This is a genomic window from Parasphingorhabdus sp. (assembly GCF_039982415.1).
GTDB lineage: Bacteria > Pseudomonadota > Alphaproteobacteria > Sphingomonadales > Sphingomonadaceae > Parasphingorhabdus.
In genome coordinates, this window is sequence record NZ_JBDWYL010000001.1 from 1 (window position 1) to 230,686 (window position 230,686).

At 50.7% G+C, this 230,686-nt stretch carries 216 protein-coding genes, 3 tRNA genes, 1 pseudogene and 1 riboswitch (1 of these 221 cut by a window edge); of the genes and pseudogenes, 121 read left to right on the top strand and 99 right to left on the bottom strand.

What is annotated here, in order from left to right:
- The first annotated feature begins 21 nt into the window (after positions 1–21).
- Positions 22–867 carry an enoyl-CoA hydratase/isomerase family protein gene (locus tag ABJU74_RS00005; RefSeq protein WP_348385508.1) on the top strand — a complete coding sequence of 282 codons (846 nt, stop codon included), beginning with the start codon at positions 22–24 and terminating at the stop codon, positions 865–867.
- Between the two features lie 141 nt (positions 868–1,008).
- On the opposite strand, the gene ABJU74_RS00010 is transcribed toward ABJU74_RS00005, so the two are convergent.
- Entirely contained in the window at positions 1,009–1,914 is a 906-nt protein-coding gene (locus tag ABJU74_RS00010) for an alpha/beta hydrolase (protein WP_348385509.1), read from the bottom strand.
- A gap of 225 nt (positions 1,915–2,139) precedes the next feature.
- Here ABJU74_RS00010 and ABJU74_RS00015 point away from each other — a divergent pair, with 225 nt between their 5' ends.
- Positions 2,140–3,381, top strand: coding sequence for a hypothetical protein (locus ABJU74_RS00015; protein WP_348385510.1), 1,242 nt, complete (start codon positions 2,140–2,142; stop codon positions 3,379–3,381).
- A 115-nt stretch (positions 3,382–3,496) separates the two neighbouring features.
- Here ABJU74_RS00015 and ABJU74_RS00020 read toward each other — a convergent pair whose 3' ends face one another.
- Positions 3,497–4,039 carry a lipocalin family protein gene (locus ABJU74_RS00020; protein ID WP_348385511.1) on the bottom strand — a complete coding sequence of 181 codons (543 nt, stop codon included), beginning with the start codon at positions 4,037–4,039 and terminating at the stop codon, positions 3,497–3,499.
- A gap of 115 nt (positions 4,040–4,154) precedes the next feature.
- On the opposite strand from ABJU74_RS00020, the gene ABJU74_RS00025 reads away from it, so the two are divergent.
- Positions 4,155–4,625 (top strand): hypothetical protein, encoded by a 471-nt coding sequence (locus ABJU74_RS00025; protein WP_348385512.1) that lies wholly within the window; start codon positions 4,155–4,157, stop codon positions 4,623–4,625.
- On the opposite strand, the gene ABJU74_RS00030 is transcribed toward ABJU74_RS00025, so the two are convergent.
- From ABJU74_RS00030 to ABJU74_RS00040, 3 genes are all read right to left on the bottom strand, one after another.
- On the bottom strand, positions 4,622–5,836 hold the full coding sequence (locus ABJU74_RS00030; RefSeq protein ID WP_348385513.1) for a GGDEF domain-containing protein: 1,215 nt from the start codon (positions 5,834–5,836) through the stop codon (positions 4,622–4,624). The genes ABJU74_RS00025 and ABJU74_RS00030 overlap by 4 nt on opposite strands.
- Before the next feature lie 97 nt (positions 5,837–5,933).
- On the bottom strand, positions 5,934–6,770 hold the full coding sequence (locus ABJU74_RS00035; protein WP_348385514.1) for a caspase family protein: 837 nt from the start codon (positions 6,768–6,770) through the stop codon (positions 5,934–5,936).
- Positions 6,767–7,786, bottom strand: coding sequence for a hypothetical protein (locus ABJU74_RS00040; protein ID WP_348385515.1), 1,020 nt, complete (start codon positions 7,784–7,786; stop codon positions 6,767–6,769). The genes ABJU74_RS00035 and ABJU74_RS00040 overlap by 4 nt, the downstream gene beginning before the upstream one ends.
- Before the next feature lies 1 nt (position 7,787).
- On the opposite strand from ABJU74_RS00040, the gene ABJU74_RS00045 reads away from it, so the two are divergent.
- The 4 genes from ABJU74_RS00045 to ABJU74_RS00060 all read left to right on the top strand — a co-directional run bounded on the left by ABJU74_RS00045 (position 7,788) and on the right by ABJU74_RS00060 (position 10,299).
- A complete protein-coding gene (locus ABJU74_RS00045; RefSeq protein ID WP_348385516.1) occupies positions 7,788–8,120 on the top strand; it encodes a hypothetical protein in 333 nt (110 codons plus the stop codon).
- 118 nt (positions 8,121–8,238) lie between these two features.
- A complete protein-coding gene (locus ABJU74_RS00050; protein ID WP_348385517.1) occupies positions 8,239–8,571 on the top strand; it encodes a DUF2834 domain-containing protein in 333 nt (110 codons plus the stop codon).
- A 77-nt stretch (positions 8,572–8,648) separates the two neighbouring features.
- Positions 8,649–9,614, top strand: a complete 966-nt coding sequence (locus ABJU74_RS00055; RefSeq protein WP_348385518.1) for a cyclase family protein — start codon at positions 8,649–8,651, stop codon at positions 9,612–9,614.
- A 34-nt stretch (positions 9,615–9,648) separates the two neighbouring features.
- Positions 9,649–10,299 (top strand): chromophore lyase CpcT/CpeT, encoded by a 651-nt coding sequence (locus tag ABJU74_RS00060; protein WP_348385519.1) that lies wholly within the window; start codon positions 9,649–9,651, stop codon positions 10,297–10,299.
- Between the two features lie 64 nt (positions 10,300–10,363).
- Here ABJU74_RS00060 and ABJU74_RS00065 read toward each other — a convergent pair whose 3' ends face one another.
- Entirely contained in the window at positions 10,364–10,513 is a 150-nt protein-coding gene (locus ABJU74_RS00065; protein ID WP_348385520.1) for a hypothetical protein, read from the bottom strand.
- Between the two features lie 155 nt (positions 10,514–10,668).
- Between ABJU74_RS00065 and ABJU74_RS00070 the strand changes: the two genes are divergently transcribed.
- Positions 10,669–12,120, top strand: coding sequence for an MFS transporter (locus tag ABJU74_RS00070; protein ID WP_348385521.1), 1,452 nt, complete (start codon positions 10,669–10,671; stop codon positions 12,118–12,120).
- Here ABJU74_RS00070 and ABJU74_RS00075 read toward each other — a convergent pair.
- On the bottom strand, positions 12,117–12,554 hold the full coding sequence (locus ABJU74_RS00075) for a DoxX family protein (RefSeq protein WP_348385522.1): 438 nt from the start codon (positions 12,552–12,554) through the stop codon (positions 12,117–12,119). The genes ABJU74_RS00070 and ABJU74_RS00075 overlap by 4 nt on opposite strands.
- Complete coding sequence (locus ABJU74_RS00080; protein WP_348385523.1) at positions 12,551–13,207, bottom strand: hypothetical protein; 657 nt, start codon at positions 13,205–13,207, stop codon at positions 12,551–12,553. The genes ABJU74_RS00075 and ABJU74_RS00080 overlap by 4 nt, the downstream gene beginning before the upstream one ends.
- Before the next feature lie 78 nt (positions 13,208–13,285).
- Between ABJU74_RS00080 and ABJU74_RS00085 the strand changes: the two genes are divergently transcribed.
- The 3 genes from ABJU74_RS00085 to ABJU74_RS00095 all read left to right on the top strand — a co-directional run bounded on the left by ABJU74_RS00085 (position 13,286) and on the right by ABJU74_RS00095 (position 15,291).
- Positions 13,286–13,756, top strand: coding sequence for a DUF3429 domain-containing protein (locus tag ABJU74_RS00085; protein WP_348385524.1), 471 nt, complete (start codon positions 13,286–13,288; stop codon positions 13,754–13,756).
- A gap of 221 nt (positions 13,757–13,977) precedes the next feature.
- On the top strand, positions 13,978–14,184 hold the full coding sequence (locus ABJU74_RS00090) for a cold-shock protein (protein ID WP_348385525.1): 207 nt from the start codon (positions 13,978–13,980) through the stop codon (positions 14,182–14,184).
- 123 nt (positions 14,185–14,307) lie between these two features.
- Positions 14,308–15,291: an alpha/beta fold hydrolase gene (locus tag ABJU74_RS00095; RefSeq protein WP_348385526.1), complete on the top strand. Its 984-nt coding sequence runs from the start codon at positions 14,308–14,310 to the stop codon at positions 15,289–15,291.
- On the opposite strand, the gene ABJU74_RS00100 is transcribed toward ABJU74_RS00095, so the two are convergent.
- The gene (locus ABJU74_RS00100) at positions 15,288–15,635 is read right to left on the bottom strand and encodes a DUF962 domain-containing protein (protein WP_348385527.1); all 348 of its coding nucleotides are present in this window, start codon (positions 15,633–15,635) and stop codon (positions 15,288–15,290) included. The genes ABJU74_RS00095 and ABJU74_RS00100 overlap by 4 nt on opposite strands.
- Positions 15,636–15,670: 35 nt before the next feature.
- The gene (ung, locus tag ABJU74_RS00105) at positions 15,671–16,375 is read right to left on the bottom strand and encodes a uracil-DNA glycosylase (RefSeq protein WP_348385528.1); all 705 of its coding nucleotides are present in this window, start codon (positions 16,373–16,375) and stop codon (positions 15,671–15,673) included.
- Positions 16,376–16,504: 129 nt separating this feature from the next.
- Here ung and ABJU74_RS00110 point away from each other — a divergent pair, with 129 nt between their 5' ends.
- The 4 genes from ABJU74_RS00110 to ABJU74_RS00125 are packed head-to-tail and all read left to right on the top strand — an operon-like array spanning position 16,505 to position 19,882.
- Complete coding sequence (locus ABJU74_RS00110; protein WP_348385529.1) at positions 16,505–17,638, top strand: beta-ketoacyl-ACP synthase III; 1,134 nt, start codon at positions 16,505–16,507, stop codon at positions 17,636–17,638.
- Positions 17,639–17,651: 13 nt separating this feature from the next.
- On the top strand, positions 17,652–18,056 hold the full coding sequence (locus ABJU74_RS00115) for a GFA family protein (RefSeq protein ID WP_348385530.1): 405 nt from the start codon (positions 17,652–17,654) through the stop codon (positions 18,054–18,056).
- 9 nt (positions 18,057–18,065) lie between these two features.
- Complete coding sequence (locus ABJU74_RS00120; RefSeq protein WP_348385531.1) at positions 18,066–18,974, top strand: alpha/beta hydrolase; 909 nt, start codon at positions 18,066–18,068, stop codon at positions 18,972–18,974.
- Positions 18,974–19,882, top strand: coding sequence for an alpha/beta hydrolase (locus tag ABJU74_RS00125; RefSeq protein ID WP_348385532.1), 909 nt, complete (start codon positions 18,974–18,976; stop codon positions 19,880–19,882). Before ABJU74_RS00120 ends, ABJU74_RS00125 begins: the two co-directional genes overlap by 1 nt.
- Here ABJU74_RS00125 and ABJU74_RS00130 read toward each other — a convergent pair.
- From ABJU74_RS00130 to typA, 8 genes are all read right to left on the bottom strand, one after another.
- Positions 19,879–20,655: an enoyl-CoA hydratase gene (locus ABJU74_RS00130; RefSeq protein ID WP_348385533.1), complete on the bottom strand. Its 777-nt coding sequence runs from the start codon at positions 20,653–20,655 to the stop codon at positions 19,879–19,881. The genes ABJU74_RS00125 and ABJU74_RS00130 overlap by 4 nt on opposite strands.
- Positions 20,655–21,479 (bottom strand): SDR family NAD(P)-dependent oxidoreductase, encoded by an 825-nt coding sequence (locus ABJU74_RS00135; protein ID WP_348385534.1) that lies wholly within the window; start codon positions 21,477–21,479, stop codon positions 20,655–20,657. The genes ABJU74_RS00130 and ABJU74_RS00135 overlap by 1 nt, the downstream gene beginning before the upstream one ends.
- A 12-nt stretch (positions 21,480–21,491) precedes the next feature.
- Positions 21,492–21,818 (bottom strand): DUF3297 family protein, encoded by a 327-nt coding sequence (locus tag ABJU74_RS00140; protein ID WP_348385535.1) that lies wholly within the window; start codon positions 21,816–21,818, stop codon positions 21,492–21,494.
- A 77-nt stretch (positions 21,819–21,895) separates the two neighbouring features.
- Complete coding sequence (locus ABJU74_RS00145) at positions 21,896–22,282, bottom strand: DUF805 domain-containing protein (RefSeq protein WP_348385536.1); 387 nt, start codon at positions 22,280–22,282, stop codon at positions 21,896–21,898.
- A 36-nt stretch (positions 22,283–22,318) separates the two neighbouring features.
- Positions 22,319–22,735 (bottom strand): DUF805 domain-containing protein, encoded by a 417-nt coding sequence (locus ABJU74_RS00150; RefSeq protein ID WP_348385537.1) that lies wholly within the window; start codon positions 22,733–22,735, stop codon positions 22,319–22,321.
- Positions 22,736–22,869: 134 nt separating this feature from the next.
- The gene (locus ABJU74_RS00155; RefSeq protein WP_348385538.1) at positions 22,870–23,871 is read right to left on the bottom strand and encodes a DUF4424 family protein; all 1,002 of its coding nucleotides are present in this window, start codon (positions 23,869–23,871) and stop codon (positions 22,870–22,872) included.
- Between the two features lie 16 nt (positions 23,872–23,887).
- Positions 23,888–24,856 carry an MBL fold metallo-hydrolase gene (locus ABJU74_RS00160; protein ID WP_348422582.1) on the bottom strand — a complete coding sequence of 323 codons (969 nt, stop codon included), beginning with the start codon at positions 24,854–24,856 and terminating at the stop codon, positions 23,888–23,890.
- Between the two features lie 47 nt (positions 24,857–24,903).
- Positions 24,904–26,721 (bottom strand): translational GTPase TypA, encoded by a 1,818-nt coding sequence (gene typA, locus ABJU74_RS00165; RefSeq protein WP_348385540.1) that lies wholly within the window; start codon positions 26,719–26,721, stop codon positions 24,904–24,906.
- Positions 26,722–26,971: 250 nt separating this feature from the next.
- Here typA and ABJU74_RS00170 point away from each other — a divergent pair, with 250 nt between their 5' ends.
- The gene (locus tag ABJU74_RS00170) at positions 26,972–27,931 is read left to right on the top strand and encodes a bile acid:sodium symporter family protein (protein WP_348385541.1); all 960 of its coding nucleotides are present in this window, start codon (positions 26,972–26,974) and stop codon (positions 27,929–27,931) included.
- On the opposite strand, the gene ABJU74_RS00175 is transcribed toward ABJU74_RS00170, so the two are convergent.
- Both ABJU74_RS00175 and ABJU74_RS00180 read right to left on the bottom strand, forming a co-directional pair.
- Entirely contained in the window at positions 27,928–30,435 is a 2,508-nt protein-coding gene (locus tag ABJU74_RS00175) for an FtsX-like permease family protein (RefSeq protein ID WP_348385542.1), read from the bottom strand. The two genes, ABJU74_RS00170 and ABJU74_RS00175, sit on opposite strands and share 4 nt — an antisense overlap.
- On the bottom strand, positions 30,432–31,157 hold the full coding sequence (locus tag ABJU74_RS00180; RefSeq protein ID WP_348385543.1) for an ATP-binding cassette domain-containing protein: 726 nt from the start codon (positions 31,155–31,157) through the stop codon (positions 30,432–30,434). The genes ABJU74_RS00175 and ABJU74_RS00180 overlap by 4 nt, the downstream gene beginning before the upstream one ends.
- A 33-nt stretch (positions 31,158–31,190) precedes the next feature.
- Between ABJU74_RS00180 and ABJU74_RS00185 the strand changes: the two genes are divergently transcribed.
- The 3 genes from ABJU74_RS00185 to ABJU74_RS00195 all read left to right on the top strand — a co-directional run bounded on the left by ABJU74_RS00185 (position 31,191) and on the right by ABJU74_RS00195 (position 33,972).
- Positions 31,191–31,880 (top strand): arylesterase, encoded by a 690-nt coding sequence (locus ABJU74_RS00185; protein WP_348385544.1) that lies wholly within the window; start codon positions 31,191–31,193, stop codon positions 31,878–31,880.
- A gap of 167 nt (positions 31,881–32,047) precedes the next feature.
- Positions 32,048–33,253, top strand: coding sequence for a toxic anion resistance protein (locus tag ABJU74_RS00190; RefSeq protein ID WP_348385545.1), 1,206 nt, complete (start codon positions 32,048–32,050; stop codon positions 33,251–33,253).
- A 5-nt stretch (positions 33,254–33,258) separates the two neighbouring features.
- Positions 33,259–33,972, top strand: a complete 714-nt coding sequence (locus ABJU74_RS00195) for a hypothetical protein (protein WP_348385546.1) — start codon at positions 33,259–33,261, stop codon at positions 33,970–33,972.
- 27 nt (positions 33,973–33,999) lie between these two features.
- Here ABJU74_RS00195 and ABJU74_RS00200 read toward each other — a convergent pair whose 3' ends face one another.
- The 3 genes from ABJU74_RS00200 to ABJU74_RS00210 form a co-directional block, all read right to left on the bottom strand.
- The gene (locus ABJU74_RS00200; RefSeq protein ID WP_348385547.1) at positions 34,000–34,332 is read right to left on the bottom strand and encodes a PilZ domain-containing protein; all 333 of its coding nucleotides are present in this window, start codon (positions 34,330–34,332) and stop codon (positions 34,000–34,002) included.
- A 106-nt stretch (positions 34,333–34,438) separates the two neighbouring features.
- Positions 34,439–35,530, bottom strand: a complete 1,092-nt coding sequence (locus tag ABJU74_RS00205) for a TIGR03032 family protein (protein ID WP_348385548.1) — start codon at positions 35,528–35,530, stop codon at positions 34,439–34,441.
- A gap of 46 nt (positions 35,531–35,576) precedes the next feature.
- Positions 35,577–35,650 (bottom strand) — tRNA-Gln (locus tag ABJU74_RS00210).
- Between the two features lie 317 nt (positions 35,651–35,967).
- On the opposite strand from ABJU74_RS00210, the pseudogene ABJU74_RS00215 reads away from it, so the two are divergent.
- Positions 35,968–36,933 (top strand): annotated as a pseudogene (locus tag ABJU74_RS00215) (Ppx/GppA phosphatase family protein); the annotation flags it as partial.
- A gap of 13 nt (positions 36,934–36,946) precedes the next feature.
- Complete coding sequence (locus ABJU74_RS00220; RefSeq protein ID WP_348385549.1) at positions 36,947–37,612, top strand: RlmE family RNA methyltransferase; 666 nt, start codon at positions 36,947–36,949, stop codon at positions 37,610–37,612.
- A gap of 93 nt (positions 37,613–37,705) precedes the next feature.
- On the opposite strand, the gene ABJU74_RS00225 is transcribed toward ABJU74_RS00220, so the two are convergent.
- The 3 genes from ABJU74_RS00225 to ABJU74_RS00235 all read right to left on the bottom strand — a co-directional run bounded on the left by ABJU74_RS00225 (position 37,706) and on the right by ABJU74_RS00235 (position 42,800).
- Positions 37,706–38,464, bottom strand: coding sequence for a DsbA family protein (locus ABJU74_RS00225; protein WP_348385550.1), 759 nt, complete (start codon positions 38,462–38,464; stop codon positions 37,706–37,708).
- 122 nt (positions 38,465–38,586) lie between these two features.
- Positions 38,587–39,903 carry a M48 family metalloprotease gene (locus tag ABJU74_RS00230; protein WP_348385620.1) on the bottom strand — a complete coding sequence of 439 codons (1,317 nt, stop codon included), beginning with the start codon at positions 39,901–39,903 and terminating at the stop codon, positions 38,587–38,589.
- A 206-nt stretch (positions 39,904–40,109) separates the two neighbouring features.
- Positions 40,110–42,800: an Rne/Rng family ribonuclease gene (locus tag ABJU74_RS00235; RefSeq protein ID WP_348385551.1), complete on the bottom strand. Its 2,691-nt coding sequence runs from the start codon at positions 42,798–42,800 to the stop codon at positions 40,110–40,112.
- 534 nt (positions 42,801–43,334) lie between these two features.
- On the opposite strand from ABJU74_RS00235, the gene ABJU74_RS00240 reads away from it, so the two are divergent.
- From ABJU74_RS00240 to lepA, 3 genes are all read left to right on the top strand, one after another.
- The gene (locus tag ABJU74_RS00240; protein ID WP_348385552.1) at positions 43,335–44,579 is read left to right on the top strand and encodes an N-acetylmuramoyl-L-alanine amidase; all 1,245 of its coding nucleotides are present in this window, start codon (positions 43,335–43,337) and stop codon (positions 44,577–44,579) included.
- A gap of 130 nt (positions 44,580–44,709) precedes the next feature.
- A complete protein-coding gene (locus ABJU74_RS00245; protein WP_348385553.1) occupies positions 44,710–47,250 on the top strand; it encodes a PBP1A family penicillin-binding protein in 2,541 nt (846 codons plus the stop codon).
- A 165-nt stretch (positions 47,251–47,415) separates the two neighbouring features.
- Positions 47,416–49,221 carry a translation elongation factor 4 gene (gene lepA / locus ABJU74_RS00250; protein WP_348385554.1) on the top strand — a complete coding sequence of 602 codons (1,806 nt, stop codon included), beginning with the start codon at positions 47,416–47,418 and terminating at the stop codon, positions 49,219–49,221.
- A gap of 305 nt (positions 49,222–49,526) precedes the next feature.
- Here lepA and ABJU74_RS00255 read toward each other — a convergent pair whose 3' ends face one another.
- The 3 genes from ABJU74_RS00255 to ABJU74_RS00265 form a co-directional block, all read right to left on the bottom strand.
- Positions 49,527–50,303: a class I SAM-dependent methyltransferase gene (locus tag ABJU74_RS00255; protein ID WP_348385555.1), complete on the bottom strand. Its 777-nt coding sequence runs from the start codon at positions 50,301–50,303 to the stop codon at positions 49,527–49,529.
- Positions 50,304–50,571: 268 nt separating this feature from the next.
- Positions 50,572–51,462: a DUF481 domain-containing protein gene (locus tag ABJU74_RS00260; RefSeq protein WP_348385556.1), complete on the bottom strand. Its 891-nt coding sequence runs from the start codon at positions 51,460–51,462 to the stop codon at positions 50,572–50,574.
- A 198-nt stretch (positions 51,463–51,660) separates the two neighbouring features.
- Positions 51,661–52,383 (bottom strand): hypothetical protein, encoded by a 723-nt coding sequence (locus tag ABJU74_RS00265; protein WP_348385557.1) that lies wholly within the window; start codon positions 52,381–52,383, stop codon positions 51,661–51,663.
- Positions 52,384–52,537: 154 nt separating this feature from the next.
- Positions 52,538–52,738: riboswitch (cobalamin riboswitch) on the top strand.
- A gap of 133 nt (positions 52,739–52,871) precedes the next feature.
- Between ABJU74_RS00265 and ABJU74_RS00270 the strand changes: the two genes are divergently transcribed.
- The 4 genes from ABJU74_RS00270 to ABJU74_RS00285 are packed head-to-tail and all read left to right on the top strand — an operon-like array spanning position 52,872 to position 57,436.
- Complete coding sequence (locus ABJU74_RS00270) at positions 52,872–54,773, top strand: TonB-dependent receptor (RefSeq protein WP_348385558.1); 1,902 nt, start codon at positions 52,872–52,874, stop codon at positions 54,771–54,773.
- Positions 54,706–55,698, top strand: a complete 993-nt coding sequence (locus tag ABJU74_RS00275) for an ABC transporter substrate-binding protein (protein WP_348385559.1) — start codon at positions 54,706–54,708, stop codon at positions 55,696–55,698. Before ABJU74_RS00270 ends, ABJU74_RS00275 begins: the two co-directional genes overlap by 68 nt.
- Positions 55,695–56,663 (top strand): iron ABC transporter permease, encoded by a 969-nt coding sequence (locus ABJU74_RS00280; protein WP_348385560.1) that lies wholly within the window; start codon positions 55,695–55,697, stop codon positions 56,661–56,663. The genes ABJU74_RS00275 and ABJU74_RS00280 overlap by 4 nt, the downstream gene beginning before the upstream one ends.
- A complete protein-coding gene (locus tag ABJU74_RS00285) occupies positions 56,663–57,436 on the top strand; it encodes an ABC transporter ATP-binding protein (protein WP_348385561.1) in 774 nt (257 codons plus the stop codon). Before ABJU74_RS00280 ends, ABJU74_RS00285 begins: the two co-directional genes overlap by 1 nt.
- On the opposite strand, the gene ABJU74_RS00290 is transcribed toward ABJU74_RS00285, so the two are convergent.
- Together ABJU74_RS00290 and ABJU74_RS00295 are read right to left on the bottom strand one after the other, a co-directional pair.
- The gene (locus ABJU74_RS00290; RefSeq protein WP_348385562.1) at positions 57,428–58,096 is read right to left on the bottom strand and encodes a VTT domain-containing protein; all 669 of its coding nucleotides are present in this window, start codon (positions 58,094–58,096) and stop codon (positions 57,428–57,430) included. The genes ABJU74_RS00285 and ABJU74_RS00290 overlap by 9 nt on opposite strands.
- Before the next feature lie 48 nt (positions 58,097–58,144).
- Positions 58,145–59,434 carry an NADH:flavin oxidoreductase/NADH oxidase family protein gene (locus tag ABJU74_RS00295; RefSeq protein WP_348385563.1) on the bottom strand — a complete coding sequence of 430 codons (1,290 nt, stop codon included), beginning with the start codon at positions 59,432–59,434 and terminating at the stop codon, positions 58,145–58,147.
- Positions 59,435–59,640: 206 nt separating this feature from the next.
- On the opposite strand from ABJU74_RS00295, the gene ABJU74_RS00300 reads away from it, so the two are divergent.
- The 3 genes from ABJU74_RS00300 (at position 59,641) to ABJU74_RS00310 (ending at position 62,351) form a co-directional block, all read left to right on the top strand.
- The gene (locus ABJU74_RS00300; RefSeq protein ID WP_348385564.1) at positions 59,641–60,036 is read left to right on the top strand and encodes a hypothetical protein; all 396 of its coding nucleotides are present in this window, start codon (positions 59,641–59,643) and stop codon (positions 60,034–60,036) included.
- A gap of 70 nt (positions 60,037–60,106) precedes the next feature.
- Positions 60,107–61,453 (top strand): TldD/PmbA family protein, encoded by a 1,347-nt coding sequence (locus ABJU74_RS00305; protein ID WP_348385565.1) that lies wholly within the window; start codon positions 60,107–60,109, stop codon positions 61,451–61,453.
- A gap of 115 nt (positions 61,454–61,568) precedes the next feature.
- Entirely contained in the window at positions 61,569–62,351 is a 783-nt protein-coding gene (locus ABJU74_RS00310; protein WP_348385566.1) for a 3'(2'),5'-bisphosphate nucleotidase CysQ, read from the top strand.
- Here ABJU74_RS00310 and ABJU74_RS00315 read toward each other — a convergent pair.
- From ABJU74_RS00315 to crtY, 3 genes are read right to left on the bottom strand one after another with little or no spacing between them, the layout of a single operon-like run.
- On the bottom strand, positions 62,348–63,277 hold the full coding sequence (locus ABJU74_RS00315; protein ID WP_348385567.1) for a phytoene/squalene synthase family protein: 930 nt from the start codon (positions 63,275–63,277) through the stop codon (positions 62,348–62,350). The genes ABJU74_RS00310 and ABJU74_RS00315 overlap by 4 nt on opposite strands.
- Complete coding sequence (locus ABJU74_RS00320) at positions 63,277–64,797, bottom strand: phytoene desaturase (protein ID WP_348385568.1); 1,521 nt, start codon at positions 64,795–64,797, stop codon at positions 63,277–63,279. The genes ABJU74_RS00315 and ABJU74_RS00320 overlap by 1 nt, the downstream gene beginning before the upstream one ends.
- A gap of 13 nt (positions 64,798–64,810) precedes the next feature.
- Complete coding sequence (gene crtY, locus ABJU74_RS00325; protein ID WP_348385569.1) at positions 64,811–65,983, bottom strand: lycopene beta-cyclase CrtY; 1,173 nt, start codon at positions 65,981–65,983, stop codon at positions 64,811–64,813.
- A 110-nt stretch (positions 65,984–66,093) separates the two neighbouring features.
- Between crtY and ABJU74_RS00330 the strand changes: the two genes are divergently transcribed.
- The 3 genes from ABJU74_RS00330 to ABJU74_RS00340 are packed head-to-tail and all read left to right on the top strand — an operon-like array spanning position 66,094 to position 68,168.
- On the top strand, positions 66,094–66,843 hold the full coding sequence (locus tag ABJU74_RS00330) for a sterol desaturase family protein (protein WP_348385570.1): 750 nt from the start codon (positions 66,094–66,096) through the stop codon (positions 66,841–66,843).
- Positions 66,812–67,240: a DUF2141 domain-containing protein gene (locus ABJU74_RS00335; protein WP_348385571.1), complete on the top strand. Its 429-nt coding sequence runs from the start codon at positions 66,812–66,814 to the stop codon at positions 67,238–67,240. The genes ABJU74_RS00330 and ABJU74_RS00335 overlap by 32 nt, the downstream gene beginning before the upstream one ends.
- 52 nt (positions 67,241–67,292) lie before the next feature.
- On the top strand, positions 67,293–68,168 hold the full coding sequence (locus tag ABJU74_RS00340; RefSeq protein WP_348422583.1) for a MipA/OmpV family protein: 876 nt from the start codon (positions 67,293–67,295) through the stop codon (positions 68,166–68,168).
- Between the two features lie 43 nt (positions 68,169–68,211).
- Here the strand turns inward: ABJU74_RS00340 and prfB are convergent, their stop codons facing one another.
- On the bottom strand, positions 68,212–69,339 hold the full coding sequence (gene prfB / locus ABJU74_RS00345) for a peptide chain release factor 2 (protein WP_348385573.1): 1,128 nt from the start codon (positions 69,337–69,339) through the stop codon (positions 68,212–68,214).
- A 377-nt stretch (positions 69,340–69,716) separates the two neighbouring features.
- Here prfB and ABJU74_RS00350 point away from each other — a divergent pair, with 377 nt between their 5' ends.
- Positions 69,717–70,283 carry a phosphoribosyl-AMP cyclohydrolase gene (locus ABJU74_RS00350; protein ID WP_348385574.1) on the top strand — a complete coding sequence of 189 codons (567 nt, stop codon included), beginning with the start codon at positions 69,717–69,719 and terminating at the stop codon, positions 70,281–70,283.
- Positions 70,284–70,377: 94 nt separating this feature from the next.
- Here the strand turns inward: ABJU74_RS00350 and ABJU74_RS00355 are convergent, their stop codons facing one another.
- The 3 genes from ABJU74_RS00355 to ABJU74_RS00365 form a co-directional block, all read right to left on the bottom strand.
- Positions 70,378–72,399, bottom strand: coding sequence for a GMC family oxidoreductase (locus ABJU74_RS00355; RefSeq protein WP_348385575.1), 2,022 nt, complete (start codon positions 72,397–72,399; stop codon positions 70,378–70,380).
- Between the two features lie 69 nt (positions 72,400–72,468).
- A complete protein-coding gene (locus ABJU74_RS00360; protein WP_348385576.1) occupies positions 72,469–73,488 on the bottom strand; it encodes a beta-propeller fold lactonase family protein in 1,020 nt (339 codons plus the stop codon).
- A gap of 79 nt (positions 73,489–73,567) precedes the next feature.
- Positions 73,568–74,335: a CsgG/HfaB family protein gene (locus ABJU74_RS00365; RefSeq protein ID WP_348385577.1), complete on the bottom strand. Its 768-nt coding sequence runs from the start codon at positions 74,333–74,335 to the stop codon at positions 73,568–73,570.
- A gap of 305 nt (positions 74,336–74,640) precedes the next feature.
- On the opposite strand from ABJU74_RS00365, the gene ABJU74_RS00370 reads away from it, so the two are divergent.
- On the top strand, positions 74,641–75,948 hold the full coding sequence (locus ABJU74_RS00370; RefSeq protein ID WP_348385578.1) for an FAD-dependent oxidoreductase: 1,308 nt from the start codon (positions 74,641–74,643) through the stop codon (positions 75,946–75,948).
- On the opposite strand, the gene ABJU74_RS00375 is transcribed toward ABJU74_RS00370, so the two are convergent.
- Positions 75,945–76,835: an alpha/beta hydrolase gene (locus ABJU74_RS00375; RefSeq protein WP_348385579.1), complete on the bottom strand. Its 891-nt coding sequence runs from the start codon at positions 76,833–76,835 to the stop codon at positions 75,945–75,947. The genes ABJU74_RS00370 and ABJU74_RS00375 overlap by 4 nt on opposite strands.
- 78 nt (positions 76,836–76,913) lie before the next feature.
- Between ABJU74_RS00375 and ABJU74_RS00380 the strand changes: the two genes are divergently transcribed.
- Positions 76,914–78,656 carry a D-aminoacylase gene (locus ABJU74_RS00380; protein WP_348385580.1) on the top strand — a complete coding sequence of 581 codons (1,743 nt, stop codon included), beginning with the start codon at positions 76,914–76,916 and terminating at the stop codon, positions 78,654–78,656.
- A 3-nt stretch (positions 78,657–78,659) separates the two neighbouring features.
- Positions 78,660–79,052: a hypothetical protein gene (locus tag ABJU74_RS00385; protein ID WP_348385581.1), complete on the top strand. Its 393-nt coding sequence runs from the start codon at positions 78,660–78,662 to the stop codon at positions 79,050–79,052.
- A 50-nt stretch (positions 79,053–79,102) separates the two neighbouring features.
- Here ABJU74_RS00385 and ABJU74_RS00390 read toward each other — a convergent pair whose 3' ends face one another.
- From ABJU74_RS00390 to dnaN, 4 genes are all read right to left on the bottom strand, one after another.
- A complete protein-coding gene (locus ABJU74_RS00390; RefSeq protein ID WP_348385582.1) occupies positions 79,103–80,185 on the bottom strand; it encodes a transporter in 1,083 nt (360 codons plus the stop codon).
- Between the two features lie 65 nt (positions 80,186–80,250).
- Complete coding sequence (locus ABJU74_RS00395) at positions 80,251–80,685, bottom strand: hypothetical protein (protein WP_348385583.1); 435 nt, start codon at positions 80,683–80,685, stop codon at positions 80,251–80,253.
- A gap of 55 nt (positions 80,686–80,740) precedes the next feature.
- A complete protein-coding gene (locus ABJU74_RS00400) occupies positions 80,741–81,190 on the bottom strand; it encodes a hypothetical protein (RefSeq protein WP_348385584.1) in 450 nt (149 codons plus the stop codon).
- A gap of 35 nt (positions 81,191–81,225) precedes the next feature.
- Complete coding sequence (dnaN, locus tag ABJU74_RS00405) at positions 81,226–82,341, bottom strand: DNA polymerase III subunit beta (protein WP_348385585.1); 1,116 nt, start codon at positions 82,339–82,341, stop codon at positions 81,226–81,228.
- Positions 82,342–82,592: 251 nt separating this feature from the next.
- On the opposite strand from dnaN, the gene ABJU74_RS00410 reads away from it, so the two are divergent.
- From ABJU74_RS00410 to rlmN, 3 genes are all read left to right on the top strand, one after another.
- Positions 82,593–83,246, top strand: a complete 654-nt coding sequence (locus ABJU74_RS00410) for a histidine phosphatase family protein (protein WP_348385586.1) — start codon at positions 82,593–82,595, stop codon at positions 83,244–83,246.
- Entirely contained in the window at positions 83,243–83,737 is a 495-nt protein-coding gene (locus ABJU74_RS00415; protein WP_348385587.1) for a hypothetical protein, read from the top strand. The genes ABJU74_RS00410 and ABJU74_RS00415 overlap by 4 nt, the downstream gene beginning before the upstream one ends.
- Before the next feature lie 134 nt (positions 83,738–83,871).
- On the top strand, positions 83,872–85,122 hold the full coding sequence (rlmN, locus tag ABJU74_RS00420; RefSeq protein ID WP_348385588.1) for a 23S rRNA (adenine(2503)-C(2))-methyltransferase RlmN: 1,251 nt from the start codon (positions 83,872–83,874) through the stop codon (positions 85,120–85,122).
- Positions 85,123–85,130: 8 nt separating this feature from the next.
- On the opposite strand, the gene ABJU74_RS00425 is transcribed toward rlmN, so the two are convergent.
- Positions 85,131–85,520: a RidA family protein gene (locus tag ABJU74_RS00425; RefSeq protein WP_348385589.1), complete on the bottom strand. Its 390-nt coding sequence runs from the start codon at positions 85,518–85,520 to the stop codon at positions 85,131–85,133.
- A gap of 136 nt (positions 85,521–85,656) precedes the next feature.
- Between ABJU74_RS00425 and ABJU74_RS00430 the strand changes: the two genes are divergently transcribed.
- The 3 genes from ABJU74_RS00430 to ABJU74_RS00440 are packed head-to-tail and all read left to right on the top strand — an operon-like array spanning position 85,657 to position 88,472.
- Positions 85,657–86,442 (top strand): cytochrome b/b6 domain-containing protein, encoded by a 786-nt coding sequence (locus tag ABJU74_RS00430; protein ID WP_348422585.1) that lies wholly within the window; start codon positions 85,657–85,659, stop codon positions 86,440–86,442.
- Positions 86,435–87,196 carry a molybdopterin-dependent oxidoreductase gene (locus tag ABJU74_RS00435; RefSeq protein ID WP_348385591.1) on the top strand — a complete coding sequence of 254 codons (762 nt, stop codon included), beginning with the start codon at positions 86,435–86,437 and terminating at the stop codon, positions 87,194–87,196. The genes ABJU74_RS00430 and ABJU74_RS00435 overlap by 8 nt, the downstream gene beginning before the upstream one ends.
- A gap of 37 nt (positions 87,197–87,233) precedes the next feature.
- Positions 87,234–88,472 carry a cyclopropane-fatty-acyl-phospholipid synthase family protein gene (locus ABJU74_RS00440; protein WP_348385592.1) on the top strand — a complete coding sequence of 413 codons (1,239 nt, stop codon included), beginning with the start codon at positions 87,234–87,236 and terminating at the stop codon, positions 88,470–88,472.
- A gap of 16 nt (positions 88,473–88,488) precedes the next feature.
- Here the strand turns inward: ABJU74_RS00440 and ABJU74_RS00445 are convergent, their stop codons facing one another.
- Positions 88,489–88,932: a DUF1801 domain-containing protein gene (locus tag ABJU74_RS00445; RefSeq protein ID WP_348385593.1), complete on the bottom strand. Its 444-nt coding sequence runs from the start codon at positions 88,930–88,932 to the stop codon at positions 88,489–88,491.
- A gap of 90 nt (positions 88,933–89,022) precedes the next feature.
- Between ABJU74_RS00445 and ABJU74_RS00450 the strand changes: the two genes are divergently transcribed.
- From ABJU74_RS00450 to ABJU74_RS00560, 23 genes are all read left to right on the top strand, one after another.
- Positions 89,023–90,246, top strand: coding sequence for an argininosuccinate synthase (locus tag ABJU74_RS00450; protein ID WP_348385594.1), 1,224 nt, complete (start codon positions 89,023–89,025; stop codon positions 90,244–90,246).
- 11 nt (positions 90,247–90,257) lie between these two features.
- Entirely contained in the window at positions 90,258–91,232 is a 975-nt protein-coding gene (locus ABJU74_RS00455) for a calcium/sodium antiporter (RefSeq protein WP_348385595.1), read from the top strand.
- 74 nt (positions 91,233–91,306) lie between these two features.
- Positions 91,307–91,636: a helix-turn-helix transcriptional regulator gene (locus tag ABJU74_RS00460; protein WP_348385596.1), complete on the top strand. Its 330-nt coding sequence runs from the start codon at positions 91,307–91,309 to the stop codon at positions 91,634–91,636.
- A gap of 13 nt (positions 91,637–91,649) precedes the next feature.
- Positions 91,650–92,114: a VOC family protein gene (locus ABJU74_RS00465; protein WP_348385597.1), complete on the top strand. Its 465-nt coding sequence runs from the start codon at positions 91,650–91,652 to the stop codon at positions 92,112–92,114.
- Between the two features lie 15 nt (positions 92,115–92,129).
- Complete coding sequence (locus ABJU74_RS00470) at positions 92,130–92,810, top strand: MIP/aquaporin family protein (RefSeq protein ID WP_348385598.1); 681 nt, start codon at positions 92,130–92,132, stop codon at positions 92,808–92,810.
- Positions 92,811–92,940: 130 nt separating this feature from the next.
- Positions 92,941–93,492: a ribosome maturation protein RimP gene (rimP, locus tag ABJU74_RS00475; RefSeq protein ID WP_348385621.1), complete on the top strand. Its 552-nt coding sequence runs from the start codon at positions 92,941–92,943 to the stop codon at positions 93,490–93,492.
- Between the two features lie 2 nt (positions 93,493–93,494).
- The gene (nusA, locus tag ABJU74_RS00480) at positions 93,495–95,120 is read left to right on the top strand and encodes a transcription termination factor NusA (protein WP_348385599.1); all 1,626 of its coding nucleotides are present in this window, start codon (positions 93,495–93,497) and stop codon (positions 95,118–95,120) included.
- Complete coding sequence (locus ABJU74_RS00485; RefSeq protein ID WP_348385600.1) at positions 95,101–95,790, top strand: DUF448 domain-containing protein; 690 nt, start codon at positions 95,101–95,103, stop codon at positions 95,788–95,790. Before nusA ends, ABJU74_RS00485 begins: the two co-directional genes overlap by 20 nt.
- Positions 95,791–95,855: 65 nt before the next feature.
- Complete coding sequence (gene infB, locus ABJU74_RS00490; RefSeq protein WP_348385601.1) at positions 95,856–98,411, top strand: translation initiation factor IF-2; 2,556 nt, start codon at positions 95,856–95,858, stop codon at positions 98,409–98,411.
- The gene (locus ABJU74_RS00495; RefSeq protein ID WP_348385602.1) at positions 98,408–98,863 is read left to right on the top strand and encodes a PaaI family thioesterase; all 456 of its coding nucleotides are present in this window, start codon (positions 98,408–98,410) and stop codon (positions 98,861–98,863) included. The genes infB and ABJU74_RS00495 overlap by 4 nt, the downstream gene beginning before the upstream one ends.
- Positions 98,863–99,273, top strand: a complete 411-nt coding sequence (gene rbfA, locus ABJU74_RS00500) for a 30S ribosome-binding factor RbfA (RefSeq protein ID WP_348385603.1) — start codon at positions 98,863–98,865, stop codon at positions 99,271–99,273. Before ABJU74_RS00495 ends, rbfA begins: the two co-directional genes overlap by 1 nt.
- 108 nt (positions 99,274–99,381) lie before the next feature.
- Positions 99,382–99,960, top strand: coding sequence for a thymidine kinase (locus ABJU74_RS00505; protein WP_348385604.1), 579 nt, complete (start codon positions 99,382–99,384; stop codon positions 99,958–99,960).
- A complete protein-coding gene (locus tag ABJU74_RS00510) occupies positions 99,953–100,495 on the top strand; it encodes a GNAT family protein (protein ID WP_348385605.1) in 543 nt (180 codons plus the stop codon). Before ABJU74_RS00505 ends, ABJU74_RS00510 begins: the two co-directional genes overlap by 8 nt.
- Positions 100,495–101,205 carry a class I SAM-dependent methyltransferase gene (locus ABJU74_RS00515; protein WP_348385606.1) on the top strand — a complete coding sequence of 237 codons (711 nt, stop codon included), beginning with the start codon at positions 100,495–100,497 and terminating at the stop codon, positions 101,203–101,205. The genes ABJU74_RS00510 and ABJU74_RS00515 overlap by 1 nt, the downstream gene beginning before the upstream one ends.
- Positions 101,206–101,284: 79 nt before the next feature.
- A complete protein-coding gene (locus ABJU74_RS00520; protein WP_348385607.1) occupies positions 101,285–101,797 on the top strand; it encodes a DUF2239 family protein in 513 nt (170 codons plus the stop codon).
- Positions 101,798–101,819: 22 nt separating this feature from the next.
- Complete coding sequence (truB, locus tag ABJU74_RS00525; RefSeq protein ID WP_348385608.1) at positions 101,820–102,884, top strand: tRNA pseudouridine(55) synthase TruB; 1,065 nt, start codon at positions 101,820–101,822, stop codon at positions 102,882–102,884.
- A gap of 25 nt (positions 102,885–102,909) precedes the next feature.
- Positions 102,910–103,179 carry a 30S ribosomal protein S15 gene (gene rpsO, locus ABJU74_RS00530; protein ID WP_108812664.1) on the top strand — a complete coding sequence of 90 codons (270 nt, stop codon included), beginning with the start codon at positions 102,910–102,912 and terminating at the stop codon, positions 103,177–103,179.
- Positions 103,180–103,353: 174 nt separating this feature from the next.
- The gene (pnp, locus tag ABJU74_RS00535; protein ID WP_348422830.1) at positions 103,354–105,627 is read left to right on the top strand and encodes a polyribonucleotide nucleotidyltransferase; all 2,274 of its coding nucleotides are present in this window, start codon (positions 103,354–103,356) and stop codon (positions 105,625–105,627) included.
- Positions 105,628–105,795: 168 nt separating this feature from the next.
- Positions 105,796–106,578, top strand: coding sequence for an outer membrane protein assembly factor BamD (locus ABJU74_RS00540; protein ID WP_348385630.1), 783 nt, complete (start codon positions 105,796–105,798; stop codon positions 106,576–106,578).
- A gap of 70 nt (positions 106,579–106,648) precedes the next feature.
- Complete coding sequence (gene recN / locus ABJU74_RS00545; RefSeq protein WP_348385631.1) at positions 106,649–108,313, top strand: DNA repair protein RecN; 1,665 nt, start codon at positions 106,649–106,651, stop codon at positions 108,311–108,313.
- Between the two features lie 130 nt (positions 108,314–108,443).
- Positions 108,444–108,845 (top strand): DUF559 domain-containing protein, encoded by a 402-nt coding sequence (locus ABJU74_RS00550; RefSeq protein ID WP_348385632.1) that lies wholly within the window; start codon positions 108,444–108,446, stop codon positions 108,843–108,845.
- Positions 108,842–110,938: an NAD-dependent DNA ligase LigA gene (gene ligA / locus ABJU74_RS00555; RefSeq protein WP_348385633.1), complete on the top strand. Its 2,097-nt coding sequence runs from the start codon at positions 108,842–108,844 to the stop codon at positions 110,936–110,938. The genes ABJU74_RS00550 and ligA overlap by 4 nt, the downstream gene beginning before the upstream one ends.
- Before the next feature lie 20 nt (positions 110,939–110,958).
- A complete protein-coding gene (locus tag ABJU74_RS00560) occupies positions 110,959–112,113 on the top strand; it encodes a sterol desaturase family protein (RefSeq protein WP_348385634.1) in 1,155 nt (384 codons plus the stop codon).
- Positions 112,114–112,285: 172 nt separating this feature from the next.
- Here the strand turns inward: ABJU74_RS00560 and ABJU74_RS00565 are convergent, their stop codons facing one another.
- Positions 112,286–113,143, bottom strand: a complete 858-nt coding sequence (locus ABJU74_RS00565) for a sterol desaturase family protein (RefSeq protein WP_348385635.1) — start codon at positions 113,141–113,143, stop codon at positions 112,286–112,288.
- Between the two features lie 68 nt (positions 113,144–113,211).
- Between ABJU74_RS00565 and ABJU74_RS00570 the strand changes: the two genes are divergently transcribed.
- Complete coding sequence (locus ABJU74_RS00570) at positions 113,212–113,910, top strand: Crp/Fnr family transcriptional regulator (protein ID WP_348385636.1); 699 nt, start codon at positions 113,212–113,214, stop codon at positions 113,908–113,910.
- On the opposite strand, the gene ABJU74_RS00575 is transcribed toward ABJU74_RS00570, so the two are convergent.
- A complete protein-coding gene (locus ABJU74_RS00575) occupies positions 113,907–114,578 on the bottom strand; it encodes a TIGR02117 family protein (protein ID WP_348385637.1) in 672 nt (223 codons plus the stop codon). The genes ABJU74_RS00570 and ABJU74_RS00575 overlap by 4 nt on opposite strands.
- 44 nt (positions 114,579–114,622) lie before the next feature.
- Here ABJU74_RS00575 and phhA point away from each other — a divergent pair, with 44 nt between their 5' ends.
- Positions 114,623–115,519, top strand: coding sequence for a phenylalanine 4-monooxygenase (gene phhA / locus ABJU74_RS00580; protein WP_348385638.1), 897 nt, complete (start codon positions 114,623–114,625; stop codon positions 115,517–115,519).
- Between the two features lie 4 nt (positions 115,520–115,523).
- On the opposite strand, the gene ABJU74_RS00585 is transcribed toward phhA, so the two are convergent.
- The 3 genes from ABJU74_RS00585 to ABJU74_RS00595 all read right to left on the bottom strand — a co-directional run bounded on the left by ABJU74_RS00585 (position 115,524) and on the right by ABJU74_RS00595 (position 119,750).
- Complete coding sequence (locus tag ABJU74_RS00585) at positions 115,524–116,507, bottom strand: 50S ribosomal protein L11 methyltransferase (RefSeq protein ID WP_348385639.1); 984 nt, start codon at positions 116,505–116,507, stop codon at positions 115,524–115,526.
- A gap of 27 nt (positions 116,508–116,534) precedes the next feature.
- Positions 116,535–118,415, bottom strand: coding sequence for an ABC-F family ATP-binding cassette domain-containing protein (locus ABJU74_RS00590; protein WP_348385640.1), 1,881 nt, complete (start codon positions 118,413–118,415; stop codon positions 116,535–116,537).
- Between the two features lie 84 nt (positions 118,416–118,499).
- On the bottom strand, positions 118,500–119,750 hold the full coding sequence (locus ABJU74_RS00595; RefSeq protein WP_348385641.1) for a glycerate kinase: 1,251 nt from the start codon (positions 119,748–119,750) through the stop codon (positions 118,500–118,502).
- A gap of 100 nt (positions 119,751–119,850) precedes the next feature.
- Here ABJU74_RS00595 and ABJU74_RS00600 point away from each other — a divergent pair, with 100 nt between their 5' ends.
- Positions 119,851–121,614 carry a sugar phosphorylase gene (locus tag ABJU74_RS00600; RefSeq protein WP_348385642.1) on the top strand — a complete coding sequence of 588 codons (1,764 nt, stop codon included), beginning with the start codon at positions 119,851–119,853 and terminating at the stop codon, positions 121,612–121,614.
- On the opposite strand, the gene ABJU74_RS00605 is transcribed toward ABJU74_RS00600, so the two are convergent.
- From ABJU74_RS00605 to ABJU74_RS00620, 4 genes are read right to left on the bottom strand one after another with little or no spacing between them, the layout of a single operon-like run.
- Positions 121,611–122,825, bottom strand: coding sequence for a glucosyl-3-phosphoglycerate synthase (locus ABJU74_RS00605; RefSeq protein WP_348385643.1), 1,215 nt, complete (start codon positions 122,823–122,825; stop codon positions 121,611–121,613). The two genes, ABJU74_RS00600 and ABJU74_RS00605, sit on opposite strands and share 4 nt — an antisense overlap.
- A 33-nt stretch (positions 122,826–122,858) precedes the next feature.
- Positions 122,859–123,707, bottom strand: a complete 849-nt coding sequence (locus tag ABJU74_RS00610; protein ID WP_348385644.1) for an HAD-IIB family hydrolase — start codon at positions 123,705–123,707, stop codon at positions 122,859–122,861.
- Positions 123,701–124,387, bottom strand: a complete 687-nt coding sequence (locus tag ABJU74_RS00615; RefSeq protein ID WP_348385921.1) for an MnmC family methyltransferase — start codon at positions 124,385–124,387, stop codon at positions 123,701–123,703. The genes ABJU74_RS00610 and ABJU74_RS00615 overlap by 7 nt, the downstream gene beginning before the upstream one ends.
- Complete coding sequence (locus tag ABJU74_RS00620) at positions 124,387–125,106, bottom strand: SDR family oxidoreductase (protein WP_348385645.1); 720 nt, start codon at positions 125,104–125,106, stop codon at positions 124,387–124,389. The genes ABJU74_RS00615 and ABJU74_RS00620 overlap by 1 nt, the downstream gene beginning before the upstream one ends.
- A 239-nt stretch (positions 125,107–125,345) precedes the next feature.
- On the opposite strand from ABJU74_RS00620, the gene sdhC reads away from it, so the two are divergent.
- The 4 genes from sdhC to ABJU74_RS00640 all read left to right on the top strand — a co-directional run bounded on the left by sdhC (position 125,346) and on the right by ABJU74_RS00640 (position 128,851).
- Complete coding sequence (gene sdhC / locus ABJU74_RS00625) at positions 125,346–125,744, top strand: succinate dehydrogenase, cytochrome b556 subunit (RefSeq protein WP_348385646.1); 399 nt, start codon at positions 125,346–125,348, stop codon at positions 125,742–125,744.
- A gap of 4 nt (positions 125,745–125,748) precedes the next feature.
- Entirely contained in the window at positions 125,749–126,138 is a 390-nt protein-coding gene (gene sdhD, locus ABJU74_RS00630) for a succinate dehydrogenase, hydrophobic membrane anchor protein (RefSeq protein ID WP_348385647.1), read from the top strand.
- On the top strand, positions 126,138–127,970 hold the full coding sequence (gene sdhA, locus ABJU74_RS00635) for a succinate dehydrogenase flavoprotein subunit (protein ID WP_348385648.1): 1,833 nt from the start codon (positions 126,138–126,140) through the stop codon (positions 127,968–127,970). The genes sdhD and sdhA overlap by 1 nt, the downstream gene beginning before the upstream one ends.
- 65 nt (positions 127,971–128,035) lie before the next feature.
- Positions 128,036–128,851, top strand: coding sequence for a class I SAM-dependent methyltransferase (locus ABJU74_RS00640; RefSeq protein ID WP_348385649.1), 816 nt, complete (start codon positions 128,036–128,038; stop codon positions 128,849–128,851).
- A gap of 4 nt (positions 128,852–128,855) precedes the next feature.
- Here ABJU74_RS00640 and ABJU74_RS00645 read toward each other — a convergent pair whose 3' ends face one another.
- From ABJU74_RS00645 to ABJU74_RS00655, 3 genes are read right to left on the bottom strand one after another with little or no spacing between them, the layout of a single operon-like run.
- Complete coding sequence (locus ABJU74_RS00645) at positions 128,856–129,401, bottom strand: hypothetical protein (protein ID WP_348385650.1); 546 nt, start codon at positions 129,399–129,401, stop codon at positions 128,856–128,858.
- Positions 129,402–129,447: 46 nt separating this feature from the next.
- Positions 129,448–129,960 (bottom strand): hypothetical protein, encoded by a 513-nt coding sequence (locus tag ABJU74_RS00650; RefSeq protein WP_348385651.1) that lies wholly within the window; start codon positions 129,958–129,960, stop codon positions 129,448–129,450.
- A 10-nt stretch (positions 129,961–129,970) separates the two neighbouring features.
- Complete coding sequence (locus ABJU74_RS00655; protein WP_348385652.1) at positions 129,971–131,104, bottom strand: alpha-hydroxy acid oxidase; 1,134 nt, start codon at positions 131,102–131,104, stop codon at positions 129,971–129,973.
- 151 nt (positions 131,105–131,255) lie between these two features.
- On the opposite strand from ABJU74_RS00655, the gene creD reads away from it, so the two are divergent.
- Positions 131,256–132,689, top strand: coding sequence for a cell envelope integrity protein CreD (creD, locus tag ABJU74_RS00660; RefSeq protein ID WP_348385653.1), 1,434 nt, complete (start codon positions 131,256–131,258; stop codon positions 132,687–132,689).
- 3 nt (positions 132,690–132,692) lie between these two features.
- Here the strand turns inward: creD and ABJU74_RS00665 are convergent, their stop codons facing one another.
- Positions 132,693–133,601, bottom strand: a complete 909-nt coding sequence (locus ABJU74_RS00665) for a neutral zinc metallopeptidase (RefSeq protein WP_348385654.1) — start codon at positions 133,599–133,601, stop codon at positions 132,693–132,695.
- Between the two features lie 126 nt (positions 133,602–133,727).
- On the opposite strand from ABJU74_RS00665, the gene ABJU74_RS00670 reads away from it, so the two are divergent.
- The 4 genes from ABJU74_RS00670 to ABJU74_RS00685 all read left to right on the top strand — a co-directional run bounded on the left by ABJU74_RS00670 (position 133,728) and on the right by ABJU74_RS00685 (position 137,017).
- A complete protein-coding gene (locus tag ABJU74_RS00670) occupies positions 133,728–134,513 on the top strand; it encodes a 3-hydroxybutyrate dehydrogenase (protein WP_348385655.1) in 786 nt (261 codons plus the stop codon).
- Entirely contained in the window at positions 134,510–135,241 is a 732-nt protein-coding gene (locus ABJU74_RS00675) for a DUF4893 domain-containing protein (RefSeq protein ID WP_348385656.1), read from the top strand. The genes ABJU74_RS00670 and ABJU74_RS00675 overlap by 4 nt, the downstream gene beginning before the upstream one ends.
- Before the next feature lie 66 nt (positions 135,242–135,307).
- On the top strand, positions 135,308–136,636 hold the full coding sequence (locus ABJU74_RS00680; RefSeq protein ID WP_348385657.1) for an amidohydrolase: 1,329 nt from the start codon (positions 135,308–135,310) through the stop codon (positions 136,634–136,636).
- A 3-nt stretch (positions 136,637–136,639) separates the two neighbouring features.
- A complete protein-coding gene (locus ABJU74_RS00685) occupies positions 136,640–137,017 on the top strand; it encodes a hypothetical protein (RefSeq protein WP_348385658.1) in 378 nt (125 codons plus the stop codon).
- Between the two features lie 40 nt (positions 137,018–137,057).
- Here ABJU74_RS00685 and ABJU74_RS00690 read toward each other — a convergent pair whose 3' ends face one another.
- Positions 137,058–137,456, bottom strand: coding sequence for a hypothetical protein (locus tag ABJU74_RS00690; RefSeq protein WP_348385659.1), 399 nt, complete (start codon positions 137,454–137,456; stop codon positions 137,058–137,060).
- A 292-nt stretch (positions 137,457–137,748) separates the two neighbouring features.
- Here ABJU74_RS00690 and ABJU74_RS00695 point away from each other — a divergent pair, with 292 nt between their 5' ends.
- The 5 genes from ABJU74_RS00695 (at position 137,749) to ABJU74_RS00715 (ending at position 146,151) form a co-directional block, all read left to right on the top strand.
- Entirely contained in the window at positions 137,749–139,140 is a 1,392-nt protein-coding gene (locus tag ABJU74_RS00695) for a short-chain fatty acyl-CoA regulator family protein (RefSeq protein ID WP_348385660.1), read from the top strand.
- Positions 139,141–139,272: 132 nt separating this feature from the next.
- Positions 139,273–140,661: a TIGR03013 family XrtA/PEP-CTERM system glycosyltransferase gene (locus tag ABJU74_RS00700; RefSeq protein WP_348385661.1), complete on the top strand. Its 1,389-nt coding sequence runs from the start codon at positions 139,273–139,275 to the stop codon at positions 140,659–140,661.
- A 1-nt stretch (position 140,662) separates the two neighbouring features.
- Positions 140,663–142,759, top strand: a complete 2,097-nt coding sequence (gene prsK / locus ABJU74_RS00705) for an XrtA/PEP-CTERM system histidine kinase PrsK (RefSeq protein WP_348385662.1) — start codon at positions 140,663–140,665, stop codon at positions 142,757–142,759.
- A 1-nt stretch (position 142,760) separates the two neighbouring features.
- The gene (gene prsR / locus ABJU74_RS00710) at positions 142,761–144,143 is read left to right on the top strand and encodes a PEP-CTERM-box response regulator transcription factor (protein ID WP_348385663.1); all 1,383 of its coding nucleotides are present in this window, start codon (positions 142,761–142,763) and stop codon (positions 144,141–144,143) included.
- 4 nt (positions 144,144–144,147) lie between these two features.
- The gene (locus ABJU74_RS00715) at positions 144,148–146,151 is read left to right on the top strand and encodes a tetratricopeptide repeat protein (protein ID WP_348385664.1); all 2,004 of its coding nucleotides are present in this window, start codon (positions 144,148–144,150) and stop codon (positions 146,149–146,151) included.
- 7 nt (positions 146,152–146,158) lie between these two features.
- Here ABJU74_RS00715 and ABJU74_RS00720 read toward each other — a convergent pair whose 3' ends face one another.
- Both ABJU74_RS00720 and ABJU74_RS00725 read right to left on the bottom strand, forming a co-directional pair.
- Positions 146,159–146,503: a GntR family transcriptional regulator gene (locus ABJU74_RS00720; protein ID WP_348385665.1), complete on the bottom strand. Its 345-nt coding sequence runs from the start codon at positions 146,501–146,503 to the stop codon at positions 146,159–146,161.
- 83 nt (positions 146,504–146,586) lie between these two features.
- Positions 146,587–147,174: a nitroreductase gene (locus ABJU74_RS00725; protein ID WP_348385666.1), complete on the bottom strand. Its 588-nt coding sequence runs from the start codon at positions 147,172–147,174 to the stop codon at positions 146,587–146,589.
- A 161-nt stretch (positions 147,175–147,335) separates the two neighbouring features.
- Here ABJU74_RS00725 and ABJU74_RS00730 point away from each other — a divergent pair, with 161 nt between their 5' ends.
- From ABJU74_RS00730 to ABJU74_RS00740, 3 genes are all read left to right on the top strand, one after another.
- Positions 147,336–148,871, top strand: a complete 1,536-nt coding sequence (locus tag ABJU74_RS00730; RefSeq protein ID WP_348385667.1) for an oligopeptide:H+ symporter — start codon at positions 147,336–147,338, stop codon at positions 148,869–148,871.
- An 89-nt stretch (positions 148,872–148,960) separates the two neighbouring features.
- Positions 148,961–150,361, top strand: coding sequence for an amidohydrolase (locus ABJU74_RS00735; RefSeq protein ID WP_348385668.1), 1,401 nt, complete (start codon positions 148,961–148,963; stop codon positions 150,359–150,361).
- Positions 150,358–151,653: an amidohydrolase family protein gene (locus ABJU74_RS00740; protein WP_348385669.1), complete on the top strand. Its 1,296-nt coding sequence runs from the start codon at positions 150,358–150,360 to the stop codon at positions 151,651–151,653. The genes ABJU74_RS00735 and ABJU74_RS00740 overlap by 4 nt, the downstream gene beginning before the upstream one ends.
- A gap of 18 nt (positions 151,654–151,671) precedes the next feature.
- On the opposite strand, the gene ABJU74_RS00745 is transcribed toward ABJU74_RS00740, so the two are convergent.
- Together ABJU74_RS00745 and ABJU74_RS00750 are read right to left on the bottom strand one after the other, a co-directional pair.
- The gene (locus tag ABJU74_RS00745) at positions 151,672–152,664 is read right to left on the bottom strand and encodes an aldo/keto reductase (protein ID WP_348385670.1); all 993 of its coding nucleotides are present in this window, start codon (positions 152,662–152,664) and stop codon (positions 151,672–151,674) included.
- Positions 152,642–154,054 carry an amino acid carrier protein gene (locus tag ABJU74_RS00750; protein WP_348385671.1) on the bottom strand — a complete coding sequence of 471 codons (1,413 nt, stop codon included), beginning with the start codon at positions 154,052–154,054 and terminating at the stop codon, positions 152,642–152,644. The genes ABJU74_RS00745 and ABJU74_RS00750 overlap by 23 nt, the downstream gene beginning before the upstream one ends.
- Before the next feature lie 115 nt (positions 154,055–154,169).
- Here ABJU74_RS00750 and glmM point away from each other — a divergent pair, with 115 nt between their 5' ends.
- From glmM to ABJU74_RS00770, 4 genes are read left to right on the top strand one after another with little or no spacing between them, the layout of a single operon-like run.
- The gene (gene glmM / locus ABJU74_RS00755; RefSeq protein WP_348385672.1) at positions 154,170–155,510 is read left to right on the top strand and encodes a phosphoglucosamine mutase; all 1,341 of its coding nucleotides are present in this window, start codon (positions 154,170–154,172) and stop codon (positions 155,508–155,510) included.
- A gap of 19 nt (positions 155,511–155,529) precedes the next feature.
- Positions 155,530–155,778, top strand: coding sequence for a hypothetical protein (locus tag ABJU74_RS00760; RefSeq protein ID WP_348385673.1), 249 nt, complete (start codon positions 155,530–155,532; stop codon positions 155,776–155,778).
- Positions 155,778–156,527, top strand: a complete 750-nt coding sequence (gene thiD, locus ABJU74_RS00765; protein WP_348385674.1) for a bifunctional hydroxymethylpyrimidine kinase/phosphomethylpyrimidine kinase — start codon at positions 155,778–155,780, stop codon at positions 156,525–156,527. Before ABJU74_RS00760 ends, thiD begins: the two co-directional genes overlap by 1 nt.
- Positions 156,524–157,093 (top strand): ribonuclease HII, encoded by a 570-nt coding sequence (locus ABJU74_RS00770; protein WP_348385675.1) that lies wholly within the window; start codon positions 156,524–156,526, stop codon positions 157,091–157,093. The genes thiD and ABJU74_RS00770 overlap by 4 nt, the downstream gene beginning before the upstream one ends.
- Before the next feature lie 37 nt (positions 157,094–157,130).
- Here the strand turns inward: ABJU74_RS00770 and ABJU74_RS00775 are convergent, their stop codons facing one another.
- Entirely contained in the window at positions 157,131–158,180 is a 1,050-nt protein-coding gene (locus ABJU74_RS00775; RefSeq protein ID WP_348385676.1) for an acyl-CoA desaturase, read from the bottom strand.
- A 367-nt stretch (positions 158,181–158,547) separates the two neighbouring features.
- Here ABJU74_RS00775 and ABJU74_RS00780 point away from each other — a divergent pair, with 367 nt between their 5' ends.
- The 3 genes from ABJU74_RS00780 to ABJU74_RS00790 all read left to right on the top strand — a co-directional run bounded on the left by ABJU74_RS00780 (position 158,548) and on the right by ABJU74_RS00790 (position 161,376).
- Complete coding sequence (locus tag ABJU74_RS00780; RefSeq protein ID WP_348385677.1) at positions 158,548–159,696, top strand: DNA methyltransferase; 1,149 nt, start codon at positions 158,548–158,550, stop codon at positions 159,694–159,696.
- Positions 159,697–159,705: 9 nt separating this feature from the next.
- Positions 159,706–160,821: a dihydropteroate synthase gene (gene folP / locus ABJU74_RS00785; RefSeq protein ID WP_348385678.1), complete on the top strand. Its 1,116-nt coding sequence runs from the start codon at positions 159,706–159,708 to the stop codon at positions 160,819–160,821.
- Positions 160,822–160,908: 87 nt separating this feature from the next.
- A complete protein-coding gene (locus ABJU74_RS00790; protein ID WP_348385679.1) occupies positions 160,909–161,376 on the top strand; it encodes an ASCH domain-containing protein in 468 nt (155 codons plus the stop codon).
- Here the strand turns inward: ABJU74_RS00790 and ABJU74_RS00795 are convergent.
- The 3 genes from ABJU74_RS00795 to ABJU74_RS00805 all read right to left on the bottom strand — a co-directional run bounded on the left by ABJU74_RS00795 (position 161,342) and on the right by ABJU74_RS00805 (position 164,656).
- Positions 161,342–161,683 (bottom strand): LysR substrate-binding domain-containing protein, encoded by a 342-nt coding sequence (locus ABJU74_RS00795; protein ID WP_348385680.1) that lies wholly within the window; start codon positions 161,681–161,683, stop codon positions 161,342–161,344. The two genes, ABJU74_RS00790 and ABJU74_RS00795, sit on opposite strands and share 35 nt — an antisense overlap.
- A 389-nt stretch (positions 161,684–162,072) precedes the next feature.
- Positions 162,073–163,362: a lipase family protein gene (locus tag ABJU74_RS00800; RefSeq protein ID WP_348385681.1), complete on the bottom strand. Its 1,290-nt coding sequence runs from the start codon at positions 163,360–163,362 to the stop codon at positions 162,073–162,075.
- Between the two features lie 211 nt (positions 163,363–163,573).
- Entirely contained in the window at positions 163,574–164,656 is a 1,083-nt protein-coding gene (locus ABJU74_RS00805; RefSeq protein WP_348385682.1) for a hypothetical protein, read from the bottom strand.
- Positions 164,657–164,918: 262 nt separating this feature from the next.
- Here ABJU74_RS00805 and ABJU74_RS00810 point away from each other — a divergent pair, with 262 nt between their 5' ends.
- Positions 164,919–166,049 (top strand): serine hydrolase domain-containing protein, encoded by a 1,131-nt coding sequence (locus ABJU74_RS00810; protein ID WP_348385683.1) that lies wholly within the window; start codon positions 164,919–164,921, stop codon positions 166,047–166,049.
- A gap of 49 nt (positions 166,050–166,098) precedes the next feature.
- Here ABJU74_RS00810 and ABJU74_RS00815 read toward each other — a convergent pair whose 3' ends face one another.
- Positions 166,099–167,238 carry a hypothetical protein gene (locus tag ABJU74_RS00815; protein ID WP_348385684.1) on the bottom strand — a complete coding sequence of 380 codons (1,140 nt, stop codon included), beginning with the start codon at positions 167,236–167,238 and terminating at the stop codon, positions 166,099–166,101.
- A gap of 164 nt (positions 167,239–167,402) precedes the next feature.
- Between ABJU74_RS00815 and ABJU74_RS00820 the strand changes: the two genes are divergently transcribed.
- Positions 167,403–169,466 (top strand): S9 family peptidase, encoded by a 2,064-nt coding sequence (locus tag ABJU74_RS00820; protein WP_348385685.1) that lies wholly within the window; start codon positions 167,403–167,405, stop codon positions 169,464–169,466.
- Positions 169,467–169,492: 26 nt separating this feature from the next.
- Here ABJU74_RS00820 and ABJU74_RS00825 read toward each other — a convergent pair whose 3' ends face one another.
- On the bottom strand, positions 169,493–170,734 hold the full coding sequence (locus tag ABJU74_RS00825) for a threonine ammonia-lyase (protein WP_348385686.1): 1,242 nt from the start codon (positions 170,732–170,734) through the stop codon (positions 169,493–169,495).
- A 60-nt stretch (positions 170,735–170,794) separates the two neighbouring features.
- On the opposite strand from ABJU74_RS00825, the gene ABJU74_RS00830 reads away from it, so the two are divergent.
- The 4 genes from ABJU74_RS00830 (at position 170,795) to ABJU74_RS00845 (ending at position 174,763) form a co-directional block, all read left to right on the top strand.
- Entirely contained in the window at positions 170,795–171,670 is an 876-nt protein-coding gene (locus ABJU74_RS00830) for an NAD(P)-dependent oxidoreductase (protein WP_348385687.1), read from the top strand.
- Between the two features lie 55 nt (positions 171,671–171,725).
- Positions 171,726–173,381: an amidohydrolase family protein gene (locus tag ABJU74_RS00835; protein WP_348385922.1), complete on the top strand. Its 1,656-nt coding sequence runs from the start codon at positions 171,726–171,728 to the stop codon at positions 173,379–173,381.
- 202 nt (positions 173,382–173,583) lie between these two features.
- The gene (locus ABJU74_RS00840; protein WP_348385688.1) at positions 173,584–173,823 is read left to right on the top strand and encodes a hypothetical protein; all 240 of its coding nucleotides are present in this window, start codon (positions 173,584–173,586) and stop codon (positions 173,821–173,823) included.
- 181 nt (positions 173,824–174,004) lie between these two features.
- Positions 174,005–174,763, top strand: coding sequence for an arginyltransferase (locus ABJU74_RS00845; RefSeq protein WP_348385689.1), 759 nt, complete (start codon positions 174,005–174,007; stop codon positions 174,761–174,763).
- Positions 174,764–174,870: 107 nt separating this feature from the next.
- Here the strand turns inward: ABJU74_RS00845 and ABJU74_RS00850 are convergent, their stop codons facing one another.
- From ABJU74_RS00850 to arfB, 4 genes are all read right to left on the bottom strand, one after another.
- Entirely contained in the window at positions 174,871–176,295 is a 1,425-nt protein-coding gene (locus tag ABJU74_RS00850) for an RcnB family protein (protein ID WP_348385690.1), read from the bottom strand.
- A 160-nt stretch (positions 176,296–176,455) separates the two neighbouring features.
- Complete coding sequence (locus tag ABJU74_RS00855; RefSeq protein ID WP_348385691.1) at positions 176,456–176,941, bottom strand: GAF domain-containing protein; 486 nt, start codon at positions 176,939–176,941, stop codon at positions 176,456–176,458.
- 126 nt (positions 176,942–177,067) lie between these two features.
- Positions 177,068–178,333: a DUF1996 domain-containing protein gene (locus tag ABJU74_RS00860; protein WP_348385692.1), complete on the bottom strand. Its 1,266-nt coding sequence runs from the start codon at positions 178,331–178,333 to the stop codon at positions 177,068–177,070.
- Between the two features lie 148 nt (positions 178,334–178,481).
- Positions 178,482–178,883: an alternative ribosome rescue aminoacyl-tRNA hydrolase ArfB gene (gene arfB / locus ABJU74_RS00865; RefSeq protein ID WP_348385693.1), complete on the bottom strand. Its 402-nt coding sequence runs from the start codon at positions 178,881–178,883 to the stop codon at positions 178,482–178,484.
- 360 nt (positions 178,884–179,243) lie between these two features.
- On the opposite strand from arfB, the gene ABJU74_RS00870 reads away from it, so the two are divergent.
- Complete coding sequence (locus tag ABJU74_RS00870; protein WP_348385694.1) at positions 179,244–179,951, top strand: response regulator transcription factor; 708 nt, start codon at positions 179,244–179,246, stop codon at positions 179,949–179,951.
- Positions 179,952–180,032: 81 nt separating this feature from the next.
- Here the strand turns inward: ABJU74_RS00870 and ABJU74_RS00875 are convergent, their stop codons facing one another.
- The 5 genes from ABJU74_RS00875 to ABJU74_RS00895 all read right to left on the bottom strand — a co-directional run bounded on the left by ABJU74_RS00875 (position 180,033) and on the right by ABJU74_RS00895 (position 184,015).
- Entirely contained in the window at positions 180,033–180,863 is an 831-nt protein-coding gene (locus ABJU74_RS00875) for a metallophosphoesterase family protein (RefSeq protein WP_348422831.1), read from the bottom strand.
- A gap of 50 nt (positions 180,864–180,913) precedes the next feature.
- On the bottom strand, positions 180,914–182,095 hold the full coding sequence (locus ABJU74_RS00880) for a saccharopine dehydrogenase NADP-binding domain-containing protein (protein ID WP_348385696.1): 1,182 nt from the start codon (positions 182,093–182,095) through the stop codon (positions 180,914–180,916).
- Positions 182,096–182,191: 96 nt separating this feature from the next.
- Entirely contained in the window at positions 182,192–182,746 is a 555-nt protein-coding gene (dcd, locus tag ABJU74_RS00885) for a dCTP deaminase (protein WP_348385697.1), read from the bottom strand.
- Positions 182,747–182,787: 41 nt separating this feature from the next.
- Positions 182,788–183,480, bottom strand: a complete 693-nt coding sequence (locus ABJU74_RS00890) for a GH25 family lysozyme (protein ID WP_348385698.1) — start codon at positions 183,478–183,480, stop codon at positions 182,788–182,790.
- Positions 183,481–183,532: 52 nt separating this feature from the next.
- Positions 183,533–184,015: a UPF0262 family protein gene (locus ABJU74_RS00895; RefSeq protein WP_348385699.1), complete on the bottom strand. Its 483-nt coding sequence runs from the start codon at positions 184,013–184,015 to the stop codon at positions 183,533–183,535.
- Positions 184,016–184,169: 154 nt separating this feature from the next.
- Here ABJU74_RS00895 and ABJU74_RS00900 point away from each other — a divergent pair, with 154 nt between their 5' ends.
- On the top strand, positions 184,170–185,669 hold the full coding sequence (locus ABJU74_RS00900) for a replicative DNA helicase (RefSeq protein ID WP_348385700.1): 1,500 nt from the start codon (positions 184,170–184,172) through the stop codon (positions 185,667–185,669).
- 66 nt (positions 185,670–185,735) lie between these two features.
- Here ABJU74_RS00900 and ABJU74_RS00905 read toward each other — a convergent pair whose 3' ends face one another.
- Positions 185,736–187,130 (bottom strand): cytochrome P450, encoded by a 1,395-nt coding sequence (locus ABJU74_RS00905; protein ID WP_348385701.1) that lies wholly within the window; start codon positions 187,128–187,130, stop codon positions 185,736–185,738.
- Between the two features lie 218 nt (positions 187,131–187,348).
- Between ABJU74_RS00905 and ABJU74_RS00910 the strand changes: the two genes are divergently transcribed.
- Both ABJU74_RS00910 and ABJU74_RS00915 read left to right on the top strand, forming a co-directional pair.
- Positions 187,349–188,101 (top strand): hypothetical protein, encoded by a 753-nt coding sequence (locus tag ABJU74_RS00910; protein ID WP_348385702.1) that lies wholly within the window; start codon positions 187,349–187,351, stop codon positions 188,099–188,101.
- Between the two features lie 299 nt (positions 188,102–188,400).
- Positions 188,401–188,706: a hypothetical protein gene (locus tag ABJU74_RS00915; RefSeq protein WP_348422650.1), complete on the top strand. Its 306-nt coding sequence runs from the start codon at positions 188,401–188,403 to the stop codon at positions 188,704–188,706.
- Between the two features lie 249 nt (positions 188,707–188,955).
- Here ABJU74_RS00915 and ABJU74_RS00920 read toward each other — a convergent pair whose 3' ends face one another.
- The 7 genes from ABJU74_RS00920 to ABJU74_RS00950 form a co-directional block, all read right to left on the bottom strand.
- Positions 188,956–189,744, bottom strand: coding sequence for a phosphoadenylyl-sulfate reductase (locus tag ABJU74_RS00920; protein WP_348385704.1), 789 nt, complete (start codon positions 189,742–189,744; stop codon positions 188,956–188,958).
- The gene (locus tag ABJU74_RS00925; protein WP_348385705.1) at positions 189,737–190,162 is read right to left on the bottom strand and encodes a DUF934 domain-containing protein; all 426 of its coding nucleotides are present in this window, start codon (positions 190,160–190,162) and stop codon (positions 189,737–189,739) included. Before ABJU74_RS00925 ends, ABJU74_RS00920 begins: the two co-directional genes overlap by 8 nt.
- Positions 190,155–191,786: a nitrite/sulfite reductase gene (locus ABJU74_RS00930; protein ID WP_348385706.1), complete on the bottom strand. Its 1,632-nt coding sequence runs from the start codon at positions 191,784–191,786 to the stop codon at positions 190,155–190,157. The genes ABJU74_RS00925 and ABJU74_RS00930 overlap by 8 nt, the downstream gene beginning before the upstream one ends.
- Before the next feature lie 2 nt (positions 191,787–191,788).
- On the bottom strand, positions 191,789–192,085 hold the full coding sequence (locus ABJU74_RS00935; RefSeq protein ID WP_348385707.1) for a DUF2849 domain-containing protein: 297 nt from the start codon (positions 192,083–192,085) through the stop codon (positions 191,789–191,791).
- A complete protein-coding gene (gene cobA / locus ABJU74_RS00940; RefSeq protein WP_348385708.1) occupies positions 192,082–192,885 on the bottom strand; it encodes a uroporphyrinogen-III C-methyltransferase in 804 nt (267 codons plus the stop codon). The genes ABJU74_RS00935 and cobA overlap by 4 nt, the downstream gene beginning before the upstream one ends.
- Before the next feature lie 81 nt (positions 192,886–192,966).
- The gene (astD, locus tag ABJU74_RS00945) at positions 192,967–194,409 is read right to left on the bottom strand and encodes a succinylglutamate-semialdehyde dehydrogenase (protein ID WP_348385923.1); all 1,443 of its coding nucleotides are present in this window, start codon (positions 194,407–194,409) and stop codon (positions 192,967–192,969) included.
- A 138-nt stretch (positions 194,410–194,547) separates the two neighbouring features.
- On the bottom strand, positions 194,548–195,948 hold the full coding sequence (locus ABJU74_RS00950; protein WP_348385709.1) for a protein adenylyltransferase SelO family protein: 1,401 nt from the start codon (positions 195,946–195,948) through the stop codon (positions 194,548–194,550).
- Between the two features lie 58 nt (positions 195,949–196,006).
- Here ABJU74_RS00950 and ABJU74_RS00955 point away from each other — a divergent pair, with 58 nt between their 5' ends.
- The 7 genes from ABJU74_RS00955 to ABJU74_RS00985 all read left to right on the top strand — a co-directional run bounded on the left by ABJU74_RS00955 (position 196,007) and on the right by ABJU74_RS00985 (position 201,724).
- Positions 196,007–196,870, top strand: a complete 864-nt coding sequence (locus tag ABJU74_RS00955) for an alpha/beta hydrolase (protein WP_348422649.1) — start codon at positions 196,007–196,009, stop codon at positions 196,868–196,870.
- A 34-nt stretch (positions 196,871–196,904) separates the two neighbouring features.
- Positions 196,905–198,041, top strand: coding sequence for a glycosyltransferase family 4 protein (locus tag ABJU74_RS00960; RefSeq protein ID WP_348385711.1), 1,137 nt, complete (start codon positions 196,905–196,907; stop codon positions 198,039–198,041).
- A gap of 100 nt (positions 198,042–198,141) precedes the next feature.
- Complete coding sequence (locus ABJU74_RS00965) at positions 198,142–199,545, top strand: nitronate monooxygenase (protein ID WP_348385712.1); 1,404 nt, start codon at positions 198,142–198,144, stop codon at positions 199,543–199,545.
- 138 nt (positions 199,546–199,683) lie between these two features.
- A complete protein-coding gene (locus ABJU74_RS00970) occupies positions 199,684–199,953 on the top strand; it encodes a PilZ domain-containing protein (protein ID WP_348385713.1) in 270 nt (89 codons plus the stop codon).
- A 102-nt stretch (positions 199,954–200,055) separates the two neighbouring features.
- On the top strand, positions 200,056–200,511 hold the full coding sequence (locus ABJU74_RS00975) for a GNAT family N-acetyltransferase (RefSeq protein WP_348385714.1): 456 nt from the start codon (positions 200,056–200,058) through the stop codon (positions 200,509–200,511).
- A gap of 15 nt (positions 200,512–200,526) precedes the next feature.
- A complete protein-coding gene (locus tag ABJU74_RS00980) occupies positions 200,527–200,886 on the top strand; it encodes a hypothetical protein (protein ID WP_348385715.1) in 360 nt (119 codons plus the stop codon).
- A gap of 52 nt (positions 200,887–200,938) precedes the next feature.
- Positions 200,939–201,724: an FkbM family methyltransferase gene (locus tag ABJU74_RS00985; RefSeq protein WP_348385716.1), complete on the top strand. Its 786-nt coding sequence runs from the start codon at positions 200,939–200,941 to the stop codon at positions 201,722–201,724.
- A gap of 16 nt (positions 201,725–201,740) precedes the next feature.
- Here the strand turns inward: ABJU74_RS00985 and ABJU74_RS00990 are convergent, their stop codons facing one another.
- Positions 201,741–203,015, bottom strand: coding sequence for an ammonium transporter (locus ABJU74_RS00990; RefSeq protein ID WP_348385924.1), 1,275 nt, complete (start codon positions 203,013–203,015; stop codon positions 201,741–201,743).
- A 163-nt stretch (positions 203,016–203,178) separates the two neighbouring features.
- A complete protein-coding gene (locus tag ABJU74_RS00995) occupies positions 203,179–204,207 on the bottom strand; it encodes a D-glycerate dehydrogenase (RefSeq protein ID WP_348385717.1) in 1,029 nt (342 codons plus the stop codon).
- Between the two features lie 111 nt (positions 204,208–204,318).
- On the opposite strand from ABJU74_RS00995, the gene ABJU74_RS01000 reads away from it, so the two are divergent.
- Positions 204,319–204,810 carry an SH3 domain-containing protein gene (locus ABJU74_RS01000; protein ID WP_348385718.1) on the top strand — a complete coding sequence of 164 codons (492 nt, stop codon included), beginning with the start codon at positions 204,319–204,321 and terminating at the stop codon, positions 204,808–204,810.
- A gap of 360 nt (positions 204,811–205,170) precedes the next feature.
- Complete coding sequence (locus ABJU74_RS01005) at positions 205,171–205,863, top strand: PEPxxWA-CTERM sorting domain-containing protein (RefSeq protein ID WP_348385719.1); 693 nt, start codon at positions 205,171–205,173, stop codon at positions 205,861–205,863.
- Positions 205,864–205,929: 66 nt separating this feature from the next.
- Here the strand turns inward: ABJU74_RS01005 and ABJU74_RS01010 are convergent, their stop codons facing one another.
- Positions 205,930–207,120 carry an acetyl-CoA C-acyltransferase gene (locus ABJU74_RS01010; protein WP_348385925.1) on the bottom strand — a complete coding sequence of 397 codons (1,191 nt, stop codon included), beginning with the start codon at positions 207,118–207,120 and terminating at the stop codon, positions 205,930–205,932.
- 142 nt (positions 207,121–207,262) lie between these two features.
- Between ABJU74_RS01010 and ABJU74_RS01015 the strand changes: the two genes are divergently transcribed.
- The 4 genes from ABJU74_RS01015 (at position 207,263) to ABJU74_RS01030 (ending at position 214,045) form a co-directional block, all read left to right on the top strand.
- Positions 207,263–208,024, top strand: a complete 762-nt coding sequence (locus ABJU74_RS01015) for a prepilin peptidase (protein WP_348385720.1) — start codon at positions 207,263–207,265, stop codon at positions 208,022–208,024.
- 94 nt (positions 208,025–208,118) lie between these two features.
- Positions 208,119–208,203, top strand: a tRNA-Leu gene (locus tag ABJU74_RS01020).
- Positions 208,204–208,397: 194 nt separating this feature from the next.
- A complete protein-coding gene (locus ABJU74_RS01025) occupies positions 208,398–210,956 on the top strand; it encodes a TonB-dependent receptor (RefSeq protein ID WP_348385721.1) in 2,559 nt (852 codons plus the stop codon).
- A 230-nt stretch (positions 210,957–211,186) separates the two neighbouring features.
- Entirely contained in the window at positions 211,187–214,045 is a 2,859-nt protein-coding gene (locus ABJU74_RS01030; protein WP_348385722.1) for a TonB-dependent receptor, read from the top strand.
- A 149-nt stretch (positions 214,046–214,194) separates the two neighbouring features.
- Here ABJU74_RS01030 and ABJU74_RS01035 read toward each other — a convergent pair whose 3' ends face one another.
- Positions 214,195–215,631 (bottom strand): sigma-54 dependent transcriptional regulator, encoded by a 1,437-nt coding sequence (locus tag ABJU74_RS01035; RefSeq protein WP_348385723.1) that lies wholly within the window; start codon positions 215,629–215,631, stop codon positions 214,195–214,197.
- A 3-nt stretch (positions 215,632–215,634) separates the two neighbouring features.
- Complete coding sequence (locus ABJU74_RS01040) at positions 215,635–216,165, bottom strand: heme NO-binding domain-containing protein (RefSeq protein WP_348385724.1); 531 nt, start codon at positions 216,163–216,165, stop codon at positions 215,635–215,637.
- A 273-nt stretch (positions 216,166–216,438) separates the two neighbouring features.
- Here ABJU74_RS01040 and ABJU74_RS01045 point away from each other — a divergent pair, with 273 nt between their 5' ends.
- Genes ABJU74_RS01045 through ABJU74_RS01055 form a run of 3 tightly spaced genes read left to right on the top strand, consistent with a single transcriptional unit; the run spans position 216,439 to position 220,258 of the window.
- Complete coding sequence (locus ABJU74_RS01045) at positions 216,439–217,623, top strand: polysaccharide biosynthesis protein (protein WP_348385725.1); 1,185 nt, start codon at positions 216,439–216,441, stop codon at positions 217,621–217,623.
- Between the two features lie 2 nt (positions 217,624–217,625).
- A complete protein-coding gene (locus ABJU74_RS01050; protein ID WP_348385726.1) occupies positions 217,626–219,038 on the top strand; it encodes a hypothetical protein in 1,413 nt (470 codons plus the stop codon).
- The gene (locus tag ABJU74_RS01055; RefSeq protein WP_348385727.1) at positions 218,993–220,258 is read left to right on the top strand and encodes an O-antigen ligase domain-containing protein; all 1,266 of its coding nucleotides are present in this window, start codon (positions 218,993–218,995) and stop codon (positions 220,256–220,258) included. The genes ABJU74_RS01050 and ABJU74_RS01055 overlap by 46 nt, the downstream gene beginning before the upstream one ends.
- Positions 220,259–220,638: 380 nt before the next feature.
- Here ABJU74_RS01055 and ABJU74_RS01060 read toward each other — a convergent pair whose 3' ends face one another.
- Genes ABJU74_RS01060 through ABJU74_RS01075 form a run of 4 tightly spaced genes read right to left on the bottom strand, consistent with a single transcriptional unit; the run spans position 220,639 to position 224,869 of the window.
- Positions 220,639–221,664: a glycosyltransferase family 4 protein gene (locus ABJU74_RS01060; RefSeq protein ID WP_348385728.1), complete on the bottom strand. Its 1,026-nt coding sequence runs from the start codon at positions 221,662–221,664 to the stop codon at positions 220,639–220,641.
- Positions 221,661–222,653, bottom strand: coding sequence for a glycosyltransferase (locus tag ABJU74_RS01065; RefSeq protein ID WP_348385729.1), 993 nt, complete (start codon positions 222,651–222,653; stop codon positions 221,661–221,663). Before ABJU74_RS01065 ends, ABJU74_RS01060 begins: the two co-directional genes overlap by 4 nt.
- A gap of 24 nt (positions 222,654–222,677) precedes the next feature.
- Complete coding sequence (locus ABJU74_RS01070) at positions 222,678–223,607, bottom strand: glycosyltransferase (protein WP_348385730.1); 930 nt, start codon at positions 223,605–223,607, stop codon at positions 222,678–222,680.
- Complete coding sequence (locus ABJU74_RS01075) at positions 223,604–224,869, bottom strand: oligosaccharide flippase family protein (protein ID WP_348385731.1); 1,266 nt, start codon at positions 224,867–224,869, stop codon at positions 223,604–223,606. Before ABJU74_RS01075 ends, ABJU74_RS01070 begins: the two co-directional genes overlap by 4 nt.
- Before the next feature lie 284 nt (positions 224,870–225,153).
- Here ABJU74_RS01075 and ABJU74_RS01080 point away from each other — a divergent pair, with 284 nt between their 5' ends.
- Positions 225,154–226,614, top strand: coding sequence for a WecB/TagA/CpsF family glycosyltransferase (locus tag ABJU74_RS01080; protein ID WP_348385732.1), 1,461 nt, complete (start codon positions 225,154–225,156; stop codon positions 226,612–226,614).
- 16 nt (positions 226,615–226,630) lie between these two features.
- Here the strand turns inward: ABJU74_RS01080 and ABJU74_RS01085 are convergent, their stop codons facing one another.
- The 4 genes from ABJU74_RS01085 to ABJU74_RS01100 form a co-directional block, all read right to left on the bottom strand.
- Entirely contained in the window at positions 226,631–228,907 is a 2,277-nt protein-coding gene (locus ABJU74_RS01085) for an ATP-binding protein (protein ID WP_348385733.1), read from the bottom strand.
- Between the two features lie 177 nt (positions 228,908–229,084).
- Positions 229,085–229,160 (bottom strand) — tRNA-Thr (locus tag ABJU74_RS01090).
- Between the two features lie 41 nt (positions 229,161–229,201).
- A complete protein-coding gene (locus ABJU74_RS01095; RefSeq protein WP_348385734.1) occupies positions 229,202–230,074 on the bottom strand; it encodes a hypothetical protein in 873 nt (290 codons plus the stop codon).
- 98 nt (positions 230,075–230,172) lie between these two features.
- Positions 230,173–230,686 carry the end of a mechanosensitive ion channel gene (locus tag ABJU74_RS01100; protein WP_348385735.1) on the bottom strand. 689 nt of this gene lie beyond the right edge of the window, so only the last 514 of its 1,203 coding nucleotides appear in the window; the start codon falls outside the window, past its right edge — the gene reads right to left on this strand; its stop codon occupies positions 230,173–230,175.

Below are 230,686 nucleotides of genomic sequence, written 5' to 3' on the forward strand. Positions count from 1 at the left end.
CTCAACTGAAAGGATACTCTCATGAAATATGAAGGATTTACAACATTTTCCACCAATCAGGACGGCGCAATTCTAACCGTCACCTTCGACTTTGGCACCGTCAACGTCCAAGGTCAGGAAATGCTCGCTGACCTTAACAGCCTGGCTATGCGTCTTGAGCGTGACCGTGAAACCAAAGTCGTGGTTTTCCAGTCTGCAAATCCTGAAATCTGGGTCTGTCACTATGACACCGAACTTCTGAAAGACATGTCGGACGAAGCCGTATCACGTCAGGACGTACAACTTCTTGACCTTCAAGCAGTCTGCGAGCGCATTAGCAAAGTTCCTCAAGCAACCATTGCCAAACTCGAAGGTTTCGCGCGCGGCGGTGGTCATGAATTGGCTTTGGCTCTCGACATGCGCTTCGCGGCACGTGGCAAATATAAATTCATGCAGATGGAAGTTGGCATGGGAATCTTGCCATGCGGCGGCGGTGCATCACGCATGGCCCGCCAAACCGGCCTCGGTAAAGCGCTTGAGGTAATCCTAAGCGCGCAAGATTATGATGCAGATGACGCTGTACGTCTTGGTACAATCAACAAGGCTCTGAATCCCGATGAGATCGGCGAATATGTTGACAATCTTGCTAAGCGCATTGCGCAATTCCCGGCGGAATCTATCAATGCCTGTAAGCAGATGGTTTACGAGTCCATTGATAAGCCCATTGATGAAGCGTTGAAAGCCGAAGCCTACTGGCTCTATCAAGCGACTAGCAAGACACCCGCCGTGAAGCGCTTCCGCATTGCTGACGAACAGGGCCTCGAGCATGACATGGAGAACCAACGCAACTGGGGAAATCTTGTTATGGATGTTCAGGACATCAATTAGATTCTAGATATATTGGCTTTGAGAAGTCCGGCCCAGCATTTTGGGCCGGATTTTTTTAATATGCTTAGAACTATATGATTTGTGAGTGCCTTATGTTCTGACCGGACATAAGCTTTTGGCATCATCACCCCAAAAATGATTCTATTTTGAACGCAACATAAATTCAGAAATTTGGTGCATCACCTCTTTTCCCTCTGGAATCGGGATCACCATCCAGACATGGAACATATCTGAATATTCATGATATTCGAAATTTGCGCCCACGCTTTCCAAAGCAGTTCGGAAACGCTTGGAATCTGGCCATAGAACATCTGCCGAACCAGTAAAAATTTGCATGGGTGGTAGCCGATTATGCGTTCCAAATAATGGGCTAACTCTAGGATCTTTTATATCCAAACCCCCGGCGTACAACTCTCCGAATTTTCTCAATCCGGATATAGAGATCATCGGATCATGCTTTTCTATCTCTGGTTGATCGGGATGCGTTGCCGTGACATCCAGCCAAGGCGATAACAGGATCATGCGACCGGGTGAAGAACTCTCGCTATCACGCAGTGTGTGAGCGAGCGCCAAAGACAATCCTCCTCCGGCGCTATCTCCCATAACCGTTATATTTGCCGCGCCATGTTTTTCGGCAAGCCGCTCAAAAAGCTTCTGCATTTTGGGAATTAATGCATCGCATTGGTGCTCCGGCGCGAGCGGATAGATAGGAGCGGTCACGCTTGCCCCGGTAGCTTCAATCAGCCGTCCAATAAAATTCCAGTGCGCCCATGACATATCCATCACATATCCTCCGCCATGCAAGTACAGGACGTGGTGCTGGCTTTGTCGAGCACCTGCTCTTGGAGCAATCGCGAACACTCGATATCCGTCAACTCGTTCTTCCAACACGTCAAACTTCCGTCTGAAGCGTTTCGATGGCAAGTCAGGACCTTTTTCGCGAAGCTTCTCTATCTTCGCCTGTACTTCGGACGGATTTGAAAAAAACGTCTTCGTGCCAGTTAACGGCAACAGACGATTGACGATACGAGCGCGCAATGAAACCATGACACACCTAAGCGCAATCTCAATGTAAAGGCAAATAACGATGCCAGCGGGTATCCGCTTTTGCGCCCAAAGCAGACATTAGCCTTGTGATTGCTACATCCTGAAAGCGAACACTAACTTTTGCCCTGTCTAATGACTGAAATTGGAGTGGGAAACGGACGTAGATTTACTTTCATATTTCCTGTTGGAAGCGTAAGGGATGGCTGAACGGGAAGGGAAACTGAGATGCGCTTAGAGATTGTACACTTACGTTACAAAATGGGGATCAGCGTATGTCTAGCAGTTAGCGCAATCCTCGCGTTTCCGGTGGCACAAGCGCAAGTACTCAGAGAAACGAGTTATCGGCAAGCGGTACAAGCCGCTCCGGATAAACAACACAGTTCTTGCAAAGACCGAACCGACGACTGGGTTACCGAACTGCCCGGCTTTACAAAAAGCGCCCGTTTTACCCTAAACAAAAGGCGCGACACGGCGCTGGTTTTTGAAGGCCGTAAATTTCAACTCATCGATGTTGTCAGCGGCAAACCCAAAACGCCCAAACCCAATTTTCTGGATCCTGATCAGGAAATTGTTGATGTCGTTTATTCCGATACAAATGAAATTGCAGATCAAATGGAGTTCACGTTCAGCGACGGCAATTTCTACTTCGCGATTAATGGCCCAAGATCAGCCGGCGTGGGGCACCTTACCGACCCATTGGGCGAAAAGAAGCTCAATCAGTCTTTCAGGTCTGGCGGCGTATATGGGCTGGTGAGAGTTACCGCTCTGAATACGCTTAGTGGAACGCGCCTAATTGTCTATGGTACGTACAGCGATGGATCACATTGGGCAACTTATTGGAACAAGGCCTCTTTGGGGGATACGCTGAAAATATTTAACCTCACCGAAGAAGTGCCAATTGCTACTGAATGCAACAAATATAACCGCTGCGGTGTCGTTAGTAAATTGGGCTCAAGATTGATTTTCAGAGTCTACCTTCAAGGAATTGTTGTCCATACCGGCGCCAGCACTTGGGATACCCGCGGTCACTATGGCAGCGCCCACGTTATGGACCCCTATCTAGATAAGAGCATGTTTGTTCTTACGGACAAAGACGGCTTTTTCTTTGGATGGGCTTCATACGACGAAGCTAGTATTTGGAAAAAGTTGCAAGTCAAAACCACGCCACTACAAGATGTGAAGCCCAGTCTTCACTTGTTGCCGCGTTCCGACAGCGTCGTGAACGAATTTTTCACATATGACGGATCTACAATCCGCGAATTCAATTCCGCTCGTAAGATTATTTGCACGTCCAAATTGAACAAATCACGGACGTTGGCTTCGGGCTTTCGAAATTTTCAGGTGACGCCTTTGGGCGATCGGGACGCCGACTATCTGGGCACGGCTTTGAGCGGAGGGAAGCTCTATATGAGGCGAATTGTTAAACCCAAGCAGGCACTCGAACCGCTGGTCATATTCGGGAATTGAGCGGGGCAAGCTTATTGTCCGAAAGTGTGATTACGGTGACAGTTTCGATTACGGATTACTGTGACAGTTCACTAAACGCCCATAACTCTCCGACAACCAACCAAAACTAACATCCTCAACCCTGATCCGTAACCCTCACCAAACTCCAGTCATAACCCATCTCCTTCACGCGCGCTTCAATCCGAGCGCGCACCCCCGGCTCGGGTTGCGCCTGACGCGTGAGCATCCACAAGTAACGTCCGCTGGGTTCGCCGACTATCGCCCAGCTATAATCGTCCGCACGGTCCAGCACCCAATAATCGCCGTAAAATGGGCCGAAGAAGGAGACTTTAAGCTTTGCGTTCTGGCTATTCTCGACAATTTTTGCTTTGCCGTTTGCGGTGGAGGTTTTGCCGTCTTTGGTGCAGCTGTTGATGACTTTTATCTTGCCGTCATCCCTCAGGGAATAATCGGCGGTTACCCCGTCACAGTCTTTTTGGAACGGTGCTTCATAGCGCGCCATTTCAAACCATTTGCCGAGATAGCGATCCAGTTCCACCGCCTTGGCGGGCTCAGGCACTGCATTATTGCCAACGGGTCCGGGCTTGCCAGCGCAGGCGCTGATCAGGGCAAAGGGTAATAGGCTAAGCGCAAGCTTTTGTTTGGCCGATAGGGTCATGATGGTCTCCATTCTGTTGCAGCATAGCTAGCGCGGCGTGAGCCCATTATGAATATGGGTTTTGGTGCACAAAATTCCATGATATGCTCTCGCGAAACCAGCATAAGGTAACGCCATGAACCTCCTATCCAACCCCACCCTCAAATGGGTCCACTTCACCGACGCGGATAAGCGCTTCGCCTATCCCATCGACTATCACGGTGCGGTTCTTTCCGTGCGGCCGGACGCGGATGGTGGGGGCGGGCATATTGATCTGCTCTACCGCTGGGAGCCGAACGCCTATTGCCATTTCCACCGCCATGTCTGCGCGACCACCTCCACGGTGCTGGCGGGCGAGCTGCATGTGGTGGACTATGAGGGCGGCGTGGTTGGCGAGAAGCGCATTCGCGCGGCTGGTGATTATGCCGCGAAGGATCCGGGCGATGTCCATATGGAACATGGCGGGCCGGGTGGCGCGCTAGTGCTGTTCAACCTCTATGCGCCCGATGGCAAGCTGGCCGACTTTCTTGGCCCCGATGGCGAGACGCTGACCACCATCACGCTGGAAGACATGACCACCGGGCGGATTGCGCGGCAGGCGGCTTAAGCGGCGCGGGCGGGCTTTATGACTTTGCTGTCGCTGGCGTCCGCGCAGATGACGCGGTTGCGGCCCTGTTCCTTGGCTTCATACATGGCGCTGTCTGCGCTTTTGAAGGTGGCGGAAAAGGCGCTCGCGGGGCCATGGGCGATGCCGAGCGATCCGGTCACGCGCAGCCGCGCGGGCCAGTTCTGATGGGTTAGCTTGGCGACGGCCTCACGCAGGGTTTCTGCTATGGCTTGGGCCTGGGTAGCGTCGCTATCGGGCAGGGCGATGATAAATTCTTCCCCGCCCCAGCGCGCGGCCAAGCCATCAGGGGCCGCGGCGTCCAGTGTTTCTTTGATGCAGGCGCTGACCGCCGCGATTACGGCGTCGCCCTGCATATGGCCGTAGTTGTCGTTTATCGCCTTGAAATCATCGATATCGAGCAGGATGACAGGCGTCCGCGTTTCTCCGAGCGCGGCGATGCCCTCTTGCACAGCCGAGCGGTTGAGCAATCCAGTCAAGCTGTCATGGCGCGACAGCCAGGATGTGCGGTGCAATTCCTGCTCCAGTCGCTCACTCAATGCGATCACGCCAATTTCCGCGCGGCAGTTGGAACGCGCCTGCAAGTTGACGGTTTTTGCGACAATGGAGAGAGCGGCGGTCATGCATAACAGCGCGAGCTGCGCAAAATTGCCCATGCCATTGTCGAACAAGAGCAGGCCAGCGATCAGCGCGGCGGCAAATCCGCCGAGCAAGGGAAAGACAATGCCGGCAACCGGTGCGGCGAGCAATATGGAGACAGCCATGGTGACCAAAATGGTGATCCAGCTGGTGAGGGCGGCCTCGGACGTGCCGATAAGCGGTCCGATGAGGATCAGGATCGCGCCCCAAATGGCGCCGCTCAGCGCTTCGGTGAACATCCAAAGCATATGGTGCGCGCGCGGAACTTGACCTGCGTTTACAGCACTGCGCAGCCAAAAAGAGCTGGCCGCAATTGTCAATTGGCAGAGAAATTGCAACACAAGAAGTGTCACTAAAGCGCCGTTTTCCGGTATTTTGAAGGCCATCCACCCGATGAGGACCAGGGGGGTGAGAATTCCCATCTGACCTGCTAATCTTCTCTCCAGTCCATCCAGCAAAAGACGTATACTCACCGCTCGATCCGAAATTTCGGGAAGCTGCTGTGCAATATCCGTCAGACCTGCACGGGATTCGTGCTGCTGATTGCTGGTCATATCGTGCCCCACATCAATAGAGGCTCCGGTGATATGGGATTAACTATAAGAGATAGTTAACGGCGGGAATTGCAGTTTTACGGGCTGGGCGCGTAGCTCAAGGAATGGGCAAGGCGCGCATGCCCGCGAGAAACACGTCAAAGGGCAAGTCGCCTTGCCGCCAAGGCGATTGGCGACCGTCGGTTTTGCGGTTCACCTTTATGGCGGTTTTGCGCATCATCTCGTCGAGAGACTGCCGCTTTTTAATCTCCTTGGCCAAGGCTTTGGCAAATGGACTGCCTTTGCCCGGTTTGTCCCCATCTTCCGCGACATTGCCGGGTTCAGTCGAAAAGAGAACAACCGCTGATAGCCCGCGCAAATTGCCCAATTGTGCTAAGCCAGGTCCCGCCTTTTTTATGTCATTCAGAGTGATGGTTTCGGTATCAATCGAACGGTGCGCACCAGTAATGGTGCGGATGCCAAGGGTGGTTTGACCATCTTTGTCAGCCAGCGGATTGTTGCGACAGGCATCAACCACAATGATGGCGCCCTGGGCCTTTTCGGTCATTTTCTGAACCAGATGATCAAGCGGAATGAGCGACACGCCATCGGATGCGAGAAAATAGTTACGGCCTTCAATTTGAAAGCCATGGCCGGCATAATAAAGCATTGCGACATCGTCAGGGGCAAGGCTGGCGACGAACCGATTAAAGCCGTCTTCCCAATCTTCAACTTGCGGTTCCTTGATCAAGGTCACATTTCTCAATCGGCCTTTTTCCATAGCCGACACAATAAGATCAGCATCTGCAATAGGATTGGCGAGCAGCAGTTCAGGATCGGTATCGATCAAGTCATAGTTGGATGCCATGACCAGGACACGCACTTCTGCCCGGGCGAATTGAATGGGACTGATCAAGGCAACCGCCAAGCAGAGAAAGGCAAGTCGAATAATCATAACCGCAAGGATAAGCCCATATTGACTCCGTGATTAACCCGCGCATCACTAAAGGAAAAACTGCCTGAGAGGGGGAAGAAGAAAATCGCCCGATAGCGCACATCCAAGCTGAGATTGTCGGTGAGCAACAATTGTGCGCCAACCGCAATGTCCGGGCCAGCGCTAAATTCCCCACTGCGGCTGGTCTGATTGATACCGATGACATCCTGATTAACATCAAATAGCGTATCGGTAACGGTATAGTTCGGTTGGTAGCTCGCATGAGCCATGCCATTGAAAAAGGCGGTGAGCGACTGATTGACCGGTACGAAGGCGGTGACGCCGGTGCGGAGGCTAAATGTTTCCAAGGTCGAACTGGTGTTAAGCCGTTGCGGAGTGGGCCTCGCATCTACCAATTGCGGCGGCAATTCGGTCCCGAGTATATCAGCAATAAACACGTCGATATTGTTGGTCTCCCGCAGAGATACTGTCACCGGACCGCCGGTTTCGAGGCGCTCATATCGCAGTCCGCCGAAAATGGCGAATTTCTCGTTGAGGCGCCTTTGCCACGTAAATTCGACATCGTATCGGTCGGTATCTATGCGGTCATTGGCGCGGAGAATGGCGACATCATCAATGGCAATATCGCCGGCAAATAAGGTCGATGAGGATCCGAATATGGTGTTGATCGTGCTGTTGCCGCTGCCGGCCATAGCGGTAAAGGTGAACTGGTTTTTGTCGCCCACAAAGGTAATCGCGCCGCCAACCATCGGAAAGGTTGTCTGTTCGGTCAATCGGCCGGATCCTTCATCGCGACTTTTTATAAAGCCGTCGGGATCAACCGTTTGAATAACTGCGGTACGTTCCGCATCTACAGCTGGATCAGGGCGGATATTATCTGCCAGTTCAGACACCCTCAAATTGCTATTGTCGAAATAATAGGAAAAGCGAGGACTGATGATCACTTCCGCTTGGGCGGCAGGTGCGATGGCGACCAAAATGCCGACCACTGCTGATGAAATGACAGAGAATTTCATAATGGAACCAGTCCCCCCAGAATTTGATGACTGCTTGTTTATGGCTATCGGCAGCAATAGGCAATTGGCTTGTGATCTAGATCATAGAGAAGCGAAAAATTGCTTGGGGATATTAGTTGGTGGTAGGTTGTTCCGATTGGCTATCGGCCGCAGCAAAGCTGAAATTGGGGATGTGCATAAGGAATATGGCGGGCCGGTAGCAGCAATGATACTCATCAATCTTGGTGCATTCGATGGCCGGCTTGCCGATTTTTCTGGACCGGATGGAGACATGCTGAAGATATTTACGCGAACGAATATGATCCGTAGTTTAATTGCCTGGCACGTGGCTTGAATCGCGCGCTGAACCAAATTGTAGGCTATTCGAAATAGAATAATCATAATATAATAATATATAAAATACAATTGGATGACAAAGGTAATTAATATTATATATAAGGATTGGAAGCGCTATGTCTGAGACGATTTTCAAGGTGACAATTATCGGCGCAGCGATAATATTTGCGGCACTTTTTTCCATCTGGATCATTCCGGCGTTAATCGTCGATCAGGACATTATCGGCGCGTTTGCTGCTGGTTTTGTAAACCCTTATTCCAGTGGATATTCTGCCGATGTTCTTGCCTGCTGGGTGATTTTGGCCGCTTGGATAGCTTATGAAGCCAAAGTTCATAAGATCCGCCACGGCTGGATTTGCGCTTTATTGGGAATCATTCCCGGCGTCGCTGTGGGCTTTGCCCTTTACCTGCTCGTGCGGATGCGACAGAGCGGTGGTCGCAAAATATAAGCGGCACACGACCTGCGATGGCGTGCGTTGCTATCTGCTCACCTTGTGATAGTCTCGCGTGAAAAGGGAGAGCGATAATGCGGACGCGCAAGCAAATTTTGGGATTGATTTTGGCCAGTCTTACTTTGACCGGACCGGCGTTGTCGCAGGCGACTGAAGAACCAGCTGAAAAATCTTGGTATCCCAGCAAATATGGGCCAGATGATCGCAAAGGCGCGATGAACAATCTGTCCGCAGAAGCGACGATTAATGCGGCGAAACTTGTAAGGAGCGGGAAGACTTATGCCTTGGGCGTGGTGACCGGACCGGCGACACCAGCCTATCCTCCGCGATCCTATAGCGCGACCATTTTGCAATCCAATGATGGTGAAGGCGGCGCGATGGGCGCGAATAAGGTGACTGCCCATGATGATATTATCCACAGCTGGGTCGGTATCGGCACGCAAATTGACGGTTTCGCGCATCTCGGAATTAATCACCGTTATTATAATGGGGTAAAAGGCAGTGTCTTTTATACACCGGCTGGGGTCACCCAATTTGGAACTGAGAATATCATCCCGACCGCAACGCGGGGCATATTGCTCGATATGGCCAAATATTATGGCAAAGCTCAACTCGATCCGGGTACGGCTTTTAACCGCAAAGAAATTGATGCCGCTGCCAAAGCGGCCGGCGTAACCATTGGCAAAGGCGATGTGATATTGTTTCACACGGGTTGGTTGACAAAAGCGACGAGCGACCCGCAAGGTTATATTGCGCAGCAACCGGGATTGGGCGTGGAAGGCGCAGAATATTTGGCTTCTCTGGATGTCGTGATGGTCGGCGCAGATACAGCGGCGCTGGAAGCCATTCCGTTTGAAGATCCAACCAAGCCGTTCATCGTCCACCAAACTCTGTTGGCAAAACATGGTGTGCACGTGCTGGAAAGCATCAACACCGCAGAACTGGCTAAAGATGGGGCAACTGAATTTATGTTCGTATTGGGACAACCCCGGTTTAAAGGCGCCGTTCAAATGGTGATCAATCCCATTGCCATTCGCTGAAGATGAGTATCGGGCTTCGCGCCCATTCAGGCGCATGGATCTGTTGGTTGGCATTTTGTCATGTGCTGCTTGCACATCAAGCCCACAGACTATCACCGTGCCTCCATTTGCGGCTGCTGAAGAAGCCAAAGATCCCGCGCAACAGCTAGCGGCGATGATGGCGGGAAAATTTACTGAATCGGGCGACACACCCATTTATGATTTCCGTTTCCCCTTACCGGCAATGGGGAAGGGGCAGTGGATCTATTATCAACGCGACCGGGGAAAACGAGAAGCTGGGGATAAAAGAACCGCTTATCGCCAGCGGGTGTTCCAGCTTCTGACGCAGCCGAACGGAATGGTCACGCAAATTACATGGCGGCTGAAAAATCCTGATGCCTATAACACGGCTTCCCACAATCCGAGACAATTGCTATCGTTGAAACACTCCGCACTGGTTAGAATGTTTACCAAAGGATGTGAACAGCGTTGGACATATGATGGTGTTCAATGGAGCGGACGGGTTGATCCCAAAAGCTGCATGATTTTTTCTAAACGCCGTAACCGGACCATCGCGATCGGTTCCCAAACGAATTTGTCTCAAAAGGGATTGCAAGAAGCGGAGCGCGGCTTTGATTTGGACGGCAATCAATTATGGGGCACCGCGCCAGGCGCCTATTCCGAAATGCTGCGAACCGACCCGTGAAACGATCGAAAATTCGCCAAACTTGCGGTCAAGACGAATGGCAAAGCTTGGGCAAAAAGGGACATTAAGACAAAGCCGGAATAATCCAAGCCAAAGACATCGCCACCAATGCGGCAATCATTGAAAAGGCTAAAACCCATCGCACGCCTTGTGGACGGGTTTTGTTGCTCGCTTCTTTTTCCGTAACTAAAATTTCATCGCCATGGCGTTCCATAGGGGGCTCCTTTTCAGCTGTGCCCCGGCATCTTCATAGCATAAACTGCTTTTCATTGCAGAAATTTGTCTCGGTGTTCGTCTCTTGTAAAAGACCGCAACCTGTTTAGGACGGGATGAACCAATACCAATAAGGTAGGTCTAACGGGGGATGCTGTGGATAAAACAGTCAGCATGATGGATGCCAAGCCGTCACTATGGACCAAATTGGCCTATGGGTTTGGGTCGGTTGCCTATGGTATAAAAGATGGCGGTTTTCAGTATTTTTTGCTGATATTTTACGCGCAGGTCATTGGACTTAATGCCCAACTTGTCGGTTTGGCAATTTTGATCGCATTGGTGGCCGATGCCATTAGTGATCCCATTGTTGGCTATTGGTCAGACAATTTTAGATCTCGCTGGGGCCGCCGGCATCCTTTCATGTATGCGGCCGCCATACCCGTCGCTGTTAGCTATTATTTCCTCTGGAATCCGCCCGAAAGCTGGAGCAATGCGCAATTATTTTGGTATGTCCTGTTACTGTCTATCCTGATCCGGACATTTATCACCATATATGAGACGCCCAGCACCGCCTTGGCACCCGAGATGACACAAGATTATGATGAGCGTAGTTCGGTAATTGGTTTTCGATGGTTCTTTGGCTGGCTTGGGGGCAATACCATGGCAATTGCGATGTTTATTCTCATCTTTCCGGCTTTTGTAACCGCAGCCATTAGCAATGGCCAATTTAACCGCGATGCTTATGCGACGTACGGATTTATCGCTTCTCTGATCATATTCGGAGCGATCATGGTCTCGGCACTGGGAACACATCATTTAATCCCCAAGCTGCGACAGCCGCCAGCGAAACGAAAAATCACATCGGGTCTCATGTTCCGTGAAATTTTTGAAACTTTGTCTAGTCGTTCATTCGCGGCATTGTTCTTTGCCAGCCTCTTGGGATTTATCGCATCGGGATTGGCGGGAAGTTTGAATTTTTATTTTGCCACTTATTTTTGGGGCTTCAGTCCCGAACAGATTGGATTAATCTCTCTTTGTGTCACCATTTCAACGTTTATCGGCTTGTTCCTCGCGCCTTATATTACCCGGACGATCGGTAAGAAACGCGGTGCGATAGTAATTGGCCTCATTGCGTTTACAGGCGCACCGACGCCAATCTTGCTGCGCTTGCTGGACATTTTGCCCGGCAATGAATCTCAATTTGTGTTTTGGTTTGTTTTGGTTGCCACCACAATCGATGTCGGACTGATTATCTGTTACCAGATATTATCTGCCTCGATGATCGCCGATCTGGTTGAACAAGCGGAATTAAAAACAGGGCGCCGGTCAGAAGGCATATTCTTTGCCGCGACAACCTTCATTCGCAAATGCGGTATTGGTATTGGCATCATCTTGGCCAGTTTTGTTCTGGGCGTGGTTGGGTTGGAATCCGGTGCAGGCCAAGGGGAAGTGTCACAAGGTGCCATAGTCGGACTTGGTACGGTTTATGTTCCTCTTATACTTGCGTTGTGGTTGACCATGATCTCGGTCATAAGCCGATATAAGCTAGACCGTGCAGGTCATGAGGAAAATCTTCGGCAATTGCGCGCGGGGGCATTATCTGACTAATTTTTTTCGGTCTTAAATGGCCAGTTAATCACATTGCCGGCAAGAAGCGCCCACCAGATAAACACCGGTTGAAACAGCAACCGAGGGCCATGATAGGCCCAGCCCATTGTCTGCCCGCCCAGAGCTATATTGTTTATCGCATGATTGATATTGGCGGGGAAAACACACAGTGCATAAAGGGCCAAGCCGATCCCGGCCGCATAGCGCATGTAGGGAATGCGCGTGGGCGGAATCATTAATCCGATTGCACCCAAAATTTCAGCAATGCCGGTCCAAAATATTATCTGATCGGGATAGGGAACCCAAATCGGGGTTATCGCAAGAAACCCTTCGGGGCTGTTGATATGCGCTATTCCAGCAATCAGATAAATGACTGCCAGCAAAATTCGGAACACGCTTTTGAGAAGAGAATCCTTGGCGAAAGGTTCGCTCAATTCTCGTCACCCCAAGGCGGTGGCGGAATGTCGATGGATTTGGCGAGATCAAATTCAACCCTAAAAAAGCGTCCACCCGCGTCTTCGGGGCGTCGCAATTCATAAGCAAAACGAGCATTGGGCGTTCCAGGGGGACTAATTTCCATGGCCCAGATATTGGTCACCGACTGTTGCAATTCATTGGCTTCGAACAATGTGATCGACTCATCATCTACGGGGAATTCTTGCCGTTGCTGCGTTCCAGCCGTTTCTGTGTCCCCGCCATAATTGGTCACAACATCAAGGGAGCCATCTTCATGGCGGTGGCGGTGTTTTAACCGCAAGCCATTTTCTGTGCGGGTTATCGTCCAAGTTCGAGAGCGATTCCAGCTGCCATCATTTTCGCTGATGTGAAACGGAATTTGGATTTCATTTTGATCACAAGTGGCAACATGCATGGCCATGGGTTGCCCGCTCATCTCGGCATCAACCTCTTGATCTGACACCAGCTGACCGGGATAGGCCTTGCCGCACAAAATCGACAAATGTTCAAAAAACATATCTTGTGCCGAGGGTTCCGGCGCAACAGGCGGTGCACTGGGTTCACAAGCGGTTAGAGTGAATGCGAGCAATATAGCAGGCATGGCCAAAGAGAATTTTTGTATCTGTATCATAGTGTGAATGGCTACACGGAATGGAGGCGAAACAAAAGCATTACCAACGTGGCCAACACAAACATATATGGTTACACAATGCGGATGTTGAATCATATTCCATCGGCGCCGCGCCTGCTTGGTCTTGCCGGTTTGTTGCCGCCGCTCTTTTTTGCCTTTGCGATCCTCTTTGGTCCCGCGCCATGGCAATGGACTGCTCTGGCATTAGCTTATGCCTATGCAGCCCTTATCTTTAGCTTTCTAGGCGGTATTTGGTGGGGATTGGCGGCTGCGAATGATGCCGCGCCGGACTGGATATATGGCGCCGCAATTGTGCCCAGCTTAATTGCTTTGGCCAGTTACGCCCCTTGGATATTGGGCTGGTCCTGGCCAGGCCCGTCGATGATGCTTTTGGGTTTTGCGATTTTGGGGTCACCTTGGGTGGATCGCCGATTGGTCGCGGCGGGAGTGGAATCGGGCTGGATGTTGTCTTTGCGCCAGATACTGTCCTTCGGTTTGGGGGGATTGACGTTGACAATGGCGGCCATTGCAATGGTTTCAACGCCTTAATCGCTCTGATGAACGTATCCCAAGCCGAACACGGTTTGCTATGAGGCCATTACGCTGCTATGGCCCGCAACAGCTAATATTCGCGTACGACGAAATTCTTGTTTCGCGGCTCTTGAAAAAGCCTGCATGCTCTTTTTTCCTGCTTCTCGACGTTGGCCACCCCGTTTGGTCTGCCGCAAAGCAGTTCCAGATATAATTAAGTTATGAATAGGAATAAGAATATGCCTACAGGCACCGTAAAATTTTTCAATACAGACAAAGGCTATGGCTTTATTGCTCCCGAAGATGGCGGCGATGACAGCTTTGTGCACATCACTGCTGTACAAGCGGCTGGCATGCAGACGCTCGAAAAAGAGCAACGCATCACTTATGATATTGAAACCGGTAATAATGGCAAGAAAGCAGCTGTAAATCTTCAGCAAGCTTAATGACATTGGCCGATTTGGCCGGTAAAAATTAGAAAGGATGGGAAGGCTCTGGCTTTTCCATCCTTTTTTTGGTCTTAGGCTATATCTGCTGGGGAATCGGCAAAGAGAAATTGGGGCAAGACAATGAAATGGATTTTGCGCATAGGACTGGCTTTGATCGTTTTGTTGGTCGGTGCCTTTTTTCTGTTCCGCACACCGGATACGGATCGGGCAGCGATGATTGCCAAATATAGCAATGACGCCTCGCAATTTGTTGATGATGGCGAGGGCGGCACTATCCATTATCGCGATGAAGGCAATAAAGACGGCCCGGCGCTGCTCTTAATTCATGGTTCCAATAGCATTTTGCAGACTTGGGAGCCGATCGTGGCGCGTCTTGGTGATCAGTATCGGCTGATTTCACTCGACTTATATGGCCACGGACTAACCGGTCCGCAGGCGCAAGGCGACTATAGCGCGGATGCCAATATCGCGGCCGCTGTTAAAGTCCTGGATACTGTCGGTGTGGATCAGGCCTATTGGGTCGGAAACAGCATGGGCGGCTGGCTGTCCTGGCGCGCTGGACTGGCTGTTCCCGATCGGGTGACGGGCTTGGTGCTGATTGACGCATCGGGTGCGCAAACCGGTGAAAAAGTGAAACCTTATCTTGGCGCGCGATTGGCACGATCATCAATCGGGCAGATATTGCTTCCCGAAATCACACCAAAATTTCTGGTGCGCTCCTCGCTTGAGGAAAATTTTGCGCAGCCCGAACGGCTGACTGACATTTTGGTCACGCGCTATTGGGAATTGCTGCGCTTTCCCGGAAACCGGGACGCATCCATCGCGCGAGGCAAAACGAAGCGAGAGCCAGAAAAATGGCAAGAAATCGGATCATTGAAAATGCCGGTGCTGCTGCTCTGGGGCGAACAGGATACAGTTATCCCCATGTCGCACGCAAAAGCGTTTGAGGCGGCCATCACCGGTGCGAAGCTGGTTAGCTATGCAGATGCGGGCCATTTGCCGATGGAGGAAACGCCTGAGCAAGTGGCTCGCGATATTGCGACCTGGATTGCGGGGACCGAGGCGCTCAGCTCTGCGCAACAGGACAAGCAGATCAGCGACTAACGGTCTTCAACGCCCGCTTTTTCGAGTTCGGGCTTGAGCCGACCGGTTAGCCAAAGGCCCCACATTTTAAAATCCGCGGCGAGCGACCAAAGCGGATAGGTGAAGGTGGCGGGGCGATTTTTCTCAATCCGCCAATGTGCCATCCAAGCGAAAAAATAACCAGCCAGCGGCATGGCCAATAAGAGCGGCCAATTAAACGTCACGATGGAATAGACCGCAATCAGCACAACCAGACTGGTGCCGACATAATGCAAGTTGCGGGTCGTTGGCTTCGCATGTTCCTGCAGATAAAAGGGCCAGAATGTCGCAAAGCTCTGATGTTCTTTCTGTCGGTTTTCGGTCATCGTAATTTTCCTGACTAAGATAATTTTCATCTATATCAAATTGGCGGTAAAGACCAGTCAATCGCAGGCAATCCCTGAGCTTTCAGAAATGCATTGGTCTGACTGAAATGACGGCAGCCGAAAAATCCATGATAGGCGGATAGGGGCGATGGGTGGGGGGCTTTCAACACGAGATGGTGCCCGCCTTTTTCGATATCGGATACAAAACTTGCTTTTTTCTGCGCATAGCTGCCCCATAAGAGAAAGACGACGGGATCCGACTTAGCCGCGATGAGTCGGATAATTGCATCGGTAAATTTTTCCCATCCTTTGCCGCGATGGGATGCCGCTTCTGCTTGCTCCACAGTCAAAACGCTGTTGAGCAACAAAACGCCCTGCTTGGCCCAGGGTTCGAGAAATCCATGCTGCGGCCGCTCCATCCCAACATCGCTCGCCAGTTCCTTGTAGATATTCACCAAAGAGGGCGGAGGCCGAACGCCCGGGCGGACGCTGAAGCATAATCCATGCGCTTGTCCGGGGCCATGATAGGGGTCTTGCCCCAATATGACGACTCGCACTTGATCGAGAGGCGTGAGATCAAGTGCCCGAAAATACTCGCTTCCCTTGGGAAAAATAGACTTTCCGGCGGCTTTTTGCTGAAGCAGAAAATCGCGCAGCGCGATCATATATTCGCTAGCGAACTCTCCGCTAAGCGGCGCCTTCCAGCTGTCATGTAAGGTGATGCGATCCGTCTGTGTCATTTTCGATAAATACCAAGATGAAAGCGATTGGCAATCCGTCAGCGACATCGCTTGCTAGTTCCGATCAGGGACTTTACCATGAAGCCATTGAAACAACTTATGTCCCAAGAGTTTAAGAGAATTGAGATTATGACTGACGCTAATACCCCGGTAATTTCGGCCACGGGCTTGTTCACTCCCAGCGACACGATCAGCAATGAAGAATTGGTCTCGAGCTTCAACGCCTATGTCGAGTTGCACAATCGTGAAAATGCCGATGCCATTGCCGCTGGTGATGTTGCGGAACTGCAGCCCAGTTCAGTTGAGTTTATCGAAAAGGCTTCCGGTATTAAGTCGCGCTTTGTTTTGTCAAAAGACCCTATTCTTGATCCGCAAACCATGTGCCCGCAATTGCCGGAACGGTCTGATGATGAAATTTCAATTTTAGCTGAAATAGGTGTTAAAGCAGCGCAGCAAGCGCTCGAAAAAGCCGGCCGCAAGCCCGAGGATGTCGATGCCGTTTTATGCGCCTGTTCCAATCTGCAGCGGGCCTATCCCGCAATAGCGGTTGAAATTCAGGACGCGCTTGGCATCGGAGACGGATTTGGTTTTGATATGAACGTCGCCTGTTCGTCGGCTACTTTTGGCATTCAAACCGCAGCAGATTACATCCGATCGGGCAGTGCTCGGTCGGTATTGGTCATCAACCCTGAAATTTGTTCCGGCCACCTAAATTGGCGCGATCGCGACAGTCATTTTATTTTTGGCGATGTTGCCACCGCAATATTGGTGGAAGCCAAAGATCTGGCCCCAACAGAACATTGGGAAATTGTTGGCACAAAGCTGAAGACACAATTTTCCAATAATATTCGTAACAATTTTGGATTTCTTAATCGCACCAGTCCCGAAACACGTGATAATCCGGATAAGCTATTCGTTCAGGAGGGGCGTAAAGTATTCAAAGAAGTTGTCCCCATGGTGGCACAGATGATCGTCGATCAAGCAGAGCGGCTGGGGATAGAAAATACCGATTTGCGGCGACTTTGGCTGCATCAGGCTAATGCCGGGATGAACCGTTTGATTGCACAAAGAGTGCTCGGCCACGAAGCCAATGATGACGAAAGTCCTACGGTTTTGGATAGCTATGCGAACACTTCATCCGCGGGCTCGATTATCGCTTTTCATAAACATAGCGCGGATCTCCGCGATGGTGATATTGGACTTATTTGTTCCTTTGGCGCAGGATATTCAGCGGGAACGGTTTTTTTGAGAAAAAGCGCATAAACGGGGAAATATAATGACAATGACGGGACAATGCCTTTGTGGATCGGTCAGCTATGCAGTGAGCGGAGAGCCGCAGATGGCTGGAGTTTGTCATTGCAAAAACTGTCAGCGCCAGTCCGGCAGCGCTTATTCTGTTTTATTCGCTGTCGCCAATGACCAATTGGACCTCCAGGGGGATTTGATAATTTACGAAGACACGAGCGATACGGGCAATGTTGTTGAAAGACATTTTTGCGGAAAATGCGGATCCCCGCTGCTTTCAACCTTACCCACTCAACCGGGTGTGACCTTTGTCAAAGCCGGAACCCTGGACGATACCAGTCACCTCAATCCGCAAGTCCATTTTTGGACGAAAAGCGCGCAAGATTGGGTCACGATTGATCCTGAAATCCCACAAATGGCAGGCAATCCGGGTTAGGATCGAACGATGGCCAGTGTCAGAGCGAAGCTATTAGCCAAGGCCCTTCCGTTGACGGGCTTAAAAGCGATATTTTCAGACGAAGCGAAGTTGCGTGCGAATGCGGCCAAAGCCAGAACGAAGAAAGTCGCAGCTCCGGGCAAGGGGTTGCATCGTAAATTTACCGTCACCGAAACGCAGGCAGACGGACATCCTGTTTTCACCTTGGCGCCCAAAAACGGAAGCCATCGACGCATTTTATATATCCATGGCGGTGCCTATGTGCTCGACATGCAACCGGGATATTGGTCCTTGTTAGGGGAATTGGTACACCGCACCGATGCGACCGTGGTCGCGCCTTGTTATCCGCTGACGCCTGAACATGACTGGCAACATAGTTATGACTGGATGATCAAGATTTACGATGATTTGGTCGCGGAAGTTGGTGCCGAGAATATCACGATTATGGGGGATAGTGCCGGGGCTGGTTTTTCGCTTGGCCTGACGCAATTGCTGCACAAACAAGGGAAACCCATTCCCCACAAAATGGTTTTGCTATCGCCTTGGCTGGACGTCACCATGACTGATCCGATGCAGCCGGAATTGAACAAGAAAGATAGAATTTTGGGCATTGATGGCCTGCGGGCAGCTGGAAAATGGTGGGCTGGAGAAAAAGGGGCAACGGACACGCCGCCAGTAAGTCCGTTATTTGGCAATCTGGATAACTTGCCTCCTATGGCTGTGTTTACCGGAACTTTTGATCTGCTGTGGCCGGATGCGCGGAAATTGAAAGAAAAAGCCGAAGCCAGCAATATGGCACTGGACTATTTCGAGTATCCAGCAATGCAGCATGTATGGATGTTGTTTCCCATTCCAGAAGCGAAAGAAGCGCGTCGGCAAATGGCGGCGTTTATCAACGCGGATATCGAGGCCCGTTGATGCGCATCAGTAAACGTGCGCGATTGATCAATTTCATCTTGCGGCTCTTAAAGGTCCAAGAGCGATTGGCTGATTTTGATACTGGTATGAAATTTCTGGCCCGAGACAGAAGGCATGGACCAGCCAAACCAGGGCGTTGGTTTCGCAAAAATTGCACTGTCCAAGAGCAGCCGATTGACGGCCATAAAATTTATCAGATTGAGCCGCGCCAGGGACAGAGCGAAAAGCATATTTTCTATATTCATGGCGGCGGATATGCCTTTAACATCGTGTGGGTGCATTGGCTGATGATCAAGAAGCTGATCAAGGCAACTGGAGCTAGCGCTACGGTTCCGCTTTACCCGCTGGCGCCCGAGCATGATTGGTCAAAAAGCTATCCGATCGTGATGAAGGCGTTCGAACGGGCGGCGGCCAAATATGGCGCCAACAATATCATTGTGATGGGGGACAGCGCTGGCGGTGGCTATAGTTTGGGACTAGCCCAATTATTGCGCGATCAGGCAAAACCCTTGCCCGGGAAGATTATTTTGCTCTCGCCCTGGCTCGATGCGACAGCCAGCGATCCGCGTCAAACAGAATTGGAAAAGCACGACGTTTTGCTATCGATCCAGGGCGCAAGAACGGCGGGTCAATTTTGGGCCGGAGAGGATAAGGACCCTGCTGCCTTTCCCGCGAGTCCGTTATTCGCGCCATTGGATAATCTACCCGCAATTGCGGTCTTTTCCGGAAATCATGATCTGCTCTACGCCGACGCATTGAATGTTGCTGACAAGGCTAAAGAGCAAGGTGCAGATGTGACTTTGCATATTGGAGATAGAATGCAGCATGTCTGGATGCTGATGCCGATCCGAGAAGCCAAACCGGCGCAAGAGCAAATTGTCGCCTTTATCCAGACGGTTCAGCCTTAGCCGTTCAAACTGCGTCCGCGGGTGATGACGTCCATTCGCCGCTCTTCAACATCATCCGCGCTGACCGTACGATTATACGCATCAGTCACTTGTTTTTCCAATGCCATTGCATCTTTGAAATTGCGATCATAGCCATCAAAAATAAGCTTTTTATAGGTTTTCAAAAAGTCGCGATCGATAGTTGCCATATCAGCAGCCAAGGCTTGTGCCGCGGGTAAGAGCTCGTCTGCCGAATAGACATGGTTGACCAGTCCCCAATTGCATGCGGTGTCAGCATTAAGAAACTGACCGGTAAAACTCAGTTCACACGCCCGCGACAAACCGATGTGGCGCGACAATTTTTGCGACAGGCCCCAGCCCGGGATGATGCCGACCCGGCCATGCGTGTCGGCAAATCGGGCATTGGTGGATGCAATGCGTATGTCGCAGGACAATGCCAATTCGAACCCGCCTGTTATCGCTACACCATTGATAGCACCGATCACCGGAACGGTAAGTTGCTCGAGCGCGCGGCAAGGGTTGCTCGCCGGTTTTTGGTCGGTTGCGGCGTTCAGTCCGGAAACGCCCAATTCCTTGAGATCCAGCCCTGCCGTAAAGGCGCGTTCGCCTGCTCCGGTAACAATGACGGCGCGAATATCTTCGTCCGCTGCAATCGCTTCACAGGCATCGAAAATCTCTCCCCGCAAATCATGGGACAAAGCGTTCATTGCTTCGGGGCGATTCAAGGTCAAAGTGGCAATATTGTCTCGCCGGTCAAACAACAAATTGACCATTAATCGTCATCCCCACTTTCATATTTTTCAGCGATTTGCGCGCCTAAACCAGCGGTCATTTCAAACAGTTTCTCAGCGTCGCTTTGGCGCAATTGTGCCAGCATCAATTCCGGCCCTTCGGCAATGATCAGTTCGGGCATTTTTTTCGATATCGCTTCCAATATCTGCCGCGCACATTCCGGTGGTTCCATCCCATTATCAATAACATCATCAGATTTGTTGCGTTTGGAGCCATCTTTGGTCAATGCATTGCGCGACACATTTGTCCGAATAGAGCCCGGCAAAATATTGGTAACGTGGATATTGTGACGGGCTTGGGTCTCCGCTCTCAGGGCATCCATATAACCGATTAAACCATGTTTCGCGGCGCAATAGGCGGTGCGCAGTGGCACACCAATTCTTCCAGCAACGGAACTGATACCCACTATATGGCCGCCGCCTGCAGCAATCATATGGGGGAGCAGGAGCTGCGTGAGCCATATGGGAGCGAGCAAATCCACATTGACGATCTGATGATAGACATTGGGGTCGGTGTCGATGGCGAGGCTTCGTTGGCTGATCCCGGCATTGTTGATCAATATATCAATCTTGCCTTTCCATTGCTGAGCCTCGGCAATCTTAGCGGGCAAGGCATCATAGTCGGTGGACTCAAAAGGCAGCACCAGCGTCTCTGTTGCAATGTCCGCAGCTACGGCGTCCAACGCATCGGTTCGCCGGCCTGACAATATGATGTGGGCGCCTTGTTCTGCAAAGACTTTGGCCAGCGCTTCACCAATTCCGGATGAGGCGCCGGTAATCCATACTATTTTATCTGTATAATCCATGATCTAGCAGGCTTAACTTGGCTTTTTAATGGTGGGTGCATCATCGCCAAGGTCTTCAAACCAGGCTTCAACATCGCCGTTTAGTTTAATCAGCAAAGGATTGCCTTTGCGATCCAATGTCTTGCCGGCTTGGACTTTAACCCAGCCTTCCGATACACAATATTCCTCGATATTATGTTTCCGTTGCCCGCGGAAATTGATACCGATTCCGCGTTCCAAAATTTCGCCGCCATAAAATTTGCTCCGCGGGTTGATCGCGAGATGATCGGGCGGAGTATCGGCGCTTGACGGTTTGTTGGTAGCGGCCTCTACAGCATTATTGCTCGTGTTCTCATTCATAATTTATCGTCTCCAATGGGCTTGCTGCGCTTTGCCACAAACAGGCGGAAAAGCAAGTCATAGCACGGGTCATGGGATCAACTGAATATATCACCAATATTCTGATCCAGCTTGGGATCCACGCCATAGCCATTGGTACCGGAATCACCGTTACTGCAAAAAAAGATTAGCAGCATGATCCAGCCCAATATCGGAACGAAAATCAGCAAAAGCCACCAGGCTGAACGGTCAGTATCATGAAGCCGCCTGACGCCCACAGCAAGGCTGGGCACGAGCAGCGCCAAGCTCATCACCGCATTGACCGGTCCATTATCTTCAACGGAAAAACCCAAAACCACCACATCCAACAGCGTGGCCACGAGGCCCACGAGAAAGGAGAATAGAAAGAACATCCAATATTCTTTGCGCCGCGACCGGCCATTAAATTCCGCATAGCGTTTCAGCGGAAGCAGCATCCATTCCATGGCTTTTCCCAGTGAGTGATGAGCGCTAGCTCAGGCTTAGCTAAACACATCCCCGACATTGTCATCGGCTTTCGGGTCGTCTCCAAAGCGATTATTTCCTCTGGTCCCATCAAGACACATGAAAACAAGCACGATCAGACCGCCTATATAGGGGATAAAACCAAGCAAAACAAACCACCCTGACTTGTCCTGATCATGAAAGCGACGCACTTGTACCGCCAATGAAGGGATAAAAATCGCCAGAGCATAAAGTCCGAACAAGCCCATGACGAGACCGCCGCCCATGGACATTTCGCCGGTACCGTCGGGCGTAAATGCACCCAAAACACCGGCAATTATTGCAAGTCCGACTATGATAATGACCTGCAACAAAGCAAACATCCAATATTCTTTGCGCCGTGATCGTCCGCTAAAATCCGCATAGCGTTTCAATGGCATCAACATCCATTCCATGACTGGTCCCTCCATCTTATTTTGTTGCAAGAGCTTAGGCGGCTCAAAATGAAAATCAAGCCGCTATTATTTTTCCAATGGGTGATCGGTGGGGGATCTGCTTTTCATAGTCGCCATATCGCCGGCGCACAGCATCACGGAAAGTTAAACCACCGGACCAAGAGAATATTGAGGTCTTGCGTGGGTTCAAAATTGGTTTTGGTCACTTCAAATTGTGTCGGTGAGATTTGACGCAGGCCGTCGATACAAATGCTCAACAGATTTTCCGGTTTATCAGTCTCAATAATCAGCCGAAATTCTTTAATCGGCCCTTTCCAATTGGCACCTGGAGCCAAGCGATATTCAAGAAATTGTTCGATATATTGTTCCCGTTTTTCCGGATCGCGTGCCGCATAAATCTTATCAAAATCAGCAAAAAATTGATCGTCGATACAAAAGGTTTTTTTAAACCATTGAAACCCGGAGTCGCTATTGTCACGGGCATAATGGCTCATGTTTCCGCCCAGTGATCCTCCGATTATGGGCTTGTAGCTATGTTCGACGGTGACGGTCTGGTTCGCCGGAAAGACTTGGTTGCGTGTAACATGGGTGGCCACCTTCCAATCCGGATAGACTTGATCCCCATGATCAGACCGTTTTAGCAAACCTTCGGCGACATAAGTATCTCGTTCGTCTTTGGTCAGTTGTTGCAACGTCTGTTCAAATTTGCGATCCAGCCAATATTGCGGGGACCATCCCAATTTCTGTAATTTTTGCGTCACATCTTGGTCGTCAGCAGTGACGACATCACGATATTTCAGCGGCACCGCATCGCCATTAATTTTCGTTTGAAAATCAATCGCCTGCCAATCCGGATAAGTGCGGTCTCCCAGATAGCTGTCAATATCGTGCGGAATCGCGGGAAGCGGAAAAGACACCAGGAGATCAATATCTTGATCGGTCGTATTGGTATATTGATAGGTTACTTTCACGCGGTCCATCGACAGGTATAAGATTTCACTATCCATCGAAATCGCGTCATTTTCCTGCAGCTGAAGACCGCCCAATCCGATCGCGGCAGAACTGTCATTGGCTTCTGCTGGATATACCATCAGAAGGAAAAGCAGGAGATAAAAAGGGTTTGAAAATTTGATCATTTTCTTTCCTCATGGATCATAAGGGGAAACAGCTCAGATCATCGGCCAGCAAAACAGGACCATTATATGTTTCAGCAATGGCCTCATTGACCGCATCTTGGGCTTGCACAGCCCGCTGCATGTGATGCGTCAGTACCAATGTTTGCGCATCAATTGCGGCCGCCGTTTCGCCGATAGATTTTGGATCTCTGTGCAATCCGCGAGGTTGCCCATCGTCCATCGTAATCGCATTGTGCATGATCAATAGATCCGGTTTGCTATCCGCTAACTGGGTGACAAAATCTTCGCTCAGAAAGCTTTGATCGCCGGCGAATATAACGGTCTTATCGCCGCTTTGGATGACATAGGCCAAAGCCGGGACATCAAGATGATGCACAGCAATGGCATCGACCTTCAGTTGCTTCTCGTTCCAAATATTCTGTAGCCCAGGTTGCCTTGTATCAATGTCCTTAACTGTCAAACGGGGCAGGGCTTGATTATCATTCAAATAGGGATGCAAATACCGCAAAGCGCCATTTTCTTTTCCGATCAGAGAATCAAGATAAGCGCTGGTTGACGGGAATAGGTCATTGCCATCCGGACCCGCAATGGTCAGGCCTTGTGTGCGTTTGGAAAAGCCACCATTATTCAACAATGCAAGCAAGCCACCTGCGTGATCACCATGTAGATGAGTCAGTAAAATTGCATCATGTTCTTTAAAATCCACACCTGCTTGACCATAGCGCACAAACGTACCGCCACCTGCGTCAATCAGCAACTTGGCCTTGCCGTCCATCCATAATATATTGCTCGCGCCCGCGCGGTGATCATCGGCAATTGGCCCGCCTGAACCAAGGACCTGGATAGCCAGTGCCTTATCTTTGCACGCGATATCACTATCCGTATTTTTGGTCTCTACCGTTATTTCGGGCGAGCAAGCGGATAAAAAAAGCGAAGCCGCCAAAAGGCCGCTGAACTGAGAAACGCGCGATGGATATTTGATCATGCGGGGATGATGATCCATCTCCGCCGCTGATGCAACAGCGAGTTGGGTTAGGCTGCCTCCGCCTTGCGTGCTGCTTTTTTCCGATCATTGGGATCGAGATGCCGTTTGCGCAAACGGATATTTTTCGGAGTTACCTCAACCAACTCATCATTGTCGATATAGGCAATGGCTTGTTCCAAGGTCATGATCTTTGGCGGCGTGAGACGAACAGCATCATCCTTACCAGTTGAACGGAAGTTGGTCAGCTGTTTTGATTTCATCGGGTTCACATCCAAATCACCCGGCTTGGCATTCTCTCCAATGACCATGCCTTCATAGACGGGCGTCTGCCCGCCGATAAACAATATGCCCCGTTCTTCCAGTGCGTTGAGCGCGTAGGCCATGGCTGTACCGGTCCCGTTCGACACTAAAACACCCACCGGACGGCCTTCGATAACGCCTTTATAGGGGCCATATTTTTCAAACAAACGGTTCATCAAGCCCGTGCCGCGCGTGTCAGAGAGAAACTCGCCATGATAGCCGATCAGGCCGCGAGACGGCGCTGAAAAGGTCAGCCGGGTCTTGCCGCCGCCTGAAGGTCGTTGTTCAGTAAGCTCAGCTTTGCGGCGTTGCATCTTGGAAACAACCGTACTGCTATGTTCGTCATCCACATCGATGACGACCGTTTCATAAGGTTCCTGGCGTTTCCCATCTTCCTCGCGGTAGAGGACACGGGGACGGGATATGGAGAGCTCAAATCCTTCGCGGCGCATGGTTTCGATGAGAACACCCAATTGCAATTCGCCCCGGCCGGCAACTTCAAAACTGTCTTTTTCATCGCTTTCGGTAATCTTAATCGCAACGTTGGATTCCGCTTCACGCAACAAGCGGTCGCGGATGATGCGGCTAGTGACTTTATCGCCTTCACGGCCCGCCATGGGACTGTCATTGACGGCAAAGTTCATCGACAATGTTGGGGGATCAATCGGTTGTGCGGCAATAGGTTCGGTTACGGCTGGGTCACAAATTGTGTTGGCAACAGTCGCATCGGTAAGGCCCGCTAGCGAGATAATGTCACCGGCCTTTGCGCTATCGACCGGAACCCGTTCCAATCCGCGAAAGGCCATAATCTTGGTCGCGCGTCCGGTTTCCACCACATTGCCGTCCATATCAATCGCATGAATGGGGGCGTTTAAGTCAATTTTGCCGCTTTCCACTTTACCGGTCAAAATGCGACCAACAAAATTGTCGCGATCAAGCAATGTGACGAGGAATTTAAATTCGGCATCCGGGTCCACATCAGGTTCTGGAACATGGTCGACAATTTTGTCGAATAAGGGCGCAAGGTCGCCATCGCGCACTTCCGGTGTTTCGCCGGCATAGCCGTTACGGCCACTGGCAAAGAGCGATGGAAAATCGAGCTGTTCGTCATTGGCATCGAGATTAACGAAAAGGTCGAAAACCTCATCGAGTACTTCTTCTGCGCGGCCATCTGGGCGATCAATCTTGTTGACGACAACGATCGGTTTCAATCCAAGTGCAAGGGCTTTGCCGGTTACAAATTTTGTTTGTGGCATTGCCCCTTCGGCACTGTCGACCAACAAGATAACGCCGTCGACCATCGAAAGGATGCGCTCTACTTCTCCACCGAAATCAGCGTGACCGGGTGTATCGACAATGTTGATCCGCGTGCCTTTCCATTCGACACTGGTGCATTTGGCCAAAATCGTGATGCCGCGCTCTTTTTCCAGATCATTGCTGTCCATCGCGCGTTCTTCGACCCGTTCATTGTCACGAAATGTACCGGACTGACGGAAAAGCTGATCGACAAGCGTGGTTTTGCCGTGATCAACGTGCGCGATAATAGCGATATTGCGAAGAGACATAGGTAATTCTGCCGTAAAGAGAGGAAAGGGGGCGAATAGCGCCGAGCCTTATGTTGCGAGCGCCCTTAACCTGTTTCTTGCTGCGCCGCAACATCAGAAAGTTGCTTTGCATAGGTTAACAGAAACTATGAAGATTTTCGGCTTCTCGGTGAGGTTTGCAAAGCGCTCATATTTTCTGTGCCATCCGCCCTTGTTTTGTTTCGGGTTTGACTTGCGTCGGAAACCGCAGTGGAGCATTGGGGCATTTGCAATGCAAACTATAAGATTGATATTAACAGATAAATTTATCTGGTTGCTCGGAGGAGCGGTTCTCCTAGCGACGGTTTTACCGGTTGGAGGCCAGGCGCAACCTATCGCGGCCTTCGCAGTGTCTGCTGGAATTTTTTGGATTTTCCTTCTTCATGGTATTCGACTGGATCGACAGGAGGTAGCTGCCGGCTTTCGCAATTGGAAATTGCAATCTGCTGTGTTCGGATTTGTATTCGGCGCCATGGTACTGGCTGGTTTGTTTTTATCGTGGATTCTCGGAGGGCAAGTTGCCCCGATGATTGCCGTTGGGTTTCTGTATCTCGGTTGCTTACCTTCAACCATCCAGTCTGCGGCCAGTTACACAGCCATTGCAAAAGGCAATGTCGGTGCTTCGGTGGTTGCGGCAGCGACGGTCAATTTATCGTCGATTGTCCTGACGCCCGTCTTTTTCGCTTTGTTGGCAAGTTCGGTGGGTATTGTGATTACAGGCGCGTCGTTCATAAAAATCATGACGATGCTTTTATTGCCTTTCGTTATCGGGCAATTGATCCAGAGCCGAGCCCGACCTTGGGTTGCCAAACATAGTGATATTGTAGGCTGGTCGGACAAGTTAGCGATCAGTCTCGCCGTCTATGTCGCTTTCTCTGGTGCGGTTGTCGCTGGGATTTGGCAGCAAGTGCCGACGGATCAGTTTATGATCGTCGGAGCGGCAATATCGGTCCTATTGGCTTTTGCCTTCGGCGGATCTTGGCTGTTGGGTGGCATAGCAGGCTTTGTCCTTAATGATCGCAAAGCCTTGTTATTTGGTGGTGCCCAGAAAAGCATAGCGGTGGGCGCGCCATTGGCCGCTATTTTATTTCCCCCAGAAAATGCCGGTCTCTTGTTAGTTCCGCTGCTTTTTTATCATTTGTCGAGCCTCGTGCTGTCTGCACCATTGGCGGTTCGATTGGCAAAATCCTAAAGTTCACGCAACGCCCTGGCGGGTTTGGCAGATAAGATCGGGATAGACCCCATCAATCCAATGCCCAAGGTGACTACTGCGCCCAAACCCAAAGTTATCATGACAACCGCCCAGTCGGGTTGCCATGTAAACTCAAATATCTGGGTGATCACAAACCATCCGGCAAGCAATCCCAATCCTAAAGCGACAGCGGAAAGCAACAGTGCCAGAACTGCATATTCAATAGCCTGTGCCGATAGGATCTGAGACCGCGTCGCGCCGAGTAATTTCAAGATAACACTGTCATAAATTCGCGATTGCCGAGAAGCAGCGATGGCACCGATCAGAACCGCGATGCCCGAAAATATTGCGATTGATGCGGCAGAAGCAATGGCCGTTGCCATTTGATCCAATATCGTGCCGATTTGGGAAGCAATTTCTTTGACCTTGACCATGGAGATGGACGGGAATTCGCGGGGCAGAATTCCGAGCAATCCATCTTCTTTCGACTCATCCAATTGGATGGTCGCGGCGACGTTGTGCGGCGTGTTGGCCAGCACATTGGGTGGGAATACCAACACATAGTTAAAGCCAAAATTGCGCCAATTTATTTTGCGTAGCGAGGCCACGGTGGTTTTTAGTTCCACACCCAGCAAGCTGACCGTGAGGCTGTCGCCGACTTCCAAACCTAGTGCCGCGGCCTGTTCAGCATCAACTGACACGAGCGGAGATCCGGTATAGTCTGCCGGCCACCATTCGCCTTCGATAACCTCGCTGCCTTCTGGCAAGGCGGCGCTATAGGTTAAGCCGCGATCGCCCCGTAATACCCAGGCGCCTTCTGGTATTTCATCCAATTCCGAAACAATTTGGCCACCATATTCGGTGATGATCCCGCGCAATGTGGGAACGATATTAATTTCCGCTTCGGGGGCGTTGGCGTTCACTTTTGCTTTAAACGCATCGGCGCGCTCGACGGGTATGTCGAGAACGAAGAAATTTGGTGCTTGTTGCGGGACGCTTAATCGGATTTCATTGGTGAGGCTGGTTTGAATGGCAGCAAGCGTTGCGAACAGAGTCAATCCCAGACCCAAGGCAACCACCAATTGACCAGTTTGCGCACCTGGGCGATGCAGGTTGGTCAATGCCAATCTGAGCAATGGCTGTTTCGGGCGCGGTGTTTTGCTGGCGAGCCAGCGTATAGAAATGCCGAGCAATGCCAACAACAATAGGATAGCCAGCGCGGCGCCGATAAAGGCCAAGGAGAAAAGCGGTTCGCGGCCGCTGCCAACCGCTAAGCTGATTATGGCGATTATGGCTATAGTGACGACTATCCAGGTGGGGCGGTCGATCTGCCTCCACGAGCGAGTCTCGCCGCGGAAAAGCCCGGCAGCGGGGATCAGCTTTGCCCGCGACAACGGAGGAAGGGCAAAGATAAAGGCGATCAACAAACCATAAGCGGCGCTTACGATAAGCGGCAGTGGGTATAGTGCAAATTCCGGTCGGATGGGCAAGGCATCGCCGGCAACTTCGATGATGAACAGAGGGGCAAGGCCGCCAACGACCAGTCCTGCCGTAATGGCCACCAAGGCAACGGCCAGAATTTGGAGCATGTAGATCCGAAACACCATGGCGCTATCGGCGCCCAAAATTTTAAGCGTGGCAATCGCGCCTTGCTTGCCGCGCAAATATGACGCGACGCCATTGCCTACACCGATGCCAGCAATGACCAGCGAGGCGAGCCCGACCAATGTCAGAAACTGGCCCATGCGTTCGATAAACCGGCGCGTACTGGGCGCGCCATTGTCACGGGTTTTGACCTCCCATGCGGCATTTTTATAGTCTTTTTCGAGTTGATCGCCGAGAGCAGCGGGATCCGAAGTATCGGGTAATTTTAGACGATATTTGCTTTGAAACAAACTGCCTGGCTGAATCAAATTTGTGGCACGCAATCCGTCGAGCGATGTGATCGCTACGGGCCCGAGCGAAAGGCCTTCGCTCAGGCGGTCGGGTTCATCCCCAATAATGCCGGCGACGGTGAATGACGCTTCCCCAAGTTCTATCATGTCTCCGATTTTGAGGGTGAGCCGCTGGATCAAAGCGGGAGTGATATAGATCTGATCCGCCGCAAGCGGGGGTGCGGTGCTGCCATCATCTAGGGTGAACTGGCCATAAAGCGGATAGGAGGAATCAACTCCTTTCAGTTCAACCAATTGCGTGTCGCTGCCATTTGGCAAACGGGCCATGGCCTGCATTCTCAGCGTTTCTGATAATTGCCCAGTAGCCTTCAGTGCGTCGAGCTCTTCCGGTGTAGCTTCGCGTTGTGCCACCGTAATCTCCAGATCTCCGCCCAATATGGATTGCCCGCGATTGGCGAGCTCATCCGTAATCGAGCTGGTCAAGCTGCCAATGGCAGCCAAAGTGGCAACACCGAGAAACAGACAAATAATCAGAAGGCGCAGGCCTATAAAACGGCCACGTAAATCCCGCCGCGCAATTGCCCATGCTTTCGAAAGATCGGCACTCACGCGGCGCTATCTTTCTTAATCAAACCATCTCGCAATTCGATGATGCGATCGCATCTCTTTGCGAGTTCGGGGTCATGGGTAATCATCAGCAGCGTGGCATTGCTTGCCTTCTGGCGTTCGAACAGCAATTCGATAATTATCTCTCCGGTTGCTCCATCGAGATTGCCGGTTGGTTCATCTGCGAAAATAATGGTCGGGCGCGATGCCATGGCTCGTGCGATAGCAACACGCTGTTGCTCACCCCCAGATAATTGTGTCGGATAATGGCCAAGCCGGTCGCCAAGGCCGACCGCCTCCAATTCTTTAGCTGCGATTTGAAACGGTTCGGATTGCCCATCTAATTCCAAGGGCACAGCGACATTTTCCAATGCCGTCATCGTGGGCAGCAAGTGAAAGGCCTGCAGAACAATGCCGACCCGTCCGCGCCTCGCGACCGCCAGTTCGTCTTCATTCATCTTGCCAAAGTCGGCGCCGGCAATATTGACTGTCCCGCTCGTCGCCCGCTCCAAGCCAGACAAAATTGCCATGAGAGAGGATTTGCCCGATCCGGATGGACCGAGCAGCGCGACGGTTGTGCCGGTTTGGATAGCCAAATCAATTCCGCCTAAAATATCAACCCGCGCATCGTCTTCTCCCAAAGAGAGGGTGACATTTTGCGCATCAATGGCAATATGGGTTTCGGAATGGGCGGCGTCGCTGGTGGCGGCGGTCGTTTGTAACATGATGGGAAAATATATCCGATGTTGAACAGGTTTATGACATATGGGTTTTGCTTTGCAATTCTTCAACTTTTGATTGCTTGCAGTCCTTCAGAATCTCAAAATATTGCTGCTGAAGAACAGTCCGAAGCTTCCAGCCCGGCGGTTATATCACCGACCGAAGAACCTGAGACATTGGTCGTGGTCTTTGGTGATAGCCTTTATGCGGGCTATGGATTGGCGCCTGATGAAGGGTTTGCACCGGATTTGCAAAAAGCGCTAAACGAAGCAGGACAGGATGTAAAAGTTCATAATGCAGGTGTGTCGGGTGACACAACGGCTGCTGGCTTGCGCCGCATGGATTTTGTCCTCGACAGCTTATCCAGAAAGCCGGATTTGGTCCTTTTGGGCTTGGGCGGCAATGATCTGTTGCGCGGTCTCAAGCCTGCTGACACACGAGCCAATATGGAAGCCATGGTGAAGAAATTGTCCGAACTGGATATTCCGGTTCTGATTACCGGTATGTTGGCCCCGCCAAATTTAGGAAAAGAATATAGCGATCAGTTCAATATCATTTATCCGGCTCTGGCGAAAAAATATGAGGCCAGCCTATACCCGTTTTTCATGGATGGGGTGGTTGGTCGGAGTGATTTGATATTGCCCGACGGCTTGCACCCTAATGCCGAGGGAATTGACGTCATTGTAGAACGGATAACGCCTAGCGTTGCCGATGCTTTGCAAGGATGACGGCAATTCGCTTGAGAAGGCTTAAATCAGCGCGCAAAGAGGCCACAATTTGAAATTAACTGTATTATTTTCATAATACAGGGTGGAAACGCTTGAAAAGTGCTGCATTTGCATCCATTTATTATATGGAATGCTATAAGCTAGATAGCGAGATGGAGATTAAGCCGATGGCGACAGAGACAATTACTGCAACAGATGAATTGACGTTGACCCCGCCAGATCCGGTTGTCGCTGTGGCGCCAACCAAGGCGGCAGGATTGGTGCCTGTAGGTGATGAGGTAAAGTCCAAATTGGAAGAAAAGGTCGATGGTTTTATCGACGATCTGGTCGCTCAAGATGAAAATAGCCCTGAATTTGGCAAAAAAGTCGACCAAATCACCAATATGGGCCGCAAGGAAATTGCGGATGCCGCCGGGCAGTCCAATCGTTTTCTCGATCGACCGATCCGGTCTATGGATGGCGAGTCTGGAATTGGCGCAGACCTCACTGAACTGCGCAGGACGGTTGAAGATTTGGACCCCGGCAAGCGCGGCAATTTATTGGCCCCACGCAAGATTTTCGGGATTATTCCTTTCGGGTCCAAATTGCGCAACTATTTTGACGGCTATACAAGCGCTCAAGGGCATATCTCTTCGATATTGACCCGTCTGCAAGGCGGCAAAGATGAATTGCTGATGGACAATGCAGCCATAGATGTTGAACGCAAAAATCTCTGGGCTGCAATGGGCCGTCTCGAGCAAATGATTCACGTATCCAAAGTGATGGATCAGCGCTTGGAAGAGAAAGCCGCTGAATTGGATGCGACCGATCCTGCCAAAGCAAAGGCGATCCGCGAGAGCGCGCTATTTTATGTGCGCCAGCGCACACAGGATTTATTGACGCAAATGGCAGTCACGGTTCAGGGCTATCTCGCTTTGGATTTGGTGAAGAAAAACAATGTAGAATTGGTCAAAGGTGTCGACCGTGCCAGCACAACAACCGTCAGCGCCTTGCGCACGGGCGTTACGGTCGCACAGGCTTTGACCAACCAAAAGCTCGTTCTCGATCAAGTCACTGCGCTCAACACAACCACTGCCGGTATCATCGACAGCACTGGCGATATGTTGAAAAATCAGACGGCAGAAATCCACGAGCAGGCCGCTTCGGCGACCATTCCGCTGGAAACATTGCAGCGCGCCTTTCAGAATATTTATGACACGATGGATAATATTGATACGTTCAAGCTGAAAGCCTTGGAAAATATGAAAACAACGGTCAATTCCTTGTCCGGTGAAATTGAAAAATCCAAAGGCTATATTGCACGCGCAGAAGGTCAGGATAAGGCCGCACTGGAAGCGCCGTCCGAAAATCCATTGAGCGCGCTTGAGGAATAAGCTTCATGAGCGAATCTAATCAGCAAATTTATGATAATGCAGCCAATTACTATCGCAGTTATAAATTTGCAGAATCTATCGGTGAACGGTCCAAAGGTCTGAAACGCGGTTATTTTCGCAAGAAGCTCGCGCGCGCGGCCTTGGTCACGGCCGGCGTCCTGGTTGGGGCTAGTATCGTCGGCGGTATCCTCAATGGAATTGGCTTTTGGGGCGTGATGATTTCAGCTGGCTTGATCACTGGCGGCATTTGGGCGGCGATGAAATTTCCAAAAATGAAATTACCCACACCAGAAACACTGGTGCAATCGGATCTCAAGACTCTAGCAGGCAAAACCGAAATTTGGTTGGAAGCGCAGCGCCCGGCTTTGCCGCGGCCAGCCGTCAAGATCATCAATGATATTGGCGCACAGCTCGACATGTTATCACCGCAATTGCAAAAGTTAGATGACGCAGAGCCGGCGGCCTATGAAGTTCGCAAGCTAATGGGAGAACATCTTCCCGAACTCATATCCGGCTACCGCGCGATACCGCAGTCCATGCGCGAAAAGACCAATGACACAGGCAAGTCACCAGATGAGCAGCTTGTGAATGGATTGTCATTGATCGAAAAGGAAATTTCCGGAGTGACACAACAAATTGCGAAAGGCGATATCGATAATCTGTCCATTCGCGGGCGATATCTTGAATTGAAATATGATAAAACGGGTGAGCCCGAGTAATTTGTTAGCCCACTGGCGATTGGTCAATCACATGCCGTTTATTTTTTGCGCCAAATGATCAAGAACCGCTGGATGCAATACATTTTGGAAGGCGCATCCATAATCTTGATGATCAGACCAGATAACCCGCGCGCCTAAGGTCTGAATGCCGGGTAAGCGGATATAAATCGGTTTCTTGTCATCTACACCGGTATAACTGGTCATCTTAAACCCGGAAACGGATAAGTCAGACAAAGTGGCACGGAAAATTTGCGTGTCCGATTGCCTGATAAAAATTTCGGCTTCTACTATTCTTCGCGGGTTGCGTCGTTCAATGATCAGGGTATTTCCGAAATTTTGAACGTCATTCAACTGCGCCATAAAAATATCCAAATTAGTTATCCACTAATGGGAACGGTCATCATTGGATTTTTTGAAGGGTCGGTTGGATTTTTTTTGAATCAGCAATACGCGGGCCGCTATCGCCTTACCAATCGGGTTTTTCGATGGTCAGGAAATCTCGAATTTCTTCTGATTGGGGCCCCAATGTAATTGGGTTGGCGACATTCGGGAGGATGCAAATATCGAACAGCTCGGTAATCAGGCCATCAAAGCGCAGCCATTGTGCAATCTGACCGGTCGAAAGAGACAATATTTGCAAACCGCACCAGGCCGCCGTCTCGGTTTTGGCAAGCTTATGATCCAGTTCCAAACCTTCAAAACTTCCATTGCGCGGTTTAGACATGGTCACAAAGGCATGATCATTGTGAAAGTCGAGTCCGCGGAGAAAGCCAGGAAAAAATGCAATCGGTGTGAAAGCATGGTCGGTGGGATGGAGCCACCCTAACTCACCCGTTCCCGAGTTGAGAAGCCAGATTCTCCCCGCATGATCACGCGGACTATGCGGCATTGACAAGCCATCGGTCAAAATGGCGTTGGTTTCGATTTCGATGATCACACCCCCATCTTTGCGGTGATCACGCCAGCCATCTTTACGGTCCGATTGACTGACCGCGCTGACATATTTGGGTTGTCCGTCAACCATCGCCAGCCCATTAAGGTGGCAGCGATCTTCTTTTGCCAATTCTGATATGAAGGAAGGTTTCCATATCGGTTTGAAACTATGGGTTACACTCGAAACACTCAAACAGTTAAACCGTGTATTGACGAAAATTATATGGCCATCTGCGCGGATGCCCAGCTCATGAATGTCAATATTGCCGGTGGTGTGCATATTGCGCGGCACAAATACTTTATCATGGGTCTCATTGGTTAGCTGACCGGGTGCCAAGACATTTTCCATGCGCACAATCTGGGTTAAAGTTCCGAGATATATGCGATCGCTATCCGCGGTAACGCCCATGGCTTGCGGGTAAATCGCCTCATGGACGGCGAGCTTGCCATCCGGACCGCAGCCCACAAGATAGAGCCGTCCCGTCTGATAGGAAGTGAAGCCGATTGAGATCTTATTCTCGGCCAAAAAATCCGCCAAGCCGAGAGAAAAACTTATCGTTGTCTCTTTGGCTTCTGAATCCGCTTGTGCAGAAGCCGCGTCATTAGAATTTTGATATTGCGTCACTTGGCTTGCGCCAATCTGCTGATCCCCACAACATTTCCCCCACCTTTGGATCCCCCGTGAGGATTCGAACCTCAATTAACGGAGTCAGAGTCCGTGGTATTACCATTATACGACAGGGGAGCCGCCGGGGCGCGAATAAGCGGAGGGGGGAATGGGGTCAAGGTTTTTCAAATCTCCGAATTGCGAGGGTGAATGACGCTAAACTCTTGCACATCGGCCGTGCTGTGGTTATCTCTGTTGGCAAGTACCGGCGGTATTATCCGATCCGGAGAAATATAAGAGTAACGGTTATGGTGGATGACAAGTCCCCATCGCCGCAACAACGGAACGGCGGAAAATCCGCAAGGACAGACCGCCCGAAACATGCGGCGACAAATAGAAATGGGAGTCGAAATGCGTCTCCCGCCCGGCAAAATGGCGCCCGATGGCCCAAATTGCGTTCCTATGCTGCTATTGATTTGGGCACTAATAACTGTCGGTTATTGGTTGCAAAACCGTCGTCTGATGGATTTATCGTGACCGATGCCTTTTCCCGCGTGGTGCGTTTGGGTGAAGGGTTAGTGGAAACCGGTCGGATTAGTAACCGGGCCATGGACCGGGCGGTTGCGGCTTTGTCCATCTGTGCGGATAAATTGAAACGGCGCAATGTGACACTGGCGCGCTCGGTCGCCACCGAAGCCTGTCGCCGGGCGAGCAACGGCGAAAAATTTATCGACAGAGTGCGCCGCGAAACCGGTATTGCCCTGGATATCATCACTGCGGAGGAAGAAGCGCGTCTGGCCGTTTTGGGCTGTCAGATATTGCTCGAACCCGGGCAGGGGCCGGCATTGATATTTGATATTGGTGGTGGATCCACGGAACTGGTCTTGGTTGACACCTCGGGGGCAGCGCCGGAAATTATTGATTGGTTGAGCGCGCCCTGGGGTGTTGTCTCGTTGACCGAAAGCGAAAAATATGACGGCAATGATCCAGCGGCGCGGGAAGTAGCCTATAATAATATGCGGGCCCGAGTGACCAATAGCTTTGCTGAGTTTGCCAGCCGATTGCCGCATAGTGATGACAGCGATTATCGCTTGTTAGGCACAAGTGGTACCGTCACAACATTGGCGAGCCTTCATCTTAAATTGCCGCAATATGATCGCAAAGTCATTGACGGTTTGATCGTTCCGGCTGAATCAATGCGCGATATTAGCGCAATGCTGGCTGGCTGTTCACCCGGAGAACGCGCGGAAATTCCGTGCATCGGCAAGGAACGGGCTGATCTCGTTGTAGGCGGCTGTGCTATTTTGGACTCCATTCTGGATATTTGGCCAGCGAGCCGAGTGGGCGTTGCTGATCGTGGTATTCGGGAAGGGATTTTGCGTTCCTTAATGTCTTCCAACGAAAGAAAGCGTGGAACATGAAAAGGACAATATCATGAGCCGCGGTCGATCAGGACAAAGACAACGGGTGAAAACCGCTAAGGGACGGAAAATTGGTTCGACCCGTTGGCTCGAGCGGCAACTAAATGACCCCTATGTCAAACAAGCGAAAGCGGATGGCTATCGCTCCCGAGCGGCGTACAAGATTTTGGAACTGGACGAGCGTTTCAAATTTGTCCGCCAGGCGAAAGCGGTTGTCGATCTAGGCATTGCGCCAGGAGGCTGGGCGCAAGTCATTCGTAAATTTGTTCCCCAAGCCAAAATTGTCGGCATTGATCTGCTGCCTGTGGATGCCATTGAAGGTGTGACGATTTTCGAAATGGATTTCATGGACGACAGCGCGCCGGACAAATTGCTCGACGCCTTGGGAAGCGCGCCTGATCTTGTATTGTCGGATATGGCTGCAAATACTGTAGGGCATCAGCAAACGGACCATCTACGGACCATGGGCCTGGTTGAAGCAGGGGCTCATTTTGCGATTGGAAACCTGCGAGAAGGTGGTGCATTTGTCGCCAAAGTTTTGGCCGGCGGAACAGACAATGAATTGCTCGCCTTGCTTAAAAAATATTTCAAAACGGTGAAACATGCCAAGCCTCCGGCGAGCCGGAAAGGGTCGTCCGAATGGTATGTCGTGGCTCAAGGCTTCAAGGGGCGCAATTAGCCAAAAAAATGTGAGCTTCGCTGCAGTAAATCAGCGGGCTTAGGGTCAATGACCGGCAGTATTCTACACGGCGGAAACAGCACCCTTTTCGGTCTATTTTGAACCGCGGGCCTTTGCGATCATCTGTTTCAATCCGTCATAGCCCACCGCACCGACTTCCGTCTGATTACCCACAACAAAGGCTGGGGTGCCAGTAAATTGCAATTTGCGCGCTACTTCTATGTTGTTTTGCAATTCTTTCTGGGCTTCTGGCGTCGCGATAAATTTCCGTGCCTCAGCTAGATTGATTCCAACTTCTTTGGCCGCGCTTTCAATCGTGGATGGCGTCGGGCGTCCGGTTGCGAACATTGTTTTGTGAAACGCAAAATATTTACCTTGCTTGGCCGCAGCCAGAGCCATGAGTGCCGCATCATTACTGGCCTCGCTCAATATCGGAAGTTCGCGAAATACGACTTTGATATTTTTATCTTCCTTAAGCACGCGGTCAATATCGGCCGTTGTTTGTTTGCAATAAGGACACGCAAAGTCAGAATATTCCACAACCACGACATCACCATTGGGATTGCCCGCGAAAGCCGCATTGGCAAAAGGAGCTTCAATGTCGGTGCGAATTTCATTAATCGCAGCTGATTTTTGCCGGTTTTGCAATATTTCTACGGCTTCTGGGATGATCTCAGGGTTTTTGAGAATATAGTCGCGAACAATTGCCTCAATCGCGGCTTGTTCCCTGGAATCGATGCCAGCGGCCAATGCGGCCTTGGCGGCATCATCGCTGGCGGTTGCACCGCCTGTTTGCATGAACCAAATGCCCGCTGCCGCTGCAATGGCCAATCCGCCTCCCGCCATAAACATCCACTTTCTATTCTTATTTTCCACATGTCACCATATCAAAGGGTTTGGAACTCCTTGTCGGAGCTTCGTGCATTTGTCCACAATTGTTACAGGAAAAGTCGGATATTGATCGGTGCTATCGATTACCGCCGGCGGTTGCCCGCGCGCTCAAATTCGCTTTTTGCGATCAATGAAATATCTTGTGCGCGGATCCATTCGGGCGTGTTTTCCTTAATGCCTGCCATCGCTATTTGGGAGCTGCGAATAGCGCTACCATAATTGCGTTCGAGCAGTGCGCTTTCAGCGGTTGCCAATTGCGCGCGTGCAGTATCGCCTTGCTGCGAATAGACGACGCCTAATTGATACCAGGCAAAAGGATTGCGATTGTCTTTGACAACCGCAGCTTTCAAGACCCTTTGCGCTTCTTCGAAATGCGTCTCATCCTCGGTAGCGACTAACGCATGGCCAAAAAGGCTGGCAATGAGAGGTTGATTATTGGTCAATCGAACCGCTTTGCGAAGGGATGCGATGGCTTCTCGAGGCTTTCCGGATTCAAGTAAAATTTGGCCATGCAACTCTAGAAAATAGGGGTCGTTGGGTGCTTGTTTAAGGAGATTATTGACCTCCATCAACGCGCGTTCAGGATAAGCGCTTTTGTGCCACGCATAGGCCCGTGCATAGCGGGCTGGAACGCTTTGATCGCTTTCGGGAAAAGTGCGAAGGGTAACCGTGGGCTCATTGGTAAAGCCAAGCAATTTGGCTTTGACGCGTTGGAAGCGTTTTTCGATATCCGGATCCGGCGGTGTTTCCCAAGCGGGATCTGCTTGGTAGACGTCGCGCAATAAGGTTACACGTTCGCCGGATAAAGGGTGGGTTCGACCATAGCTGTCTTCTTGCGGAATACCGAGACGGAATTCATAATTTTGCAGCTTCTTGAAAAAATCAATCGATCCCTTGCCGGTGATCCCAGCAGCAGACAAATAGCGCGCACCAGCTGAATCTGCGCTGCGTTCTTGAACGCGGCTAAAGGCCAGAAATTTTCCGGTGGCGGCTTGTTGGCCAGCAGCCAATATTCCAGCGCCAGCGTCGCCGGCACCTGCCGCAATGGCGGCGGCCCCAAGGATCAGGCTCAATATTGTAATGCCGGTTGCGGTCTTAATGCCTTCGTCAAATCTGATGATATGCCCGCCGGTAATATGCCCCAATTCATGGGCCATAATGCCTTGGATTTCGACAGCAGAATCGGCTGCTGCAATTGTCCCAGAATAGAAGAACATTCTTTGGCCGCCGGCGACAAAAGCGTTAATCTGACTGCTGTTGATGAGGATCACTTCAACATCTTTGGCATCCAGTTCAGACACCGCAACCAGCGGCGCGACCATATCGCTAAACAAAGCTTCGGTTTCCGCATCTCTCAGTATCGATTGGGCGGCCACGGGCTGTACGGTGATGGCGACCATTGCTAGAAATGCCGTGATTACTTGTCCCAGATGAGACAAAGACAAGGCCGAAAAAGGCCTGTTTCTCTTAGCGTTGGGCGATGCCATGAATTTCCCTTGGATAAAGCTTTAGCAAATATGCCTCCTATTGGCAGACCAAGGCTTAACGTCCGATGAAATCCCAACCGGCTTCCACGCATTTCTGCGCAAAAGCCGGAAATATGAGATCACCCGAACGTGCGTTGCCACCAACCAGCGCGCGGAGCACCTGCTTTTTCATCAGTAGCCGGTTCCGCTGCGGATTTTGGCGATTTGTCCTCGGTTGTTTTCTTGGCCGCCGTTTTTTTGGTACTCGCCTTTTTGGCCGCTGATTTGGGCGCAGCTTTTATAGCTGGTTTCTCGGCTTTGTCAGGCGTTTCGGACGGATCCGCGGCGACTTTTTTTGCTTTTGACCGCGTTGTTTTTTTGGCGGCGGGTTTATTTGCTTTTGCTTCTTCGCCCGCTTCGGCCGATGCGTCTACATCGTCAGCCGATGCTTTCGTTTTGCGCGGTGCACGCCTGCGCTTCGGTTTATCTTCCGCATCCTTGGTCGCCGCATTATCTGCGTCTTCCGTCTCTGCGGGTTTGTCGGAAACGGCCTCTGTTTTTTTGCGCGAACGACTAGCGCGTTTAGGCTTTTCTGCGCCGTCAGTTGCCTCAGCTTGCGCTGTTTCCTTTTCGACGTTGCTTTCATCAGTGGTTTTGCGGTTGCGTCCACCACGGGCCCGTTTGGCCTTTGGTTTCTCATCCCCTTCCGATTGGGTGTCGCCCTCTGCATCGGCGGCGGGTGATGAAACACTATCCTCTGATGGGGTCGCATTTTGACCTTCACCGCCGGCGCTATCGTTTTTCCGGTCAGATCCGCGTCCTCGTCGTCCGCGTCGTCTCCGTTTTTTGCGCGGACGCTCTTCCGTTTCATCCTGTTCGGCCGCAGTGTTTACGTCATCGTCATCATCATCATCGACAATGGGCTCGAATTTGGGCGCGTTTTTAGGCGGCCCACCCGAACCTTTAACTTCCATCCGGGCGCCTTCCACTTCGCCATCCGGTGTTATCTCCACGGTAACGCTGTAGCGTTTCTCTATGTCATCAATTTCATGACGTTTGCTGTTCAGTACATAGATGGTTGCTTCTTGGCTGGCCGTAAGGGTGATTTTGCTGGCTTTGCCCTTAGCCGCTTCTTCTTCAATCAAACGCAAAGCGGATAAGGCGGAGGAAGACGCCGTACGCACGAGTCCGGTACCTTCACAATGCGGACAGATTTTGGTGGACGCTTCGAGTACGCCGGTCCGCAAGCGTTGGCGGCTCATTTCCAGCAGTCCGAAGCTCGAGATGCGGCCGACCTGAATGCGCGCTCTGTCATTTTTGAGAGCATCGCGCATTGCGCGTTCCACCTTACGGACATTGCCGTGACGATCCATGTCGATAAAATCGATAACCACAAGGCCGGCCATGTCGCGCAAACGCAATTGCCGCGCGATTTCTGCGGCCGCTTCCAAATTGGTTTTAACGGCAGTGGCCTCAATACCATGTTCTCGGGTGGATCGTCCGGAGTTGATATCTATTGACACCAGCGCTTCCGTCGGATTGATTACCAGATAACCGCCAGATTTTAGCTGCACTTCTGGTTGATACATGGCCGAAAGCTGATCTTCAGCGCCATAGCGTTGGAACAGCGAAATGGGATCGGCATAGCTTTTGACGCGCCGGCTATGGCTTGGCATCAACAATTTCATGAAACTCTTGGCTGCGGTATAACCATCCGCACCTTCCACCAGAACTTCCTCTATCTCCCGATTGTAAATATCGCGAATTGCGCGTTTGATAAGATCACTATCGCTGTGGATCAGTTTTGGAGCAACAGCGCCTAATGTATTTTCGCGCACTTCGTCCCACAGGCGAGCGAGATAATCAAAATCGCGTTTGATTTCGGGTTTCGTTCGGGACAGACCAGCGGTTCTCACAATACAACCCATTGTCGTGGGCAGATTGAGATCAGCGATAATAGTCTTTAAGCGTTTGCGATCGCCGGCATTGTTGATTTTCCGGCTGATACCGCCACCATGAGAGGTGTTCGGCATCAATACGCAATAGCGCCCGGCGAGACTGAGATAAGTCGTGAGTGCAGCGCCTTTATTGCCGCGCTCTTCTTTGACCACTTGAACCAATACAACCTGGCGGCGTTGGATAACATCCTGGATTTTATACCGCTTGCGCAACGCCATGCGTTTTTGGCGGGCTTGGTCGCTGGCTTTAGCGACATTGCCTTTTCCGCCGCGGCCTCCGCGCCCGCGATTACGGCCTTTTCCGCGTCCGCCCCGGCCTTTGCCCTTGGGCTCTTCTTTTGGAGCTTCGTCTTCCGTTTCAGAAGGGTCTTCTTCTCCTTCTTCATCTTCGTCATCCGCATCATCGTCATTGGATTCTTCAGCCGGCACTTCGCCTTCTGTTACATCAATCGTATCAACGCTTTCGTCTTTTTCGACATCTTCAACCGCATCATCCAGTTCTTCAGTTGCTTCCGATGCGATAACATCAGCAGGGCCTTCGCCTTCTTCTTCTTCCCGCTCACGCAATTGCTGTTCTTCAGCGGCATGTTCGGCTTCTTCGGCGAGCAGGCGCTCCCGATCTTCTTTCGGAATTTGATAATAGTCGGGATGAATTTCGCTAAAGGCAAGAAAACCATGCCGATTGCCGCCATAATCGACAAATGCAGCTTGCAGCGAGGGTTCTACTCGCGTGACTTTCGCTAGATAAATGTTGCCTTTTAGCTGTTTATGTTCTGAAGATTCGAAATCGAATTCTTCAATTTTGTTCCCTTTTACGACCGCCACTCGGGTTTCTTCCTGGTGGCGCGCGTCGATTAACATGCGCGTTGTCATTAAATATACTCCTGGCATGGCGCGGCGGAAATGCTCCCGGCGGGACCATGCAATATAAAAGGGACGACGTCTTCTTGCGCGCTGCCAAATTAGGGGGAGCGGGCGGCGTCATCCGGTTAAGTTCAAATGTCTTTGAAAATATTGTGTCTGCGACAAATGCATGGCCCGGGCCAGTAGCCAGGGTCTTTCCGTCTGTGGAAACGCTTCCCTTTGGAAGAGTTTCTGAGCCGGAGATGTCATGCCTCATGTCGCTTCAACCTCTGTGCGCTGGATCATTTTCCAGCCTAGATTTTGCTGTTTCGAAAAATTTTCGAACAACAGAATTCATGTGCTAGCACCGCAATAACAAATCGGCAACACAAACTATCACCGGATTGGACTACGATAATCCTGCATCTGTCTCGAAGAGATAAGTCTATCCAATTTATAGTAAATTTCCTGTTAACCATCTCATTTTACGGGGGATTACGATTATATGCTTAATGGGTTTTTTACCGCGATTGGCGGGGAGTAACCAAAGGCAATATAGTCAACATGAATTTTCACTGGACCGATATAGCAGCCGCATTGCATAAGGCCGCTATGCCCTTCGCTGCCATTTTAGCCTCTTCGCTTCTGACATTGAACGCCGCAAATGCCGGCTCAATCAGCAAAATTGACGCGCGTGATGGGTTAATTACTGTCTCTTTTGACGGATTTGTCGAAGGTGCCACAACATTTTCTTTGGCTGGCCCGGATCGCATTGCGATCGACGTGAAAGGTGGCAAGGCCGGACGCGGTGGCTATGCAGCCGGTATGATAAAGTCTGTGCGGCAAGGCCAATATGAGCCAAATATTGCACGAATTGTGTTTGATCTCGACCGTCCCGCAGTGATCACTGGAGGCGGGTTTACCGCTGATGGTAAAAGGCTCAAACTGCGCTTGCAGACCGTGGGTGATAATGCCCTTGCAAAGGGGCGCAAGTCCTTCGTGCCGCCGGCTCAATTCCGCGCTGAACCGCCAAAAAATAGCTATAGTGTGAAGGTTCCTCTCGGAAAACCGCAAGATAAGGTCGCTTTACCAAAAGTATCTGGACCGAAAGACCCCAGCCGGCCCTTGGTCGTGATTGATGCTGGCCATGGCGGTCATGATCCAGGCGCGATTTCACCCCATGGTAGCCAACGTGAGAAAGACATTACGCTAGCCATTTCACGTGCGGTTCGGGATCAATTGGTTGCAAGCGGCCGCGTGCGCGTTGCCATGACCCGTAACAGCGACAAATATCTGGTTTTGGAAGAACGTTATGGAATAGCGCGCCGCCTCGATGCCGACTTGTTTATTTCCATTCACGCCGATGCCGCTGGCAATCAATCGGCGGCTGGAGCGACAGTCTATACTTTGTCGGAAGTCGCCTCTGACCGGGAAGCAGCAAAATTGGCGGCACGAGAAAATCGCTCAAACATTATCAATGGCGTCAATCTGGGCGCCTCTAATCAGGATGTATCCTCGATATTGATTGATCTCACGCAGCGCGAAACGATGAATGTATCGGCTGATTTTGCGAAATTGCTGATCCGCGAAGGGCAACGGTTGATCAAATTTCGCACCAATCCGCATCGGTTTGCATCCTTGGTGGTTCTCAAAGCACCGGACACACCATCTGTGTTGTTCGAAAGCGGCTATCTGACCAACAAAGAAGACGTCCAATTGCTCAGCTCCCGCGCGGGACAAACCAAAGTGGCCATTGGTATCGCAAATGCGATCGAAGCCCATTTTGCGCGGAAACTTGCGCAACGCTAATTGATTGCGGGTCATTTGCGCGGTTTCTGCTGAATTTTTGGTTTATCTTGTTTGTTCGAAGCCGAAGTGACAAAATTTTTCGTCGATAATCGCTGGAAAATGCTACTGATAGTGCTAGATAGCGCTGCATATGGTCGAAAATACACCCGATAATTCAGGCGCGGACGCTACCGAAAGTCTAGCATATAAGCTGGAACGCAATACTGGCGGTTTTTTTAACTGGCTGGATAAGCTTTGGCAGAAGCGTTTTTTCCGCCTTTTTCTGGTGTTTGTCGCGCTTTGCCTGATCGGTTGGTTATTAATCTGGGCGATTTTTGCGCGCGACTTGCCGGACGCCAAAACGTTGCAACAATATGAGCCGCCCTTGCCGACAATGGTTCGGGCCTATGATGGTGAACCGGTTCACAGCTATGCGCGCGAACGCCGCGTTCAATTGGAATATGCAGAATATCCAGCGCTTTTGGTTCGTGCCTATCTCGCTGCCGAAGACCGCACATTTTTTGAACATGGCGGTTTGGATTATCCCGGGATTGCCACGGCAATTGTCACGAATATTTCAAATAGCGGGCGTCCGGTGGGCGCTTCGACTATTACCCAGCAAGTGGCCAAAAACCTCTTATTGACCAATGAAGTTTCTTATCGCCGCAAAGTGCGGGAAGCCATTCTTGCCTATCGCATCGAGGAAGTGTTGACCAAGCAGGAAATCTTGGAACTGTATCTCAACCAGATTTTCCTGGGCCGCAATGCCTATGGCGTACAAGCCGCGGCACAAGCTTATTTTGGCAAGGATGTTGATGAGTTGGCTTTGCACGAAATGGCTTATTTGGCGATTTTGCCCAAAGGCCCTTCCAACTATCGTCCAGAAAAAAATGAACAGCGCGCGGTTAATCGGCGAGATTGGGCCTTAGGCCGGATGTTGGCCAATGATTGGATAACCCAAGCCCAGCACGACCGTGCTGTCGCTCAGCCTTTGGGTGCGATCCGTTCTCGTGGAGCCCGGTTCGAGCGGGTCGGTGGATATTATATTGAAGAAGTGCGCCGCCAATTGATCGAGCAGTTCGGCGAAAATGAAGAAGCGGGGCCTTATAGCGTCTATTCTGGCGGCCTATGGGTGCGTACGTCTCTCAATCCGGAGTTGCAGCAATATACTAAAGACTCGCTGCGCAACGGCTTGCTGCGATATAGCCGCGGCAAGGGTTGGAGCGGACCGATAAATAAAATTGAAATTGATGACAAATGGTCGCAACGTTTGGCTTCAACCTTTATCCGTACGGATTATGCCGATTGGCGGATTGCGGTCACTCTCAACCGCCAAGGCAATGGAGCTGAGATAGGCTTTACGGACGGTACGACGGGTCGACTAAACGGCGCGCCGAGCAAGTTGAAATCTGGCGACATTATTGCTGTCAGTCCAGCAGGCGGCAGCCGATACGCTTTACGCAATGTTCCCAAAGTATCCGGCGGTATGGTCGTACAAAACCCGCGCAATGGCCGGATATGGGCGATGCAAGGTGGTTTTGATGACCGTATGAGTTCGTTCAACCGAGCGACCCAAGCCGAAAGACAACCTGGATCGACGATCAAACCCTTTGTTTATGCTACAGCTCTGGATCAGGGCATGACACCAGCAACAATCATCGTCGACAGTCCATTTTGTGTTTATCAGTCCGCCGCTTTGGGCCGAAAATGTTTCCGAAACTTCGGCGGGGCCCGCGGTGCCGGTGAACAGACTTTGCGTTGGGGGGTTGAGCAATCCCGCAATCTGATGACGGTGAGAGCGGCCAATGACGCTGGCATGGACAATGTGGTCAACACAATCAAAACCATGGGAATTGGTGATTATAAGCCTTATCTGGCGTTCGCGCTGGGTGCTGGTGACACAACAGTGGCAAAGTTGACAAACGCTTATTCGATGCTGGTCAATCACGGCCGGGAGCTGCAACCCACGGTGATTGATTTTGTCCAAGATCGAAAAGGCAAAGTGATTTTTCGTGCGGACAAACGTATTTGCGAAAATTGCAATCAGGATGAGTGGGATGGCGAAACCATGCCGCGGCCAAGACCAGCTGGCAAACAGCTGATGGACCCGATGACGGCCTATCAAATGGTCAACATTTTGGAAGGGGTCATTACGCGCGGCACAGCCCAGAATTTGAAAAGCTTGAACCGGCCGCTCTTCGGCAAGACCGGAACCGCCAGTGGTCCAACCAATGTGTGGTTTGTCGGCGGATCGCCTGATATGGTCGCTGGTGTTTATATGGGATTTGATCAGCCTTCCAATATGGGCGGTTATGCACAAGGCGGCACGCTTGCTGCTCCAATTTTCAAAGAGTTCGCGCAAAAGGCAATGGCCGGAATGCCAAAAACTCCCTTTGTTGCACCCCGCGGCATTCGCATGGTTCGAGTGGATCGTAAGAGCGGGAAGCGGGTATTTGGTGGCTGGCCTTCGGATGATCCGAAATCTGCAGTGATTTGGGATGTTTTTAAACCGGAGACCGAACCCAGACGCTCTATTCGCAAAGAAGAGCTGCTCGCGAGATTGGAAGCGCGCAAAGCCCAATTGCGGGCGGCGAAGCTAGCCGCGCGGAACCGAGACAATGGGGAAGGGCGAAGCAATCGTCCCGCGCAAAATGACAATGACTTCCTGCAGGATGAAGGCGGCATTTACTAGCGGGACAGATGCTTTGATTGGCTTTGGCTTTTCGTGGCTAAAGCCTCGGTTGAGAGCTTGGATAGGCCGCGAAACGGTCTCGCAATTGATCGTACTATAAGGTTAGCACGTATTTTGCACGTTTCCCTGCTGACAGCGATCAAAACCCCTGCTATCGGCCCGGCTATGACCAATCGTTCCCACATCCGAAATTTCTCGATCATTGCCCATATCGATCATGGTAAGTCCACTCTGGCTGACCGGCTGATCCAATATACCGGTGGTTTAACCGAGCGAGAAATGAGCGAGCAAGTGCTCGACAATATGGATATTGAACGCGAGCGGGGCATAACGATCAAGGCGCAAACTGTACGCCTAAATTATACCGCAAAAAATGGTGAAGCCTATGAACTCAGTTTGATGGACACGCCGGGCCATGTCGATTTTGCTTATGAAGTATCCCGCAGTTTAGCTGCCTGCGAAGGGGCCCTGTTGGTGGTTGACGCGGCGCAAGGTGTAGAAGCGCAAACGCTGGCTAATGTTTATCAGTCGATTGAACATGATCACGAAATTCTGCCTGTTCTGAACAAGGTTGATCTTCCCGCAGCGGAACCCGAGCGTGTGCGCAATGAGATTGAAGAAATTATCGGTCTTGATGCGTCTGAAGCTGTACTGGCTTCCGCGAAATCGGGTATTGGCATTGAAGATATACTCGAACAAATAGTCGCGAAAATTCCACCACCGGGTGGCGATCGCGAAGCGCCGCTCAAGGCTATGTTGGTCGACAGTTGGTATGATCCTTATCTCGGTGTGGTGATTTTGGTTCGTGTGGTCGACGGCGTTTTGACCAAGGGCCAACGGATTAAATTTATGGCGCAAGGCACCGAGCATCTCGTTGATCGTGTCGGCTGTATGAGCCCCAAAATCGAACAACTGCCGGAACTGGCCGCCGGTGAAATTGGGTTCATTACAGCACAGATTAAAGAAGTGTCTCAAACCGCGGTTGGTGACACGATTACGACCGTTAAAGGCGGCGCGGATGAAGCTCTTCCCGGATTTAAGGAAGTGCAATCGGTTGTTTTTTGCGGCCTGTTTCCAGTTGATGCCGCTGATTTTGAAAAATTGCGGGAAAGCATCAGCAAATTGCGCCTGAATGACGCGAGTTTCTCGTTTGAGATGGAAACCAGTGCGGCCTTGGGGCAAGGCTTTCGTTGCGGTTTTTTAGGATTGTTGCACCTTGAGATTATCCAGGAACGCTTGACCCGGGAATATGATCTGGATTTGATCACAACCGCGCCCTCTGTTGTTTACCGCATGGTGATGAATGACGGAACCGAGCAATATCTTCACAATCCAGCAGATATGCCAGATGTCGTAAAAATTTCGGCTATTGAAGAACCTTGGATTGAGGCCACTATTTACTGCCCCGATGAATATTTGGGCGGTATTCTCAAGCTCTGTCAGGACCGCCGGGGCGTTCAAAAAAACCTCACCTATGTCGGTGATCGCGCGCAAGTCGTTTATGAGCTGCCGCTTAACGAAGTCGTATTCGATTTTTATGATCGGCTTAAGAGCATTTCCAGAGGCTATGCGAGCTTTGATTATCATCAGGTTGGATTGCAAACGGGTGATCTGGTTAAGATGAACATTTTGGTCAATGGCGATCCTGTTGATGCATTGAGCATGATCGTGCATCGCGATGCTGCTGAATCGCGTGGACGGCATATGTGCGAAAGGTTGAAAGACTTGATTCCACGCCACTTGTTCAAAATTCCGGTCCAAGCCGCCATTGGCGGAAAAGTAATCGCTCGGGAAACTATTGCCGCGATGCGCAAGGATGTTACGGCAAAATGCTATGGCGGGGATATTAGCCGGAAGAAGAAGCTGCTCGATAAGCAGAAAAAGGGTAAAGCCAAGATGCGGGAATATGGCAATGTATCCATTCCGCAGGAAGCCTTTATTGCTGCTTTAAAAATGGGTGACGAGGGCTAAGTAAACTTCTGTAAAACATTTCTTAATGCATTTTCCAAACCGTCAAAACTAATGTAAAGCCGCCATTAATTGGGTCGTGCCAATATCCTTGGGGGGAATATGTTTGGGCTGTTTGAAAAGCCGGAGCGGCGCGCGAAAGACAATCTTGAATTGCGCCATTTGCGGACAAAATATGGTGAGGAACTCATAGAGGTCCTCCAAAAGCGCGTCAGTGATCAGACGATGCAGGAACGCGACCGTCGTCATTGGAAGCGTATTTTGAGAAAAGCCCGGAATTCTAGGCTGCAATAGCAGCTGACCCTTGCCTACATTTTTAGTTCACAAGGCTTTATCTTGCCGGGTAAGGGCGCACTGCCGACAGGACGAAATCGCGCAAAATAGCCGCCAAGCTCGGGACGTTCCATAAATCCTATCAGTTGATATCCGACAGCTTCAAATTCGCAAAATAACTGTTTGGGCGCGATCCCATGTTGCGCGAACGGTCGGTCGACATCCACAACAATGACTTCGCCGCCATCATAATCTCCACCATTGCTGTCAGAACTAATAGCGGGACGAAGCCTGGATAGAAAAGCATAGGGCTCCCGGACTTCGTGATACATGTGAACGAGGAACACCCGATCAAAACTGTCTTTTGGCAATCTTGGATCGTCCGGTGCGCCCAGTTTTATCGAAACATTATCCAATGCATCGCGCGCTACGCGATCGGCGAGGCGTTTGATGGCCTCTTGATCAATATCCTGAGCAAGTACGCGTCCATCCGCTCCCACTTTCTCAGCAAGACGAACCGTATAATAGCCTTCACCGGCGCCGATATCTGCAACCGTCATTCCTGGCTGAATCCCCGCAGCCTTCATAATCTCCTCAGCTTCTCCAACGGTATCGCGTGCCGTTTCCGTCGACCATTGATTGCCGGCCAAAGCGGATACGGGACGCGAAGCCGGTGGATAGGCACGGGCCGTTTCTAACCGATCAGCATCGGCATCGGGTATTCGCTTGCAACCGGTCAGCACTAAGCTGACTGCTAGAATGGCCGTCGCCCAAGACGACAAAGAAACCGAGTGAGAAAAATTTTTGATCATGAAAAGCGATTTAGGCGAGGCTGACCTCAGGGGCAATGATATTCATCGGCGCCCAATAATCGGCTTATATGCATTCTTGACTGCTTTAGTCTATCACATTCGCGGTATTGGTTATCAATCGAATGATTTTTCTATGTCTTGCGCTGATCACGCCGCCCTCTATTGACCATGATCAAAGCGGCTCGCCGATCCTAGATGCAGAATCGCTCAAGCACTGGACCGCTACTAAATCCTGTCTCATTTCTTTGCCGAAAACGTGCAAACGGTATTAGAATCCAAAAACAAGCGTGGCCCGGGTTAATGTATCCGTGCTTTTCAAGCCAAGAGGCGGGTTGGTTTCATGTTCGAGCTGATAGGAAAGCCGCGCCGATAGCTTATCGCTTAGCTTAGCGTCTAATCCGGTCAGGGATGTATAGGTGCTGTTCCCAGATTGCACATATGCCGACAAATCTTGGGTAAATGTAATGGCTGGATTAATTTTCCAAGAATAGTTGGCTGCGGCCAGTCCGGCTATATCAGAGGTAGAACCACCGCCGATAAGGTTGGTTTTGCGCCACGCGGGGCCGGCTTTTACATCAAGCTGCATCTTGTCGGTTTTGATAACGCTATATCCCAAGCCTCCCGACAATGTGTAGCGCGCACTAAATCCTTGGAAGCGATCGCGCTCATATTGCGCGAGGCCATAAGCGAAGAGGCGATCATTAAACTTGTAATTTGGTTCGAGAGCGACCAGAAATTGTTCTCGGTCCGTGGTGCCATTGGTTCTCTGGTAATCGGCGATCGTCCGGAACTTATATCGCCATTTCTCGCCTTCTTTGGTCAAGTTTATTCCCGCCGTCACACCGACTGAACTCGTGTTGCCGCTTGATTGAAAGCCGCCGAGCTGGCCTGACCCTTCCCAGTTATCAAAAAGGCCGCCTTGTTTTTTGGCTGCTTCTGCTTCTGCAGCTTCAGCGGCCACTGCGGTTTTATAGGATTGGATTTTGATCGCTGTGTCGCTTTCAGCGGGCACATATTTTGCAATTGCATCCAGTGCTTCCGTGTCGCCACTAGCGATGGCACTTTCAACAATTTCTTCGATGGAAGGCGCGGTTTGAGCCATGGCCGTAGCCGAAATCAGCAAGGAGCTGGCGATGGTGGATGTGGCGAGCGTTTTCATTTTCAACCTTCGATCTATGCAATGCAACAGTGCATCTAACGGTCGGTGTAGCTCTATTGTCCCCAGTTTCACGGAAATAATGCGGCTATTTGCAAGTTTTTACGGCTTTGCTTGACTAGCAAATTTACGTCAAATACCGGACAAATTGGAGGAGAGTTAGATTGTATATCAAGGCAGCAGTATAAAGAACTTTATTGCTTAAAGGACATATCCATATGTTTCCGCCATTTCCAATAATCGGTCATATTCCGGATATTCTTTGATTCGGTCACTAATATCGTCAAGCGGGTTATCGACTACCGCTCTTCTGGAGTTTGAGTTACTAGAACGGTTCTTTTCGATATAAGTGAGATCTCGGCCAAGCCAATTCGATAGATTGTCAATATTTTCTGAAAGCTTTTCGATCTGAAATCGCTTGTCCGTGATTAGCTCACATCGCTGATTCCATTCAATATACCATCGTAAACTGCTCTGGAGAGGATCGTCGCTGAACTCAAAATGCTCTTTTGCAAATGTATAGAATGGCATTCTTTGATTTTGTATGTTTTCATCGAACCAACCCAAATTATAAGTCGATAGAATGACTTTATGAGGATGCCTAACCTGATGAATTGCAACTATGTCCGGATCCGGAAGAAAGGGCACAGCCAACCACGAAGAATCTCCCTTACAATGAATGCCTCGTTCTGGATTTCTTAGTTTCGGTCCCTCTGGTGTAAAGTAAGCTTCGTGTGAACATTCATAACCCGAAGCCTTGAACATTTCAGCGACATAGGTACTCCCTGAACGCCCCGTCCCGATGATCGCAAATTCCGGTTTTTTGGCCATCAAAATATTGACTACACGGTAGAACGAAAGTGCTAAGGGAAGGATTGGAGCCGGCAATGCTTCACGAACAGTTCTCAAGTTCAAGTTCATCATTTGCATCCAATAAAATTCGGTCACGGTTTAAAATGGGACCAAGTCTTGCACTCAATATTCAATTGCTCAAAGTCATTCTGACCTTAGCGGCCGCCTATCAAGCTTTTTCTTTACTGTAAATTTATTTCCCTTGCCCGGCGGCGGGAGGGTCGGTAAGGCCAGCGCTGCTACAGGTTCTCGGAGACGAGATCAAAAGGGAATTCGGAAGAGACGCGATGTCTCGTGCCGAAGCTGCCCCCGCAACTGTGATTGGTGAGCTGATCTGTCAAATCCCACTGGACCATGTGTCTGGGAAGGGGGCAAATCCAGCATCGACCCAAGAGCCAGGAGACCTGCCCGTAGCTGTCGTTCTATCATGCGGACGGGGTGTGCCATATGATCGAGGGATTCCTCGCGTGGCGACGATTACCATCGGGCTGCGCATGTGGGAGTCTCCACAGGCATCAATATGCGTGGCCTTTTTGAATGATTGTCAAAAAGGAAATATCGTGAATTATAAAATCTCAAAACCATCATTGTCGGCATTGGCTTTATTGTTAGGCGCGCAGCCCATTTATGCTGAGGCGGCAGAAAACGGCTCCGAAGATGATGTGATCATTGTGACCGCAGGTCGCACGGAACAAGGATTGTCACAGACCGGGCAGAGTGTTTCGGTACTCAATGAGGACCGCATTGAGCGTCTACAAAGCGTCACTGTGACAGATCTGCTGCGTCTTGTTCCGGGTGTAACCATCAATAGCAATGGCGGCGTGGGCACCGTGAGCGCGGTCAATATCCGCGGCGGTAACTCTAGCCAGACGGTTGCTTTGATCGATGGCGTCAAAATTAACGATCCTGCTTCGCCAGGAGGCGGATTTGACTTTGGAAATTTGTTGACCGGGAACATTTCCCGGATCGAAGTGCTCCGTGGATCACAATCGGTAATCTGGGGCAGCCAGGCCATTGGCGGCGTGGTCAATATTATCACCCGCGAACCCGGTGACGATTTGGAAATCAACGCTCGTGGAGAATATGGATCGCGTGACAGCGCGCAACTGGTCGGCAATGTTTCGGGGACATTCGGACCCATCGCGGCGAGTATTGGCGCGGGCTATTTCTCCACTGATGGATTTTCAGCCTTTAATAGCACGCGCGGCGGCGTGGAACGGGACGGCTATGAAAATTTTGGTGCCAACGGTAAATTGCGCCTGACGATTAATGACGAGGTCTCGGTGGACTTGCGTGGCTATTATTCTGATGGCCAAACGGATATCGATGGATTTACACCGACATTTCAATTTGGTGATACGCCGGAAACCAGCGATACGGAAGAATTTGTTGGCTATGCCGGTTTAAACGTTGCCTTGCTCGACGGCCGGTTCCGCAACCGTTTTGCCTTTGCCTACACGCGGGTTCAGCGAGACAATTTTAATCTCGATTTTCAGACATTTGAATCGCGCGGTGAGAATGAACGGGTCGAATATCAAGGGATATTTGACATTTCCAATGTCTTTGGCGCGACATTTGGAGCAGAGGCAGAGCGGTCGAGTTTCACTGCAATCAGCTTTGGAACCGTCACACCCGAGCAAGATGCCAGCCTGACCAGTTTTTACGGGCAATTGCGGCTATCACCGCTGGAGGGGTTGACTGCCAATGCCGGTCTGCGTTTTGATGATCATAATAGCTTTGGCGGCGAAGCAACATTTGCTGGTGATATCGTCTATAGTCCGAACAACGGAAACACGACATTACGAGCCAGCTATGGCGAAGGGTTCATAGTCCCGTCATTGTTCCAACTGTTTAGTGATTTTGGCAATCAATTGTTGCAACCCGAAACCTCAAAAAGCTGGGATGCCGGCATTACTCAGTTTTTTGCAGACGGCACGTTGGAATTAAGTGCGACCATATTTCGCCGCAACAGCCGCAATTTGATCGACTTTGTTGGCTGTCCTATGCAAACGGGCATCTGCGTCAATCGGCCATTTGGAACCTTTGACAATGTGGGCAGAGCAAGGGCGCAAGGATTGGAATTAGGCGTTGTTGCACGACCGATCCCGGCATTGACCATTGCCACCAATTATAGCCTGATTGATGCTGAAAACAGAGATACTGACCGCCCGTTGGCGCGGCGTCCTCGCCACAGTATCAATGCGTCGATCGATTATGATTGGGCAGTGGGATTGAAAACTGGCGCGACGATAACACATGTCAGTTCCAGTCTCGATAATGCCTTCGCGACCGCTGATACGCCCGGCTATATATTGGTCGATCTCAGAGCGGCTATGCCGGTAACAGACAATATCGAGCTTTACGGTCGGATCGAAAACCTGTTTGATGAGGAATATGAAACGATATTCCGTTTTGGAACAGCTGGTCGTTCGGCCTTTGCTGGAATTAGATTGCGCTATTAAGATGCATCAAGTGGCCGCTCGATCTTCTCGCTTGTTCTTGTTTTTCATGGCAAGCGGCTGGTTGGCGGCCGCTGCATTGCTGCTATGGCCTGCGGCACTAGCGGATGCTCAAGTCTTCACGCGGGGAACCTCCGTAGCCCCGCCGAAAAACCCCCAACATATCGTATCGATCAATCCCTGCGCAGATGCCTTGTTGATGCAATTGACAGAGCCGAGAAATATTCGGTCGATTAGTCACTATTCCCATGATCCCCGGGCAACGTCTATTCCTATTGCACAAGCCCTTCGGTTTTCTGCAACATCCGGCACGGCCGAAGAAATTATAGCGATGCGGCCAGATTTGGTTATCGCCAGTTCTTATGTCGCGCCAGCAACAGAGCGGGCGTTAGACCGTCTGGGCGTAGCAGTGATCAAGCTGTCCATCCCGCAAAGCGTAGCGGAGAGCCAACGGCAAATTTCTGCGCTGTCTCAAATTCTCGGCTCGCCTGCTCGAGGGAAAAATTTAAACCGTCGGATTTCGCAAGCCATTGCAAAGGCTAGGCCGGCAGATCAAGATTTTGTTCCGGCTTTGATTTGGCGCAGTGGCGGGTTGGTTCCAGGCAGCGATACTTTGCCAGATGAACTGCTGCGGCTGACTGGCTTCGAAAATCGCAGCAAGACTTATGGCCTTACACAATGGGATATTTTGCCATTGGAGCATTTGGTCGCCCGGCCACCGACGATATTGTTTTCGAATATCGAGAACGGAAACGCACGGGCGCGCCATAAGGACCGGATGCTCTATCATCCTGTATTGGATAAGCTGACCAACCAAATCACCATTGCAGAATATCCCGGACGATTGTTGAATTGCGCTGGCCCTTCTTTGATTGAAGCGGCCAACATAATGGCAGCCGCTCGCCGGAAGTTGCGGAGAGGCAAATGAGCGGTTGGCGCCTGAATGGACTTTTGGCCGCGGCCTTGATCGTGAGCATGCTCGCATCCCTAACAGCGGGTAAAATATGGGTGCCCCCTCATAGCTTGTGGAGCGATGACCTCGGCGCGCTGATCATTTTGGAATTGCGCATTCCTCGGACATTGCTCGGAGCCCTTATTGGAGCCGCTCTCGGCATGGCCGGAGCGACAATGCAGGGGTATCTTCGAAACCCATTGGCCGATCCCGGAATATTTGGCGTCTCCAGCAGCGCAGCGCTCGGCGCAGTCTGTTCGCTCTATTTTGGCTTTGCCACCAGCGCCTGGCTATTGCCCGCATTCGCGTTGACAGGAGCCGGACTGGGTATGGGGCTCCTGGCCTTGTTGTCGGGACGGTCAGGTAGTTTGATTTTATTCACTCTCGCCGGTGTCATTTTATCCAGTATTACAGGTTCATTGACCTCACTGATGATCAGTTTGGCCCCGACACCTTTTGCAACGGCTGAGATTGTAACCTGGCTGATGGGCGCCCTAACAGATCGGAGCTGGAACGACGTTTGGATGGCCGCTCCGATTGTCGCCGTGGGTATGCTGTTTCTTGCATTTACCGGCCGTTCCCTCGATGCCTTAACTCTGGGCGAAGATGCTGCGCGCTCTATGGGTGTTAATGTCCGCCATTTACAATGGTTGGTCGTATTGGGCGTTGGTCTCACTGTTGGCGCATCTGTTGCCGCGGCTGGGATAATTGGCTTTGTTGGTCTTGTCGTTCCTCACCTAATGCGACCCTTTGCCGGGCACAAGCCATCTGCATTGCTCATTCCATCTGCCTTAGCTGGTGCCTTATTGCTGGTCGCCGCCGATAGCTTCGTCCGGATATTACCCAGCGTGAGTGAATTGCGATTGGGCATTGCAATGTCCTTGCTCGGGGCTCCGTTTTTTATGGGCTTATTGTTCAAAATGCATCGGGAGCTGGCATAATGACTCTTGCCTTTGACCGCGTGACCCTAAAATTACGCGATCGGACAATATTGGATAAGGTAAGTGGCACGTTTCACCCCGGGCGGGTAACCGTCATTTTGGGAGCCAATGGCGCGGGCAAAAGCACGCTTTTATCCTGTCTTGCTGCCCTCAGGAAACCGCAAACTGGAACCATAAGCCTGGATGGCGAGGCTTTGCTTTCCATTAATGGGAGACGACGAGCGCAGCTTGTTGGTCTTCTGCCACAACGGCCAGATATACATTGGAATGTCGATGTTAAAACCGTCATTGCATTGGGTCGGTTGCCATATGCGGGGCGTTGGGGCCTGAACAGTGAGGATCATCAGGCGATAATATCCGCCATGCAATTGACCGACTGCGAGACATTGGCGCACCGAAAAATTATGCGTCTCTCCGGAGGGGAGCAAGGGCGCGTTTTATTGGCAAGAGTCTTCGCCGGAAAGCCCAAATGGTTTCTTGCGGATGAACCCTTAGCCAGCCTCGATCCCGCTCATCAATTTGATGTGCTGGAACGGCTTCGCGCTTATGCGGTTGCGGGCAATGGCGTTGTTGTTGTTCTGCATGACCTTACCCAGGCTGCGCGGTTTGCGGATGATGTGATAATTATCAAGGACGGTCAGATATTAGCGGCAGGCGCAAGGGAAAAAGTCATGACTGCCGACATATTGGCGCAAGCATATGGCGTTGATGTACAAATTGATACGGCGGCAAATGGAGAGCCTTTGGTGGTTCCGATTGGCCTTCTACCGTAGATCAGGACTGGCGTATTTTTTCTGATAGCGGTGATATCCAAACCATCCGATCCATAATAATCCATACAGAGCCAATATTGCAAAGATCGCCGGTTGCGGATCGTTAAACGTGCTCACCGATCCAGCATAAACCGCAATCGCCACATAGGGCAACGTACCGAGCAGGAAAAACATCAAGTAACGCAAGATCGGCATTCCGGTTGCGCCGGCTAGGCAAGCGGTGACTTCTGGAGCCATGGGCAGGGACCGTGCGAGCATGATCATTGCCGGACCATTTCTGGAAAATGCTTCTGACAGATCCCTCCGTTCGGTGTCGTTCTTGGCCAGAAACATCAACGCCCGATCGCCAAATTTCGCGCTTAGGCCATAGCCGGTGAGCATGGCCAAGGTGAGGCCCGCCATTCCAGCAGCTGCCCCCACGGGAAATCCCAAGAAGAATCCAGCCAATAACAGGGTCGCCAGAGTAGGAATGGATAAGATAATGTCAGTCCACAGCAGCAAAAGGATCGCAGCGAAAATATAACCGGGATTGACTTGCCGGGCCGCCGAAAGAAGCGCGCGTATCTTTTCAATCGTTAGCAGATCAAAGGTTCGGCCCAGCAAAAATATCGCTACAAATATCAATGTTAAAATTGCCATGATTTTGAGCAGTGGTTTCATTCTCAATCATATCCTGAACGCAAGATGTTCATCCAGCTATTGAGCAATCTATTGGCTGCGCGCTGCCATAATAGCCTTGTTGCGGGCTTCCACCGCTCGAAATCCCTTAAACACACTCAAGTCTGGATCGGTTTGGCCGGTTTGGCCGATATTATGAAGCTGCTCGTAAAACCAATAAATAGTCGCAAAGCCATCCATGGCTTTGACCATTTTAAAGCGGCGAAGAAATCCGAGCCAATCTGGCAGAAGCTTGAGAATATTTTCATAACGAGGCAGCTCGTTCAACCCCGCAAGCAATTGGTTGGGAGCGTCGGTTACGACGCACATCGGCCGCCCGATGCCAATCAAGTCCGCTGCGCCATCGGACAGAGCGTGTTCCATCGCCGCACGGGTGCGAAAGCCGCCGGTGACCATTAGCGGTACTTTAACAGAAGCTTGCATCGCTTTGGCGAAATCGACGAAATAGGCTTCACGCGCCTGGGTTGAAGCAGCAACATTTTGTTCCTCTTTGGCCTCCATCCCTTCGGCACCCATAAGCGCTGGCTGTTCATAGGTGCCGCCGGAAATCTCGATCAGATCGACACTGGCCGTTTCCAGCCATTGAACCACCTGCAAGCTATCTTCAAAAGCAAAGCCCCCTTTTTGAAAGTCGGCACTATTCAACTTTACCGAAATAGGAAAATCGGGGCCGACGGCAGCGCGCATTTTCGCTACCGTTGCCAATAAAAATCGTGCGCGATTTTCTAAGCTACCACCATATTCATCTGTGCGCTGATTGGCGCGCGGGCTTAAGAAACTGCTCAGTAAATAACCGTGTGCGGCATGAATTTGAGCACCGGTAAAACCAGCTTCTTTGCAAGTTTTTGCTGCCAACGCGAAGCGGTCAACCAGCTCTTCGATTTCTTGCACTGTTAACGCAACCGGTTCCCCAAATTGACCACCGGGCAATCCCAATTTGACGGCGGAAGGCGCCTTTGGATGTTGATTGACATTGCTTTGGGTTTGCCGGCCGGCATGGCTAATTTGGGCCCAAAAATGATTGCCATTGCGGGTTGCGACCGCAGCCCAGCTTTTCAGGGCAGCCATCATCGCTGGATCAGCAGGCTTGTCGACCACGACATTGCCAGGTCGCTCGAGATGATCGCGGTCAATCTGGATATTGCCGCTCAGCAACATACCAGCGCCGCCGTCGGACCAAAGCCCGTATAGCCTTTCGAGATCCGCAGTGGGCATCCCATCTGGGGTGGCCATTCCTTCTGTCATGGCTCCTTTGCCGATGCGATTTGGCAAAGTGGCGCCGCAAGGTAATGGAAGTGGATCAGCAAGGGAGATAGTCATGATGGGTGCCCCGATATTTACATTGCGTTTAGAAACTGATTCTGTCCGACCGAGCAATTTTTAGCAAGTATTATGTCGCGTTAATGATATTTTAAGCCTGAATTCTGCCGATTTGGCTTTTGGAAAAAACAGGTTATAGTGTGAAGGGCGCAAATTCGAAGGGGACATTCGGCGGCGCTGAGAGAGTCTGTTGAAGGGGAATGAATATGGTTGCAGCAGCATCCCGCAAATCAGTCACAAAACACCGCTCTGAGAGCGATATGATAGCGAACCAATCCGTGCGGTGGGACAAGAAAATGAGCAATAACTGTGCAACAGCATTGCTCGTCTATACGATGCTTCAAATATTCATGGTGGTTGGTTTTATTGAATCCAAAGGCATGTCCATTGCACCTTATTTTGGTCTGGTTTTGTTGGTGGCAATCATAATTCCCATTTGTCGCAAATATGAGAAAAAATGGGAAGCCATGAACCAGAGCAGCATGAGTTCACAGAGCATTGCAGCACGGTTTAGAAAAGATCAGGTCACCTTGTGGTTGCTTGCTGGCGGACTGCCCTTTCTGTTTATTGCCATCATTAAAGCGGTTGGCTCAATTTTATAACTTTTTGAATTGATCATGATAGTGATATCGCAGCGTTGACCTCTTCGCTGGGCCTATCTATGTCCAGCGGATGCTAAAACCACAAGAAGCGCAAGATCGCGCCGACGCCCTTATTTCCCAAGCCAAACAAGCCGGTGCGGACGCAGCCGATGCCATTTATGTCTGCGATGCCTCCACCCAAGTGCAAATGCGTCTGGGTAATCTAGAAGATGTAGAGAGATCAGAGGGGGAAGAAATTGGCTTGCGGGTTTTCGCTGGAAAACGATCTGCAACCGTTTCGTCATCGAATATGGATCCGGATATCTTGTCTGCATTGGTGGGACGAGCCATGGATATGGCGCGCGAAGCACCGGAAGATGAATTTGCAGGTCTTGCGCCAGAAGACCTTATTTTGAAGTCTGATCCGCACCCGATTGACGGTGATGACGGCGCTGACCCTGACCCTTCGGTATTGCGTGAAATGGCATTGCAAGCGGAAGATGCAGCACGCGCCGTTGAAGGCGTAACCAATAGCGAAGGTGGCGGCGCCAGCGCTGGAAGATCGATTGTGGCCCTCGCGACCAGCCACGGCTTTTCAGGCGCCTATTCCACGAGCGGCTATGGTTGTCATGCCAGTGTGATCGCCGGCGAAGGCGACGGCATGGAACGCGACTATGGATATGATAGTAAGCGCCATTTTGAAGATCTCACCAGCCCTGCAGAAATTGGAAAAGAAGCCGGTGAACGGGCGGTCTCACGGCTTAACCCGGTTGATTTTGAAGCAGGTGCGATGCCGGTCATTTTCGATCCTCGCATAAGCAATACAATATTGGGGCATTTTGTTGGGGCAATTGCAGGGAGCAGTATTGCCCGTAAAACCAGCTTTCTGCTTGACGCCATGGGCTCGCAATTGTTCGACAGTGCGATTAATATCATTGATTGCCCGCATCGCAAACGGGGCTTGCGGTCCAAGGCTTTTGATGGAGAAGGGCTTCCAACGGCCAAGACCAAATTGATCAACAATGGCGCGTTGACTCAGTGGATTTTGGAAAGCGCTTCCGCCCGCCAACTGGGACTGCAGCCCACCGGGCATGCATCGCGCGGTGTCGGCGGCGCTCCTGGCGTTAGTGTAACTAACCTGCATATGAGCAACGGATCGGTCAGCAAATCCGAATTGATCGGTGACATTAAGCATGGGGTCTATATCACCGAGTTGATTGGCCAAGGCGTCAATCCGGTTACCGGCGATTATAGTCGGGGCGCGGGCGGATTTTTAATTGCCGATGGCGAGATCGGCGCGCCTGTTTCCGAAATTACAATTGCGGGGAACCTCAAAGATATGTTTGCGAGCCTTATTCCGGCAGATGATCTTGAATATCGCTATGCCGTCAATGCGCCGACATTGCGTATAGATAGTATGACCGTGGCTGGCGGTTGAATCGTCTGGTTCCATCCTATTCGCTAGTGGCGGATCCACCAGATCTTTTCTATCAATATTATGTGTTTTGTCCCATGAACTGGGCGCCGTGCTGAGGCTCAAGGAGTAGTAAATCTTGTTGGACTTTGATCAAATCGTCACTGTCGCCCAAGAAGCGGGCGATCTTGCCATGCAACAATGGCAGGTCGGTAAAAACGCTGAAAAAACATGGGAAAAATCTCCCGGGCAAATTGTTAGTGAAGCCGATATCGCGGTGAATAATTTCTTACGCGAACGCTTGGAACGGATGTTACCGGATGCCGGCTGGTTGTCTGAGGAAACGGCTCAGGACAAATCCCTATCCGGCCGCGATATGGCCTGGGTGGTCGATCCCATTGATGGCACAAAAGATTTTGTCAAAGGCAAGCCAGGATGGTGCGTCTCTATTGCGCTCGTTCAAAATGGGGCACCCATTTTCGGTGTGCTCAACGCACCGGCTATGGACGAACTGTGGACTGCCAAAGCGGGTAGCCATACCGAGGTGAACGGCAAAGCCTTGAAGGCAAGCCAGTGCGCACAATATGCCGGCGCGCGATTGCCGGTTGAAGAGCTGCCTGATCATATCGATCTCACTGCGGTGTTCAAGCCGAATAGCATCGCGTTGCGATTGGCGATGGTTGCGGATGATCGTGCCGATCTAGTGGTTTCAACGCGATGGGGTAGCGAATGGGATATCGCGGCCGCACATGTCATCGCCGAAGAGGCTGGAGCAAGAGTGACCGATGCCCATGGAGGAAAGTTACGATATAATGGGACGCATGGTCAGGCCTTTGGTATATTATGCACCTCCGAAGCAATCCATGAAGATGCCGTGGCGCGAGTGGCCAAATTTCTTTCGGAAAATGAAGGGCAGACCTAGATCTGATGCCTTGTCCGGGACCAAAGTCCCGTGCGTTCTTTATGTCTCGGTTTGAATATAGCTTGTCCAAATCCTTTAGTTACCCAATGAATTTTCGAAGACTTGCTAGTGACTACGCGCTTTTCCAATGATTGGCCGGCGCTGGTTTTCACCATGCGGGCGATATCACCATATATTCCTGCGGCTGCCAGCACGGCCCAACGTGATCGAAACGGAAGCCGGGCGGCTCCGATACGGGCGGACGCTTCATAGCTTTCCGATAGGGTGCACAATCGATCGACAAGCTCAATTAAAGCCGGACGGCGCGCTGCATCCATAATATTATCTGGATCGATCCGCATTTCCGCGAGCCATTGCCGGGGGATATAGCATCGCCCCGCCTCTGCATCTTCGGTGATATCCCGCGCGATATTCGACAATTGAAACGCGAGACCCAAATCGCAGGCCCGATCCAGTGTTTCATCATCGCCTGTAGGAATGCCCATGATGATCGCCATCATGCATCCGACCGCACCAGCAACATGGTAGCAATATTGGAAGAGATCTTCTTCGCTGTCTGGCTGCCATTCATCGGCATCCAGCGCAAAGCCATCAATGACATCACTGGCCAAATATTTGGGCAATTGGCATTCTTGTGCAACGATGCCCAGTGCGTCAAACGCCGGTTTGCCGGTTTTTTCACCCCCGATTGCTCGGGTCGTGAGCATGCGCATGGCGGCTATCGTGCGTTTGGGGTCCTGAACTGCGGACATGCCATGACCGTGATCCTGTCCATCGGCTAAATCGTCACATTGTCGGCACCAGGCGTAAAGCATCCATACGCGTTCACGAATATGTTTGCGGAACAGTTTAGAAGCCAAGGCAAATGATTTTGAGCCGCGGTCAATACTGATTTTTGCTTGAAGAACGAGATGAGAGCGATTCATTATGTGTCTTGCAATATGTCCTCAAGCATAAGCTCGGCAGTGGCTTTTGCACTACCGACCACACCAGGTATACCTGCGCCGGGATGCGTTCCGGCACCGACAAAATAGAGATTTTCGATGACGTCGTCGCGATTGTGGACACGGAACCATGCGCTTTGTGTGAGCAACGGTTCTAGGCTAAAAGCGCTTCCCAAATGTGCATTGAGGTCCGTTCCGAAATCTTGAGGGGTATAGTGGAAACTGGTCACAATCCGTTCGTGAATATCAGGAATGAGGCGATGCCCGATTTCATCCAAAATTCGTTTCTCATATTTTGGTCCCATCTCGGCCCAGTCGATAGGTAATTTGCCTTGATGCGGGACCGGGGCGAGTACGTAAAATGTACTATGACCCTCAGGCGCCATTTCCGGATCTGTGACCGTTGGGTGATGGAGATAAAGCGAAAAATCACGGGGCAAGACACCATTATCATATATATCTTCCAGCAAGCCTTTATAGCGTGGCCCGAACAGGATCATATGGTGTGGTATGCCCGGCCACGTACCCTTTAAGCCAAAATGAACCACAAAAAGGGAAGGGGAATATTTCTTTTTCTTCAACGCGGCGGTGACTTTGTTGCTGCGATGTTTGTGACCTAATAAATCTCTGTAACTGTGCATGACGTCTGCATTGGAAGCCACGGCATCGAAATTTTCACTCCAACCGGATCGGCAAGTAATACCCGATGCGCGATCTCCCACTGTGTCAATTTTGGTGACAGGATCCGCCAGTCTTATGGTTCCGCCAATTCGTTCAAAATGTTTGACCATGGCGGCGATAAGCATGTTGGTTCCGCCCTTGGCGAACCATACACCGCCTAAGCGTTCAAGCTTGTGAATCAGCCCGTAAATCGCGCTGGTGGACATCGGGTTGCCGCCGACCAACAAAGATTGAAAAGACAGAAATTCGCGCAACTTTTCGTTTTTAACAAAAGTCGAAACCTTGGCGTAGACTGACCGATAGGCTTGAAATTTCATGAGCGCTGGCGCTGCACTTATCATGGATTTGAAATCGAGAAATGCTTTCGTGCCCAGTTTGACATAACCTTCTTCATAGAGGCTGCCGCTATATTCCAGAAAACGTTTATAGCCCTCCACATCATCAGGCTCTATTTTGGCAATCTCAGCATATAATTCTTCCGGATCGTTGACATAATCAAAATTGGTGCCATCCGGCCAATTGAGCCGATAAAATGGTGAAACCGGCATAAGTTCAATATCTTGCGCCATATCGTGACCGGTCAAGTCCCAGAGCTGGCTCAAGCAATCCGGATCAGTAATAACCGTCGGCCCACCGTCAAAGATAAAGCCTTCTTTGTCCCAATAATAAGCGCGCCCACCTGGTTTGTCGCGACTTTCCAATATCGTCGTTTGGATTCCGGCAGATTGCAATCTAATGGCCAGCGCAAGCCCGCCAAATCCAGAGCCTATAACGGCGGCTGTTTTAAAAAGTTGGGTTTGACTGTTGGTTATTTCGTTCATCGCAGATTTCGGTTCACTTATAGTTTAACAAGAGCGGCAAAGCCCGCCAAATTGAAATTGGGGGCTTTCCGGTTAGCAGTTTAAGCTGGTCTTTTTTGGTCGACTTTCCAGCGTAAAAACGGGCCAGCAGCTCTTCGTCCTTGGCATAAGTATGCTGAAGCGTACGATAGCGCAGCGCGGGGTCAGCTCCCTTAAACATGAACGCACTGAGCATACGATAAAATTTACCGCTTTTCCAGTGATTTGTGGCAAAATTCCTAAGCAATTGATTGAGGTTTTCTTGGTTCAATTCGGGCAGATTCGCGATGAGAATTGCGGTTTCTACAGCCATTGGCAAAGAATAGCTTGTAATTGGTTGTATCAAGGCAGCACGCGCGCCCGCGCGCGCATCCGGCCCATCATTGTCATCCCAAAATTTTTCGAAATCTCCACCATATAAAACCGGAAGCTTTCCGCATTCTTCGCGCATAATATTGTCGGTGACCCATCCTTGGCTAGCGGCATATTCTGCGATACGATCTCGCACCGCGCGCGTATCCATTGCTTCGGAATTGGAATAATAGGTGTCTTCGACGAAAATCTCTGTGTCGCTAAATGGCAAGCAGTAGACAAAGCGATATCCGTCAATTTGATCCACTGTTGCATCCATGATGATCGGATTGGTTAGCCCATGTGGGCTTTGGAGCCGTAAAACCTGACCGCAGAATTTTTGCCAACCAAATTCCAAGGCAGAAAAATCACCGCCACCACGAACATCCAAAATAGTCTTGGCGGCAATTTCATTGGCATTTTCCAAGTGAACAATGCCATCTGTGATAGACTGGATATTCTGATTCAATTGTACAGCAGATTGTGGAAGTTTCTCTTGCAATGCACGATCGAGATTTTCGGACATTATTGAGTAATAAGCGTTGTTGAGACAGCGATTATATTGTGGGAACCGGACGTCATATTGGTCCCATTTTCTTGAAATGAGCGGGTCGAGCAGCCAGCGATTGGCATCTTCGACATCCGTCTCGAAAAAAGACCAAATATGATTGCCGCCAAAATTTTCTCCAGCTTCGATCAGCGCGATCTTCCATTCGGGCCTTAATTTGTTGACTGCCAATGCGATAAGCCCGCCCGCCAATCCACCGCCAGCGATGGCCAGGTCAAACTGATTTGATTGCGAAGCTGATTGCGCCATGATCGAGCCGTAGCCGATGCCAAGGTTGGGGGGAAGCCTGTCTCATAGCAGGTAGTGAATTATTTGGCTTTTGTCTTGCTCCACGCCGCTTTGCAGCATAGCAAAAGGTCATGAATATGTTCGTTGCCATTATCGTATCAGCGCTTGTGATGACTGTGATTGTTGGCGGGCGTTATATTTTGACCAGTGGCTTTTTCGCATGGCTGACACAGCGGGTGAAGCCCGGACAATATGATCGCTTAAAGCCTCAGATATCGCGAGAAATTCGGTGGTCGCTTTACTCGGCGGCGATATATGGTGTTCCTGCTGGTATTGTCGCTTGGGGTTGGCAAAATGCGGGTTGGACGGAAATTTACATGCAATTGGATGCATGGTCTTTGTGGTATTTACCCGTGTCCTTGCTGCTATACTTGATCCTACACGACAGCTGGTTTTACTGGACCCATCGTTTGTTCCATCGCCGCGGGTGGTTTGAATGGGCGCATGCCGTTCACCACGAAAGTCGCCCACCGACGGCTTGGGCGGCGATGAGTTTCCATCCCATAGAAGCGCTCAGTGGAGCGTTTGTTATTCCTTTGCTCGTTTTCATCATACCCATCCATGTCAGTATCTTAGCACTAGTTTTACTTGTCATGACCATAATGGGTGTGACAAATCACATGGGGTGGGAGCTGTTTCCGCGTTGGCTGGTTCACGGCCCGTTAGGGAAGAGTTTGATAACAGCATCACATCACGAGAGACATCATAGTGCGTATAGGGGGAATTATGGGTTATATTTTCGGTTCTGGGATAAAGTCTGCGGCACTGATCTCGGGCTTGGCAGTTTTGATGACCATCCCGCTCAGCGGAGCGGGCGCTAATCAATCTGTGGCTGCACCGGCGATAACCGCGACGATCGATATTGCTATTTCTAACCTGCGCTCTCAAAAAGGCGATGTGCTGGTGTGTTTGAGCAGCAATCCGAAATATTTTCCCGATTGCCGAAAAGACAAGTCTGCTCGGAAGATTAAGGTTGCCGCGTCCGATGCGGGCAATATTAAAATTCAGAATGTGACACCGGGAACTTACGCGGTGGCGTTGATACATGATGAAAATGCCAATGGAAAAATGGACTTAAGACTGTTTCTGCCGCGCGAAGGTTTTGGGTTTTCAAGAAATCCCAAAATCGGGATGGGACCACCCAAATTTAAGTCAGCGCAATTTACCATTGGATCTGAAGATGCCAATTATGCGGTGAAGATGAAATATATTTTGTGACCATCGCGGATTTGGGTTGAGAATTTGGTGCGAAGGAAGTCCGATTATCCTGATGATGAGATATTGTTCCCCCTTGGCAAAATCATTCAGAAAGATCGGGATTGCGGCACTGCTGGCTGGCATGTCAACGCTCTGTCATGCTCAGCAGCAAGGGCCGCCCATCGGCGAGACTGTCTTTGACGGCGATTATGTCACTCTTGGCATCGGGGCTGCAATTGGACCCAGCTATGACGGTTCTGATAATTATACCATCTCTCCGTTGCCGGTGATTATTGGCAGTGTTGCTGGCATTGATGTGCAGCCACGCGGACCCGGATTTGCTGCAGATTTCATTACTGATCAATCTGGTGCAAAGATTGATTATGTTTTGGGTCCGGTTGTTCGGGCGCGTTTTGACCGCAATAATTCCATCAAAGATGATGTTGTCCAGCGTCTTGGCGAATTGGATGTCGCCATTGAGTTGGGCGCGGTCGCAGGATTGCAGGTTAATCGTGTGCTTCATCCGTTTGATTCCCTAACAGCCGAAGTGGATCTGCGCTGGGATGTTGCCGGAGCGCATAATGGGATGGTTGTCGCACCCAGCCTGACCTATTTTTCTCCGCTCAGCCGGAGCGTGGCCGTCAGCATGGCGATAACCGCTGAATATGTTGATGATGACTATGCTGACTATTATTTTTCAATAGATCCAACGGGTTCGGCGGCTAGTGGTCTTCCCAGTTTTGCCGCGGATAGCGGTTGGAAAAATGTCGGTTTGACAATGTTCACCGGATTAGATCTCGATGGAGATATCACAAATGGAGGATGGGGCCTGTCGATAATTGGCAGCTATTCTCGGCTATTGGAAGATGCCAAACAATCGCCGGTGACCTCGATTAGAGGAGATGCTGATCAGTTGTTTCTGGCGCTCGGAATCGGATATACATTTTAACAATGGATATTTGTTTCGTGCTTTGGCACTGCTTTTTGGACGCCTAGTCAACATCCTCGACATCGACGGTTTCACCGGTCACCCGCTGCGACAAAGCCGCGGCAATAAAGGGATCGAGAGCACCATCAAGGACATCAGAGGGTGAACTGCTGGTAACTCCTGTTCTAAGATCTTTGACCATTTGATAAGGTTGCAGGACATAGGACCGAATTTGGTGACCCCAGCCAATTTCTGTCTTGGCTTGATATTCACCGCTGGCTTCGGCTTCACGCCGTTGTAACTCGGCTTCATAGAGACGGGCTTTCAGCATTCCCATGGCCGTGGCGCGATTCTTATGCTGACTGCGATCATTTTGAGAGGCCACAACTATACCGGTTGGCTGGTGCGTGATGCGCACGGCGCTATCGGTTGTGTTGACATGCTGGCCGCCCGATCCTGAGGCGCGGTAGGTGTCAATTTTCAAATCACCTTCGTTAATTTCCACTTCGAAACTATCGTCGATAATCGGATAGACCCAGACGCTGGAAAAGCTGGTATGCCGTTTGGCAGCGCTATCAAATGGAGAAATGCGGACCAATCGATGGACACCGCTTTCGGTCTTAGAAAAACCATAGGCATTTTCGCCTTTAATCTCTAAAGTCGCTGATTTGATCCCGGCTTGATCCCCGGCCTGATAGTCAACCATTGCCACTTTGTAGCCGCGGGCCTCGGCCCAGCGTTGATACATGCGCAATAGCATTTCCGCCCAGTCTTGGCTTTCTGTGCCGCCGGCGCCGGCGTGAATTTCCAGATAGGTATCCAGATTGTCGGCTTCTCCCGAAAGCAGGGCTTGAACCTTGTCGCGATCCGCCCGATCCGCTAATTTGCATAGTGTCTCAACGCCTTCATCAGCCAGTTCGGTGTCTTCTTCTTCTTCTGCCATCTCGATAAATTCGAGCGCATCATCCATTTCCTGTTTAATCTCTTTGGCCGCGGTAATGGATTCTTCCAGGCGCCGGCGTTCAGTCATCACCGCTTGGGCAGCATTTTGGTCATCCCAAAGGGTTGGATCTTCAACCCGCGCATTGAGCTCATCGAGCCGGCGCAGAGCCACATCCCAGTTTAGGGAGGTTTTCAAAAGATCGAGCGCTGCACTGATCCGGTCGACATGCGCCTGGGCTTCGGCACGCATTATAAGGTCTCCAATAATCTCTTGGCGTTTCGATTAGACGATTGATCAATTAAGTAAAGTAACGATCCGCAGAACCGTCCTAACCCGCCGAAAAGAATGTGCCTTGGATCTAAATGATCAGGCATAGAAACAGAATTATCATTGATGATTTCTATCAAAATCACTGGAAGTTTTATATTTGCTCTTAACTTCGAAGGTGTTGATATCCAGCGTACACAAGCTAAGGATATCTTGTGTACGAAATGGAGTGCAAAATGAAATTTCCCCGCCACACCCATTTCAGAAAAAACTAGAAATAGTATTCTTGCTGGATCAACTTGCGGGGTTTTAGTTATAGCGTTACTGCATCCAGCGCGAAATTGAATAAGGAAACTATCATGAAAAAATCTGCTATATTTCTTGCAACGGCGCCACTTTCTCTAGCTGCCTGTTCTTCTGAAACGGCTTCAACTGACGCTGTTGGAGGAAGTTCGAACGCAGCGGCTCCGATAACTGCTGAGGAAGTAACGGCTGCGCAAACGGCATGGGGCGAAGGTATTGTCACCATTGGTAAGGCGTTCTCGGAAGAAGAAGATTTCCGGGCTGCAGCAGACGAGCATATCAAGAAGTTTTATGCTTATGGCGATGGTGCAACAGTTCTTTTTAAACCAACATTGGCGGCTGAAAAACAGTTCCGCGGAACATTTGACGGAGCCATGAGCTATTTTGTTGGTACAGAAGGTTCAGAAGACAAAGGTTTTGCTATTAAACCATGGACCGCAGTGCGTTGGGAAAATGAAGGCACTATAGTTGACAGCGACAGCGCGATGGCGATGGGCAATTATTTTTTCACCGATACAGACGGCAATGAAACCAAAGTTGAATATAGCTTTGGCTATGTACGCGGTGACGATGGTGAATTGAAAATCAATCTCCACCATAGTTCGGTGCCCTTTGGAGGCTAACCGATAAGAGCGAGGCGCCGATAAACGTCGGCGTCTCGTTTCATTGGCAGTTAATTTCTTGGATGCCGTAGTAGTTTTTTACCAAGACACAAAATCAACCAAACCGTTTTTTGCCTGCCATTGCCCGATGCGCCATGGCCATTGTCGTGAGTTGCGCATTGACGCGAATACAACTGGGCATCACGCTTGCATCGGTTACGAAGACATTTGAGGTGCCGTGTACCCGTTGATCAACATCAACAATGCCCTTGTCCGGATCGACATTTATCGCATTTCCACCATGAGGATGAGAACTGGATAGAACGACATCATCCGGTTCAACAATGGCTTCTTCGTAAAAAGCATCGATTTGATCATCCGTCATACCTCGGCGCAACGTCTGCCCTTTGAGGAGAGCAGGGTAAACTTCAATTGCACCATTGAGAAAGTGGACTTTGGTCATCGTTGCCAGCGCTCGCCGCAGCAATGCCAATTCGGTTTCTCGAATTTCCAGCTTTAGTTTGCCTTTTTCTAGTTTTCCCAACCGGTCTGCCGGAAACAACACTCCTGCGGAGACCAAGCGGTTAAAGTTCAGCATGCGCCGGAAATGTTCGTCAAACCAGCCCGGCACCAAAGTTGCCATGCTCATCGGTGGTTGAAAATGACTTTCGATGAGATAATCGCCCCGATCGACATAGGTAGCCATCTGATCTTCATTCCAGACGTTCATATCTTGCCCTTCGGGCATAAGAGCTACGACCGGGCAAGCGATATTAAGCGAAATTCCATCTCCGGCTTTTTCAATACCGCTCTTGTTTAGCAGATTGCTGGATGCCAGCGCACCAGCGGCAACAACCACGCCTTTATCTGCCTTGATTGTGCGCGTTCTGCCGTCGCGCAACAAGATGTTCACTGCGACCGCTTTACGCTCGCCATCATTATTTTCTTCCCAAAGAATTTCCGTCGCTTCAGCGCCATCTAATATGCGTGCGGGCTTGTCCCGGTCCTCATTGGTCGCATGCGATAAGAAGCTTTCTGGCATTGCCTTTTTGCGTCCGTAAGGACATCCGGTGTTGCAATAACCGCAATAGACGCATTCGCTGTCGGGAGTTTTGGGGCCATAGTTTTTCTGAAACCAAGCGGAAATGGCTTGTTTGTCCATTGGATCATTGGACTGTGCAGCATATTTATTCCAGCCATCGATGAGGTGCGGTCCATTATGCCGACCAGAAATGGTAGATATTTCCGAAACATCCAGCGCAGTCTCAACGACTTCATAGCTTGCGTTTAATTCAGTTTCCGGAATCGGAGCGCCGAGAGCTTTCCAGGTTTTAAAAACATCTTCCGCTTGCGGATGGACTAATCCATCCTGTTTCATTCGCAAGCAAATACCATTGTTGATGACGGTAGAACCGCCCACGACGCGGCCCTGAAAAACAATCACGTCCCGATCTTTGGTTGTTTGCAAGGCGCCATCCTTAAACAAGCGTGCGGTCATTCGCGCTTCTTCGTGGGTTATCCGGGAAGAGGGGTAATTGTGACCAGCCTCAAGGATCAGCACATCATGCCCCTCATCAGCAACTGCGGCGGCAGCTACTGCGCCGCCAGCGCCGGAACCGATGACAATAACATCAACCGATTGTGGAACCGCATCATGGCCAATAAAGACCTCAGGCTTGAGATCTCTTCCAGTTTCCCGTTTTACCGGAAGCTCGCCGGGAGCCGAACGGTCGCGTTGTCCAGGCAGCTGATATTTTAGACGTTGATAGATAGGATTATCAAAATTCTCTTCCTCATCCCCATGCTCCCAATGCCCGTAATAACCAGCGAGGATCACACCCTTGGTACGCGCTATATCCTGAAACAAGTCAACCCGACTGTTCTGTAATCGGCGACGGATCAAGGTTTGGCGCAATTTGGGTGTTGCCAGAAAGAAAAAGGGCCCGCCCAAAATCAAGAATAGTCCATAGAGAGCTAGCCCGATTTCTTTGGGCTTATTGCCGTCAATATTGGAAAAATGCTCTTGCAGATTTTCGACAACTTGGTTTGGCGATATGGCCATTGGCGTGTCGTGAAACATGGCTTGCGTCAACGCTTTGAGCATGCGCGCCTGCAAAGGGTTAAAGGGTTTTTGCATTGCGATCTTCCTAAGAGCGACCCTAGAAAAACTCTGTCAAAATTTTATCATCAAACCATCTTGGTCCGATTACTCAGTGGTCAAGGCTTCGGCTATGCCCAATCCATCTCCATTGGTGCCTCCCGCCAATCTGCCGATTAAATGGCCATTGACCATATCAATTTCTGCAATTTTATTCAGTCCTGTCTCTGCGACATAAAGGCGCTTGCCATCGCGTGAAAACAATATGGTGACCTGACCCGCTTGCTGTGATCCACTGACTTTGATCGTGCTCTTAAGTTCTCGCTTTTCAACATCAAATAAACTCAAAGCGCCATCACCCAAATCAGAAGTGACAGCTGTTTCCCCATCCGGACTAATCGCGACCCGGATCGGAAATTTTCCGGTTTTGATGGTCGCTAATTCGGTGAGATTAGACGTGTCAAATATCCGCAACTCGTCACTGCGACGATCGGCGACCCACAATGTTTTTCCGTCTGGAGTTATCGCAAGACCTTCCGGTTCGGTACCTGCAGGCAGATCTGCAATTTTCGATTCATTTGCAAGATCAAGAACAGTGACGGTCCCGGATTGCATGTTGCTGGTATAGGCACGTTTTTTGTCTGGAGATACAGCAACCATATGGCTGCCTTTTTGTCCGGTAGAGATTTGGCTGATCGCGCGGGTCTGATTGTCGCCGGATGGGGGTGATACAACGGTTATGCTATCGCTGCCTTCTGTCGAAGCAATGATCCGGCCATCGTCCAACCAGATAATCCCGTGGGGACTTTTGCCTGGCGAGAGATTGATAGTTTCAATTTTCTCCCGAGCGGCAATGTCAAAAATATCAATATGGGCCGCGCCGTAGGATACGACGGCAGCTAACCGTCCATCCGGAGAAATCGCAACTTCGTGCGGGTTTTTCCCCGTGTCCCGGCGGGCAACTTCCCGCCCGCTTGCCAGATCAATAAAGCTGAGACTGTCTTCGCCCTTATTCCCCACCAACAATGTCCCGCTAGGACCGGCATGATCGCTTTTGGGTTTTTCTGCGGAGACGGAGCAAGCGCTGAATAGACCGGCTACGGCCATGGCCATCGCAATTTTATTCATTCCTAATGTCTCCCAAAAAAAATCCCCGATAGAGCAAGGTGCCATATCGGGGATATATTCATCTATGCAAAATATTTGCCTATTCTGCTTGAGGCGCAGCAGCGCTAGGGTCTTCCGGTAATCCACCCAGTTGCGACACCATTTTTGTGTAGGCATCCAGATAGGCCAAAGCCATTACACGGCCAATTTGCGTATCGGTATATCCACCGCCGGCCGCTCCTGCCAATGCACCGCCGAAGAAACCGCCGCCGCCGGCTCTGAATTTGAGATCAGATTTGCGGGAATAGCCTTCTGTAATCCGTTCCATTTCAGTGGTTCGAACATTGACTAGAGACAGAGTAACATTGGCTTCTTTTTTGTTGACTTTCACACCACCGAGAATGCCACCAAAAGCGCGTCTTCCCAGACCGCCTAATAGCGCACCACCGAGGCCACCGCCGCCGGATTTGGCATTGGCGGAGATAATATCAGGAATGATCACATAGTCGGCAGCCTTGACTTGCCGCTTGCCCACGTTGGAGCCCCGTTGCAATTCTCCAGAATCAGCAAGGGCACGTTCCACTGCTCTACTCGCCAGACCCCGGCCACGATCAACGAGACCAAAACAGCCAGATCGTGCGACAAATGTTTTGATAAGGGCTTCAGGGGAGCCGAGTTTGTAACTCACCCACCAGCGCCGTTCTGGTTCGACAATGGCGATTGTGCCCAGTTTTTTATAGCAAACAGGAATTTCTGCAACGCCGCGTTCTTGCGCCTTTTGTCCTTTGGATTTGCCTGCCGCAAGGGCTGCGCCCCCGGACATAGCGATAGACGAAACAGCTAGAGCGGTTACAATTTTCTTCAACATAGGATTCCCTCTGGTTTAAATTACAGTGTCACTAACGATCTGAAATTTTTGGCTCTCAACACTTGGTACACAAATTTTCCCCAGTGGAAAACGATATCCACTAATTTCTTCGATCGTCGTGTTTTGCTCTCACCAATATTTATAGCTGATAGCGGCATGCTGGTGTGATCTATAGCACGTTTTCGACATTTATTTTTGCGGCGTCAGCTAACGAATATGATGGCCGGCAACCGAGGCTCTTTTCTTTTGTGATTAAGGCGTTAGCATGATGTCGAGACAAAATGTCGAATCTCGAGGGGAAGCGCATGCGGCATATCGCGATAATCGGATCCGGACCGGCCGGATATTATTCCGCTGAAGCAGCGCAAAAGAAATATGGGGACGATGTTACGGTCGATATTATTGACCGGCTGCCTGTTCCTTTCGGACTAATTCGAACAGGCGTGGCACCAGATCATCAGTCAATCAAAGCGGTATCGCGCCGGTATGAAAAAACGGCTCTCGGCGAAAATGTTCATTTTGTCGGGAATGTTACCGTCGGTACGGATGTCAGTATCGAGGAGTTGCGATCATTATATGATGCGGTAATATTGGCGACCGGAGCACCCAATGATCGGCCTTTGACAATTGCTGGTAGTGAATTGCCGGGCGTCATTGGCAGCGCCGCATTTGTCGGTTGGTATAATGGCCATCCCGATTTTGCTGATCTTAATCCTCCGCTTGATGGCAAGTCGATTGTCGTTATCGGAAACGGCAATGTTGCACTCGATGTAGCGCGCATTTTATCGAAAACCGAAGACGAATTCGCCGGCAGTGATATTGTGGCGCATGCGCTCGACCAATTGCGCCATAGCAAAATTGAGAAAATTACTTTTCTGGGTCGACGCGGTCCCTATCAAATTGCTATGACGCCTAAGGAATTGGGGGAGTTAGGGCATTTGGATCGCGCGGTTCCAATTGCCGCTTCGGAGGATTTTCCAGCCGAAGAAGAGGACGCTGCACTGGAGCCGGGTGTACGAAAATCTGTTGGTCATTTGCGCAGCTTCTTACCCAATAGCGGTGAAGAAACCGGCAAACCCATTGCGATTGAGTTTGATTTTTTTGCAATGCCAGTGGCGATAGAAGGCGATGGCAAGGTGGAGAAGATAATTGTCGAGAAAACGCAGCTCGATGATGAAATGCGGGCGCAAGCCACCGGCGAAACATATTCATTAGACTGTTCTGTGGTGATTAGCTGTATTGGTTATCGGACCCCGCCGATTGACAATGTGCCTTATGATGAAGGGCAGGGCCGCTTTGCCAATGTCGACGGACGGATCTCACCCGGTCTTTATTGCGTGGGCTGGGCGCGGCGCGGACCGACTGGAACAATTGGCACAAACAAGCCTGACGGTTTTGCGATTATTGAAACGGTTGCGGAAGATATTGGTGACGGTGGAGGAAAAGCTGGACGCGATGGATTGAACAAATTGTTCAATGACCGCGCGGTTGAAGCGGTTACCTTCCGGGACTGGAAAAAAATCGAAGAGGCCGAGGTCGCTAATGCGCGAATCGGAGCACCGAGAGAGAAATTTACCGATATTGAGGCGATGATTGCTGCTCGCAAACCTTAGGATAGCCAATTGCGCAATATTTTATTGACGCGGTCTGGCGCTTCTTGCTGCACCCAGTGAGAAACGCCCGGCAGTTTGTGTAGTGTGAAATTTTCAACCCATTGTTCGGTGCCTTCGGTACATTTGATGTTGAGCGCGCTGTCTTCTTCGCCCCAAATCATCAAAGTCGGTGTGTCGAGTGATTTGTCAGCAATATCGATTGTGTCGCTGTGCCGCAACAAAGCGCGATAATAGTTTATCATCCCTTTTAACGATCCTGGCCGCATCGCTGCTTGGGCAAAAACTTCTAACGCTTCATCAGAAAAATTGCGCTGATCCAATGCCATGTTGGCAAAGGCTTTTTTAATCGCCGTGCCTTTGCCGCGTGCCATTAGAAATTCGGGAAGCCAAGGGATTTGAAAGAAGAAAATATACCAACTGCGCCGAAACTGCCGCCAATATTTGATTTCGCGTTGACCCACCATCGGGTGAGGAACATTCATGATGACCAGTTTTTTCAACGGACGCATTTTCTCGATTGCAAAGGCCCAGGCGACAATCGCACCCCAGTCATGTGCGATCAGCGTGACATCTTCGGCTCCGCTGGCATCGATGAGAGCTGCGACATCGGCGCATAAGTTATCCAGCGCATAGTCGCGTATTTCCACCGGTTTGCTCGAGCCGCCATAACCGCGCATATTCGGTGCCCAAACCCGATAACCTTGCTCCACCAAATCGGGAATCTGAAACCGCCAGCTAAAATGTAGTTCGGGAAAGCCATGCAGGCATAGCGCTAGCTTGGAACCTTCCCCCGCTTCCGCGAGTTCGAAAATCTGATCATTGGCCTCGATCCAGCGGATAGTGATGCCGCTGTCCGGATCGGGATCCCAAGAAGGTGCTTGTGTCATCTGTGAAGTTTAACAGCAGATGGGTTTAACCATCCAGTTAAATCTGCTATTCAACAGAAAATTATTTGGAGAGACTCGATGCATGATCTGGTAATTCGCGGTGGAACAGTAGTGGATGGCAGCGGAGGCACACCATTTGTTGCGGATGTCGCCATTGATGGTGATCGAGTGACTCTCGTCGGAGATGTGGCGGCTTCAGGACGGGAAGAAATTGATGCCACCGGGAAGATTGTCTCTCCTGGCTTTGTTGATGTGCATACCCATTATGACGGGCAAGCGACCTGGGATGATGAAATGGCTCCATCCAGTTGGCATGGAGTCACGACGGTTGTGATGGGCAATTGCGGCGTAGGCTTTGCGCCGGCCAAGCCGGATAAACATGATTGGCTGATCGGTCTCATGGAAGGCGTGGAAGATATTCCCGGAACAGCCCTGGCCGAAGGCATGAAGTGGAATTGGGAAACGTTTCCGGAATATATGGATGCGCTGGAAGAATTACCACGCACCGTTGATGTGGCCACGCATGTTCCGCACGGTGCTATTCGCGCTTATGTGCTTGGTGACCGAGAGAAGCCCGGCGCCGTACCAACCGATGATGATGTCGCGCAAATGTCTCAAATTGTCGAAGAGGGATTGAAAGCCGGTGCTCTGGGTTTTTCGACGTCCCGCACGGTGTTGCATCGATCCGTTGATGGCGAACTGGTTCCCGGAACAACGGCTACCAAGGAAGAATTGATCGGCATTGGCCGCGCAATGGGCCGTGTGGGCTATGGCGTTTTTGAAATGGCCAGCGACTTGAACCGTGAATGGGATGAATTTGGCTGGATGGGTGATCTCAGCCGTGAAACCGGGCTGCCCGTTACTTTTGCGGCGCTGCAATCCATCGCTAAAGATCAACCGTTGGAAGAGCAAATTGCGAATATGCGGGCAGAAAATGACAATGGAGCCAATATCGTGGCCCAGATAGCGTTGCGCGGCAATGGTATCATCATGGCTTGGCAGGGTACGGTCCATCCGTTTGTTCGCAAACCAAGTTGGGAAGAAATTGCCGAATTGCCCTGGGAAGAGCAATATGCGCGGCTTTGTGATCCAGCTTTTAAAGCAAAAATTCTGGCTGAGACCAGCCTTCCAGCGGAAAACGTGGATATGGCGCCGGTGCAATTTATCGTCACCGATGGTTGGGCGATGCATTTTCAAATGGATGATGGCTTTAATTACGAACCAACGACCGAGGAAAGTATCAATGCGCGGGCCAATGCTGCTGGGATCACGCCAGCCGAATATGCCTATGATCTGTTAATGTCCGACAATGGCAAAGGTTTGATCTATTTGCCTATCCTCAATTATATCGACGGAAATCTCGACTTTTTGCACCCCTTGCAGCATGCCGATGATACCGTAAACAGCCTGTCTGATGGGGGTGCACACTGCGGAACCATTTGCGATGCTGCTAGTCCGACATTCATGCTCGAACATTGGGTCAAGAACCGCGAACGTGGAAAGATCAGCATAGAAAATGCTGTAAAACGCCAATGCCTCGACACGGCGCGGCTCTATGGATTGAATGACCGTGGGCTTTTAAAACCGGGCTATCTGGCCGACGTCAATGTGATTGATATGGATCGTCTTAAACTCGGCAAACCTTGGTTGGCGTTCGATCTTCCTGCAGGCGGCAAACGTCTGCTGCAAAAGGCTGATGGCTATGACTATACAGTGAAATCCGGGCAGGTGACCTTTAAGGCCGGCGTTGTAACGGACAAAAGACCGGGCGGATTAATCCGCGGTCCACAAAATGTCGCAATGCTGGAAGCGGCGGAATAAGCAATGTTTGCCGAAGCTGGTCTGCTCAGGCTGGCCTATTTTGCCAACATCCTGATTTTGCTACCGATATGCTGGAATATGTTTTTCGGAAGCGGCGTGGCAAGCGTATTTGAAGGAAAAGTCGACGAATCTGCAGGCCTTCGTCTGCTTGTCGGGAGCTTATGGTCGGCGATATTAATTGGGTCGGCTGCGGGTTTATTTGCTCCCCGTTTCTTTGCGCCGATTATTCTAGTCCAGATTTTCTACAAAAGCCTCTGGTTATTGATCTTTGTTTTACCTTTGGTTGCAGCCGATAAATTTCATTTGGTTCCTTGGGGGATTTCATCGGTATTTCTGGCCATCGTGATTAGCTATCCGATTATTTATTGGTATTCTGGCGTTGGCTTTGGCCGGTAAAGAGAGGCGCTCTGCAGCCGCTGCTGGTGCAAAGCGCCTTTTCCGTTCCGTTAGAATGACTTTTGCCAGCCAATGGTAAGCATCCAATCTCCGGTCATTTGAGGACCGTTTAAGTCTTGATAGACGGGTGCGCCCAATTCGACACCCAGCCGGTGTCCGGCCAATGGACCATGGGTGCTGACCAAATTGATGCCACCAATCACGTCGACCCGCTCGCCGCCCTGAAAATCGGGATTGGCCGTTTGAACCGGGCCGATGATCATCGGATCAATACTCTCAATCTTACTCGTTGACCGAGCCTTGACGCGGCCAGAAAGACTAAGCCATTGCGCTGGGCGATAGCTAAACCACGTGGTCAATTCGTGCACGTCGCCAATTCGGTAATTTTGGTCATTTTTACCTGTGCGAATGGTTCCGGAATATTGTGATCCCAAACCGATTGCGCCGTGCCAACTTTTGTACGTTACCGTTGGTTTAAAATCCCAGGTTCCTGAACCAATTTGCATCATATATGGAACGCGGACTGTCGGCTCCGTACCCATGGGAGTCAAGATTTGAGCCGTTCGAGATGTCGAACCGGTGGGGATCGAAACGGCTGCACGGATATTCAGTTCCCGTTGCTCGGCACTTTTGCGGTCAGCAATGCCAAGTACAGGGAAAATACCGCCAAGGGTGATATCTCCGAAACCTTCTGGACTAGTGGTGAAATTTCCGCGCACGTTGGTGCCGGTCCCACCCGCAAAAGTACTGTGCTCCATCTCCTTTTGGACATAGCTACCCATGGCGACCAGTGTGACCCAATTCGTTGGTGCATACATTGCTCCAACCATGGTCATATCCGTACGCATCGATGTCGGGACGATACGCAAAGTGGCCGGCTGACCGGGCAAACCAACAAATCGATTGGGTATGGAGGTCACGGTTTGCTCTGGAGTTATGCCGTCTGATCCTATTTGATTGCCGCTCATTTCCATATGCATGTGACGAACGGAGACCATGAATTCATCTTTCTTGTGCGCGTGGTCGGCCATGACACCAATTGGTGCATGATCATCGGCGCGCACATCGTGAGCGAATGCGGCAGGTGTAAAGCAGGCGACAAGGATCGCGCCTGTACAAAGCGAATATTTCATAAATTTTTCCTGTAACAGTCTGATGTTCGGCTTTCGAAAAAGCCCGAGAACGATAATATTTGGTGTCAGGCTGTCGCCGGTGGTCCAGTCGCTGGGGGAATATTAATCCGATTTCGGTGAGAAAAAAAGCGCTGTATCTCACCATGGTAAGGAGAAAAGGAGAGGTTTAATCTCGCCATTTCCGGGCCGCTTGCGCTGAAACCATTTCCTGATCCGGCCGCGAAGAGACAGACGGATTTGTCCTGCTCATCATCCGAAACGGGATGGTGTTCTGGTTCTCCGTAAACCAACGCGAGAAGGTCATAGTCCGGGTGGTCATTCGCGATCGCTAACGTTCGGTTAGAATGGCCAGAACAGAGCTCAATGGAGAAGCCATTGGCCGTATGTGAAGGCATGAAACCTTGTGGTGCCAATGCTGACAAAACCAGGGCTAGCATGGCAAGAATCATCGATGCGTATCTGCCGCTTACGGGCAAAGGAGAAAGAGAAATAGGGGGCATGGAACGCAAATCCCTATACTAGGATCTTCTGCGTTTTCCAGCCCCGAATTTTCGTTTAGGTGATCTCAATCGGGCTTTGAGAAGCGATATTCTGAGCGGTTCTCGCTCCCAAAATAAGATATCCGACTTCTGGCGTCCCAAAGCCAAAGCGATAGCGTTTGAGCCGCAAAAAAGTATCTTCGGAAATGTCTATCTGGCTCCAAGGCACAAAAAAGGGGCGTTGAAAGGGACCGAATATTTTCCAAACGGAAACACGCAAGCCCGTGCGGCAAACATCCAGCTTCAGGCAACCCGAAAATTTGGCCTTTCCCATTTTTGCTCCACCCATGATTCCGGATTGGGAGCGCATGGCAAGCAAAGCCATATCATGTCGGTCGGGAAATCGATCCTGAAGCTTGCTCCAACCTGAAGTTTTCGCGATTAGTAAAACGATGCCTAGCCACAGACCGATAAAAAATATCGGGAACAGGGCAAATATCAAATTTTCGTCGATCGACACGCCCATTAAGCGATACTCGATATCTGGCGCTCAAAAATCAGTTATACCCGCATTGGCATGAGTACATATAATGCCGGGCTTTTGTCATTTTCACGGATCAATGTTGGCGCGCTGGAATCAGCGAGATGCAGTTCAACATTGTCGCCTTCAATTTCGCTCAGAATATCTAGCAAATAGCGCGAGTTAAAGCCGATCTCGAAGCTATCCTCGGCATAGGCTCCGGGCACTTCTTCTGCCGCTGTTCCGTTTTCTGGCGATGTGACAGATAACGTGATTTTGTCTTCGCCCAGCGCCATTTTGACTGCGCGGGTTTTTTCGGTGGCAATGGTGGAAACCCGATCAACGCCTTGAGCAAAGCTTTTGGGATCGATTTTCAGAATCTTGTCATTACCGGTTGGGATGACCCGGGTGTAATCAGGAAAAGTGCCGTCGATAAGCTTGCTGGTGAGAACCGCCGTACCCAGTGTAAAGCGGATTTTGCTCGCCGACAGATCAATTTGGACAGACGCTTCGTTATTTTCATCGAGCAACTTGCGCAGCTCATTCACGCATTTGCGCGGAACGATAACATCAGGCATGCCTTCTGCACCAGCAGGCCGAGGGAGAGTTACCCGGGCAAGCCGGTGTCCATCTGTTGCGGCGGCCTTTAAAACTGGTGTTTCTTCGTCCTGCACGTGCAAGAAAATTCCGTTCAGATAATAACGGGTTTCTTCCGTTGAAATGGCAAATTTGGTTTTGTCGATGATTTGAATGAGCGATGCGGCGGGCAATTCAAAACTGGTGGGCAAATCACCTTCTGCAATGATCGGGAAATCGTCACGCGGCAGGGTTTGCAAATTGAACCGTGCGCGTCCCGCATTTACCTTCATTTTTCCATCCGCGGCGTCGAGTTGGACTTGCGAACCATCAGGCAGCTTGCGGGCAATATCGAATAATGTATGCGCGGAGACCGTAATCGAGCCCGCTGTGTCGACTTGCGCATCGACGGTCTCGACAACTTGCAAATCAAGGTCGGTAGCCATTAATTTGATGCCACCTCCATCGCTGGCTTCGATCAAGACGTTGGACAAAATAGGGATCGTGTTGCGCCGCTCAACCACCGACTGGACATGGCCCAGACTTTTCAGCAGTGCTGCGCGTTCAATTGTCGCTTTCATAAACCGTCCTTTATTTCTGTCCCCGAGCGATGTTTATCGCTCCTATTGCTGTCTTACAGGACGGCGCAGAGACTCCGTCACAAACACAGATAGTCACCGCTTCATTAACAATATCAACCGATAGGGCAAGCCCGATACCGAAGCGAAGATCGATATTGCGGTGAAAATCTGTGGAAAAAAGCAATAATGCCGTTAAACCAGCCAACAGAAATCGGTAATTTTGCCAAACAGGGACGAAATAGACTATAGATATGAGCAGTTTAAGCGCCGATTTATCTACCAATGGAAAGCGCCTTTTCATTGCTCGCCATGGCGAGACGATTTTCAATCTTGCTGGCCGCATTCAAGGCAATGACGCGCATACACCTTTGACTCACAGGGGATTTGCTCAGGCCGACGAAATGGGCCGGGCTCTGGCGCGCCATCTGAACGGATTTTCAGCCTTAGATATTGTAGCTTCGGATACCGGGCGTGCATTACAGACCTTGTCCGTCGTCTGTGAGCATATTGAGGTCGATTGGCATGGCAATATCTCCGATCCTCGTTTGCGCGAAATAGATATGGGTCAATGGGAAGGCGTTTATTATGAGAAATTGGGCGGACAGTTAAAAATTGACCATGAACAAGGCTTGTTTCTGACCACGGCACCAGATGGAGAAAATTACGCAGATATTGTTGTTCGTCTTTCGTCATGGATTGCCGATCAGAAATTCGACCGTGACATGCTGCTCATTAGCCATGGCATGACCAGCCGGGTGTTGCGGGGATTGTTAACCGGTCAACCGGCCATGGAATTGATCGCAGCGCCGATGGCTGAAAGCTTGCCGCAAGGATCAATGGTTGAGATTGTCGATGGCGTCGAAACGATCATATATCTGGGCATGGGGGAAGGAGAAAAGGCGTGACACGGTCTCTATTCCTTTTGATGTTTGGCGCTTTCTTCCTTGTTTCTCCAGCGGTTGCAAAAGACTCTTTGGGCATTTTTAACAGTTGGGGCGCTTTCCGTGATATGGATGTGCCGCGCTGCTATGCGATTGCGGAATCAGAAGAAATCACCGGCAAGGCGGAAAGGAAATCCTATGCCTCGGTTGGTTTTTGGCCAAAGCGCAATATCCGTGCGCAATTTCATGTCCGATTGAGCCGCGACCGTTCCACCAATAGCCGGGTGATTGTTGGCGTCGGCGGACGACGCTTTCAATTGACCGCCAATCGCTCTGATGGCTGGTCTCAGGACAGGAGAATGGATGCTGCAATTATTGCGGCATTGCGATCTGCGAACAGTATGACGATTGAAAGCACGGGGCGCGATGGTAGGCCAATTGTCGACGCTTATCTGCTGCGGGGTGCCGCCACAGCGATAGATGCGGCATCATTGGGCTGCTCTCGTTTGAGATAGGCTCGTTCTTGTCCGTGATTGAAAGATTGGAGAACCCACAGATCCAACTTTTTTTCTGGCGCTTTGCCATGCCGCAATATTGAAACGGTTCAGATGACTGGTATTTGCAGCGAGGCCACCCTATATGCGCCTTCATGCAGATTCCCGGCCATATTGATCCCGTCCCGCTTCCCGCGAAAGTCACGCCCCGTGATGATGGACGGGTCGACCTTATTGGATTGAGCGTTCTCGAAATTCGGGATGTCTTGGTGCAGGCCGGTTTGGATGAAAAACAAGGAAAGTTGCGCTCCAAGCAGCTATTCCACTGGATGTATCATCGCGGCATTGACGATTTTTCGGTGATGACGGATATGAGCAAAACGTTGCGGCCTTGGCTGGCCGAACGATTTGTGATCGGCCGTCCTGAAACTGTCGAGGCCCACTTATCCGAAGATGGAACCCGTAAATGGTTGCTGCGATCTGCGGACAAGCAAGATTATGAAATGGTCTTCATTCCTGACGAGGATCGCGGTACTTTGTGCATTTCCTCGCAAGTCGGTTGTACGCTTAACTGCCGCTTTTGTCACACGGGGACCATGCGTTTGGTCAGAAATTTGAGCCCGGGTGAAATTGTTGGACAGGTAATGTTGGCCCGCGATGCTTTGGGAGAATGGCCCAAAGGTGTGATGGATTTCGCGGATGATGAAGACGAAGCTGAAAATACCAAAGAATATAATCAAGCTTATAAATCCGATGGGCGATTGCTGACTAATATTGTTCTCATGGGAATGGGGGAACCGCTTTATAATTTTGACAATGTCCGTGACGCGATGAAAGTGGTTATGGATGGCGCCGGGCTCGCGCTGTCACGTCGGCGGATCACTCTCTCAACCAGTGGCGTGGTGCCGATGATTGCGCGGGCGGGCGAAGAAATTAGCGTCAATCTCGCCATTTCCCTTCATGCCGTGAACAAAGAAACGCGCGATGAAATCGTGCCGCTCAATCGCAAATATTCGATTGAAGAGCTGTTGCAAGCCTGCGCGGATTATCCCGGTTCGAGCAACTCGCGGCGGATCACTTTCGAATATGTCATGTTGAAAGACAAGAATGACAGTGATGAAGATGCCCGGGAATTGGTGAATTTGCTCCGCAAATATGATCTTCCAGCCAAAGTGAATTTGATCCCCTTCAATCCCTGGCCGGGTTCTGCCTATGAATGTTCATCACCGGAACGGATAAAAGCCTTTTCGAAGATTATTTTTAATGCAGGCATAAGCGCACCGGTTCGCACACCAAGAGGACGCGATATTATGGCTGCATGCGGCCAACTAAAGTCGGCGAGCGAAAAGAAAAGCCGTGCTGAACTGGACCGCCTAGCCGAAGAAAAGCAGGCGGCGCTGGGCTGAATTTATTGCTAAACCGCGGCAATTACGTCAATTTCAATCAACAGCTCGGGCAAGGCCAAGGCATTTACTTCAACGATTGTATCTGCGGGATAAGGCGGAGAGAAATACTTTTTCCGCGCCTCGACTATTTGCGGAAAATGGGACATATCGGTCAGATAGATTGTGACTTTCACAATTTTTTCACGACGGCTTCCACCGGCCTCTAATATTCGATCGATATTGGCAAAAGTCTGCGCAATTTGTTTTTCGATGTCGAGCGGTCCAATGATATTGCCCTTATCATCGATGGCCGCCTGGCCGGAAAGAAACAGCAAATCTCCGACCCGCCATCCGGGCGCAATAGCATAGGGCGCAAGCGCGTCTGGATCCACTTGAATGACTTGGCGTTGATCGGTCATGGAATCCTCGTTTCTCATGCGATGAAATTGGATTTTGGCGGTTTTCTTTTCTGGGCCGTGTAACGACTAACTTTCTTTTGGCGAACAACTGATTAGAATGCAAAACACAATGAGCGAACCACAGAAAAAAAGGCCAATGCGCCACCGCCTGACAACGCGATTGTGGCATTGGATAAATGCGCTGTGTCTGCTCGTTTTGATAATGAGTGGATTGACGATTTTTAATGCACATCCCCGGCTTTATTGGGGTGAATATGGGGCTGTGGGTGATCACGCATGGGCGGCCGTCGGATCATCGCAAACGCTGGGATATATTCGGATTGGCGAAACCAAATTTGAAACAACCGGCGTCATCGGCAACTGGCGAGACGATAATGGGAAAATCCAGACCTGGGCCTTTCCCAGCTGGGCAACTATTCCTTCCTACTATAGCTTAGCCGAAGGGCGACGCTGGCATTTTTTCTTTGCCTGGCTGTTCAGCATTGGATTGGGCCTGTTCATGCTCCGATCCTTGTACAATCGGCATATTCAAAATGATCTGCATATATCAGCAAAAGAATGGCGGCCATCGCATATTTGGAGCGATTTGAAAAATCATCTGCGGCTCCGGTTTCACCCTTCGGAGCCCGGAAACATTTACAATATTCTTCAAAAAATCACATATATTGTGATCATTTTTATCGTGTTGCCGCTGATGATATTAACTGGTTTGGCGATGTCTCCCGCCATGGATGCCAACTGGCCGTTTTTGACAGATATTTTTGGAGGGCGTCAATCGGCGCGTTCCCTTCACTTCATTGGAATGCTGGTATTGTTGCTCTTCTTTCTTGTTCATATGATCAGTTTGCTTTTATCTGGGCCGATCAAAAACACTTGGGCAATGGTCACCGGAGGAAAAAATCCGGGAGAGACAAATGCGTAGTTTACTAACGCGGCGTTCTTTGGTCACCAGCGCAGCATTGGGCGCCGGTGGGCTGCTTACGGGTTGTGATGCATTGAGCCGGAATTCCAGTTTTCAAAATATTCTAGCCAGCGCGGAAGATGCAAATTTTCTGATTCAAAGAGCGCTAGGCGATCGAATGGAATTGGCCAGTGAATATACTATAAAAGATTTGTCTCCCAAGTTTCGGGCAAACGGTACCCGGGATCCGGGAACTTCTGACTATGCCGCGAGCGCGGCTCAAGCTTTTGCTAACTGGCAGCTGCGTCTGACCGGTGAATTTACCAAACCACAAATTTTTTCCATGTCCGCTTTGCAAGCCATGCCCCAACGCACGCAAATAACGCGTCATGATTGTGTGGAAGGTTGGAGCGCAATCGGTCAGTGGACGGGTGTACCGCTCAAACTTTTGCTGGATATTGCGCAGTTAAAGGACAAAGCAAAATTTTTGGTCTTTCATTGCGCGGACAAGCTTGGCGGCCGCGCTTATTATGAAAGCATCGATTTGCTGGATGCATTTCATCCGCAGACAATTTTGGCGCATCGGCTCAATGGTGAAGCAGTCCCGATTGAAAATGGTGCGCCTCTTCGGCTGAGAGTGGAGCGGCAATTGGGTTATAAGCACGCCAAATATGTCACCGAAATAGAAGCTGTTTCATCGCTGGCTTCAATCGGCGCTGGCAAAGGCGGATATTGGGAAGATGTCGCCGATTATGAATGGTATGCAGGAATTTGACCTGTTGAATTCAAGTTTGAATACTGAGGAGTAATGAATGTCCATTTTGGGTCGCTTTCTAGGAAGCATAATTAAAAGCGGCACGATCGCAGTAATTCAACCGGACGGAACGACCGAAAAATTTGGTCAAACCGAAGCGGGTTTCCCTGATGTGGCGGTTCGGTTAGCGGACGCGGGTGTAATGAGGCAGATTTTGCTGGATCCCCGTTTGGGTGCCGCTGAAGCATTCATGGATGGTCGCCTTATTATGGAGCAAGGCGACATAATGGAACTTATTCAACTCCTGCGCGCTAACCGGCGATGGGAGCGTGGAGGAAAACTCCATGATCCTAGCTTTTTCAAAAAAGTAAAAGATCTGGTCGCGAGCCGCTTGGATCGCATCAACGGGCAAAATCGATCGAAGGCCAATGTCGCGCATCACTATGATCTCAGTCGGGATCTCTATGAATTATTTCTCGATCAAGACATGCAATATAGCTGTGCTTACTGGACTGATCCGGGCAACAGTTTAGAGCAAGCGCAATTGGACAAAAAGGCGCATATCGCTGCGAAGCTGGATTTAAGGTCAGGCCAAAAAGTGCTAGATATCGGCTGTGGTTGGGGCGGTATGGCGCTCTATTTGCATCAAAAATTTGGCGTTGAAATTCTCGGAATAACCTTGAGTGAAGAGCAGCTCAAAGTCGCGCAGGAACGGGCTGAAAAAGAGGGAGTAGCCGACAAGGTCAAATTTGAACTAATTGACTATCGCGACTTGGCCGAACGCGATGCAGGTCAATATGATAGAATTGTTTCTGTCGGAATGTTTGAACATGTTGGAACACCCAATTTTAAGACATTTTTCCGCAGCGCTGCGAATTTGATGACCGACCAAGGTGTCATGCTTTTGCATACTATTGGGAGAATGGGTAAACCTGGTACAACCGATGCCTTTACTCGAAAATATATTTTCCCAGGAGGGTATATCCCAGCGTTGAGCGAGACGGTCGAAGCGAGCGAGCATTTTCGATTAATGGCTACGGATATTGAAACGCTGCGCTTGCACTATGCATTGACCTTGCGGGAATGGTATAAACGTACGGTCGCCAATAGGGACCGCATTATTGCACTTTATGATGAGCGGTTTTTCCGGCTCTGGACATTTTATCTGGCGGGAGCGACGGCAGCTTTTGAAAGCGGGAGCATGTGCAATTACCAAATCCAATTCAGCCGTAATCGCCATAGCTTACCGATAACGCGGGATTATATCGGATTGGCAGAGCAAACGTTGCGCAGCTGATCAAATCTGTTCGGCGCTAGCGCGGATATTTTTTATCCATCGCTTCTTTGTCAAATGCAATGAGTTCCGCCAAAATGGTACGATCAATCCGATTCAGTCGTGTAACATAGAGACAGGCCGACCCGCGTTTATGCGGTCCGAGCTTGTTGAGCAATTCGCTCTGTCTAGCTTTATTTTCATCGTCACTGGTGCAGCTCAGCACATAAAGGCTGAGATTTTGTTTTCGCGGTGAAAAGCCAGACCGGCACATATCGCCTTCTCGCCCGGAATCATATTTATAGTGATAACTGCCAAAGCCGATAATGGTCTCTCCCCACATTTTTGGCTGTTCACCGGTTATTTCTGTGAACATATCGAGTAGTTCTAAAGCATCCTGTCTGCGCCCATCATGTTCCACCGCATCGATAAATGCAGCCACATCGGCGTCATTTGCTTTTGTTTTATTTTCTGCAGTAGCCATGTTTTCTTCCTCCAAGGCCTGTATATCATATTGCGTCGAAATTGGGAGCCTGTTAGGCGCGCGGCATATTCCATTTTCGAAAGTTTTATCATGAGCGATTCCGTCAAGCGTGTGGTTCTGGCCTTTTCCGGAGGACTTGATACCAGTGTCATCTTGAAGTGGCTGCAACAGGAATATGGCTGTGAGGTTGTGACCTTTACCGCTGACCTGGGGCAAGGGGAAGAACTCGGACCGGCTCGTAAAACCGCTGAAACGCTGGGCGTGAAGCCTGAGCATATCTTTATCGATGATTTGCGAGAAGAGTTTGTGAAAGACTATGTCTTTCCGATGATGCGAGCGAATGCGCTTTATGAAGGCCTGTATTTATTGGGTACTTCGATAGCGCGCCCTCTTATTTCAAAGCGTCAGATTGAAATTGCCAAACTCACCGGCGCGGATGCCGTTTCTCATGGCGCGACTGGTAAAGGAAACGATCAAATCCGGTTCGAACTGGGTTATTATGGCCTTAATCCCGATGTTAAAGTTATCGCGCCATGGCGCGAATGGGATTTGACCAGTCGAACAAGGCTGATTGAGTTTGCTGAGCAGCATCAAATTCCGGTCCCAAAAGACAAGCGTGGAGAGGCTCCGTTTTCGACCGATGCAAACATGCTACACACATCATCTGAGGGCAAAATATTGGAAGACCCTTGGGAAGAGGTGCCGGACTATGTCTATTCCCGGACCAACCATCCAGAAGATGCGCCAGATAAGCCAGAATATATCACGATCGATTTTGAACGTGGTGATGGTGTTGCCATTAATGGCGTTGGCATGAGTCCCGCAACTTTGCTTGAAAAATTAAACGAATATGGCCGGGAACATGGCATTGGCCGTCTCGATCTTGTGGAAAACCGGTTTGTCGGAATGAAGTCTCGCGGAATGTACGAAACCCCGGGTGGCACAATCTATCATGCTGCGCATCGCGGTATTGAGCAGCTAACGCTAGATAGCGGCGCCGCGCATATGAAAGATGAGCTTGCACCCCGCTATGCGGAATTGGTCTATAACGGCTTTTGGTTCGCGCCTGAGCGGGAAATGTTGCAAGCTGCAATAGATAAAAGTCAGGAAAGAGTAACCGGGACGGTGCGACTGAAACTCTACAAAGGATCGGTCAATGTGGTTGGCCGCAAAGCGGACGTCGACTTTAATCTGTACAGTGAAGATGTGGTCACGTTTGAAGATGATGCCGGGGCCTATGATCAAAAGGATGCCGAAGGTTTTATCAAGTTAAATGCTCTCAGACTTCGATTGCTCGGCCGGCGAGATCGCTGATCTGATATTCGATGCTGATCGCTTCCTTCACGTTATTAGTTGGCTTTGTTGTCCTAATTGTCGGCGGCGAGTTGCTTGTGCGCGGAGCCGTTCGTGTGGCCGAACGTGCGGGTATGTCGCAATTGCTGATCGGTTTAACAATTGTTGGTTTTGGCACCTCTGCGCCCGAGCTTGTGGCGAGTGTTGAAGCCGCTAGATCAGGTTCTCCTGGAATCGCTTGGGGCAATGTGGTTGGATCCAATCTCGCGAACAGTTTGTTGATCTTGGGTACCGCATCTTTAATTTTACCGATGGTTGTTCCCCGCGGGCCGTTGTGGCGGGATGGAGGTTTGGCTCTGATCGCCACTATAGGATTGTGGATAGTCGCTCGAACATCGGGGATTACAATAGCGGTCGGATTTGGTTTTCTCACCTTGCTATTGGCCTATCTGGGCTATGCCTATTGGGCAGAGAAAACCCAGCCTGTTGGGGCGAGCGCGCTGCACGAAAAGGCAGAATCGCTCGAAGTGGCAGACACTCATTTGCATGATGAACAACCGCTTTGGCGTTCAATTTTAACCCTGCTCGTGGGTATGGTGATGATCGTTGCTGGCGGGCGTTGGCTGGTGCAGGGCGCCGTGGAAATCGCTTTTATAATCGGGATGAGTGAAGCCGTCATTGGATTGACTGTAATCGCCATCGGAACGTCTTTGCCCGAACTGGTGACTTCCATCATCGCCGCTTACAAAGGAGCGAGTGCGGTTGCTTTGGGGAATGTCCTGGGATCCAATATTTTTAACTTGCTCCTCATCGGCGGGGTGACGGCGGTTATTTCGCCGGGGAGTATCCCGATTGAAATTACCAATTACGGTTTGCCCTTGCTGATTGCAGCGTCGCTTTTGCTGATGCTCTTCGCTGCGACGGGGCGAAAAATTAGCCGGTGGGAAGGGGCGATCTTGCTCTTTCTCTATATGGTGCAGCTCATTTACAATGTGGTCGCGGTTTAGCGCGAGGGGATGAAAAGTTGGCGATATTGCCGTGCAACTTGACTTTGCTTTAATATTTCGATATTATTGGAAATATGGAAACGAATGATAATCAAGCGGCGGTCAGCGCCCTGTCTGCGCTCGCACAAGAGCATCGCCTCGCTATTTTTCGATTGCTGGTGCAAGCCGGCCATAGCGGTCTTCCCGCGGGTCAAATCGCCAAAAGTCTGGCCTTGCCAGCCAGTTCCTTGTCCTTCCATCTATCCCATTTGAAAGCCGGCGGCGTGGTGCAGGATGAACGGGACGGCCGGTCGATCATCTATCGCGCCGATTTTACCGCGATGAACCGGCTCATCGCCTTTTTGTTGGAAAATTGTTGCGAAGGTGACGGTTGCGCGCCGCTCGATAAAGGCTCTCAATGTTAAAAAGGATAAGCATATGAAAAGATTCCACGTCAATTTGAAAGTGTCCGATATGGAAAAGTCCCAGGCCTATTATGCCCGACTTTTCGGCGTCCCTCCAACCATGGCCAAGCCGGATTATATAAAATGGATGCTCGATGACCCGTTTATCAATTTTTCGATCGAACCGACTGATGGCGACACCGGCATTGCTCATGTTGGACTGCAGGCTGAAAACCCGCAGGAGTTAAACGGCGTTTATGAGAATATTCGCGCGGCCGCCGGACCCTTGTTGGAAGAGGGCGATACCACTTGCTGCTATGCCGCTTCTCAGAAAAATTGGACCCAGGATCCCGATGGCCTGATCTGGGAGGCTTTCTACACCGAAGGGCAAGTGACCCATTATGGCCAAATCCCGGATGTCGCTGCCATTTCCAATGGGCAACAAGCGGCCGATGTCGCGAGCGAAGCGCAAGCCGATCGATCGATGCGTTGTTGTTGAAGTTAAGGACGATAAATGGTTGACTTTAATCAGGCGCAAAAGCTTGCCGCCGAAGCATTGGGTTCCTTTTTTCTGTTCGTCACCGTCGTTGGATCAGGGATTATGGCGGAAAATCTCGCAGGCGGGAATGTCGCGATCGCACTTCTCGGAAACACATTGGCTACTGGCGCTATATTATTCGTGCTGATCGCGATATTGGCACCGATATCGGGAGCGCATTTCAATCCCGCCGTCACCTTCGTGATGGTGCTGCGCAAAGAATTGTCTGCGAAATTGGGTGTTCTATTTGTCATCATGCAGTTAGTCGGTGGTCTTATCGGAGTATGGGCCGCCCATATCATGTTCGAGCTTCCGGTTTTTCAGCTGAGCGAGAAAACCAGAACCGGCGGCGGCCAATGGCTAAGCGAATTGATCGCGACCTTTGGGCTGTTGTTCACGATTTTGGGAACGGTGCGCTTTCGCCCTGAATGGGTTGCGCCAGCCGTCGGGCTTTATATTTCCGCCGGCTATTGGTTCTCTAGCTCCACCAGCTTTGCCAATCCGGCGATTACGGTGGGCCGCGCGTTTTCAAACAGCTTTGCCGGAATTGCACCAGCTGATATAGCCGGTTTCATCATTGCTCAATTTATCGGTGCGTTCTTGGCATGGGGTCTAGCAAGCTGGTTGTTCAATGCGTCGAACGACCTCCAAAATTAAGACGTTGCAAATTTGGAAATCAATCCCTAAATAGCATGCATCCCAACATTGTGAGATTTTGAAGGGGCTGGCGCCATACGGGGCCGGCGCAAAAGAGTTTTGCATTATACTGGAACCAATTTTGACTGATATGACTGCCATTGTGAACCTGATCAAACCGGAAGCGGAAGCTTTGGGTTTTGAGCTGGTGCGTGTGCAGTTTATCTCTGGTGCGGATGACCCGACCTTGCAGATCATGGCGGAACGTCCAGAGACGGGCCAACTCGGTATTGACGATTGCGCAGCGCTTTCGCGGCGCATTTCAGAAAAATTTGATGTGCTGGAAGAAGACGGGCGCGATCCCATTGAGGATGCGTATCGGCTGGAAGTCAGCTCACCGGGCATTGATCGGCCGCTAACCCGCGCAAAAGATTATGCGAATTGGGCAGGGCATGAGGCCCGAATCAACGTCATTGAAGCTGTTTCAGGGAAGAAACAGCTGCGCGGCTTGCTTGACGGCATTGATGGTGAGATAATAGCAATTGACGATCGCAAGGCAGGACGCCAAACGACCGCCATAGAGAATGTGCATAGTGCAAAGTTGATTCTTACCGACGCGCTGATCGCTGCATCCATTCCAGTGTCAGCGGATGGCGCGGATGAAATTGAAGAAGAACCTCTAAACGAAGAACAGGAAGATTAATCATGGCCAGTGCCATTTCTGCAAATAAAGCTGAATTGCTCGCAATTGCCAATGCGGTTGCATCAGAAAAGATGATCGACAAGACCATCGTGGTCGAAGCCATGGAAGAAGCGATCCAGAAAGCCGCTCGGGCCCGCTATGGCGCGGAAAATGATATTCGCGCCAAATTGGATTTGCAAACTGGTGACTTGCGCTTGTGGCGTGTCGTTGAAGTGGTCGAAGAAGTTGAAGATTATTTCAAGCAAGTCGATCTGAAGCAGGCCGACAAGCTGGAAAAAGGCTCTAAGCTAGGTGATTTTATCGTCGATCCGTTGCCCGCTGTTGATTTGGGACGCATTGACGCACAATCTGCCAAACAGGTTATTTTCCAAAAAGTGCGCGACGCCGAGCGTGAGCGGCAATTTGACGAATTTAAAGATCGCGCTGGCGAGATTATCACTGGCGTGGTCAAATCTGTAGAATTTGGCCATGTGGTTGTCGATTTGGGACGGGCGGAAGGCGTTATTCGTCGGGATCAGCAAATTCCGCGTGAAGCCGCTCGGGTTGGCGATCGTGTGCGTTCGTTGATTATGAATGTGCGCCGCGAAAATCGCGGACCCCAAATTTTCCTTTCGCGCGCGCATCCTGATTTCATGAAACTCTTGTTTGCGCAGGAAGTGCCGGAAATTTATGACGGCATTATCGAAATTAAAGCGGCTGCTCGCGATCCGGGAAGCCGAGCCAAAATCGGCGTGATCAGCCAGGATAGCTCGATTGATCCGGTTGGCGCCTGTGTCGGTATGAAGGGCAGTCGGGTTCAAGCCGTCGTGCAGGAAATGCAGGGCGAGAAAATCGATATTATCCCATGGTCCGACGATATCGCGACCTTTGTTGTGAACGCCTTGCAACCGGCAACGGTAAGCCGCGTTTTGATTGACGAAGAAGAAGGCCGTATCGAAGTGGTTGTTCCTGATGATCAACTCAGCCTGGCTATTGGCCGTCGTGGACAAAATGTGCGCTTGGCTTCTCAGCTTACCGGCCTCGCGATTGATATCATGACCGAAGCCGATAGTAGCGAGAAACGTCAGGCAGAATTTGCCGTGCGAACAGCTATGTTCCAGGAAGATTTGGATGTGGACGAAACGCTGTCGCAATTGCTGGTTGCTGAAGGCTTTAGCGAGCTTGAAGAAGTGGCTTATGTCGCACCAGAAGAACTTTCCAATATCGAAGGTTTTGATGATGAATTGGCTGCTGAGCTGCAAAGCCGGGCGCTGGAAGCGTTGGAACGCCGGGAAGCGGCCGCTAAGGCCGAGCGGACAGAATTGGGCGTCGAAGATGCGATTGCCGAATTGCCTCACATGACTGAAGCCATGTTGGTCACCTTGGGTAAGGCCGGTCTCAAAACTTTGGACGATGTGGCTGATTTGGCGACCGATGAACTGGTACTGAAACGCAAAGCAGAACCGCGTCGGCGCAATGATAATCGTAAGCCAGAACCGGATGGCGTATTGGCCAGCTTTGGTCTCACCGAAGAGCAGGGGAATGAGATTATCATGGCCGCTCGGGCGCACTGGTTCGAAGACGAAGATGAAGGCGCGGCGCCAGCTGCGGACACAGGGGAGGACGCTAATGCGGAAGCTCCCCAATGAGACGCCTTCTAAACCTTTAGATCGCGCAGCACATCGAAAATGCATATTGACTGGGGAAAGTCTTCCTCAGGAAGATTTGTTGCGTTTGGCGCTTGGGCCGGATGATCGGATTGCGCCAGATGTGCGGGCCAAAGCTCCGGGACGTGGTGCCTGGATCAGCGTGGATCGAAGCGAGTTTGAGCAAGCCCAAACAAGCGGTGCGTTAAAAGGCGCCTTGTCCCGCGCCTTTAAAACCGGAAAGCTTGATATTCCGGATAATCTCGCCCAGCAACTTGAAATGGCGCTGGAACGGGCCACATTGGACAGGTTGGGATTGGAATCGCGCAGCGGAATGCTGCTGACCGGGTCAGAGAAAATCGAAACCGCCGCCCGGCAAGGCGACCTTACTTTGCTGTTGCACGCTTTGGATGCTGGACGGGACGGTTCTTCAAAACTGGATCAAGCCTGGCGTGTCGGCAGTGACCGCGAAGGGCAAGATATGCGCGGTCGGATATTGCCGGTGGACCGACAGGCCCTTTCTGTGGCATTGGGCCGTCAGAACGTCGTGCATATCGGGATAACGGATAAGCGCGCAGCGGGGCGGATATCGCACATGCTGGATCGATGGTGCCACTTTATCGGCTCTGATAAAGGTGACGGCGGCACTGCGGCAGCGAGGAAAGTGGCGTGAACTGATCACAAGTAGATCAGTTAATATATTGAAGTAATGAATTTTTTAAGGAATAAGTCTGTTCGATGAGTGAAGATAATAAAGATACCGCCAAGCCTGCACGCAAGCCTTTGGGACTGAAGCGTTCGGTTGAACCTGGCGAAGTCAAACAGACGTTTAGCCACGGGCGGACGAATAAAGTCGTCGTCGAGGTGAAGCGCCGGAAACTGGTCGGCAAACCTGCAGCGCAGGAAGCGGCCAAAGAGATTGTACCGGAAACTCCGGTACCCGCGCCCGCGCCTGCGCCGGTTGAAGCAAAGAAACCTGCGGCCAAAGCCAAGCCGAAGCAAGAAGATGTGCTGACGCGTCAGGAAAAGCAGGCAAAATTGCTGCGCGAAGCTGAAGAAGCGCGTTTGGCCGCTATGGAAGAAGCGCGCAAACGCGATACCAAAGCGAAGAAAGACCAAACCGCGGAAGAGAAAAAGCGCGCAGAAGAAAAGCGTAAAGCCGAAGAAGAAGCTGCGAAAAAAGCTCAGGAAGAAATTAAAGCTGCTGAAGAAGCGGCTGCGGCGGCTGCAGCCGCTGTTGAAGCCGAACCAGAGGCAGAGACGGCGGAAGCCAAGCCTGCGCCGAGCGGCGGCAAGGATCATCCCCCCGCGCGTAAATTTACGCCAGTGGAAGCGCCAAAGCGCCCAGAGCCCAAGCAAAAGCCAAAAACCGGACGGAGCGATCGTGGCGATCGCCGGCAATCGGGCAAATTGACCGTCAACCGGGCGTTGCGCGGTGAAGATGGGGCCGCCCGGGCGCGTTCGCTAGCCGCTTTGAAACGCGCGCGCGAAAAAGAAAAACGGGCGCAAATGGCTGGTCAGCCTCGCGAACCGCGTGAAAAACAAGTGCGTGACGTGATCGTTCCGGAAGCGATTACCGTGCAGGAATTGTCAAAACGCATGGGTGAAAAAGGGGCGGATCTGGTCAAATCCCTGTTCAACATGGGGTCCATGGTGACTGTCAATCAAACCATTGATCAGGATACTGCAGAATTATTGGTCGAGGAATTTGGTCATAATATCCAGCGTGTGTCCGAAGCGGATGTTGAAATTGATACCGAAAAAGATGTCGATCCGGAAGAAACACTGAAGCCGCGGCCGCCTGTGGTTACGATTATGGGCCATGTCGATCACGGCAAAACTTCATTGCTGGACGCGCTGCGTGGCACCGATGTGGTTGCCGGAGAAGCGGGCGGCATTACCCAGCATATTGGGGCTTATCAGGTCAAAATGAAATCCGGTGAAAAGGTGACATTCCTTGATACACCGGGCCATGAAGCCTTTACCAGCATGCGGCTGCGCGGGGCTAATGCGACCGATATTGTTATTTTGGTTGTGGCTGCGGATGACGGTTTAATGCCGCAGACCATTGAAGCGATTAATCACACCAAGGCCGCTGATGTGCCGATGATTGTCGCGATTAATAAAATCGATAAAGAGGGAGCGGATCCGACCACGGTACGGACCCGCCTGCTTGAGCATGAAGTGATTGTTGAAGCCATGTCCGGTGATGTGCAGGATGTGGAAGTTTCAGCGCTTAAGAAGACCAACCTGGAAGAGTTGATCGAAAAAATTCACCTCCAGTCGGAATTGCTCGAATTGAAAGCCCGTCCGGATCGTCCGGCCGAAGGCATTGTCATCGAAGCCAAGCTCGATAAAGGGCGCGGTCCGGTTGCGACGGTTCTTGTGCAACGCGGAACGCTGAAGCGCGGGGATATTTTCGTGGTCGGTTCGCAGACAGGTAAAGTGCGGGCGATGATCGATGATAAAGGCGCCCAGCCAAAAGAAGCCGGGCCGTCTACGCCAGTAGAAGTTCTGGGTCTCTCCGGTGTCCCATCTGCAGGTGATATTTTGACCGTGGTTGAAAATGAATCGCGGGCACGTGAAGTGGCGACCTATCGGGCCGAGCAAGAAAAATTGCAGCGGACAACGCAGGCGCCGACGAGCCTTGAAAACATGTTCTCAGCGGCGGCTGATAGTGCGGTGGAATTCCCGCTGCTGGTCAAAGCGGATGTTCAGGGCAGTACCGAAGCGATTGTGCAAGCGCTCAACAAGATATCCAATGACGATATTAAAGTGCGCATTCTGCACAGCGGTGTGGGCGCGATCACCGAGTCCGATGTTACCCTGGCGAGCGCCAGCAAAGCGCCGATTATCGGCTTTAATGTCCGGCCCAACGCGAAAGCGCGGGAAATTGCCAAGCGGGACGGTGTGCGGTTGAAATATTTCGACATTATCTATGATCTGACCGACGATATTCGAGCCGAAATGGCCGGCGAACTGGGTCCTGAGAAGATCGAAAATGTTATGGGCCGTGCCGAAGTCAAGGAAGTCTTCAAATCGGGCAAGCGCGACAAGGCTGCGGGTCTGCTGGTTACCGAAGGCGCGCTGCGCAAAGGATTGCATGCGCGTCTCACCCGGGAGGATGTGATCGTGAGCAAAACAACCATCGCGTCCTTGCGCCGCTTCAAAGATGATGTCGACGAAGTCCGGGCGGGTATGGAATGTGGTGCGGTGCTCGAAGATACCAATGATATCAAACCTGGCGATATGCTGGAAGTCTTTGAGGTTGAAGAGAAAGAACGCGTTCTTTGACGGCCGACACGTCTTTCTGGGGAACAGAATTGGTTGAGTCGCTGAAGCAAGAGGACATTTTGGGTTTTAAACGCCCGCCCTGTTCCGAAGCGGTCAACGCGGTGATTCTGGAGGCGGACAAGGAAACCGGTACCGTCCGGATGCGATTTGACGCGCCGCAGGCTTTTACCAGCCCGCGCGGCACCATCCAGGGCGGTTTTGTCGCGGCTATGGTTGATGAAGTGATCGGCATCCCGGTGCTGGTGCAATCAGGCGGCGAAAATGCGCCGCTGACCTTGGATTTGAGCGTGACCTATATCGAACCGGTTCTGCCGGGGCGGGTTTACGGAGAAGCGCAGCTTGTCCGCTTGGGGCGGACCATCGCTTTTCTTGAGGCACAGCTCTATGATGAGACTGGCGCCCTGTTAGTAAAGGCAACATCTACGGCTAAAGTTGGACCGACGGTAAAATAATGGCAAAATATAATGACACTTCTCCTGAAGGCCGCTCGGTACGGCTGTTGCGCGTAGGAGAGCAGGTTCGCCATATCCTGTCGGAGCTTTTAATGCGCGGGGAAGTGCATGATGACGTGCTGACCTCTCATAGTGTCAGCGTCACAGAAGTGCGCATGTCTCCCGACCTGCGCCACGCCACGATATTCGTGAAACCTCTGCTTGGCGCCAATGAAGCAGATGTGCTCAAAGCTCTTAAAACCAACACCGCTTATTTTCAAAAGCAGGTCGCCAGCCGCGTGAAGATGAAATATGCCGCTCGGCTCAAGTTTCTCGCCGACGAAAGCTTTGATGAAGCCGCGCATATTGAAAATCTGTTGAACAATCCGAAAGTTGCCCAGGATTTGGCAAAATCAGAGGACGAAGAATAGGAAAAACGTGTTTTCCCAATCCTGACCTTGATTCAGGATATCATTGCGGGTCATATGGTTAACGAAGATTCTGGAACGCGTTCAGAATTGCGTGTTTAGAGACTGATTATGGCCAAACTCTATTTTTACTACAGCTCGATGAATGCAGGGAAATCAACAACCTTGCTGCAGGCGGATTTCAATTATCGCGAGCGCGGTATGCGCACGATGCTGTGGACGGCGGCATTGGATGATCGCGAGGATGCCGGTTGGATAAACTCACGAATTGGCCTTAAGAAAAAAGCACATCTCTTTGAAAATGAAACAGATATGCTTGCAAGTATCAGCGCGCAGCACGAAGAAAATACGTTGGACTGCGTGCTGATTGACGAAGCCCAGTTTATGACCAAGGATCAGGTTTTTCAAGTTGCTTTGGTGGCTGACCAGCTACGCATTCCGGTTCTTGCCTATGGTCTGCGCACCGACTTTCAGGCCGCATTATTTCCCGGTAGCGCGCAATTGCTCGCTATTGCCGACGAACTGGTCGAGATTAAAGCAGTGTGTGAATGCGGTAGCAAGTCGACCATGAACATGCGCGTCGATGAAGCCGGCAATCCTGTGCTCGCGGGTCAGCAGACAGCAATTGGCGGCAATGAGCTATATGTCGCACTGTGCCGCAAGCATTTCATGGAAAAACTCAATGGCTGATCTTGCCGCGCTGCTTGAGGCCCATCCCGTACGTTTGGAACCCTTAGCCGCCCATCATATCGAACCGCTACGCGCCGCCTGTGCAGAGGATCAGGACATTTGGGATATCTACCCGGTCTCAATGCTGGATGAACATTTTGATGCGGCGATGAAGGCCTTTCACAGCACCGATAGCTGGGTGCAATTTGCGGTGATTCATGCGGAAAGCAGTCAGGTTGTTGGTATGAGCAACTATATTAATCCTGATCCCAAGGCCAAAGTCACCGAAATTGGCGGCACCTACATCGCGCCTTCCGTGCGCGGTAGCGGCTTTAACGATGTGATGAAAAAGCTGATGATCGATCATGCATTTGCTTGCGGCTTTACCCGCATCGAATTTCGTGTGGATACGCGCAACACGCGTTCGATGGCTGCGGTTTTGAAACTGGGCGCGAAACATGAAGGAACGCTGCGCAAAAACCGGATCACATGGACTGGCTTTATTCGGGATACGGCTGTATTTGGCTTGCTCCAAGAGGAGTGGACAAACCGGTAATGACAGATGATGTGAATGGCTGGGTAGAATCAGCCGATGCGTGGATTGCATCCATCGGGGAACATGGCGACTGGACCCGGCGTACCTTTCTCGATGCTGTGATGCTGGACCGAGCAACTGCCATTGGTGGGCACTTCCTCGATATAGGATGCGGGGAAGGGCGTTTTGTCCGCATGCTGCAAGATCGCGGCCTGACCGGATCGGGCATTGACCCGGTGCCGAACCTGATTGAAACAGCGCAAAAACGCGACCCAAAGGGTGACTATGCGATCGGCATTGGCGAAAAACTAGCCTTTGATGATGGCAGTTTTGACCTGACGATTGCCTATTTATCTCTGATAGATATTGAGGATTATCGCACGGCAATTGCGGAAATGGAGCGCGTAACAAAACCCGGAGGTTCCGTGTTGATCACCAATCTGACCAGCTTTTTCACCGCTGGTCGGTGGCATCGCAGTCTCACTGGGGCTGCGAAAAACTTTCAGATGGATGGATATTCCCAAGAGCGCGCAACGCGCGAGAAATGGGCGGGTATTGATATTCTAAACTGGCATCGCCCGCTAAGCGCCTATATGGATGCTTTTTTGAGCCTTGGTTTGCAACTTGTCCATTTTTCGGAACCCACACCACCGGATCAAAATGACCCCAAAAGTGACCGATACACCCGCGTGCCGGGGTTTTTGGTTATGGAATGGCAAAAGCCCATTTAGATTGCGTCCATTTTATTTTACCCGGGTATATTGACTCAAATTTTATCAGGGTATAAATGCGCGTCTGAAAGGATTGACTATGACCACCTATACAGCATTTTCCGAAGCAAATTGGTTGGCAACAGGATCGCGCTCGGAGATTATTGATACGCTACGGGCCTTGCCTGCGGTTAAACGCAGTTCTGATATATTGGTTTTCGATGACGAAACCGGTAGCCAGATAGATTTTGACCTGCGGGCCACTAGCGAAGCAGAGGCTCCGACAAAGCGCGGGCGGCCAAAATTGGGTGTCGTTTCCAAAGAAGTGACTCTGCTTCCGCGCCATTGGGATTGGCTTGGAAAGCAATCCGGTGGCGCCTCTGCAACTTTGCGGCGATTGGTAGAGCAAGCGCGAAAAACCGGCGTCGACAAACGGAAAGGGCAAGATGCCGCTTATCACTTTCTGACCGTTATTGCGGGGGATTGGCCGCAATTTGAAGAAGCGATACGGGCTCTTTATGCGGATGACCGAGAGCGTTTTACATTGCTGTCCGAACAATGGTCGGCTTCTGTCCGTGATCACGCTATCGGTCTGGCATGGCCCCAATCCTGATGCTCTTGCCTAGGAAATATAATTGAAACCGCACGGTTGGATCATATTCGATAAACCATTGGAATTGGGCTCGACACAAGCGGTTGGCGCAGTGAAACGCAATTTGCGTGAGGCTGGACTGCTCGGTAAAGGCAAGGGCAAAACCAAGGTTGGCCATGGCGGGACATTGGATCCGCTAGCGACCGGGGTTTTGCCCATTGCTATTGGTGAGGCAACAAAGCTGTGCGGGCGGATGCTGGATGCTTCGAAAATCTACGAATTTACGATTGCCTTCGGAAGCGAAACCGAGACGCTGGATGCAGAGGGAGAGATATCCGAAACTTCCGACCATCTCCCGACCTTGGCGGAGGTGGAAGCTATATTGCCGCAATTTACCGGAGCCATTGATCAGATACCGCCGAAATATTCGGCGCTGAAGATTGATGGCAAACGCGCTTATGATCTGGCGCGGGCCGGTGAAGCGGTCGAGATGACGATGCGGCGTGTGACTATTTATTCCCTTGCTATCTCCTCTCCCCCGGAGGGAGAGGACAGCGATGCTTACGAGCAAAGCGAGCTAGCTAAGCTTGGTGAGGGGGCGAGAGGGAACTCCCAGCCAGACCCCTCACCAACTCGACTAGGGCAGCAAGCTGCCAAGTCTCCGTTTCCTCTCCCTCAAGGGGAGAGGATTGATTCTGTCACCCTCACGGCCAGCGTTTCCAAAGGGACATATATCCGGTCTTTGGCCCGCGACATTGCCCGTGCGCTCGGTACGGTTGGACATGTTGCAACGCTGCGCCGCACCAAGTCCGGGCCGTTTGCGCTCAAACATGCGATTTCGCTGGACAAACTCAATGAAATTGGTAAGGGCGCGGACATTAAAGATTATCTCTTGCCGCTTGAGGCGGGGCTGGACGACATCCCGGCTGTTGACCTCACTCCTGATCAGGCAAGACTGCTTCGGCAAGGCCAAGTGCTGGACGAGCAGGAGTTGATTGGGAAACCCGCCATAAACGGGACTTTTCTGGCTACTGAGGATGGTTCCCCAGTTGCATTGGCAGAGTCTGTTGATGGAATCGTAAAGGTCGTTCGCGGGTTTAATTTGTAAAGATGTTCGAAGGAAAAATAAAATTATGACGATTACTGCAGAAAAAAAGCAGGAACTGATTGAAAAATTCGCCCAGACAAAAGGCGATACCGGTTCCCCGGAAGTTCAGGTTGCCGTTCTTACCGAGCGTATTGTGAACCTGACCGAGCATTTCAAAGGCCACCATAAAGATAACCATTCTCGTCGTGGTTTGCTGATGATGGTCAACAAGCGCCGCAGCTTGCTGGACTATCTCCGTAAGAAAGACGCGGCCCGCTATTCCAAGTTGATTAAAGACCTTGGTCTCCGGAAATAAAAGTTTCGAAGACGGCCTCCTTGCGGGGCCGTTTTCTTATTGGGCGTTGCAGCAATAAGGCGGCAATGCTCCACACCAGGGGCACAAATGACCCCGAACCGCTGTTCAGCCGGATTGCTGGACAAATGAAAGCCCCCGCACTGCATAGGGCAGGCGGGACAAAGGAAAATATGAATGTTTGATGTTAAAAAAGTTGAAATGGAGTGGGGCGGACAGACCCTCACCCTCGAAACGGGCCGTATTGCCCGTCAAGCGGATGGCGCGGTGCTCGCGACCCTCGGCGAAACGGTTGTACTCTGTGCAGTAACAGCCGCTAAATCGGTACGTGAAGGACAGGATTTCTTCCCGCTCACCGTGCACTATCAGGAAAAATTCTCAGCCGCTGGCCGTATTCCAGGCGGTTTCTTCAAGCGCGAAGGTCGCGCGACGGAAAAGGAAACGCTAACATGTCGTTTGATTGACCGTCCTTGCCGTCCGCTGTTCCCCGAAGGTTTCTACAACGAAATCAATGTGATTTGTCAGGTGATGAGCTATGATGGCGTCAACGAGCCTGACATTCTCGCCATGGTTGCAGCATCTGCTGCGCTGACCATCTCTGGTGTTCCCTTCATGGGCCCAATTGGTGCTGCTCGTGTGGGTTACAAAGAAGGCGAATATCAGCTGAACCCAAGCATGGACGAAGTTGGCGAAGGCGAGCTCGATCTGGTTGTTGCCGGCACACAGGGCGCAGTGATGATGGTGGAATCGGAAGCGAAAGAGCTTTCCGAAGAAGTCATGCTCGGTGCAGTAGATTTTGCTCACAACGCTTGTAAAGACGTTGCTGGCTTGATCATTGATTTGGCGGAACAGGCTGCGAAAGAGCCTTGGGAGCTTGCTCCAACCGAAGACAACAGCGCGATGAAAGAAGACCTGCGTAAGCTGGTTGGTGATGATATTGCTGCTGCTTACAAGCTGACTGATAAATCAGCGCGTTCAGATGCGTTGAATGTCATGCGTGACAAAGCCAAAGAGAAATATGCCGAAGAAGACGGCCAGACCCAGATGACTGCCGGTAAGATGGTCAAGAAACTGGAAGCTGAAATCGTTCGCGGCGCGATCATCAAAGACGGTACCCGTATTGATGGCCGTAAGCTTGATCAGGTTCGCCCGATTGAAGCGATGGTTGGTTTGTTGCCACGGACCCACGGTTCGTCCTTGTTCACCCGCGGTGAAACACAGGCAATCGTGACCACGACACTGGGCACCAAAGATGCCGAGCAGATGATCGATGGTCTGGATGGTCTTAGCTACAGCAACTTTATGCTGCACTATAACTTCCCACCTTATTCGGTAGGTGAAGTTGGTCGTTTCGGATTTACCAGCCGCCGCGAAACCGGTCACGGCAAGCTCGCATTCCGCGCGCTTCGTCCGGTATTGCCGACGGTTGATGATTTCCCATACACCATCCGTGTTCTTTCCGACATTACCGAGTCTAACGGCTCTTCTTCAATGGCAACCGTCTGTGGCGGTTCGCTGGCGATGATGGACGCTGGTGTGCCTTTGGCAAGTCCGGTTTCCGGTATTGCGATGGGCTTGATCCTTGAAGGTGAAGATTTCGCCGTTCTCTCCGACATTCTCGGTGACGAGGATCATCTCGGCGATATGGACTTCAAAGTTGCTGGTTCCGAAAAAGGCATCACCTCTTTGCAGATGGATATCAAGGTAGCCGGCATTACGCAGGAAATTATGAAATCTGCTCTGGAACAAGCCAGTGGTGGCCGCGCGCACATCCTGGGTGAAATGTCCAAAGCGCTTTCCTCTGTTCGTACCGAAATGTCCGAACATGCGCCGCGTATCGAAACGTTGCAGATCAACAAAGAAAAGATCCGTGATGTTATCGGCACTGGCGGCAAAGTGATCCGCGAAATTGTCGCGGAAACCGGAGCGAAAGTGGACATTGATGATGAAGGCCTGATCAAAGTATCCTCTTCTGATAAGTCGCAAATTGATGCTGCTTTGGCCTGGATTGAAGGCATTGTCGAAGAAGCCGAAGTGGGTAAAATCTATGACGGCAAAGTTGTCAATCTGGTCGACTTTGGCGCATTTGTGAACTTCATGGGCGGCAAAGACGGTCTCGTCCACGTCTCTGAAATCAAAAATGAGCGCGTTGAGAAAGTGGCTGATGAATTGTCCGAAGGGCAGGAAGTCAAAGTCAAGGTTCTCGAAATCGATCAACGTGGCAAAGTGCGCTTGTCGATGCGGGTTGTGGACCAGGAAACGGGCGAAGAACTGGAAGACACACGTCCTCCCCGTGAGAGCAAACCGCGCGGTCCGCGCCGGGATGGCGGCGGTGGCCGTGGTCGCGGACGCGACGGCGGTGGTGGCCGTGGCCGGGGTCGCAATAATGATGGCGGCAACAAAGATGGCGGCGGTGATATTCCATTGCCAAGCTCCATCACCGAAGATTAATCGGCAAAATTTGAAAGAAAGGCTCCGTGCAAACGGGGCCTTTTTTTTATGGATGAGTGGTTGGCGGTTTTATTCATCGTGCAGATAACAAAGCCGCGCTATGCAGGTGTCTGATCGCCAAGCCAATAAGCTATTGGCCTGTCCAAGATTTGCGTTTAAGGGATTGCTATGAACAGAAAAACCAGCCTCATTCTCGCTTCGACCTTATCCCTGACCATGCTATCGGCTTGCGCGGCCTTTGGTGGCGGTGGCAATAGCGGCGCGGATACGCGCTATGTCGCGCGCGATGTGAACACATTATACAATGCCGCCAAAGACCGGCTCGACCGCGGGCAATATAAGCTTGCTGCCGCTTTGTTTGATGAAGTCGAACGACAGCATCCCTATTCCCCTTGGGCGCGGCGGGCGCAGCAAATGAGTGCGTTTAGCTATTATGTGGCAGGCGATTATAACAAGGCGATTGAATCATCGCGCCGTTTTCTTTCGATCCATCCGGGTAACAAGGACGCGCCATATGCCTATTATCTGATCGCGCTCAGCTATTATGAGCAGATTAGCGATGTGACGCGAGATCAGAAGATTACCGAGCAAGCCTTGGCCACATTGGGCGAGGTTGCACGACGTTATCCCAATACTCGCTATGCGGCGGATGCGACGTTGAAAATGGATCTCGTGAATGATCACTTGGCAGGGAAAGAAATGGAAATTGGGCGTTTCTATCAACGCCGCGGCAAATGGCTTGCTGCAACCATTCGGTTCCGCACGGTGATCGAAAAATATCAGACCACAACCCACTCGGCCGAAGCATTGATGCGTTTGACCGAATCTTATCTGGCATTGGGTATTCCGGCAGAAGCAAAGAAGACTGCGGCTGTGCTGGGTGCTAACTATCCCGGATCCAAATGGTATGAACGGGCCTTTGAACTGGTCAACAAACACGGCGCTACCTGATTTTATCGAAATTACACCGAACCGGCCCATGGGCGTTGCAGCTGGGATAAACGTGTTTTAAGAGAGGCCTGTGCTGCAGTCTCTTTCCATTCGTGATATTGTTCTTATCGAAGCGCTCGACCTGGAATTCGGGTCTGGCCTGTCAGTGCTCACGGGAGAAACCGGCGCCGGCAAATCAATCTTACTGGATTCTTTAGGCCTTGCGCTGGGCAATCGCGCGGATAGCGGACTGGTCCGCCAAGGCACGCAAAAAGCGCAAGTGACGGCAAGCTTCGATTCCCCCCAAGCGGACAGCAAATTGGCGCATTATCTGCAAGAGAATGATATTGATGTCGAACCGGGAGAAGCGCTGATTATCAAACGATCCGTCAAGGCGGACGGGGGGAGCCGGGCGTTTGTCAACGATCAACCCTGTTCCGCAACTCTGCTCCGAGAGCTCGGCAGTCGGTTGATTGAAATTCACGGTCAGCATGATGATCGCGGACTGATAAATCCCAAAGGCCATCGCAATTTGCTCGACACTTATGCCGGCGTTGATGGCGCAACAGTCAGACGGGCTTTCGAAGACTGGCAATCCGCAAAATCGGCTTTGGAAACGGCGCTTGCTGATCAGGAAGCAGCCGAACAGGACCGTGAATATCTTGAACATAGTGTCGAGGAGCTTTCCAAATTCGCACCGCAATCGGGCGAAGAGCAGGAGCTGGCCCTCGAGCGCGCGACGATGATGAAGGGCGAGAAACTGACCGGTGATCTTGAAGCGATCAGAGCAGCCTTTGATGGATCAAACGGCGGCTTGGCGTCGCTGCGTGCGGCAGCGCGGCGGCTGGACCGGATTGCGGAAGATCATCCGTTGTTGGCAGAAGCTCTGCAGGCGATTGACCGCGCTGTGATCGAAGCCAGTGAGGCTGAGGAAAAACTGAATGACGCCGCTCATGCGCTCACCTTTGATCCCCAGCGGCTTGACGACATGGAAACGCGGCTCTTTGATTTGCGCGCTTTGGCCCGCAAACACCGGGTTGAAGGCGATGCCTTGCCGCAATTGCTGATCGATCTGGAAACCCGGCTGGCGGCAATCAGCGATGGCGGGAAATCACTGGCGACACTGGAAGCAAATGTAAAGGCAGCACAGCAAGCTTATGTTGATGCGGCAGAGACGCTGCGGCTCAAACGAGCCAAAGCGGCCAAGGCGCTCGACAAGGCCGTGGCCGGCGAACTTCTGCCACTGAAACTGGACGCGGCGCGGTTCGAAACATTGCTCGAACCATTGGAAGAAGATCGCTGGGGCGCCAATGGTATGGACCGGATTGAGTTTCTTATTTCTACCAATCCCGGCGCGCCGCTTGCTCCGCTGGGCAAGATCGCCTCGGGTGGAGAATTGTCGCGGTTTATCTTAGCGCTGAAAGTGGCCTTGGCCGAAGAAGGCGGAGCAAAGACGATCATCTTTGACGAGGTTGATCGCGGTGTTGGTGGCGCAGTGGCTTCGGCCATAGGCGATCGGCTCTCGCGTCTGTCTGATAGCGCGCAATTGCTGGTGGTTACCCACAGCCCACAAGTGGCATCCAAAGGCAATGCCCATATGTTGATCAACAAAAGCTCTAACGGCACGGTATCGCGGACGAATGTCAACGCGCTGAACGATGATGGTCGCCGGCAAGAGATTGCGCGGATGCTGTCTGGTGCCGATGTCACCGATGAGGCGAGGGCGCAGGCGGATCGATTGCTGGAGGGGGTTTGATGGAGATTTTATCTTAAGCCCCTCCCTTTCAAGGGAGGGGTTGGGGTGGGATTTGACCCAGCCAACATCATCGGGTTCCAATAGGAACGAGACAGACTTGATTCTCCCTGTGAAATTGAGGGGCTTTTAATTGGTTGACCGATCAGTTCTGTTACAAAGAGCAAAGGAGATGCGACGAAACCAGACAGAGCCGGAAAAACGATTGTGGCGGCATCTGTCTGCCTCGCAATTGGGTGGATATAAATTCCGACGACAAGCGGTAATAGCACAATTCATTGTCGATTTCTTCTGCCCGCGAAAAGGGCTAATCGTTGAAATTGATGGAGATACGCATGATCTACAACAGGACAAAAAACGTGATCTTCGATTGAGTCAAAAGGGTTTTCGAACTATCCGTTTCTCTAATCAAGAAGTGATCGAAAATTTGGATGGCGTGTTGATGGCTATATTGGAAATCTTGAAAGACATGCCCGGTCGGTGGTCGGTATCCTCCACCCCAAACCCCTCCTCTAAAGAGGAGGGGCTTAAGTGAATCTCTCCGAAGCCGATGCCGCCAATGAACTGATGCGTCTGGCGAAGGTCATCGCCAAGCACAATAAACTCTACCACGCCGAAGATACGCCGGAAATTTCCGATGCGGAATATGATGCGTTGGTGCGGCGGAATAATGAGCTGGAAGAGGCTTTTCCGCATCTGGTGCGGGAGGATAGCCCGAACAAGCTGGTCGGTGCGGCGGTGGCGAGTTCACCGCTGTCAAAGGTTGCGCATGAGCAGCGGATGATGAGCCTCGACAACGGCTTTTCGGATGAGGATATCGCCGAATGGCTGGCGCGGGTGCGGCGGTTTTTAAACTTACCGGAGGACGAACCTGTTTCGGTGACCGCAGAGGACAAGATTGACGGTCTGTCCTGCTCCCTGCGTTACGAAAAGGGCGAGCTGGTGTTGGCCGCGACGCGTGGTGATGGTCAGATTGGTGAGGATGTCACGGCCAATGTGCGGATGATCGCCGATATTCCGCAGATTTTGGCGGGCAAAGCGCCGGATGTCTTTGAAATTCGCGGCGAGGTCTATATGGCCAAGAGCGATTTTGACGGTCTCAACACGCGCCTGATGGATGAAGGAAAAGCGGATGCGGTTGAAAAAAACGTTGAGTTTGATCCAGAAAAAATCCGCCAGTTTGCCAATCCCCGGAATGCAGCAGCGGGTTCGCTGCGGCAGAAAGATGCTAATGTTACAGCCAAGCGCCCGCTGAAATTCTGGGCCCATGGTTGGGGTGTCGCGAGCGCCTTGCCGGGAGAAACGGCCTTTGACGTCATGACGGCGATTGAAAGCTGGGGCTTGCCCTTGTCGCCGCTGGTTAAACGATTTGAGACCATGGACGCCATGCTCACCCATTACCGCCATATCGAGGCGGAGCGCGCGGATCTGCCTTATGATATTGACGGGGTTGTCTATAAAGTCGACCGGTTGGATTGGCAGCAAAGGCTGGGTTTTGTTGCCAAAGCCCCGCGCTGGGCTTTGGCGCATAAATTTCCGGCAGAGCAAGCGCAAACAACGCTGGAAAGCATTGATATTCAAGTGGGTCGTACGGGCAAGCTCACCCCTGTGGGTCGCCTGAAACCGGTCACCGTCGGCGGCGTGGTGGTATCCAATGTCACCTTGCACAATCGCGATGAAATAGAACGATTGGGTGTCCGTCCTGGAGACCGGGTGGTGGTGCAGCGCGCCGGTGATGTCATTCCGCAAGTGGCGGAAAACCTGACGCGCGATGAAGAGCGTGAACCTTATGTTTTTCCTGATCGTTGCCCGGAATGTAACAGTGAGGCGGTAGCGGAAGAAGGCGAAGTAGATGTGCGCTGCACCGGCGGTCTGATCTGTCCGGCACAGCGATTTCAGCGTTTGGTCCATTTTGTGTCCCGCGGCGCCCTCGATATTGATGGCCTGGGCGAAAAAAGCATTGCTGAGTTTATCGATGCCGGATTTATCGAAAGCCCGGCTGATATTTTCCGGCTTCACCAACATCGCGATGCGATATTGGCGCGCGATGGTTGGCAGGAAAAGTCTGTGGATAATCTGTTGGCGGCTGTGGAAAAGAAGCGCTCCGCTGATGCGGCGCGAATGTTATTTGGTTTGGGTATTCGCCATATCGGAACGGTCACAGCTCGCGATTTGTTGAAAAATTTCACCACGCTTCCAAAATTGGCTGAAATTGGTGCCGCGGCGCGCGAGGAGGAAGCCATAAGGGACGAGATTACTGCGATTGACGGTGTCGGGCCAACCGTAGCGCAGGCTTTGGCTGATTTCTTCCACGAGCCGCATAACCGTGCGGTTTGGGACGATCTGCTCAACCAAGTGACGCCGCCCGATTATATTGTCGAAACCCGAGACAGTGCTGTGGCCGGAAAAACCGTCGTGTTTACTGGTAAACTGGAAACCATGAGCCGGGATGAAGCCAAGGCTCAAGCTGAGGCCTTGGGAGCCAAAGCGTCCGGATCAGTCAGCGCGAAAACCGATTTGTTAGTGGCTGGACCTGGGGCGGGATCAAAAATGAAGAAGGCGGCTGAATTGGGTATAGAAGTTATTGATGAAGCAGCGTGGTCGGAAATTTTCCAAGCAGCAGAATAGATGATGAACAGGGGCCATCCATGGCAAAGAAAAAGGGAATGTTGAAACAGCTCGCCAAGGATTTGGAAGCCCCGCCAGAAGTACGTCGCTTTGGCAGTGGCTGGCTGGCCGGGTTTTTTGCTGTTGTTATGGCGATTGCTGGGCTCGGCATGGTGATCGCGCTACGTTTTCCGGAATGGTTCGCCACACCCGAGTTACAGGCGGTTAAGGACTGGACCGGTTTTCGCGGAGCGGTGCATCTGTTGTTGCTGGGGTCCTATGCGCTCGCGTTGCTGAGCCTGTTGCTGCGGCCGCGTAAGTCTCTCGGTTTCTTTGCGCTGGCCATAGGTATAACCGCCGCGTTTCTTGGCGGCGCCAATGTACAGCCAGAAGATACCAAAAGTTGGGGCATTTTCTTTGGACTGGATTTTTTCATCGTCAATATGATCGCTACCGGTTTGATGTTTGCCCCGCTGGAGCGCATCTTGCCGCACAAGCGGTCTCAGCGCTTGTTTCGCATCGAATGGCGAGAAGATTTATTTTACTATCTGATCAGTTCGATGATGGTGCAGGCGTTGACATTTTTGGCTTTGGCGCCGTCCAATGTGCTCGTGGCAAACACCAATAGCTGGGATGCGTTTCGCGCGATGGTCGCTTCTATCCCGTGGATCTTGCAATTCGCAATAGTGCTGGTGTTGACCGATCTGGTGCAATATTTCTTCCATCGTACCTTCCATAGATTCCCGTTTCTCTGGGGTTTTCATGCCGTGCATCATTCGGCAAAGTCGATGGATTGGTTGGCCGGTGCGCGGATGCACTTTATCGAGATTATATTGTTGCGCGGGATTACGTCACTGCCGATGATGACACTGGGTTTCAGTCCGTCCGTACTGCAGGCCTATATTGCTTTCGTCTATATTTACTCTTCGCTTTTGCATGCGAACATCAAAGGCGATTTCAACTGGCTGGGCCATTGGATCGCAACGCCGCGTTTTCATCATTGGCATCACGGACTGGAACGAGAAGCCTTTGACGTGAATTTTGCGATCCATTTTCCTTGGATCGACAAACTGTTCGGAACCTTCTACTTGCCTCCGTCCAAATGGCCGGAAGGCTATGGCATTCCGGAAGATGTGCCAAAGGGCTATTTGAAACAATTTGCCTATCCCTTGACGCGCAAGAAACCTGATTATTGATCCGAAAGTGATGAAGATGATCGTCAAAAATAGGGCGACTGATTATTTCCCCCGAAAATCAGTCGCCCTTAGTCCCACATGCCCTGTGTGGGTTACTTGATTGAGCGATAATCAAGACGACTGACGGTTATCCCCCGAACCCGCCAGTCGTCCTGATCCCCACCCCAACTCATTATCCAGCCTCGCTAGCGGCTTCTTTAGCGGCAAGTTCTCTCACGCCAAGGCCGCCGGTTTTGTTTTCCGGGAACAGAGGCCAAGCAAGCTGCTGTCCCAGAGTGGCCGGAGCTAAATTTTCCACGCCATAATGGTCCGGATAGCGGCGGGTTATTTTCGCTGTTCCGAACAAGACGTCCCAAAAGAAAAGAAGATTGCCATAATTGCCCTTATAATGGGTGACGCCATCTTCCGTATGGCGCCCGTGATGTGCGTGGTGGGTTGCGGGTGTCGAGATGGTTCTCTCCACCACCCACATCACGGGCGATAACCATTTGATTTTATAAAGCGGTGCGTCCCAAGCGACATCACTATGGGCGCCCACAATCACGGCCATTTTTACGATGATATAGCCAACATAAACCCAGCCCAATCCGAGATAGATTAAAACGCCGGAAAACCAGATGCTCGGCATCAGCAGATAATAGAAAATATTGTTTCGGTAGACGAGCCTTATGCTCATATATTTGGCATTATGGTGGGCGCGATGAAGATTGTAGAGAAACGGTATCTGATGCGAGAGGCGGTGCAGCCAATATTGCGCCATATCGTCAAAAACCAGAAATAGTGCGATCGCTGCGATCAGCGGAATGCCCGCTAAAGCACCGGCCCATTGCGGTGCGGCAAGGCCCATGAGAAATTGCGCGGCAACAATGATCATCGGCTGGGTGATGATGAGAAGTACGGTCGATCCGATAAGCTCGACCATCGCATCGTCAAAATTCTGCTCAGGCTTGGAAAATAAACGGGTGCGGAACAGTTCTAGCAGGCCAAATAGGACAAAAATTGCGATAATCGCAAATATCTCTGGCCGCATTACCCGTCTCCTGAACGATCAAATCACCTTGATTTACCGGCGCTGATAACAGATAGCGGATCGATCAAATGCTAAGAGGTTTGCAATTGGTTGATTCTCCCCAAACTGCGCGCTCGACCTTTACCGCGGCTGGATTTGTAACCGCGCTACCCGATTCTGTGCGCCAACAACTATTGGCGCATGCGGAAGTGCGGCGATTTAAAAAAGGAGATCTGATCCAGCAGCGCGGCGATACGGGTAAGGAATTTTGGCACATACGGTCCGGTTCGGTTCAGATTGGCCGTTATTCTCTCGATGGAAAGCTAACGATATTTGCGGTGATTGGACCGGGAGAAAGCTTTGGAGAACAAGCCTTTCTTGGCGGTTTTACAAAAATGGTGGATGCCATTGCCGGGAGCGAGGTGACTTTGCTGCGCATAGGTGAGAGTGAATTACAGGCCGCAATTGAATCGCATCCGAATGTCGCGCGTATTTTGTTAAGGGCAATGGCGCATATGGTGCAGCAAGCCTTTGACTTGATCGAAGCGGGGCGCAATCGATCGACTGTGGAGCGCACCGCACAAGCCATTTTGGGACAATGCGAAGATAGGCATGCCAATCTCGAGGTGCGAATCACCCATCAGGAATTGGCTGATCTGGTCGGTGTCTCGCGCGTGTCGCTCGGCAAGGCGCTATCCAAGCTGGACGATCTTGCCTTGATTCAGCGCCGTTATGGCCGGATCATTATTCCCGATCGCAAAGCATTGGCCAGCTTTCTAGCCAATTAACCGTCTGTCTCCGGGAACCAGCGCATCACACCGCCTTGGAACGGTGTCCAGATGCCGGTGCGAATGCCGGCGCCGCGGAGGATTTTGCTGGTCCAGCTATTGCAAGTGAAAAATGCGTTATAATGGCCTTGCGAGCGGTAAAACACATCCCGTTGACCATAGCCCGGTGAAGGGATGACCTGACCGGAATTGTCACGTGCAAAATATTCTTGGATGGCTAAGGCGATTGCGCGATATTCCGCTTCGCTCACTTTGAAACTGCGGCGATAATGCGGATAAGTCTGGGGATAATTCAGGTGATAAACGTGCAATAAGACCGCATTGCTGCCAAAAACGGCGCTAGCGGCATCGCGAACGCGCAGATCCTGCCAATGTTCGGCATTGCGGTAAACGCCTTCATGGCCCCAACCGACCATGATATGACTGCCATAATTTCCTGGATTTTCGAGATGATCGGGGCGGATAATGGCGCTCCAATCATGAACATCACTGCGCATCGGCATGATGATACCAGTATGCAGGCCGTTGGTTTCGACAAATAATTCTATCCCGTCATCCGGGCTTTTCCAGAACTGATTGGCGGGCAGAATACTACCAAATAGGGCTGCGGTCAGATAAATGAAAATCCCCGCGCCGAGGCCGCGAGCAATATGTTTTGGCCATTTCATCCAAGAAGTTGCCATGGAAACCTTTTCTGCTGTAGAATGCCAAAATGCTGCAACATCCCGAACCTGAAAACCATGTGTATGACAAGCCACCGGCGCACGCAAATGCCGACTGGACGATTGATCAAAATTGGTCTGCTTATAGCGAAGAAGACCATGCCACATGGGATACGCTATTTGCCCGGCAACGGGAAATGCTCCCCGGGCGGGCGGCCCAGGCCTTTTTGGATGGCGTTGATATATTGCGATTGTCGAAGCCGGGCATTCCTGATTTTGAAGAGTTAAACACTATATTGATGAACGCCACTGGCTGGCAGGTTGTGGCCGTTCCGGGTTTGGTACCCGATGATGTGTTTTTCGACCATCTCGCCAATCGGCGTTTTGTTTCGGGCAATTTTATTCGCAAACCGGACCAGCTCGACTATCTGCAGGAACCCGACATTTTCCATGATGTTTTTGGCCATGTGCCGATGCTAGCGGATCAGCGCTTTGCCGATTATATGGCGGCTTATGGCCGGGGCGGCTTGCGCGCGCTTGAATTTGGAACATTGAAACAACTCGCTCGGCTCTATTGGTACACGGTCGAATTTGGCCTTATTCAAGAACCCGATGGCTTGCGTATCTATGGAGCGGGCATTGTATCCAGTTTTGGCGAGAGTGTTTTTGCTCTGGATAGCGACAGCCCCAATCGCATCCTGTTTGACCTCGAACGCGTCTTGCGCACCGAATATCGCATCGACGATTTTCAGCAAAATTATTTTGTCATTCCGAGTTTGGAGGAATTGCTGCGGGTGACGGTCGAAACCGATTTTAAACCGGTCTACGAGAAAATTGCTGACCTGCCGGATATTGCCATTGCCGATATTTCAGGTGGTGACGATGTGCTGACCCACGGCACGCAAAATCACCCCAGCGCCCAATCCGGCGCGGCGGTAATCATATAACGGCCTAGCATTCTCCAAAATAGTCGGAAGCAAGCGGAGATCGCCTAATATTCACGGTTTTGCGCGGTCCGAATTGCTGGGCTTTCACTAATGTCAAGCACGGCCATTCCGCTTCTATGCGGCTATGATGCAAGCGAAAGCCTTGACGCATATAGGCATGTAAAACATCTGCCTTCTGGGTTTTCAGCAAGCCCGCCAGCAAAAGAACCGTACCGGATGAAGCCGCTGATGCGATTTGCGGGGCGAGCGCAATCAGCGGGCCAGCTAGAATATTCGCGATTATGAGGTCATAAGGCGCCCGCGCACCAACGGCCGGATGATCCAAACCATTGCTGGTTTCCAACTGAATGGCAGTGCGCGTTGATCCTGTCGCTATGCCATTGCGCTGCGCATTTTGCGCGCTGACCGCTATGGCCACCGGATCAATATCACTGGCGATAATCTGAGCAGTTGGCCACAAGTGGTGCGCCGCAAAAGCGAGCAGACCGGTGCCGGTGCCGACGTCAATTATATTGTGATATATCTGTCCAAGCCGTTTTAACCGATCAAGATTTTCAAGGCAGCCCAGGGTTGTTTCGTGATGACCGGTTCCGAAGGCTTGGCCAGCATTGATGCAAATATTGATGATTTCAGAATCAGCAAGCGGCGCGCTGTTCGATGTGTGAACGTAAAAACGACCAGCGCGCAGTGGTTCCAATCCTTGTTGGCTGAGCGTGACCCAATCTTCATCCGGCAATTTTTCAATCGTGGCGGTGATATTGTTCAACAAGGCCGACGGCGACAATTGGGCGATATTACTGAGTATGCCCGCATCGGGTTTTTCATCGCAATATATTTCAATCACCCAGTCATCGGGAGTATTGGGATTGGCCTCTCGGGTCACAATTGTTGGCACATTTTCGATAGCATTGGACAAGAGGCTGTCTTCAGAAAGTCGATCGGCTTCTTCCCGGGTGCAAGGCAAGCTTAGTTTCCAGCCATCGCTCATCGCAGGGTCTCGAATTTGTGTAGCCGATCATGCATTGGCTGTTTCCAGCGCTTCATTGGCTTCCAACCAGGTCGCTTCATTGTCTTCGAGATCATTTTGTACCGTCGAGCGCAATTTCATGAGATCCGTCATGGTAAGATCAGCATATTCTGCTTCAGCGCTGGATGGATCAAACATCGCTCGGTCAATAGCGGACAATTTTTTGCCCAAGGTCTCGATCTTCTGCTCCGCATTTTTGGCGGTTTTTCTCAAATCGGATTGCTGCTTTCTGCGTTCAGCAGCCAACCGCCGTTCTTCTTTGCGATTTCCGCCGCTGCCACCATTTTGAGAAGCGGGCTTATTGTCCTGATTTTTACCCAGAACGAAATCTGTATAGTCGTTGAGTGAGCCAGAAAATTCACCGGCTTTTCCGCTGTCCACCATGACCAAGCGATCGGCCGTCAGTTCCAGCATATGACGATCATGGCTGACCAAAATGACCGCTCCGGTATATTCGTTCAGGGCATGGACCAACGCTTCTCGGGCATCGACATCAAGATGGTTTGTGGGTTCATCAAGAATAAGCAAATGCGGGGCATCTCGCGTGATCAGGGCTAGCGCCAAACGGGCTCGTTCGCCCCCAGATAATTTGCCGACTTTCATCGTCGCCTTGTCGCCTGAAAAACCAAATCGTCCCAGTTGCGCTCGCACGGCGCCGGGCTTGGCGTCCGGCATTAACCGCGTCATATGTTCCAATGGGGTGTCGGTACTATCCAGTTCCTCAACCTGATATTGGGTAAAATAGCCCACGTTGAGCTTCCCGGATTTATTTATCGCGCCGGCTTTTGGTGGCAATTGACTGGCGAGCAAGCGCGCCAAAGTGGTTTTGCCATTGCCGTTTCTCCCGAGCAAAGCGGTCCGGTCATCTGGGTCAAGCCGCAAATTTAGCTGAGACAAAATAATATTGTCACCATAACCGACAGCCGCATCATCCAATGTGATAAGCGGCGGTTTCAATTCCACCGGATTGGGGAAATGAAAACTTAAAGATGGATCTTCGACCGCAGCGGCAATGGGTTCCATGCGCGCCAATGCCTTGACCCGGCTTTGTGCTTGTTTGGCGCTATGGGCTTTCGCGCCCCACCGGTCGACAAAGGCTTGCAGCTTTTCGCGTTGGGCCATTTGTTTTTCACGCGAGGCTGCCATTTGCGCTTGGCGCTCGGCCCGTTGCTTTTCAAAAGCATCGTAACCGCCGGGGTAGAGCGTCGTCTTACCGCCTTGCAAGTGCAGGATATGATCCACGACATTGTTGAGCAAATCGCGTTCATGGCTGATCACCAAGATTGTGGCCTGATAGCTAGTGAGAAAGTTCTCTAGCCATAAAGTGGCTTCCAAGTCGAGATGGTTGGAAGGTTCATCGAGCAATAACAATTCGGGTTGCGAGAATAATAGGGCTGCCAGAGCGACCCGCATGCGCCACCCTCCAGAAAAACTATCCATCGGCTGTTGTTGAGCCTGTTCGTCAAAACCCAGTCCAATTAAAATTTTGGCTGCTCGGGCAGGGGCGCTATGCGCGTCAATCATGTTGAGCCGCTCGTGTATTTCGCCGATACGATGCGGATCATCCGCCTTTTCCGCTTCTTGCAGCAATGTCGCACGCTCGATATCGGCGGCGAGAACCGTGTCTAACGGGGTTTCTGCGCCCGCTGGCGCTTCTTGCGCAATATACCCCATGCGCGCATCTTTGGGCAGGTCGACGCTACCATCATCGGGTTCGAGTAGACCCGCTATGACCTTCATCAATGTCGATTTGCCTGCGCCGTTGCGACCGATCATCCCGACCCGAGCGCCGGGCGGCAATGCGGCAGTGGCGCCGTCCAATATGACAGTGCCACCCAGACGAACAGTTATGTTGCTGAAATTAAGCATGGCCGCTCGTTAGCCGAGCTTTTGGGATTCGGCTAGAGAGACAAAAAGACTTGCTGCCGGAGTGAAGAGTTTGTTGATTTTGGGTTAGCCGACAAGAATGATGCGTAGATCGTTTACATTGGTGCCCGAAGGACCGGTTATGTGCAGAGCATCGGCTTTCTCAAAGGCCAAATAGCTATTGTCATTGTCCAAAAATGATTGAGCGGATTGTTTTCCACCCATAGCTTGCAAAATATCCGGCCAAAGAAATGCACCGGCATTATCCTCTGATCCGTCTATCCCGTCGCTATCTGCCGCGATGGCGGTGATTTGATGTGCGCCCTCCAATGCAAGGGCGCATGCCAGAAGGTAGGTAGAGCAGCGGCCACCGCGTCCCTCAAAATTTCGAATGGCAACCGTTGCTTCTCCTCCGGAAATGAGAGCAACTTTGCGCTTTTGGGCAGCATAATGAAGCGCTAGTTTGGCCTGTTCCTGGCCCAATTTTACGGCATCTCCCTCGAGCGCATCGCCGAGCATGAATGTTTCATATCCATGCGCTGTGACGGCCGCTCGCGCCGCCTCGCACATATCGGCAGGTTTGGCGCAAAGTTCGGCGGAAACTTTCTCCATGGGAGGAGTCCCGGGTTTGGGGGTTTCAAAATGGCCTGTTTCGAGGTGAGTCCGAATGGAATCCGGGATAGCAATTGCATAGCGATCGATAATCGCCAACGCATCGGCACAGGTTGATGCGTCGGCCATGGTCGGTCCAGAACCAATCATACCCATATCGTCGCCGGGAATATCAGAAATCGCTATCATATGAGTTGATGCAGGATAAGCGCGTTGGGCGAGCCGCCCGCCTTTTATGGCCGACAAATGTTTACGGACAATGTTCATTTGATCAATGGGCGCGCCGCTATGCAGCAATGCTTTGGTTATTTTCTGTTTTGCAGTTAGGGTCAGGCCTTCGATCGGGGCCGGCATTAATGCGCTGGCCCCGCCGGACATCAACACAAGCAATAAGTCATCTTTTCCCAGTTGATCGGCACTGGCAAGCGCCCTTTGTGCGGCATCAGCACCGGCATTGTCCGGGACTGGATGGGCCGCTTCGACAAGTTCTATATTGCCCGGAATAGATTGCATTTGGGCGGTTTCCAGTGGCGCAAATCCCTGTCTCGTGACGATGAGTCCATCAGCATCATTTGGCAAGTGCGGACCAATGGCAGCCATCATCTGAGCCGCGGCTTTACCGACCGATAAAACGAAGATCCGGCCGCTAACCCTTGGCCAATTATGACCCAGCAGGGCGTTGGCCGGTAAAGCAGGTGCCAGCGCTTGAGAGTAAATGCTTCGCAAAAAAGCTTTTATTGACTCTGGATTTGATGTTTTATGCACCTAGCAATGGGGCCCGATTGTTTTGTTCGGGTCAAGTGTTTTTGAAAGCTTTTGACCCAATATGAATGAACAAACCACAATCGGTCGCCTTCATCAAAGAATGAGCGCGCAATTGCGACTGCTTTATCCTGATCATGATGTTGAGAAATTGGCAGATGATATTATTTCCCAATTTTGGCCAGAGCCGGATGAAATTATCCCCCGAGAGGACATTGCGCGCAAGCATTTGTGGGATGAGAGCGACATCGCCCTGATCACCTATGGCAGCACTATCCAATCGCCAACGGAGCGACCGCTGCAGTCATTGCACCGGTTTTTGCGGGAACATCTCGGTCAAACCATCGGTATGGTCCATATTCTTCCGTTTTTTCCGTTTAGTTCGGATGACGGGTTTGCGGTGATCAACTATCTCGCAGTCGATGAAAATCTGGGCGATTGGTCAGATATTGCCGCCATTGCCAGCGAATATCGATTGATGGCGGATCTGGTGATCAATCATGGCTCAAGCAAATCCGAATGGTTTCAGCAATTTCTCTCAGATGAGGCGCCGGGTAAGGATTATTATGTGACGGCGGATCCGGCTGCTGATCTCGGGCAGGTTGTGCGTCCGCGCTCCCATCCTTTGTTGACGCATTTTAGGACCGCCGCCGGGGATCGCTATGTGTGGAGTACATTTAGCGCCGATCAGCTCGATTTTGATTTTCGTAACCCGGATATGTTGCTCGAGTTCATTAAGATAATCGCGTCTTATGTTGCGCAGGGCGTGCGGGTTTTCCGCATGGATGCCGTTGCTTTCTTGTGGAAAAAAATCGACACGCCGTCGATCAATCTGGATGAAACCCATGAGATTATCCGGTTGTTGCGCATGGTCATGGATCATCATCGTGAGACGCTGATCATCATCACCGAAACCAATATCCCCAATCATGAAAATCTAACCTATTTTGGCAATCAGAACGAAGCGCATGTCATCTATAATTTTTCACTGCCCCCGTTGCTCGTGCATGCGCTTTTGACTGGCAATGCGCTGTATCTCAAGCGCCTGACGCGCAGCAATCCGCCTGCGTTAACCGGGTGCACATATTTAAATTTCACTGCTAGCCATGACGGAATTGGTTTGCGCCCGACCGAGGGCGTGCTCCCGCAAGGCGAAGTCGATCAAATGTTGGCTGCGATGCAAAGCTTTGGCGGCAAAATATCTATGCGCCGCGGGCCGGGTGGCACTGAAAAACCCTATGAGATGAACATTTCTTTCTTTGAAGCGATGCAAGGATCGCTAGATGGGCCGGATGCGTATCAAGTGGATCGGTTCATGGCGGCCATGGCGATAATGCTAGCGCTAGAGGGTATTCCAGCCATCTATATTCACAGCCTGTTGGCTACGCCCAATGGTTATGAAGAAGTTAATATGACCGGGCATAATCGCTCGATCAATCGGCGCCAGCTAGACTATGCCGATATCAGTGGCAAGCTGGCTGATCCCAACACAGTCGAAGCGCAGGTTTTTTCGAACTTTCTCGCGCTGATTGAAATCCGCAAACAGCAAGCCGCATTTCATCCCAATGCAGTCCAGTTTACTTTGGCATTGCCGGAAGGCCTGTTTGGAATTTGGCGCCAGAGTTTGGATCGCAAACAGAGTATTTTCGCGGTGACCAATGTTACACAGGGCGAAAAGACATTGTCGCTTGCGGATATTAACTTGATCGCTGGAGATCCTTGGTGGGATTTGATTTCTGGGCAATCTATTGCCGATATTGAAGGCGATTTTCGTTTGAAGCCCTATCAGACCGTTTGGATCAGCAATGTCGCTGCGCAGGATGATTAGTCGAGATTATCCAGCCGCACCGCCTCTTGAAAGCGCTCGGTAAAGTCCGGCACGGCGCTGTTTATGCGGTTCCAATTGGACATGAACGGCGTTTCATTGGGCGATTCCAGAAAAGCATCGCCTGCTTTCATGATATTTTGCGCAAAGAGTTCCACCGTGGTTTCTTCTTCATGCCGGTCCAACGATAGCCCGTTCATGACCGCATCATTGTGAAAGGTTTCAATCCGGTCGAGAGCGATGCGAAAATAAGTGGCCTTGAGCGTCCGAAAAGCGCCTTGAGAAAAAATTTGCCCATCGGTCGCCAATTTGCGGAAAATCGACTTGGTAATATCGATGCTCATTTTGGACAGGCCCTTGTCGGGATTGTCGTGCGAGACCGATTGGTGCTTGTGATCATAATTGTCGGCAATTTCGATTTGGCAGATTGTTTTGGTCGATTGATTGCGCCAGACTTCCGACAAAACCCCGACTTCCAGCCCCCAATCGGATGGAATACGGATATTTTTCACCACTTGCCGTCCCATCGCAAATTCACCGGCGAGAGCATAGCGGAAGCTGTTTAAATAAGTAATATAATCATTGGGTTCGCACACTTTGCGCAAGGCTGCGAGCAATGGTCCGATCAGCAAACGAACAACCCGGCCATTGAGCTTCTCTTCGGTGGTGCGCGCATAAAAACCTTTGGAAAAGACATAGGGAAAAGTCGGATTGGCAACGGGATACATGAGCCGCGCGAGCATCGCCCGATCATAGGTCAAAATATCGCAATCATGCAATCCGACCATTTGTGCATCAGTAGCGGAGAGAAAATATCCGAAGCAAAACCAGACATTGCGGCCTTTTCCCGGCTGGGCGGGTGAGAGACCATGTTCCTTTAACTCTGCATCCAATGCGGTCAGGCGCGGACCGCTATTCCACAAAATATGATGGCGCTGAGGCAATCGTGAAAAATAATTTTTAGCATATTCAAATTGTTCTTTGTCGGCTTGGTCCAAGCCAATGATAATATCATCGAGATAGGGGACCTCGCAGAGCTCATCGACAATATGTTCCAGCGCTGGGCCTTCCAATTCGGAAAAAAGGCTCGGCAATACCAATGCCATCGGATTGGCCACACGAAAGCGCATAAGATCAGCTTCCAGCGATTCAACAGATCGATCGTTGAGATTGTGCAATGTCGATATGATACCGTTTTGGTGGAAGTCGGCCATGGGGTCTCCGTTTTTGAGCGAAACCGAGCCTAGTCAGATTTTCGCTGCGTTGAAACCCAATTCATCCAGAATTTCCGAGACGGATGCAACCCATCCCTTCGGACCGGGATGCGGCGCCATACGGACATTATCTTTATCGGATATAATTGATATGCCATCGGGATTGGGCATGATCACGCCATGATCGACCGCCTCGATCATATCGCGATCATTTGGACCGTCACCCAGGGCCATGGTCGCCAAGCTCTTCGGCGCGCCTTGATCGATGTAGGTTTTTACCAGCCGCTTTACTGCCGCAACTTTGGAGGCTTTGCCGGTAAAGTGGAAAAAGCGGCCCCCGCGCTGAATGACGATGCCCGCATCGGCCATTATCGTCGACAATTTTGCAAATATTTGATCAGAGCCATCCCACAAAAATGGCTCTGTTGCCTCCCGTTGCTTTGCCAGAACCGCGACATCCAAAGGCAAACCGGTCTCCCGCGCAACATCCTCTGCCGACATGTCATGAAAGCCGCGAATATGACCGCGTATCGCTGGCGGCAAAGCCGCAATTTTTTCGATAATCTGGTGATAGTCCATTCCCAGGACAAGCCTGTTTCTAGAGGGCGTATGACCGCAGATAAGCGGTTTCAAATTGCTCAAAACAGAACCATTTTCGACGATGATCGGTGCCCGCTGAAAAATGGATAATCCTTCCATATTTTCGAGTTCAGCGCGGGTCTTGCTGGTTACCGGAATGACCTGAATGGGAAAATTGGAGTGCAAATTTTGGATCAAGCCTGCTGCCGGATCGGCTGAATAGCTGTGATGATCCAGCAGCGTCCCATCCAGGTCGGTAAAGATCAAGACATGAGGCCGCTTCAAATCTGCTTTTTTTAGCATCGTGCCAGCCAGATCATATGCCGGGCGCCTTTGCCATTTGCCCGGGCGCTTATCGGATGTTCTTCCACAGCAAATCCATTTTGTTGCAATCGCCTCGTAAATGCGGGATCGCCAGCGCTTGACCAAATGGCTAAAATGCCGCCGTTACGCAATGCCAATTTGGCAGCATGTAATCCGGCATTGCTATATAGATGATCGTTGTCGTTTTTCGTCAAGCCATCTGGTCCATTGTCGACGTCTAGCAATATCGCATCATAATGGTTTTGATCAGTCGCGATATTGGTTTTGACATCGCCCAGGACAATTTTAACGCGCGGATCATCGAGGCAGTTGGCGGTGAGCTGTGCCATCGGCCCGCCGGCCCATTCCATTATCGCGGGAAGCAATTCAGCAACCACGATTTCTGCTGTTTCTGGCAGGGCCCGTTGCGCGGCGCGTAGCGTGAAACCCATTCCATAGCCGCCGATAAGAATGCGAGAGTGAGCTGTTGCAATTCGGGCGCAGCTTAAAGTGGCAAGTGCTTCTTCCGATCCACTCAGCCGGCTGTTCATCAATTCGATACCGCCCAACATGATCGAATATTCATCCCCGTTTTTCAAAGCACGGCGGAAAAGCCTAAGTTCATTGCCAGAATTATTGCCTGCATCGATGGGCGCGCGACCAAGCAATTCGCGAGTAATCACCGGACGAAGCTCGCGCCATTGGCATCCAGTACAGCGCCGGTCATGGAGGGCGGGGCATCCAGAGCGCAATATTTTGCTATCGAGGCAATTTCTTCGGGTTGGGCGACGCGACCGAGCGGAATATCTTGCAACAATTTATCGCCACCGCGACTTTCGAGATAATCTTCGGCCATGCCAGTCATTGTAAATCCAGGACAAATAGCAAAGGCCAAAATGCCATCCCCGGCATAAGCGCGTGCTATAGTTTTGGTCATGGCCACCATGCCGGCTTTCGATGCCGCATAATGCCAATGGTCAGGGCTATCGCCGCGATAGGCGGCACGGCTCGCAATATTAACAATCCGGCCGGGAGTGCCAGTTTGTTGAAAATGGCGCACAGCATAGCGACATAGCTGGGCTGACGCGGTCAGATTTATTTGCATGGTATCATTCCATGCGCGGAGCCAATTATCATCGGATTGTTGCAGGGGATTGGGATCAAAAATCCCCGCATTATTGATGATCGCATCAATCCGGCCATCAAACCGTTCAAGTGCGGCTTCCCAAAATTGCGAAACTTGGTCGGCATTGGAAAAATCACAGGGCAGCAAGCCATTTTGCCCCTTGGTGCTTTGTCCCAATATTTTTACGCCTGGAATATTGAGCTTTTCAAAGATGGATTGGCCAATGCCGCGGCTGGCACCGGTGACTAAAATATGTGTTTTTTCGTCTGTCATCAACATTGAGAATAGTGCGGTGATCGCCAAAGGTCCAACAAGAGATGGGAAAAGGCTAATAATTTTGAGGATGCTTGGGTGCAATGCCGCCTTTGTACTCCCGTTGGCTGCGAGAAACTGGACACAGAAGTTATAAAAAGCCAGCTATCCTGTTTGCATGCGGTCATGTTTTCGCTAAAGCACTGGTTCGTTTACAAAGACTCCAGCGCGAGGCGGAGTCTCTGATCAGGGGATATAAATTGGGTAAACCTGCGAACCGGCCGTTATCGCCGCATTTGGGAATTTACAAATGGGGGCCGCATATGCTGGTCTCCATTCTTCACAGAGCCACAGGGGATGGTCTTGCCTTGCTCGGAGTACCATTGTTGGTCTGGTGGCTTTACAGCATTTCCGCAGGACCCGAATCCTATGAATTTTTCACTGGTATAATGACAACAATTCCAGGGTTTCTTGTCATGATCGGAATGACTTTTGCCCTGTTCGAACATACATATTCAGGCTTGCGCCATTTCGTGCTTGATGCAGGCGCTGGATATGAGTTGCAAACCAACAAGCTATGGTCGTTCGCGGTGCCGCTGTTGGCGTTGTTCTCGACCGGCCTCTTGTGGTTTTTCATTTATGTTAAGTTGATCGGATAAGACGATGGGATCAGGAACAAATATTGGTAAGGTTCGCGGTCTGGGATCGGCTCAAGAAGGGGCGCATCACTGGATTATTCAGCGCGTTACGGCCGTTGGCAATCTGACGCTCATAGCATGGCTACTCTTCTCTTTGTTGCGCTTGCCCAATTATGAACATGAATTGATGATCGGGTGGTTGTCTTCGCCACTAGTTGCGGTTCCAATGATCTTGATGCTGGTCAGTCTTTTTTGGCATCTGCGTTTGGGTTTGCAGGTTCTTATCGAGGACTATGTCCCTGATCATGGACTGAAATTTGGCCTGATCATCTTGCTTAACTTTTTTGCCATCGGCGGAGCAGCGCTCGGAATTTTTGCTGTCGCCAAGGTCGCCTTTACCGGAGTGGTCGCTTAATGACTGACACAGATTCAAAGCCCGCCTATAAAATTATAGATCATACGTTTGACACGGTGGTGGTGGGAGCAGGTGGTTCTGGCTTGCGCGCGACCATGGGGTCCGCCGAAGCCGGATTGAAAACCGCTTGTATCACAAAAGTTTTCCCAACCCGCTCGCATACGGTTGCTGCGCAAGGCGGCATTGCGGCCTCTTTGGGGAATAATACGCCGGACCATTGGTCATGGCATATGTATGATACGGTGAAAGGTTCTGACTGGCTTGGTGATCAGGATGCGATTGAATATCTTGTCCGCGAAGCGCCGCAAGCGGTTTATGAACTGGAACATGCCGGTGTACCTTTTTCTCGTAACGAAGATGGCACAATCTATCAGCGGCCCTTTGGCGGTCATATGCAAAATATGGGTGAGGGGCCTCCAGTACAGCGGACCTGCGCCGCTGCGGACCGGACCGGTCATGCGATGTTGCACGCTCTTTATCAGCAAAGCCTGAAATATGACGCGGATTTTTTCATTGAATATTTCGCCATTGATTTGATCATGGAAGATGGTGAATGCCGCGGTGTTATTGCAATTTGTTTGGAAGATGGTTCCATTCATCGGTTCCGGGCCCATGCTGTGGTATTGGCCACAGGCGGTTCTGGTCGCTGCTATTATAGCGCGACATCCGCTCATGCCTGCACCGGAGACGGTGGCGGCATGGCATTGCGTGCAGGACTCCCGCTGCAAGACATGGAGTTTGTGCAATTTCATCCCACCGGCATTTATGGCGCTGGTGTCTTGATTACCGAAGGCGCTCGGGGTGAAGGTGGCTATCTGACCAATTCCGAAGGCGAACGGTTCATGGAACGCTACGCACCAAGCGCGAAGGATCTAGCTTCACGCGATGTGGTGTCGCGGTGCATGGCAACCGAAATACGAGAAGGGCGCGGTGTCGGACCGGAGAAAGATCATATCTATCTTCATTTGGATCATATTGATCCTGACGTGTTGGCCGAACGTCTGCCAGGCATTACCGAGACCGGCAAGATTTTTGCTGGTGTCGATTTGACCCGTCAGGCGCTGCCTGTAGTGCCCACGGTTCACTATAATATGGGGGGTATTCCCTGTAATTATCACGGTGAAGTGGTGAATCCGACAAAATCTGATCCCGACGCAGTCGTCCCGGGACTTTATGCCGTTGGTGAAGCAGCCTGTGTGTCCGTGCATGGTGCGAACCGTTTGGGTTCTAACTCGCTGATCGATCTTGTTGTCTTTGGCCGGGCTACGGGACTGCGTTTGAAAGACAAGTTGAAACCGGGAACCTCTCACAAACCCTTGCCAAAAGATGCGGCTGATCTGTCGCTGACTCGTCTCGATCATTTCCGCTATGCAAAAGGCGACACAACAACCGCGGCGTTGCGGATGGAAATGCAGAAAACCATGCAGAAAAATTGTGCGGTGTTCCGTGACGATGAGTTGCTGGGCGAAGGCGTCAAAGAGATGCGGGCAGTGAACGAGAAAATGAGCGACGTCAGCGTGACTGATCGTTCATTGATTTGGAATACCGATCTGATCGAAACGCTCGAACTTGATAATCTGATGGCGCAAGCTGTCGTGACCATGGAAAGCGCCGCCAACCGCAAAGAAAGCCGCGGTGCGCACATGCAGGAAGATTATGAAGACCGCAACGACAAGGAATGGATGAAGCATACTGTCGCGACCTTTGATGGTTGGGGCGGCCCTGACAAAGCGCGCGGTACGGGCAAAGTCGATATCGATTATCGCCCGGTCCATGACTTCACGCTCACGGACGAAGCTGAATATGTGAAACCGAAAAAGCGGGTATATTAACCAGCTTGATCAATCCGCCGTGCCAATGGCTATATCCAATCCGATAATGGAGGCTGCGTAGCATCATGCCCAACGAAGATCAGATTGAATATTGGAATGATGATGCAGGCGTAAAGTGGACCGAACAGCAGGATGTCATGGACGCTATGCTGGCGCCGGTTACTTCTTTGTTGATGGATGCCGCCGCGATTGTACCTGGTAAACGTATCTTGGATATTGGCTGTGGCACCGGTGAAACCTCGCTTATCGCCATGGACGCCGGCGCAGAAATAACCAGTGTGGATGTGTCTAGACCGATGCTGGAACTGGCAAGATCAAGGGCCAAGGGGCGGGGAACGTTTTTACTTGCTGACGCTGCTGAATATCAGGCTGATGAAGGATTCGATCTGATTATGTCACGTTTCGGAGTGATGTTCTTTGATGATCCGTTGGCGGCTTTTACCAATTTCAAGGCCAATTTAAAGCCTGATGGCCGGATGGTTTTTGCCTGTTGGCAGAACCCGAAAAATAATCCGTGGGTGATGGTGCCGATGCAGGCGATCAAGCCGTTTCTCCCCGAGGCACCAGCAACCGATCCCCACGCGCCAGGTCCCTTTGCTTTTGCTGATGATGTTCGCTTAACCGGATTCTTAAAGGACGCTGGATTTACCGATATATCGATGACAGCCCATAGCTTTGACATGCGTTTATCGGAAACCGGTGGTGCCGAAGGGGCAGTGCATTTTTCCACCCAGATTGGCCCGGCATCCCGCGCTTTGGGCGAGGTCGACGAACAGTTAAGGCCGCGTATATTAGAGGCGCTGAAATCGGCTTTAGCGCCCTTTGATGATGATGGATATGTGGCGCTGGGCGGCGCTATTTGGATTGTTGAAGCTCGATAATTTATCAAAATCCGCTGAGATCATAAGCTAAGGCGATGGTTTTAGCCGGGGGAGGCGATACGCAACCTTTGGTAACCGCAACACCCTTGAGGAAACTTCGCCGGGCATTGCCCGCAGCAAGGGCTTGGAGAAATTGCCGCTCGGTGGCATTGGCGCCGCTTATTTCGCGCACCACGCCGCGAAATGGGATTAATCCCTCGATAAAGGCGCCGGCAATCCGGCTAAGACCTTGCTCGCGTTTTTCAGTCCGGCTTTCTTCCTGCAGCTGATTGACATCAGGGCCGAGCGCGTCATCCAGTTGCGCAATCTCAATGGCCAAAGCCTGACAGCCGCGCATATTTTCCAGATCATAGGGATGATTTTGAATGGCAATAAGCTTAGGCGGGATGGGATCTTTGCGGAGGTTCACATCTTTAACGGGTTGCATAACGGCATTTTCCGCATGGCGTTCCATAGTAAGATCGCGGTGGGGCATATCGGCTTTGGCCGGTATTGCAATGAGAGACAGAGCGATGATGAGGCCGCTGGCCAAGGCAGTGTGCGTGGACATAATGTCCTTCCCTACTTGCCCCCTGGTTGTGCCCCGCTAGCTTAACTCATGGGCGGGCAGGGGCCTTGCAGCCGCGCTCCCGGCCGACGCCTTTCAAAAACCCTCTGCGTACGACGCCGGCATAGACGGCGCGATTATATTTTCGCTCATCTGAGGCTGCGCCGGAAACTTCCCGGACAATGCCGCGAAACGGAATTAATCCGCCGAGCAGACCACCGCCCACGCGGCCCGCTGTTTCTTCGCGTTTCTCGGCTTTGGATTTGTCCACTTTTTCGTTCACATCGGCAGCAAGAACTGCGTTTAGTTCTTTGATCTCTTTGATGATTGCCGCGCACCGGCTCAAGCCAGCAAGAGAATAAGGCGCATCTTGAATGGCGATGAGCTTGGCGGGGATTTTGGTTTTCTTCAGGCCAACATCCTTAGCCGGTGTGGTTGCGGCATCGCGGGCATGTTCTCCCGCCGTCTCATCGCGATCTGCGCGCTGCGCGGAAATAGGGGCCGATCCTACAACCAGGGTCGCCAATAAAACGGCCGTCAATTTTGCAGAGTTTATCATCATCTATCCCCAGTTATAGTCCCGTTCGGTAACGCAAATTGGCGCGGTTCAATTGGTCAACCGATGTCACGCCCATTAGTTTCATGTCGCGTTCGATCTCAGTTTGCAGCAAGCCGAGGCTCCGTTCAACCCCTGCTTGTCCGGCTGCTGCTAGAGCATAGAGATAAAGGCGGCCGCCAGAGCAGGCCTTGGCACCGACGCTTAGCGCCTTGAGCACATGGCTTCCGCGCGTGACGCCGCCGTCACAAATGACGTCAATTTTGTCTCCCACCGTATCGCAAATCTCGGCAAGTTGATCAAAAGGCGCGCGCGAGCCGTCCAGCTGGCGGCCGCCATGATTGGAAACCATGATCGCTGTCGCGCCGATTTCAACCGCTTTTTTGGCATCTGCGACTGACATAATGCCCTTCAAGCAAAACTCACCATCCCAGTCTTTTCGAATTTCTTCCGCCATGGACCAATCCAGCGATTGGTCGAGCATGGTCGAAAAATATTCGGCAACCGATAGCGCGACATTTGTCCCTTCGGCGACATGATCTTTGAGATTGGACAATTCGAAATTTTCACGGAGCAAATAGTTTAACGCCCAACTGGGTTTCGCGGCATAGCTGAAAAAGCTGGCAGGCGTTATTTTGGGAGGGCTCGTAAAACCGGAACGCAGGCATCGTTCGCGATTGCCGCCGACTATTGTATCCACTGTGAGGGTCAAAGCATCAAATTTGGCGGCTTTGCACCGTTCCACCATTGCCCGGTTTAAGCCTTTGTCTTTGTGGACATAAAGTTGAAACATTTTGGGTGTGCTGATCGTTTCGCCAATTTCTTCGATACTGACTGTGGCCAGGGAAGAAATTCCAAAAAACGTGCCAAATTTCTCGGCCGCGCGGGCCACGCCCCGTTCGCCTTGCCAATGAAATAAGCGTTGCAAGGCAGTGGGCGATAAGAAAAGCGGCATGGATAATTTCTGCCCCATGACGGTCGTGGTCATGTCAATTGTCTCAACACCGGCGAGAACGTTGGGAACCAGGTCACAGCTTTCATAGGCAGCCGTGTTACGCCGCCGCGTTACTTCGTCATCAGCTGCGCCATCAATATAATCAAAAATAGGAAAAGGCAGGCGCTTTTTTGCAAGAGAACGAAAGTCGTTCACATTGTGGCAATCCGCTAATGTGTTATTTCGTCGCACGTAAGCCTCGATTCGTCGCTCTTATGGAGGAGCTTGTGGCTTATGAGTAGAGCAATGACCACCGCTTGCAAGAGCGCTTGTCATAGAAATACAGGGTTTTAGAGGGAAACTGAATATGACTGATACTGTTGACGACGTGGAAAAGCCGGAACAACCGGACAAGCCTGAGCGATCGCCTGGTGCTAAATTTCTACTGGTCCTGCTGACCGGCTTTTTGCTTGCGATACCGCTTTTCGCAAGTTGGCTGCTCATTTACGATCGGCAGAGCCAAAGCGAGCAAGCGGAACAATCCATTGTAACGGGTTGGGGTGGCAAGCAGGTTTTTGCCGGTCCAAAAATCATTCTTCCTTATAAGGCCAAGGTTCAAGAATCTGTCGAGCAAGATGGCAAGACCGTGACGCGAACCAATGTTGTGAACCGGGAATTGTTTATCTCACCAGAGATCATGACCTTTGATAGTGATATTCAGACCGAAGTGAAGAGTCGGTCCATTTATGAAGTCGTAATCTACAATACCAACGTAACGGGCTCCGCGTCGTTCAAATTGCCGGAAGATTTTAATCGCTCTGGCATTGATCCTGCTGATATTGATTTTACGCGCGCCGAAATTCGCTTTGGTCTTTCCGATGCGCGTGGTCTTTCTGCTGAAAATAAATTGACTGTAAATGGCGAGAATTTGGTGTTGCAACCGGGCAAAGGTCTCGGTGAAACGGGCAATACCGGATTTTTCTCCTGGCTGGATGCGACAGCCTTGGCAGAGGGTGAGATCGCTGTGAAATTTGATGTTAAATTCCGCGGTACAGAGAGTTTGACCATGGTGCCTGATGCAGGACAAACCAATTGGTCGGTCAGTTCCAAATGGCCACATCCTAGCTTTACCGGTGGATTTCTCCCGGATAATGAAGTGACCGAAACTGGATTTACCGCCCAATATGGTATTTCCAATCTTGCCTTGGGCAGTTCTTTGACATCAACCCAGGCTGGTCAACAAGTCTACCCGCAAGAAACCAGCCGGTCCTTTGATTCCTATGGCGGTGGGAATAATGCCGCCAATGCATCATCGGTCACGGTAAATTTGATCCAGCCAGTCGATCTTTATGATCAAGTTAGTCGGGCCACGAAATATGGGTTCCTGTTTATCGGGTTTACCTTTGTGGCGTTTCTGCTTTTTGACTTGATTGGCGGTGTTCGCATATCGTCCGTTCAATATATATTGGTCGGTGTGGCGTTGATCTTGTTCTTCATATTGCTGCTCGCTTTTGCCGAGATTATCGGGTTTGCCTGGGCTTATATCGTCGCATCAGCAGCGACCATCGGTTTGATTACCGCCTATGCGGCATCGGTCCTGTCAAGCTGGAGACGTGCATCCATAATCGGAGGATTATTGGCCGCTCTATATGGCGTGATCTATATCTTGTTGAGCCTGGAAGCCTATTCCTTGCTCATCGGATCGTTGCTAATATTTGCCGCTCTGGCCGGGGTTATGTTTGTGACCCGCAGGCTAGATTGGTCACGGTCCTTGCAAAAAGGGCCCGCAACCCAAGGGTAAGAGCTAGCGAACCGCGCCGCGTGCGAATGTATCGCATGCGGCCGGATCGCCAGTTTGCATGCCTTTTTTCAACCAAGCCATCCGTTGTTCGGACGTCCCATGGGTAAACATGCTTTCAACCGGATGTTGGCCGGCACCTCGCATCAGCGTATCATCTCCAATAGCATGGGCGGCGGTTAAGCCTTCTTCCACGTCACCCGGCTCCATCCGGTCGGCATTTTGGGCTGCCCATACACCGGCATAGCAATCGGCCTGCAATTCCATTCGGACTTGCAGGGCATTGCCTTCCGCTTTGCTGGACCGGCCTTGTGCTTGACGCACTTGGGCAGAAACGCCGCTTAAGGTTTGGATATGATGGCCTACTTCATGGGCGATGACATAAGCTTTGGCAAAGTCCCCACGGGCGCCCATTTTGGTTTCCAGATCGCGGAAAAAAGAAGTGTCGAGATAAATGCCTTGATCTGCTGGGCAATAAAAAGGCCCGGCTGCTGAACTGGCAAATCCACATTGATTTGCGGACACATTGCCTTGATAAAAATTGATCGTTGTTGGCTTATATTGCGATCCATTGGCTCGAAATAATTTGCTCCATGTTTGTTCGGTAGAAGCGAGAACCTGGCCGGCAAATAATTCTTCCTGCGTGTCATAGGCAACAGCGTCGCCAGACCCGCCTGCTTGCGTTCCGCCACCGGTGAGCATGCCTGCTCCGCCGCCAAAATACATAAAAGCCAAGGCCGCCCCGCCAATGAGCAAAATGGTGCCGCAACCCATTTTTCGGCCTAATAACATTGGGAGAAAGCTCAGCAATAGGCCAAGACCGCCGCCGCCTCCACCGCCGCCAAATCCCCGTCGACCGCTACCGCGGCCATGGTCGCGGACATTTTTGCTGGGATCCAAATCATCTAAACGCATGGCTAATTCTCCTCTTGCCACTCAATTCGCCTGATTCTGACAAAAGCGCAAGAGTTCAACAATTCTTTTACAAAAGCCATTGCAGTCACTCGCTACTGTCTTAAGGTTGAAAAAAGGAGAGAGCAGATGTTTCTAAAGGGTAAGACCGCCTTGGTCACTGGGTCCACTTCCGGCATTGGCGGAGGCTATGCAAAAGCATTTGCAGCAGAAGGGGCACGGGTCATGCTCAATGGCTTTGGTGATCAGGGAGAAATTGAAACTTTGCGGCAGGAACTGGAAAGCCTGAGCGGTGCCGAGGCGGCTTATAGCAATGCGGATATGACCAAACCTGCTGAAATCCGCGAGATGGTAAAAGAGTGCAGCGACCAATTGGGCCCGGTGGACATATTGGTCAATAATGCCGGGATCCAACATGTCGCTCCGGTCGATGAATTTCCCGAGGAAAAATGGGATGCGATCATGGACATTATCTGCAACAGCGCCTTTCATACCACCAAAGCGGTTTTGCCCGGCATGAAGGAGCGAGGCTGGGGCCGGATTATCAATACAGGTTCGATGCACAGCAAAGTCGCTAGCCCGTATAAATCGGCTTATAATGCAGCGAAACATGCGATTGCCGGTTTTAGTAAGACAGTGGCTCTGGAAGTTGCGCAACAAGGTATAACAGTGAACACAATTTCGCCTGGCTATGCTTGGACGCCGTTGGTTGAAAATCAAATTCCCGACACAATGAAAGCGCGAAACATGACCCGCGATCAAGTTATGAATGATGTATTGTTGGCCGGACAACCAACAAAGCAATTTGTTCAAATCGATCAGATCGCAGCTCTAGCCGTTTTTTTGTGCAAGGATGAGGCGAGCGCAATGACCGGTGCCAATGTCTCGATTGACGGCGGCTGGACAGCGCAATGATCAGCGCTCTTACAAATGGCCTGTGGGCTGGTGCGTTCGCGATCGGGAGCGTTTGGACTTACGCGGGGGTTCAATCCACAGAGACCATCTCGACTTTGGCAACGCCAAGTGAAACACAAAAACTATCACAAGAAGCCGGAGCAAGGCCGGCCTCTAAAATTCAACCCGCATCCGCAGAGCCTTGGACAAAAATTGCAACCCAAAAGGATAAAGAACGGATCCAGAATTGGCGCGAAGCGATGAAAGAAGGACGGGCTGCGGCCATGGATTCGGGCTTTGCAGCACAGCTAACCGCAAAAGGAGCACTCTATTCTCTCGCGGGTGATGGAGACGGGCCAGATGACCAAAACAATACCGTTTCGCCGCCGCCAGGCACCTACCGTTGCGCGACGACAAAGCTAGGGGGCAATTATGGAAGCTTCACACCCTATGCGTCATTCCGATGTCAGATTATTGAAGAAGGCGGACGGCGGCAATTTGTGAAATTGACCGGATCGCAGCGGCAAGTTGGCTATATTTATCAAACACGCTCTGGCCGATGGGACGTGTTTTTGGGAAGTCTTTTACTGGGTGATGATAAAGCGTTGGTGCCCTATGGGAAAGATCCTAGCAGAGACCAGGCCGCAATAATCCAGCAAATTGGGGCGGCGCGCTGGCGGATGATATTTCCCTATCCCTATTATGAATCGGTTGTCGATGTCATGGAACTGACCCCAGTGGCGCAATAATAGGCCTTGCAACACCGTGCTTAGCGGTTAGGCTTGCGGCCACTACATAATGGCTCGGGGAAAGTGATGCTCAAATTGAAACAAGCTGCGTTAGCGGCTGCAGCGACTATTATATTGGCTGCACCAGCTCAAGCGGATCCGTTGACAGATGCGATACAAGCAGACTTGCCATCGCTAATGGAAATTTACCGCGATCTTCATGCGAATCCTGAACTGAGTGGCGAGGAAGTCCGCACAGCGGCCAAATTGGCGGTGGAAGCCCGGCGATTGGGATTTGAAGTCACCGAGAAAGTGGGCGGCACTGGCGTCGTGGCGGTTATGAAAAATGGCGCAGGCCCAACGGTGATGATCCGGGCCGATATGGACGGATTGCCGCTTGTCGAAAAGACCGGCTTGCCCTTTGCATCAAAGGTTATGGCAAAAACTCGTGAAGGCAATGATACTGGTGTGATGCATGCTTGTGGCCATGACACCCATATGACTGGTTGGGTCGGCACGGCACGGCAATTGGTTGCTCGCAAAGCCGATTGGTCGGGAACGCTGGTGATGATATTGCAACCTGCTGAAGAAACGGGTGAGGGGGCAAAGGCGATGTTGGAGGACGGTCTCTATACCCGTTTTCCAAAGCCGGAATATGTCCTGGCTTTCCATGATGCTGCGGGCGCGCCGGCGGGTTATATTGGCTATGCACCAGGCTATGCGTTGGCCAATGTCGACAGCGTCGATATTGAAGTGAAAGGTGTGGGTGGCCATGGGGCTTATCCGCACACGACAAAAGATCCGATTGTTGTTGCATCACGCATAGTTGGTGCCTTGCAAACCCTGGTGAGCCGTGAAATTGATCCGCAGGATCCAGCGGTAGTGACCGTCGGCAGTTTTCAGGCTGGGTTTAAGCATAATATTATACCAGACAAAGCCAATTTGTTGCTGACCGTGCGGAGCTATTCCGATGAAACCCGCGCGAAATTGCTTGATGGCATCAAACGCATTGCGCAAGGCGAGGCGGTTACTGCTGGCTTGCCGGAAGACCGGATGCCCGTCGTGCGCGTTCGTGACGATGAATTTACGCCATCAACCTATAACAGTCCTGAATTCACCAAGAAAATGGCGGCCCTGTTTGAGCAGCGTTTTGGTAAGGATCGGGTTGTGCAATCTAAGCCGGTTATGGGCGGTGAGGATTTTAGCCGTTTTCGCCGCGCCGATGAATCGATCAAAAGTATGATATTCTGGGTTGGCGGTGTTCCGATTGATCAATATCTCGCGGCCAAGAAAGAAGGAACGAAATTGCCATCTTTGCACAGTCCCTTATGGGCACCTGACGCTGAGAAAGTTGTCGCAACCGGCGCGGAAGCGCTAACCGCCGCGGCTTTGCATTTGATGAAAAAAGGTGGCTAGCCGATGATGGTCTCCTTGGCGCTATGGGCGGTGGCTGCGGCAATGCCTATGCCTCCGGCCGCTGTGCAGGGCCAAGGGGAAAAAGCGGTTTTGCCCGCCTCTTATTTTGAAGGGCGTTGGGCTTTTGTCGAAGATACCTGCAACCTGGCCAGCAATTGGACCTTATTGGCTGGTGGTAATTTCATTTCCGATGATTTGATCGGAAGCTGGCAGTGGAACGGGACCCAGCTGCGGCTGAACTTGACCGATTTGGCGGTTGATGAAGAAACCGGAGAAAAGGGTGGCCGTTTCCAAATGGAAGGACCAGTTATCGATCATCAGCCCGATCAATTCACGCTCGTTATCGAACCTGATCACTATAAGATGAAACGATGTGAATAATCGCCTCTAAATCCATTGCTTGGCGTTACTGGCCGCGTGACTATTGGCGGCTGCGGCCCGGTGTCATATCAATTGGATTTTCCGGACTGCCTAATCCTCCCGGTTCGGGCTGCTTATTATAGACGGACGGGCTGATGTAATTTTTCGGTGCCGATTTGAAGCTGGCATCACTGGCCACTTTGGTCGCCGTGCCTGCCACTTCATATTCCTCGGCAACCTTATCATTTTCCGAATATGCAACAGGCTCACCGAAGATAGTTTCTTCTTCGCCCTCTTCGCCGTCCGCTTCCCATGAATCGGCGCTATTGACCACATTGACCGGCTTGGTCTTGGGTTTTTCAGCTGCCGCTGTTTCGGGCTGCTCATTTTCATCAACCGGCATTACAAAAAAGACCAGCAAACCAGCTGAAGCGATGAAGAGAATTGCTTTTTTTATCATCAAAATGACCACCAAAATTCCGCAGGAGAGCCATTGTTACAGGTCGGTCATTAAAATATCTTTACTGGCGTGGACCCCGAGCACAAAAAATCCGTCAGAGCGGCAAGGCTCTGACGGATAGATTTTCCTCCCCAGGAAACTGTCTGTGAATTAGATACAGCGGAAACTGTTAATCCTGCCGATAGGCCAATCGAGGCCATTCGTCCCTAAAAATTGACAGAAAAATCTGTAAATTTGCAAAACATTGCGATAATAGTGTGTAAATTTGTAAATATATTGACAAAGGGCGAATATGGCAGATCGAAAAGTATTTGCAGGTGCGGCGATAAAAAGGCTGCGGCGCGGCGCTGGCATGACGCAATTATCTCTTGCTGAAGCGCTAGAAATTTCACCCAGCTATCTAAACTTGATAGAACGTAATCGGCGACCGTTAAGCGCGAGGCTGATGTTGTTGCTCGCCGACCGTTTCGATTTTGATCCGCGGCAGTTGGTTGCGGATGAACCGGGAGGGGGGCTAAACAGCCTCGCGCGGCGCTTTGCAGATCCGATATTCGCAGATATTGCAATAGATCGGACGGAGCTTGAAGAATGGCTCACCGCGGCGCCCAACACGGTGGAGGCTTTTGCGCGCTTATTTGACAAGCAACCAGCCCGTGAAAATTTGCAAAAGACCGAAGACGCGGGTCCACTGCATCTGGTTCGCGTCGAAATTGAACGATGGCGTAACCATTTTGCTGATCTCGATAGCATGGCAGAAACATTGGCGGATGAGCTGCGCCTTGGAGCGGCCGATCTCTATGGAGCGATAGCCGAAAGGTTGCGCAATAAGCATCAACTGACAATCCGAATATTGCCAGAATCGGTGCTACCGGAAACATTGGGTCGATTGGACATCCATGCCCGGCAATTCCAACTTTCGGAGATGCTTGATACTGCCTCGAGGACCTTTCAAGCCGCAAAGCTATTGGGTGATATAGAAGCTCAATCGGAAATTGAGGGCTTGGTATCCGGCGCCGGGTTTCAAGACCGGGCCGCAGAACGGTTATATCAACGCTATTTGGAAAGCTATTTCGCCGCCGCCTTGATCATGCCTTATGCGCGGTTTCTAAGGGCGTGTGAGCAAACCGGCTATCAACTGGAAATTTTGCAGCGGCGGTTCGGAGCCAGTTATGAACAAGTTGCGCATCGCTTGACCACTTTGCAACGCGTCGGCTCACGGGGATTGCCCTTTTTCATGATCCGAATTGACCGCGCTGGACAAGTGTCCAAACGGTTTGCCGGTGCCAGCAATGCACCGTTGCTGGAAAGTGCGAACCGGTGCCCCAAATGGAATGTGCACAAAACATTTGATCGCCCGCTTGAGGTGCAGGTGCAATTGGTTGGATTAGAGGATGGTTCGACTTGGTTTACCTTGTCTCGGGCTATTCAAGCCATGGCACCCGGGGCGGGTGGTTATGCTAGCGAATATGCCATTGGCATAGGCCTGCCAGCGGAAATGGCGACCACATTATATCACGCGCGCGGACTGGATTTATCCGCTGACACGGCCTTGCCGATTGGATTGGGCTGTGCGATCTGCACGCGCAATCACTGTTCACAGCGATCGGTACCGCCGAAAAACCGTGTCTTGAAATTTGATCGCCAGACATCTGGTTTAACCCCCTATAATTTCGTCAACGACTAAAGCGACCACTGTCGGGAAACTGAACAGTCATTTCGGAATAAAAGGATTTTTTCCGATAAAAGTGTAAAATTAACCGACAGCTTACGAATTTTATATATTGACTGCGTGCATTACCGAAAGATTGCGCGCTTAATGATTAGATTATTCAAACATTATATTCCTTATCCACTCCTGTTTTTGGGGCTTTTGGATCTGTTTCTGCTCATTGTAGCGGCGGAAATCAGCTGGATTTTCCGTGCCAGTCAGATTGGCATGAGCGCAGGTTCGATATTTGAACGCCCGGCGCCGATTTTCAGCTTTGCATTGGCGCTACAAGTGTCGCTTATCGCAGTCGGCGTTTACGGCACCGAGGCCTTGCAATCCCTGCGTTTTGCCGCCGCGCGGATTTTAGTGGCCATTTCTTTGGGCGTGATATTTCTGTCTATCATGGCGTTCATTCTGCCTGGTATCACGCTTTGGCGCTCCAATTCGCTTTATGCCATGCTGCTGTCGATATGCTTGCTGATGGGCGTTCGCATGATGCTGGGAACCGTGTTGGACAGCGATGTGTTTAAGCGGCGTCTGTTGATCCTGGGCGCTGGATCACGGGCTGATCGGATCGCGCAATTGTCGGGCCGGCCGGAAAGCGGCTTTATCGTTTGTGGTTACGTCAATATGAATGAAGGCCCTGCCGTGGTTGACAATGCCGTCAATCGTTCAACGATCGAAGACTTGCCGCAACATGTTATCGATCTAGAGGTTAGCGAAGTGGTCTTGGCCCTCGAAGAACGGCGCAATTCTCTTCCGGTTGCAGATTTGCTAACGATCAAAACAACTGGCGTCCATGTCAACGATATGTCCAGTTTTTTGGAACGGGAAACGGGTCGGGTTGATCTCGACAGCGTCAATCCCAGCTGGTTTATTTTTTCTGATGGTTTTTCGTCAGGGCGGAGAATTTCGACGGCGTTCAAGCGCAGTTTTGATATATTCCTTAGTCTTGCATTGCTGGTCTTCACTGGCCCGATCATTTTAATTTTTGCTTTGCTGATTGTTTTGGAAAGCCGCGGCGGGGCCTTTTTTAAGCAGGAGCGGGTCGGTCTCTATGGGCAAAAATTCAATATATTAAAGTTGCGGTCGATGCGCGCCGATGCCGAAGCTGGCGGCAAAGCGATGTGGGCGAGCGAAAATGACCCCCGCATTACCCGTATTGGAAATTTCATCCGCAAAGTGCGCATTGATGAACTGCCGCAAGCCTGGAGTGTTTTGAAGGGCGAGATGAGCTTTGTCGGGCCGCGCCCGGAACGGCCGGAATTTGTTGATGACTTGCAAACTAAAATGCCGTTTTACGCGGAGCGGCATATGGTCAAACCTGGCATTACCGGATGGGCACAGATTAATTATCCCTATGGCGCGTCGATCGAAGATAGCCGCCATAAGTTGGAATATGATCTTTACTATGCGAAAAATTACACGCCATTTCTCGATATATTAATCTTGCTGCAAACTATCCGGGTTGTTCTTTGGCCGGAGGGAGCGCGCTGAGATGCAAGCGGTTCTGGGACAGATTAGTATATTCGGGCATGGGATTGCGGCAGCGCTTTTTGCAGCACTGACCATTTGGCAATTTCAGCGAAAAACCGAACAGAACAACACGCAGCTATCTTTGGTTGTGGCGCTGTCCCTGACCAGCTTCTGGGCCTTGTCCATTGCGGTGGAAGGGGCTTTTTCACCTATTTCCAATTTCAGCGAAACCTTGCGCAATCTGGGTTGGCTGATCTTCATGTTTGTGCTGCTTCGCACGGGAGAAGGGCGTCACCAACCATCAACCGTCAATATCATATACTTCGCGCTTTTGTTGGTGCTGGTTGGGCAAGCGGTAGTTGATTCCTTGATTCCGATCTTCGCAGGAAGTCCAAGACTAGGAGGGATGGCGGCCTATACGTCCTTGGTTTTGCGTATGCTGTTTGCGGTCGGAGCCTTGGTGCTTGTTCACAATCTTTATTCGATTTCGGCACCGGAAACGCGTTGGGGAATCCGATTACCAATGGCATCATTGGCGGCAATTTGGACTTATGATCTTAATCTGTTCACGATCACCTATTTAACGCAGCAATTTTCTCTCGAACTGACGGCAATGCGCGGACCTGCCATGGCCGTCATTGCTCCGATACTGGCTTTGGCATCGGTCCGAAACACGGATTGGAAATGGAAATTGTCACGCAGTGTGGCCTTCCGATCGCTATCGCTTGTCGCTATTGGAAGCTATCTCTTGATGATGGTCGTTATCGCAACGGCGTTGGAAATTATCGGCGGCGACTATGCCCGATTGGCACAAATAAGTTTCTTATTCGGAACTTCGGTCGCGGCATTGTTGCTATTGCCGTCAGGAAAGTTTCGCGCTTGGTTCAAGGTAAAGCTGGCCAAGAATTTTTTCCAGCATCGTTATGATTATCGTGCCGAATGGATTCGCTTTACCGACACTATTGGTCGCCCGGGCGAAGATAGCGCACCGTTTCATGAACGCGTGGTCAAAGCACTGGCTGACATAACCGATTCACCGGCGGGCATATTGTTGATGCCCGATGATGCTGGCCGCTTAACTTTGCAATCGCGGTGGAATTGGCCAACCATTCACGTTCCAGCCCGTGCTTGCACGTCGCGGACGATTAATTTTTTCGAAGAGACCGGACATATTATCGAGTTTGACGCGTTGCGGGCGGATGATTCCGGTCAAATTGACCCCGCAGCAATTCCCGAGTGGATGATCAATGACCCTCAAACATGGGCCGCCGTGCCTTTGGTGCATTTTGATCGTCTGGCTGGAATCGTTTTGCTTGCTCGCCCGCGGGTTAACCGTACATTGGATTGGGAAGATCTCGACATGCTGCGCGTGGTTGGACGGCAAGTGGCCAGCTATTTGGCAGAAGCGCGCAGTCAGGAGTCGCTGTCGGAAGCGCAGCGTTTTGATGAGTTTAATCGCCGCATGGCGTTCATCATGCATGATATTAAAAATCTCGTGAGCCAATTGAGCTTGTTGGCGCGCAACGCTCAGCGCCATGCCGATAATCCGGAATTTCAAACCGATATGATTGCAACTTTGCAAGATTCCGCTGACAAGATGAACGGTTTGTTGGAACGATTGTCGCAGCATAACAAAGCGAAACCGGAAGAACCCAAACCAGTGAAAGTGGCTGCTCTATTGCAGTCGATTATCGAGAAGAAACGTCTGCTGCATGCGATTGAAAGCACACAGATTGATGACCTGACTGCCATGGCGGATCCCACCAGAGTGGATCAGATTCTAGGCCATCTCATTCAAAATGCGATTGATGCCAGCCCTGATGGTCAGGCGATTTTATTGAACGCGCGCCGTCGCGATTTGAGTGTCGCCATTGAAGTTTTGGACCGCGGCGAAGGCATGTCGAGCGAGTTTATCCGAAGCCAATTGTTCAAACCATTTTCATCCAGCAAAGATGGTGGGTTTGGCATTGGCGCCTATGAAGCCCGATCCCTGGCCTTGGCCATGAATGGGCGACTGGAAGTTGAGAGTAAGGAAGGGGCGGGTAGCCGCTTCACACTCATATTACCGTTAGCGAGCACGTTGACGGAAGATAATTTAGAAGATGAAAGGGCCGCCTGAAATGTCTGATCGAGACAATAAACCACTAGAAAAACTTCTGATTGTTGAGGATGATCCCGGACTCCAGAAACAATTAAAATGGGCCTATGAAGATTTTGAAGTGTTCGTTGCGGGCGACCGAGAAACGGCGATCAACATTTTGCGGGCAGAAGAACCGGATGTGGTGACGCTTGATCTCGGGTTGCCACCGGATCCCGATGGAACCACTGAAGGCTTTGCGACGATGGATGCGATCTTGAGCTTGAAGCCTGATACGAAAATCATTGTTGCATCCGGTCATGGTGAAAAGGAAAGTGCGCTGCGGGCCATTGCTGGCGGTGCATGGGATTTTTATCAAAAGCCGGTGGATATTGATGAGTTGGGCTTGATCGTGCGCCGGGCCTTTCATGTGCGCAAATTGGAGTTGGAAAATTCCAGTCTGGCGGCAAAACAAGATGGCTCCCATCAGGTGTTGGGCCGGATTATTACCGGCGCTCCTGAAATGTTAAAAGTCGCCCAAATGATTGAGCGCGTGGCCAATACCAACGCATCGGTTATGTTACTGGGCGCGAGTGGCACCGGGAAAGAGTTGCTCGCTCGCGGACTTCACGATGCCAGCGATCGCCGCGATCAGGCCTTTGTCGCGATTAACTGTGCGGCTATCCCGGAAAATCTTTTGGAGTCGGAACTATTTGGTCATGAAAAAGGGGCGTTTACTGGCGCCGTCAAAATGACCGAAGGGAAGATTGAGCAAGCCAATGGCGGTACATTGTTCCTCGATGAGGTTGGTGATATTCCGCTGCCGCTCCAGGTTAAATTGCTGCGCTTCATCCAGGAACGGGTCATTGAACGCATTGGGGGACGCAAACCGATCGCGGTCGATACCCGGATTGTGTGCGCCACCCATCAAAACCTTGAAGAAATGATCGCAGATAATAGCTTCCGCGAAGATTTATATTATCGACTGGCTGAGATTGTGATCAAAATTCCGGCTTTGTCGGAACGCTCTGGCGATGCCAGCCTCTTGGCACGACATTTTCAGAAGAAATTTGCGGACGAAATCAATCCGGCTGTGAAAGGCATCGCGCCCGATGCATTAGCTGCGCTGGAGGCTTGGCCTTGGCCGGGCAATGTCCGCGAACTGGAAAACCGGATTAAGCGCGCGGTGATTATGGCGGATGGTAAAATGATCGCCGCAACCGATCTGGACCTTGAAACAGATGATGCGGATGCCGCGGACTTGCTAAACCTAAAAGCGGCGAGAGAGGCGGCTGACAGAGCCGCTATTATCCGGGCTATTTCGCAAACCGACGGCAATATATCAAATGCTGCGAAATTATTGGGGATTAGTCGTCCGACTTTATATGATCTTTTGAAGCAATATCAGTTGCAGCAAGCCAGCTAGTTTGATGCCGTTGTTCTCTCGCCTTTTGCCATTATCGCTGACCAAGCCGATTGTGTTGGCTGGTCTGGCGGGATTGCTCTTGGCGGGATTGTCTTCGACGCTTTCGGCGGCAAGCAATGGCAATGAAGCGGCGCGCGAAGCTTTTGCAAAAGCACAGGATTATCGCGCTTCGGGAGATATTCGTTCAGCGCGTATTGAATTGATGAATGCGATTAAATCCGATCCGCAATGGATTGATGTCCGCATTTTCCAAGCCGAAATCTTGCTGAATTTATTTGATGGAATTGGCGCCGAAGCAGAGTTGAAACGGGCTTTTGAATTGGGCCTGGAACCTGTTCAAGTCCGTCATCTCTATGGGCATGCCTTGCAATTGCAGGGCAAATGGAACGAAGCGAAAGAGCAGCTTTTCGCCAATGATATCGCCCCCGAGCATCAAGCCTATGCGGCCAGAATCGCGGGCCGGGTTGGCTTGCAAACAGGTGATGACCTGCTCGCCACTCAAGCTTTTGATGCGGCGATTAGATTGGATCCGCAAAATTCTGATCTATGGGTTGATGTCGCTCGCTTTCGGGCCGGCTCCGGGGATCAGGCGGGCGCAATTGCCGCCGTCGATGAAGCGGTTCGATTGCAACCCAATAATATTAGAGGGCTTCAATATCGCGGGGAATTAATCCGATTTCAATTTGGTCTGTCCGCGGCCTTGCCCTGGTTTGAGCGTGGGTTGCAAATTGATCCAAATGATGTTGCCCTGCTCACAGAATATGCCGCGACGCTAGGCGATATGGGGCGGATGAAGGACATGCTCACCATTGTCCGTAAAATTATCGCGCTTGATGGGCGCAATCCCCGCGCATTTTTCATGCAAGCCGTTTTGGCTGCGCGTGCTGGCCAATATGATCTAGCGCGCAGTCTAATGCAAAAAACTGAAGGGCGTCTCGATAGCGTGCCGGCGGTGTTGTTGGTGCAAGGCATTATTGAGCATGGCGAAGCCAATTATAATGCGGCCATCGATAAATTCCGCCAGCTTATCGCGCAGCAACCCAATAACCGGCAAGCCCAAAATCTTCTAGCGCGATCGCTGTATATGGCGGGCGATGAAGCGGAAACGGTCGCGGTTTTGGAACGGCAAGTATCCAATAGCGGCGCCGATCCATATGCTTTGTGGTTGGCCGGTCGAGCGCTGGAGTCGATGGAGAAGCGCGGGCGAGCAATCGACTTGCTTAATCGGGCGGCTCGGCACGATGCGGGCAAGAAAATAGCTTTTGCGCCCAGCACGCCACTGGGTGTATTGCAAGCGGAAGCCAACCGCGCGCCGAATAATGCCGCTGTGGTCATCCCCTACATCCGAACCCTTTATAATCAGGGCAATTTTGCCGGTGCCTTTGCGCAAGCCAAGCGGTTGCAAAACGGCAATCCCGGGGCTTCGGATGCGCATCTTTTGGTGGCGGATACTGCCATGGCATTGGGCAATTGGGATGAAGCGTTGGATGCTTTAAACAAGGCACGCACCATACGCTTTTCCGAACCGGTCATGCTGCGTATGATCGAGGCCTTGCGGGCCAAGGGCGCCTTGCAGGAATCGGGTGAAGTCCTCGCTCAATATCTGCGCTATAATCCAAGCAATGTGGCGGGTTTGCGGTGGATGGCTTATGCACATCTGGAAACCGAAAATTGGTCGGTCGCGCGCCGTATTCTCGAAAATTTGCGCAAACGCATTGGTGATAATGACGCGTTGCTTATGGCTGGGTTAGCGCAAGCCTATACGGGTCTCGGGCAAACCGACGAAGCTGTGCAGGCAGGGCGCATTGCCTATGAGGTGCAACCTGCCAGCCCGGTGGTCTCGCATCTCTATGGCTTGGCGCTATTGGCGCAAGGCACGCGGATCAAAGATGCCCATGATCTGATCGCGAAAGCAGTAACGATCATGCCGCAAAACGCGACCTATCGTCAAAGCCTCACAAAAGCGGCATTGGCCTTAGAAAATGAAAGTGTAGAAAAGCGCGGTTAGCAAACCATCACGCTTCGTTTTCGAGCAATTCCTCGAGCTTGATATCTAGCCGGCGCATTTGCCGTTCGACGGGTGGCCAGACATTTTTGATAAAGTCTGCACGCTGCGCGTCGCGCAATTTGGCCTTCGCTCCATTGGCCACAAACATGCCAACACCGCGTTTCACGGTGACCAAGCCGTCTTCCTGAAAGCCCTGATAAGCCTTGGCAACGGTTAGGGGATTGGCGCCTTGCTCGACAGCAAAGGCACGAACAGAGGGGAGCATGTCACCCTCTCCATATTGGCCATCCAGAATTGATTCGGAAATTATATCCCGCAATTTCAAATAGACTGGTTTACTTGTGTTGTTCATGCTGCCTCACTGCCATAATACAGCGATGCAGGCAAGTCATAACTATTATTTTTCTGGTGTTTAGTTGAGTTTGAAACCAGTTTCTACACTTGTAACGGCTGCCATCGGGAAAGAATGTCCGTCAGTTGGGGGCGTGGCCGTTCACTCAGGGCATCTTCCCCCGTGCCGGAAAAAAGAAACCCGGCAATGCGTTCCGGATCTTTTCCAAAGAGATTGCGAACCGAATCATTATAGGTCGGCCAACCGGTAATCCACCCACCAACAAAGCCCTCGGCATGAATGGCGTGGATTATGTTCATGCAAAAAGCGCCGCAACTGAGCTCCTGTTCCCACAAAGGAATTTTTGTGGATGTGACCGGGGAAGAGAGAACAACCAATAGCGATGGAGCTTGATGCGCCATGGCTATGAGCGATTCTACTTCCAACCGACCGGCATCGGGCTTTTCGCTTTTATATGCTTTGGTGAATGCTTCCGCCAATATTGGGCGCTGGTCGCTCGCGATATTGACCACGCGCCACGGCGTCAGCTTTCCGTGATCCGGCGTCCGCATTGCTGTGGACACTATTTTTTCAATTTGCTGATCCGTCGGCCCAGGTGCGGTCATATTGCGGGGGCGGCCGGATCGACGGGAAGCCAAATAGCTGTGTAGAGAAGAGAGGTCATTAAACATGAGACATATCTTGGCCTCTTCAGGGGCGATTACAAGCAGCTTTTGCGGTGAAACTGGTCACAAGTGCAACAATCTACTTCACACAGGATATTTTTTGATTAGGGTGCGGTTCAACTGGGCTGCGATAGACTGCTCGCTTAAATTACAAGGGAGGCCACGTAATGGCTAGTGCGTATCAAGAATCCGGAGATGCGAAGGGAACGTTTCTCGGACATCCAAAAGGTTTGTTTGTCCTATTTTTTGCCGAAATGTGGGAACGTTTTTCCTACTATGGCATGCGGGCATTGTTGATTTTTTATCTCACTAAGCATTGGCTTTTTTCTGACAGCGAATCCGGCATCATTTACGGTGCCTATACCGCACTGGTCTATATAACGCCGGTTGTTGGTGGTTATTTAGCGGACAAATATCTGGGGCAAAGGAAGGCGGTTCTCTTTGGCGCCATATTGCTCACCCTCGGGCATTTTTTCATGGCCTTCGAAGGCGAGGCCGCAGTGGGTCATGTCGACAATCCGGTAATCAGCGTATTTTGGCTGGCATTGGCGTTGATCATTGTCGGCTCCGGTTTTCTCAAAGCTAATATATCTGTGATTGTCGGGCAGCTTTATCCGCGAACCGATGTTCGCCGCGATGGCGCCTACACCATTTTCTACATGGGTATTAACCTCGGTGCGGCCCTGGGTTCATTGCTTTGCGGCTATATTGGTGAAACCTATGGATGGGCCTATGGTTTCGGTTTGGCTGGCATCGGCATGTTGCTCGGTTTGATCGTATTCATCTGGGGCAAACCGCTTTTGCTTGGCCGCGGTGAACCTTCTGATCCGGCAAAGCTGGAGGAATCCGTTGGCGGCATCAAGTTGGAATGGTGGATGTATATCGCGGGCTTTGCGATGGTTGGTATCTGCTGGTTGGCTATCCAATATCAAGATCTTGTTGGTTACGTGCTTGGTATTTTCGGCGGCGGATTGATTCTGTATGTCTTGTTCACAGCGGTATCCAAGCTCACTTCGGAAGAGCGTGATCGGATTTTCGCAGCAATGTTCCTGATCATCACTTCCATTGTTTTCTGGGCCTTATTCGAACAAGCAGGCTCGTCCTTGAACCTGTTTACCGATCGTCACGTGGATCGCGCGGGTGTTCCAGCATCAACCTTCCAATCGATTAATGCGATTTATATCATTTTGCTTGCACCGGTTTTTGCAACAGTTTGGACCGCATTGGGTCGCAAAGGAAAAGAACCTTCTGCACCGTTTAAATTCGGTTTGGGCGTTGTCCAGGTCGGTTTGGGTTTTCTGGTTCTGGTATGGGGTGCGCAATCTGCGGGCCTCGAAAATGCGACGCCAGTGATCTTCATCTTCCTGATCTATCTTTTGCACACCACCGGTGAACTTTGTCTGTCACCTGTTGGCTTGTCAGCAATGAACCGATTGGCGCCAGCACATATGGCCAGCTTGATCATGGGAAGCTGGTTCTTCGCTTCGGCTACCGGGAACTTTGCCGCTGGCCTAATTGCTTCGGCAACCGGCGCAGAAGGTGTTGGTGAAGAAGCTGGCAAACAGGTTGTTCTTGATGTCTATTCAACCGTTGGTTGGGTGGCGATCGCAGTGGGTGTTGGCGTTTTGGTTATCTCGCCGCTGATCAAGAAAATGATGCATCTCGACACTTTGGTCGATGATGATGCTGGCGATCATCTCTAAGGTGAGAGTGAACTGGGTGAACCTGCGGCAGCCGGGACACATCCAACCAGCAAATCTTGAACGGGAAATACATAAGTTAGAGGTTGATTATGGATGTGAAGAATATGCTGGCAGTCGCTGCTGCCGGAGCCTTAGTTTCGGGTTGTGCAGCGACAGCGGCCGAAACCGAAACGGCCACGGTGTCGACCAGCAGTGCCAGCAAAAGCGCTTCCAAAATTGCCTTCCCGTCAACTTATAAAGCCTATCCGTCTGAGAAAACGGTCATCACTGGTGTGACCATCTTTGATGGCGAAGGGCAGCGCATTGACAATGGTGTGGTCATCATGTCCGCCGGAAAAATTCTTTCTGTTGGGGGCCCAGAAACGGCGGTACCGACAGACAGTATAGTCATCGATGGGACGGGCAAATTTGTGACCCCCGGCATTATCGATGTGCATAGCCATTTGGGAGACTATCCCACGCCGAGTGTTGCGGCCCACAGTGATGGTAATGAGGCGACATCACCGGTAACCCCGGAAGTATGGGCAGAGCATAGCGTTTGGCCGCAAGACCCTGGATTTTCAAGAGCATTGGCCAATGGGGGTATCACAGCGCTGCAAATTTTACCGGGCTCTGCCAATCTGTTTGGCGGGCGTGCGGTAACGCTTAAAAATGTTCCTGCGCGGACGGTGCAAGCGATGAAATTTCCCAATGCGCCCTATGGTATGAAAATGGCGTGTGGCGAAAACCCCAAACGGGTCTACGGCAATCGTAACCGGAAACCAGCGACGCGTATGGGCAGTCTGGCTTTGACCCGGCAAACATGGGTAAATGCACAAGATTATCGCAAAAAACGGAAGGGCGCTAAACCGCCGAAACGCAATTTGGCAATGGATACATTGGCTGGCGTTCTCGATGGCGACATATTGGTCCACAACCATTGTTACCGGGCCGATGAACTGAATCAGATAATCGATATGTCCAAGGAATTTGGTTATAAAGTGACGGCTTTTCATCATGCGGTTGAAAGCTATAAAATAGCTGATATCCTGGCCAAAGAAGGTATTTGCTCTGCGATTTGGGCTGATTGGTGGGGCTTTAAGATGGAAGCCTATGATGCCATTCCCGAAAATGCGGCATTGCTCCAACAAGCTGGAGCCTGTGTCATCATTCATTCTGATGATGAAAATCAAATTCAACGGCTGAACCAAGAGGCGTCAAAGGCTTTGGCCGATGGACGCGCGATGGGGATCGAAATTAGTGATGCTCAAGCCATTCAATGGATCACCTACAATCCGGCCAAAGCCATGGGTATTGCCGATCAAACCGGCAGTCTCAAGCCCGGTAAAATGGCAGATCTAGTGTTGTGGAATGACAATCCTCTCAGTGTCTATGCCCGGCCTGAGAAAGTCTGGATTGATGGAGCGATGCTTTTTGATGCCAATGACCCGGCACGGCGGCCGGTGAGCGATTTCGAGCTGGGTCAGCCCGGCGAAGGAGACGTAAAATGAAGCGTCTAGCAACATTATTCCTGTCTTCCATCGCATTGGCAGTGGCTCCGGCGGCGGCGGAAACCGTGGCGATTACCGGAGGAAAACTGGTTGTCGGAGATGGCAGCGCTCCGGTCGAAGGCGGGACGGTAATCTTGCGCAACGGCCGTGTCGTTGCAGCAGGAAGCAATATCGCAATTCCGGCCAATGCCCGCCGGATCGATGCCGCCGGAAAATGGGTGACACCCGGGATATTCGCAGGCTTTAGTCGTGTTGGACTGGTTGAGGTGGGCGCGGTTCGCGCGACCAATGATACGCGGGCTGCTGATTCTGTCTTTTCTGCCGCCTTGGATGTGCAATATGCGGTAAATCCCTTTGCCGCTCCCGTTGCCGTCAACCGCGCTGCCGGAGTGACCCGTGCGGTAGTGTCTCCCAGCACGGGGAAATCTATTTTTGGCGGCTATGGCGCGATTGTCGATTTGGGGCAGGATAGCAATCCGATTACCCAGGCCCGCGCGTTTCAATTTGTCGAATTGGGCGAAACAGGTCACCGCCGAGCAGGGGGAAGCCGCGCTGCCGCTCATATATTATTCCGTGCCATGCTCAACGAAGCGCGAACCTATGCCCGCAATCCGGCTTTGTTTGACAGCGACATGATGAAGGCTTCGGATGCCAAGGCCTTGTTGCCTGTGCTGAATGGGAAGACCCGTTTGTTGGTCCATGCAAATAGCGCGAACGATATTTTGAAAGTGATTGAATTGCGCAAAGATTTTCCCGCGCTCAAATTGGTGCTCGTCGGCGCCAATGAAGGGTGGCGCGTGGCCAATAGCATAGCGGCATCCAAAATACCGGTACTCGCATCCGCGCTGAGCGATCTGCCCTATAGTTTTGAAGATCTGTCTGCGACACAATCGAATATCGGTCGAATGAAAAAAGCCGGTGTGCAAGTGGCGATCGGTATGATCAATGATCGCGATGCGCATCAATTGCGCTATTCCATGCAATATGCCGGCAATCTAGTGGCCTTGAACAATGTACCGCGCGCCACTGGTCTCAGTTGGGACGAGGCTTTTGCCGCGATCAGTTCCAAGCCCGCCGAGATTATGGGGATGGGCGGTAAGCTGGGATCCTTAAAAGCGGGCCGGCAAGGTGATGTGGTGATCTGGACCGGTGATCCGTTGGAACTTTCGACGCAGGTCGAACGGGTTTTTATCGATGGCGTGGAGCAGTCCTTGTCCAATCGCCAGCAACGGTTGCGCGATCGCTATCGCACGCCGCAGCCGGGTAATTTACCAAAAGCTTATGATCGATAGGCGTGCTTTAAGGCTGACTTAAAGGCGAACCATTGACATCATGGCTTCGCCATAGCGCGGTCCTGAAGTCCCGCCCACGGGCGCGGCTTTTTCCAACTCATCCAGATCCGTATCGGTGAGATTGATATCGACAGATGCCATGCTGTCTTCCAATGTTGCGCGCCGCTTGGACCCTGGGATGGGTACGATAAAGTCCCCTTGTGCCATGAGCCAGGCCAAGGCAATTTGAGCCGGTGAGCAACCATGGCGACCGGCCACTTGTTTAACCGTTTCGACCATTTTGAGATTTTGATCGAAATTTTCTTCCGAATAGCGCGGGTCGCGCAACCGATAATCGTCAGCATCGAGATTATCGCGACTGGTAATTTGCCCGGTTAGAAACCCTCTACCCAAGGGGCTATAGGGTACAAATCCGATATTCAGATCCTGGCACAGAGGTAATATTTCTTCTTCAATGCTGCGTTCCCACAGGGAATATTCCGACTGGAGCGCCGCGATGGGATGCTCGGCATGAGCGCTTTTAATCGTTTCGGCGCCGGCTTCGGACAGACCGAGATATCGAACTTTTCCCTCTTGTACCAATTCTGCCATGGCACCGACCGTTTCCGCGATCGGAACATCGGGATCAACGCGATGTTGGTAGAATAAATCAATGACTTCAATGCCCAAGCGTTGCAGCGAAGCATCGCATGCCCGCCGAACATTGGCGGGCGAAGAGTCGGTTCCAATATTGCGCGGATCGGACAGATCAAAGCCAAATTTCGTCGCGATGATCAAACGATCGCGCCGGCCCTTAATCGCTTGGCCAAGCAATTCCTCGTTTTTATACGGTCCATATACTTCGGCCGTGTCGAAAAAGGTCACGCCCAATTCGATGGCGCGGTCCAACGTGGCGAGACTTTCCGACATATCGGCTTTGCCATACATGCCGCTGCCGATGCCAAACATCGGCATGCAACCGAGGCCTAATGCTGATACTTCCAGTTCTTTACCGAGTTTGCGATATTTCATTTTCCGGCTCCTCTAATGGTAGCTTCTGTTTGTCTAAATAGCCGAAAATTTCTCGTCTAATTTCCGGTGCAAAAATATATAGCGCGATAATATTGGGAATGGCCATCAAGAAGAAAGCACTGTCAACGAGTTTGATGACTTGCCCCAATTCCAGCAGCGCTCCGATTGGCAAGCATATAACATAGATAAACTTATAGGACCAAATTGCCGCTTTGCTGTGGCCGAATAAGTAGCACCAAGCCTGTTGTCCATAAAAGCCCCAGGCGCAAAGCGTAGAAAATCCGAACAGAAAAACGGCCACCGCTAGGAGATAGGGGAACCAATCTGCCACGGTCGCAAAAGCTGCAGAGGTGATTTCAATTCCTTCGACATCACCGACATAGGTACCCGCGACAACCATCGCAATGGCTCCTAGCGAGCAGATAATCACCGTATCGATAAAGGGTTCCAGCAACGCGACCAAGCCCTCTGAGGCGGGCTCGCTGGTGCGCGCTTGCGTATGGGCGATCACCGCAGACCCGATACCTGCTTCGGAGGAGTAAACCGCGCGGCGCATGCCGACGACAAAGGCACCAATGGCTCCGCCTGCTGCTGCCTCTCCGGTAAATGCATCGGAAATAATCAATCCAACGGCCGCAGGAATTTGTTCAAAATTAATTGCCAAAATGGCAAAAATACCGCCCAAATAAACAAGGCCCATGGCCGGTACGACCGATGCCGTCACCCGCGCTAGCCAGCCGACACCGTTAATTACCACCAAACCAACGAGCGCGGCCATGATGATGCCGTAGGCCAAAGGGTAAGTGAAGCCGGTGACATCAGCGACTTGGGCATAGCTTTGGTTGACCTGAATAAGCGGTATCGCCCCAAAGAGAGAAAGAAATGCATAAATACCGCCAATCACGAGACCGATCTTGGCAAAGCCTTTGGCCGCCAATCCATTTTTCAGCGTGTACATGGGGCCGCCGCGTACATCGCCATTGGGTTGCACTTCGCGATATTTCAGGCCCAAGGTAACCTCGGCGCATTTCAAGGTCATCGCGACCCAGCCGATGATGAACATCCAAAACGCCGCACCGGGCCCGCCAGTAGACAATGCAATAGCGACCCCGGCAATATTACCCAAGCCAACCGTGCCGGACAAAGCGGTTGTGAGCGAGGCGAAGGGAGACATGTTGCCTGGCTGATCGGGACCTGAAAATTTACCGCGTAACGCGCGGAGGCCCGCCCCCATTCCGCGGACATTGATAAAACCCAAATAGGCCGTGAAGAAGAGCATCGGGAAAGCGAGCCATAGGACCACCAATTCGATATCTATGCCGAACAAATGGGTTTTATAGAAGACCATGTCCGACAATCGGTCGATAAGGCCGTTTATTATTTCGATCATTTTACGTTTAAGCCCCCGTTTCGGCTTTATCCTGTTGAGGCCAGACGCTAAGGCTTAAAAGATTTTATGCCAACACTAAATTGGCACTCGCACGAAATGGAGAATGCGGCCGGCTATGACAAAGAAATTTTTTGGAACCGATGGCATTCGCGGACTGACCAATAAAAGCCCGATGACCGCGGAAATCGCGATGAAAGTCGGGCAGGCTGCGGGGCGCCATTTTCTCCGCGGTGACCACCGGCACCGGGTTGTTATCGGCAAGGATACGCGGCTTTCTGGATATATGGTAGAAAATGCTCTGGTTGCCGGCTTTACCAGTGTCGGGATGGATGTGGTGCAAGTGGGACCAATGCCAACCCCGGCCGTGGCGTTGCTCACCCGGTCTATGCGAGCGGATCTCGGGGTCATGATCTCCGCTAGCCATAATCCTTACTATGACAATGGGATTAAACTATTTGGTCCTGACGGGTTTAAGCTTTCCGACGACGATGAATTGAAAATCGAGGCCTATTTGTCCGAACCGGCGCGATTGGCTGCAGCGGAAGATATTGGCCGCGCCAAGCGTTTTGAGGATGCGCGTGGCCGGTATATCCACGCGATAAAAATGTCCTTGCCAGACCATATTCGTTTGGATGGCCTGAAAATGGTCGTCGATTGTGCCAATGGTGCAGCTTATCAGGTGGCGCCATCCGCATTTTGGGAATTGGGTGCGGAAGTTATCACCATTGGTGTCGAGCCTAATGGCAAGAATATTAATCACAAATGTGGATCGACCGATGTCGCGACTTTACAGGAAAGCGTTGTCGCCAGCGGTGCCCATGTTGGCATCGCGTTGGATGGTGATGCAGACCGGCTCATTGTCGTGGACGAAAAGGGTAAAATTGTCGATGGCGACCAACTAATGGCGCTGATCGGGGCCAGTTGGAGCCGCAATGGATTACTCCGCGGTGATGGCATTGTCGCAACTGTGATGTCCAATCTTGGTCTTGAGCGTTTTCTCGATTCCCAAAATCTTGCACTTATCCGGTCCAAAGTGGGCGATCGTTATGTATTGGAAGAAATGAAAAAAGGCGGATTCAATGTCGGAGGAGAGCAATCGGGGCATATGATCTTGTTGGATCATGGCACCACCGGCGACGGCACCATTGCCGCGCTGCAAGTTTTGCGCGAACTGGTTGATAGTGGCAAGCCTGCCAGCGAATTGCTACATCTTTTTGATCCGGTTCCGCAGCTGCTCAAAAATGTCCGCTATTCGGATGGCGCACCGTTGGAAGATGAGAAAGTCAAAGCGGTGATCGCCGAAGCGGAAAAGGAATTGGAGGGCAGCGGCCGGTTGGTCATTCGCGCTTCTGGAACAGAACCGCTAATTCGAGTCATGGCGGAAGGGGACAATAGCGATCAGGTTAATCAGGTCGTGAATAGAATTTGCAGTGTAGTAGAAGAGGTCGCCGCCTAATGCTCGACAGGGGCCCTGATTGCCAAAGCTGCAGGAAAAATTTCCTGCAGCCAGCAAACGCAAATATCAAGTATTGGACATGATCAGCATCATTATTCTCGCCATTCTCATCATGATATTGTTCATTCCGGTTGCGATTGGCTTTGCCCTTTACATTATTGTGCCCGACTGGTTTCAAGCCCATCGCAACCAAGTTATAATCGGAGTGGGATTGGCTGACTTCATCCTTTTCGCAGCGTTGATCATATTGTTTTTCGGATTTGTTTGATGACTGATTGTCCCTGCATATTGTCGATCGCAGGATCCGACAGTGGCGGCGGCGCTGGGATTCAGGCGGATATTCGTACAATCAGTCGCCTCGGCGGCCATGCAATGACCGCTGTCACTGCGATTACCGCCCAGAATAGCGCAGGTGTTACAGCGATGGAGGTGATGAGCCCCGATATCGTTTTGGCCCAGATTTGGGCGGTCATGGATGATTTTGATGCCAACGCAATAAAAATTGGTATGCTGGGTTCTCCTGAAACGGCGATGGTCGTCGCGGATTTTCTAAAATCCGTGCGTAATAGACCGATTATTTTTGATCCGGTCATGATCGCAACCAGCGGCGCCACTTTGGCTGATACGCAAACAATTGCGGCGTTCCAAAAGATCATTCCCTTTTGCAGCCTTGTAACGCCTAATTTGGATGAGATGGCGCGATTGGGCGGTGAAGAAGCCATTGCAGAATATGGTGTTCCGTTCCTAGTCAAAGGAGGGCATGGCGAAGGTGAGCTGCTGACCGATCGGCTCATTGGTCCCGATGGTGAGCAACAGCGTTGGGAAGGACATCGCATTGATACGCGCCACACGCATGGGACGGGATGCACTTTGTCGGCCGCTATTGCCACCTATTTGACCAAAGGAGAGAGCCTGCCGCAAGCAATTGAGTCTGCCCGGGCCTATGTGCGCGCAAGTTTGGAAAATTCGCCAGGTCTTGGGTCAGGCCATGGGCCGATGGGCATTCCGGCTATATGAGCAAAAAGATGATCGCCGGTGTCGACGAAGCAGGGCGGGGGCCGTTGGCCGGGCCAGTGGTTGCAGCAGCGGTGATTTTGCCAGCGGATCATGCGATTAGCGAACTTGATGATAGTAAGAAGCTCACTGCTAAAAAACGAGCGGTTCTTGAAACTGAGATATTAGATAAGACAATATATAACATTGCTTTATGTGAGATAGATGAGATTGATACTGTCAATATTTTGCAAGCGACTATGGCGGCAATGACGCGCGCGGTGATCGGGCTGACAGCAAAGCCAGATCATATTCTCGTCGATGGCAACAGGCTGCCACAATGGGACTTTCAAGCCGAAGCTGTTATTGGCGGAGATGCTATTCATCCGTGTATTTCGGCGGCGTCTATTTTAGCAAAAGAATATCGCGACCGCATCATGATAGCGGCCGCGGCGCAATATCCAGAATATGGCTGGGATCGCAATAAGGGCTATGGCACGGCAGAACATATGGCAGCACTGAAAAAATATGGACCCACGCCGTTGCACCGCAAAAGCTTTGCACCTGTAGCTCAGCTGGAATTGCTATGATGTTGTTTTGATCAAACGCCTATCAATGCGGCATTCTTTAGGCCTGTTCTTGCACCCAATTGCCGGCTTCATCTTTTCTATAGCGTGGCGCCCATTTTACGTTCCAAACCAGTCCCATCTTCTCCCATAAGCGGATTATCTGGGCACATGGATCAAATTCCCACCAGACCACGCCAGAAGTGGCGGAACGGGGATGTTGATGGTGATTATTATGCCAGCCATCGCCCATGGTTAGAATATTGATCAGCAAGTTGTTTTTCGCGGTGCCATGTTCATGAAAGCGTTGTGAGCCGAAAAGGTGGCAAATGCTATTGACGCTTTGCAACACCGTCAAAACCAAAAATATCCGCAATAGACCAGCGATTAAAATGGTTCCGACAATGGCTTCAGGACCGGCAAAGGCCAGCGCCCAAAGGGTTGGGAAAACTAATGCTGAAACAAAATACCAGAACCAACGAGTGCGATGGGCAAACATTACAATCTCATCATCGACCAGGCCTTTCCCGTAGATGTTCAGATCGGTGGTGGTGCGATCAAATAGCCAACCGACATGGCTATGATGGAATTTCGCAAAGCCTTTCAGGGGCTTGCCATAGCCGTCATAATGGGGGCTATGCGCGTCTCCAACCTTGTCGGTCATCGCATGGTGGCGCCGATGGTTAGCGGCCCAGTGTAAGGCGGATCCCTGCGCGGCAGACTGAGTTAAAATGGCAATGAAAATGCCCATTGGCTTCGAGGTTTCGAAAGCGCGGTGAGAGAAATAGCGATGATAGCCAATGATGCAGCCGACCATGGAAAGAAAATAGCCCACCAAAAAGGCCGACCATTCCACCCATCCCGAACCATACGCGAATATCCAGTAAATGGCTGCAATCGATCCGCCGATTTTTGTGGTGGACAAAATGGCATGTTCGCGCAATTTTGCCCGGGCTGCGCGGCCGCCATAATTGGCACCAAAGGGGACAGATATTTCCGCTTTCTCATCCTGGTAGAGAGTGTGTTCGGCGTCGCTGGTTGTCGCACTAAAAAGACCATTATCACTCGTCGTCTGAGTGGAATCGGCAAGATTGTCTGATTTTATGTCCATCGCGCGTTTTGCCCCGTATGATCTGGTGACCGTTTTGGCTGCTCAATCGGCTGGATATAAACATATATCGGCTAGTCCGGCAAATCAGTTAACCACAGGACCGGCAAATTCGCTGATTAGTCGTTGGGAATGGCGATAAAAAATTTTTTTCCATTCGGCGCATTAGCGAGTCCTTTGGGACACACCACAAGGGATGGAGTCTTCTCTTCCCGGATAGACTCCATATCTGGTGGCGGACTCGTTTCGTTCTCCTCTGCAATTTCTCGTTAACCATAAAGATACGGCTTTAACCTAGGTTAACGCCCTTGACCGCAGGACACGAAGGACTCACCCTAAGGGCCACTCCAGTCAGTAAAGCGAGATTTCCATGGGTATCATTGAGCGTATCGACACGCCCAAATTGGCGACAAAGGCTAAAAGCAAGGGTTCAAAAAAGCCTGCTGCAAAATTGCCTTTGAACCAGATTTTGAAGATGGATTGTATCGAAGCGATGAAATCGCTGCCCGATGAATCGGTCGATATGGTCTTTGCGGATCCGCCCTATAATCTTCAGCTTGGCGGCGATCTCTACCGCCCAGAAGGCGGACAGGTCGATGCCGTTGATGATGCCTGGGATCAGTTTGACAGCTTTGCGGTTTACGATGCTTTCACTAAGGCCTGGCTGAAAGAAGCGCGGCGCATATTGAAGCCCAATGGGTCTTTGTGGGTAATTGGTAGCTATCATAATATTTTCCGGGTTGGCGCATCGCTGCAGGATCTCGGCTATTGGATTTTAAATGATATTATCTGGCGCAAAGCCAATCCCATGCCCAATTTCAAGGGAACCCGCTTCACCAATGCCCATGAAACGCTGATCTGGGCGTCGAAGAGCGAAAAAGCGAAATATACGTTCAACTATCGCGCGATGAAAAACCTCAATGACGAACTGCAGATGCGCAGCGATTGGGTCATGCCGATTTGTGGTGGACAGGAACGATTGAAACGCAACGGGGTCAAAGCCCATCCGACCCAAAAACCCGAAGCGCTATTATATCGCGTGATGCTGGCGACCACCAACAAAGGTGACATTGTACTCGATCCGTTTTTTGGAACCGGAACAACCGGCGCCGTTGCCAAGCGTCTAGGTCGCCATTGGATTGGCTGTGAAAAAGAGGATAGCTATTGCGAAGTTGCAGAAGAGCGAATTGAAGCTGCGCTGCCGCTGGATGAAAGCGATCTGAAAACAATGCAGTCGCCCAAGGCCAAACCGCGTGTCGCCTTCGGGACACTAGTGGAAACCGGTTATTTAAAAGTCGGTACCGAATTGTGCAGCAAAAATCGAAAGTTCAAAGCAAAAGTTCGGGCCGACGGATCGTTGCTGTGGAATGGACATGAAGGGTCTATCCACAAAATAGGAGCCACTGTGCAGGATGCGCCCAGTTGCAACGGTTGGACCTATTGGTATTATGATGACGGCAAAGAATTGCGTCCGGTAGATCATTTGCGGCAAACTTATTTGCTTGCCACAGAGCCATAGGAGCGAGAGATGATGGCCGTGGGCGCGGATGCGAAACTCTATCTGAAGCCAGCTGGTTTGCTGGACAGTCCACAATTTTTTGATGAAAAAAATAAAAGATTAAACAACAGTTTAATTTGGTTTTCTCAGATTGAATATTGGGTATTTGAAGACAATATTCCCGTCCAACGCGATCTTATCTCGATAGAAAATTGGCCCGATATCACCGCGCACTGGCCGGAATATTTGCAGGAACGAGCTGCCGGTTTATTAGCCAATCTCACCAGAAGTCATGCGCCGCTGCAATGCGGGGATCGCATCCTGCGCTTTGATCAACCGCACGTCATGGGTATTTTAAATCGGACACCTGACAGTTTCTCTGATGGCGGCAAACATGACGGAGATCCCCAAATCGCAGCCAATTCCGGATTTGAAATGGCAACAGCCGGCGCATCCATTATCGACATTGGCGGCGAGTCGACGCGTCCCGGTGCGGAAACGGTTTGGGAAGGGGATGAGATTAAACGGGTTATTCCTGTCTTGGAAAAGCTAAGCCAATGCGGTGCCGCTTTGTCGATTGATACGCGCAAAGCCGCGGTGATGGAAGAAGCCATCGCAGCGGGCGCGCATATCATCAATGATGTCTCGGCCTTGTTGCATGACAAAAGATCTTTGGAAGTAGCGGGCATATCAGGCCTGCCTGTGGTGTTAATGCACGCGCCATCTAGCGGGAAAGATCCCCATAAAGGCGCTGCTTATGGCAATATCGTTACCGATACGTTCGATTGGCTCGAGCAGCGAATTGCCGATATTGTGACAGCAGGCTTCGAGCGAGAGAAAATCATTGTAGATCCCGGCTTGGGTTTCGGCAAATCTCTTTCGGATAATCTGGCTTTGATGAATAATATCGCTGCTTTTCATGCTTTGGGTCAACCCTTGCTCATTGGCGCCAGCCGCAAACGGATGATTGGCGCATTGTCGAAAGAGGCGCCGGTAGATGAGCGTCTGGGCGGATCCATCGCATTTGCCCATCATGCGATCCAGCAAGGCGCGCAGATTGTCCGTGTCCATGATGTACCTGAAACGGTCCAAGCGGCCCAGATTTGGCGCGGTATGCGTGATGCCGGGGTGACTGCTCCGGTTTAACCTCCGGATCTATCATCATTTGTGCGGCCATCCCATTTGACGATATTTTCTGGTACAGAATGAGACCTTATCGCGGGAGATTGAGTCATGACTGCAGATCGTTCATCGATTTGGGAAGAATTTTGCGCTGATAAGGGCATAAGCGCTCCATGTCCGCCGTCCGACCAATTTGGAGACACGCCAGAATTGGCTGATGCGCTAGCTAAGCTGGTGCTCAAAGGGCAAAAGCAGGCAACTTGCGAACTGAAAAGATGGTTCGATAGTCGCGGACTGGCGCTGCCAGCCATTGGCGACCACTGGATCATTGTCGATGGTTCGGGCGCAGAACAATGTATTATCGAGACCACGAAAGTGGATTTATGCCGTGTGGAACAAGTCGATGAAGCCTTTGCCTGGGACGAAGGGGAGGGCGATCGCTCCCTGGCTTATTGGAAAGATGCGCATGATGCCTATTTTGCCCGCCAAGCGGAGCGGGACGGTTTTACATATACAGAGGATATGACTTGTGTCTGTGAGCGGTTCAAGCTGGTCTGGCCGCCTGATCTCGCCAAGTGAGCAATGGCATTGCCGCAACGCCAGCATTCATACAGGTGAAGGCGTAAAGCGTTTCGATATTGTCAACTTGCAAGCGCGCTTCATCTTTGATCACAAGTTTCGCAATCTCGCCGATCGGGGAAGTCAGTTGGTACGTGCGCTTGTTATGGCGATAGTTTACCCAGTCCCAGTTTTTGAGTTGCTTTGGATGGTCTACCTTCGGCCGATCAGCATAATATCCGCGACCCACTGCGATGGCACGATCAAAGCTACCGAGTTTTCTGGTCCTTGTGGTTCGACTGTCAAACTGGCCCGCCCGGATGCACATGTCGTAACCGTCCTTGACGAGATCTACCGAGTGATCCGTGAAATTTGCGGTTTTCGATATTTACCGTGTCGCTAATGGCAAGATTGTCGAACATTGGATGAATGACGAGCCCGTTAGCCCCAGAGAAAATTGGGGCAATTCAGGTAAATTCTAGTGGCGTGACCGGGATGAGGGCAGATATAAATCGGGATGCGGCCCATATTAAGCACGGACGCGCTGCTGGTTTCGCACCAGGATAATCAAACCAATGGTGACGCGCGAAGAAAAATTCGTGTTTTCAACTTTTTGCCCCTGATTGCTGGGTCCATCGCGAGTAGGCGGAGACTTTTATAGCTGATGGCCAACAAACCAGATGGCTTGCACCCACATAGATTATGGGAAGATAGTCATCAGCCGGGGCAAGTGCTTTCAATCGGGTTGCCCGCGACGACTGCTTCGGCAAAGGCCTGGGCATCTGATGACGATTGCAGCAGAGCCTGATTGTGATTGGCACCCGAATAAGTGGTTGCTGCAATGGTGGCGCCAGCGGCACAAGCATCGGAAACAAAGGCTTGCTGCATCGCATAAGGCGTAATTTTGTCCGTCGTACCGGACCCCGCAAATATCGGCGTCTTGAAAGCCAAATTGGCCATTCTCATCCGTGAAAAGGCTTTGATTAAAGCAAATTCCGAGCGGCTATCGAACGTTTTTCGGGAAGAAAGGCCCGCTTTTGTCGTTTTGTCGATCAAGTCGAAAACGCAGGTTTCGCCAATATCACCAATGACCGTCTTTGCTTCCTCTGACAAAATAGAATCCATTTCAAATTCTGGGTCAATCATCTCCGTCATAGTCAGCATGTAGAGCGATAACCCCAGTGATGCGGACACTTCATCCGGATCCGCGTTGGTTACCATGCCCCAGACCACATCATAAGACAGATGCGGAATGCCGGTTGCGATAACGCCAGCAAGCTGTACATCACTTGCGTAATTTTCGGCAAAACTGGCCGTGGCGATTGCCCCGGTAGCACCCTGTGATTGCCCCGCAATCAGCACCTTGTCGCTGAGCGGGAGATTCGCTGATTGCAGCGCGCGCACAAGGTCGAGATTGTTGAAGGCCATCGTCCGAGCGTCCATATAGGGGTGCGTCCCTGTGGTTCCCAGGCCCTGATAATCAGAAGCCGCAATGGCATAGCCTTTTTCCAGCCAGGGATTGAGATAAGTGCGGTCGCGCTCGCTTCGCCCAGCAAAGGACGGAGCACATTTATCGCCAATGCCAACTGTACCGTGGGACCAGATGAGCAGCGGCCACCCGCCCGCAGGCGGCTCGCCCTCGGGGAGATATAGCGCGCCAGAAATTGCTTCCATGCCCTTTCCGCTGAGACCTTCAGAGGAACTGTACATGATCCGCACATTCTCCCCAGCATTGGCAAGTGTTGAAGACCCTTCCAACACTTCTTGACGGATCAATACGCCGTGATTGTCTGGCAATGTTGAGGGCGGTGCGTAAAATTCAGATAGAATGGTGTCGCCGCGCGGAGCAGCCGAGGATTTTTCAAGCTCAGCCGGTACGTGGATATTGAGCGCAATCCACAAGATTAACGCACCAGCAGCCAGCGCCAACACGCCCAATATGATCATGCAACGCTTCAAAATAATATTCACTAATTGCCCTCTCAGATTTTCATTCAGTCGGTTCATGCAATGTCCCGATCTCATGGAGATCTAGTCGCAGCGCGAAGGCGAAGCAAATTATTAAATGAAGCCCGGACCAAGTGCTCGAGCGATGCTGGACTTGCTGCAAACCCCGCTATTGGGCCGGAAAACGTCGATTGGTTGTGGGTGTTCTGTCGCCTTTAGCCCACATCGATCATCGCGGCGTAGGCCGGATAGGTTTTGAAAAGAATAATGTCTATTTATAGAAGAATGAAGCGTCGGGGTGATCGTCGACAATATATCCTAATTCTTCAATGGCTGCAATTTCTTGCGCCTCGCTTTTGCGCTTACCGGAAAGCATATGAAGGTGAGTAAGTGTATCTGGTAGCGCGAGCGATGCGGGATTAATTTCGGTGAACAGCCAGCGGAGGCTTTTCAGGCTGCTGCAATATTCGATACCCGGAAGCGCATTGATTTTTTTGCATTTATAGAACCATAAATGTTCAAGCGCAGTATTTGCGGCCCCCAATTTTATTTGGCTGATATGTTGCTGATCCTGCATGAGCAATCGGCGCAGACTGGGGAAACGTTGCATATCGCCCAATTCACAAAGGCCGCGTGTCTCGGTAAAGGCCATATCTTGTACATGGAGCAGTTCAATCTCTTCGATTGTTTTGGTTCCGCCGAGATTAAACTTTAATGATTTCAATTCGGTCATGCCGTTGATGAACGCCAGATCGAGACCTGTCTTCGCATTAAATATAAACTCTTCCAAGCCAGTCAACCCGCCCAAAACTGCAATGTTTTTATAGTGGCCATCGAGGTAAAGCTTGCGCAATTGTGTCGCTGCCCCGAGCGGCGCAAGGTCTAGGGCTTTGGTATTCGTGGCAGATAAAGTCAGTTCGCGCAGTTGCCCGATCGGCAGTTTCGACAGCAGGGCTTTGTCCTCCTGCTCAAAAACACCCAAATGCAGCCTTGAAAGATGCTTGAGTTCGGCAATTGCTTCCAGGTTATTCGCTTGATCCAGGCTATCGGCGGAGAGCGAATGGATGTTCGGCAAATTTTGGAGTTGGGAGCCATCAAATATTTGGCCGTAATGCGCATAAAAGCGCACCGTCAACCGCTCTCCCCATTTTGCGCACATGGCATCCAACCGCTTTAGATAGGGAACGCTGGGCTCGATGGGCCATTTATTAAAGTCGCTTTCTTCCGGGTCAACCATCAGCAGCGATTCACCAATTGGTTTGTCAAATTGTACGGTGGATTCGTAACCAGCCTGCAATTCAGCCTCAACCTGATCAAGTTTAAAGGTCGTGCAATGGTCAAGAATGTCACTCATCGACGAGATCTTTCTTAGGGTGAGAGGTGTGAATTCCATTATCTCTCATTTTACCAGGGAAGCAATGCCGATGTGGCAAAGTGAGGAGGCGCTGACTTACAAAGTGTAGCCGACTTGTGTGAAGTACTTACATCGTGGCCAAAGATCATTGCCTTTGTCTTAGCCAAAGCGAACATCTGGATAGAACGACTAACATTGCATCGCTTGCTGGGTTATGCTCTTCCCTTGTGGTGCGTGCAGATCAACATAATTGGAATATTTCATGACAATCCAGATAAATGGTTTTTGCGATCCTCGGTTCGCTGCGGTCAAGGCTGCTTTCGAGAATAATTTTCGTGAACATGGTGACCTGGGTGCTTCGGTGGCAATTACATTGGAGGGCGAGTTTGTCGTCGATCTTTGGGGCGGGCATCTGGATGAAGAACGGACCCAAAATTGGCAAGAAGACACATTGGTCAATGTCTGGTCGAGCACCAAAACAATGGCGGCTATGTCCTTGTTGCTGCTCGCGGATCGCGGGGATGTAGATTTGCACGCCCCGGCTGCTCATTATTGGCCGGAATTTTCCCAGAATGGCAAGCAGGCAATCAAAGTTCGTCATTTTTTAAGCCACACCGCCGGATTATCGGGCATGGAAGAAGCGGTAGAGGGGGACGCGCTCTATGATTGGGATTGGATGATAAACGCGTTGGCGCGTCAGGAAGCCTGGTGGGAACCTGGCACCCAATCCGGCTATCATGCGCTAACCCAAGGCCATCTCATTGGAGAAATTGTTCGGCGGGTGACCGGGCAATCCATAGGCAATTTTTTCCAGCAGGAAATTGCCGAGCCAACCGGAGCCGATTTTCATATTGGTGCCGGTGAAGATTTGGATCACCGCATTGGAAATCTGGTGCCACCGGCACAAATGCTGTCGCCATCGCCGGGATCAATTGCCGGAAGAACCTTCGCGAATCCGCGCGTGGATCCCACAGAACCGAGAAAGCGAAAGTGGCGAGCGGCGGAAATTCCTGCTGCCAATGGTCAAGGAAATGCACGCAGCATTGTCAGAGCCCAAACGGCGATGGCTAATGGCGGAACGGCATTTGGCAAATCGATCATGTCCGAAGCCGGCACCAAGCGGGTGTTTGAAAAGCAAGCAGAAGGCATGGATCTGGTTCTGGGTGTGCCGCTCACCTTTGGGTTGGGCTATGGCCTCAATAGTGATCTCACCCCTATCAGTCCGAACCAGAATAGCTGCTTTTGGGGCGGCTTTGGTGGTTCGTCGATAATTGTCGATCAGGATGCCCGATTGTGCTTTTCTTATGTTATGAACAAGATGGAAAGTGGCTTGCTGGGAGACCCAAGAGGATTTGGTTTGGCCGCGTCCATGTACGCGTCGCTCCAGGCTTAGTCAGGAGCGCCCCAATCCGCTGAAATTGGATATCCGAATATTTTCCGTTTTACGGCCGATGCGGCGGCAAGAGGATTCTTCGGCCATATCCGATCACACCCTTTTTGGGCACATCATCAAGCGCGCGAAAGATTTTTTCCGAGCAGCCTTTGCTTTCGAGCCAAGATTTTATCCGTTTATCTTTGTGATACGGCGCGACCACTTGTGGAAACATTTCAAATTTGCTGCACCGATAGCGTCTGTCCTTATACAACGTGTCGAACAGGGTAGTGGCTTGCATAAGTTCCGATGCATTGCCAGTCTCGGCGAGGATATAGATACGCAGAGCTACCAACCTTTCGAGCAACAATTCTCCGTCAAAAGGCCCGGATTGACCGTCTGTTTGGGCCCGCTGCCGGTAAATATCTAAGTAACGATCAATCCATTGCAGCGCGTAATCATAGTCCCGTTCATGAATAGCATCCTGGACCATTGCCTCGGTATGATATCGGATAGCGCTAAATGGTTGAAACGCGTTTTTCTGATTGAGCGCAAAGGATGTTTCATAATTGGCTTGTGCGGCGGATCGATCGCCTTTGGCCAAAAGATAACCGCCTTTTTGCTGATAAGCCTGAGCCAACAAACTGCCCCGCGCTTTGAACCGTGATCGAGAAAGAAGCGCGATACGTTTGTCCTGCTCGGCAATGGCTTTATCCCATTCTTGCCAGCCGCTATATAGGCTCGCGCGACTTTGATAGGTTTTGGACAAAAGATAGCGTTGCAGCGGCCATTGCGGTTGACCAAATTCGCTTGTGATTTGTTCGGCAAATACCAAGGCTTTTTCGCGATATTCAGCAGCGTCATCACTCTGTTTTCTGTGCCGACTGCGCGCTTCATAAGTCGCGAAATCCAATTGCACATATAATTTTGTCATCGCCAATATGGGATCGCATTTCCGTGCAATATCATCGAGAAAGAAAAAGTCCGTTTCATCACAAGCCGACAGATTGGAACGGTCTGTCGGCGCAATTTCATAATCTAAGATGGCCGGCCGACGCCATGTAATCAATGGCTGTCCTTCTTTGGGAGGAGCTTCGGGATCAAAGGTTTCCAGTGGTGAGGGCACCACTGCTTTTTGTTCTGCGCTATGGGCCAACGGGATTGTGGCGCAGTGAGATAAGATGAGGATTGTGAGAATAACAGATCGCATCTCAAGACCATATCATCCGCGCGCGCATTGTCAGTGATTTATTGACTCAGTCATCACGGTGCGTTGTTTGGACGGCTGCACGCGACCAAAAAATCATTTGAAATTTTCTCTCTGGTCAAGCGGGATATTGGTCCATAGGATTAACTGCAACCAAGGGGATTAAGATGACATTACGCTATGCACTGACGGCTTTCTCAATAATGGTAACGAGCGGTCCGGCGCTGGCGGAAAAGACGGATGACGATCATAAATTTACTGCAGAACGTGTTTTTGATCTCGAATATGCGGATGATCCGCAGATTTCCCCCGATGGATCGCAAATTGTCTATGCCCGCAAGTCGATGGACAAAAATAGCGACCGGGTGGTGGCCGACTTATGGGCGATAAACACGCGCAATGGGAGCCATAGACCTTTGGTTTCCGGGCAGGGATCAAACTCGTCCGCACGATGGTCTCCCAATGGTGATCGCCTGATCTATTTGACGACCACCAATGGCAAACCCGATTTGCGGATTCGCTATATGGACAGTGGAGATAGTTTCTCCTTGGCCCAGCTAAGCGCCAACCCAAGCGCGCCGACCTGGTCTCCTGATGGTCAGAAAATTGCGTTTTCGATGTTCATTCCGGACGATCCAACTTCTTTTGCAAAAGCGCCGCGGAGCCCGGAAGGCGCGGACTGGGCAAAACCGGTTCGGGTCTTTGATGATTTGGTGTTTCGTTTCGACGGCGCGGGATATCTTCCCAAAGGCAAGAGCCATATTTTTGTTTTGAGCGCAGAAGGCGGAACACCGCGGCAGGTGACACAAGGAGAAAATGGATTTTCGGCACCCGAATGGTTGGGCAATAACAGCTTGCTGGTAACCGGTAATGATGTTGAAAATGCAACTTTGGATCCGATTGAAAGTGAGATTTATCGAGTCAATTTATCGGATCTTTCGATGACCGCGCTCACCGAGCGCAACGGCCCCGATTACGCACCGAAAATTTCGCCAAGAGGATCGCAGATCGCCTATCTTGGATATGATGACCGTTTGAAATCCTATCAGCATAATGAGCTTTATGTGATGAATAGCGATGGCAGCAATATTCGCCATTTGTCGCGAAATTTTGATCGATCCATTGATGCTGCGCGGTGGCGCGCTGATGGCAAAGCCTTGATCGTTCAGGCGGAAGTGGATGGGTTGCTAACGTTATTGTCGATGGATTTGTCCGGCAATGTCAAAACTCTTGTCCGCGATATGGGCGGCACAGCAATCGGACGGCCATATGCCTCTGGAAGCTTCTCTGTTGCGAAAAAAGCAGGCGGGAGTTCGCCGGTTATTGCTTACACGCAGGCGAGACCAGATCGCCCAGCCGAAGTGGCTTTGTCACGGAGCAACAAAAGCGGACGGCGCATGACCAATTTAAATGATGATGCATTGGGACATTTGCGCCTCGCCAAAATTGAAGAAATCAAAACCCAATCCACCCATGATGGCCGTGAAATTCAAGCCTGGGTTGCTTTGCCGCCCGGGTTCAAGGCTGATGGTTCTTTCCCAATGATCCTAGAAATTCATGGCGGTCCCTATGCCATGTATGGTCCGTTTTTTGCTGCAGAAATCCAGCGGTTTGCCGCCGAAGGTTATGTCACTGTTTATGTTAATCCTCGCGGCTCAACCGGATATGGAGAAGAATTCGCCCAACTGATTGATCTGGATTATCCTGGCAAGGATCATGACGATTTGATGTCTGTGGTCGATGCATTGGTCGCCAAAAATTATGTCAGCAAGGACCGGCTATTCATTACCGGTGGATCTGGCGGCGGCATATTGACCGCCTGGGCGGTTGGCAAAACGGATCGATTTGCCGCAGCTGCGTCGATCAAGCCAGTGATCAACTGGACGACCATGGCCTTGGCAGCCGACATATCACGGTTTGTCAGTCGGCATTGGTTTCGCGCTCAGCCTTGGGAGCAGCCAGAAGAATATTGGCGGCGTTCACCTTTGTCGATTGTGAGCAATGCGAAAACACCGACCATGCTCATGGTTGGAGAAGCAGACTGGCGGACTCCGGCATGGGAAGCCGAACAATTTTACACGGCGCTGAAGGTTCAAAATGTGGATACTGTACTTGTGAAAGTGCCGGGAGCGCCGCATCTGATTGCCGGGCGCCCTAGTCAGCTGATCGCCAAGGTTGATAATATCATGGGTTGGTTCGCCAAATATGACCCGGTCAAAGCGGAAAAATGACGGTGTGATAGGGTCTTGAAATCTTCCTAGTCGGCAAGCTCCACTTGACGGACATCATAGCCTGAATCATTTAATTCAGCGATCAACCCATCCAATTGATCTTTGTCTTTGGCTTCGCACTCAATATCAGTAATCAATCCTTTCGCTGGCAAATTGGTAAAGACACGCTGGTGATAAACTTCAATGATGTTGACTTCATGTTCGGCAAACTGTTTGACGACGTTGTAAAGTGCACCAGGCTGATCGCGAAGATGCAGCCGCAGCCGGGCTAGCCGACCGGAGCGGGCAAGGTCGCGAAGCAAAACATTGGCGAGCAGGCGCGTGTCGATATTCCCACCGCACAAGACCAGACCAACTTTTTCGCCGGCAAATTTTTCACGATTGCCGAGAAGCGCTGCTAGCCCTGCCGCACCGGCGCCTTCGACCACCGTTTTTTCAATTTGCAGCAACAGGCTTACGGCGCCTTCCAATTGAGCTTCGCCGACCAATAAAATCTCATCGACATATTTTTGGATGACCGCAGCGGTAAATTCCGAGGGGTTCCGAACCGCAATACCTTCGGCCAACGTATCGCCTCCCGGTGTGACTTCTTTGCCAGCCAATTTGCCATACATGCTTGGATAGAGCGCAGCCTGTACTCCGGTCATTTTGATATCAGGTTTCATCGCATGAGCTGCGGTTGCCATGCCCGAAAACAAACCGCCGCCGCCAATGGGTATAATCAAGCGGGTAAGATCGGGAACAGCTTCGAGCATTTCTATGGCGACAGTTCCTTGCCCAGCGGCCACGCGCGGATCATCAAAGGCATGGATATAGGTTAAGCCGCGATCGTCCGCGATTTTGAGCGCGTGGGAATAGGCTTCGTCATAATTGCCTCCAGCCATAACAATTTCTGCACCGTGCCCCCGGGTTTGCTCGACTTTGACCATGGGGGTCGTGGTTGGCATGACGATGGTTGCGGGGATATTCAAATTTCGCGCATTATAAGCAAGGCCTTGGGCGTGATTGCCGGCCGATGCGGCAATAACCCCGACCGCCCGCTTGTCTTCTTCCATCAGAAGCAGGGCATTTAACGCTCCGCGCTCCTTATAAGCTGCGGTGAATTGAAGATTCTCGAATTTGAGATAGACTTCAGCGCCAGTCATTTCAGACAAGGTAATACTTTTCAACGTTGGCGTTTGCACAATGCGATCGCGAATACGGGCATGGGCGGCACGCACATCTGCATAGGAGAAAGAAGGAAGCGAACTGATATCTTGTTTGGTCATAATTCTTGTGCCCCTAACCTATCTGGCCTTTCAGGGAAACAATGATTATGCGGGTAATCTATGGCAAAAATAGCATTTATTGGAATTGGCGTGATGGGCGGTCCGATGGCGGCGCATCTTTCTCGGGCGGGGCATGATGTAACCGTTTACAATAGGACCAAGTCAAAGTCGGAAAAATGGGTGGCTGCTTATGGCGGCGCCTATGCCAATAGTCCCGCTGAAGCGACGGAAAATGCACAAATTGCGATTAGCTGTGTCGGCAATGATGATGATTTGAGCGCGGTTACAATGGGCCGAGATGGCGCGTTTTCTACACTACAAAAAGGCGGTCTGTTTATAGATCATACTACGGTTTCGGCGCAAATTGCACGGCAATTATCGGTCGAAGCGCAGGGGCGAAATATCCACGTTGTTGATGCGCCTGTCTCTGGCGGACAAGCCGGAGCGGAAAATGGGCAATTGTCGATCATGTGTGGCGGCAGCAAGGAAGCCTTTGTTGCGGCAGAAATCATCATGACACATTACGCGGCGAGAATTGTGCATGTTGGTGGACCGGGAGCCGGACAAACAACAAAAATGTGCAATCAAATTGCCATTGCTGGTGTTCTGGAAGGCTTGTCGGAAGCCTTGCGTTTTGCTCAGGTGAGCAAACTGGATCTCGACAAAGTTTATGAAGCGATATCGGGTGGCGCCGCACAAAGTTGGCAAATGGATAATCGTTGGGAAACCATGGCCAAGGACGAATTTGATTTCGGTTTTGCGGTGGATTGGATGCGCAAGGATTTGGGATTGGCGTTGGCAGAAGCCAGAACCAATGGATCAACCTTACCTGTCGCTGCTCTGGTCGATCAATTTTATGCGGAAATTCAGGTTGCCGGGGGAGGGCGTCATGATACCAGTTCTCTTGTTTCTCGATTGCCCAAAGGGCGATCCTGATCTTCGCTGACTTGTATATTTTAAAGTTTAGGGGATAGTTATGCGTTTCTTTTTGATGGCCAAAGCGAGCGCAGCTTTGTGCAGTCTCATATTACTCGCGGGCGCGCCGGTTCATGCCGACAGTCTGATCGAAAATGTCAACGGCATGACGCTAGATGATGACGGACAGGTTATTCGTTTCACTGCCATGGTTATTGATGATGAGGGGCGCGTAAAACAGTTGCTGAAGCGCAAAGACAAGCGCCCCAAACAATTAGAATTTCAATTTGATGGGCAAGGTAAGACCTTAATACCTGGCTTTATCGATGCTCATGGTCATGTCATGGGTTTGGGATTTGCTGCGCTCACCCTGGATTTATCAGCGACGAATTCACTGGCCGAAGCACAGCAAGCTTTGCGTGCTTATGCAGACAAATTTCCCAATCGGCGATGGATAATCGGCGGAGGCTGGAATCAAGAAAAATGGGGGCTGGGCCGTTTTCCAACCGCAGCCGAACTGGATGCGATAATTCCTGATCGCCCAGTATTGCTGGATCGGGTTGATGGGCATGCGGCGTGGGTCAACAGCGCGGCGATCAAGGAGGCTGGCATTACCTCGGCAACCCGATCCCCATCTGGCGGATCGATTGTGAAAGCGGGCGGAAAACCGACCGGAATTTTTGTTGATAAGGCGCGTGATCTTTTTTCTCGGATATTGCCAGCTCCGCGGCCGGTGGAACGGGATTTGGCGTTGATGAAGGCGCAAGAGATTTTGTTATCTTTTGGTGTCACCACCATTGCGGATATGGGGACGAGCTTGCAGGACTGGCAAAGTTTTCGGCGGGCTGGAGACAAGGGGCAATTGGATGTGCGGATCATTTCCTATGCCGGCGAAATCGATAATATGATTGCCATTGGCGGTCCGGGGCCATCCCCTTGGCTATACGATGATCGTTTGAAATTGGCTGGTGTTAAACTTTACATAGATGGGGCCCTAGGTTCTCGCGGCGCGTTACTGAAGCGCCCCTATGCGGATAAGCCGGGAGAGACCGGCCTGACATTGCTGAGTTCTGCTCAACTAAAAAACAAGATGAGCCGCGCGGCAATGGATGGGTTTCAAACCGCGGTGCATGCAATTGGTGACAAAGCCAATGACGAAATATTGTCGGCGATTGAAGAATTACAATATACGTTCAAGGGCGACAGAAGATGGCGGATCGAGCATACGCAAATTGTTGATCCGACCGATTTACCAAGAATTGCACGCAGCGGTGCCATTGCTTCGATGCAACCTGTTCATCAGACTTCCGATCGCTTAATGGCCGAAGCGCGATTGGGCCCGGATCGGCTTGATGGCGCCTATGCTTGGAAATCGATACTCGAATCAGGCGCTAAACTGGCTTTTGGAACGGACGTTCCCGTCGAATCAGCCAATCCGTTTCCCGGCTTTGCGGTAGCCATGACGCGGGAAGATGATGACGGACAACCTTTTGGCGGTTGGCTTCCCAAGGAACGATTGACGCGGGAACAGGCTTGGCACGCTTATACAGTTGGTGCGGCTTATGCCTCCTTTGCGGAGGATCGGCTCGGCAGTCTTACTAAAGGGAAACGGGCTGATTTTCTGATTATTAGGGAAGATTTGCTCTTGGCGACACCGCAAGCCATCCGAGATATCAATGTTGAACAGACTTGGGTTGGCGGCCAGCCTGTATATGTGAAGAAAAAGCAATGATGATCAAATTATCACACTATTCGCATAACTGGTCGATATTTATGGGTTATTACTTGCCTTCACATTGATCTGAACGTACATAGGAACGCGGTAACGGATGCAACCTATAAAGAGTCGCGCGGCGTTATTGCCCTATCAGGGGGTTCGTAGTCGAATTTCGGCTTATCCTTTGGTGAATAAAATATTCTGATTGGAGTATATAATGAAGTTTAACAAATTGGCAGCATCAGTCGCTGCTGCTTCCCTCATCACAGCGCCTGCGATGGCACAAGCTGTCCAAAGCACTGCTCCAGTAGCAGAGCGTATTGGTGCAACTGCTGATACCAAAGCTGAGAAGCTCGAAGGCAGCTCCGGAATCATTATTGGCGTATTGGCTGCTGCAGCCGTGATCGCTGGTATCATCATCATTGCTGATGATGATGATGATCCAACAAGCCCCTGAGGCCTGAAACGATATAAAAAGAACGGGGCGTTTATCGCCCCGTTTTTTTTGTCCAGTTGATCTGAATGAGATCAATTGGATCAACAGATTGCCCAACGTGGTAAATTGCCTTTTCATCTCAGCTGGCAAAAGGCATATTAGCCTTACCGATTCTTAAATTTGCAACAAAAGGCCACCATCTGTGACTGCTCCGGTTCGATTTCCACGCTTTTTTGTTACAAATCCAAGCCCTTGTCCCTATTTGCCTGGAAAGAGCGAACGGAAAGTCTTCACCGAACTGAGCGGACCCCATACTGACGAGTTAAACGACGCATTGGGGCGTATCGGATTCCGGCGCAGTCAAAATGTGGCCTATCGTCCGAGTTGTCTGGATTGCAAAGCCTGTGTGTCGGTACGGGTGTTGGTGGATGAATTCCAACCAAATGCAACACAACGCAAATTGTTACGGCGCAATCAGGATTTGGTTGTCGAAGCTTGTGAGCCGTGGGCAACAGAAGAACAATTTTCTCTGCTTCAAAAATATCTGTCCAAACGGCATCCCGGCGGCGGCATGACTGAAATGGATGAAATGGACTATTCCGACATGGTCGAGCAATCGCCGGTCAAAAGCTACGTCGTTGAATATCGCGAGCCATCCGTAGACGGCGTCAAAGGCCGGTTAGTGGGTGCTTGTCTGACGGATCAACAAGGCGATGGCTTGTCGATGATATACAGTTTTTTTGATGCTGATCATCCGCATCGTGCCGGTCTTGGCAATTTTATCATCATGGACCATATTTTGCGGGCACGCAAAGCTGGTTTGCCATATGTTTATCTCGGCTATTGGGTCAACGGATCGAGCCGCATGGAATATAAAGTGCGTTTTCAGCCATTAGAGCAATTGGGGCCAGATGGTTGGCGGCGTTTCGATCCAAAGCAAAAGCAACATAATCCAGGCTGATTTTGTTGGCGCTCTTAGTGCCAAAGTTTTTCCAAATGCTGTTTCCCTGTTTTTAAACAAATAAAAACCCGCTGACTAAAGGGTCAGCGGGTTTTATAATTAGGTATTTAGTCGCAATATAAGCAACATTCCTGTTGGCACCCTTTTACCGGTGCCGGTGCTTGCCGTTTTGGCTTGGGTTTCCACACTCTCTTGGGAGCCGGTTTCCAACGTTTCTTGGCGGGTTTTGCTTTGGTGTAAATAACTTCCTCTTCGATATAGGTCGTCGTTGTTGTCGTCGTCACTGGTTGGGATTGAATGACAATCGTCGTGACGGCAGGTTGTGCCTGTGGATAATAATAAGCGGGATAATGATACCCACCTTGCCATCCGCTGGGATAGGCGCGCCGTGATTGATATTGTTGGACAGGAGGGCGATATTGCGGCGCTTGATAATTGGCGCCTGGAGCCCGTGAATATTGTGGCCGGTCTCCATATTTCTTCAGCAGTTTTCTGCATTTATCAGTGCCTTGATCGATCGCAGCACCCGCTAGAGCACCGACGCCACCGCCGATCAGCGAACCGCCGAGACGATTGCCGCGTCCAGCGATCCGATTGCCGGCCAATGCGCCGATAGCGCCGCCTACAACCGCACCACCAATGCCGCTGCTTTTCTTGCAGCGTTCAAGATATGCCAGTTCATCATTGCGGTCGCGATATTGACGATCATCGTAACGTGGGGCTTCCCGAACGGGTGCCTCATTGCTCCAATGCGGTCCTTCGGCGTAGCTTGCACCAACAGGTGCGCTATCGCCTTCGCCGACAAACGTGCCCGAATATTGGCCTTGATAAACTTTACCATCGGCATCGCGATAAGTGCCTTGCCAATCGCCTTTATAGCTGCCGTCTTCGCGATAGGATCCATTCCAGTCACCTTGATAGGTAGTGGATCCGCCATATGCGCCCGAAGGGGTAGCGATCACACGATCATCATTCATCAGCACACTATTGTCATAGGTTGCTTGTCCAGCCCGATAACCATCGGAATAGCCGCGATTATAGTGATCCCAATCCAGATTGTTAACGCTGTCATACACGACGCCGCGGCGGTCGGTTAAAACCGCATCGTTATAATAGCGCGACCAGCCATAACCGTAAGAAGGTTGGCGCAGACCATAATTGGCATAGTTTGCGATGAAGAAGCTGGGTTGGATAAAGGTTCTCGGCAAACGAAAACCACGATGGGGGCGACGATAGCCCCGTTGATTACCGATCCGACCCATGCGCACCCTGGCTCCATCCCGGAATTTTCTTCCGCCCATGCGATGGATCCGCTGGCGGCCCATATTGCCGGCCATTTTGCGCATACCTGTGCGGTTCATCATTTTTTTTGCACCATGGACGCCGGAAGCCAAAGCGGTTCCTGATGCAAAGGACATATCCAATTCGGCATGTCCGCTACCGGATTCCGGTATCGAGTCGATAGCTGCCGAAGCCGCTGCTGGCATCATCGCCAATGCGCCTGCCAAGCCAGCAAATAAAAGGGTCTTCATGGTTAACAACTCCCTGTTTTGGACCGGCAAGCTGCGCGGTCCACCGTATAATGGTTAACTAATAATTACCAAATACTGGGGTGTTTGACCATTAGCAGCTTGTAAAATAGGGTAGATTTAGAAGACTGTCTCGAAATGGGGCAAAAAAGTTACCGCATTTTTAACCAAGTCGATTAGCAATTGCCGCCACCAGTTTTGTCATGCCGGCTTCGTCCTCGGCCGAGAAACGATCGGGTAGGGGGCTGTCGAGATCAAGCACTGCGGTGACGCGTCCATCGATGCCAATCGGCACAACCAATTCGCTGCGACTGTCGGCATCACAGGCAATATGCCCCGGGAAAGCATGCACATCCGCAACGCGTTGAACCTGATTTGTGGAAGCTGCGGCACCACATACGCCGGTATCGAGGGCGATACGAATGCATGCGCTCTTGCCTTGAAAAGGGCCAAGCACTAATTCGCCATCGATCATTCGATAAAATCCGGCCCAATTAAGGTCCGGAAGAAATTGCCAAATCAGCGCCGATATATTGGCCATATTGGCAATGCTATCTGACTCTCCATCGGTTAACGCGCAAGCGGCAGATATGAGATCATCGTAAAGCTGCTCAGGCGGCTGGTTTTGCGATATGGAAAATTCATGCATGCCGATGCCGCTATCAGCTTTCAGGCCTTGGGTTCAAGCCCATATCGAACGCGATGGCTAATGGCGTAGTTTTTAATTATGCGAAAATCTGATTTTTTGCAGACCCATTAGAATATTCGTTCCTCTTTAGGTTCTCTCTGGAGGCGCAACTAGCCGCGGATCGGCTAACGCCTTAAACCCTTCAAAGCGTTTCATCTGCTCACCATTGCCAAGATCACCGCCGGAACAGTTGAGCAATTTATTGATGCAATTGGCGGTCCATTTTTCCATCACGCTGTCGTCCCAAGCGCCAAACCAGTCGGAGTGGAAAGTTGAACCCGGGGTGTGCGGCATCATACCCTCCATCCGGTCCGATGAGAAATACCATGTCTTGGTCATCGGATCGAGATTCCCGGTCCGGTCCAATGTGTCATCAGTTGTGTACCAGGCGGCCAAGGTAAATGTCGGGACAACATAAGGGTGGGTTTCGGGGCATTTCGCATAGCCCTCTTGCCCATAGGACGTGCGGGCCATATGCGATCTGTGGTCAGGGCTGTCGAGATTGACACCATCCCAACAGGATGGCGCAGAAAGAATGGCACCCAATTCGGCACCGGATGGGCAATTAACAGCGGCTTCAGGAATATTGGCATATTTGCCCGGCGTCGAGCCTTCTCCTTGGCAATTCAGGTAGAAGGGGGATCCATTCGCAGGATCTTGCATATTATAGCCGAAGACATAACGCAGGCCACGCGGCAGGGCGACGCAGGCTTTTCCGATACGCTGGCATTCTGGATCCGTATCTGGGCGGCGCTTATAATAGATAGATACGCGATTGGGCATGACGATCTGGCCTTCGCCATTCATCATCGATGGAATCCAATAAGCAGAACGGTTGAGCATATTGTCACAAGTACTCTCGCCGGTTGTGCGTAAAGATTCATAGGTAGAGTTGGCATTCGCTTTGGTGTTGCCGAAAAAAGTATGCAAGTGGGACTTGCCCGGCTGACCGGGATAAACAATCGGGTCATCATAGGCATTATGACTGGGTGTGCAGTGAAAACGAAATGCGCCAACGACATCTGGTTCATTGCTGACTGGCACCTGGCCATGGCCCCAGGACGGAACAAGATATTGGCTAACATCGAAGTTGCTGGGAATGGCTGGCAGGCCTTCTGTTGGACCTTCTGCTGTTGGCGGTGCGGTTGGGGTGGGTGCGGGCGTAGGTGCCGGCGTGGGAGCAGGAGCTGGTGCGGGCACCGTCGTTGTGGTGGTTTGCGGTAATGTCACGGCGCTGCCGCCGCTAGACCCGGATTGCGATTTGCAACCGGATAATAGGCTAATCACTAACGCGGAGGATATTGCCGCTGTTCTCAGGGGCCGTCTTTGGCTTTTTTCGATGGAATTAATCATGCCAAAAGTCATAAACTTGACAATTTAATTCAGGCTGTTGACCTATAGTTAACCGATATCAATCATAAGACGTAACGACTTGTAAATCAGTCTAAATCGAAGCGTTCTGGATCAAATGCCCTTGGGCCGCGATAGGGTGCCAGTGATTTCAATCCCAATTGGGTTTGCTGCGGGTTTTTTTGAGATTAGATTTTTTCTTTTTGGAATCTACCCGTCGGGCTTTTGCAGCGCGGCTGGGTTTCGTCTTAATCCGGCGCGCATCACGCTGATGGGCTTCGACCAATAGGTCTTCCAGTCTCTTGCGGGCTTCTGCTCTATTGGCTTCTCTTGTCCGATGCTCGCGTACGGTCAACACCAATTCACCACCGCTGGTCATTTTGCGACCGGCGAGGAGACGCAATTTCCGAAAAGCAAAAGGCGGCAATCGCAAAGCATAAACGTTGACCCGCAACTGCACAGCGGTCTCTACCTTATTAACATTCTGACCACCGGGCCCAGAGGCGGCAAGAAAGGTTTCGCTGATCGCGCTGTCGGGAATATCGAAATCCATGGTCACCATCTAGTCGATAAATATTAACGATCATAGAGTCCGAACGCGTTGATTGGGTAAGCGGAATAAGGGACTTCAATCCAGGATTTTGAACAAAAAGTGGATGGATCAAGTGGGAAAGTTCATGAAAATCGACAATTTTCGATAAAAAAGTTAATTTTTTTTCGGAGCGGTTCAGAGTCCTGAAACGACTCATTTCTGCGGCTTACAGAGTCGTGCAACCTATCGCGACTCGTGCTGAATCCTAGATTAATTGAAAATTAACCTTTTACGTTCATCTGTCTTATGGTTAATAAATGATCGAGGGGCTTCGGGAATGTACCTGTCGCCGGTGCGTAAACTAAGAAAAGGGGCTGCCCAATGCGTGTGCTGCTGATTGAAGATGAGCCAACAACTGCAAAAGCGATTGAGCTGATGCTGACGACAGAAGGCTTTAATGTATACACGACCGATTTAGGGGAAGAAGGCCTCGATTTGGGTAAGCTGTATGATTATGACATTATTTGTCTCGATCTGAACCTGCCTGATATGCATGGTTATGATGTTCTCAAGAAGCTGCGTGTTGCCAAGGTGCAAACACCGGTTCTTATTCTTTCCGGCATTAGCGAAATGGACAGCAAAGTGCGGTCCTTTGGCTTTGGTGCCGATGATTATGTGACCAAGCCTTTCCATCGCGAAGAGCTTGTCGCCCGTATTCACGCTGTTGTGCGCCGTTCTAAAGGCCACTCACAATCGGTTATCCGGACCGGTAAGCTGGCGGTGAACCTTGATGCCAAAACCGTAGAAGTGGATGGCAATCGGGTACATTTGACCGGCAAGGAATATGCAATGCTTGAATTGCTTTCTTTGCGGAAGGGCACAACGCTAACCAAAGAAATGTTCCTCAACCATCTCTATGGCGGAATGGATGAGCCGGAACTCAAAATTATCGACGTGTTTATTTGCAAATTGCGTAAAAAACTGGCTCTGGCTTGTGGCGGCGAAAATTACATCGAAACCGTCTGGGGCCGCGGATATGTTCTTCGTGATATGGAAGAAGAAGCTGGTCCAGAAGTTCAAGTTGCTTAAGGCGGTTTAAGCCAAGAGCAGTTAAGTCACTACCCAAAATATCGGCGGGGCCTTAACAGGTTCCGCCGTTTTTGTATCTGCCTATTGTGAAAGCGCTGTATCGAGATACCAACGCTGCTCGCCTTCGAGCGCCAAGGCGGTTAGTTTTTCGGTATAATAGGCTCCGGTATCAATGCCGATCCGATTGCCTTTTTCGATGACATCATCATTGATCGTGTGACCATAAACAATCACCTTCTCATGCGGATCTTTCGCGGACAGAAATTCTTCGCGTATCCACCGCAAATCTTTCGGCTTTTGTTCTTCTAGAGCGATACCGGGGCGTATGCCTGCATGGACAAATGCGTAGTCCCCGATCACGATTTGATTTTCGAAATTTTTGACAAATTCAATATGATGGGATGGGATCAGATCCGGAAGTCGCTCAGCCAAGGCATTATTGTCTAGATCCATATATTCTCTTATGCTGATTTCGTAGCTGAGAATGGTCTCTTTTCCGCCAATTCGATTGAAAAAACGCGTGGCTTTTTCACTGCCTGCCGCGGCAGCAAGATAGACTTCCTCGTGATTGCCCATCAAGAACCGGACATGGCCGCGCTCTTGTTTGAGCTTCATGGCTGTTTCGATAACACCCGCACTGTCCGGACCACGATCGATCAAATCGCCCAGAAAGATAATCTCAGTCGCAGCTTTTCCGCGCTGTTGGTCGTCAGCATCAATCTTTTCGATCAACTTTAAGAGCAAATCGTTGCGGCCATGAATATCGCCAATGGCGTAGATGCGGCGCCCTTCGGGCACACGGGCTATATCCAGAGGCTGGGCAGCGGATTTCTTTTTAAAAAGGCGGCTGAGCATAACGGTGTTAAACTTATTATCGCTGGCTAAAATTTCGAGAGGCCAGCATTGATACAAGCTGACCTCGTTTCTCTACCATGTTTTAGGTGAACGGAAAATGATGCAGATCAGCTTTCTACTGCAAAGCTGAGACCAGCGCTAGATTCCAATCTCTTGATGAGTTTTTTGCCCATCAAAGCACCCGGCGTCCAAACACCGCCACCTTTTTTATTTCCGTCTTGGGCAATGCACAAAGCGGCTTCCGCGATCATTTTTGATGTTGATCCATAGCCGGGATCCTTATCGCCCTTCACGCAAAGACTAGCGGTATCGCCATCGGCTGTCTCACCGAGAAATAGCACGTCATAGTAACCATTTTCACGCTCTTCCGGGGTAGGACCTTCACCGGGCTTGGGCGCATCATCACCGCCAAGGGGGTTCGCTTTTGCTAGCATTTCTGCCGCTTGCTTACCCATTTCTCCGGGACTGGTGACAACCATTTCGTCATAAACAAAATCTTCGCCATATGGAAAGTCGAGGAGAAAATTCGTGCGGTGCACATTCTTGGTGTTGATCGGAGCCATGATGAATGGTGCGACCCAGCTGTCCAATGTTTGGTCTTTTTTCGGGATCATCATATTGGGTTGATCCGGTCCTTCAAAGCCTGGCGTCAGGCCAAAACTGCTCGACAATATTTTCACCAGTGCCGGGTTTTTGGCAATTGCTTTCATTGTTGCTTTCAAGCTTGCCGCTGTTCCACCAGAAAACGTACCCTCCATCGCGCGGACACGGCCTTTGACTCGCGTTGCTGGTTTATCGAACCGCTTTTTAATATCTTTTTGCAGAGCCCAGACGCCCAAATCAAACGGGATGGAATCGAATCCGCAGGAAAAACATATTTGAGCACCAGATTTTTCGGCGGCTTCCTGATGTTCATCGATTTTTTCGCGCATCCAGCCTGGTTCGCCGCACAGGTCGACATAATGGGTCCCTTGGGAGACACAGGCGCTGACCATCGTATCGCCATAAAGCTGATAAGGTCCAACGGTTGTTAAAATGACTGTGGCGCGACCAGCCATGTCCTCGATCGATGCTGCATCATCGGAATCGGCGACAATCAGCGGCGTGTCGGCGGGTGCGCCGATCAGGTCTCTTACTTCTTCGAGCTTACTCATGGATCGACCTGCCATCGCCCATTTGGGTGCATCTGCGCCAACGCCATATTGTTGGACCATATATTCTGCAACCAACCGACCGGTATAGCCTGTGGATCCGTAGATTATGACATCAAATTCTCGTGCATCAGCCATGCAAATTCTCCTGATTTTTTATTTTCGCCCTTGTCTTGTTTCAGAAGCTAGGGTGCTTTCACAAAGGAAACAAGCAATGGATTATATGGCGGATCTTTATAGTTTGGGCAGTGTTACACCTCTTTGGCCCATATATTTACCAGCGCGTTCGGCGTAGCTGGTTTCACATGGTTCATTCCCTTTTAGAAACAGGAATTGGCAAGCGCCTTCATTGGCATAAATTTTCGCGGGCAGGGGCGTCGTGTTGGAAAATTCCAATGTCACATGGCCTTCCCAGCCGGGCTCCAAGGGTGTCACATTGACGATGATCCCGCACCGCGCATAAGTAGATTTGCCTAGGCAGATAACCAATACATCCCGTGGGATCCGGAAATATTCAACCGTGCGCGCAAGCGCGAAGCTATTGGGCGGAATGATACAACAATCAGTCTTGCGATCCACTAAACTATTGGCATCGAAATTTTTAGGATCGACAACCGCGCTATCGACATTTGTGAAAATCTTAAATTCATCTGCGACCCGGGCGTCATAGCCATATGAGGACAGTCCATAGCTGATACAGCCGTCGCGCTTCTGTCCTTCGACAAAAGGTTCGATCATCTTGCTTTTGTTCGCTTCCTCGCGAATCCATCTGTCCGATAATATGCTCATATTTCTCTTTCTTTTGCGATTAACGGACTATGCCGACAAGCCTAGGGCCGCACAACATTCCAATTGACCGGACCATCTATACCGCTGATGCGGCGCATATCAGAAGCTCTCCACATGACCCATGGCTTGGTGGCGTAATCGGGTGGGAAAAAATTGCTTTCCAACCAGAAGGTCCGATTGATTCCGCTACTGATATTATATTCCTCTTCAAATTCTTGTGACACAATAATGATGGCCGGTTTGCCGCTATGGCCCTCAATCTGATTCAAAAAAGTATTTAGCTCGCTGAGCACAAGCGCTCGCCCGGGGCGATCTTTGCAATCATTATCATAAGCCAATCGGATGGCAGGCGGCAGGATGTTTTCTTCGCGCGGAACAGTCGTGACAAAGACCGTGGCTTGATCGGTTGCCAAGCGGCAGAGGCTATATTCGTGCACCGCTCCGTAACGAATACCGGCTTCTCGAGCGCCTTTGATGTTGGTCGCAAAGGCCGCATCGCGTTCTTCTGCGCCATTGGTTGCCCGGATATAAGCGAAATCGACGCCGGTGGCGCCGGCGACATGCCAGACGATTTGCCCATGGCTTGCGTCAACAGAAATGCCCTGTACCGGATATTGGTCGCGCGGCGGGGCCCAACCAATGGTAATATTCCTTAGTACAAAGGCAATTATCAGCAATGCAATAGCGATCAAGCCGAACCGCAGTAAGGTATTTTTTCTGCTTTTATCGGACACTGTAATTCCCTGAAACACGACGCGGTAAGACGATTGGGCGGCTAAGAATCGTCTAATTCTTGATATGCAATACACAGATTAAAGTGAAGAGGCGACGGGCGGTTTTAAAATCAACTTCAATTTTCCCATCCAACCGCTCGGTAAGCAGCTCGGCGCCCAAATCATGGACTCCCCGGCGCGCCATATCGATGGTTTCAATCTCTTGCGCGGTCGCTTTGCGGATCGCTTGATAATAGCTGTCGCAAATCGCAAAATAATCGCGAATGGGACGACGAAATCGCCCCAATGCCAAGATCAGAGTTTCGAGCGGGTCGCCATTGTCCCGCGCGATGGAAATGACCAAACGTCCTTCTTGCACACTCAAGTGAAGTTTATAGGGCCCGGCATAACCATCATCATGTTCCCGCAAGGGATTGAAATGATTGTCTTCTATCAAATCAAAAATTGCGATACGGCGCTCTTGCTCAATATCAGCATTGCGCCACAAAATGGTCGCTTCGTCGAGTTCAACATTTATGATGCGCGGATCGGACATTGCCGCTCTGTTGCCGCAGCTCTGGGGTGAGGACAAGTTTTTTTGCACTGCTCTTGTAAACATTCATGCTTATCCACAAGACTGTCCCCGATTGATTTGCAAAAATCATCGGAACCCACTTGCTCAAAATCGCTGTAGCGTGAATGATAGTGTCATGGCCGAATTAGTTCGTTTTGATGCAGTTGAAGAAGATGCACAGCGCTTGCCGCGTAATGTCGAGGCAGAAGCGACCTTTTTGGGTGCCTTGCTGATTGATAATCGCGTGGCCGAAGATGTGCAGATAAAATTGCGCCCGGAGCATTTTTACGAACCGCTTCACGGTCGCATCTATGAGCAGGCCTTAAAGCTGCTCGACCGTAACATGGTGGTAACGCCGGTAACGCTTAAACCTTATTTTGAGGCCGATGAAGCCATGAAGGTTCTAGGTGGTCCTTCCTATTTGGCCAAATTGACTGGAGACGGCGCAGGCTTGATTGGCGCTCGTGATTTTGCCGATCAAATATATGATCTGGCTTTGCTTCGTGAACTGGTGAGTGTCGGGCGAAGTTTGGTCGACAGCGCGCTGGACACCAGTGAAACGGTTGATCCCAAGACACAGATTGAAGAGGCCGAATCCGCGCTCTATCGGGTTTCTGAAGGCGAAGCACAAGAAGGTGGTGTGAAATCATTTGTGGCAGCGTCAACGGAGGCACTAAGCAATGTAGAGCGGGCCTTTAACAGCGGCGGCAAGGTGTCGGGCATTACGACGGGATTGACTGATCTCAATGCCAAAATGGGCGGCTTGCATAAAAGTGATTTGCTCATTCTCGCCGGACGCCCCGGCATGGGTAAGACATCGCTCGCGACCAATATCGCTTTTAACGCAGCCAACCGGTATCGCCGTGATGTGCAGGACGGGATTGAACCGGCCGATTCCTTAGGCGCAAAGACCGTCTTTTTCAGTCTAGAAATGTCGGCTGATCAATTGGCCACCAGAATTTTGTCCGAACAAGCAGAAATTAGTTCCGAGAAATTGCGCATGGGTGCGATCAGCCGGGATGAAATGCATCGCTTGGCTCTTGCATCGCGCGAATTGCAGGATTTGCCGCTTTTCATCGACGACACGCCGGCTTTAACCATTGCTGCCTTGCGAACGCGAGCGCGCAGGTTGCAGCGGCGGAGCGGTATTAATTTGATCGTAGTGGATTATCTTCAGCTCTTGCAAGGGTCCGGACGGGCTAATGATAATCGGGTCAATGAAATTTCGGAAATCAGCCGGGGACTAAAGACCCTAGCCAAAGAGCTTAACTGTCCCGTCATCGCCTTATCCCAGCTTAGCCGGCAAGTGGAAAGCCGCGAAGATAAACGTCCACAGCTTTCAGATTTGCGTGAATCGGGTTCGATTGAGCAAGATGCCGATATCGTGATGTTCATATATCGCGACGAATATTATCATCTTGCCGTAAAACCGGATGATCCCGATGAACATTCAACCGAGGAACAAAAAGCCAAATATCTGGCATGGGAAACAGATCATCAAAGCAAGGTTGGCAAGGCGACTGTGATCGTCGCGAAAAACCGCCAGGGTTCAACTGGTAACATCCAGCTCAGCTTCTTGAGCGAATTCACCAAATTTGGTGATCTGGCCTATGGCGATGGACCTGATGCCTATTGAACCCGGGGACAGGCGCTGGCGTCGCTACAATCCGAGTTTAATAGCTTTATCTGCCCAATTCCGGTTTCAGAGCTTTTCCAATTGAACTGGCAGGCCATCCCTGGGTTGCGGGATAGGGAAAACTTGCCAATCTGGTTCATAGTCCGGTCCGCCCGCGAGCGTCACGCGATTTTGCGTGAGCATGGAATGCATCAAAATCTTGATTTGCATATAGGCAAAATGCAGCCCCAGACACATATGCGCTCCACCACCAAAAGGCACCCATGCATATTTATGGCGCCCTGCGCTATTTTCCGGCGTAAACCGCATCGGATCAAACTTGTGGGGATCTGGCCAGTGTTTTTCCATCTTATGGACGAATTGCGGGCTGATACCAATATTGGTTCCTGCGGGAATTATATAATTGCGGAAGGTGAATTCCTTAATTGCACGCCGCGGAATACTGGGGACAGGGGGGATCATCCGCAAGGACTCCTTGAACGCCATTTCCGTCAAATCCAATTTGCCGAGATCATCATAAGCCAGCGGTTGGCCCGCGGGCGCAACGGATAAACATTCTTCGCGAAGCTTGTCCTGCCATTGTGGATGTTTGGCGAGCAAATAAATCATGCTGGTGGCGGATGATGTGATCGTATCATGCGCCGCCATCATCAGGAAATTCATGTGATCAACGACTTCATCCTCGGTCAACAAACTTCCATCAGCGTGGGTGGCCAGGCAAATTTGGGTGAAAATATCTTCACCGCCTTTTTCCCGTCGCTCCTTCACTTGGGGTGTGAAATAGCTCAGCAGATATTCCCGTGCCTTAACGCCGCGCCACATTTTCGTAAACGGTATTGGCGAGCGAGCAATCCCCACTGAGGCTTGCACCTCGTCCACAAAGGCTTTGTTGATCTTGTCGGCTTCGGGGCCCCAGGGAATGCCCAATATGGCGCTGGCAGCCGTATCCAGTGATAGTGACTTAATCGCGGGATAAAATTCAAAATTGTTACCGCTCCATCCGGCTACGCGCTCGGCAATACCCTCGTTGAGAACTTTGCAGTGATGTTTCATCGGACCTGGCTTGAACGCCACCGAAAGGGCTTTGCGATCGGCTCGATGATGGTCAAAATCCATCAACATCAAGCCTCTCGGGAAGAGATTGTTCAACACGGGACCCCAGCCTTGTTCGTTGGAGAAAATCTTATCTTTGTTGAACATTACTAACTCGGTAGCATCAGCACCGAGCAAGGTAACATTGTCTTTTCCGAAATTATACGTGCGATAGACGGATCCATATTTTTCAAACATGCGTCGCCCAAACCCGGTTGGGTCTTTGATTAACTGCAAAGTGGAACCAATAACAGGCAGTCCATCTTCGCCTGGAATGTGCGCGAGCGCTTCTTTGCTTGGCGGCTTAACCCAATGGGGATTCGCGGTTTCAGTATAAGGATGTCCGTGGGCTTGTACTGCGCTCGCCAAAGTGAAAGCTCCTGAAAAGGTGGGTTTCTAATTGTGTAATAGCTGCTTTCATTAATGTCAGCAAGCTTCTCCGTTCATTTCCAATTCAATCCATCAATGTTACATAATAGGGCAACAAGAAAACTATCCAGACAGATGGCGTTTAATCCGTTTAAGATGGTTCAACCGGCTGGCAGTCGAAAACCTATTCGGCTTAATGAGCAACAGGGGATTTCAAAATGACGCGTTTTTCATGGGACAAATTGATGAAACCGGCAATGTTGGGCGGTGCTCTCATTAGCCTCAGTGCTTGCGCTTATGGTGGCGCCTATGGCGATGGCTATGTCAACGGGGCGGGTTATGATTGCGATCCCTATGCGGCCTTTGATGACTATTATGCCTGTGACAGTGGATATGGATATGCCAATATCGGCTATGGTGGTGGCTGGTATGACAACTACTATTATCCGGGATATGGATTTTATATTTTTGACCGTGGCGGCTATCGCTACGCAATGAAGCGGCACCATCGCCGTTATTGGTCGCGGCAACGAGCGAAATTCGGTTCGCGTCATGGAAATCGCGGATATACCCGAGCTGATCGGCGGCGAAATTTAACGCCTGCGCAACGCGCAGAACGACGAGATCGAAGAGCAGAACGTCGGCGAAACCTAACCCCGGAGCAAAGAGCGGAGCGGCGCGATCGCCGGGCAGAAAATCGGCAAGGCCGCAATGATGCACGAACCGGACGCGCCGGATTGCGCGATGGGGCCATTCGAGGTCGCCGCGGTTCTGAAACACGGCAAACACGGCGGACGAACCGTCAATCTACAGGTGCGCGTTCCCAAAGAGCAGCGCAGCCGGCCCGGTCTGCGGTTCGACAACGTCCTGCTCCAGTAGCGCGCCCGGCGCCGCGCCCGGCGCCCAGAGCGCGTCCCACCCGACGGTCCTCTCGCGGCGAAGTATCGCGCCGCAACGTCAATCGGGATTGATAATCCGCTACAAGGGAATGAAACGAACAGCAAAGCGCTCTTTTTCTGACCACGTCAGACACCAGATGATGTTACGGTAAATCACGAAAGCTGATGAACATAGTAAGATCGTGTGCGGCAAAAATCGCAAATGTCAAATCTTGTTCAAAAGCGGCGATCGATGAACGATTGCGCATTGCAGCGACGTTGAAAATGATGTTTAGCCATCTGGCAGTTCAAGGGGTTTGATGAGACAATCACGCAGCCCGGAGATTGCAGTCCTGACTGACATTTTCTCATCACGCTAGGTTAGCCGATATATGCGAATGCAAGATATACTCGTGGATGTTTATGCAGATTCTACGTTGATTGGAACATCTAAACTTTATCAGCTAAACCGAGACACTGGCTTTGCTTCTGGTACTTTTGTGGCTGCAGAACCTTATGATGAAAAGCTTCACGCAACGGTTTTGGAAGGTGACTATCTTGGGCCACGCGCATCCGTTTTGAAAATTCAAACGGATGGCCATGGTTGGATGGAATGCGATGCCATTGCCATTCACGATTTTTCCAATCTTCTGGGCGAAATTGAGATTAACCTCTGCGGTCTGATTGCACCCGCTTAAGCGCAAGCAGCCGCTCGCCCGTCTTCAATTTAAGAGGCAGTATCCTTTGCGAGAGGGATATGCTTGCCTTTGGTTCGGCTGGTCAAATGATATTTCCAGCAGCGATCACAGTGATATACGCGAAGCGGTACATTCGCATTGGCGATCGCGCGAAGCGCTTCATCCTGCGAGATATATCGCTTTTTCTTGGCGCAGATACTCAGCCTGGTCCGCATTTAATACCGTGCTGGATTTGGATAAAGCAGAGGATTAAAATATCGGATCATTGGCTCCATTTTCGTCGGGTTCACTGACCGGAATCGGTGTGACCTCTTCGTGAATGCCGCATTCGGTTTTGTCCCAACCGCGCCAGCGTCCCGCACGCGGATCTTCGCCCGGTTTAACTTTTGATGTGCAGGGTGCACAGCCAACAGATAGATAACCTTGCGCTTCTAAGGGGTGGCGCGGCAAATCATGCTCTTCAAAATAGGCTTCCAGATCCTCTTTAATCCAGTCGCCGAGCGGATTGATTTTGAGCTGTCCATCTTCAACTTCAAAGCGTGGGAGATTTTGACGGGTTACCGATTGAAACGCTTTGCGACCGGAAATCCAGCTGTTGAGCTGGGATTTGGCGCGCGCCAAAGGCTCAACTTTTCGAATTTCACAACAGCCATCTGGATCAAAAGACCACCGCAATCCATTTTCGTCTTTGGCTGCTATAGTCGCGATATCAGGCTGCACAATATTGGCATTTTTCAGGTCCAATAATCGGATGAGCGTGTCCCGATATTCTAATGTTTCGGGAAACATTTTTAACGTATCGACAAAGGTCACCGGGATTGTGGGATCGGCTTGAGCGACCAAATGCAAAAGTACCGCGCTCTCCGTCCCGAAAGATGAAACGACGGCGGTGCGGCCCAAATTGCCTTCTTCAAACAATGTCTTGAGCATAGCGGACGCGTGTACGCCTTCAAATCGCGTATTGAGCGCATCTGCATCAGCTTGTGTAAAATCAGGCCGTGCATCAATCACATCGAGTTTGCGTGCTGCTTCACCCATGACGCAATTTCCATATCGGGGCATGCTGATCTGACGTGCCTTGATAGACATGTTCATATCGATCCAATGCCCTTTGCATGACCGCCGGATCAATAGGTGCATCGGGAGCGAAGGCATCAAAACCGCACCGCCGCATATACGCAATTTGATCGACCAAAACATCGCCGCTGGCACGCAGTTCTCCAGCATAGCCGGCTTCCCGCAAAATCTGCGCCGCAGAATATCCCCGGCCGTCGCCAAAGGCTGGAAAATCAATTTCAATCAATGCCAATCGATCGAGCAAAGGAAGCAAGAGCCGGGCGTCTTCGCCAGCCTCTATGCGCACAGATGTTGCATTGGATTGATCAAGAAACGCATCCAACGAAACCGCTGGCTCTTCGTGCACGTCATCTTCTCGAAAACGAATAGGCTCAACCATAGATAGCCTCCTTAAATGCCGCCATACCAACGCGGCGATAGGTATCGATAAACCGCTCATCCTCTTGCCGTTCTTTAAGATAGAGATCGGTAACAGTTTCAATGGCATCGATGACGCCATCTTCGTCGAACCCTGGGCCGGTAATTTTGGCCAGACTAGTGTCTTCGGCCGCAGAACCACCAAGCAGCAATTGGTAATTTTCGGTGCCTTTCCGGTCGACACCCAAAATACCAATATGGCCAGCATGATGGTGACCACATGCATTGATGCAACCAGAAATTTTAAGCTTTAGCTCACCCAGTTCGCGTTGCCGGCCAAGATCTGCAAACCTTTCACTTATTTTTTGTGCGAGCGGAATAGAACGAGCATTGGCGAGGCTGCAATAATCAAGTCCAGGACAAGCAATGCTGTCAGTAATAAGGTCGAGATTAGCCGGAGCGAGACCCGCTGCGTCCAATTTTTGCCAAAGCGCATATAGGTCGCTTTTCTTAACATGGGGAAGGACGATATTCTGGCTATGGGTTACCCGAAGCTCATCAAAACTATATTGTTCGGCGAGATCAGCCATCAGATCGATTTGCGCGGATGAAGCATCACCCGGGATACCGCTGGTCGGTTTCAGGCTGATCGTGGCGATGGCATAGCCAGGCTGCTTATGGGCCACGATATTTTGATCTACCCAAAGGTTAAAGTCCGGGTCGCTCAAATCGAGTTCGTCGCTTGCATCTGCGATAAAGGCAGGATCTTGGAAATATTCTGAAATTCTAGCCAATTCTTCAACCGGAGGGTTGAGGCCCAGTTTTTTCATATGGGCAAATTCTTCTTCAACTTGGCGGGTATATTCTTCTTGGCCCAATTCGTGGACAAGAATTTTGATCCGCGCCTTATATTTATTGTCGCGTCGTCCGTAGCGATTGTAGACGCGCAGGCACGCTTCTGCGTAGCTGATAAGCTCATCGGCAGGAACGAAATCTCGGATTTCCGGAGCGATCATCGGGGTTCGACCCATTCCGCCGCCGACAAAAAATTTGGCGCCAAGCTGTCCGTCTTTGAGAACCAATTGGATGCCGATATCGTGCAAACGCATCGCGGCGCGATCTTCATCACTTGCGATGACAGCAATTTTAAATTTGCGCGGCAGATAAGAAAATTCAGGATGGAAACTGGACCATTGTCTCAGAATTTCGGCCCAGGGACGAGGATCTGCAATTTCGTCAGCTGCTGCGCCGGCATATTGATCGGATGAGATGTTGCGGATGCAATTGCCGCTGGTTTGTATAGCGTGCATCTCGACGGAAGCGAGGTCCGCCAAAATATCGGGCGCATCTTCCAGCTTAATCCAATTATATTGGATATTCTGGCGGGTTGTAAAATGCCCGTAATCCCGATCATATTTTCGGGCGATATGACCCAGCATCCGCATTTGTTTGCCGTTCAATGTCCCATAAGGAATAGCCACTCGCAGCATATAGGCATGCAATTGCAGATACAGCCCATTCATAAGCCGTAGGGGTTTAAACTGATCTTCAGTCAGTTCTCCAGCCAGCCGGCGTTCCACTTGGTCACGGAATTCCGCCACGCGGGTATCAACCATTTGCTGATCATATTTGTCATATTGATACATGTTTAAATCACCCAGTTTCCAGCATCGGGATCGGCTGGTTTTAAAGTTAAATCTGGTCTCACGGTCGGCCCCAACGCGCGTACGCGATCTTTGATATGGGCAGGGCGGGGACCGTTTTCGGTCATTTCTGCATCAATAGCATAGGGCACATTGACATGCCGCGCGGCCTCTTCTTGTTGCAAAATGGCTTCAAAATTATCGCCAACATCAACGGCATCTTCGACGTGGCGCGACCAATCACTTCCAGTCCACCAGGTTACATCACCTGTCTTGAGGTCATTTCCGGTTAAAATTTTCAAAATTCTACTCCCGCCATTTGGGCATATTCACGAAATTTATCTTGCGCATCGCCATAACGAGCGACTTCTCCGACCACCAATAATGCTGGGCTTTTGACATTTTCTCGCTTTACGAGATCGCCAAGATCGGTCAGCAGCGTTTGGAGGGCGCGAAAATTATCCCGTGTCCCATTTTCCAATATAGCCACGGGAAGATCTGGAGCCGCGCCATCGGCGATTAGCTTCTCTACAATGGCCTCCGCATTGGCAACGCCCATATATATGACCAACGTCCGACCTGCGCCGGCCAATCCAGACCAATTTTGGTCGGAAAGCCCCTTGCATTGCCCGGCAACGAAGGAAACAGCGCTCGATGCGTCGCGATGGGTTAGCGGCATTTTTGCTTGCGCGGAGCATCCTAATGCAGCGCTAATCCCTGGGACAACTTCAACCGTAACGCCAGCTTTCATACAATCGCTGGCTTCTTCTCCACCCCTTCCAAAAATAAATGGGTCTCCGCCTTTAAGCCTTACAACTTTTTGGCCTTTTAGGGCTTCTGCAATGAGAAGTGCATTGATCTTGTCTTGCGACATGCTGTGGCGTGACCGCTTTTTCGCAACAGAAACTCGCTTGGTTGTTGCCGGTGCCATGGCCAATATTTCTTCGCTGACCAAACCGTCATGCACGATAATATCAGCCTCCGTCAAAAGGCGAGCGGCTTTGAGTGTCAGCAACTCCGGATCGCCGGGGCCAGCCCCGACAAGATATACAATCGCTTGGCTAGAAGCGCTGTGCTTTTCAAAGGAGTGATTATTCGTCATAGGACCGATATGCGCTGATCCATGCATCTAATCAAAGCAGAAGTTTTTTTAGCGACCTAAGTTATACTATTGACCAATAAGCTAGGTTTCTAATTCAGTTTTGGACTTATCCTCATCTTTGAGCCCAATTCCGATCGACGCCCGGGTCTGATCTGCTTCCATTGATACAACTGGATAAGCACAATAATCAGCCGCATAGTAAGCGCTAGGGCGATGGTTTCCAGATAGTCCTATTCCGCCAAAAGGGGCTTCCGATGAAGCGCCGACGGTCATTTTGTTCCAGTTGACAATTCCCGCCCGACTATTTGACCAGAACTGGTCATATTGAGTCGCGCTGCCGCCGATCAGGGCAGCGGAAAGCCCGTAGCGTGTGTTGTTCGCCTCAGATATGGCTTCCTCGAATTCCGCGACCCGGATGATTTGCAATATCGGTCCAAATAGCTCGATATCTGGACGCTCTTCCATCGCTGTGACATCGATAATTCCGGGTGTCAGAAATGGCCGATCGTCTATCGGGCGAGCCATATGTTTAATCGGTCGGCCGCCATGGCTCATCAGCGCCAGAAAGCTTTCCGTCAAACCGTCGGCGACGGGATTATCAATGACTGGTCCCATAAAAGGGGCTGGATTGCTAAACGGTTCGTCAATGATCAAGCGATCTGCAATGCGTTTCACTTCTTTCACAACGCGATCGTAAAGTTCATCTTTCACAATCAAGCGGCTCGCGGCCGAACAGCGCTGACCAGCGGTTAAGAAAGCAGATTGCACAACCAAGACAGCGGCGCTGTGAATATCGTCCGTATCCCAAACGACAATAGGATTGTTACCGCCCATTTCCAGTGCCAAAATCTTGTCGGGACGGCTTGAGAATTGCCTATTGAGCGCAACACCAGTTTGCGCGGAGCCGGTAAAAAGCAAGCCATCTATGCCATCATTGGCGGTCAGTTGCTTACCGACATCCGGACCTCCATGCAAAATATTGATAACTCCATCGGGCAATCCCGCTTTTTCAAATGTATCAATCAAAAACTGTCCCACCGCGGGGGTTTTTTCCGAGGGTTTAAAAACAACCGCATTGCCAGCGATCAGGGCCGGAACAATATGCCCATTGGGCAAATGCGCTGGAAAATTATAGGGGCCGAGCACCGCCAAAACGCCATGAGGCTTGTGACGCAACGCGGCCCGCATATTGGGTTGACTTGTCAGCTGACGCTGGGACGTTCGCTCGGCATATGCATTGACGGATATATCAATTTTTTTGACCACCGCTTCAACTTCTGTGCGGGATTCCCAAATCGGCTTGCCGGTTTCACGGGAAATTAGTTCAGCTAGCTGTTCCGATTGACTGCGAATACGATTGGCATAACGGCGGACGGCTTCAATCCGTTTGGTGACCGGCAGGGCAGCCCATTTCGGCCAAGCTTCCCTGGCGCTGGCCACAGCGGCATCTGCATCGCCAGTTTGACCCTGCCATAAGACTGCGCCCGTGGCAGGTTCGGTGGAAATAATATCACTCAAAACAATGTTCCGTCACAATAATGGCCGTTGATTCTTCTTTTTTGTCGCGTCCAACGGGTTTCTAACTAGCTGATCCTGTTTAAAAATCCAGTAACTATGCGGCAATTTTTACGTTAGAGATTGGATAGATGAGTTCAGCGCAAGTTACAGGCCGCGCAATGCGCTGCCCATTTTTCTGATCGCCGCTACTTTTTCAGACAAAGGCTGCCAATTGTCGTCCTGATCAATAGCGCCCCAAATTGCCTCTACCTCTTCAATATACATGGAGCAGGGCTGATGTGATTGCCAATAAATATCCTCGGCAGATCGAAAGGGTTCATAGCTTTCATATTCACGGCGAAATTCATCATAGACCTCGGTCGAATAGTGACCGTCCTGGGGTATTTTATTTTGCCCCCAATCGAAGAAAAATTGATCGATGGTAACATCTTTTTCTGCGAGCGCTTTTTCGGCTGCCATGACCAATGGTTTGTCTCTCTCAAATCCTTCGCTCTGTAGTCCCAAACGCCAACAAAAATGCTGGGTTAAAGCTTCCCCGTAAGCACGCGGAAAGGTTTCCAAGGTCGACACCAATGGGTCACTGTCGCACACCAAACGGAAGGCGCTTGCCAGTTGCGCTAGATTCCAATGCAAGGCTTCGGGCTGGCGAGCGAAGCAATAAAGCCCTTCATGATCAAAATAGGCGGCGGTAAATCCCGGTTCCCAATATGGGGTGAACCGCCAAGGTCCATAGTCGAAACTCTCGCCGGTTATGTTTATATTGTCGGTATTGAGCACGCCGTGAACAAATCCGGCGGACATATAGCTGGCTGCCAGCTGTGCAGCTTTGGAGGCAACCAGCTCGAACAGTTCAGCGGCGGGATTGTCAGTTTTTCCACCCCCGTAAAAATGGTCCAGACAATATCGGATCAAATCGTGCATCAATGGTTCATTTTGCTCGGCGGCGATGCGTTGAAAGGTTCCATAGCGAATGTGACTATGACTGAGCCGGGTCATTACCGCCGATCGAGTAGGCGAAGGTTCATCATCACGCTGCAGATCTTCACCGGTTTCAACCAAGGAAAACGTCTTGGACGTCTCGACCCCCAGGGCCTCTAGCATTTCGGTGGCTAATATTTCCCGGACGCCCCCTTTTAGAGTGAGCTTGCCATCACCAGTGCGGCTCCACGGCGTGGTTCCTGACCCTTTGGTGGCGAGATCCATAAGGCGATTTTCGTGATCACGCATTTGCGCAAATAAAAATCCGCGGCCATCCCCAATTTGCGGATTATAATTGCGAAATTGATGGCCATGATAGCGCAGGGCCAAAGCCGGGCTGAGATTAGCGTCGAGAGCTTCAAAATGACCGAAATGCTGGATCCATTGATCATTGCTCAAGGTGGATAGGCCTACGGATTTATCCCAACGATCATTCCGAAATCGCAATTGATGCTTTGGAAATGTGGCGGCTTGAACCGGGTCACCAATTTTTTCTCCCAAATCGGTGATTTTAACATCCGCCCGATAGGGGGCGAGGGCGGGTTCAACTTGCGGTTTAAATGGCATTGCTCAATAGTGGGGACTATTGATGGCAACGGCAAGTCAGAACCGGGGGAATATGCAAATGGTCGCAGAGAAGAGCTACGAAGATTGCTATTGGGAATCTGAAGATGGCTTGAAGCTTCACTACCGAGATTATCCCGCAAATAACTCGAAAACCCCGATAATTTGCATTCCTGGTCTAACCCGTAACGCGCGCGATTTTGCCCATTTGGGGCCGTGGCTGGATGGCGGGCATCACATAATCATGGTCAATTTGCGCGGCCGCGGCGAGAGCGAATATGCAAAGGACAGCGCGAGCTATAATCCGAAAACTTATGTCCAAGATATAATCCGTTTAATGGATAGCATAGAGATGGAAAAAGCGATTTTTTTTGGAACATCGTTAGGCGGGATTATCACGATGATTCTTGCAAGCATGCATCAAGATCGCGTTGCTGGCGCGTTGCTCAATGATATTGGCCCAGAAATTGATCAAAAGGGTCTTGATCGGATCGCGGAATATGTTGGGCAAGGCAGAAGTTTCGATACCTGGGCGCATGCGGCAAGAGATATCGCCGCTGAGAGTTCGGAGATATTTCCGGATTATAGTCTCACAGAATGGATCCGTTTCGCCAAGAAACTCTATCGTATGAACAGTTCCGGGCGCATCAAATTGGACTATGATATGAAAATTTCAGAACCCTTTGAAAGAAAAGGCGGCGGTGCTGATGCGATGTGGAAAGCGATGAAATCATTGCAAGACATACCAACGTTGATCGTAAGAGGTGCCTTGTCGGATTTGTTCAGCGCTGCAACCGCTGAAAAAATGCTGAGTAGCCTGAATGCCGGAGAATTGGTAACAATCCCTCGTGTTGGCCACGCACCGACCTTGGAAGAACCGGCATCGCTTGACGCGATTGCCGGCTTGCTCCAACGGGTAAATTGATTTTTCTTGCCAAGAGCGATAGCCGATAGATTCGATGAAAACTTCCAAAATTCTGCATCTGCACAGTACGTTCAATCTCGGTGGCAAAGAGGCGCGCGCGGTCCGACTGATGAACCATTTTGGCCATCAGGCGGATCATGTCATTCTCTCGGCAGAACCTGATAGTCTTTCTGCCCGCGATGCCATTGATCGCTCAATCAAAGTAAGCTTTCCGAAAGATGCGCCGTCCTTGGCCGGCAAGCCGGCGCTCGGCCGCTACCGACAATTGGTTGAATATTATCAGCAGTTTGACCTCATACTTTCTTATAATTGGGGCGCGATGGACGGCGTGATGGCGCGGACACTTTTTTCCCGGGTTGAAGGTTTGCCGCCGCTTATTCATCACGAAGACGGTTTTAACGAAGACGAGCGAAAAAAGCTGAACTGGAAACGCAACTGGTTTCGCAAATTCGCCCTGGGCGGCAGTCAGGCTCTAGTTGTACCTTCCGGCCGCCTGCAAGATATAGCGCAATCCATATGGAAACAGCCGGAAGATAAAATACACCGCATCCCAAATGGGATTGATGTAACGCCGTTTGACAAAAAACCACAACGCGGAGCTTTGCCGGGATTTAAAAAAGCTAAAGGGGAAGTGGTCGTAGGAACCCTGGCTGGACTTCGTGCGATAAAAAACCTGCCTCGACTTGTACGGGCCTGTGCGGCAGCGGGCGATAATGTTCGATTGGTCATTGTCGGAGAAGGGCCTGAAAAACGCGTGATTTTGGCTGAGGCCGAAAAATGCGGCATGGCCGACCGTCTGGTTTTGCCGGGGTTTCTAAAAGATCCATCACGCTATGTTGGTCTGTTTGATATCTTTGCGCTATCATCTGACAGTGAGCAATTTCCGATTTCTTTGATCGAGGCTATGGCGGCAGGCTTGCCGGTTGCAGCCACGGACGTCGGTGATGTCAAATCAATGGTTTGCCAAGCCAATCAGGGATTTATCAAGGATGTAGATGATGAGAAGCAATTTGCTGAAGCTCTGACTACTTTGGTCCAACATGAGCAGTTGCGGCAGGATATTGGCGCGCAAAATCGGATGAAAGCGCAGGCAGAATATAATGAAAGCAAAATGTTGGCGCGCTATGCACTTTTATATGGACATGCTCTGGGGCGGCCAAATTTCAAATAGAATTTCATGATTTAAATAAGTTGGGACTGAAGCTGAATTTTTCGCACCATTCTGCATTTTGCAGTCTATAAGGTGCCCTCGGGGTAAATAGGAGAGTATATTGTTTAAAGGGGTCAAGCCTATCCAGTATAATGGTCGCGAAGTGTGGCCTTTAATTGAGGGAGGCAAGGGGGTTGCCGCCACCAATCACGCCAGTTCGGGTGCGTGGGCTGCTGCGGGCGGAATTGGTACGGTTTCTGCGGTAAATGCCGATAGCTATGATGCCGATGGCAATGTCATTCCGCAAATTTATCACGGTAAAACCCGCGGTGCGCGACATGAAGAGCTTGTCAAATATGCGATTGATGGTGCTGTCGCTCAAGTCACTAAAGCCTTTGAAATGTCCAATGGCAAAGGTGCGGTGAATATTAATGTCTTGTGGGAAATGGGAGGCGCGCAACAAGTGCTTCACGGCGTTTTAGAGCAGACAAAGGGCATGGTCGCAGGGGTAACCTGCGGCGCAGGCATGCCATATAAGCTGTCAGAAATTGCTCAGCAATATGGCGTCAACTATTTGCCGATCATCAGTTCAGCGCGGGCATTTCGTGCTCTGTGGAAACGGGCTTATCACAAAGTCTCCGATTTGATGGCAGCGGTGGTCTACGAAGATCCTTGGTTGGCGGGCGGTCACAATGGCCTGAGCAACGCTGAAGACCCGCGAAAACCGGAAGATCCTTACCCGAGAGTCAAAGCCCTGCGAGAAACAATGCGCGGTGAAGGCATTGCCGATAGCGTGCCGATCATCATGGCTGGCGGCGTTTGGGCGCTAAAGGATTGGGACAATTGGATCGACAATGACGAATTGGGGCAGATTGCCTTTCAATTTGGCACCCGTCCATTGCTAACGCAGGAAAGCCCAATTCCCGATAGCTGGAAAAATGAACTGATTAAAATTAAGGAAGGCGATGTCCTGTTGCATAAATTTTCGCCGACTGGATTTTATTCTTCGGCGGTTCGCAACGAATTTCTTCGCAGTCTGGAAGCGCGTTCCGAGCGCCAGATTCCCTATTCAACTGAAAAAGCTGGTGAGCATACACATCAATTGGATGTCGGAGTGAAAGGCAAGAATTTCTGGGTCACCCGTAACGACTTGCTGCGGGCCCGTGAGTGGGATGGGCTCGGTTTTACCATGGCACTCAAAACGCCAGATAATACGATTGTCTTTACAACCCCGGATGAAGCCAAGATAATCCGCAAGGATCAAGCGGATTGTATGGGATGTCTGTCCCATTGTGGTTTCTCCGCATGGAAAGACCATGATAATTTCAGCACCGGCCGGCTCGCCGATCCGCGAAGTTTTTGTATTCAAAAATCGCTGCAGGAAATTGTTCATGGGTCGCCGATTGAGGAACATCTCATGTTTGCAGGCCATGGTGCCTATAATTTTGGTAAAGATCCTTTTTATTCCAACGGCTTTGTTCCAACTGTGAAGCAATTGGTGGATCGTATTCTGACCGGCGAATGACTGTGGTTTAATGCTGTTAACCTTTTGATACCTTTTTCCGTTTACGAATGGATACAGGTGGCAGGCATGAGGGCAGACATGGCGCTAAAATCGACGAGATACCGGAAACCAGAACCCGCGGCCTTGAACCGAAGGTCCATGCCGCGGCATGAGGTCACAGTATCAAGCGCTTCTCTCAAACGGAAAGGCGATCATTCGATCGCCGCCACCCTGTTGGACATTTCAATTTATGGCTGTCGTATCGAGGCTGATGCGGTCTTCAAAGAAGGCGAACGCGTCACCGTTACTGTCGATGAATATGCTCCGATGAAAGCAACTTTGGTTTGGCAAAAAACAAAGCAGGCGGGCTGTCGCTTTGCAGATGCACTGGATACGGAAGTTTTGCGCAGGCTGACCTTAGCTTCTTAAGCTCAGCGCTTATCAGCGCGAACCCGTGCAAATATTTTGTTTCAACGGGCTAGAGGCTTGTCTACATTGGTTAAATTGACAACGCTATAAAGACTGAGCGCAATGCAAATTCATCTTGATAACTTAACTCGCCCAGTGGTTCTGGACCTATTAGCCAATCACTTGTCTGGAATGCAGGGCAATTCTCCACCGGGCAGTGTATATGCTCTCGATTTATCCGGCTTGAAAGCGCCCGATGTTTCTGTTTGGACCGCTTGGGATGAGGATGTTTTAATGGGTGTTGGGGCGCTAAAGAAATTGTCGGAACGGGCTGGTGAAATCAAATCCATGCGGACTGATTCTCGGCATTTGAGAAAAGGGGTGGGTTTGTCAATTCTCAACCACATAATTGCCGAGGCCAAGCGTCGAGGATATGGCAGGTTAAGTCTTGAAACTGGTTCTGGTCTCGAATTTGAACCTGCCCTTCAGCTGTACCGAAAGCGTGGGTTTGAAAATGGTCCTGCTTTTGCTGACTATAGCGCGAGTGACTTTAATCAGTTTCTGCATTTGGACCTTTAGAAGCCGGAGCGAGATATGTGGGAACGAATTTGTTGGGCGGTATTGGCACTAATCCATTTGCCGCCTTTTGCGGCATTAGTGCGGCCAGCGTTGATCGAACAGCTCTATGGCATCCATCCGGACGATCCAAATTTCCCGTTGATTTTGCACCGTGCGGCTTTGTTCGGAGTGGTCGCTATTGCTTGCCTTTGGGCAGCGGTAGATTCCGGTCCGCGCAAGCTCACTGTCGTTGTAACCGCATTGTCCATGATTAGCTTTCTCGTGATATTTTTCCTTTATGGCCAGCCTGAGAAATTGCAGAATATTGCGATTGCCGATGCAGTTGGGATCCCGTTCCTCGCCTTTGTCGCTTGGAAAACTTTTGCGGTGGACTAAAAATCGAATTGTGCCCTCAGGGTGCTAATGAAAATGGTTACGAAAACTGAGTTTGTTTGACAGCATTGCGATTTCTAGCAATAGCCAAGCCATGTCATCGCCATCATTATCTCAGCGCATCATTGGCCGTTTGTTCCGCACCGGAACGCCCCAGTTGCAACGCCATGTTGCGGATATGGTGGCGCGGTCATCTGAAGAGATCACCTATAATCGATTGATAGAAAATGGTTTCGCACCCAATACCATTATTGATGTCGGTGCTTATCAAGGGGAATGGACGCGTCTCGCCAATCGGGTTTTCGGTGCGATGCCAATGCTCATGGTGGAAGCGCAACCGGGTTTGCGAGCGGGATTGGATAAACTGATCAGCGAGTTGCCTCATGTGAAATGTGAAAGCACAGTATTGGGGGCGACGGCTGGCCAAGATGTCACCTTCTACGAAATGGGGACGGGCTCTTCTTTCTTACCAGAGGCCAGTGACGCACCGCGCAAGGAATTGCAGCTCAAGACCCGCACATTGGATGATGTGGCGGCGGAACATCTGGAGCCGGTTGACAATGTTTTTCTAAAAATTGATGTCCAAGGCGCCGAATTGCAAGTTTTGCAAGGGGCCAGTGCTCTTCTGGAGCGCACGGGTTTGGTCCAGCTCGAAACCGCGATGCTGCAATATAACGAAGGGGCACCGCTATTACCGGATGTCGTTGCATTTATGGCAGAGCGCGGTTTTTTCCCAACCGAAGTCTCCGGCTTTAGCCGGCCCCGTAACCATCTGGTTCAAATAGATATTCTGTTTGCGAAAGCCGGATCGGTCTTGCGGCCGGAGTTTTTCAACTTTTAAGCCTCAATTTTGCGGTCTAGTCGATATCCCACGCCCGTTCACCGTGGCTGGAGATATCCAGCCCATCCCGTTCATCATCTTCATTGACCCGCATCGGAAGGATGAAGCTGATACCAAAGCCGAGCAAAGCGGTTGCAATGGCGGACCATATTGCGACAGCGCCGATACCGATCAGCTGGGCAACAAATTGGCTGCCAAAAGCCATGCCTTCTGCATAGCCCGTGCCGCCCATACCTTCGCTAATGAAGAGTGCCAGCAAGAGCGAACCCAGCATGCCGCCCACACCGTGGACCGCGAACACATCAAGACTGTCATCAATTTTAAAGCCGTTTTTGACCAGGCCAACTGCGAAAAAGCAGATCAATCCAGCCGCTGCGCCGATCAGGATGGACGCGCCAGGTCCCACGAAACCTGCCGCGGGTGTTATTGTGGCCAAGCCTGCAATGGCACCAGTTGCCACGCCAACGGCTGTAGATTTTCCAACTTTAATCCGTTCGATCAAGATCCATACTAGAGCGGCAACCGAAGCGGCCACATGGGTATTGATAATGGCGGATGATGCATCGTCTGTTGCGGTGAGCGCAGAGCCGCCATTGAAACCGAACCATCCGACCCAAAGCAAGCCGGCACCAGCGACCGTCAACGCCGGGCTGTGCGGCAGCATCAGGGTTTTCGGCCAACCGATCCGGTTACCCATCATGATTGCGACGACCAAGGCCGAAACACCCGCGGTCGTGTGCACCACAATGCCACCGGCAAAATCCAGTACGCCACGCTGGGCAAGCCAGCCACCGCCCCAAACCCAATGTGTGACCGGAGCATAGACAACCAACAACCAAAGCGAGCAAAATGCGATTACCCATCCAAAGCGAGCCCGGTCAACCCAGGCCCCGACCATCAGCGCCGGAGTGATGACGGCAAAGGTCATCTGGAACATCGCAAATGCCGATTCCGGTATCGACGTGCCTTCCCGCACGTTACCCAGATTGTCGAACATCCAATTGATACCATTGCCCAAAATGCCATTGGTAACCGTTCCGAATGCCAACGTGTAACCCACCACAACCCACAGCACCGATGTAATGCCTGCAATTGCCATGCACTGGATCAGTACAGAGAGAAAATTTTTGGCGCGAACAAGGCCGCCATAAAACAACGCCAGTCCGGGGAGTGTCATGAGAAGGACCAGAGCGGTGGCCGTCAGGACCCAAGCAGTATCGCCATTATTGGCAACATCGGCTGCCGGGTCGATAATATCCTGGGCTGCCAATGGGCTTGCCGCCAAAATCATGCCCATGCCGGTCGCGACCAATTTACTCATATATTTCATGAAGACCCCTAAAAACAAAATTTTATTATATATGGACGCTATTGCGAATCATAAATTACGGTTTTTCTAGTCGAGAGAGGAAGCGGACTCAACCGCCAAGCACGATAAGCTGTGATGCGCTCGTTTAAATCCAGTCTTCGAGCACTTGATCGGGTGGGCGGTGACCATCAGCCCATACGCGAATATTCGCTATAACCCGTTCGCCCGATGCTTCTCGGCCTTCAAATGTTGCGCTGCCCATATGCGGTAACAGGACTACATTTTTCAGATCCAATAGACGTTGATCTACCGAGGGCTCTTTTGTGTAGACATCCAATCCGGCGCCACCGATTTTTTCCTGCTCCAACGCTTTTATCAAAGCGTCCTCATCAATAAGGTCACCGCGTGCTGTGTTGATAATATAAGTTGATGATTTCATTTTCGCGATCCGGTCGGCGTTGATCATGCCATATGTTTCCGGTGTTCGCGGGCAGTGGATGGTGAGGATGTCGCAAGTCCCAATCAAGTCGTCTATGCTGTCAACATAGGTGGCATTTAGCGATTCCTCCACAGCAGGCGGCAATTGGCGGCGATTATGATAGATAATCGACAGGCCAAAACCTGATGCCCTGCGCGCCACGGCTTGGCCAATGCGGCCCATACCAACGATCCCGAGTTTTTTTCCGCCGATACAATGGCCGAGCATCCCGGATGGTTTCCAGCCTTCCCATTGACCCGAACGCATTAATTTTTCGCCTTCCGCTAAACGGCGCGGCACTGACAAGATAAGCGCCATAGTCATATCGGCTGTGTCTTCTGTGAACACGCCGGGTGTATTGGTGACCAATATTTTTCTGGCTCTGGCAGCTGCGAGGTCGATATGGTCAACGCCCGCACCAAAACTTGCGATAAGCTGCAACCGATCAGACGCCGTTGCAATCATTTCCGCGTCGATTTGGTCGGTAACTGTTGGTACCAGGACATCACAATCGGACATGGCAGCGATTAGGTCTTCGCGAGAAAAGGCCTGATCGGTTAAATTGGGCACAACATCAAATAATTCTGACATGCGGTCATGGACAGAATCCGCCAATTCTCGTGTTACAATGACGCGCGGTTTTTCCACGCGTGGTCTTTCAGGCTGGGAAATTGGATTGCGGGATGTATCTGGCATAGATGAATTGCTATGCCTGAATTTTACATCAGGTCAAGCAGGTGACGCTTGATGCGCGCTTGGCTTTCAGTTTATGTTTAATGACATCGGGGGAATGAATAGTTTCGAGTCATGTCTAAATTTTACATCAAAATCGTGATGGCCTTTTCAGTCGCGCTTTTCAATGGAGCTTGGGCTGTGCCTGCTTTCGCACAGCAAGATCCACCTTACTGGGCATCGATAGATGAGCCTGAAGCGAGAATGCGAACGGGGCCGAGCACAGAATATCCCACCATGTGGATATACCAGCGTGAGCGGCTACCGATTAAGATATTGGCCCGTTACAAAGCGTGGCGGAAAGTCGAGGATCCGGACGGAGCACAAGGCTGGATGCATGCCCGATTGTTAAGCGCGGAGCAGACCGCCATCGTGTTGGATGACCAAAAGAAAATTCAGCCTCTGAGGTCCGGCCCCAACAAAAATGCCAAGGTTATTTGGCAAGTAGAACCGGGTGTAGTTGGGAAGATCACGCAATGTGAAAATGGCTGGTGTCTTTTTGATGTGACCGGTCGACGCGGCTATATTGAGCAGAAAAGCATTTGGGGTGATGAACCCTTAAAGTAATGAATTGCCGCGCCTACGCCTTTGATAACGCTACGAATCATGCCTTCAGGAGAGATGGTTAACGAAAACTGTCCCAATTTGGGTCAAAACTTGAGTGTCAATTGTGATTATCAGGGGTATCTACTTGTAAACCTGTCACTATTGGTAAAATCTTTGCTAAATAGGCAGGGATTCATTGCTCAAATGATTAATTTTTGTTTAACGTCTTTTCAGGGTCTGAGCGCGAGAATCAGTCTTGCGTAAATCTATGGACATATGTCCGGCGATTAGAAAGTTCGATCCTCACCATATATATTGGTGGCAAGGGGCAGAATTTTTACCGTTTTGGAACGGTGTCGTCTATATTTTGGGGGTAAGTAAATGACTGTGAGTAAGGTAAAGGCTGCGCTGTCTGCAGTTGCATTGTCTGCAGCTGCTTTGTCCGCGACAGCGGCTTCGGCTGAAGTGCTTATATTTAATGCAAGCAATTATACTGCTGGCGACAATAAGCACGGGCTTTGGACGAATAATACGAATATTGGTACGGACCGTTTTTACGCGTTTCAACCCGGTTCGATATTCACTGTGGATACGGATACCGGGACGGGCACATTTGTTGCAACAGCAATCAATGGTTCCAACAATGTAGCGGAAATCAATATACGTTTGGGTGGATTTCTGGAAACCACATTGGGATCTGCGTTTACCTATAAGCAACAAGGCGGCGCTGCCTATGATCCGGTTACGGACACAGCGGACGTTGATTTTTTCACCGGTGCAACAGGGACCATCGCAATTGATGGTTATACCTACATGCTTCGGGCTAATCCCTTTGCTGGAGGGCACGCCTTCCAATATGGTTTGGGCGCAAATGCCAAAAATAACGAATTTGGTGCTTCATCTTGGCTTTTGGTCGAAGGTGAAAATGGCGAGCAACCTCGGCACTGGGATATAAATGTCAATTTGGCTGCTGTGCCTGAGCCAGCAACCTGGGCCTTTATGATCTTTGGATTTGGTGCTGTTGGCGGAGCGCTGCGCCGCAAGAAAGCTCGGCAGACTGTTAGTTTCGCCTAGTTAAATTAGACATAAAAAGGGCGGGAGACAGCGTCTCTCGCCCTTTTTTAATGCCGAATGCGCGTCTTAGTCGGTCAGTTCTATAGCAACTGCGGTCGCTTCGCCGCCGCCAATGCACAAGGCGGCTACGCCTTTTTTCAGCCCTTGCTTTTTCAAAGCGGCGATCAGTGTCACCATGATCCGCGCTCCACTGGCACCAATGGGATGTCCCAGCGCTGTGGCTCCGCCATTTATATTTAACTTATCACGCGAAATTCCAATATCTTGCATGGCAAACATCGCAACACAGGCAAAGGCTTCGTTCACTTCCCAAAGGTCGACGTCAGCCACTTGCCATCCAGCCTTTGACAACACTTTTTCAATTGCACTGACCGGTGCGGTAGTGAATTTTGCCGGAGCATGGGCGTGCGCTGCATGAGCGACTATTTTACCGACAGATTTGAGATTTTTGGCATTGGCGACGCTAGCACGCGTTAAAACCATCGCCGCCGCGCCGTCTGAAATGGAAGAGGCGTTGGCAGCTGTTATTGTCCCATCTTTAGCAAAAGCCGGTCGCAATTGCGGAATTTTCTCAGGATTGCCCTTGAGAGGCTGCTCGTCCTTGTCGATCGTAACGCTGCCTTTGCGAGTTTTAACTTCAACCGCGACCACTTCATCTTCAAAAGCGTCGCCCTCAACCGCTGCTTTGGCACGGGAAAGGGATTCAATCGCATATTCATCTTGCGCTTCCCGGGTCAATTGATATTCGCCCGCCGTTTCTTCGGCAAAGCTACCCATTGCGCGCCCTTTTTCATAAGCATCTTCCAAACCATCAAGAAACATGTGGTCCATTGTCTGGGTATGGCCCAATCGCGCGCCGCTTCGCATTTTCGGTAATAGATAAGGCGCGTTTGTCATGCTTTCCATACCGCCGGTTACAATAATATCGACGGATCCAGCGGCAAGTGCTTCGGCGCCCATAATCGCTGTTTGCATCCCTGATCCGCACATTTTGTTGACGGTCGTGGCTTCAACCGATTCTGGAAGGCCGCCCAAAATCGCAGCCTGGCGGGCAGGGGCTTGTCCCTGTCCAGCCGACAAAACATTGCCCATATAAATGCGTTCGACGTCACTACCATTCACGCCGGCGCGCTCCACGGCGGCGCGCACGGCCACTGCGCCCAAATCTGGTGCGCTGACATCCCCTAATGCGCCTTGCATGCCGCCCATAGGGGTTCGTGCATAAGACAGGATAACGACGGGATCGGACTGAGACATAATTGTACCTTCCAAAAGGTTGAGAGCTGCATTCATTATTGGCCTTCCACATAGGCGGCGCGTCTGGCTTTTTCAATCACAGCATTGAACATCGATCGATGCCGTGCCAATCGCGGGATAAGTTATTGCACCGGAGTGGCCTTTGCCTGATTTTGTCTATCCCATTTTTGGCGTGCTATTAGGATTGATTGTCGGAAGCTTTCTGGCGACGATCCTAATCCGTTGGCCAAAGGATGAATCGATCATGACCGGTCGTTCTCAATGTGACAGTTGCGGAAAACACCTTAGAATATCTGATCTTATCCCTGTGGTTAGCTTTGTCATACGATCAGGAAAATGCGCCTTTTGCGGTTCGAAAATTCAACCTGACCACCCATATATTGAGCTCGGTGCGGGATTAATTGGCGGTATTGCATTTTATGTGGAACCAGGATGGTCAGGGCTTTTAGGCGCAGGATTTGGTTGGCTATTACTGGTTTTAGCGGCCTTGGATGCCAAACATTTGTGGTTGCCAGACAAGCTGACAATCCTGCTCGCGTTATTGGGCTTGGGAAGCTCTTTTTGGATAAATGATCCGGATATCATAAATCGCTTGATCGGCGGTGTTTCTGGATTTTTGGGCCTGTTCTTGATTGGATGGGTGTATAAAATTTTTCGCAAAAAGGAAGGTTTGGGCGGAGGTGATCCCAAATTACTTGGAGCCATCGGATGTTGGCTGGGATGGAGTGCATTGCCACTCGTGGTTTTGGGTGCTGCGCTGGTTGGAATCATCTCACTCATCACTATGCGCCTTCGCCATCAATCGATAACTGCCGACAGCGCTTTGCCCTTGGGGAGCTTTATGGCAGTCACCGCATTTCCGCTATGGATAGCGCAAACAGCCATCGGTGGATTCATCCTTTAACTGGAAACTCGCAATCAGAGGGTTGCCAGCGAAAATTTACTCGTCTAACAGGGCGTCGATTTTCGCATTAGCCAGTCTGCGGCAGTGCAAATCGGCCCCTGTGGTGGAATTGGTAGACGCGCTGCACTCAAAATGCAGTTCCGCAAGGAGTGCCCGTTCGAGTCGGGCCAGGGGCACCATTCTAAACAAATTCGTCACATATGTTGCTTTGTAGCAACGCTTTGGGGTGTCTCCCTATAATAATCGTACCAGTACCCTTTCGAGGCCATAGAAATGGTGGACGGAATGAACGTTTTATATCATGTAAAATTCAGTTGGAGGACAACTTTAGTTTAAAGATCCCATCGTTAGATTGGGACCTCAGGAGTAATTCATGAAAATAACCAAATTTTTGACTGCTACCGCTTTGGGTGGCCTGATCTCAACTGTGCCTGCTTATGCACAAGAAGCACAGGGTGAGGATAGTGTTGATGACAATGTGATCATCGTTACTGCCACCAAGCGCGAACAAACGCTGCAAGAAATTCCGATTTCTGTTTCTGTGACTACGGGTGAAACCTTGGAAGCAGCGCAAATTCGCGATGTTCTTGATTTGCAAACGGTGACGCCTTCGCTGCGGGTAAGCCAGCTGCAAACATCTTCCGCATCGACATTCATCATTCGTGGTTTTGGTAACGGTGATAATAACTTTGGTATCGAGCCTTCTGTTGGTGTCTTTATTGATGGTGTGTTCCGCTCCCGCTCGGCTGCTGCTTTGTCGGATCTTCCTAATGTTCAACGGATTGAAGTTTTGAACGGACCTCAATCAACCTTATTTGGTAAAAACGCTTCAGCCGGTGTTATTTCGGTTATTACGCGTGAGCCACAATTTGAATTCGGCGGTGCGGTTGAGGCCAGCTACGGTAATTTTAATTCGGTCGTCCTTAAGGCTGATGTAACCGGACCTATCACCGAAAGCATCGCATTCTCTGTCGACGGCAGCTACAACCGCCGCGACGGATACTCCACCATCATTAATCTTGATGAAGAGCAGAATGACCGCAACCGTTGGTCTGCACGTGGACAGTTATTGATCGAAGCGACGCCAGATCTTCGTATCCGTGCTATTGCCGATTATTCCCGCATTGACGAAGTCTGCTGTCAGGTGAGTACAGTAGTTGCCGGACCTGTTACTGGCGCGCTCAATGCAGTAGGCGGACAGCTAAACACTGATTTCTTTAGTGATGAAGTGTTCCTCAACTTTGTGCCGACCAACGAAGTCGATAATTATGGCGGTTCGGTACAAGTCGATTGGGATACCGGCCCGATCTCGGTTACATCGATCACCTCTTATCGCGAACTGAAGAACTTCTTCTTGTCAGATATTGATTACACCAGTGCTTCCCTCGCGACGGAAACGCGTGATCAGGAAGTCGAAACCTTCACGCAGGAAATCCGAATTACTTCGGATTTCGATGGTCCGATCAACTTCCTTCTTGGTGGTTTCTATTTTGATGAGTCCATTTCACAGGACAGCGCTATTCAGAACGGTAGCGATATCCGCGACGTGTTCGAAATTCTCGCTGGCGGCAACCCTGCCGACGTCTTGGCCGGCCTGCCATCCGTATTCAACGGTGTAGAAGCTGGTCTCGGTTTGCCACAAGAAAGCATTTTCAACACACCTCTGCTGACTTCCGAGCAATTCAGCATGGACAACACATCTTGGTCAATCTTCGGTACCGTTGATTTCGAACCAATTGATGGTCTCGTGTTTACCGGCGGATTTAACTACACCGACGATTCAAAAGACTTTGCGCTTGCGCAGCAGTCTTTCGATCCGCTTGGTCAGGTTAACCTGGTTGATGCCTTTATCGTTGGAGCCACTGCTGGCGCCGTCACTACGCGTGACCAATTCCAGGCGCTGCCGGCTGCGAACCAAGCCGCTCTGCTCGCAGCAGCAACTGATCCAGCCGTAAACCCATTAATCGGACTTGCGGCATTCCAGTTCCAGCCGCCATTTGTAACCATTCCAAACGCGATTGAAGATGGCCGGACAAACGACGACAAGTTCACCTACTTGCTGCGTGCGTCTTACGAAGTTTCGCCGGAAGTGAACGTGTACGCGAGCTATGCGACCGGGTTTAAAGCGAGCTCGATCAACCTGTCGCGTGACAGCCGTCCATCAAATGATGACTTTACCGCAGGTGTTGGAGGATCAACCTTCGCCGCTCCAGCGTCACCGCTTCTTAATGCCGGTCTGGCAACACCAAATCTGGTCACAGGTTCACGCTTTGCTGGACCAGAAGAAGCTGAAGTCTATGAGGTCGGCTTGAAGGCTCAGTGGCCAGGAATTGGCGTTAACCTTGCGCTGTTCGATCAGACCATTGAAGGTTTTCAAAGCTTTGCTTTCACCGGCACTGGTTTTGCGCTGCGGAACGCAGGTGAGCAATCGGTTCGCGGTTTTGAGCTGGATGTTAACGTTCAGCCAACCGACGGTCTGGTCTTTACCTTCGCTATGACCCACCTTGATCCGTTGTTCGATGATTTCCCGGGCAGTGTGCTTGGCGATCTCACCGGCGCACGCCCAGGCGGTATTCCATCCTGGGCAATCGCGACTTCGGCGACATACACGCACGAATTCGGTGCTTCAGGCAATCGTTTGATCACGCGCGTGGATTATAATCATGAGAGCAACACGGATATCAACAACGGTTTGCCAGAATTTAACACGAATGTCGGCAATACCGAGATCTTCCGCCGCGAAGTCAATCTGGTGAATGCTTCCATGACGCTCGCTCTCGATAATGGTTTTGAAGTTGGCGTATATGCTCGGAACTTGCTGGACGACCGGTATATTGCGACCGTATTTGATGGTGTAGCACAGTCTGGTACCGTGTCAGGATATCCAAGTGCCCCACGAACTTATGGTGCAGTTGCTCGCTTCAAATTCTAATCGAAGCGACATATTAACCAAAAAACGAGCCCTGCCAGGAAACTGGCGGGGCTTTTTTGTGTTTAATTTCAGAGCAATTCAGCAATAAAGGTGCAAAAATGTAACGCACTGGTGCATTTTTTTTATTTCGGTCTGGACTTAATCGATTGATTAGTTGAAGATTAGGCCGTCTGGGGGGATGAGCAAAAGCATCACTCTCCGGATAGATGGTACGGGATTGGGAGAGGAAAATGCGTAAATCGTTACTATTAGCCGCCACGGCTATATCTGCAGTGGCTGCACCCGCTTGGGCGCAAACCGACAATGAAATAGATGACAATGTTATTATCGTGACGGCTCAGCGCCAAGCGCAAAGCCTACAGGAAGTGCCTATTGCTGTGTCTGCTTTTGATTCCAAGGCATTGGAAGCGCAGCAAATTGAAAATGCATCGGACTTGCAGCTTACGCTGCCCAACGTGTCTTTCACGAAAAGCAACTTTACCGCATCAAGCTTTACCATTCGCGGTATTGGCGATTTATGTGTGGGTGTGTCTTGTGACTCAGCAACAGCCATTCACTTGAATGACTCTCCTTTGTTTAACACCCGTTTGTTTGAAACGGAATATTTCGATCTCGAACGTGTTGAGGTTTTGCGCGGCCCGCAGGGTACGCTATTTGGTCGGAACGCGACTTCGGGCGTGGTCAATGTTGTCACGGCAAAACCGGATCTCAGTGGCTTTAGCGCCTCAGCGGATGCAGAATATGGCAATTTCCAATCGATCAAACTGAAGGGCATGGTCAATGTGCCGCTCGGTGACACTTTCGGTGTTCGACTGGCTGGTTTTTACCTGAACCGTGATGGTTATACGGAAAATCTTTTTGATAACACGCGCATTGATGGCAGAGATATGTTTGCCGTTCGCGCATCAGTCAAATGGGAGCCGACACCGGATACCACCATTGACCTAATGGGCTATTATTTCCGCGAGGATGATGATCGGGCTCGGATCCAGAAACAATTATGCCAACGTGATCCAACCGGTGTGCTTGGCTGTCTCAACACGCGGCGTGACTTTGATAAGGTCAACACCAATGCAACTTTCACCGGGACCCTTGGTTCGGCAGAGTTTTTCGCGATTAATGGCTTGCCTGCCGCACTGGGCTTGAACAGCCTCTATGGTCCAGATGGACATGCCGGCTTTATCGAACCAAATGATGTACGTCAGGTGCGTACGGACTTCACGCCGGAATATTTCACCGACGAATTACAGTTGCAGGCTCATATCGAACATGATTTCGGTCCAATTAACGTGGCTATAACCGGCACCTATCAGGAAACAGAAGTCGATTCTCGCCAAGATTATAATACGTCGGTGCTTGATCGGACGACCATTGATGCCGCATTGGGAACGTTCAATGCCTTGTCCGCCGGCGGCGCTGGTCCATTGGGAGCTTTTCAACCGGTTCTTGATGCAGTAACTTCGGGGACGCAATTATGTACCTCCGACACCGATCCAACCGGTCTGGGTAGCTTTGGCGGCAACCGAATTTGTGCGGACACGCCAATCTCTCTCGATCGCTCCGATCAGGACAATACATCATGGTCGATTGAAGGTGTTCTAAGCTCTGATCTCGACGGCCCGTTTAACTTCCTGCTTGGCGGTATTTATGCCGAAAATGATCTTGGGCAGAATAGCTATTATGTGAACACCTTCGCGATTGACTATATTGCCGGTGTTCTCGGCGGCGGTGCGGGATATCTCGGTACGCCTTTCTTCCGGAACAATACCCAGGACTTCCGCTTGAAATCCTATGGTATTTTCGGTGAAGTCTATTTCGACCTTTCCGACACACTGAAAATTACCGGTGGTCTGCGGTATAATAACGATAAGAAGTCAGTGACTGCCCGCTCGACACTGGCCAGTTTCCTCGTGCCGTTCGGTCAAACCGGTGACGTGTTTGATTCTCCATTTGTTGGTGCTTTTGATGCTGATCCAGGAACGCCTGGTAACCAATTGGTGCAATCTCGCAATGTGGCCTTTGATGAAATTACTGGTCGTTTTGTTGTCGATTGGCAGTTTACGGACGATAATCTGATTTATGCGTCTTACTCCAGAGGTTATAAATCAGGCGGTATCAACCCGCCGTTACAGCCAATTTTCGCTGTTCCAGAGTCGTTTGATCCGGAGCAAATCGACGCCTTTGAAATCGGTTCGAAAAATACTTTCGCTGATGGCATGCTGCAGGTAAACGCGACGGCTTTCTACTATAAGTATAAAGATCTTCAACTGAGCCGGATTATCGCAAGAACATCGGTTAACGATACAATTGATGCGGATATCTACGGTCTTGAAATTGAGGCGGTTGTGCGTCCCGATCCAGATTGGTTGATCAATATGGGCTTCAGTTATCTGAATACCGAAGTGAAAGGCGATCAACTCTTCTCCAATCCTCGTGATCCAGGTGGTGGCCGGGCTGATGCGGTGATCATTAAAGACATCACCAACGGTGCCAATTGTGCTGTGGTACCTGGTACAGATGGCAATGCCGCGGGCACAAATGCCTTCGTCAACGCTATTAACGGCGGACTTGGGCTGCAGCCAACGACAGCATTTCCAGCCGATGGCGGAATTGCATCTACCGGCGCATTTGGTATTTGCGGGGTCTTGGAAGCACAAGCGGCTGCAATTGGCGCTGGCTTTGACCCTGCGGGTATTCAGGTGTTGAGCCCAGGGGTTCAAGTCAATCTGCGCGGTAATGATCTTCCACAGGCTCCGAATGTGAAAGTTTCTGCCGGCGTTCAGTATACGCATAACTTTGACAGCGGTTGGACTCTCGTACCGCGCGTCGATATTGCCTATACGGGTGATCAAACGGGCAGTGTCTTCAATGGCAACGTCAACAAGATCGAAGGCTTTACGCAAGCTAATGCGCAAATCCAGCTGAATGGCGGCGATGATCGTTGGTATGTTCGGGCCTTTGTCCAGAATATCTTCGATAGCAATTCGACCACGGGTCTGTATTTGACCGATGCATCATCTGGCCTGTTTACGAATATCTTTACTTTGGATCCCCGCCGCTATGGTATCGGAGCCGGAATTAAATTCTAAAGAGATCGTCACGTTGAAAAACGAGCCCTGCCAGAAACTGGCGGGGCTTTTTTTTGAAGCAGAGGTCGTTCAATAATAAGAAGATAGTGCCAATCGGTTGGACGACTAAGAAAACTATCTAACCTATTGATTATAAAAATATAATTGGTTTATGCAGCAGATTGCTCTGCGTCCCATTTCTCTTTTTTGCGGTAAAGGGTGGACGGGCTTACACCTAAAATCTTGGCGGCTTTGGTTAAGCTGCCATTGCATTTTTCCACCGCTCGCGCGACGACCAATTGCTCGACTTGGTTCAAAGTGAGACCATCCAATATACTGGCATCCGCAAGCGGTGCGGAGGGAGCGGTTTCAGCACTGGTCGGCGCGCTCGATATTGGGATATCAATTGACCGTGATGGTTCTGCTGTTCCGCCAACAAATTCAGAAATGATATGGGGGCTGATCATTGGGCCTTCAAACATGACGGCGGCTCTGCGCATCAAATTTTGAAGTTCTCGCACATTACCCGGCCAATTATGGCTTTCGAAACTTCTGGACAAATCCGCGGTCAGAGCATCGAATTGCTTATTTTCCTCTTCTCCGAATTTTCCGAGAAAGCTGTTCGCCAGCAAGGTTATATCACTTCCCCGTTCGCGTAGCGCTGGTAAGTCTATTGGGACAACCGCTAATCGATAATAGAGATCTTCCCGAAATCGCCCCTGAGCCACTTCAAGCGTCGGGTTGCGATTGGTAGCGCAGACAATACGGACATCCACCGTTTCGGGCTGGGTTGCGCCCACTCTTTGCACGGTTCCGGTTTGAAGGAACCTCAGCAGTTTGACCTGTAGCTTGAGTTCCATTTCACAAATTTCATCAAGAAACAAAGTGCCGCCATGAGCCGCTTGTACGGCGCCTTGGCGATCAGAAATTGCGCCGGTAAATGAACCTTTCAAATGACCAAATAATTCTGATTCCATCAGATCTTCCGGGATTGCCCCGCAGTTTATGGCAATAAAGGGTTTTTTGGCACGCGGACCAGATTGGTGAATGGCCTCCGCACAAACTTCTTTGCCCGTACCGCTTTCGCCGGTGATGAAAACGGTTGCTTTGGATTGGGCAACATTTTGAATTTGCTTGTAAATATCCTGCATCGCTTGGCTTTCACCAATGAAACCAGCAAAGGATTTTGAATTAGATGAAGCTTTTGGCGGGGCATCTATTGCTGCTGCTGCTTGTTTGGTCACTTCCGATGCACCTTGCATGGCCGTGACAAGGCGAGCGGGCGACAAAGGCTTGACCATATAATCATAGGCACCGAGCCGCATTGCATCGATGGCGCGATTGATAGAACCATCGGCCGTTGCAACAATGACGGGAACGCGATCAATCAGTTTTTTCTCATTTTGTAACCAATCGAGGCCGTTACCATCGGGCAATTGCAGATCCAACAAAACAGCAGAGAAATCGCTATGTTGTTTCAATTGCGCGCTAGCATCTGCGAGATTGTCGGCAATCACACATTCGAATGATGCTGTTTCCAAATGCCCGGCATAGGCAATGGACAATGATGCAATATCTTCAACAATCAGTATTTTGTGATGCGGCATAATTTATCCTGTAATTGTGAAACAGGCCGATTTCCCATCATCGGCAAAACTCCATTCCAAAGTCCGTTGGTCGTTATAATGTTCCATACATCCTTCCACTAAACCATGAGCAATGGCAGCCATCGGGCGATGGGACTGATAGCGCACTGTGGTGGTTCCATTTTCCACTTCGGCCGTGACTTGAGGAGGTTTGGCATCGGGATATAAAACACATACCTCCGTATGAATATGGCTCCCCACATGGGTTAACAATGCTTCGGCACTTTTATAGGACTCCATGATATGGGGGTATAATATAGTGAAACGGTTGTAGAGGTATTTTCCGAATAGCCGGCAAAGTTCTGCTGCATCAATTCCAGACTTTTCTGAAGCAGCGCCCACCATGGCTAGGGCATATTCTGATGGATAGTTGCCAATGGATGTAAACGCGCCTTCATTGGGCAAGGCGGCACCCGTAATAACCTGATCGGCAAATTCCGGCGATTGGACTTTTTCCATAAACCGGACGAGCTCTGTAAAAACTATACCCTTCATAATCGCTGCTTTCTCTAATTGTTCAATTTAGTCTCTTCGCTAACTAAGCAGCATTTATGCCAATTTGCGAATGGCTGATTTCTGCCGTTTATATATCGAGATTCGCAATTTGCAATAGTCTGTCTTTGCAATATGCAACAAAAACCTTTGCAAATTGCAAAGATGGTCGATGATTTTTCGCATTATGACAATCTTTACCATCGCTTTCCGATGATTTCTGCACTTGGCACAGCAGTTGCAAGGTCAATACCAAATTCAATATTTAGGTGATTTATGTCCAAGAAAATAACTGCCATCGTCACATCCGCATCGCTTTTGGCTGGATGCGCTACCATGGAACGTCCGGACAATATGCGCGGCAGTCAATATGCACCGCAGCAATATTGGGAGCAATCTCAGACAACCACGCAATGCCAAAACGCGATGATACCCTTTTCACAATTGGGGGATCATCGCGTTGAAGCGCATATTATGGCGAGTTCGCCTGACTTGTTGTCAGCCGGGGATCGGGTAGAACTGAAAATTGCCGGAGATGTGGATGATTTGTCCCGGACCTATGTGCTGGCGGCAAATGGGAGCATCACAATCGACGGTCGGATCGTCATTGGTCTGGCGGGCCAGTCGGTGGTTCAAGCTGAGCGGGCGATTAGTAGCAAGTTGGTTGAAAACCGGTTGATCCGAGGTTTGCGCAATAGTGTGCGCTTGCGTGTGGTCGAGTTGGGCGGAGTAAATGTCGCTGTGAGTGGCGCGGTTTTCGAACCGGGTATGATTAGAGTTGGCGAACGGACCGCAGAAACGCGTGGCGTCAATCTCAACAATAGCGAATCTGGGGATCGCAATGTCAGCCGCTCTCTAACCGCCGCGATCCGGGCGGCAGGCGGTGTCCGCCCCGATGCAGATCTCTCCGCAGTCTTTATGCTGCGCGACGATCAATGGACTCAGGTTGATCTGAGCGGAGCCATAACGGGGCGTTCGATTGATGATATCACGCTGACCTCGGACGATCGGATCATTGTTGGATCTGCTGAATGTTTCCAGGATGCCTTAGTGAAACCGTCACAAGTGACCGCTCCGGGAATTCGTGTTTATATGTCCAACTTGTCCAGGCCGGCGAGCAACAATGCTTCTTCGGCTATTGGTCGGGATTCAACAAGCTTGCCATATGGAACGCGGCTTTCGCAAGCCATGGTTGCGGCAAATTGCGTCGGTGGTTCTGCCATGAACGCGGCCCGAAAAGTCGTGCTAATGTCTCGTAATCCGATGAACGGCAAGTCTGTGGTCATCCAAAGATCAGTGGAAAAGCTGGTGCGCCATGCCGATCGAGATGAAAACGACCCCTATTTGATGCCAGGCGATAGCTTGGCTTGCTATGACAGTTTCGCGATGAATGTCCGAGACGTTATCAGCCTCGTCGGTGAAACCGCTTCTCCTTATTTTTTGCTTAAGAATGTTGACTGAACATGAAGCATGAAACAATCGAAAAACCGGGCCTGCATGAAAAAATGTGGACAGCCTTTAGAAATCGGAAACCGATGCTCCGCCGGCACAAGCGCTATCTTAAAGTCGCGGGTGGATGGATCGCGGTTATCTGGGCGTTGACAATAGTCTATCTCGCGCTTGCTCCGGATCAATATAATAGCAAGTTTACCTTGATATTGCCGGGATCGGGAATTGGCAGCTCGCTGAATGTAGAAAGCATTGGCCAAGCGCAATCCTCGGTTTCCTCTGCATTTTCGAGTGCCACACTGAGCCCGACGGAAAATTATAAACGCCTTTTGATGACGGATATCACATTGCGCCAAAGCGCTAAGAAAGCAAAAGATGAAGAGGGTGATTTCCCCACACCAAAAGTGAAGTTGATCGATCAAACTAATTTGATTCAGGTTGAAGTTACCGGCGCAAGCGGAGAACAGGCTAACAAGCGGGCGCTGGCGTTGAAAGAAAGTTTCATGGATCAACTGGATACGCTCCGCAAGAATGAAGCGGAAATGCGGGAAAGCTCTGATGCCAAAAACCTTGTTCAGTTGGAAAAAAAGGTTCGGACGAGCCAGCAATCCTTGTTGGATTTCCAGGCGAAGACGGGACTGGTATCGCTAGACCAATTTAACACTCGGATTGCAAATATGGATGCGCTGCGCCAGCAAGAGCGTGAAGCGCGTATCGCATTGCGCCAAAAATCAGCTGAATCTCAGCGCTTTTCATCAATTCTGGGCAAGTCGGTCGGCGGTGCAAATAGTGCCTTGCGGTTGCGCTCGGATCCGGTTTTCCAACAATTGGCGGATCGTTACGCCAAAATGGAAGTCAATGTTCAAGAAAAAGAAGCTACATTGGGTGAAGATCATGGCGCACGGGTTCAAGCCACATCCGAACGCGATCAGTTAAAAGCCACTTTGGTTAAACGGGGTCGGGCTTTAACGGGCCTTGGTGCTGGGTCGATTTTGAAAAATATCGATATTGCCGTTGCCGGTGGACGTTCGAATCTTATGCAAGGCATGGTGGTTGCCAATTCACAAAGCGCGGGTGCGAAAGCTGGATTGGCGGAAATACGCGGCGATATTGCCCGTCAATCGGCGAAAAGTGAAAAGCTCGTCAAACAGGCTTCAATGCTTGCTGATTTGGTCCGCGATCACCGTGTCGCAGAGGCGGTTTTTTCATCCGCTTTGGCGCGTATTGATACGAACAAGCAAGATCCATTTGCTTCTTATCCATTGGTACAAACACTTGAGCAACCATCTGTTCCCAAAGAACCTTCCAGTCCTTCAACCATGTTGGCTCTGGCTGGAGCAGTTGGAGCAACGCTCGTCATCTTAATCGGTTTGGGACTGCTATGGTTCAGACAACCTATCATCCGCAAAATAGCCCCGAGTCTTTAGTCCATCACACCATATTAGCCACTTGGCTATTATGGCTTGTGGGCGGATTATATATTGCCGGCCCGGTGCTTGGCTGCACCTTAGCGCTTATGGCGGCATATTTTTACTTTGTTGCGCCGTCATTGCCTGCCGAAAAACGCCTGGCTGCACCGCATTGGTCGGTCAGCCTTTGGCTGTTGGCTATGGGCTTCATGTTGGTAATCTTATTTGTTGGTCATCTGAGTTTCGACCTCGGCGCTACCACGATAGTTAAGTCATCCATTGGGTGGGCAAAAGGCTGGTTTCTAATTGCTCTGTTCATATTTGCCGGCGCGATATTGCCGATCCGTGCAGAAATTGTTTATCGCGCCATTTGCCGCACCGGAAAATATACTGTGTTGTTGCTCCCGATATTCTTATTGGCGCCCTATGTCGGTTTGCCTTCCAATTTGTGGGTGTCTCCTCTGAAAATCATCGGAGGTTCCGGCCCGGAATATTTCTCTGCTATTTTATATACTCTTGAACCCGGGTCAGGGGCTCCGCGGTGGCAATTTTTCGCGCCCTGGTCGCCAGCCGCTGGAATGATCGGTTTGGTCTATTTTATCTGCGCTATGCAGGAAAAAGCACGTTCATGGAAATTTTGGGGAATAGCAGCTGCGCTCGCCATAATATTATTGTCCCAATCGCGATTAGCTATGGTCGCGCTTGTTCTCATTGCACCCATGCCATTTTTCTTTCGGCAGATTACCCGCCCGGCACTATGGTTTCTAGTTCTACCGTTGGTGTTATTATCGGGTTGGTTCGCATTGGATATTCTGGATTTTGCGCAACTCGCGCAATCGGAATTCTCGAGCGCTCGGGCCGATTCCACGCGTGTGCGCGCCACATTGGGAAGATTAGCGATTGAACGGTGGCAGGCAGAAGCCTTTTGGTTTGGCCACGGGATTGTCGAAATTGGTCCACATCTTGTGGAATATATGCCCATTGGCAGTCACCACAGCTGGTATGGATTGCTTTTTGTAAAAGGTTTGTTGGGCCTGTTGGCCTTGGCTTTACCCATGGCTGTTAGTGTGATTCTGCTTTTAAAATCGGCCTTAACCTCTGAAATTGCCCGCATAGGCTTGTCGATGATAGCGCTTTTATTGATTTACAGCTTCGGGGAAAACTTGGAATCTTTGGCCTATCTCTACTGGCCTGCCTTGCTTTTAATCGGTAACGCTTTGCAATCCAAAGCGGGATAGAACTGAGCTCAAACAGAAACACATGAAGGTAAGTTGGCAACGGCCGACGCGGTGCTCCAATCTCGTCGGCTCGCAAGCAACCGACTCGACCGCATTAATCAAGCCATATACATTGCCTTCTTTACTGATCGCTTGCGCGCAAACGGTTCAGTAGGGCCGTTTCTCAGCGTGACATGAGTGCATAAGGCATTGGAACTGGAATGAGGCTAGAGCGCTACGGTGATAGGTTGAGCAAAGGTACTACCGCGTGGCAAGTGATCAAGACTGGGATTGGTTGTCATTGTCACAATCCTCTAAATGGGCCCACAAGGGCAAAAAAATGGCCCCTGCAGTGATGCAGAGGCCATTGGCTGGTCCTTCACGGAAACTGGTTAAAGATGTTAAGCCACGGCTTTATCTGCGCTGACGCCGTGCAATTCATCGAATAGCGCGAGCCAATTGTGTATGCGATTTTCGGTTGCCCGGAGACAGTCTTCTCTGCCTGCAACTGACATGTTCACGAGTGGTAAGCTTCTGAGCTTGATAAGCAATTTGGCTGCGGCATTAGTGTCACCAAAGTTGATTGCGACACCCGCCTTACCGACTTGTTCAGGAAGTCCGCCCACCGGAGCCACCAGGATAGGGCGTGCCGCCAATCGGGCCTCCGTTGCTACGAGGCCATAAGCCTCGAATTTTGAGGGTACCGCAACAATGTCGCATTGCGATAGAAAATCCGACACATTTTCAACCTTCCCATAGAAGGAAATATTGGGATTTCCGGCCGCCAGTTTTTTTAACTTTTGCTCATCTGGACCAAAGCCGCCAATCTGCAATTGAATCTTGCTTTGTGGTTCCAGACTTTTGAAAACCGCAATTAGGTCTGCAAATCCTTTGTCGTCGACAAATCGCCCATAGGTTCCGATGATCAAAGGTGCATTGCGCGAGAAATGAGGGCGTTCCAATTGAAAAAGACCTGCCATATCGCTCCAAGGATAGATCACTTGGCTTTTTGGCGCTTGAAGAGCCGCCACTTTTTCTAACCATTTGGCCTGGGCGTTCGAAACGCAGACCACACGATCAAAAATTTTGTGGGCAAGCTTTAACATTGTATGAAATCGGCGATGATCCGGGACATTTATATTCTGCCATTCTTCCGAATAGCTATGTTCCATAAGGATCAGTTTCGCGCTCGGGTTGCGCGATGCCAGAGAATATAAAAACGGCAATGTCTTCCAGCTCACTGAAAAGTGCACCACGATCGCCGTGGCTTTAAATTTGGGTGCAATGCTCCAATCGGGATGTACTTCTTCTACAGCAAAATCATAGTGGCGCTGGAGGGCAGGGTGGCGGAAGAGTTCCAAGCTTTTGGTCACGCCGCCGAGCGAAAGATCATCCAACAGATGAATAATTTTGGGTCGATATATCATGTTGCTACTTTCACGCCAGTCCAACCGGAGGCGATTTTCGATGAAAGATTGGCGGGCAAGAAGCGAATAACTCCAGCGGCTGCGTATGTTACAGCTGATTTTAGCGGTTCTTTGATCAATGGTTTGGCAGAAATAGCATACGCATCTTTGAGCAAGGATAGCGCAAAAGCGCCATCGCCCATTTGTACTGACCGGCGTGCGAGATATCTCAATTGATAAGCCCGCGCCTCATCCCCGAATTGCGCAATGAAGCCCGGTGCTTTTTTGTTGGTTTTTTCAATAACACGGTTCCAGCTTTCATATTGGGCTGCAATATTGGCGGAAAGACCTCCGGAAACAATTCGATATTGAGTCAAATTCCCATCTATGCCTTCAAAGGCATATTCACCGGTCAACGCCATGCGAATCCAAAGTTCAATATCTTCTGATTGGCGGAATGTTTCGTCGAAATAACAGATTCTCATCGGTTCTTGAGGGTGACGAAAGGCAACGATGTCTAGAGCCGTTTTCCGAATGACCGGAGCCGATCCATTGCCGACTGGATTGCGCGTCAAAACATCCTTTGCTGTGACATTCTCAAGTTTTGGCCGCTGTGCTTGGCGCAACATATTGCCATTTTGATCAATAAACTGCGATCCGCTATAGCTGACACCGACCTCAGGATTGTTATCCAAATGAATTTTGTGCAGGGCCAGTTTTTCAGCTTCCCAACGATCATCAGAATCGATGAGCGCGATATAGTCGCCGCGCGCTGCCGAAATACCTGTATTTCGAGCGCCTGCTAGGCCGCGATTGCTTTGTTTGACAATATGGATTCGGGCATCGTCAAAAGTTTCACAGATTTCCATACTGGAATCAGAACCACCATCATCAACGATAACAAGTTCAAAGTCTGTAAAGGTCTGCGCCAGGACAGACTCAATGGCTTCGGCAACATATTTTTCTACATTATAGACGGGCATAACGACGGAGATTGCAGGATTATTCATGATGGATTCCTTGTAAAAATCAAATTAGGCAAAAAGTTGAATGCGTGCGGAACGCGGGAGCAAATGAGCAGAAAAAGCAGAGATTAGCGTCATCCATCCGCGTTTGGGATCGTTGAGAAATGCTTGAACATCCGAGTTCAACCCCTGCATTGCATAAGCTAAGGCAACTTTGGCAGGGGCACCGGCACGAAGTGCACGGCGAGACAGATATCGACAATAAATCGCTTCTGAAGCGCTGATCGTTTCGGCGCTGCTATAGCGATCTGCCAGCAGCCGCCAGCCAGCATACATAGCGGGCAAATCCACGGATAAACCATCAGGACTCAACCGATAGTCGACAAGATATTGATCGAGGCCGGCAATTTCAAAGCCTTGACTGACGATACGGGCCATCCATTCTTGGTCTTCAGCATAAGACATGCCGGCTTCAAAACCACCCACGGTTTCAACCGTTGTTCGGGAAACGACGAGATTAGACATAGTGCAGGCCGGGTTTTCGGCAATGACTTGATCAACCGTTAAAGAACCCCAGTGGATAGTAGAATAAGTCTTGGCATTGTGCCCATCGGTACCATTTTGATCCATGAACCCGATTTTGGCGTAACTGGCATCTATGGCCGGATTGGCTTCGTGGAAATCCCGATGTGCTTGCAGCTTGTTGGCGCGCCACAGGTCATCGGCATCAAGAAAAACCATCAGTTCTCCCCGTGCCAGTTCCATACCCAAATTTCGGGCTTTTGAAACACCACCATTAGATTGGGAAACCAGCTTAATGCGCTGATCTTTCTCCGCGAAACCCATCATAATGGTCAAGCTGTTGTCGGTTGAACCATCATCGACCATGATCAATTCAAAGTCGCGATCACTTTGATTTAACACAGAGCGGATCGTGGCAGAAAGATGAGCAGCCGCGTTGTAAACCGGTACAATTACTGAAAAATAGGGACTGTTCATTGGAAAACCTCCTTAAACTTTGAAACGGGTTGTGTGGATAGAAATAGGGTGTAGCTGATGATGACGATGCTGGTTCCCAGCACCCATCCTGTCGCTGCGGACAAAAGTCCCCACTGGGCACCGATCAGCATAGTCATCAAAGCCAACACACAGACAGTCAGACCGAACCAAGCATCAAGTGGTGCTCGTCCTTCTGCTCTGAGATATGCGGAAGCAATTGCGCTCATGGCTAAAGGGATACCAGCGAGCGAAAGAACCTGAATAAGCGGAATGGCGTGAACCCAGTGGGAACCGAAAATAATCGGAACATAAATTGGAGCTAGGAAATATTGAACCGCGGTTAGGCTTCCGAAAATTGCCAGACCGGCCGCAACGCTAAAATGGATGATTGTGCGATTTTGAGCTTGATCTTTCTTGTTGCAAAGATGCGGAAAAATAACCGTGCCGAAAGCAGTTGCGAGCGCACTGACAATCCCTATTCCTGCGTTGAATGCGAAATAATAGGTGCCGAGAGCGGAAACACCGAGAAAGGCGCTAATGATAAGCTTGTCGAGATTGTTGCGAACAGCCAAGAAAATGTCCGTGGCCAATATCGCTGCACCGAAGTTCAACATGTCCTTATAAGGGGCTGCTGCTGTTGCAAGATCAGGGCGCCAATCGTCTGCATGACGCATCATCACCAACCATAATGGCGCGGTCATAAGCTTGGGAATGACAATGGCCCATGGGCTGGCCCAGATAAACACCAGAATTCCAGTTAGGATATGATCTGTGATTGTTTGTACGGCTCCGATTTTAGCAACTTTCGCGAGTTTTTTAGTCCGCATCAATCGAAAGCACTGAACCAGCCCGCCTGGCATGAAAAAATAGACGCCGCACAATATCGCGAGCATTTGAGCTGCGAGGCTTTGTTCAAAATAGAAATGCAACAAAGCGGCGGCGACCAATTGAATGGCTGCGACGATGCTGCACCAGATCCAGAAGATGCGGTGAGCGGCAATGCAGGTTGCTGCCAAATCACTGTCGTGGGCTGCAATAATTTTTTGGCCAACACCGATATTTGCGATCACGCGAATCAATTCAAATAGGCTAAGGGTTAGCGCCGCTACGCCGACAAGATCGGGTGCGAGTTGGCGCGCTATTATTATAACAACCAAAATGCGAACGATACGATTGGCAAGTTCTGCCGAACCAAACGCAACCAGGCCGCGTAATATAGAAGATACGCTGCTTTTCTGATTTTGAACTGCGAAGGTGGACATGAACGAATTCCCAAAATTGATTTGCACCAACCTTTTCAATTGCCGTGCCAGTTTTCGGGAATCGGGGATTTCCGGGTGGAAATATAGTTACCGGAATTTTTACTCGCATTCTGCGTTTGCAAAGCGGGTGAGATGATTTGCATTTTGCGAAAAGTTTCGCATTTTGGGTCAGATGTCCAATGTGTTTTTCAGTTGTTAACTAACTAAATCATTGAAAAGTAACATTTATAGAAATATGGCACGAGAAATGCGGAGTATGTTTCCAAACAAATTGGAGACGCAAAATGAGTATGTATCAATCCGCTCAAAATTTCTCAGAGAATAACAGCCGTCAAATATCGCCGCTTTTAATCGGTCGTGAAACCATCTCTGAACTTGCGGTTTCGCTTTATGATAAAGCGGCTGTTTCTCTATTTGGGTTGGGCCTAGTGAGTGGCAGTTACAAGAAAGTCGCTTCCAAAATTGTTGCTAGCGCACAAAATGATGAGCGCAACATTGTTCAATTTGTCAATGCACATTGCATCAACATGATGACGCAAGATGCCGCTTATAAAGATGTTCTGGAAGCAGCCGACATATTGTTGCCCGATGGATCAGGATTGCGGTTGGCGGGACATATTTCCGGCAGTGGTGCAATCAGCAATTTAAATGGAACCGATCTTTTCCCACATATTTGCAAAGCGGCTGCGCAAGCGGGCCAATCTATTTATCTCTTGGGTGGCAAACCAGGTATTGCTTCGGCAGCTGCCAAAAATATGCGCAAAAAATATCGTGGTCTGGAATTTGCTGGAACGCAAAATGGCTATTTCGATCGTGAGAATGATGCAGAGATTATTAACCAGATTAATCAATCAGGAGCAAAAATCTTAATGGTGGGCATGGGTGTCCCCGTGCAAGAAAAATGGATCGCCAAATATCGTGATCAACTGAATGTTCCTGTGATCATGGGGGTGGGCGGTCTGTTTGATTATTATTCCGGCAGTATTCCTCGCGCACCAGCATTGGTGAGAAAGCTCGGATGCGAGTGGATTTGGCGATTTGCCATGGAACCGCGTCGTTTGGCCGGTCGTTATATCTGGGGCAACAGTATGTTTATCGCCCGTTCCTTACAACATGGTTTTATCGCACGCGGCCATGCCGATCGTTATGCCGCCGCTTCAAAGCGCACATTGGACTTGTCTATCGCTCTTTTGGCGCTGCTTCTCTTAGGGCCTCTAGCGGCGGCCATTTGCTTGTTTATCACTATGGAAGACCGGGGATCTCCCTTCTTTCGCCAAACCCGTATTGGGGCTGATGGTAAGCCGTTTAAAATTTGGAAATTCCGTTCCATGTATAAAGATGCAGAGGCACGCAAAGCGCAACTGCAGCAGCAAAATGAGCGCGATTCCGTCTGTTTCAAAATGAAAAAAGATCCACGAATTACCCGCATTGGCAAGCTGATCCGTCGAACATCACTGGATGAATTGCCTCAGATATTGAATATCTTGACTGGAGAAATGTCGGTAGTTGGCCCACGTCCTGCTTTGCCCAACGAGGTCTTGGCCTATAAAGATAAAGAACGTGGACGTCTCGAAGGAAAACCAGGTTTAACCTGCATCTGGCAGGTTTCGGGACGGGCGGATATCCCGTTTGAAAAACAAGTGGAGATGGATCTCGACTATCTTTCCAACAAATCTCTGTTCCGTGATTTAAAATTAATAACCCAGACGGTTCCAGCCGTCATCACCGGACGAGGTGCTTACTAGGTCTCGAGCATCTTGTTCATTCCGTTCGCCGATCTGAAATTTTTTCAGATTGGCGAATGGCATTGAGGGTAAAGTCCAAAATTTCGGCAATTGGTCGCAACAGATCGGCGTCTTGAATCTGACCAGACTGATGCACCGCATCAATTTTCTCGAGCAGCGAGAAAGCACCAAATCCATTGCATATACCACGCAGCGCGTGATGGGCAGATCTTACGCCATCTTGATCACCGGCCATCCACGCGGCGTGAAACTTATCGTGCCAACTTTGAATATCTTCGCAGACGGCATTGATCAAAGCGGTTCTCCGACCTTCAGGAACCGAAAATACCTGCTCCCTAAACTTGTTTAGATCGATCACATCCGCGCGGCCGAAAACAGGAACCGTATCGTCTTTTTCTGAAGCGGCATTGTCGATCACTTCGCCCAATCCGCAAATTTGACCAATAGCATAATTTAAACCGGCCAAGTTGATCGGTTTCGCAATCACACCGTCCATCCCGGATGCCAAAATGGCCGATCGTTCATCCTCTGCAGCAAAGGCGGTGACGCCATATATCGGGATTTTTCCATGTTTTTTGTGAGATCGAATTTGCCGGGTCGTATCCATGCCGTTCATCGGCATCCACACATCCATCAAAATGCCATCAAACCGATCTTTGTCGAGCGCATCGAGAACTTTCGAGCCATCATCAACAACCTGAGCATCGCAACCCATGGTTTCGAGCATGGCGGATATGACAATCTGATTGGCTTCCACATCTTCCGCCACAAGAATTTTCGGAGGCCGACCATTGATGGTGAGTTTTTTGATATTTTGAGCAGAAGATATTTGGGGCGTGATACGATTTTCATCGCCAATATTGACGAGAATTTCGAACCAGAAATTACTCCCTTTACCGGGATTGCTTTCCACACCAATTTGACCGTCCATCGCTTTGACAATGCGTTTGCAAATGGACAGACCCAATCCGGTCCCTTCAATATCGCTGTTGCTGGCCTCTCCGCGATCAAAATCATCGAACAGACGTTTTTGGACATTGATCGGAATGCCATCACCTGTGTCGGAGACTGCCAGTTTCAGGGACTTTTCGTTACCGTCTTCCAAAAAGCTCGCGGACACACAAATATCTCCCGCGCTGGTATATTTAATGGCATTGCTGATAAAATTGTCGATTATCTGTCGCACGCGCGTCGGATCAGAAATGATGAATTCGGGACAATTTTGTGAAATTTCCAATGCGACATTCAATTTCTTCTTGGCCGCAAGCGGGCGCCAAGTGCTAACGGCTTTATTGAGCAAATCATGGAGATTCATATCTCGCATTTTAATGTCGAGCTTCCACCCATCTGTGCGCGCATATTCGATGATATCGGCCAATAGGAAGAGCATTTGATCACTGCTTTGCCGAGCGAGATCCAATTGCTCTTGTTGTTCTGCATTGAGCTCTGAAATACTCAGCAACTCCAGTGTCGCCATAACGGCGTTCATCGGGGTGCGAATATCATGGCTCATCATCGCGAGAAATCGTGATTTTGATTTATCTGCGGCCACCGCTTCTGCGCGCGCATCTTCTAGAGCAGCGCCCATAATTTCCATTTCGGATAGACGTTCTGCCAGCTGTTCGCTTTTTCTTTCTTCTTCTGTCCGCGCTTTTTTGAGATCTTCAGAAATATTTTCTAGCTGTTTCGCACGGCGTTCGCTGAGTTTGAGCAATACTTGTTCTTGACGCTCGGCTTGATGTTCTTTGGTGATATCGCGAACCGCGCCATATCCAAAGAAACGCTCGCCATCTGGCGACCGGCTTTGGGTTACAGACCATCGCAGCCACCGCACATTGCCAAAATCGTCGCAAAAGCGAAAATCGCGTTCGATATTTTTATCGACCAAGTCACCGCGATCGGCTGCCAACAGAATGCCTATGGCCTCCTCACGATCTTGGGGATGGACCATTTTGGCAAATTGCTCAAAACTGGTAACTGGTGTTTTGGAGCCGACAACATCAGCGAAATTGTTTGAACCCACAAATCGTTTGTCTTCGTCACCATGGAATGTGGCAACATTGGCTAGCTTTTGTGCACTGACCAAAGATAGAGTTTGGCGGTTTACATGCTCTAGAAGCTCCGCTTCTTTTTGGCGCAAAATTTCTTCGGCAGCAGTGAGCGAACGGCTTTTGGTTTCTAATAGATGTTCGGCTTCCTGCCGAGCCGCTTCACTGCGCGCCAGCCTGCGTTCCAAAAGTGGTATGGCATTTTGTGCGTTTTTCGCATCAGAATTTTCAGACGACTCATCCATAGTGTACCGAAGTAATAGTGTTTTTATCACCGGTGAACGAGGTTTATTGTTGTATCATCTTCTATTCGTTCACAGGTTGATTTGTCTTGATACTCGCCAGAAGCTAGAATTGTCTTAATATTGCACGGCTCGCCTTTAGGCAAGAATGGCTAAGGCGAATGGCTAGATTTTAGGTGATGGTGCCGAATATCCGACTCGAACGGATGACCTACCGCTTACAAGGCGGTTGCTCTACCAGCTGAGCTAATTCGGCGCTGGTTTAGTGGCTGGAGCCAATAACGAGCGCTCTTTGCTTCAAAAAACTCCAAAGGTCCAGCCCTCTTTTTCAGCAATTTCATCTGTTAGACGAGGTGGTTGCCACAGCCTAGGCGCTATGCTGGCAGTTTTCATCCATGCGGCTGTGATTATAGCATCGGCACTGTGGTCGTCATATCGCGATAATTCGCCGGGCAGGGGGGTGTTGAGCTTGCGCAAGGCGTGCTCAAGCCCCACGCGATCTCTAATCTTGCTTTTGCCTTTGGGCATACCAGCCGCGAGTGCAGCGATTGTTGTATAAATTTCCACGATCATCGGCCCGCTTTCCGGTATCGGATCAAATGGCCATATCGGAATAGAGTCGTTGAGTTGATGCAACATCCTCATGCCCGTCAAACTGGATTTTCCAACCTGTGCAGCGCCAACCAGATTAAAGCAGCTAGTACTATTGGTTTGCCCGGTTATTCGTTGATGTTCTTCAACCACGCGCAACCGCCCGCTACCCCCTGAAAATAGATCGCCGAGATCATCGCGACTATGACGAAAATGTCGCCGCGCTTGTGGGTGATCAAGAAAAGATAAAATGTTTAGATGCGGATCATTTACTGACAATGATTCCACCAACTGCCATAGCTGACGGGCGTTGGCGGGGCTCTCGGACCATTCCGGGAAATAGCAATCTCTATCCAGATATGGCAGTGCCATGGAGAGATCAAAGCCGACAAGCATGTCGGATTTTTTATGAGCAAGTGCAATCAACCAGTCGCGAATATCTTCCCGGGACCAACGCGGGTCCTTGTCAATCAACGCGGGCGGACCTTCCATTCCTATGGTTGCAGCGGCAATGCCAATGGGCCGCTCCGTCTTCGCGCCAGACCAATCAATACAGGTAAATTCAGTAAACTGGCGCATATCCGACTTTTAACTCGCCGCTCCTGGAATTGACAGCACCCATAAGAAAAGGGCGGATCTCGCGAGACCCGCCCTCAAATTCTTGATTGAAATGCTGTTTACTTAGCAGCTGGTTTCTTTGCCGTTTTGGCGTCCCCAGATTGCAAGTTTTCCAGCGTCTTTGCTGCAGCATCGCGGCCGCCAAGACCGAAGGCCAAGGCTGCGGCAACGCTTCCACCAATAACCAACGCGCCGAAAGCCATGTTGATGATCGAGTCCGCGAGGCCCATATATTTGAGGCCCATTGCGACAAACAGTACGATGGTTGCATATTTGACGATTTGTCCGCCCATGCCGCCGTCAGATGCGCCGCCAACAATTTTGGACAGGATGTTTGCAATCATGAAGCCAAGGCCAATAATCACACCGCCAAAGATCACTTTACCGCCCAGACCCAATACTTCGTTGAGGATGCCGGTCAATTCAGGGAATTGAAGCATGCGTGTTGCAGCAATAGCAGCGAACAGCATGATCGCGATAATCACCGTCTTCGATACAACCGAAGATGCTGTTGCTTTCTCAGGCAGAATGCCAAGCGCTGCAACCGAACGATCAACACCAAGGCCTGGCAAC

Coding starts and splice junctions, on each gene's coding strand:
- ABJU74_RS00005 (WP_348385508.1), top strand. CDS start 22: ATGAAATATGAAGGATTTACAACATTTTCCACCAATCAGGACGGCGCA.
- ABJU74_RS00010 (WP_348385509.1), bottom strand. CDS start 1,914: ATGGTTTCATTGCGCGCTCGTATCGTCAATCGTCTGTTGCCGTTAACT.
- ABJU74_RS00015 (WP_348385510.1), top strand. CDS start 2,140: ATGCGCTTAGAGATTGTACACTTACGTTACAAAATGGGGATCAGCGTA.
- ABJU74_RS00020 (WP_348385511.1), bottom strand. CDS start 4,039: ATGACCCTATCGGCCAAACAAAAGCTTGCGCTTAGCCTATTACCCTTT.
- ABJU74_RS00025 (WP_348385512.1), top strand. CDS start 4,155: ATGAACCTCCTATCCAACCCCACCCTCAAATGGGTCCACTTCACCGAC.
- ABJU74_RS00030 (WP_348385513.1), bottom strand. CDS start 5,836: ATGACCAGCAATCAGCAGCACGAATCCCGTGCAGGTCTGACGGATATT.
- ABJU74_RS00035 (WP_348385514.1), bottom strand. CDS start 6,770: ATGATTATTCGACTTGCCTTTCTCTGCTTGGCGGTTGCCTTGATCAGT.
- ABJU74_RS00040 (WP_348385515.1), bottom strand. CDS start 7,786: ATGAAATTCTCTGTCATTTCATCAGCAGTGGTCGGCATTTTGGTCGCC.
- ABJU74_RS00045 (WP_348385516.1), top strand. CDS start 7,788: ATGGAACCAGTCCCCCCAGAATTTGATGACTGCTTGTTTATGGCTATC.
- ABJU74_RS00050 (WP_348385517.1), top strand. CDS start 8,239: ATGTCTGAGACGATTTTCAAGGTGACAATTATCGGCGCAGCGATAATA.
- ABJU74_RS00055 (WP_348385518.1), top strand. CDS start 8,649: ATGCGGACGCGCAAGCAAATTTTGGGATTGATTTTGGCCAGTCTTACT.
- ABJU74_RS00060 (WP_348385519.1), top strand. CDS start 9,649: ATGGATCTGTTGGTTGGCATTTTGTCATGTGCTGCTTGCACATCAAGC.
- ABJU74_RS00065 (WP_348385520.1), bottom strand. CDS start 10,513: ATGGAACGCCATGGCGATGAAATTTTAGTTACGGAAAAAGAAGCGAGC.
- ABJU74_RS00080 (WP_348385523.1), bottom strand. CDS start 13,207: ATGATACAGATACAAAAATTCTCTTTGGCCATGCCTGCTATATTGCTC.
- ABJU74_RS00085 (WP_348385524.1), top strand. CDS start 13,286: ATGCGGATGTTGAATCATATTCCATCGGCGCCGCGCCTGCTTGGTCTT.
- ABJU74_RS00090 (WP_348385525.1), top strand. CDS start 13,978: ATGCCTACAGGCACCGTAAAATTTTTCAATACAGACAAAGGCTATGGC.
- ABJU74_RS00095 (WP_348385526.1), top strand. CDS start 14,308: ATGAAATGGATTTTGCGCATAGGACTGGCTTTGATCGTTTTGTTGGTC.
- ABJU74_RS00100 (WP_348385527.1), bottom strand. CDS start 15,635: ATGACCGAAAACCGACAGAAAGAACATCAGAGCTTTGCGACATTCTGG.
- ung (WP_348385528.1), bottom strand. CDS start 16,375: ATGACACAGACGGATCGCATCACCTTACATGACAGCTGGAAGGCGCCG.
- ABJU74_RS00110 (WP_348385529.1), top strand. CDS start 16,505: ATGACTGACGCTAATACCCCGGTAATTTCGGCCACGGGCTTGTTCACT.
- ABJU74_RS00115 (WP_348385530.1), top strand. CDS start 17,652: ATGACAATGACGGGACAATGCCTTTGTGGATCGGTCAGCTATGCAGTG.
- ABJU74_RS00120 (WP_348385531.1), top strand. CDS start 18,066: ATGGCCAGTGTCAGAGCGAAGCTATTAGCCAAGGCCCTTCCGTTGACG.
- ABJU74_RS00125 (WP_348385532.1), top strand. CDS start 18,974: ATGCGCATCAGTAAACGTGCGCGATTGATCAATTTCATCTTGCGGCTC.
- ABJU74_RS00130 (WP_348385533.1), bottom strand. CDS start 20,655: ATGGTCAATTTGTTGTTTGACCGGCGAGACAATATTGCCACTTTGACC.
- ABJU74_RS00135 (WP_348385534.1), bottom strand. CDS start 21,479: ATGGATTATACAGATAAAATAGTATGGATTACCGGCGCCTCATCCGGA.
- ABJU74_RS00140 (WP_348385535.1), bottom strand. CDS start 21,818: ATGAATGAGAACACGAGCAATAATGCTGTAGAGGCCGCTACCAACAAA.
- ABJU74_RS00145 (WP_348385536.1), bottom strand. CDS start 22,282: ATGGAATGGATGCTGCTTCCGCTGAAACGCTATGCGGAATTTAATGGC.
- ABJU74_RS00150 (WP_348385537.1), bottom strand. CDS start 22,735: ATGGAATGGATGTTGATGCCATTGAAACGCTATGCGGATTTTAGCGGA.
- ABJU74_RS00155 (WP_348385538.1), bottom strand. CDS start 23,871: ATGATCAAATTTTCAAACCCTTTTTATCTCCTGCTTTTCCTTCTGATG.
- ABJU74_RS00160 (WP_348422582.1), bottom strand. CDS start 24,856: ATGATCAAATATCCATCGCGCGTTTCTCAGTTCAGCGGCCTTTTGGCG.
- typA (WP_348385540.1), bottom strand. CDS start 26,721: ATGTCTCTTCGCAATATCGCTATTATCGCGCACGTTGATCACGGCAAA.
- ABJU74_RS00170 (WP_348385541.1), top strand. CDS start 26,972: ATGCAAACTATAAGATTGATATTAACAGATAAATTTATCTGGTTGCTC.
- ABJU74_RS00180 (WP_348385543.1), bottom strand. CDS start 31,157: ATGTTACAAACGACCGCCGCCACCAGCGACGCCGCCCATTCCGAAACC.
- ABJU74_RS00185 (WP_348385544.1), top strand. CDS start 31,191: ATGACATATGGGTTTTGCTTTGCAATTCTTCAACTTTTGATTGCTTGC.
- ABJU74_RS00190 (WP_348385545.1), top strand. CDS start 32,048: ATGGCGACAGAGACAATTACTGCAACAGATGAATTGACGTTGACCCCG.
- ABJU74_RS00195 (WP_348385546.1), top strand. CDS start 33,259: ATGAGCGAATCTAATCAGCAAATTTATGATAATGCAGCCAATTACTAT.
- ABJU74_RS00200 (WP_348385547.1), bottom strand. CDS start 34,332: ATGGCGCAGTTGAATGACGTTCAAAATTTCGGAAATACCCTGATCATT.
- ABJU74_RS00220 (WP_348385549.1), top strand. CDS start 36,947: ATGAGCCGCGGTCGATCAGGACAAAGACAACGGGTGAAAACCGCTAAG.
- ABJU74_RS00225 (WP_348385550.1), bottom strand. CDS start 38,464: ATGTTTATGGCGGGAGGCGGATTGGCCATTGCAGCGGCAGCGGGCATT.
- ABJU74_RS00230 (WP_348385620.1), bottom strand. CDS start 39,903: ATGGTCGCCATCACCGTACAGCCCGTGGCCGCCCAATCGATACTGAGA.
- ABJU74_RS00235 (WP_348385551.1), bottom strand. CDS start 42,800: ATGACAACGCGCATGTTAATCGACGCGCGCCACCAGGAAGAAACCCGA.
- ABJU74_RS00240 (WP_348385552.1), top strand. CDS start 43,335: ATGAATTTTCACTGGACCGATATAGCAGCCGCATTGCATAAGGCCGCT.
- ABJU74_RS00245 (WP_348385553.1), top strand. CDS start 44,710: ATGGTCGAAAATACACCCGATAATTCAGGCGCGGACGCTACCGAAAGT.
- lepA (WP_348385554.1), top strand. CDS start 47,416: ATGACCAATCGTTCCCACATCCGAAATTTCTCGATCATTGCCCATATC.
- ABJU74_RS00255 (WP_348385555.1), bottom strand. CDS start 50,303: ATGATCAAAAATTTTTCTCACTCGGTTTCTTTGTCGTCTTGGGCGACG.
- ABJU74_RS00260 (WP_348385556.1), bottom strand. CDS start 51,462: ATGAAAACGCTCGCCACATCCACCATCGCCAGCTCCTTGCTGATTTCG.
- ABJU74_RS00265 (WP_348385557.1), bottom strand. CDS start 52,383: ATGATGAACTTGAACTTGAGAACTGTTCGTGAAGCATTGCCGGCTCCA.
- ABJU74_RS00275 (WP_348385559.1), top strand. CDS start 54,706: ATGAAACGATATTCCGTTTTGGAACAGCTGGTCGTTCGGCCTTTGCTG.
- ABJU74_RS00280 (WP_348385560.1), top strand. CDS start 55,695: ATGAGCGGTTGGCGCCTGAATGGACTTTTGGCCGCGGCCTTGATCGTG.
- ABJU74_RS00285 (WP_348385561.1), top strand. CDS start 56,663: ATGACTCTTGCCTTTGACCGCGTGACCCTAAAATTACGCGATCGGACA.
- ABJU74_RS00290 (WP_348385562.1), bottom strand. CDS start 58,096: ATGAAACCACTGCTCAAAATCATGGCAATTTTAACATTGATATTTGTA.
- ABJU74_RS00295 (WP_348385563.1), bottom strand. CDS start 59,434: ATGACTATCTCCCTTGCTGATCCACTTCCATTACCTTGCGGCGCCACT.
- ABJU74_RS00300 (WP_348385564.1), top strand. CDS start 59,641: ATGGTTGCAGCAGCATCCCGCAAATCAGTCACAAAACACCGCTCTGAG.
- ABJU74_RS00305 (WP_348385565.1), top strand. CDS start 60,107: ATGCTAAAACCACAAGAAGCGCAAGATCGCGCCGACGCCCTTATTTCC.
- ABJU74_RS00315 (WP_348385567.1), bottom strand. CDS start 63,277: ATGAATCGCTCTCATCTCGTTCTTCAAGCAAAAATCAGTATTGACCGC.
- ABJU74_RS00320 (WP_348385568.1), bottom strand. CDS start 64,797: ATGAACGAAATAACCAACAGTCAAACCCAACTTTTTAAAACAGCCGCC.
- crtY (WP_348385569.1), bottom strand. CDS start 65,983: ATGGCGCAATCAGCTTCGCAATCAAATCAGTTTGACCTGGCCATCGCT.
- ABJU74_RS00330 (WP_348385570.1), top strand. CDS start 66,094: ATGAATATGTTCGTTGCCATTATCGTATCAGCGCTTGTGATGACTGTG.
- ABJU74_RS00335 (WP_348385571.1), top strand. CDS start 66,812: ATGACCATCCCGCTCAGCGGAGCGGGCGCTAATCAATCTGTGGCTGCA.
- ABJU74_RS00340 (WP_348422583.1), top strand. CDS start 67,293: ATGATGAGATATTGTTCCCCCTTGGCAAAATCATTCAGAAAGATCGGG.
- prfB (WP_348385573.1), bottom strand. CDS start 69,339: ATGCGTGCCGAAGCCCAGGCGCATGTCGACCGGATCAGTGCAGCGCTC.
- ABJU74_RS00350 (WP_348385574.1), top strand. CDS start 69,717: ATGAAAAAATCTGCTATATTTCTTGCAACGGCGCCACTTTCTCTAGCT.
- ABJU74_RS00355 (WP_348385575.1), bottom strand. CDS start 72,399: ATGCAAAAACCCTTTAACCCTTTGCAGGCGCGCATGCTCAAAGCGTTG.
- ABJU74_RS00360 (WP_348385576.1), bottom strand. CDS start 73,488: ATGAATAAAATTGCGATGGCCATGGCCGTAGCCGGTCTATTCAGCGCT.
- ABJU74_RS00365 (WP_348385577.1), bottom strand. CDS start 74,335: ATGTTGAAGAAAATTGTAACCGCTCTAGCTGTTTCGTCTATCGCTATG.
- ABJU74_RS00370 (WP_348385578.1), top strand. CDS start 74,641: ATGCGGCATATCGCGATAATCGGATCCGGACCGGCCGGATATTATTCC.
- ABJU74_RS00375 (WP_348385579.1), bottom strand. CDS start 76,835: ATGACACAAGCACCTTCTTGGGATCCCGATCCGGACAGCGGCATCACT.
- ABJU74_RS00380 (WP_348385580.1), top strand. CDS start 76,914: ATGCATGATCTGGTAATTCGCGGTGGAACAGTAGTGGATGGCAGCGGA.
- ABJU74_RS00385 (WP_348385581.1), top strand. CDS start 78,660: ATGTTTGCCGAAGCTGGTCTGCTCAGGCTGGCCTATTTTGCCAACATC.
- ABJU74_RS00390 (WP_348385582.1), bottom strand. CDS start 80,185: ATGAAATATTCGCTTTGTACAGGCGCGATCCTTGTCGCCTGCTTTACA.
- ABJU74_RS00395 (WP_348385583.1), bottom strand. CDS start 80,685: ATGCCCCCTATTTCTCTTTCTCCTTTGCCCGTAAGCGGCAGATACGCA.
- ABJU74_RS00400 (WP_348385584.1), bottom strand. CDS start 81,190: ATGGGCGTGTCGATCGACGAAAATTTGATATTTGCCCTGTTCCCGATA.
- dnaN (WP_348385585.1), bottom strand. CDS start 82,341: ATGAAAGCGACAATTGAACGCGCAGCACTGCTGAAAAGTCTGGGCCAT.
- ABJU74_RS00410 (WP_348385586.1), top strand. CDS start 82,593: ATGAGCAGTTTAAGCGCCGATTTATCTACCAATGGAAAGCGCCTTTTC.
- rlmN (WP_348385588.1), top strand. CDS start 83,872: ATGCAGATTCCCGGCCATATTGATCCCGTCCCGCTTCCCGCGAAAGTC.
- ABJU74_RS00425 (WP_348385589.1), bottom strand. CDS start 85,520: ATGACCGATCAACGCCAAGTCATTCAAGTGGATCCAGACGCGCTTGCG.
- ABJU74_RS00430 (WP_348422585.1), top strand. CDS start 85,657: ATGCGCCACCGCCTGACAACGCGATTGTGGCATTGGATAAATGCGCTG.
- ABJU74_RS00435 (WP_348385591.1), top strand. CDS start 86,435: ATGCGTAGTTTACTAACGCGGCGTTCTTTGGTCACCAGCGCAGCATTG.
- ABJU74_RS00440 (WP_348385592.1), top strand. CDS start 87,234: ATGTCCATTTTGGGTCGCTTTCTAGGAAGCATAATTAAAAGCGGCACG.
- ABJU74_RS00445 (WP_348385593.1), bottom strand. CDS start 88,932: ATGGCTACTGCAGAAAATAAAACAAAAGCAAATGACGCCGATGTGGCT.
- ABJU74_RS00450 (WP_348385594.1), top strand. CDS start 89,023: ATGAGCGATTCCGTCAAGCGTGTGGTTCTGGCCTTTTCCGGAGGACTT.
- ABJU74_RS00455 (WP_348385595.1), top strand. CDS start 90,258: ATGCTGATCGCTTCCTTCACGTTATTAGTTGGCTTTGTTGTCCTAATT.
- ABJU74_RS00460 (WP_348385596.1), top strand. CDS start 91,307: ATGGAAACGAATGATAATCAAGCGGCGGTCAGCGCCCTGTCTGCGCTC.
- ABJU74_RS00465 (WP_348385597.1), top strand. CDS start 91,650: ATGAAAAGATTCCACGTCAATTTGAAAGTGTCCGATATGGAAAAGTCC.
- ABJU74_RS00470 (WP_348385598.1), top strand. CDS start 92,130: ATGGTTGACTTTAATCAGGCGCAAAAGCTTGCCGCCGAAGCATTGGGT.
- rimP (WP_348385621.1), top strand. CDS start 92,941: ATGACTGCCATTGTGAACCTGATCAAACCGGAAGCGGAAGCTTTGGGT.
- nusA (WP_348385599.1), top strand. CDS start 93,495: ATGGCCAGTGCCATTTCTGCAAATAAAGCTGAATTGCTCGCAATTGCC.
- ABJU74_RS00485 (WP_348385600.1), top strand. CDS start 95,101: ATGCGGAAGCTCCCCAATGAGACGCCTTCTAAACCTTTAGATCGCGCA.
- infB (WP_348385601.1), top strand. CDS start 95,856: ATGAGTGAAGATAATAAAGATACCGCCAAGCCTGCACGCAAGCCTTTG.
- rbfA (WP_348385603.1), top strand. CDS start 98,863: ATGGCAAAATATAATGACACTTCTCCTGAAGGCCGCTCGGTACGGCTG.
- ABJU74_RS00505 (WP_348385604.1), top strand. CDS start 99,382: ATGGCCAAACTCTATTTTTACTACAGCTCGATGAATGCAGGGAAATCA.
- ABJU74_RS00510 (WP_348385605.1), top strand. CDS start 99,953: ATGGCTGATCTTGCCGCGCTGCTTGAGGCCCATCCCGTACGTTTGGAA.
- ABJU74_RS00515 (WP_348385606.1), top strand. CDS start 100,495: ATGACAGATGATGTGAATGGCTGGGTAGAATCAGCCGATGCGTGGATT.
- ABJU74_RS00520 (WP_348385607.1), top strand. CDS start 101,285: ATGACCACCTATACAGCATTTTCCGAAGCAAATTGGTTGGCAACAGGA.
- rpsO (WP_108812664.1), top strand. CDS start 102,910: ATGACGATTACTGCAGAAAAAAAGCAGGAACTGATTGAAAAATTCGCC.
- pnp (WP_348422830.1), top strand. CDS start 103,354: ATGTTTGATGTTAAAAAAGTTGAAATGGAGTGGGGCGGACAGACCCTC.
- ABJU74_RS00540 (WP_348385630.1), top strand. CDS start 105,796: ATGAACAGAAAAACCAGCCTCATTCTCGCTTCGACCTTATCCCTGACC.
- ABJU74_RS00560 (WP_348385634.1), top strand. CDS start 110,959: ATGGCAAAGAAAAAGGGAATGTTGAAACAGCTCGCCAAGGATTTGGAA.
- ABJU74_RS00565 (WP_348385635.1), bottom strand. CDS start 113,143: ATGCGGCCAGAGATATTTGCGATTATCGCAATTTTTGTCCTATTTGGC.
- ABJU74_RS00570 (WP_348385636.1), top strand. CDS start 113,212: ATGCTAAGAGGTTTGCAATTGGTTGATTCTCCCCAAACTGCGCGCTCG.
- ABJU74_RS00575 (WP_348385637.1), bottom strand. CDS start 114,578: ATGAAATGGCCAAAACATATTGCTCGCGGCCTCGGCGCGGGGATTTTC.
- phhA (WP_348385638.1), top strand. CDS start 114,623: ATGCTGCAACATCCCGAACCTGAAAACCATGTGTATGACAAGCCACCG.
- ABJU74_RS00585 (WP_348385639.1), bottom strand. CDS start 116,507: ATGAGCGATGGCTGGAAACTAAGCTTGCCTTGCACCCGGGAAGAAGCC.
- ABJU74_RS00590 (WP_348385640.1), bottom strand. CDS start 118,415: ATGCTTAATTTCAGCAACATAACTGTTCGTCTGGGTGGCACTGTCATA.
- ABJU74_RS00600 (WP_348385642.1), top strand. CDS start 119,851: ATGAATGAACAAACCACAATCGGTCGCCTTCATCAAAGAATGAGCGCG.
- ABJU74_RS00605 (WP_348385643.1), bottom strand. CDS start 122,825: ATGGCCGACTTCCACCAAAACGGTATCATATCGACATTGCACAATCTC.
- ABJU74_RS00610 (WP_348385644.1), bottom strand. CDS start 123,707: ATGCTAAAAAAAGCAGATTTGAAGCGGCCTCATGTCTTGATCTTTACC.
- ABJU74_RS00620 (WP_348385645.1), bottom strand. CDS start 125,106: ATGACAGACGAAAAAACACATATTTTAGTCACCGGTGCCAGCCGCGGC.
- sdhD (WP_348385647.1), top strand. CDS start 125,749: ATGGGATCAGGAACAAATATTGGTAAGGTTCGCGGTCTGGGATCGGCT.
- sdhA (WP_348385648.1), top strand. CDS start 126,138: ATGACTGACACAGATTCAAAGCCCGCCTATAAAATTATAGATCATACG.
- ABJU74_RS00640 (WP_348385649.1), top strand. CDS start 128,036: ATGCCCAACGAAGATCAGATTGAATATTGGAATGATGATGCAGGCGTA.
- ABJU74_RS00645 (WP_348385650.1), bottom strand. CDS start 129,401: ATGTCCACGCACACTGCCTTGGCCAGCGGCCTCATCATCGCTCTGTCT.
- ABJU74_RS00650 (WP_348385651.1), bottom strand. CDS start 129,960: ATGATGATAAACTCTGCAAAATTGACGGCCGTTTTATTGGCGACCCTG.
- creD (WP_348385653.1), top strand. CDS start 131,256: ATGACTGATACTGTTGACGACGTGGAAAAGCCGGAACAACCGGACAAG.
- ABJU74_RS00665 (WP_348385654.1), bottom strand. CDS start 133,601: ATGCGTTTAGATGATTTGGATCCCAGCAAAAATGTCCGCGACCATGGC.
- ABJU74_RS00670 (WP_348385655.1), top strand. CDS start 133,728: ATGTTTCTAAAGGGTAAGACCGCCTTGGTCACTGGGTCCACTTCCGGC.
- ABJU74_RS00675 (WP_348385656.1), top strand. CDS start 134,510: ATGATCAGCGCTCTTACAAATGGCCTGTGGGCTGGTGCGTTCGCGATC.
- ABJU74_RS00680 (WP_348385657.1), top strand. CDS start 135,308: ATGCTCAAATTGAAACAAGCTGCGTTAGCGGCTGCAGCGACTATTATA.
- ABJU74_RS00685 (WP_348385658.1), top strand. CDS start 136,640: ATGATGGTCTCCTTGGCGCTATGGGCGGTGGCTGCGGCAATGCCTATG.
- ABJU74_RS00690 (WP_348385659.1), bottom strand. CDS start 137,456: ATGATAAAAAAAGCAATTCTCTTCATCGCTTCAGCTGGTTTGCTGGTC.
- ABJU74_RS00695 (WP_348385660.1), top strand. CDS start 137,749: ATGGCAGATCGAAAAGTATTTGCAGGTGCGGCGATAAAAAGGCTGCGG.
- ABJU74_RS00700 (WP_348385661.1), top strand. CDS start 139,273: ATGATTAGATTATTCAAACATTATATTCCTTATCCACTCCTGTTTTTG.
- prsK (WP_348385662.1), top strand. CDS start 140,663: ATGCAAGCGGTTCTGGGACAGATTAGTATATTCGGGCATGGGATTGCG.
- prsR (WP_348385663.1), top strand. CDS start 142,761: ATGTCTGATCGAGACAATAAACCACTAGAAAAACTTCTGATTGTTGAG.
- ABJU74_RS00715 (WP_348385664.1), top strand. CDS start 144,148: ATGCCGTTGTTCTCTCGCCTTTTGCCATTATCGCTGACCAAGCCGATT.
- ABJU74_RS00720 (WP_348385665.1), bottom strand. CDS start 146,503: ATGAACAACACAAGTAAACCAGTCTATTTGAAATTGCGGGATATAATT.
- ABJU74_RS00725 (WP_348385666.1), bottom strand. CDS start 147,174: ATGTTTAATGACCTCTCTTCTCTACACAGCTATTTGGCTTCCCGTCGA.
- ABJU74_RS00730 (WP_348385667.1), top strand. CDS start 147,336: ATGGCTAGTGCGTATCAAGAATCCGGAGATGCGAAGGGAACGTTTCTC.
- ABJU74_RS00735 (WP_348385668.1), top strand. CDS start 148,961: ATGGATGTGAAGAATATGCTGGCAGTCGCTGCTGCCGGAGCCTTAGTT.
- ABJU74_RS00740 (WP_348385669.1), top strand. CDS start 150,358: ATGAAGCGTCTAGCAACATTATTCCTGTCTTCCATCGCATTGGCAGTG.
- ABJU74_RS00745 (WP_348385670.1), bottom strand. CDS start 152,664: ATGAAATATCGCAAACTCGGTAAAGAACTGGAAGTATCAGCATTAGGC.
- ABJU74_RS00750 (WP_348385671.1), bottom strand. CDS start 154,054: ATGATCGAAATAATAAACGGCCTTATCGACCGATTGTCGGACATGGTC.
- glmM (WP_348385672.1), top strand. CDS start 154,170: ATGACAAAGAAATTTTTTGGAACCGATGGCATTCGCGGACTGACCAAT.
- thiD (WP_348385674.1), top strand. CDS start 155,778: ATGACTGATTGTCCCTGCATATTGTCGATCGCAGGATCCGACAGTGGC.
- ABJU74_RS00770 (WP_348385675.1), top strand. CDS start 156,524: ATGAGCAAAAAGATGATCGCCGGTGTCGACGAAGCAGGGCGGGGGCCG.
- ABJU74_RS00775 (WP_348385676.1), bottom strand. CDS start 158,180: ATGGACATAAAATCAGACAATCTTGCCGATTCCACTCAGACGACGAGT.
- ABJU74_RS00780 (WP_348385677.1), top strand. CDS start 158,548: ATGGGTATCATTGAGCGTATCGACACGCCCAAATTGGCGACAAAGGCT.
- folP (WP_348385678.1), top strand. CDS start 159,706: ATGATGGCCGTGGGCGCGGATGCGAAACTCTATCTGAAGCCAGCTGGT.
- ABJU74_RS00790 (WP_348385679.1), top strand. CDS start 160,909: ATGACTGCAGATCGTTCATCGATTTGGGAAGAATTTTGCGCTGATAAG.
- ABJU74_RS00795 (WP_348385680.1), bottom strand. CDS start 161,683: ATGTGCATCCGGGCGGGCCAGTTTGACAGTCGAACCACAAGGACCAGA.
- ABJU74_RS00800 (WP_348385681.1), bottom strand. CDS start 163,362: ATGAACCGACTGAATGAAAATCTGAGAGGGCAATTAGTGAATATTATT.
- ABJU74_RS00805 (WP_348385682.1), bottom strand. CDS start 164,656: ATGAGTGACATTCTTGACCATTGCACGACCTTTAAACTTGATCAGGTT.
- ABJU74_RS00810 (WP_348385683.1), top strand. CDS start 164,919: ATGACAATCCAGATAAATGGTTTTTGCGATCCTCGGTTCGCTGCGGTC.
- ABJU74_RS00815 (WP_348385684.1), bottom strand. CDS start 167,238: ATGCGATCTGTTATTCTCACAATCCTCATCTTATCTCACTGCGCCACA.
- ABJU74_RS00820 (WP_348385685.1), top strand. CDS start 167,403: ATGACATTACGCTATGCACTGACGGCTTTCTCAATAATGGTAACGAGC.
- ABJU74_RS00825 (WP_348385686.1), bottom strand. CDS start 170,734: ATGACCAAACAAGATATCAGTTCGCTTCCTTCTTTCTCCTATGCAGAT.
- ABJU74_RS00830 (WP_348385687.1), top strand. CDS start 170,795: ATGGCAAAAATAGCATTTATTGGAATTGGCGTGATGGGCGGTCCGATG.
- ABJU74_RS00835 (WP_348385922.1), top strand. CDS start 171,726: ATGGCCAAAGCGAGCGCAGCTTTGTGCAGTCTCATATTACTCGCGGGC.
- ABJU74_RS00840 (WP_348385688.1), top strand. CDS start 173,584: ATGAAGTTTAACAAATTGGCAGCATCAGTCGCTGCTGCTTCCCTCATC.
- ABJU74_RS00850 (WP_348385690.1), bottom strand. CDS start 176,295: ATGAAGACCCTTTTATTTGCTGGCTTGGCAGGCGCATTGGCGATGATG.
- ABJU74_RS00855 (WP_348385691.1), bottom strand. CDS start 176,941: ATGCATGAATTTTCCATATCGCAAAACCAGCCGCCTGAGCAGCTTTAC.
- ABJU74_RS00860 (WP_348385692.1), bottom strand. CDS start 178,333: ATGATTAATTCCATCGAAAAAAGCCAAAGACGGCCCCTGAGAACAGCG.
- arfB (WP_348385693.1), bottom strand. CDS start 178,883: ATGGATTTCGATATTCCCGACAGCGCGATCAGCGAAACCTTTCTTGCC.
- ABJU74_RS00870 (WP_348385694.1), top strand. CDS start 179,244: ATGCGTGTGCTGCTGATTGAAGATGAGCCAACAACTGCAAAAGCGATT.
- ABJU74_RS00880 (WP_348385696.1), bottom strand. CDS start 182,095: ATGGCTGATGCACGAGAATTTGATGTCATAATCTACGGATCCACAGGC.
- dcd (WP_348385697.1), bottom strand. CDS start 182,746: ATGAGCATATTATCGGACAGATGGATTCGCGAGGAAGCGAACAAAAGC.
- ABJU74_RS00895 (WP_348385699.1), bottom strand. CDS start 184,015: ATGTCCGATCCGCGCATCATAAATGTTGAACTCGACGAAGCGACCATT.
- ABJU74_RS00900 (WP_348385700.1), top strand. CDS start 184,170: ATGGCCGAATTAGTTCGTTTTGATGCAGTTGAAGAAGATGCACAGCGC.
- ABJU74_RS00910 (WP_348385702.1), top strand. CDS start 187,349: ATGACGCGTTTTTCATGGGACAAATTGATGAAACCGGCAATGTTGGGC.
- ABJU74_RS00915 (WP_348422650.1), top strand. CDS start 188,401: ATGCGAATGCAAGATATACTCGTGGATGTTTATGCAGATTCTACGTTG.
- ABJU74_RS00920 (WP_348385704.1), bottom strand. CDS start 189,744: ATGGGTGAAGCAGCACGCAAACTCGATGTGATTGATGCACGGCCTGAT.
- ABJU74_RS00925 (WP_348385705.1), bottom strand. CDS start 190,162: ATGGTTGAGCCTATTCGTTTTCGAGAAGATGACGTGCACGAAGAGCCA.
- ABJU74_RS00930 (WP_348385706.1), bottom strand. CDS start 191,786: ATGTATCAATATGACAAATATGATCAGCAAATGGTTGATACCCGCGTG.
- cobA (WP_348385708.1), bottom strand. CDS start 192,885: ATGACGAATAATCACTCCTTTGAAAAGCACAGCGCTTCTAGCCAAGCG.
- ABJU74_RS00950 (WP_348385709.1), bottom strand. CDS start 195,948: ATGCCATTTAAACCGCAAGTTGAACCCGCCCTCGCCCCCTATCGGGCG.
- ABJU74_RS00955 (WP_348422649.1), top strand. CDS start 196,007: ATGGTCGCAGAGAAGAGCTACGAAGATTGCTATTGGGAATCTGAAGAT.
- ABJU74_RS00960 (WP_348385711.1), top strand. CDS start 196,905: ATGAAAACTTCCAAAATTCTGCATCTGCACAGTACGTTCAATCTCGGT.
- ABJU74_RS00970 (WP_348385713.1), top strand. CDS start 199,684: ATGCCGCGGCATGAGGTCACAGTATCAAGCGCTTCTCTCAAACGGAAA.
- ABJU74_RS00975 (WP_348385714.1), top strand. CDS start 200,056: ATGCAAATTCATCTTGATAACTTAACTCGCCCAGTGGTTCTGGACCTA.
- ABJU74_RS00980 (WP_348385715.1), top strand. CDS start 200,527: ATGTGGGAACGAATTTGTTGGGCGGTATTGGCACTAATCCATTTGCCG.
- ABJU74_RS00990 (WP_348385924.1), bottom strand. CDS start 203,015: ATGATTTTGGCGGCAAGCCCATTGGCAGCCCAGGATATTATCGACCCG.
- ABJU74_RS00995 (WP_348385717.1), bottom strand. CDS start 204,207: ATGCCAGATACATCCCGCAATCCAATTTCCCAGCCTGAAAGACCACGC.
- ABJU74_RS01000 (WP_348385718.1), top strand. CDS start 204,319: ATGTCTAAATTTTACATCAAAATCGTGATGGCCTTTTCAGTCGCGCTT.
- ABJU74_RS01005 (WP_348385719.1), top strand. CDS start 205,171: ATGACTGTGAGTAAGGTAAAGGCTGCGCTGTCTGCAGTTGCATTGTCT.
- ABJU74_RS01010 (WP_348385925.1), bottom strand. CDS start 207,120: ATGTCTCAGTCCGATCCCGTCGTTATCCTGTCTTATGCACGAACCCCT.
- ABJU74_RS01025 (WP_348385721.1), top strand. CDS start 208,398: ATGAAAATAACCAAATTTTTGACTGCTACCGCTTTGGGTGGCCTGATC.
- ABJU74_RS01030 (WP_348385722.1), top strand. CDS start 211,187: ATGCGTAAATCGTTACTATTAGCCGCCACGGCTATATCTGCAGTGGCT.
- ABJU74_RS01035 (WP_348385723.1), bottom strand. CDS start 215,631: ATGCCGCATCACAAAATACTGATTGTTGAAGATATTGCATCATTGTCC.
- ABJU74_RS01040 (WP_348385724.1), bottom strand. CDS start 216,165: ATGAAGGGTATAGTTTTTACAGAGCTCGTCCGGTTTATGGAAAAAGTC.
- ABJU74_RS01045 (WP_348385725.1), top strand. CDS start 216,439: ATGTCCAAGAAAATAACTGCCATCGTCACATCCGCATCGCTTTTGGCT.
- ABJU74_RS01050 (WP_348385726.1), top strand. CDS start 217,626: ATGAAGCATGAAACAATCGAAAAACCGGGCCTGCATGAAAAAATGTGG.
- ABJU74_RS01055 (WP_348385727.1), top strand. CDS start 218,993: ATGGTTCAGACAACCTATCATCCGCAAAATAGCCCCGAGTCTTTAGTC.
- ABJU74_RS01060 (WP_348385728.1), bottom strand. CDS start 221,664: ATGATATATCGACCCAAAATTATTCATCTGTTGGATGATCTTTCGCTC.
- ABJU74_RS01065 (WP_348385729.1), bottom strand. CDS start 222,653: ATGAATAATCCTGCAATCTCCGTCGTTATGCCCGTCTATAATGTAGAA.
- ABJU74_RS01070 (WP_348385730.1), bottom strand. CDS start 223,607: ATGAACAGTCCCTATTTTTCAGTAATTGTACCGGTTTACAACGCGGCT.
- ABJU74_RS01075 (WP_348385731.1), bottom strand. CDS start 224,869: ATGTCCACCTTCGCAGTTCAAAATCAGAAAAGCAGCGTATCTTCTATA.
- ABJU74_RS01080 (WP_348385732.1), top strand. CDS start 225,154: ATGAGTATGTATCAATCCGCTCAAAATTTCTCAGAGAATAACAGCCGT.
- ABJU74_RS01085 (WP_348385733.1), bottom strand. CDS start 228,907: ATGGATGAGTCGTCTGAAAATTCTGATGCGAAAAACGCACAAAATGCC.
- ABJU74_RS01095 (WP_348385734.1), bottom strand. CDS start 230,074: ATGCGCCAGTTTACTGAATTTACCTGTATTGATTGGTCTGGCGCGAAG.